We start from the raw sequence: 221,471 nt of genomic DNA on the forward strand, positions 1-221,471 counted from the left end.
CAGGAACTTGCCGTCGGCCTTCAGGCGGCCGCTCTGAAGGGCCTCGATCACCTCGGGCAGGATCACGTGGGCCTTGGTGATCGCGATGGTCGGGCGGATGTCGTAGCCGGCCGCGAGTTCGGTTGCGAAGGCGTCGGCCACCACCGCGCCCCAGGGGTCGAGCGAGACGATCCGGCCGGGCTCGCTCCATTGCGGGTAGGGCCCGATGGCGTCGGTCGGCGAGGTGTTGGTGAGGTCGGCCTTGTGGTGCGGCGAGAGGGCCCCGGCGGCCACGGCCAGCGCCCGGTAGACGCTGTAGGACCCGCTGTGGGTGCCGATGACGTTGCGATGCGCGCGCTTGGTGGTGGTGCCGACCACCGGGCCGCGCTCGGCTGCGGTCGCCGCGCCCCACTGGATCGGCAGGGCGCCGAAACCGCCGGCATGCGAGGTCAGGCGGATGTGGCTGCGAGGGGGAGGGGTCCCGGGAAGGGTCGGGGAGAGCGCGGCCGGCTCGGGCGGCACGGCGTCGGGGGAGGGCTGGGAAGCGGTCGGAACGGAAGCGGAAGAAGGAGTCGGAACGGTGTCTACGGACATTGCGGGCCCTCAAAAAACACAATGTACCGATGGCTCCGGGAACTGGCAAGCTGGCGCATACGCCATTTGCCGTAAACCCGGGGCCTCGCGGTTCGTGCTTGCCGTCACGGCACAATCCGGCGGTCTTCTTTTTTTGGCTGCGCCTGTAACCGGCCGCGGCCGTTGCCCGAATGTCAGAGAGAAGCCCGATGGCGAAAAGCGAAGCGGAGTTGCGGCTGCACGGGTTGTTCGTGCGCGGGCTCGCCGGCGACGCGGCCGCCTATCGCAGCTTCCTGGAGCAGCTTGCCTCGCACCTTCGCGCCTTCCTGGCCCGGCGACTGTTCGGCTGGCCCGACGAGGTCGAGGACCTGGTCCAGGAATGTCTTCTCGCCATGCACAACCAGCGCCACACCTACCAGCCCGACCAGCCCCTGACCGCCTGGGTGCATGCGATCGCGCGCTACAAGATGATCGACCTGCTGCGGGCGCGGGCCGGTCGCGAGGCGCTGCACGACCCGCTGGACGACGACCTCGCCGTGTTCGCCGAGTCGGCCACCGAGGCCAGCGATGCGCGGCGCGACCTGGCGGGCCTGCTGGCGACGCTGCCGGACCGCCATCGGCTGCCGATCGTCCACACCCGGCTCGAAGGGCTGTCGGTCGCCGAGACCGCGCGCCTGACCGGCATGTCGGAATCGGCGGTCAAGGTGGGCGTTCACCGCGGACTGAAGGCGCTGGCGCAGAAGATCAGGGGGAGCCGATGAGAACCGACCAACTGGTCGCCCTGCTGGCGGCGGATGCCGCCCCGGTGCGCCGGCGCGCGGTGTCGCGCCGGCTGGGGGTGGCGCTGGCGATCGCACTGCCGGTCTCGGCGGCCTGGATGCTGATGGCCTACGGCGTGCGGCGCGACCTGATCGAGGCCATGTTCTGGCCGATGTTCTGGGTTCGCCTGCTGTTCGGCGCCGGCATCGCCCTGGCAGCGTTCGTGGTGGTGCAGCGGCTGGCGCGTCCGGGCGTGCGGGTTCGGGGCGCGTGGCTGGGGCTGGCGGCGCCGGTGCTGCTGATCTGGCTGCTGGCCCTGGTGGCGTTGCTCTCCGCGCCGGTCGAAGAGCGCGCGGCGCTGGTCATGGGGCACACCTGGCGCAGCTGCGCCATCGACATCGCCGTGGTGTCGCTGCCGATGTTCGCGGCCCTGCTGTGGGCGCTCAAGGGCCTCGCGCCGACCCGGCCGGCGCTGGCCGGCGCGGCGGCCGGCGCGCTGGCCGGCGGCGCCGGGGCGATGGTCTACGCCCTCCATTGCCCGGAGCTGGCGGCGCCGTACATCGCGGTCTGGTACGTGGCGGGCATCGCGCTGCCGGTGGTCGCCGGCGCCCTGATCGGGCCCCGGCTGCTGCGCTGGTGAGCTGGCCGCAGGCTATCGCCTGGTCTTCGAGCCGAAGATCCCGCCCAGCACCCCGCGCAGGATCTCGCGCCCCACCGTCGTGCCCATGGTCCGCACGGCCGATTTCGCCATGGTCTGCGCCAGGCCGTCGTGCTTGCCGCCGCGTGGCCCGGTGGAGCCGAACAGCAACTCGTTGAGGCTGCCCATGACACCGCCCGACTCCGGCGCCGCCGGCGCGCCGGGCTTGCCGGCGGTGGCGGGCGCATCGGGCGCGGTCGCGGCGCGGCCCTTGAGCTTCTCGTAGGCCGACTCGCGGTCGACGGCTTTCTCGTAGACGCCCGCCACCAGCGAATTGGCGATCAGGGCCTGCCGCTGGGCCGGCGTGATCGGGCCGATCTGGCTGCCCGGCGGCAGCACGAAGACGCGTTCGGTGACGCTCGGGCGGCCCTTGTCGTCGAGGAAGCTCACCAGCGCCTCGCCGACCGCGAGCTCGGTGATCGCCGCCTCGATGTCCAGCCCCGGCTTCTGGCGCATCGTGGTGGCGGTCGCCTTCACCGCCTTCTGGTCGCGCGGCGTGAAGGCCCGCAAGGCATGCTGCACCCGGTTGCCGAGCTGGGCCAGGACCGAATCCGGGATGTCCAGCGGGTTCTGCGTGACGAAGAACACGCCCACGCCCTTGGAGCGCACCAGCCGCACCACCAGTTCGATCCGCTCGACCAGGGCCTTGGGTGCCTCGTTGAACAGCAGGTGGGCCTCGTCGAAGAAGAACGCCAGCTTGGGCTGCTCGGGGTCGCCGATCTCGGGCAGCTGTTCGAACAGTTCCGACAGCATCCACAGCAGGAAGGTGGCGTAGAGCCGCGGCGAGTTCATGAGCTTGTCGGCCGCCAGGATGTTGATCACGCCCTTGCCGTCCACCGACTGCATGAAGTCGGCGATGTTGAGCATCGGCTCGCCGAAGAACTTGTCGCCGCCCTGGCTCTCGATCGCGAGCAGGCCGCGCTGGATCGCGCCCACGCTGGCGGCGCTGATGTTGCCGTATTCGGTCGTGAACTGGCTGGCGTTCTCGCCCACGTGCTGCAGCATCGCCCGCAGGTCCTTGAGGTCGAGCAGCAGCAGGCCGTTGTCGTCGGCGATCTTGAACACCAGGTTCAGCACGCCCGACTGGGTCTCGTTCAGGTTGAGCATCCGGCCCAGCAGCAGCGGGCCCATGTCGGACACCGTGGCGCGTACCGGATGGCCCTGCTCGCCGAAGACGTCCCACAGCGCGACCGGGCAGGCGAGGGGCGTCGGCAGGTCGAGCCCGCGCTCTTTCAGGATGCCCGCCATCTTGGCGCCGATGCTGCCGGCCTGGCTGGCGCCGGTGAGGTCGCCCTTGACGTCGGCCATGAACACCGGCACCCCGATCGACGACAGCTTTTCGGCGATGGTCTGGAGCGTGACGGTCTTGCCGGTGCCGGTGGCGCCGGTGATCAGGCCGTGTCGATTGGCCAGCCCCGGGAGCAGGGTGCATTCGATGCTGCCGTGGCGGGCGATGAGGAGAGGGTCGGCCATGGGGTTTTCCGGTCGTTCGAAGGGGCCCAGTCTAGCGAAGCCGGCCTCCTATAATCGCGACCCCATGCGAAGCTTCCTCCGGTGTGACCGAAGGCGTCTTCGCGTATCTCTTTGCGACAATTCCCCAAGACCCGGAGTTCTCCTTTGTCATCGACTGCCCAATCCCCCGTTCCCGCCGCTGGCGACGCCTCCGAACAGTCACCCCTCGAGAATGAATTGGCTGTCCTCCTGGTCGAGTCGCTCAACCTGGAAGTGGCCCCGGCCGACATCGTGCCGACCGCACCGCTGTACGGCGAAGGCCTCGGGCTCGATTCGATCGACATCCTGGAAGTCGCGTTGGAGGTGTCGCGCAAGTACGGCTTCCAACTGCGCTCGGACGACGAGCGCAACCAGCAGATCTTCGAATCGCTGCGCAGCCTGGCCGCGCATGTCGCGGCGCACCGCGGCACGTCCTGATCCATGTCCCGATGGCGCATGGCGCTCCTGCTGCTGGCGGGGGTGAGCTATGCCTGCGTGTCGCACTGGATGATGCTCTATCACGCGGCCGAGCCCTGGGCCGTCGTGGTCTTGCTGGGCCCGCTGTGGCTCACCGCGCTCGGTCTCGCAGGCAGCCGCTTCGGCCGCTGGGGGCTGGCGCTGGCCGGCCTGGCCGGGGTAGCGGGCTTCGCGCTGGTGCTGCTGGGCGAGGCCGGTGACCCGAATCGTCTCTATGTGCTGCAGCATGCCGGCATCAACGCCTTGCTCTGCGGCTGGTTCGGCAGCACGCTGCGGGGCGACCGGCTGTCGCTGATCGGCCAGTTCGCCCAGCGCGTGCATCCGCTGTCGCCGGCGATGCGCATCTACACCGCCCAGGTCACGCGGGTCTGGACGCTGTACTTCGCCTTGATGGTGGTGGCGTCGATCGCGGTCTACGCGAGCCTGTCGTTCGCGGCCTGGTCGGTGCTGGCCAACCTGCTGACGCCGCTGCTGGTGGCCGGCCTGTTCGTCGGCGAGCACCTGATGCGCTACCGGCTGCATCCCGAATTCGAGCGCACCCGCATGATCGACGCGGTGCGCGCCTTCTATGGTGCGCCGGCGGACCCCTCCGCGCGGCACTGAACCTGGCGAATCCCTTGAGTCCCGACACCTTCCTGCCGCTGCTGGCGCAGCGCGACCTCGACCAACCCCTGGCCTGGCGCGCCGGCACCCCGGTGAGCGCGCGCGAGTTCCTGGCCGATGTCGCCCGCTTCGCGCCGGCGCTGCTGCCGGGTGGTCCGGTCGTGAACCTGTGCGTCGACCGCTACGCCTTCGCGGTCGCGCTGGCCGCGGCCCTGGTGCGCGGCGAAGCCAGCCTGCTGCCCCCGGATGCGCGCCCCGACACGCTGGCGCGGCTGCACGAGATCGGCGACCCCGCCTATGCGGTGATCGACGACCCGGCGCTCGAGACCCCCGGCCTGCCGCGGGTGCAGGTCGAAGACCGTGCGCCGACGGTCGATGGCCCGGAGCCGCCGCTGCCGTCCTTCGCCGCCGGCATGCATGCGGTGAGCCTCCTGACCTCGGGTTCGACCGGCGCACCGCAGCCGCATGCCAAGACCTGGGGCACGCTGTTCGGCGATGTCCAGGCCGCGGTCGGCCGCCTGGCCGGCCTGCTCGGACGGTCGTCGCTGGCCGGTCTGACGCTGGTCGCCACCGTGCCGGTCCAGCACAGCTACGGCATCGAGTCCTCGGTGCTGCTCGCCCTGCTGGGCGGCGCCGCCTTCGACAGCGGACGGCCGTTCTTTCCCGCCGACGTGGCCGAGGCGCTGGCCTCGGTGCCGCAGCCGCGGGCGCTCGTGACGACGCCGTTCCACCTCAAGACGCTGCTGCTGTCCGGCATCGCGCTGCCGCCGGTCGACCTGATCCTGTCGGCCACGGCCCCCTTGTCGCCCCAGTTGGCGGCCCAGGCCGAGCAGGCGATGGGCGGCGCGCTGATCGAGATCTACGGCAGTACCGAATCGGGCCAGGTCGCGACCCGCCGGCCGACCCAGAGCGAGGTCTGGGAGACCTTCGGCGAGATCCGGGTCCAGGCCGAGCATGACGCGGCCGGCGTCGAGCGCTTCATCTTCTCGGGTGATTTCATTCCCGAGCCGACGCCGATGGCCGACATCCTGGAACTGGTCGACGACCGGCGCTTCCGGCTGCTCGGCCGGGCCAACGACCTGATCCACGTGGCCGGGCGGCGCAGTTCGCTGGGCTACCTGAACCATCACCTCAACAGCATCCCGGGCGTGGTCGACGGCGCCTTCTGGCTGCCGGACGACGTGGCGGACGGCGTGGTGCGGCCGGTGGCCTTCGTGGTCGCGCCCGGGCTCGATGCCGCGGCGATCATCGCGGCCCTGCGCGAACGGATCGAGGCGGTCTTCGTGCCGCGCCGGGTGGTGCACGTGGCGGGCTTCCCGCGCGAGGGCACGGGCAAGCTCACGGCGCGCTCGCTGCGCGAGTTCGCGCTGGCCCAGCTGGCCGCCGACGGCACGCCGGTGCAGGTCACGCGCGAAGTGGCCGCGGACCACCCGGCCTTTGCCGGCCACTTTCCGGGCCAGCCGCTGATGCCGGGCGCCTTGCTGCTGGCCGAGGTTCTGGAAGCGGTGCACGGCGTGCCCGCACTGGCCGCGCGCCTCGGCACCGAGCCGACCCTGGCCGCGGCCAAGTTCCTGGCGCCGGTGCGCCCGGGCAGCACGCTGGTGATCGACCTGGTGCCCGAGACCGGCGCCGCCCGGGGCCTGCGCTTCGAGGTCCGCAGCGGCACGGTGGTGGCGGTCAGCGGACGCTGGGTGCCTGGCGCTACGCTATGAGCGCAACGCCGCCCGAGCCGGGCGATGCGAAGTCGCGCCAGGCCGAGTGGTCGCGCGCGCCCGAGCGCAGCAACATGCTCGCGCTGCGCGTCATCTGCGCCATCGCGATCCTGTGCGGGCGGCCGTTGACCCGACTGATCCTGCATCCGATCTCGCTCTACTTCCTGCTGTTCTCGCCGACCCCGCGGCGCCACATCAAACGCTACCTGTTCCGAGCCGTCGGTCCCAAGGCCGGCTGGGCCGACGGCTATCGCCTGCTGCACGCCTTCGCCTCCACCGTGCTCGACCGGCTCTATTTCCTGCGCGGGCGGATGGACCTGTTCGACATCCGGGTGTTCGGCAATGCGCCGGTCGAAGTCGAGGTCAACGCCGGCCGCGGCGCCTTCATGCTCGGCGCCCATGTCGGCAGCTTCGAGGCGCTGGGCGCGTGCAAGCACCGCGCCGGCGCGCCGGCCGATCTGCGTCCCGCGATGGTGATGTACCCCGACAACGCGCAGCAGATCAACGCGGTGCTCAACGCCATCAGCCTGCCCGAGCTGCGGCCGCACATGATCGCGCTCGGGCGGCCGCATTCGATGCTGGACCTGCGCGACTGGCTCGATTCCGGGGGCCTCGCCGGCTTGCTGGCCGACCGCACCCTGGCCGGGCCCGAGGAGGCGGGCCAGCAGCGCGGCAGCAGCATCGAGGTGCCTTTTCTCGGCCGACCGGCGCTGTTCAACGACGGGCCGTTCCGGCTCGCCGCCTTGCTGCGCCGCAAGGTCTTCTTCATGGCCGGCCTCTACGTGGGCGGCGCCCGCTACGATGTGCTGTTCGAGCCGCTGGCCGATTTCAGCGAGCGCGCGAGCGACCCGGCCGAACGGGAACGGCGCATCCGCGCGGCGCTCGAAGCCTACGTGGCCCGGCTCGAGGCGCTGTGTCGCGCCTACCCGTACAACTGGTTCAACTTTCATGATTTCTGGCTCGAAGATCCGCATTGAACGCTGGGGCAGGGCGCTGGCCGCGCTGATGCTGTCCTGGCTTTTAGCCTCGTCAGCCTGGGCTTTCGACCTGCCCGAGCTGATGGGCCTGCTGGCGCAGCAGAAGAGCGGCGAGGCCCGCTTCACCGAGCAGCGCTTCGTGCGGGGCCTGGAAGGCCCGCTGGACGCCAGCGGCGTGCTGAGTTTTACGGCCCCCGACCGCCTGGTCCGCCGCACGCTGTCGCCGCGGCCGGAGACGATGAGCGTCGAGGGCAATACGCTGACCCTGTCGCGCGGCGGCCGCACGCGCACTCTGGCCCTGGACAGCATGCCCGAGCTGCTCGGCATGGTCGAGGCCATGCGCGGCACGCTGAGCGGCAACGGCCAGAGCCTGCAGCGCTACTTTCGCAGCACGCTCTCCGGCTCGGCCACCGGCTGGCGCCTGGACCTGGAGCCGATCGACCCGCGGCTGGCGGCCCAGGTGCGCTCGATGCGCCTGAGCGGACGCGGCGGCGAGGTGCTGGGCATCGACATGGAGTTCATCGGCGGCGACCGCTCGGTGATGGCGATCACGCCCGAACGCGGCGCCGGCACGGCGGCCGTTCCGTCCGCCCCCTCCGCGGCATCGGCGCGCACCACCCCGTGACCCGAGCCGCTGCCGCGCCCGGTCGCCGCCGTGTCGCGTTGACCCTGGGTCTCTGGCTGCTGGCGCTGCTGGCCGGTGCCACGCTGATCGCGCGCACCCATTTCAGCGCCGACCTGTCGGCCTTCCTGCCGGCCAGCCCCGACGCGCGGCAGCAGATCCTGATCGAGCAGCTGCAGAGCGGCATCGCCTCGCGCACGATCTTCATCGGCATCGAGGGCGGGCGGGACGCGGCGCAGCGGGCGGTGGTGTCGCGCGCGGTCGCGCGTGCGATGCGCGACAGCCGGCTGTTCGACCTGGTCCAGAACGGCGACACCAGCGACTGGAAGGACACCGGCACCTGGGTCTTCGACCACCGCTACCTGCTGGCGGCCGGGCTGACGCCCGAGCGCTTCAGTGCCGCCGGGCTGCGCGACGCGATCCTCGACAGCCTGTCGATGCTCGGCACGCCGGCCGGCAACGCGCTCAAGCCGCTGCTCGACCGCGATCCCACCGGCGAGACCCAGCGCATCGCCGAAGGCCTGATTCCCGCCAGCTCGCCGCGCAGCGAGGAGGGCGTCTGGGTGTCGCGCACCGCGCCGCGGGCGCTGATCCTCGCCACCACGCATGCTGCCGGCGGCGACCTCGACGCCATCGCCCTGGCGATCGCGCGCGTGCAGGGCGCCTTCGACGAGGCCACGCGCGAGATGGCCGGCGACGGTCCGAGCCTCGAGATGACGGGCGCGCCCGTGTTCTCGGTCCAGAGCCGCGACCAGATCAAGGGCGAGGCGATCCACCTGGCGGTGGTCGGCGGCATCGTCATGGGCGCCTTGCTGCTGCTGGCCTTCGCCTCGCCGCGGGCGCTGGTGATCGCGCTGCTGCCGGTCGCCACCGGCGTGGTCGGCGGCACCGCGGCGGTGAGCCTGGTCTTCGGCGAAGTGCACGGCCTGACGATGGGCTTCGGCAGCACGCTGATCGGCGAAACCGTCGACTACGCGATCTACTACCTGATCCAGGCCCGCGGCGCCGCCGTCGCCGGCACCGGCTGGCAGCGCTGGCGCGACATCCATTGGCCCACGGTGCGGCTCGGGCTGCTGACCTCGGTCTGCGGCTTCGCGGCGCTGGTGTTCTCGGGCTTCCCGGGGCTGGCGCAGCTCGGCGTGTTCTCGATCGCCGGCCTGGTCGCGGCGGCGCTGGTCGCGCGCTTCGTGCTGCCGGTGCTGGCCCCCGACGGCGCCACCGGCATGGGCATGCGGCGCCAGATGGCCCAGCTGGCAGGCTTCCTGGTGCGCGGACTGCCGCGCCTGCGCTGGCTGCTCTCGGGCCTCGGCGTGGCGGCACTGGCGCTGGTGCTGTGGCAGGGCGGCTATCTCTGGCGCGCCAACCTCGGGGCCATGAGCCCGGTGCCGAAGGCGATGCAATCGCTCGACGCCGAACTGCGCGAAGACGTCGGCGCCAGCGACGGCGGCACCCTGGTCGTGGTCCATGGCAGCGACATGCAGGCCACGCTGCGCAGCACCGAGGCGGCCGGCCAGCGTCTCGAGGCGCTGGTCGACAAGGGCGATCTGTCGGGCTTCGAGACCGTCACCCGCGTGCTGCCGAGCGAGGCGTCGCAGGCGGCGCGCATCGCCAGCCTGCCGGACGCCGCGACCCTGCGCAGCCGCCTGGCCGAAGCGACGCAGGGCCTGCCGCTGCCGGCTGCGCGGCTCGAGCCCTTCATCGCCGACGTGCAGGCCGCCCGGGCGCTGCCCATGATCCGGCGCGCCGACCTGGCGGGCACGCCGCTCGACGCGGTGGTCGGAGCACTGATGTTCGAGCGCACCGCCGGCGGCTGGTCGACGCTGATCTCGCTGCACCCGGGCGCCAGCTTCGACCCCGCCCGACTGGCGGCCGCGCTCGACGGCCTGCCCGACGTGCAGGTGGTCAATGTCGGCGACGAACTGTCCGGGCTCTACAAGCGCTATCTGCGCGATGCGTTCGTCCAGGTGATGCTGGGTGCTCTCGCGGTGGTGGTGCTGCTGGCCGCCTGGCTGCGCTCGGGGCGCCGCCTGCTGGCTGTCTGCCTGCCGCTGGTGGTCGCCGTGGTGCTGACCCTCGGCGGCATGGCGGCCTTGCACGTGCCGCTGGGCATCCTGCACCTGGTCGGCCTGCTGCTGATCGTGGCGGTGGGGTCGAACTACGCGCTGTTCTTCGACCAGCTGCGCGAGACCGGCCGGGCCGACGAGGACACCCTGGCCTCGCTGATGCTGGCCAACCTGACGACCGTGGTGTCGTTCGGGCTGATCGCGATCTCCGACATTCCGGCGCTGTCCTCGATCGGCCGGGTGGTGGCGCCCGGCGCCTTGCTGGCACTGCTGTTGTCGGCGGCCTTCGCGCGCACCGCCGCTCCTTCCGGGACCGGCCCGCGCTGATGGGAAAATCGACCCCCATGGCTGCCGTCGTTCCTGCTCCTCCTTCCGCGACCCGCTGGTCGTGGCCGCCGCTGGTGCGCGCCAGCATCGGCTGGCACCTGCTCGCCCTCGGGGCCGCGGTGACGGTGCCCGGTGCGCTGCCCTGGGCCATTGCCGCGGTGGTGTTGAACCATGTGCTGATCACCGCCGCCGGGCTGACTCCGCGCAGCAGCCTGCTGGGGCCGAACATGACGCGGCTGCCCGCCGCCGCCGCGGCGCGCCACGAGATCGCGCTCACGATCGACGACGGGCCCGACCCGGAGGTCACGCCCCAGGTGCTCGACCTGCTGGACGCCCACGGCCAGCGCGCCACCTTCTTTTGCATCGCGGAGCGGGTGGCCGCGCATCCGGCGCTGGCGCGCGAGATCGTCGCCCGCGGCCACAGCATCCAGAACCACACGGCGGGGCACCGCCACGACTTCTCGCTCCTGGGGCCGCGCGGTTTCGAGGCCGAGATCGCGCGCGCCCAGGCCCTGCTGTTCGAGGTCACGGGCGAGCGGGCGAGCTGCTTCCGGGCTCCGGCCGGGTTGCGCAACCCTTTCCTGGCGCCGGTGCTGCACCGGCTGGGCCTGTCGCTGGTGAGCTGGACGCGGCGCGGCTTCGACACCCGCGAGGGCGATCCCGTGATCGTGCTGGCGCGACTCGAGAAGGGCCTGAAGGCCGGCGACATATTGCTGCTGCACGACGGGCATGCCGCGCGCACCGAGGGCGGCCGCGCGGTCGTCCTGGAGGTGCTGCCGTCGCTGCTGGCCAGAATCCGATCCGACGGCCTGCGTGCCGTGACCCTGCCCGAGGCCCTGGCTGAACGATGAACCCGGTTTCCACCGACGCCGCGTGGCGTCAGATCCACGAGCACGCGAGCGCGCCGTACCGCAAGGCCGGCAAGTTCGCCTGGCATTTCGCGCGCGGCAAACTGGGCCGCGACCCGGTCTTCCGTGGCCTGGTCGAGCGCGGCCTGATCGGCGCGCATCGCCGCCGGGTGGTCGACATCGGCTGCGGGCAGGGCCTGTTCGCGAGCCTGCTGTCGGCCCTCGGCACGCTGCAGTCGCGCCCGGGTGCATGGCCCGCCACCTGGAGCGCAGCGCCGGCCGCGATCCGCTACACCGGCATCGAGCTGATGCCGAAGGACGTGGCGCGCGCCCAGGCGTCGATCGGCCACCTGCAGCCGGCGCCGGAGTTCGTCTGCGCCGACATGTGCCGGGCCGCCTTGCCGCCCAGCGACTTGGTCGTGATCCTCGATGTGCTGCACTACGTCGACCTCGACGCCCAGGAGGGCGTGCTGCGCCGCGTGCGCGACGCCCTGCAGCCCGGCGGACGTCTCCTGCTGCGGGTCGGCGATGCCGCCAGCCGGCGCGGCTTTGCGATCAGTCAGTGGGTCGACCGCACCGTGACCCGGATCCGCGGCCACCGCGCGTCGCCGACCTGGGGCCGGCCGCTCGACGACTGGATGCTGCTGCTGGAGCGGCTCGGATTCAAGGTCCACAGCATCCCGATGAGCGCAGGCACGCCCTTTGCCAACGTGCTGCTGGTGGCCGATATCAAGGAAGCCGAATGACCGCACCCCAGACCCTCGACCGCGCCGGCATTGCGCGGCGCATTCCGCACAGCGGCAGCATGTGCCTGCTCGACCGTCTCGCCGCATGGGATGCCGAATCCATCCACTGCACGACCGCCTCGCATGCGCATCCGGACAACCCGCTGCGCACCGCCTCCGGCCTGCTGTCGCCGAACCTGATCGAGTATGCGGCGCAGGCCATGGCGTTGCACGGCGGCCTGCTGGCGGCGGAGGGCAGCGAGCCCTCGGCCGGGTTCCTGGCGAGTGCGCGCAATGTGCGCCTGAGCGTGGCCCGCATCGACGACATCGCGGGCGACCTGCAGGTGCATGCGCAGCGGCTCACCGGCGATCAGAGCCAGGTCCTCTATCAATTCGCAGTCACTGACGCCACCGGGCGGCCGCTGGCCGAGGGCCGGGCGGTCGTCGTCCTGAACACCCCGCTTGCCATGGAAACCAACGCATGAGTCTCATCGGAAAACGCGCCTTGATCACCGGCGCCAGCGGCGCCCTGGGCGCCGCCATTGCGCAGCGACTGGCGCGCGACGGCGCCACCGTGCTGCTGCACGCCAACTCGCGGCCCGAGTCGGTGGAGCAGCTGGCCGCCACCATCGCCGCCGCCGGCGGCAAGGCCGAGTGCGTGGTCTTCGATCTGCGCAGCGACGACGCGGCGCAGGCGGCCTGCCAGCGCCTGCTCGAGGGCGGACCGGTGCAAGTCATCGTCAACAATGCCGGCGTCCACGACGACGCCGTGTTGCCGGGCATGCGGCCCGAGCAGTGGCACAAGGTGATCGACGTCTCGCTCAACGGCTTCTTCCGCGTCACGCAGCCGCTGCTGCTGCCGATGCTGCGCACGCGCTGGGGGCGCATCATCAACATCTCTTCGGTGGCCTCGTTGACCGGCAATCGCGGGCAGGTCAACTATGCGGCGGCCAAGGGTGCGCTCAACAGTGCGACCAAGGCCTTGTCGCTCGAAGTGGCGGCGCGTGGTGTGACTGTGAATGCGATCGCGCCGGGGATCATCGCATCGCCGATGGCGGATGGCGTTTTCGACGCGGCGATGATCAACCAGATGGTGCCTGCGAAGCGGGCCGGGACGCCGGATGAGGTCGCATCGTTGGCCGGGTTCCTGGCGAGCGACGAGGCGGCCTACATCACGGGGCAGGTGATCTCGATCAACGGCGGGATGATTTAGAGGTTGGCCTTGGCCCATTGGGACGGGCGCCCGGCACGCGGTGCGGGCCGGGCTCAGGGGGTGATCAAAGATCCGTGTCGTCTCCAACGCCGATGCAACCCCGACGTGTCAGCGGTGGCGGGCGGTATGCCCCGGGCTGGCCGTTGAGGCACCGCCGAGCAGCGGAGCGGCAGGCGGATCAGGGCCGCGCGTGTTTGAGTGGAGCGCAGCGGAGCGAGTTTGCGCGGACCCCGCCTGTCGCGAGCAGCGCAGGGAAGCCGCGAAGCGGCCGGTGACGTCGGCCGGCCCGGGGCATACCGCCTGCCGCCGCCGCCCCCGCCACTCGCCGCCCCGCTCAAGCGAGCAAGCAAGCTCACGCCTGAAACGGCGCCACCCCCCGCAGCTTGCGAATCATCAACCCCGGTAGCCGCAGCACGAACTCCACCATCAGCCGCGTGTGCATCCAGGTCAGCAGCAGGTTGTCTCGCCCATAGCGGAAGTGCGACACGCCGCCTTCTTCCGCCGTGAGGTACTTCACCGGCGCATCGATGTTGACCGGCTTGACGCCGCGCCAGGCCAGCCGGACCACCGCTTCGGTGTCGAAGTCGAAGCGGCGCATCCATGGCTGCCGCGCCATGACCGCGATCAGGTCCGCCACCGGGTACACCCGAAAGCCGTAGAGCGAATCGCCCACGCCCGCAAACAGCGTCTCCAGCTGCGTCCAGCCGTTCGAGACCCTGCGCCCGCGCACCCGCAGCAGCGGGGCGCTGGCATCGAAGACCGGACGGCCGAGCACCATCGTCTCGGGCCGCGCCTGCGAGGCCTGCATGAACGTCGGGATCAGGTCGGCCGGATGCTGGCCGTCGGAGTCCATGGTCAGTGCGTGGGTGTAGCCGGCCTGCTGCGCCTCGCGCAAGCCATGCAGCACGGCGGCACCCTTGCCCTGGTTGTGCGGCAGCACCCGCACGCGCAGCCCGGGGTCTTCCGCGGCCATGCGCTGCAGCCGCTCGCCGGTGCCGTCGGTGCTGCCGTCGATCACCACCCACACCGGGTTCCATTGCGCACGTGCCGCCTTGACCGTCGAGAACAGGCGTTCTCCTGTGTTGTAGCTGGGGATCAGGACAAGGTGGGTGCGCGAGACGTCTGGCATGCGGGCTGCGCGTCGGGGGCGCGCTGTTCCATGGATTGGCGGTAATAGAGTTCGATCTGCTGCAGCAGCGCGTTGCTGTCCTGCGAGGGCGCGAAACGCTGGCCCAGGCTCAGGCGGAACACGATCGGCAGCGGCGGCACCCGCCACAAGGGCCAGCCCTTGCCCAGGTAAGGCGAGTCGGTGTCGATGAACACGGTCTGGATCGGCGCCTGCGCGAGCTTGGCGATCAGCGTGACGCCCGGCCGGAAGCTGTTGAGCGGGGGCGTGACGGTGCGCGTGCCTTCGGGAAAGATCACCAGCTGGCCGCCGTTGCGCAGGTCGTCGACCGCCAGCCGCACCATCGTGCGCGCCGAGTCGTTGCGGATGTAGCGCGCCAGCCGGGCGCCCGCGCCCAGGAAGATGTTGCGCATCAGGTCGGCCTTCATGATGCACGCGCTCCGCGGCAGGCGGGCCACCAGCAGCAACGCGTCGAGCATCGTCGGATGGTTCGCCACCAGGATCAGGCCGCGTTCGTCGCGCAGGGCGTCGAGGCAATCGGCGTCGATGCGCATCATGCCGCTCAGCGAAGCGGCAGCCCAGAAGAAGCGGTAGGCGAAGGCGATGGCGCGGCGGCCGAGCGCGCGCCCGGTGGCCACCGGCAGCACCGGGTAGAGCAGCATCGCGGCGATGTTCCATGGCAGCGAGATGGCACCGAGCAGCACCAGCAGCGCATACAGCGGCAGCGCGAACGGGATCGACAGTCCCAGACGAAGCAGCCGGTTCATCGATGGCCTCGACCCATCAGGGGAGCAGGGCGCCGCGTGCCACCGCATGGGCCTCGATCTCCACCAGCAGGTCCTGGCGGCAGATATCGGCTTCGAGGTAGACCGCGTGGCTCACCGTGTGCGCCGCCGGGCCCAGCGCCGCTTCGAGCGCCTGACGCACCAGGGGCGCATCGGCGGCATGGCGCACGTAGACCACGCAGTCGAGCGCCGACAGATCGAAGACGGCGCTGGTGCGCGCGTTGGCGGCCGCGATCACGGCGGCGAGGTTGCGCAGCGTCTCCTCGAGCTGCGGCAGCAGCTGGCCCACGTGCACGGTCTCGTGGCCGACGATGCTGGCCGTGCCCGAGATGAAGAGCGCGACGTCGCCGCCGCCGATCTCGGCCAGCGCCGCGCGCGAGAAGGTCGGTGCGCGGGGCCCGTAGGCCGGCGGGTAGCGGTAGGCGGAGACCTGGCGCGGGTTCTCGACCGCCAGCGGGGCCGTGCGGCCGGCGAGGAAGCGGATGCTCAGCGCGCCCTGGTGGATGCCCAGCGCGCAGGCCGCCGGAGCGCCGTCGAAGGCCGCCTGGCCGGCGTCGACGAAGGCCTGCTGCCGGCCGGCATTGAACTGCCGGTAGCGCTCCAGTCCGCCGCCGTCGCCGTTGATCTGCGGCAGGTAGTTCCAGATCCGCAGCAGGTGGGCGCAGCCGGTGGCTTCCAGCGCGGCGAAGAGATCGCGATAGGCGCGCTCGGCCAGGGCGGCGACGCCGCTGCGCTCCACGTTCTCGTCGAGGTCGATGGCGCCGAGCATCCAGTGGCCGTCGCAGCGCCAGCGCACCACGCCGGTGGTGCCGGACTCGATGTGTTCGCTGGCATGCCAGACATCGGCCATCGGGGGGCCGTTGGTCAGCACGCGGGCGTTCACGGTCGGCATCCAGGCGAGCCCGTCGGGCGTGCCGTAGCCCAATGCGCCGAACAGTGCCGGGCTGTCGGCGGCGAGGGCCAGGCCCTGCGCCAGGCTGAGGCGCTGCACGCGCAGGGGCGGGGTGGTCAGGGGGAGTCGTGCGGTCACTGGGCCTCGACGATGTTTTCGCCGGCGAGCGGCCCGAGATCGCGGATGTTGCGCCGGCGGCGCTGCCAGGCGTTCCAGGTCCGGCGCGGATGCGCGGCGCAGACCGCGAAGTAGATTGTCTTGAGGACGCGCAGCGAGCGCCAGATGGGCGTCTTGCCGTAGATGTCGCCGGCCAGCAGCGACATCAGCGCCTCCTTGACGCGCAGGGGGTTCGATGGATACATGAAGAACTCGCGCATGGTCGGGTTCGTGACGCGGAAGATGAACCACGAGAACTCCCGCGGACCCTTGCGCATTTCCGCCTCGAAGCGCCGCCGTTCGGCCGCGGCTCGGGCGGGCTGGTCGAGCGCCGTGGCGACCACCTCGGCGCCGACGAAGGCACTGTGCATCGCCAGGTAGACGCCGGAGGAGAACACCGGATCGATGAAGGCATAGGCATCGCCCAGCATCAGGTAGCGCTCGCCGCTGCAATGGGTGCTGGTGTAGGAGTAGTTGCCGGTGGCGTAGACCGCGTCGTCGACCAGCGCGGCGTCTTTCAGGCGCTGCACCAGCGGCTCGCACATCGCGATCGTGTCGGCGAAGAAATCCTTCAGCGGCTTCTTGCGCGACTTCAGGTAGTAGGGCCAGCAGACCGCGCCCACGCTGGTGCTGCCGTCGGCCAGCGGGATGTACCAGAACCAGCCGTGCTGGAACCAGAAGATCGTGATGTTGCCTTCGAGCTTGCCCGGCGCCCGCTCGGCGTTGGTGAAGTGGCCGAACAGCGCCGAGCTGTTGTGCTTCGGGTTCTTCTGCTTGGCCTTGAGCTTGTTCGACAGGAAGGTGTCGCGGCCCGAGGCATCGACGACGAAGCGCGCGCGCCACCGGCGCTGCGCGCCGTCGTCCAGCACCGCCAGCACATCGGCGCCGTCGGCGTCGAAGGCGACCTCGCGCACCCGGCAGCCTTCGACGGCCTGGGCGCCCTGGGCGGCGGCATGGCGGAACAGGATCTCGTCCATCTCGGAGCGCCGTACCTGCCAGGCATAGGGCATGGTCTTGTCCCAGGCCTCGGAAAACTCGAGCCGGGTGATGTGGTCGTGGTCCGGCGAGACGAACTCGACGCCCCATTTGGGCATGCCGATGCGCTCCAGTTCGTCGCGCAGGCCGAGCTTGTCGAACAGCGCCACGTTGGCCGGCAGCAGCGATTCACCGATGTGGAAACGCGGATGGTGCGCCTTCTCGAGCATCACGACGCTGCGGCCCTGGCGGGCCAGCAGGGCGGCGGCCGTGGCGCCGGCCGGGCCGCCGCCGATGACGAGCACGTCGCACTGCGCGGGTTCGGGCGAGCCGGGATCGGCGGTCGGCGGGGGATTGTTCATGCGCGTGGGCTGGAAGACTGGAAAAGAGGGTCGCGCAGACGCGCATCAGGCTCGGATTATCCCCAAAAGGCACTGGCGCTCCTGTCGGACGGTCCCGGCAGTTGCGTCCGCCGGACAGTAAACTCGCTGCCTGGTTTGAAAACACAAGATTGCGAGAGATAGAGCCATGGCCGGACATAGCAAATGGGCGAACATTCAGCACCGGAAGGGCCGTCAGGACGAAAAGCGCGGCAAGCTCTGGACCCGCGCCATCCGTGAAATCATGGTCGCCGCGCGCACCGGCGGCGGCGACCTGGGCGGCAACCCGCGGCTCCGGCTGGCGGTCGAGAAAGCCAAGGCGGTCAACCTGCCGATCGACACGATCAAGCGCAACATCGACAAGGCCACCGGCAACCTCGAAGGTGTGAACTACGAGGAAATCCGCTACGAGGGCTACGGCATCGGCGGCGCCGCGATCATCGTCGATACCATGACCGACAACCGCGTGCGCACCGTCGCCGAGGTGCGCCATGCCTTTTCCAAGCATGGCGGAAACATGGGCACCGAAGGCTCGGTGGCCTTCCAGTTCAAGCATTGCGGCCAGCTCGTGTTCGGGCCCGGCACCAGCGAGGACAAGGTGATGGAAGTCGCGCTCGAGGCCGGCGCCGAGGATGTCGTCACCGACGACGACGGCGCCATCGAGGTGCTGACCGCGGTCGGCGATTTCGAGGCCGTCAAGAACGCGCTCGAGGCCGCCGGCCTGAAGCCCGAGGTGGCCGAAGTCACCATGCGGGCCGAGAACACCATCGAGCTCGCCGGCGAGGAAGCCGCCCGCATGCAGAAGCTGCTCGACGTCCTGGAAGACCTGGACGACGTGCAGGATGTCTATCACAACGCCGCGCTGTCCGAATGACGGCTTGGCGAACGAAAGCCCGCGAATGAAGGTACTGGTGATTGGAGGCGGCGGCCGCGAGCACGCCCTGGCGTGGCGACTGGCGCAGTCGGACCGGGTCAGCCGGGTCTACGTGGCGCCGGGCAACGGCGGCACCCGCTCCGATACGCGCTACGAATGCGTCGACATCACGGCGCCGGCCGACCTGCGGGCCTGGGCCCAGAAGGAAAAGATCGGCCTGACCGTGGTCGGCCCCGAAGCGCCGCTGGCGGCTGGCGTGGTCGACGAGTTCCGTGCCCACGGCCTGCGCATCTTCGGTCCGACCCAGGCCGCGGCGCAGCTCGAAAGCTCGAAGGCCTTCTCGAAGGCCTTCATGAAGCGGCACGCGATCCCGACCGCCGAATACGAGGCCTTCACCGACGCCGCGGCGGCGCATGCCTACGTCGACGCCAAGGGTGCGCCGATCGTGGTCAAGGCCGACGGCCTGGCCGCCGGCAAGGGCGTGGTGGTCGCGATGACGGCCGCCGAGGCGCACGAGGCGATCGACTTCATGCTGCTCGACAACAAGTTCGGCGTCTCGCACAACGAGGGCGGGGCGCGCGTCGTGATCGAGGAGTTCCTGACCGGCGAAGAGGCCAGCTTCATCGTGCTGTGCGACGGCCAGAACGTCACGGCGCTGGCCACCAGCCAGGACCACAAGCGCCTGCTCGACGGCGACGAAGGCCCGAACACCGGCGGCATGGGCGCCTATTCGCCGGCCCCCGTGGTGACGGCCGAGGTGCACGCCCGCGCGATGCGCGAAATCATCCTGCCGACCATCCGCGGCATGGAGAAGGACGGCATTCCCTACACCGGCTTCCTCTACGCCGGCCTCATGATCGACGCCAAGGGCCACCCCAAGACGCTCGAGTTCAACTGCCGCATGGGCGACCCCGAGACCCAGCCGATCATGCTGCGGCTCAAGTCCGATCTGTTCGAGGTCTTCTGGCACGCCACCGACGGCACGCTCGATCAGGTCGAGCTCGAGTGGGACCGCCGGGTCGCCCTCGGCGTCGTGATGGCCGCGCACGGCTATCCGCTGGCGCCGCGCAAGGGCGACCGCATCACGGGCATTCCGCCGGAGGCGCCGGACGCCGTGGTGTTCCACGCGGGCACCACGCTCGACGGCGGCGAGCTCACGACCAGCGGCGGCCGCGTGCTCTGCGTCACGGTGCTGGCCGACAGCGTCAAGCTGGCGCAGCAGCGGGCCTATGCGGTGGCGGCGCGGATCCAGTTCGACGGCGCCCAGTACCGCAAGGACATCGGGCATCGCGCGGTCCAGGCGCGCGGCCGCGAGGCCTGATGCCAGCCGCCGACCACAGCCGACCCGAGGCGGTGGCCGCCTACCTGCGCGGGCTGCAGAGGCACATCGTGGAGGCGGTCGAGACCGCCGACGGCGGGCGCTGCGTCCGCGACCCGTGGCACAAGGCGCCTGGCGAGCCGCTGCAGGGCAGCGGCCTGACCTGCATCCTCGAAGGCGGCGCGCTGTTCGAGCGCGCCGGCTGCGGCTTCTCGCAGGTGCGCGGGCCGCGGTTGCCGCCCTCGGCGACCCAGCACCGGTCCGAGCTGGCCGGGGCGCCGTTCGAGGCGATGGGCGTGTCGCTGGTCTTCCATCCGCGCAACCCCTACGTGCCGATCGTCCACATGAATGTCCGCATGCTGGCCGCGCTGCCGGCCGATGGCGCGCCGGTGTGCTGGTTCGGCGGCGGCATGGACCTGACGCCGTGCTACGGCTTCGAGGAGGACGCGGTGCATTTCCACCGCAGCTGCCGCGATGCCCTGGCGCCTTTCGGTGACGACAAATACCCGCGCTTCAAGGCCTGGTGCGACGACTACTTCACGCTCAAGCACCGCAACGAGCAACGCGGCGTCGGCGGGATCTTCTTCGACGACTTCGCCGAACCGGACTTCGACCAGAGCTTCGCGCTGCTGCGCTCGGTCGGCGATGCCTTCCTGCCGGCCTACCTGCCGATCGTCGAGCGCCGCCGCAACATGCCCTACGGTGAGCGCGAGCGGGCCTTCCAGCTCCACCGCCGCGGCCGCTACGTCGAGTTCAACCTGGTCTGGGACCGCGGCACGCATTTCGGCCTGCAGTCGGGCGGGCGCACCGAGTCGATCCTGCTGTCGATGCCGCCGCTGGCCAGCTGGGCCTATCGCCTCCAGCCCGAGCCGGGCAGCCCCGAGGCGGCGCTCTACAGCGACTTCATCGTCCGGCGCGAATGGCTCTGACTCCGCTGCGCGTCGGTGTCTTCGGCGGGGCCTTCGACCCGCCGCACAACGCGCACGTGGCCCTGGTGCGATCGGCGCTGGCGCAGCTGGATCTGGCCGAGCTGCGCATCTTCCCGACCGGGCAGGCGTGGCACAAGGCGCGTCCGCTGAGCGCCGCGGCCGACCGCCTCGCGATGGCGCGGCTGGCCTTCGAGGGCATCGAAGGCGCCGTGGTCGACACCCGCGAGATCGAGCGCCCCGGGCCGACCTACACGCTCGACACGCTGCGCGAGTTGCAGCGGGCGCATCCCGGCGTGCAACTGGTGCTGATCGTGGGCGCCGACCAGGCGCGTTCGCTGCCGCGCTGGCACGGTTACGAAGAGATTCTCGCGACCGCTATAATTTCGGTAGCTGATCGCGCACTGCCCACGGGCCCCTCCGGCCCATTCGATCCCGGAACGCTGGCACCCCTGCCGTCCGGCGCGCGATTCGAGCAACTCCAAATCCAGCCGATGGACACCAGCGCGACCGACATCCGGGCGCGCGCTGCGCGTGGCGAGGACCTCGATGGTCTGGTTCCGGCGGCGGTTGCACGCTATATTGACAGACACCACCTCTACCGACCCGCCTGATGACCACTGAAGCCGCCGCAAAAAAAGACATCCAGAAACTCCAGAGGGCCATCGTCGACGGACTCGAGGACGTCAAGGCGCAGGACATCCAGGTTTTCGACACTGAACATCTGTCGCCGCTGTTCGAGCGCGTGATCGTCGCCTCGGGCACCTCCAACCGCCAGACCAAGGCGCTGGCCTCCAGCGTGCGGGATGCGGTGCGCGATGCCGGCTTCCACAAGCCGCGGGTCGAGGGCGAGGCGAACGGCGAGTGGATCATCGTCGACTGCGGCGCGGCCGTGGCCCACATCATGCAGCCGGCCATCCGGCGCTACTACCACCTCGAAGAGATCTGGGGCGACAAGCCGGTTCGCACCAAGCTCGGTGCCGCCAAGCCGGCCGTGGCCCAGGCCTCCGAAGAGAAGGCGCCCGCGGCCAAGAAGGTGCCGACCTCGCTGCGCCGCTCCAGTGCCGCCAAGACAGCGATCCGCTCGGCCGAGCAGGCCGCCAAGGCGGAAAAGCAGAAGCCCGCCGCCAAGAAGACCGCCGCCCGCAAGACGACCGCGGCCAAGTCCCCCGTGAAGACCGTGGTGGTCAACAAGGCGCCGGCCAAGAAGGCTGCCGCCAAGAAGGCCGCGCCGGCAGCGAAGAAGGCCGCACGCAAGACGACCTCGCCGAGGTCATGAAACTGCTGGTGGTCGCGGTCGGGCAACGCATGCCCGACTGGGCGCAGACCGCCTGGGACGACTACGCCAAGCGCTTCCCGCCCGAGCTCAAGCTCGAACTGCGCGCGGTCAAGACCGAGCCGCGCGGCTCCAAGACGCTCGAAACCCTCTATGCGGCCGAGCGCGAGCGCATCGAGGGCGCGATCGCCAAGGGCATGCGGATCGTCGCGCTCGACGAGCGCGGCACGGCGCTGACCACCAAGGCCCTGGCGGCGCGGCTGCAGGCCTGGCAAGGCGAGGGCGACGACGTGGCGCTGGTGATCGGCGGCCCCGACGGCCTCGACCCGGCATTCAAGGCGGCCGCGCACGAGCGCATCCGGCTCTCCGACCTCACCCTGCCGCATGCGATGGCGCGCGTGCTGCTCGTCGAGCAGCTGTATCGCGCGTGGTCGGTCAATGCCGGCCACCCGTACCACCGCGAATGAGTCCTCATCCACCGTTCATCTACCTGGCCTCGCAAAGCCCGCGCCGCGCCCAGTTGCTCGGGCAACTCGGCGTACGGCACGAGCTGCTGCTGGCCACCGCCGAGGAAGATGCCGAGTCGCTGGAGGCCGTGCTGGCCGGCGAATCGCCGACCGCCTACGTGCAGCGCGTCACGGCGCTGAAGCTCGATGCCGCCGTGCGGCGCCGCCTGGAGCGCGGCCTGCCGCCGGCGCCGATCCTGTGCGCCGACACCACGGTGGCGATCGGCCGCACCATCCTCGGCAAGCCGGAGGACGCCGCCGATGCCGCCCGCATGCTGGCCTCGCTGGCCGGGCGCACCCACCGCGTGATGACCGCGATCGCGCTGCAGCATGGCGATCGGCGGCTGGCAGCCCTGAACGTCTCGCATGTCCGCTTCGCGGCGGTCGGTCCGGCGCGCATCGCCGCCTACGTCGCCAGCGGCGAGCCTCTGGGCAAGGCCGGCGCCTACGGCATCCAGGGCCGTGCCGCGGCCTTCATCGAACACATCAGCGGCTCGCATTCGGGCATCATGGGCCTCCCGATGTTCGAGACCGCCGAACTGCTGCGCCAAGCCGGCTTCGAGAGCTATTGAGACCTTGCAGGACAGACCAAGAAACTGCGCGGCAGTTTTTGCTCTGTCCTCAACTGACTAGAAAACATGCAAGACATCCTGATCAACTGGTCCCCCCAGGAGACCCGCGTCGCGCTGGTCGAGCACGGCGCGGTGCAGGAGCTCCACTTGGAGCGCACGCTGGAGCGCGGGCTGGTCGGCAACATCTACCTGGGCAAGGTGTCGCGGGTGCTGCCGGGCATGCAGTCGGCCTTCATCGACATCGGCCTCGACCGCACCGCCTTTCTGCATGTGGCCGACATCGTCGCCCCGTTCACGCCCGGCTCGCGGCCGAGCACCCAGGTGGCCGACCGCGACCATCGCAACGGCGGCGCCATGGTGCCGATCGAGAAGCAGGTGTTCGAGGGCCAGTCGCTGCTCGTGCAGGTCATCAAGGACCCGATCGGCACCAAGGGCGCGCGGCTGTCGACCCAGATCAGCATCGCCGGGCGGCTGCTGGTCTTCCTGCCGCAGGACAATCACATCGGCGTCTCGCAGAAGATCCCGCCCGACCTGCGCGATGCGCTGCGCAACCGCATGCAGGCGCTGATCGAGGCCGCCGCGGCCGCCGACAGCGGCGGCGTGGTGCCGGCCAACACCGGCGGCTTCATCCTGCGCACCAACGGCGAGGATTCGAGCGATGCCGAACTGGCCGAGGACATCGCCTATCTGCGCAAGACCTGGACCCGGATCCGCGAACTGTCGGCGCGGATGCCGCCGATGTCGCTGCTGCACCAGGACCTGAGCCTGCTGCAGCGCGTGCTGCGCGACATGACCAGCGAGGACACCCAGACCATCCGCATCGACTCGCGCGAACAGTTCGATGTGCTCCTCAAGTTCGGTCTCGAATTCATGCCGCAGGCCGCCGGCAAGCTGCAGCTGTACAAGGGCGAGCGACCGATCTTCGACCTCTATTCGATCGACGAGGAGATCGCCAAGGCGCTGGGCCGCCGGGTCGACCTCAAGTCCGGCGGCTACCTGGTGGTCGACCAGACCGAGGCCCTGACCACTGTCGACGTCAACACCGGTGGCTTCGTCGGTGCGCGCAATTTCGACGACACGATCTTCAAGACCAACCTCGAGGCCGCGCAGGCGATCGCCCGGCAATTGCGGCTGCGCAACCTGGGCGGCATCGTGATCGTCGACTTCATCGACATGGCGCGCGACGACCACCGGGAGCAGGTGCTGGCCGAATTCCGCAAGCAGCTGGCGCGCGACCGGGTCAAGACCACGGCCGGCGGCTTCTCGCAGCTGGGCCTGGTCGAGATGACGCGCAAGCGCACGCGCGAGTCGCTGGCCCACATGCTGTGCGAGCCCTGCCTGGCCTGCAACGGCCAGGGCATCGTGAAGACCGCGCGCAGCGTGGCCTATGACGTGCTGCGCGAGATCCTGCGCGAGGCCCGGCAGTTCACGCCGCGCGAGTTCCGCATCGTCTCGTCGCCGCAGGTGATCGAGCTTTTCCTCGACGAAGAGAGCCAGCACCTGGCCGGCCTGAGCGATTTCATCGGCAAGCCCATTTCGCTCCAGGCCGAGCCCGCGATGGGGCAGGGCCAGTACGACATCGTCTTGCTCTAGCGGCCGTTCAGAGAATGGCCGGCTGGCCCGCCGGCGCGGTGCGCACGGCATTGTTCTGCAGCCGCGCATACAGGCCGTCGAGCGCCATCAGCTGTTCGTGCGAGCCGTGCTCGGCGATGCGGCCATGCTCCATCACGACGATGCGGTCGGCATGCTGGATGGTCGAGAGGCGGTGGGCCACGATCAGCGTCGTGCGGCCCTGCATGAGCCGCTGCAGCGCTTCCTGCACCTGCCGCTCGGATTCGGTGTCGAGCGCCGAGGTGGCTTCGTCGAGCAGCAATATCGGCGCGTTCTTGTAGAGCGCGCGCGCGATCGCCAGGCGCTGCCGCTGGCCGCCCGACAACTGGGTCGCGTTGTGGCCCAGCACGGTGTCGATGCCCTGCGGCAGGCCTTCCACGTGGACCGCCAGGTTGGCGGCAGCGACGCATTCGAGCACGCGCTCGCGGTCGATCGCGGCACCGAGCGCGACGTTCGCCGCCAGGCTGTCGTTGAGCATCACCACGTCCTGGCTGACCATCGCGAACTGCGAGCGCAGGCTCGCGAGCTGCCATTCGCCGACCTCGTGGCCATCGAGCAGCACCTCGCCGGCGCTCGGCAGCACGAAGCGCGGCAGCAGGTTGACCAGCGTCGTCTTTCCCGAGCCGGAGGGCCCGACGAAGGCAATCACCTCGCCGGGCTCGATCGCCAGGCTGACGCCGTCGAGCGCGCGCGCCTCGTCGTCACCTCGGTAGTTGACGCAGACGCGGCGCAGTTCGATGTGGCCGGCCGCGCGTTCGAGCACGAACCGGCCCTGCGTTTCCGACGGAACCTCGTCGATCAACGCGAGGCCGCGCTCGAGCGCCGCCAGTCCGCGTGTGATCGGATTGGCCATGTCGGCGAGGCGCCGGATCGGCGCGATCAGCATCAGCATCGCCGTCACGTACGAGATGAAGCCGCCGACGGTCAGCCCTTTCTCGCCGGCCTGCCAGAGCGCGATCATCACCACGATCGACAGCGCGAAGGCAGCGAAGAGCTGCGTCAGCGGGGTCATCGCGGCCTGGGCGATGGTCGATTTCACGGCCAGGCGGTTGAGGCTGTGGCTCAGGCGTTCGAAGCGCTCGCTCTGGCTGGCTTCGGCGCGGTGCAGGCGCACCATCTTGTGGGCGAGGACGTTCTCCTCGACCACATAGGCCAGTTCGTCGGTGGCATGCTGCCCCAGGCGTGTCAGGTGGTAGAGCCGCTTGGACAGCACCTTCATGATCCAGGCCACGCCGGGCACCATCACGCCGACGATCAGCGTCAGCTTCCAGTTCAGGTAGACCAGGTAGAACAGCAGCGCAATCGTCACGAAGCCGTCGCGCGACAGGCTCAGCAGCGCCTGCACCAGCAGCATGGCGCCGGTCTGCACCTCGTAGACCACCGTGTTCGACAAGGTGCTGGCCGACTGGCGCGAGAACAGCGCGAGTTCCGCTTCGAGCAGGCGCTTGAACAGCATGCGCCGCAGTCCCTGCATGCCTTCGTTGGCGATCCGCGCAAGGGCATATTGCGAGATGAACTGCGCCACGCCGCGCACCAGGAAGAGCAGGATGATCGCCACCGGCACGATCCACAGCGCCAGCTGTCCGCGCGTGAAGCCGCGATCGAAGAGCGGCTTCAGCATCGCGGCCAGCAGGGGTTCGGTGAGCGCGGCGACCGCGGCGGTCGCGATGCCCAGCGCCCACCAGCGGCGCGAACTGCCGAACCAGGTCATCAGGCGCGCGAGTCGTCGCGTCAGGGGGAGGCGCACCGTGTCGGTGGCGGGGAAGGGCTGCATGGCGGCGAATTCTACGGGCCGGAACCTGTAGGACCCGACCGCCTCATACACGTTTTGTGACGACAGGGCCATCGCAACATGTACCATGTGCACTGTTTTCGTCCGAGACAAGAAACTTAAACCTCGGAAACCTCTCCGAACTGCATGAAAAAGCCGTTGCAAGACTTTCCCCCAACCCCTTCTTCATCGTTCTTCGCACGCCGCGCCTTGGTCGCGGCCCTCGCTGCCACCCCCGTGATTCCCGCCCTGGCTCAGTTCCGGGTCGAGGTCTCGGGTGTGGGCGTGACGCAGTTGCCGATCGCGATCGCGCCCTTCCGGGGCGAGGAGTCCTCGCCGCAGAAGATCTCGGCGATCGTGCTGGCCGACCTCGAGCGCAGCGGACAGTTCCGCGGCGTCGACGCGTCCGGCCAGGCCCTCGATGAAAGCTCCCGCCCCGACCTCAGCTTCTGGCGCCAGCGCACCGCCGATTCGCTCGCGGTCGGCAGCGTCACTCGGCTGGCCGATGGCCGTTTCGACGTCCGCTTCCGCCTCTGGGACGTGGTGCGCGGGCAAGACCTCGGCGGCCAGAGCTACACCGTGCCCCAGGGCGACCTGCGGCTGGCCTCGCACCGCATCGCCGACTACATCTACGAGAAGCTGACCGGCGAGAAGGGCATCTTCTCGACCCGCATCGCCTATGTCACCAAGGGCGGGAGCCGCTACACGCTGTGGGTGGCCGACTCGGACGGCGAGAACGCCCAGGCGGCACTCGCCAGTCCCGAACCGATCATTTCGCCGCGCTGGTCGTCCAACGGCAGCCAACTCGCCTACGTGTCCTTCGAGTCGCGCAAGCCGGTGGTGTACGTCCACAACGTCGCCAGCGGCCAGCGGCGGCTGGTGGCGAACTTCCGCGGCTCCAACAGCGCGCCGGCCTGGGCCCCGGACGGCAGCACGCTGGCCGTCACCCTGAGCCGCGACGGCGGCTCGCAGCTCTACACCATCTCGTCCAGCGGCGGCGAGCCGCGCCGTCTCACGCAGAGCAACAGCATCGACACCGAGCCGGTGTTCTCGGCCGACGGCGGCACGATCTACTTCGTCAGCGATCGCGGCGGTGCGCCGCAGATCTACAAGATGGGCGCCGGCGGCGGCAACCCGACCCGGGTCACCTTCAGCGGAACCTACAACATTTCTCCGTCGATCAGCGGCGATGGCCGGTGGTTGGCCTACATCTCGCGCGTCGGCGGGGCGTTCAAACTCCATGTGATGGAGTTGGCGACCGGCAACGTGCAGGCGATCACGGACACCACGGCCGACGAGCGCCCGAGTTTTGCGCCGAACAGCAAATTGATCGTCTACGCCACCAAGCTGCAGGGCCGCGAGGCACTGATGACCACGACGCTCGACGGCAAGATCAAGGCGCGGTTGGCGGGGCAGGCCGGAGACATCCGGGAACCGGACTGGGGTCCGTTTCAAAAGCAATGATTAACTTGAGGAGTCCGAAAATGTTGAAACGTACGATTTATTCGCTGGCCATCGTGGCCCTGATCGCTGGCTGCTCGTCCGGCACCAAGCTGAACGACACCCCGGTGGTCGACCGCGGTGCGGCGGGCCAGGGCGGCGGCGCTGCCAGCGGCGTGGCGCCGGTCACCATCGACCCGAATGCGCAGAACGCGCAAGGCCCGGTCGGCGTGGCACGGATCATCTATTTCGACTTCGACAGCTACACCGTCAAGCCCGAGTTCCAGCAACTCATCGACGGCCATGCGCGCTTCCTCAAGGCCAATCCGAACCGTCGCGTGTCGATCGAAGGACACACCGACGAACGCGGCGGCCGCGAGTACAACCTCGCACTCGGCCAGAAGCGCTCCGAGGCCGTGCGCCGCGCACTGGTCCTGGTCGGTGTCAGCGATTCCCAGATCGAGGCCGTGAGCTTCGGCAAGGAAAAGCCGGCGGCGCAGGGCAGCGGCGAGGACGTCTGGGCGCAGAACCGCCGCGCCGAGATCACGTACCGCTGATGATGCGCGGCCTTACTTTGCGAGGCGCAGTCCTCGCAGCCGCGTTGCTGTGCGCTTCGCTGGGGGCCCAGGCCGCGCTGTTCGAAGACGACGAGGCGCGGCGCGCCATCCTCGACCTGCGCCAGCGGGTCGAGACCATGCGCCAGCAGGCCGAGCAGCGTCAAAGCGAGGAAAGCGCGCAACTGCGCCGCAGCCTGCTCGATCTGCAGAACCAGATCGAGCAGATGCGCGGCGACATGGCGCGCTTGACGGGTCAGAACGAGCAGCTCACGAAGACCGTCACCGATCTTCAGCAGCAGCGCCAGACCGACACCGACAGCCGAGCCAAGAGCAACGAGCCGTCCAAGGTCGCGGTCGACGGCCGCGAGTTCAATGCCGATCCAAAGGAAAAGGCCGACTTCGACGCGGCCCTCGGCATCTTCCGTGCGGGCCAGTTCGCGCAGGCGCAGACGGCGTTCGCCGACTTCGTCAAGCGCTATCCGCAGAGCGGCTACAACGCCTCGGCGCTGTTCTGGCTCGGCAATGCGCAGTACGCGACGCGCAACTACAACGAGGCCATCGCCAATTTCAGGTCGATGCTCTCGCTGGCGCCCGACCATGCGAAGGCACCCGAGGCCGTGCTGTCGATCGCGAATTGCCAGATCGAGCTGAAGGACACCAAGGCCGCACGCCGCACGCTCGAGGACCTGACCAAGGCCTATCCGCAGTCGGAGGCAGCGCAAGCCGGCCGCGAACGGCTGTCGCGGCTGCGCTAGCCCCTTGACCGCCGCGAGCCCCGTCGTCGCCACGGACGACGCCGACCTGGCCCGCCGTTTCGGCGGGCTGGAGCGCTTGTACGGGGTGGCGGGCGCGGCCCGCATCCGCGAGGCGCACGTGCTGGTGGCGGGCATTGGTGGCGTCGGCTCATGGGCCGTCGAGGCGCTGGCGCGCAGCGGAGTCGGGCGGCTGTCGCTGGTCGACCTCGATCACATCGCCGAATCCAACATCAACCGCCAGATCCATGCGCTCGATTCGACCGTCGGCCAGGCCAAGGTGGAAGCCATGCGGGATCGCATCGCGCACATCAATCCGGCCTGCAGCGTGCTGGCGATCGACGAGTTCGTCGAGCCCGACAACTGGCAGGCCCTGCTGGCCACCGCCGAGGCCGCCAACGGTCCGGTGACCGCGGTTCTCGATGCCTGCGACCAGGTGAAGGCCAAGCTCGCGATGGCCGCCTGGGCACGCGGCGCGGACGCAGGCTTCGTCACCGTCGGCGCCGCCGGGGGCAAGCGCCTGGCGCACCGGGTCGAGATCGACGATCTAGCCCTGGTCACGCACGACCCCTTGCTGGCGCAGCTTCGCCAGCGACTGCGCAAGGCTCACGGCGCACCGCGCGAAGGCCGCAAGATCGGCGTCGCATGCGTCTTCAGTCGCGAGAGCGTCGCGCCGCCGGACGCCTCCTGCGCGATCGAGGGCGACGGTTCGCTCAACTGCCATGGCTATGGATCGGTGGTGGCGGTGACCGCCACATTCGGTCAATGTGCGGCAGGGTGGCTCCTCGATCGGATTGCCCGAAATGTCACGCTATAATTTCAGGCTTTGCCGGATTCGACGCCGGCCAAGAACACTGGTATCGGGACGTTAGCTCAGTTGGTAGAGCAGCGGACTTTTAATCCGTTGGTCACAAGTTCGAATCTTGTACGTCCTACCAATCCTTGCAAGAAGAGCCCGCTATCTATTCGATAGCGGGCTTTTTCTTTTTTGGGGGCCAAGTAGCCTCCAAACGCATCTGCCATGATCGAGCACTCAGTTTCAAGGAAGCACCGTGCTGACCGTCCACCATCTCGGCAAATCGCAATCAGAGCGAATCGTGTGGCTTTGCGAGGAGCTCGGCCTGACGTACGAGCTGAGGCACCATGTGCGGGATCCGGTCACCGCGTTGGCCCCACCAGAACTCGTCGCGCTGCATCCGCTCGGCACCGCGCCCGTGATCAGCGACGGGGATGTCCTGCTTGCCGAGTCGGGCGCCATCGTCGAATACATCATCGCGAAATACGGCCATGGCCGGCTCGCGCTCGGCCCGGACCATCCGGACTACGTCGACTACATCTTCTGGTGGCACTACGCCAACGGGAACTTCCAGCCGAACATGGGGCGCAACATGCTCCTGCGGAGACTGCACCTGCCGCCTGACAATCCCATCGCTGCCCGCCTGAACGGCCGGCTCGAGGGGGCGTTCGCGCTGATCGAGAAGCGCCTCGGCGACGTGCCGTTCCTGGCCGGAGAGAACTTCACCGCGGCCGACATCATGACGTTCTTCTCGCTGACGACGATGCGGTACTTCATGCCCTTCGACCTCACGCCTTATCCGAACATCCTGGCCTACCTGCAGCGCATTGCAGGGCGAGACGCCTACCAGCGCGCCATGCGCAAGGGCGACCCGGGCATGCCACTCTTGCTGACCTGAAGACCGGCATTCAGCGCGCTGCCATGCGCACGAGTCGGGCCGCCTCTTCGGCGCGCGCGTCGTCGACCTCGCGCAGTACGCCGCCCAGATCCACCGGCCCGCTCGGGCGCACGAAGCTGCCTGTCAGCGCCGAGCCGGTGTGCAGCTCGCCACGTTCATAGAGGTTCCATATCTCCTCGCCATAGCGGGTGGAACGCAGCTCGGGCGCCACCTGACCGAAGAAGTCCGCGAGGTTCGCGACGTCGCGCAGGAGCATCCGCCGCGCGTGATTGTTGCCCGCGGCATCGACCGCCTGCGGCAAGTCGATGATCACAGGGCCATCGGCGGCCAGCAACACATTGAACTCCGAGAGGTCGCCATGCACCACGCCCGCACACAGCATGCGGACCACTTCCGCCAGCAGCGTCGCGTGGTGCAGCCGCGCGTCCTCGGGCGAGAACACCACGTCGTTCAGGCGCGGTGCGGCATCGCCCTGGGCGTCCGCGACCAATTCCATCAGCAGCACGCCGTCGCAGAAGTTGTAGGGCTCCGGCACGCGGACGCCGGCCGCGGCCAGCCTGTAGAGGGCGTCGACCTCGGCGCTTTGCCATGCGGCCTCGGTCGCCTGCCGTCCGAATTTCGTGCCCTTGGCCATCGCGCGCTGCAGGCGCGTGTTCTTGACCTTGCGATTCTCGGTGTAGTCGACGGCCTGGCGAAAGCTGCGCTGGGTCGCTTCCTTGTAGATCTTGGCGCAGCGCGTGTCGTCGCCGCAGCGCACCACGTAGACCGTCGCTTCCTTGCCGCTCATGAGCTGGCGAACCACGCTGTCGATCAGTCCTTCGTCGATGAGTGTCTGTAGTCGAGGGGGTGCTTTCATGGCGCATTCTGCCTGTCCGGCGCTTCGCCTCGCGCCAAGGAGGCCGACGCCTGTTTCGGTGGCAAGGGCGCTGAGGGCTTGTCCAGGTCGAGTCCGGACACCCATGACGCGACGGCATAGATGCGAAGCAGGCAGGCCGAGTACGCCGCCCACGCGGCGCGGTGCCGGTATTCCAGCGCATCGAGGGCCGCGACCTCCTTCTCGCTCGGGGCCGGGCTCCCGGTGCACAGGTGGTCGCCGGCCTGTTCGATCAGGCGCTCCCGCTCGGCGGCTGCGCTGGCCCTGCACTCGAGCCACGCCGCCCAGAGGCGGGCGAGTTCAGCCCGGTCATTCGAGTCCACGGCGTGTCCTTTAGTGACATTGCAAAGTAATACATTTGGGTTACTTTGTCTGTAGGCAACGCATGACGCGCGAATGGAGGCGGTGTCAGGGTCGGTTGCGTGGGTTTACGCCAGCTTTGCAATCCCTCGGTGCACGCTGTTCGACGCACCGGCGTTGAATGTGCACGGGGCAATTGCCTCGAACAGGAGATTCACATGCAGGCAGGTCGTTCAGTGTTGGTCAAGTTGGCAGCGGTCGGCGTCCTCGCCGTCGCAGCCCTCGCAGGTGCCGCTTCAGCCAGCGCAGGCACGAACTGGTCAGTGGGCATCGCAGTCCCCGGCGTGGTCGTCGGCGCGGGCGAGCCGGCGCGCTACTACGAGCCAGCGCCTGTCTACGCGCCTCCGGCGCCGGTGTACTACCAGCCGGCGCCGGTGTATCGCGCGGCGCCGCCTGTGGCCTACGCGCCGGCGCCCGTCTACTATGAGCCGGGGTATCGCGGCGAGGGGCGGCGCTTCTATCGCTCCGAGTGGAACGATGGTCGCCGCTGGGACCATCGCGACTGGCGGCATGAGCGCCGTGAAGAGCGTCGGGGATGGGGCGATCGCGACTGATCGAGACCTGAAGCCGCACAACAAAAAGGCCGTTCGAGACGGCCTTTTGCTTGCTTGATCGGGGCCTATGCGGCGTCGCTGCCGTCCAGCGCGGCGGAGTGGCGCGAGCCCGCGATCGACGACACCACGCCGACGGCGCTGGCACGCAGCAGTTCTTGCCGCAAGGCGGCCTCGAGCAACCTGCGCGCCGTGTCCGGCCGGTCGTGGTCGTACTCTTCGTCCAACTCGCAATGCAGGTAGTAGTCGACCCTGGCCATGAGCCTCTCGACCGACGCTGCGAGGTCTGTCTCGTTCATATTCCGCTCCTCCGAACCAGTCGCGCGGATACGACCTTGGTTTGATCTCGACTTCCCTTTTGTCACACGCTTGACGCATCCGGCAGCCAGGTGTGCAAGTCATCGCATTATCCGCCTGCTTGCGCAATAGCTCCCCATCCGATGTCGTCGCAGGCCAACAACTCGTTCAGATTGATAATTTTCGAATTCTTTGGTATTAGGGTGAAAACGCCCCTAGCGAAGCCGGAGTCGATTCCATGCGCTGCTCAACCTGGAAGGGCGCACGGGCGGCGCCGGTCGCTCGCCCTGCGGCGACGGCAACTGATGCCGCACGGCCTGCGCCACCCGGACGCAGTCCTTGATGTGCAGTTCGCCCAGCGAGCGGAGCGCGGCATAGCTGAGCGTGGCAGAGACCACTTGCCCGGCAAGGGGAACGAAACGGGCCGCCTGGCTGGCGGTCAGCTTGACGCCGGCATGGCGCGCCAGCGCGACCAGCAGGTCGCGGGTGACCAGGCGCCCGACCAGCAGGGCGCCGACGGTGGCCGCGGCCTTGCGGATGCGCTCGCGCTCGTGCGGCGCCAGGCGCTCGACCTGGGTCACCGAAAGCCCGAACTCGGTGCTGATCTGCGGCACCACGCGGGCCAGCAGGGCCGCGTCGGCAGCCCAGTCGAGGCCCGGAATGGGCATCGCGCCGACGGCGGCCGCCATCATCGCCTTGCGGCCCAGCAGGCGGCGACTGCGCCGGATGGCGGCAATCAGTTGGGGGTCACCCTGCGCGAGTTCGATGGCGGAAGACATTCCGCCCCATTATGAGGTGGCGAGGGCCTCGAGCTGGTCCGACAGCGCCAGCCAGCGCTCCTCGAGGCTCGCGATCTCGTCGCCGAGCGCCTTCAGGCGCTTGCCTGCCTCGGCGATTTCGGGCGCCGGCAGGGCCTGGGCGAGCCGTGCTTCCAGCGTCGCCTTCTCGCTGCTGGCGGCCGCCAGGCGCTGGTCGACCTGGGTCAGCTCGCGCTTCAGGGGCTTGGCCTGGTCGCTGCGCTGCTGGCGATCCTGCGCGTCCTGCTTGCGCTGGTTCTTGCCCCCGGGGGCGCTGTCGGCCGCCCTGGGCGCCGGTGCGCTCGCCACCGGGGCTTCGGCCGGAGCGGCGGCGGCTTCGACCGCCGCGGCATCGCGGGTCGCCACCTTGGCCTCCTCGCGCAGCCGCTTGGCCTCGTCGAGCAGGTAGCGCTGGTAGTCGTCGAGGTCGCCGTCGAAATCCGTGACCACGCCCCGGCCGACCAGCCAGAACTCGTCGCAGACCGAGCGCAGCAGCGCGCGGTCGTGGCTGACCAGCATCAGGGTGCCTTCGAACTCGTTGAGCGCCACGGCCAGCGCCTCGCGCGTCGCCAGGTCCAGGTGGTTGGTGGGCTCGTCGAGCAGCAGCAGGTTGGGGCGCTGCCAGACCATCATGGCCAGCACCAGCCGCGCCTTTTCGCCGCCGCTCATGGTGCCGACCGGCTGCTTGACCATGTCGCCGCTGAAGTTGAAGCTGCCGAGGAAGCCGCGCAGCGCCTGCTCGCCAGTGCCTTCCCGGGCGGCGCTGCCGAGTTCGCGCGCCATGCGCACCATATGCTCCAACGGGTTGTCCTGGGGGCGCAGCACGTCGAGTTCCTGCTGCGCGAAGTAGCCGATGTTGAGGCCCTTGCCCTCGGTGACGGTGCCGGCGAGCGCGCCCATTTCGCGCGCGATGGTCTTCACCAGCGTCGACTTGCCCTGGCCGTTGGCGCCCAGGATGCCGATCCGCTGGCCCGCCAGCACCGAGCGGTTGACGCCGCGCAGGATGGTCTTCGGCGGCTCGTCCTCGATCTCGTAGCCGAAGCTGGCGTCGCTGATCGACAGCATCGGATTCGGGATGTTGCCCGGCTCCTTGAATTCGAAGGTGAAGTCGGCCTCGGCCAGCAGCGGCGCGACCCGCTCCATGCGCTCGAGCGCCTTGACCCGGCTCTGTGCCTGCTTGGCCTTGCTGGCCTTGGCCTTGAAGCGGTCGATGAACTTCTGCAGGTGGGCGATCTTGTCCTGCTGCTTGCTGAAGGCGACTTGCTGCTGCTCCATCTGCAGCGCGCGCATGTCCTCGAACTTGCTGTAGTTGCCGCCGTAGCGCGTGAGCTGGGCGTTGGCGATGTGCAGGGTGACATCGGTCACGGCGTCGAGGAACTCGCGGTCGTGGCTGATCACGATCATGGTGCCGGCATAGCGCTGCAGCCAGGCTTCGAGCCAGACCAGCGCGTCGAGGTCCAGGTGGTTGGTGGGTTCGTCGAGCAGCAGCAGGTCGCTCGGGCACATCAGGGCGCGCGCCAGTTGCAGCCGCATGCGCCAGCCGCCCGAGAAGCTGTTGACGGGCTCGTCGAGCTCGTGCGACTTGAAGCCCAGGCCGAGGATCAGTGCCTGGGCGCGCGGCACGGCGTCGTGCTCGCCGGCGTCGGCCAGGTCGGTGTAGGCGTGGGCCAGCTCCATGCCGATGTCGGGGTCGTCCGGGTTGGCTTCGTAGGCGGCTTCGATGGCCGCCAGCGCCGCGCGCAGTTCGCCGAGCCGGGTGTCGCCGCCGACCACGAAGTCGGTTGCCGATTCGTCGGTCTCGGGCATGTTCTGCGCCACCTGGGCCATGCGCCAGTGCCTGGGCACGGAAAAGTCGCCGCCGTCCTCGTGCAGCGTGCCGTTGAGCAGGGCGAACAAGGTGGACTTGCCGGCGCCGTTGCGCCCCACCAGGCCGACCTTCTCGCCCGGGTTGAGGGTGACGGTGGCGCCGTCGAGCAGGACCTTGGCGCTGCGGCGAAGAATGACGTTTCTGAGAGTGATCATGGATAGGGGACCGTAGGGGCGATTATCCCGTGCGCGTCCAGGCGGCCTGGCGCGAGGGGGCATAGGGGACATCAGCCCGATGAAGGGGGCGCAGCCGAGGCTGCGGGGAAGGCGGCGAAGGACGGGCGCCGCTAAGGCTCGCCGGCACCCGCCAGCAGGGCCTCGCGGGTCACCAGCAGGACCTGGTCCTCGCCGGCCGAGCTTTCGAGCCAGACGACTTCGAGCTGCGCAAACGCGGCTTCGAAGTTCGCCCGCTCGTTGCCGATCTCGAGCACCAGCACGGCCTGCTCGCTCATGCGCGACGGCGCGTCGGCGAACAGCCGGCGCACGAAGTCCATGCCGTCGCTGCCGCCGGCCAGCGCGAGTTCGGGCTCGGCCCGGTATTCGGCCGGCAGGGCGGCCATGCTCGCGCTGTTGACGTAGGGCGGGTTGCACAGCACCAGGTCGTACGGACCGGGCACTTCGGCCAGGCCATCGGAATGGATCAGGCGGACGCGGGCGTCGAGCTGGTGCCGGGTGACGTTGATCGCCGCCACCTCGAGCGCCTCGAGCGACAGGTCGGCGGCGTCCACGCTCACCTCCGGATAGGTCAGGGCGGCGAGGATCGCGAGGCTGCCGTTGCCGGTGCACAGGTCGAGCACGCGCCGGGTGTGGTCGCCGAGCCAGTAGTCGATGGAGCCGTCGGCGATCAGTTCGGCGATGAAGCTGCGCGGCACGATGGCGCGTTCGTCGACGTAGAAGGGAACGCCCTGCAGCCAGGCCTCCCGGGTCAGATAGGCCGCCGGCTTGCGGGTCGCGATGCGCTGCGCGAACAGCTCGCCGATGCGCGCCGCGTCGGCGGGCGACACCGGCCGCTCGGCCACCGCGTCGAGTTCGTCGAGCGGCAGGCCAAGGCGCCACAGCACCAGCCAGACCGCTTCGTCGAAGGCGTTGTCGGTGCCGTGGCCGAACGCCACGCCGGCTTCGGCCAGCTGCCTGGCGCCGGCCTGGATCAAGGCGATGACCGTGCTCATGCGGTCAGCGCTTCGAGCCGTTCGAGCGTGCGGCGGTAGATGTTCTTGAGCGGCTCGATGTCGGCCACCGCGATGTGCTCGTCGATCTTGTGGATGCTGGCGTTGACCGGGCCGAGTTCGACCACCTGCCGGCAGATCTTGGCGATGAAGCGCGCATCGCTGGTGCCGCCGCTGGTCGACAGCTCGGTCTGGAGGCCGGTCTCGTCGCGGATCGCCTGCTGCACGGCTTCGACCAGCGCGCCGGGCACGGTGAGGAAGGGCAGGCCGCCGATCGTCCAGGCCAGTGTGTAGTCGAGGCCGTGGGCGTCGAGCACCGAGGCCACGCGCTGCTGCAGCGACTCGGGGGTCGACTCGGTCGAGAAGCGGAAGTTGAAATCGATCACGGCCGCGCCCGGGATCACGTTGCTGGCGCCGGTGCCCGCATGGATGTTGCTGATCTGCCAGCTGGTCGGCTGGAAATGATCGTTGCCGGCATCCCAGCCGCCCGCCGCATTGAGCGCGACCAGTTCGGCCAGCGCCGGCGCGAAGGCGTGCACCGGGTTCTTCGCCAGGTGCGGGTAGGCAATGTGGCCCTGGACGCCGTTGACCGTCAGCCGGCCGCTCATGGTGCCGCGGCGACCGTTCTTGATCATGTCGCCGCAGCGCTCGACCGAGGTCGGCTCGCCGACGATGCAGTAGTCGATCGCCTCGCCGCGCGCCGCCAGCTGGTTGCAGACCACCACCGTGCCGTCGATGCCGGGGCCTTCCTCGTCGCTGGTGAGGAGCAGCGCCAGGGTGAGACGCGGGTCGGGCGTGGCGGCCAGGAACTCCTCGATGGCGACCACGAAGGCGGCCAGCGAGGTCTTCATGTCGCAGGCGCCGCGGCCGTAGAGGCGGCCGTCACGGTGGGTCGGGGTGAACGGGTGGCTGCTCCACTGCTCGATCGGACCGGTCGGCACGACGTCGGTATGGCCAGCGAAGGCCATGGTCTTCGGCTGGTCTGCGCCGCCTGGCCGCACCGCCCACAGGTTCGTGACGCGGAAGTCGGCAGGGCCGCTTTCGATGGTCTCGAGCCGGAATCCGAGCCGCGCCAGGCGCTCGCCGAGGATCTGCTGGCAGCCGCCGTCGTCGGGGGTGACCGAGGGGCGGGAGATCAGTTGTTCGGCGAGCTGGAGCGTTCGGGACATCGACAGGGGCAGGTGGCTCAGGGACGCACGTCGAGCGTGATGTCCGTGAAGGTGGGTTCCTCGACCTGGTCGAGGAGGGAGCGTTCTTCGTTGCGCGCGGGCGGCGCCTTGCGGTTCTGCAGGCGCCACATCAGGTTGGTCGGCGAATCGGCCTGGGACAGGCCTTCCTCGCGCGTCACCAGGTCTTCGGTGATGAGCCGCGCGATGTCTTCCTCGAAGGTCTGGGAGCCTTCGGCCATCGATTGTTCCATGGCTTCCTTGACCGCCGAGAAGTCGCCCTTGCCGATCAGTTCGGCCACCAGCGCGGTGTTCAGCAGCACTTCGAGCGCCGGCACGCGGGCACCGCTGGGCGTGCGCAGCAGGCGCTGGGCCACGATGGCGCGCAGCGCGCCGCCGAGGTCGCCCAGCAGCGTGGCGCGCACTTCGACCGGGTAGAAGCTCAGGATGCGGTTCAGCGCCCGGTAGCTGTTGTTGGCGTGCAGCGTGGCCACGCACAGGTGGCCCGACTGTGCGTAGGCGATCGCGGCGGTCATGGTCTCGCGGTCGCGGATCTCGCCGATCTGGATCACGTCGGGCGCCTGGCGCAGCGCGTTCTTGAGCGCGATCTGCAGCGACTGGGTGTCGCTGCCGACGTCGCGCTGGTTCACCATCGACTTCTTGTTGGTGAAGGTGAATTCGATCGGCTCCTCGACCGTGAGGATGTGGCCGGTGGCGTTCTCGTTGCGGTAGTCGAGCATCGAGGCCAGGGTGGTGCTCTTGCCGGCGCCGGTCGAGCCGACCATGAGGATCAGGCCGCGCTTTTCCATGACCAGGGTCTTGAGGATCTCGGGCAAGTTGAGATCCTCGAAGCTCGGGATGGTCGAGGCGATGTGCCGCACGACCACCGCGTAGCTGCCGCGCTGACGCATGGCGCTGATGCGGAAGTTGCCGGAGCCTTCGAGCGCGATCGCCATGTTGAGCTCGCCGGTGCGCTCCAGTTCGGCGATGCGGTTCTCGTGCACCACCTCGGACAGCAGGCTGAGCGGTGCCTCGGGCGGCAGCACCTGGGCGTTGATCGGCATGCAGTTGCCGTTGATCCGGATCAGGGCCGGGGAGTTGGCCGAAAGATAGATGTCCGATGCCTTGCGCTCGGCCATCAGACGAAGAATTCGCTCCATCGTGTTCATCGGCTCTCTCTCCTCGGCGTTGTGGTTCTGGATCGGGTGGCTCACAGGGGCCGCCCCCTCAGGCGGCCCGGGTGGTCAGTCGCGCAGCAGGTCGTTCAGAGAAGTCGACGAGCGTGTCTTGGCATCGACCTTCTTCATGATGATGGCGGCGTAGGTGCTGTACTTGCCGCCCGGCTTGGGCAAGGTGCCGGCGACGACCACCGAGCCCGCCGGAACGCGGCCGAAGCTGACGGTGTCGGTGGCGCGGTCGTAGATGGGGGTGCTCTGGCCGATGAAGACGCCCATCGACAGCACCGAGTTCTCTTCGACGATGACGCCCTCGACCACCTCGGAACGGGCGCCGATGAAGCAGTTGTCCTCGATGATGGTCGGGCCGGCCTGCAGCGGCTCGAGCACGCCGCCGATGCCGACGCCGCCCGACAGGTGGACGTTGGCGCCGATCTGGGCGCAGGAGCCGACCGTGGCCCAGGTGTCGACCATCGTGCCTTCGCCGACGTAGGCGCCGATGTTGACGTAGGAGGGCATCAGGATCGCGCCCTTGGCGATGTAGCTGCCGCGGCGCGCCACGGCCGGCGGGACGATGCGCACGCCGGCTTCCTTGAGCTCGTTGGCCGACAGGTGCGAGAACTTGGTCGGCACCTTGTCGTAGAAGCCCAGCGCGCCGGCCTGGATCTGTTCGTTGTCCTTGAGGCGGAAGGACAGCAGCACGGCCTTCTTGATCCACTGGTGCACGGTCCACTGACCGACGGCTTCGCGGGTGGCGACCCGCAGGTGGCCGTTGTTGAGCTCGGCGATCACGTGGTCGACGGCGTCGCGCACTTCCTTGGAGGCGCTGGAGGCGGAGATGTTGGCGCGGTCTTCCCACGCGGCGTCGATGGTCTGCTGGAGTTGTTGGGTCATGGAAAAACTCAGTTCTGGATGAAATTCACGATGCGTTTCGCGGCCTCGGTGCATTCGGCCGTGTCGGCGACCAGCGCCATGCGGATGCGCCCGCGGCCCGGGTTGGCGCCGCCGACCTCGCGCGCGAGGTAGCTGCCGGGCAGCACCGTCACATTGTATTGAGCGTAGAGCGCCCGGGCGAAGGCGGCGTCGTCGCCTTGCCACGCGGGCGGAATGCCGGCCCAGAGGTAGAAGCTGGCGTCGGGCAGGCGGACGTCGAGCACCGGCTCGAGCAGCGGCGTCACGGCGGCGAACTTGGAGCGGTACTGGGCGCGGTTGTCGACCACGTGGAGCTCGTCGTTCCAGGCCGCGATGCTGGCGGCGGCCACGGTGCCGCTCATGGCGCTGCCGTGGTAGGTGCGATAGAGCAGGAAGGACTTGATGATCGCGGCGTCGCCGGCCACGAAGCCGCTGCGCAGACCCGGCACGTTGCTGCGCTTGGACAGCGAGGTCAGGGCGATCAGGTTGCGGAAGTCGCTGCGGCCGAGCCTGGCTGCGGCCTCGAGCCCGCCGAGCGGGGGTTCGTCGCGGAAGTAGATCTCGCTGTAGCACTCGTCGGCCGCGATCACGAAACCGTGCCGGTCGGACAGGGCGAAGAGCTTTTCCCACTCGCCGATCGGCATCACGGCACCGGTCGGATTGCCCGGCGAGCAGACGAAGACCAGTTGCGTGCGGGCCCAGATCGCATCCGGCACGCTGTCCCAGTCGACCGCGAAATTGCGCGCCGGCACGTTCGGCACGTAGTACGGCTCGGCGCCCGAAAGCAGCGCCGCGCCTTCGTAGATTTGATAGAACGGGTTGGGCGACAGCACCACCGGCGCCGGCGTCCGGCTGGCGTCGACCACGGTCTGGGCCAGGGCGAACAGGGCCTCGCGCGAGCCGTTGACCGGCAGCACCTGGGTGGCCGGATCGAGCGCCAGGCCATAGCGACGCTCCAGCCAGCCGGTGAACGACTGGCGCAGCGGCAGGTCGCCGGCGGTGGCCGGGTAGGTCGCGAGTGCGCCCATGCCGGCCGCCAGCGCATCCTGGATGAAGGCCGGGGTCGGGTGCTTGGGTTCGCCGATGCCGAGGCTGATCGGCGCGAATGCGGGGTTCGGGGTGACGCCGGCGAACAGTTGTCGCAGCCGCTCGAAGGGGTAGGGCTGCAGTTTGGCGAGCAGGGGATTCATGATCCTCGATTATCGTGGCAGCGCCGGAACCAGGAGCGGGCGATCATCGTGTTGATTCCTAGAGTTTCTTCACCAGCACCTGGCTCTTGCGGTCCCAGTTGTACTTGCGCTTGCGGGCCTCGGGAAGCCAGTCGGGGTTGACCTGCTGGAAGCCGCGCTTAAGGAACCAGTGCATGGTGCGGGTGGTGAGCACGAAGATGCTGTCCAGTCCCGACGCCTTGGCGCGCTGCTCGACCCGTTTCAGGATGCGCTCGCCGTCGCCCTGGGCCTGCGATTGCGGGGACACGGTCAAGGCGGCCATCTCGGCGGTGCGCGCCTCGGGGTAGGGGTACAGCGCGGCGCAGCCGAAGATCACGCCGTCGTGCTCGATCACGGTGTACTGGCCGATGTCGCGCTCGATCTCGGTGCGGCTGCGCTTGACCAGCGTGCCGTCGCGCTCGAAGGGCTCGATCAGCTGCAGGATGCCGCCGATGTCGTCGGCGGTGGCCTCGCGCAGCGATTCGAGCTTTTCGTCGATCACCATGGTGCCGATGCCGTCGTGCACGTAGACCTCGAGCAGCAGCGAGCCGTCGACCGAGAAGGGCAGGATGTGGTTGCGCTCGATGCCGGCCTCGCAGGCCTTGACGCAGTGCTGCAGGTAGAACGCGGTGTCGGTCGGGCGCTGGGCGGGCGGCAGCGCCGCCAGCAGCTTGCGGGCGGCGTCGAGCGGCAGTTCGGTGTCGATGGGGTTGTCCTCGCTGATCGGCAGGGCCGGGTCCTGGGCGATGCCCGGCACCTCGGTCATGAAGATCAGCTTGTCGGCCTGGATCGAGATCGCCACGCTGGTCGCGACTTCCTCCATCGTGAGGTTGAAGGCCTCGCCGGTGGGCGAGAAGCCGAACGGCGACATCAGCACCATCGAGCCGAAGTCGAGCGCGCGGCGAATGCCGGCGGCGTCGACCTTGCGCACCAGCCCCGAATGCTGGAAGTCGACGCCGTCGACCACACCGACCGGCCGGGCGGTGATGAAGTTGCCGGAGATCACGCGGATGGTGGAGCCGGCCATCGGGGTGTTGGGCAGGCCCTGGCTGAAGGCGGCCTCGATCTCGTAGCGCAGCTGGCCGGCCGCCTCCTGGGCGCAGTCGAGCGCCACCTCGTCGGTGATGCGGATGCCGTGCGAGTACTTCGCCTCATGGCCCTTGGCGCGCAGCTGCTCGTTGACCTGAGGCCGGAAGCCGTGCACCAGCACGACCTTGACGCCCATGCTCTGGATCAGTGCCAGGTCCTGGGCGATGCTGGCCAGCTTGCCGGCGGCGATCGCCTCGCCGGCCATCGCGACCACGAAGGTCTTGCCGCGATGCATGTGGATGTAGGGCGCGACCGAGCGGAACCAGGGGACGAAGGTGAAGTTGAAGACGGTGGACATGAAGGGACTGTGAATGAGGCGTGTGTCAGGTCGGCGAGAACGGATTCTCGACGACAAGCTTGCCGAAGCGCTGGCCGTGCTGGCCGTTCTGCGACACCAGGACGTCGGCGTTGCCGCGAATCGCGGCTTCGAGGATCAGCGCATCCCACCACTGGAGGCGGTGCTTCTGCGCCAGTTCGGAAGCGGCTAGCACGCTGTCGGCGCTCGATCCGACGACCTCGAAGGCGCACAGCTGGGACAGCTGGCCGGCCGCTTCGCGCGCGCTCAGCGGCGGCTTCAGCTTGCGGGTCGTGATGTTGTAGAACTCCTGCAGCACCTGGGTGCTGAGCATGACCGTGTCGTCCTTGACCGCCCGGGCGAAGCGGTCGATGGCGATTTCCTTGCGCACCGGATCGCCGGCATCGACGGCGTACACCAGCACGTTGGTGTCGAAGAAAATGTTCATTCGGCGGGGTAGGGCCGATCGTGGGCATCGTCGCGCGACCAGCTCGCGCCCTCGCTGTTGGCCTTGCTGCGCCGCGCCGCGGCAATGAAGGCCTCGCCGGCGATCTGGCGGCGGTCGTTGCCCTGCGCATAGTCGGCAAGGAATTCGCGCACGCGCGCGCTCACGGAGGTGCCTTCGTTGATGGCGCGCACGCGCGCCTTGCGCACGATGGTCTCGTCGATGGCGATGGTGAGGTTGGTCATGTCAGGCGACTCCGGAAGGCTCCACGAGAACAAGTGTAGCACGTGAATCCGTGAAATGCGATAATGCGCCTTCCCATGAGTTCCCTCCCGCCAGAAACCCGCCGCGCCAGTCCGCTCGCCATCGAATTCCCCGAATCGCTGCCGGTTTCGGCTCGCCGAGACGAGATCGCCAAGGCCATCGCTGCCCACCAGGTCGTCATCGTCTGCGGCGAGACCGGCTCGGGCAAGACCACGCAGCTGCCGAAGATCGTGCTGGAGCTCGGCCGCGGCAAGCTGAACGCGCCACCGGGCAAGGGCCGGCTGATCGGCCACACCCAGCCGCGCCGGATCGCCGCGACCTCGGTCGCCAAGCGCATCGCCGAGGAGCTGAAGACGCCGCTGGGCGAGGTGGTCGGCTACAAGGTGCGCTTCCAGGACCGGTTGTCCCGCGAGGCCTCGGTCAAGCTGATGACCGACGGCATCCTGCTGGCCGAGACCCAGACCGACCCGCTGCTCAAGGCCTACGACACGATCATCATCGACGAGGCCCACGAGCGCTCGCTGAACATCGACTTCCTGCTCGGCTACCTGCGCGAGATCCTGCCGCGGCGGCCGGATCTGAAGGTGATCGTGACCTCGGCCACCATCGATGCCGACCGCTTCGCGCAGCACTTTGCATCCGCGAAGGGGCCGGCGCCGACGATCATGGTGTCGGGGCGGACCTTCCCGGTCGAGCAGCGATACCGTCCCTTCGAGGAGTCGCGCGACCACGACCTCAACGACGCCATCGCCGACGGGGTCGACGAACTCTGGCGCGACCCGCACAACGCCGGCGACATCCTGGTCTTCCTGCCCGGCGAGCGCGAGATCCGCGAGGCCGCCGACCATTTGCGCCGCCACCTCAGCCACCAGCCGCTGATGCGCAGCGCAGAGGTGCTGCCCCTGTTCGCGCGGCTGTCGCAGGCCGAGCAGGAGCGCATCTTCGACAGCCACAGCGGTCGGCGCATCGTGCTGGCCACCAACGTGGCCGAGACTTCGCTGACCGTGCCGGGCATCCGCTACGTGATCGACACCGGCACGGCGCGGGTCAAGCGCTATTCGTTCCGCAGCAAGGTCGAGCAGCTGCTGGTCGAGCCGATCAGCCAGGCGGCGGCCAACCAGCGCGCCGGACGCTGCGGGCGGGTCGCCAACGGCATCTGCATCCGGCTCTACGACGAGAAGGACTTCGAGGGTCGGCCGCGCTTCACCGACCCGGAAATCCTGCGCTCCTCGCTGGCCGGCGTGATCCTGCGCATGAAGTCGCTGCACCTGGGCGATGTCGAGCGCTTTCCGTTCCTGGAGGCGCCGCAGCGGCGCGCGATCGCCGACGGCTACCAGCTGCTGAACGAACTCGGCGCGGTCGACGATGCCAACGAGCTGACGCCGATGGGCGCCGAGCTGGCCCGGCTGCCGCTCGACCCGCGGGTCGCGCGCATGATCATCGAGGCCCGCACGCGCGGCGCGCTCGAGGAAGTGCTGGTGATCGCCAGCGCCCTGTCGGTGCAGGACGTGCGCGACCGGCCGATGGAGATGCAGCAGCAGGCCGACCAGGCGCATTCGAAGTTCGACGACGAGAAGAGCGAGTTCAGCGGCTACCTGCGGCTGTGGAAGTGGATCCTGGATGCGCGCGGCGGCCATGGTGACACGCACAAGCTCAGCAACCGGCAATACGAGCAACTGCTGCGCCAGAACTTCATCAACATCCGCCGGGTGCGCGAGTGGCGCGACATCCATTCGCAGCTGCTGACGGTGGTGACCGAGCACAAATGGCGCATCAACACCCAGCCGGCCGGCTACGAGCCGCTGCACCTGTCGATGCTCTCGGGCCTGCTCGGCAACATCGGCTGGAAGCTGGAGGACGACGAGGCCTACCTGGGTGCGCGCGGCATCAAGTTCTACCGCCATCCGGGCGCCCACCTGAAGAAGAAGCCGGGCCGCTGGATCGTCGCTTCCGAGCTGGTCGAGACCACGCGGCTGTTCGGCCGCGGCATCGCCAACATCGAGCCGCAGTGGCTCGAACAGGTGGCGGGCCACCTGCTGAAGAAGCAGTTGCTCGACCCGCACTGGGAGAAGAAGGGCGCCCAGGTCGCGGCGCTGGAGCGCGCCACGCTCTACGGACTGGTGGTCTACAGCGGGCGCCGGGTCGATTTCAGCAAGGTGGATCCGGTCGCGGCGCGCGAGATCTTCATCCGCGAGGCGCTGGTCGGCGGGCAGTGGGAAAGCAAGCTGCCGTTCCTGGCGGCCAACCGCAAGCTGGTGCGCGAGGTCGAGGGCCTGGAGCACAAGTCGCGGCGCCAGGACGTGCTGGTCGACGACGAGCTGATCTACGCCTTCTACGACGCCCAGCTGCCGGCCGACGTGTCGAGCGGCCTCACCTTCGAGAACTGGTATCGCGGCCAGTCGCGCGAACAGCCCAGGCTGCTCTACCTGACGCGCGACGAGCTGATGCGCCACCAGGCGGCCGGCATCACGACCCAATCCTTTCCGCCGACCGTGCGCCTGGGCGGCGTCGATTGCGCGGCCACCTACCTGCACGAGCCGGGCGATGCCAAGGACGGGCTGACCGTCAGCGTGCCGCTGTTCGTGCTGAACCAGGTCAGCGACGAACGCTGCGAGTGGCTGGTGAGCGGCATGCTGAAGGACAAGATCCAGGCCCTGCTCAAGAGCCTGCCGCAGAAGCCTCGCGCGCGGCTGGTGCCGCTGCCCGAATCGGCCGCGCGCTTCACCGAGGTGCTGTCGGCGCCCGAGGTCTTCGGCCACGGGTCGCTGACCGACGCGCTCCTGAAGCGGGTGCGCGACCAGACCAGCCTCGACGTCAAGCGCGCCGACTTCAAGCTCGACATGCTGCCGCCGCACCTCTTCATGAACCTGCGGGTGGTCGACGAGCATGGCCGGCAGCTCGGCATGGGGCGCAACCTGGGCGCGCTGAAGGCCGAGCTGGGCACGCAGGCGCGCGGTGCCTTCCAGGCGCTGGCCGGGCTCAACGTGCGGGCTTCGCCGGAGCCGGCCCAGGCCGGCGCAGGCGGACAGGCCCGGCCCGCAGCGAAAGCCGCGGTCGAGGCGCCGGCGACGCCCGCCCTCCCGGCCGGCCAACGCTACACCACCTGGACCTTCGGCGAGCTTCCCGAATTGATGGAAGTGCGGCGCGGAGCGCAATCGCTGATCGGGTTCCCGGCGCTGGTCGACGACAGCGACGCGGTGACGATCGAGGTCTTCGACGAGCCGGCCGTGGCCGCCGCGAAGCATCGGGCGGGGCTGCGCCGGTTGTTCGCCCTGCAGCTCAAGGACGCCCTGAAGTACCTCGAGAAGAACATCCCCGACCTGCAGAAGATGGCGGTCGCCTTCATGCCGCTCGGCACCGCCGAGGAACTGCGGGCGCAGATCATCGAGGTGGCGATCGACCGCGCCTTCCTGCAGGAGCCGCTGCCGACCGACGAGTTCGCCTTCAAGCGGCGGCTGGAGGAGGGCCGCGGGCGCCTGACGCTGATCGCCAACGAGGTGGCCCGGCTGGCCGGCACGATCCTGGTCGAATACGGGTTGGCGCTGCGCAAGATCAAGGACACCAAGGTGCAGCCCGAGGCCACTGGCGACGCGGCGCAGCAACTGCAGCGGCTGGTGGGCAAGCGCTTCATCGCCGACACGCCCTGGCCGCGGTTGCAGCACTTCGCGCGCTACCTGAAGGCGATCACCCTGCGGCTCGACAAGCTGCGCGCCGACCCGGCGCGCGATGCCCAGCGACTGGCCGAACTGCGGCCGCAGGAGCAGCGCTACTGGCGCCTGCTCGCCGAGCGCAAGGGCGCGGCCGACGAGCGCATGAGCGAGTTCCGCTGGCTGCTCGAGGAACTGCGCGTGAGCTTCTTCGCCCAGGAGCTGCGCACGCCGCAGCCGGTCAGCGTGAAGCGGCTGGACAAGCTCTGGGCCCAGCTGGGGCATTGAGCCTTTGCAGCCAGACAGCAAAAAGCCCGCCGAAGCGGGCTTTCCGTGCGGCAGGCGCCGAGGGCTATATCCGACCCATCAGCAGCAGCACGATCACCACAAGCAGCACCAGGCCAAGACCGCCGCTGGGCCCATAGCCCCAGCTGCGGCTGTAGCCCCAGCTCGGCAGCGCGCCCACCAGCAGCAGGATCAGGACGATCAGCAGAATCAACGAGAGGGACATGGACTTCTCCTAGGGCGGTATGTTTTGAAGCCCTCATCCTCTGCCCCCGGGCGCCCGGCGATCGCGGGAAGCGGCCCCCTCCCGCGGTCAGGACTCTCCTACCGTTCGTGTCAGAGCCGGGCCAGTCGTCCGATCGCGGCCTGCAGGGTTTCGTCCTTCTTGGCGAAGCAGAAGCGCACCACGCGCTGGTCGAAGCCGTCGCCGTAGAAGGCCGACAGCGGGATCGCCGCGACCCCGATCTCGCTCGTGAGCCACTGGCAGAAATCCGATTCGCCGAGCGCGCTGACCTCGCTGATGTCGACGCACTGGAAATAGGTGCCGGCGCTGGGCAGCAGCTTGAAGCGCGTCTTCGCCAGGCCCTCGGCGAACAGGTCGCGCTTGCGCTGGTAGAAGGCCGGCAGCTCCAGGTACGGCGTCGGATCGGCCATGTAGCGGGCCAGCGCATGCTGCATCGGCGTGTTGACCGTGAAGACGTTGAACTGGTGCACCTTGCGGAACTCGGCGCTCAGCGCGGCCGGGGCCGCCACGTAGCCGACCTTCCAGCCGGTCACGTGGTAGGTCTTGCCGAAACTGCTGACGATGAAACTGCGCGCCGCCAGGCCCGGGAAGCGCGCCGCGCTCTCGTGGCGGGCGCCGGCGTAGACCATGTGCTCGTACACCTCGTCGCTGATCACCAGCACCTCGGTCGGCGCCAGCAGGTCTTCGAGCTGGCGCATCTCGGCCTCGGTCCAGACCGTGGCGCTCGGGTTGTGCGGCGTGTTGACGATGATGGCGCGGGTGCGCGGGGTGAGCGCCGCCGCGATCTTCGCGAAGTCGGGGCGGAAGCTGCCGGGCGTGAGCGGCACGCGCACCACGGTGCCGCCGGCCAGGTCGATGTTCGGCACGTAGCTGTCGTAGCAGGGTTCCAGCACGATCACCTCGTCGCCTGGCCGGACCACGGCCAGGATCGCCGTGATGATGGCCTGGGTGGCGCCGGCGGTCACGGTGATCTCGGTCTGCGGGTCGTAGCGATGGCCGTACAGGGTTTCGATCTTGGCCGCGATCGCCTCTCGCAACGCAAGGATGCCGGGCATCGGCGGATACTGGTTGTGGCCCGCCGCCATGGCGTCGGTCACGGCCTGCAGCAGTTGCGGGTCGCAATTGAAATCGGGGAAGCCCTGGCCGAGGTTGACCGCGTTTTTCTCGGCGGCGAGTGCCGACATCACGGTAAAGATCGTCGTGCCCACGGCGGGCAGCTTGGTTTGCACTTCGGGAGTGCGGACGGTCGCTCGGCTCACAGTTCGTAGTCCTGGTGTTGACCGCTCAAGGCCTTGGCGATCAGGTTGCGATCGAGCCGGTCGGAGAGCAGCTCGGCGAATTTGAAGACGAAGTTGCGCAGATAGGCGCTGCGCTTGAAGGCGACGCGGGCGATGTTGACGCCGAAGATGTGGCCCATCGGCCGCACCACGAGGTCGGCGTTGGTGTCGTCGCGCACCGCCATCTCGGCCACGATGCCGACGCCCAGCCCGAGCCGCACATAGGTCTTGATGACGTCCGAGTCGATCGCCTCGAGCGCGATGCGCGGGGTCAGCTTCTTCTGCGCGAAGGCGTGGTCGATGCGGGTGCGCCCGGTGAACGACGGGTGGTAGGTGATGATCGGCTCGTTGGCCAGGTCCTCGAGCGAGATGCGCTCCTTGTCCGCCAGCGGATGGCCCTGCGGCAGCACCAGCACGTGCTGCCATTCGTAGCAGGGCATGGTCACGAGCTCGGCGTAGTCGGCCAGCGATTCGGTGGCGATGCCGATCTCGGCCACCTCGTCGATCACCATCCGCGCCACCTGGTCGGGCGAGCCCTGGTGCAGGCTTACGTTGACCTTCGGATAGGCTTCGCGCAGCTTCGCGACCGGCACCGGCAGGACGTAGCGGGCCTGGGTGTGGGTGGTGGCGATCGACAGGGTGCCGCTGTCCTGGGCGCTGAACTGCTCGCCGATGCGCTTGAGATTGCCGACTTCGCGCATGATGAGTTCGATGCTGGCCAGCACATGCTGGCCGGGTTCGGTGACGCGCTTCAGGCGCTTGCCGTGGCGGGCGAAGATCTCGACGCCAAGTTCTTCCTCGAGCTCGATGATCGCCTTCGACACGCCCGGCTGCGAGGTGTGGAGCGCCTTGGCAGCTTCGGTCAGGTTCAGGTTGCGCCTGACGGCTTCCTGAACAAACTTGAACTGATGAAGATTCATAACAGATTCCGTATTATTTTCGGATTCATTATGCCTTCTTGGTCTATGAAAATCACCGCAAGTTCAGGATTCGAATGCTTTCTTTGCCAGCAGGGCGATCACTTCGGGGTCCTCGCCAACGGCCTGGCGAAGCGAGAACGCGACGTCCGGATGGAGGGCCTGGAGTTCGTCGACCAGCCGCGGCAAGTCTTCGCGCACGTGCCGGCCCATGCCCAGGAACAGCGGGACGATCCGGATGCGCCGGGCGCCGGCGGCGATCAGCGCCTGCACCGCGGTGCGCAGGTCGGGCGCGACCAGTTCGAGATAGGCGCAGGCGACCTGGGCCGTGGGGTCGAGCACGGCCACCTGGCGCGCCACCGCCTCCACCGGCGCTCGCCAGCGTTCGTCGCGCGAACCGTGCGCGAACAGCACGATGCCCAAGGGTGTCTGCATGGCGCTTCGGTCGCTAGCGTCTCAGCACCAGCCAGGTGAAGGCGCCGAGCGACATCACGGAATAGATCAGGCCGGGTGCCGCCGCCGTGATCCATGGCCACCAGTTGCCGAGGTTGCCCAGGTAGCCGAAGACGTTGTTCAACAGGAAGAAGCTGATGCCGATCATCACCCCGCCGAACATGTAGGTGGCGATGCCGGTCTGCCGGAAGTGCAGGTAGGCGAAGGGCAGGGCCAGAACGATCATCACCAGGCAGGACAGGGGATAGAAGACCTTGCGCCAGAACTCGATCTCGTAGCGTTGCGCGGTTTGTCCGTTGGCGTCGAGGTGGCGGATGTAGTCGAACAGGTCCAGCGTGCGCATGCGCTCGGGGCGCAGCAGCGCGACCGACACCATCTCGTTGCTCAGCGAAGTCGGCCACTCGAGCACCGGCACCGTGGTGCGGACGATGCGCGGGGCCCCGGGGCCCCGCGTTTCATACAGCTGGCGCTCGGCGTTGATCAGGGTCCAGTGGCCGCGGTCGACCGTTGCGCCGGGCGCGGAGGTTTGCGAGACCAGGAAGCCCTGGCCGTCGAACTCGAGGATCCGGGGATCCTTCAGGATGCCGTTGCGCCCCATCGACACCACGTTGACCGCGAAGGAGGTGTCGCCCTGGCGCTCCTTGAGCCAGGCGCCGGTATTGCCGATCAGCGCCAGCGGACCCTGGTAGCGGGCCTTGAGCAACTGGGCCGCGCGGTCCGTCACGGGCGCCACGTAGTCGCCGACCGCGAAGGTCAGCACCACGAAGGCGGCCCCGAGCAGCAGCAGCGTGCGCAGGGCCCGCCAGGGGCCGAGGCCGCTGGTGCGAAGGATCGTGAATTCGGAGCTCTGAGCCAGCCGGGCCATGACGAAGATGGTGCCGATCAGCACCGCGATCGGCAGCAGTTCGTAGAGATGGCTGGGAATCAGCAGCGCCACGTAGAGGAGCGCCTGGGGCGCGCCGTAGCCGAGTGAATCGGGACTGGCGATGGACTGCAGCTCGTCGACGAAGTCGAAGAAGAAGAACAGGCTCAGGAAGCCCAGGGCGACGAAGGCGACCGACTTCAGCACCTCCGCGTAGATCAGGCGGCGGATGGTTTTCACGCGTTCGATGTGGTTGCAGGCTGCGCCGGGACGCGGCGCGTCGGGAAGCCCCAGTTGAAATGTCGCTTGGCGAGCCAGAGCAGGCCCAGCACCAGGACGCCGCCGTGCAGTGCGAGCAGGAAGCCGCCGACGCCGAAGCGCCCCGCCCCGACCCAGCTCTGGCCGAGATTGAGCAGGTTGAAGTAGAGGACGAAGGCGAACAGCGCGAACAGCAGGTTGCCGCTGCGGCCGACGCGCGGATTGACGCTCGACAGCGCCAGCGCCAGCAGCACGAAATTGGCGCCCGCGAACAGCAGGCCGATGCGCCAGGCGAGCTCGGCGCGGTTGACCGGATTCGGCTCGCGCAGCAGGGCCAGCGTGGTGCGGGCGCGCACCGGCATCACGTCCAGCGGGTCGCCCGAACGGCCGCCGACCCGGGCGCCGTAGGTCTCGAATTCGCTGACCTTGATGCCGGTCGGCTGCAGCGGCTCCTCGATGCGCTGGCCGTTGCTCAGCATCAGGTAGCGGATGCCCTCCAGGTCTTCCATGCGGCCGCTGCGGGCCGAGGTGACGATGCGCAAGTTGCGCTCGATCGACGAGATGAACACGTTGCTGGCGGTGGCGCTGTCCGGGGCGTCCTTGTCGATGAAGAAGACCCGCAGCCGGCCGGCCGATTCGCGGAACTCACCGGGCGCGACCCGCTCGATGTCGCTGCGCCGCTCGTAGCGCTCGCGCATGTTCTGGGTCTGCGAATTGGCCCAGGGCCAGCCGACCAGGGAGAACAGGGCGATCAGCAGCAGGATCGGCCAGGCGAAGCCGAACAGCGGGCGCAGGAACTCCGCCAGGCCGCGCCCGCTCGAGAACCAGATCACCATCTCGCTGTCGCGGTACATGCGCGACAGCGTGCCGACGATCGAAATGAACAGGCAGAGGCTGAGGATGGTCGGCATGTAGCCGAGCACGGTGTAGGTCATCACGAGGAAGACCTCGGAGGGATTCACGCTGCCCTTGGCCGCCAGTCCGAGGGTGCGGATCAGCATCATCGTCATCACGATGGTGACCAGCACCACCAGCGTGGCGCCGAAGCTGCGCGACAGCTCCTTGCGTAGAGAGGAATGGAATAACATCGTCGAGGGAAAAAAAGGATTATGGACTTTCAACTCAAGACCCTCTCCATCGCCCAGGCCGCCACCGAGAAAGCCGATGTCCTCATCGTGCTGGTGGCAGCCGGAACCAGCAGCGCCAAAGATGCGCTCTCCACCCTGGCAGCCGAGGCCCGCAAGGCCGGCGACCTGCCCGACAAGGCGGGCAAGCTGCTCGCGCTGTATCGGCCGGCCGGCATCGCGGCGGCGCGCGTGCTGCTGGCGGCCGTGGGGGACGGCGGCGCGCCTGCGGTCCGGACCGCGGTCCTGGCGGCGGTCAACGCCGCCAAGGGCGCGAGCCCGAAGCGGGTGGCGATCGTCTTCGCCGGCGCGCCCGACGCGGCCAGCCTGGGCAGCGCGGTGCTGGCCTCGGCCGACGCCAGCTATGTCTACACCGAGACCAAGTCCAAGCCCGAGCCGCGCACGATCCGCCAGTTGACCGTTGGCGTGCCGGACGCGGCCGCGCTGCGCGAGGCCTTCGACCAGGCCACCGCGACGGTCGCCGGGGTCGAACTGGCCAAGGAATGGGGCAACCGACCCGGAAACTACTGCACGCCCACGATGCTGGCCGATGCCGCGAAGAAGCTGGCCGAGCTGCCGAACGTGAAGTGCGAAGTGCTGGGCCCGAAGGAAGTGGCCAAGCTCGGCATGGGCGCCTTTGCCGCCGTGTCGCAAGGGTCGGCCGAGCCGCTGCGCTTCATCGTGCTGAACTACCACGGGGCCCCCAAGGACCAGGCGCCCGTGGTGCTGGTCGGCAAGGGCATCACCTTCGACACCGGCGGCGTCTCGCTCAAGCCGGCCGCCGAAATGGACGAAATGAAGTTCGACATGTGCGGCGCCGCCAGCGTGCTGGGCGTGTTCCGTGCCCTCGGCGACATCCAGCCTCCGATCAACGTGGTCGGGCTGGTGCCCTCGTGCGAGAACATGAACGACGGCCGGGCGATCAAGCCGGGCGACGTCGTCACCAGCATGAGCGGCCAGACCATCGAGGTGCTCAACACCGACGCCGAGGGGCGCCTGATCCTGTGCGATGCGCTGACCTACGCCAAGCGCTTCGCGCCGGCGGCGGTGATCGACATCGCCACCCTCACCGGGGCCTGCGTGGTGGCCCTGGGCGGCGTGCGCAGCGGGCTCTTCTCGAGCGACGACGCACTGGCCGGCGCCCTCGAGGCGGCCGGCGAGGCGTCGCAGGACCGCTGCTGGCGGATGCCGCTCGACGACGACTACGCCGAAGGGCTCAAGACCCATTTCGCGGACGTCGCCAACGTGGCCGGACGCGCGGGCGGTGCCGTCACGGCGGCCAAGTTCCTGCAGCGCTTCGCGGGCGACTACCCCTGGGCGCACCTGGACATCGCCGGCACGGCCTGGAAGAGCGGTGCCGCCAAGGGGTCCACCGGCCGGCCGGTGGGCCTGCTGCTGAGCTATCTCCTGACACAGGGCGCCAAGGCGGCGCCCGCCCGGACGCCGAAGGCCGCCAAGCCGCGGTCGCGCAAGTGACCGAGATCGACGGCCACTACAACATGCCCGACAAGGTGGGCTACGCCTGCCGGCTGCTGCGCAAGGCGGTGAGCGCCCATGGCGCGCGGCTGGTGGTGGTGGCGGACGCGGCCCTGCTGGAGGCGATCGACACGGCCTTGTGGACGCTCTCGCCGACCGATTTCGTTGCCCACTGCCGCGGCGACGATGCGCCCTCCATCGTCGAGCGTTCGCCGGTGGTGCTGGTGGACAGCGCCGCGGGCGCGCTGCCCGACCGGCCGATCCTCGTCAATCTCGGCGCCGAGCTGCCCGCACGCTTCGAGCGCTTCGAGCGGCTGATCGACATCGTCGGCAGCGACGACGCCGACCGCCAGGCCGGCCGCGCCCGCTGGCGTCACTACAAGGACCGCGGCTACGCGATCCGCACCCATGCCTACGCGGGGGGCGCGAACACATGAGCCCCCGCCCGGCCGTTCCGAAGGGGGCTCGCACCGCAGTGCGAAGCACGGAGGTTGCCCTGTGACCGGTGCGCCCCGTACGCCGCCGCGTTTCGTGCCCACCTTGACGACGGTGCTCGAGCCGGCGCCGCCGGATGCAGCCGCCGAGTCGCCGACCGCATCCGTCGCCGCGCAGGCGACCGTGACCGAGCCCTCGCAGGCCGTCGCGCTGAGCCCCGAAGCCAAGCTGTCGGAGGCCGAAGCCTTCCGCCTCGAAGAGCAATTGCTGCACCGCGTGCTGCAGCGCGTCGACCTGTCGCTCGAGGAGCGCGTGAGCGATGCCGTGTCAGCTGCCGTTCAGCAGCACCTCGACACGATGATCCCCGGTCTGCGCCGTGAAATCGAGGCCGTTTTGCGTGCTTTGGTGAGCGAAGCGCTGGCCCGCGAGCTTTCGGACAACCCCGGGTCTACGCCAGCATTCGGACGCGAAACCTTGGGCTAAACTGCGCGCCGGGTCGAAAAGCGCGGGGGCGCTGCGCATCCGCGGCGCGATACTTGCTCAAGGGTTGTGCCCGGATCCAAAGACCGGTTTTCAACTCTCACTTCATCAATGTTCTGGAGGTTTCCCATGCAATTGAAATGGACTGCTGTCGCCCTGGCCGCTCTCGCGCTCGTGGCCTGTGGCAAGAAGGAAGAAGCCGCGGCACCCGCGGCGCCTGCACCGACCGCAGCCGCTCCCGCTCCCGCCGCACCCCCGGCCGATGCGCTGGTCGTCAAGATCGGCCACGTCGCTCCCACCAGCGGCGCCATCGCCCACCTCGGCAAGGACAACGAATTCGGCGCGCGCATGGCGATCGAGGACCTCAACGCCAAGGGCATCAAGATCGGCGACAAGGTCGCCAAGTTCGAACTGCTCGCCGAAGACGACGCAGCCGATCCGAAGCAAGGCACGGCCGTGGCCCAGAAGCTGGTCGACAGCAAGGTCAACGGCGTCGTCGGCCACCTGAATTCCGGCACCACCATCCCGGCATCCAAGCTCTACAGCGACGCTGGCATTCCGCAGATCTCGCCGTCGGCGACCAACCCCAAGTACACCCGCCAGGGCTTCAAGACCACGTTCCGCGTGGTGGCTGACGACACGCAGCTGGGCGGCACGCTCGGCAAGTACGCCGTCGAGACGCTGAAGGGCAAGAACATCGCCGTGATCGACGACCGCACGGCCTACGGCCAGGGCGTCGCCGAAGAATTCGAGAAGGCCGCCAAGGCCGCCGGCGGCACCATCGTCGGCCACGAGTTCACGACCGACAAGTCGACCGACTTCAACGCCATCCTGACCAAGCTGAAGGGCGCCCAGCCCGACATCCTGTTCTTCGGCGGCATGGACGCCGTCGGCGGCCCGATGCTCAAGCAGGTCAAGCAACTCGGCATGAACGTCAAGTTCATGGGCGGCGACGGCCTGTGCACCGGCGAACTGGCCAAGCTGGCCGGCGACGCGATCGGCGAAGACATGGTGGTCTGTGCCGAAGCCGGCGGCGTGGACGGCGACTTCAAGGCGCCGCTGGAAGCCTGGAAGACCAAGTTCAAGGAAAAGAACGGCGTCGATGTGCAGATCTATGCACCGTACGTCTACGACGCCGTGCAGGTGCTCGCAGCGGCGATGGCCAAGGCCGGCTCGGCCGATCCCGAGAAGTACCTGCCCGAAGTCGGCAAGGTCCAGTACAACGGCCTGACCGGCCCGATCGCCTTCGACGAAAAGGGCGACATCAAGAACGGCGCGCTGACGCTCTACACCTACAAGAACGGTGCGCGCACGCAGATCGCAGTGGTGCGCTGAGCGCTTCGCGCTCGCAACGAAAAGGGGCCTTCGGGCCCCTTTTTTCTTGGACGCGATCAGGCGGCAGCCGATTGGGTGCAGTACTCGAAGAAGGCCTCGAGATCCCTGGACTTGTCGAACACCGCGTCGGCACCGAGCGCCATGCAGCGGGCACGGATGTCCGAGCTGACGAAGTTGCTCAGCACCACCGCGCGCTGTGCGGCCCGCCGGTCGAGGCATGCCTTGAGCACGCCCAGGCCGGAGCCTTCCTTGAGGAACAGGTCCACGATCAGGAGCTGCCACTCGTCGGCATGGGCCGCGAGCCAGGCGGCGGCGTCGGTTTCGGTCTCGGCCATGCCGAGCACGCGCGCGCCGGCCAGATCTTCGAGCGCCGGAATCAGGTTGTCTCGGATGGTCCGGTTGTCTTCGACGAGGTAGGTGAGTTGCGACATGCCGGGTCTTGCGAGTGCCAATCTGCAAGCCTAGCCGTCCGGGGCCCCGCGGCCATGGCCACAGGGCTTGCGATGGCGTAGGAGAAAGCGGACGGGGTCGCTGGCGCGGGCGCCAGGCACAAAAAAGCCCCGACATGCGGGGCTTTCAGGACGTGTCCATTTCGATGTGAAGGGCAGTTGGAAGCTGCCGGAGACGATTTTTCTGGCGGAGCAGGCGGGATTCGAACCCGCGGAGGGCTATTAACCCTCACACGCTTTCCAGGCGTGCGACTTAAACCGCTCATCCACCGCTCCGAGCCTCAGATTGTAGCAGTGACAGAGGGGCGATTTCGGCCGCTGACGGGGGCGCCGGACACGGGCGCGCACGTCCGGTCGTCAACTTCTCCGGCCGGCTGACCGGATCCTTCATCTGAATTCCGTACACTTCGCGCCTATTTGCCAGTCCGGAGCCCTGCCCCATGAAATTCCGCTTTCCCATCGTCATCATCGACGAGGACTTCCGCTCCGAGAACACGTCGGGCCTGGGTATTCGCGCCCTGGCGCAGGCCTTCGAGAGCGAAGGCTTCGAGGTGTTGGGCGTCACCAGCTACGGCGACCTCAGCCAGTTCGCGCAGCAGCAAAGCCGCGCCAGTGCCTTCATCCTGTCGATCGACGACGAGGAGTTCACGGTCGGCCCGGACCTCGACCCGGCAGTGCTGAGCCTGCGCAGCTTCATCGGCGAAGTGCGGCGCAAGAACGCCGACGTGCCGATCTACATCTACGGCGAGACGAAGACCTCGCGCCACATCCCGAACGACATCCTGCGCGAGCTGCATGGCTTCATCCACATGTTCGAGGACACGCCGGAGTTCGTGGCGCGCCACATCATCCGGGAAGCGAAGAGCTATCTGGAAGGCGTGCAGCCGCCGTTCTTCAAGGCGCTGATCGACTACGCCGAAGACGGTTCGTACTCGTGGCACTGCCCCGGCCACTCGGGCGGCGTCGCCTTCCTGAAGAGCCCGGTGGGCCAGATGTTTCACCAGTTCTTCGGCGAGAACATGCTGCGCGCCGACGTCTGCAACGCGGTCGAGGAACTCGGCCAGCTGCTCGACCACACCGGCCCGGTGGCCGCCAGCGAGCGCAACGCGGCACGGATCTTCAACGCCGACCACTGCTTCTTCGTCACCAACGGCACCAGCACCAGCAACAAGATGGTCTGGCACCACACCGTGGCGCCGGACGACGTGGTGGTGGTCGACCGCAACTGCCACAAGTCGATCCTGCACGCGATCATCATGACCGGCGCGATTCCGGTCTTCATGAAGCCGACGCGCAACCACTTCGGCATCATCGGCCCGATCCCGAAGAGCGAGTTCGAGCCGGCGGCGATCAAGGCCAAGATCGCGGCCAACCCGCTGCTCTCGCACGTCGACGCCAACAAGGTCAAGCCGCGCGTGATGACGCTCACGCAGTCGACCTACGACGGCGTGATCTACAACACCGAGACCATCAAGAACATGCTCGACGGCTACGTCGACACGCTGCACTTCGACGAGGCCTGGCTGCCGCACGCGGCCTTCCACCCGTTCTACGGCGCCTACCACGCGATGGGCAAGCGCCGCGTGCGACCGCGGGACTCGCTGGTGTTCGCGACCCAGTCGACGCACAAGCTCCTGGCCGGCATCAGCCAGGCCAGCCACGTGCTGGTCCAGGATTCGCAGAACCGGGCGCTCGACCGCGACCTGTTCAACGAGGCCTACCTGATGCATTCGTCGACCAGCCCGCAGTACGCGATCATCGCCAGCTGCGACGTCGCCGCCGCGATGATGGAGCCGCCCGGCGGCACCGCGCTGGTCGAGGAGAGCATCCTCGAGGCGCTCGACTTCCGCCGCGCCATGCGCAAGGTCGAGGCCGAGTTCGGCAAGGACGAGTGGTGGTTCAAGGTCTGGGGCCCCGAGAAGCTGGTCGACGAAGGCATCGGCCGCGCCGACGACTGGATCATCAAGGGCGAGTCGCGCACCGCCAAGTGGCACGGCTTCGGCAAGCTGGCGGACGGCTTCAACATGCTGGACCCGATCAAGTCGACCATCGTGACGCCGGGGCTCGACCTCAACGGCAAGTTCGCCAAGACCGGCATCCCGGCCAGCATCGTGACCAAGTTCCTGGCCGAGCACGGCGTGATCGTCGAGAAGACCGGGCTCTACAGCTTCTTCATCATGTTCACGATCGGCATCACCAAGGGCCGCTGGAACACGCTGTTGACGGCGCTGCAGCAGTTCAAGGACGACTACGCGCGCAACCAGCCGATGTGGCGGATCATGCCGGAGTTCTGCCAGGCGCATCCCAAGTACGAGCGCCTGGGCCTGCGCGACCTGTGCCACCACATCCACGAGCTCTATGCGCGCTTCGACGTCGCGCGCCTGACCACCGAGATGTACCTGAGCGATCTGACGCCGGCGATGAAGCCGAGCGATGCCTTCGCCCACATCGCGCACCGCAAGACCGAGCGGGTCGAGATCGACCACCTCGAAGGCCGCATCACGACCAGCCTGATCACGCCGTACCCGCCGGGCATTCCGCTGCTGATCCCGGGCGAGGTCTTCAACAAGAAGATCGTCGACTACCTCAAGTTCGCGCGCGAGTTCAACACCGAGTGCCCGGGCTTCGAGACCGACATCCACGGGCTGGTCGGGCGCATCGACGAGACGACCGGCAAGAAGCGCTACTACGCCGACTGCGTGCGGGCCGAGCCGCCGGTGGTGGTGGCCAGCGTCAAGCCAGCCGCAAAGTCATCACGCCCGCGACGATGACCACGGTGCCGATGGCACGCTGCCAGCCGAAGGGCTCGCGCAGGAAGAGGGTGCCGATGACCGCGGCGAACAGCACCGAGGTCTCGCGCAGCGCCGCGACGACGGCGACCGGCGCCTGGGTCATCGCCCACAGCGCGATGCCGTAGCTGCCCAGCGACGCCGCCGTGCCGACCAGCGCGATCTTCCAGCGCCCGGCCATGTAGGCCAGCGCGGCGCGCCGCCGGCCGGGGCGCCGCCACAAGACCATCAGCAGGTAGGGCAGGCCGTCGAACACGAACAGGCCGGCCACGTAGGCGAGGGCGTCGCCCGAGGCGCGCACGCCGATGCCATCGACCACGGTGTAGAGCGCGATGATCGCGGCGTTCGCCAGCGCGAAGCCGAGCGCCTTGCGGCGCTGCCTTTCGTCGCTGTCGCGCAGGGCCGAGCGCGACAGGCCCAGGGTCACCACGCCGACGCAGATCACGATCACGCCGGCCCAGCCCGCCGCCGAGATGCCTTCGCCGATGAAGGGCAGGCTGCCCATCGCCACCAGCAGCGGCGCGCAGCCGCGCATCACCGGATAGGTGAGCCCGAGGTCGCCGTGCTTGTAGGCCCCGGCGAGCGCGATGTAGTAGCCGAGGTGGATCACCAGTGAGGCCGCCATGTAGGGCCAGGCGGCGGGCGCCGGCAGGCCGGTGTGGTACAGCAGCGGAACGGAGATGAAGAAGCCCAGGCTGTGGATCAGCGCGGTGTCGAGCGACTTGTCGCCGCCCGATTTGATGAGGGCGTTCCAGCCCGCATGCAGCAGCGCGCCGAACAGCACGGCGCCGACGATCGAGGCGCCCAGCGTCACTTGAGCATGCAGCGCTGCGCGCGCGCCAGGAAGTGCGCGAGCGGCGGCGTGGGGCAGTCGGCTTCCTTGGCGAGGTCGTCCCACAGGCGCAGCCGGACCGCCTCGGCCGCATGGGGCTGGCCGATGAAGCGCTCGGCCTGGTCGGCGGAGAAGACGCCGCCTTGCAGTTCGAGGCTGCGCTTCGAGTCGGCCGACAGGCCGGCCCAGTAGTGCTCGCGGGTGGCGCAGAGGTAGCGCTTGGCATCCACGTGCCACTGGATCGGCGTCAGCACCCGGTCGCTGAACACACCGCGCAGGAAGGGCAGGGCGTAGTACTGGTGCAGGTCGTCGATGCCGCGCAGGCTTGGTGATTCACCCTGCTCGTTGAGCAGGTGGCCAAGGTCGTGCAGCAGGGCCGCCGTGACCAGTTCGTCGTCGGCGCCGTCGCGTTCGGCGCGCAGCGCGGTCTGCAGCGCATGCTCGCGCTGGGTGACCGGCTCGCCGCTGTACTGCTCGCCGCCACGGCGCGCGAAGAGAGTCTCGATATCTTCCAGGTTCAATGCCACAGGGTTTCCTCAAGCTGGGATCTTGCTTTTCTCGTGGTTGCGCAGGGTGCGTTCGCGGCTGTTCATCACGTGCTGGTACATCGCCAGGCCCGCGGCCTCGGCATCGCCGGCGGCGATCGCCTTGACGATCTGGCGGTGCTCGCGCGCAGAGACGGTCATCGCCTCGTCGGTGAGGTTCTTGCGCCGGAACAGCGACAGCTCCTTGATCAATTTGCGGTAGGTGGCGACCAGCTTGGCATTGCCCGCCAGGGCCAGCAGCCGATCGTGGAACTGCAGATTGATCCGATGGTAGTCGGGTGCGTTGCCGGCCTTGGCCGAGCGGTCCATCGCATCGGCAAGCTGGCGCAGCTCGCGCACCTCGGTCGGACGAAGGGTCTGGGCGAGCTTGCGCCCCACATACAGGTCCATCGCGGCGCGGACCTCGAAGATCTCGAGTGCTTCCTCGATCGGTACGTCGCGCACGAAGACGCCGCGGTTCTTCTCGGTGCGCACCAGCCCGGCTTCCTCGAGCATCCGGAAGGCCTCGCGCACGGGACCGCGAGAGACCCCGAGCGGGTCGGCCAGCGCGGCTTCGGTGAGCTTTTCGCCGGGGCCGATCTCGCCGTCCAGGATCATGCGTTCGATCTCGGTCTGCACCAGGTTGGCGAGCGAGTTGCCCTGCAGTTGTGCGATGGCAGCCTGGGTCGATGGCGTCGGGGACATGCTTCGATCGTAGGCCACACTTTGTAGATTGTCTACGATTAACAAGCCCTCAAGCAGCGCCACGACCTCGGGCCCCGAGGGCCCGTTGCGAGCTCAGTCGCCCAGGTCCGGGCGCTCGCGCAGGAAGCGCGCGAAGCGCGGCAGCCCGCTCGGATTGGTGCCGTTGTAGCGGTAGCTCACCCAGCTGCCGATCGCCGGTGGCTTCTCGCGTTCGGCGTCGCTGAAGCCGGTGCCGAGCTTGAAGCGCTTGCCGTCCTCGGTCTCGACCCACATCGCGCCCATCCGCGCGGCATGCTTGCCGCGGCCCGGCACGTAGGAAACGACGCGCGCATCGGCGTCCTCGAAGGGCTTGACCTTGATCAGGTCGGTGTTGCGCTCGGCGCGGTAGAGCGACCCTCCGCGGTGCAGCATCAGGCCTTCGCCGCCCATGCGCACCGTCTTGTCGAGCAGCGCCTGCAGGTCTTCGTCGGTGGTCGCGCGCAGTTGCGGCACCGCCACGATCCAGGGCGCCTCGGTGATCGGCAGCAGCTTGCGCAAGGCCGCGAGCCGGGTCGTGAAGTCGCCGGGCGACGCGGGCAGGTCGAACACCATGAGGCGCATCTCGCGCCAGGCGGCATCGACCGGCTTGTCGCTGCGCGCGGTGGAGACCGCGTGGGCGAAGCGGCCACGACCCGCCCACAGCTCGCCATCCATGGGCATCGCCGGCAGTGCCGCGGTGAACCAGGCCGGTGCCGCGATCCGCTCGCCGCCGCGGGTCCACAGCTGCTTGCCGTCCCAGTAGGCGCGGACACCGTCGTACTTCTCGCTGACCCAGTAGTCCGCCAGCGGCAAGCCGCGGCGATACACCTCGGCCAGCATCAACGGCGGCGCCTTGCCCGCCATTGCCGCGGGCGCCAGCAAAGCCAGCGCCGCGAGAACGAAAGCCCGTCGATCCATCCTGCGTCCCCGGGCCCGACCTGCCGCTAGCCTTCCGACACGCCGCCCACGACCTGGCTGAAGCCGCCGTCGACGTAGGTGATCTCGGCGGTCACGCCGCTGGCCAGGTCGCTCAGCAGGAAGGCGGCCACGTTGCCGACCTCGTCGATGGTCACGTTGCGGCGCATCGGCGCGACCTTGGAGATCGCCGACAAGAGCTTGCCGAAGTCCTTGATGCCGCTGGCCGCCAGCGTCTTGATCGGGCCGGCGCTGATGCCGTTGACGCGCATGCCCTTGGGGCCCAGCGACTCGGCCAGGTAGCGCACCGAGGCCTCGAGCGAGGCCTTGGCCAGGCCCATGGTGTTGTAGTTGGGCAGCGCACGGATGGCGCCCAGGTAGGTCAGCGTGAGAAGGGCCGACTTGTCGTTGAGATAGGGCAGGGCCGCCTTGGCCATCGCCGGGAAGCTGTAGGCGCTGATGTCGTGCGCGATCTTGAAGCCTTCGCGCGACAGGCCATCGAGGAAGTCGCCTGCGATGGCCTCGCGCGGCGCGAAGCCGATGCTGTGGACGAAGCCGTCGAAGGTGGGCCAGGTCTGCGCCAGGTCGGCGAACAGCTTCTCGATCTGGGCGTCGTCGCCGACATCGCAGTCGAACACCAGCTTGGAGCCGAAATCGGCCGCGAACTCGGTGATCCGGTCCTTGAAGCGCTCGCCCACGTAGCTGAAGGCCAGTTCGGCGCCTTGCGCGTGGCAGGCCTTGGCGATGCCGTAGGCGATCGAGCGGTTGCTCAGAACGCCCGTGATCAGAAGTTTTTTGCCGGAAAGAAAGCCCATGGGACGACCTCGTGTAAATCTTGGGCAGAATTCTCGCATGCGAGCCTGGCTTCTTTTCGTGTTGGCCCTGTGGGTCGGTCCCACCTGGGCGGCGCATGCCTACGCCCAGTTCGGCGACATCAAGTACCCGCCTGGCTTCACTCATTTCGACTACGTCAATCCCCAGGCCCCCAAGGGCGGGGAGATCCGCATGGTGCCGCCGACGCGGCCGACCAACTTCGACAAGTTCAATCCTTTCACGCTCAAGGGCACGGCGCCGTACGGCATCGGCGGCCTGATGTTCGAGAGCCTGCTGACCGGCAATTCGGAGGAGCCGACGACGGCCTACGGCCTGCTCGCCGAGGATGTCGAGGTGGCCGCCGACAAGAAATCCGCCACCTTCAGGATCAACCCCAAGGCACGCTTCAACGACGGCAGCCCGGTGCTGGCGGCCGACGTGGTCCATTCGTTCACGACGCTCACCGGCAAGCTGGCGGCCCCCCAGTTCAAGACGATCTACGCCGAAGTCATAGGCGTCACGGCGGTCGGCGAACGCACCGTGCGCTTCGATTTCAAGAACCCCAACCCCGAGTTGCCGCTGGTGGTCGGCGGCATGCCGGTGTTCAGCCGGGCCTGGGGCGGCGGCAAGCCTTTCGATCAGATCACCACCGACGTGCCGATCGGCTCGGGCCCCTACAAGCTGGTCAACCCGCGCATGGGACGGGACATCACCTACACCCGCGATCCGAACTACTGGGGCGCCGACCTGCCGGTGCGCAAGGGCTTCTTCAATTTCGATCGCGTGACCTACCGCATCTACCTGGACGAGACCGCCAAGTTCGAAGGCCTCAAGGCCGGCGAGTTCGACTACATGCGCGAGTTCACTTCGCGCAACTGGGCGCGGCAGTACAAGGGCAAGCAGTTCGATTCGGGCGAGATCGTGAAGCGCGCCTTCGAGAACAAGAATCCTGGCGATTTCCAGGGCTACGTGTTCAATGCGCGCAATCCGAAGTTCAAGGACATCCGGGTGCGCCAGGCGATCGGGCTGGCGGTGGACTTCGAATGGCTCAACCGGCAGCTGTTCTATGGGCTGTACAAGCGGGTCGAGGGCTATTTCCCGAACAGCGAGTTCCATGCCGAAGGCCTGCCGACGCCCGAAGAACTGGCGCTCCTCGAACCCTTGCGGGACAAGCTGCGGCCCGAAGTCTTCGGCCCGGCCGTGGTGTCGCCGAGCACGGCGCCGCCGGGCAGCCTGCGCGACAACCTGCGAAAGGCACGCGAATTGCTCGCGCAAGCCGGATGGACCTACCGGGACGGCGCCTTGCGCAATGACAAGGGCGAACCGTTCACGATCGAGTTCCTGAACGACCAGCCGTCGCTGATCCGCGTCGCGACGCCGTTCCAGACCGCGCTGCAGAAGCTCGGCATCCAGATGACCTTCCGGACGGTCGATTTTTCGCTCGCCCAGCAACGCATGGACAACTTCGATTTCGAGATGACGACCGTGCGGCTGCCGGGCAGCACGGCGCCCGGCGGCGAACTGCTCGAGTTGTTCGGCTCCGAGGCGGCCACCACGCCGGGGTCGCGCAACATCTGGGGCATTTCCGACCCCGCCGTCGACGCGCTGGTGCAGAAGGTCGTGAGCGCCACGACCCGGCCCGAGCTCAGTGCCGCGATGCGGGCGCTGGACCGAGTGCTGTCGCATGGCTACTACTCGATCCCGCAGTACTACGGCGGTGCGTTCCTGATCGGCTACCGTCCGAAGCCCTTCGTCCTGCCCGACGTGATTCCGCCCTACTACGATGCGGATGGTTGGGCCATGAGCACCTGGTGGGCATCGCCCGCCAACAAATAGGAAGGCCATGGCCAGCTACATCCTCAAACGCCTGCTGCTGATGGTGCCCACGCTGTTCGGCGTGCTGCTGCTGACTTTCGTCGTGATCCAGTTCGTGCCGGGCGGCCCGGTCGAGCAGATGGTGTCCCAGCTGCAGGGGCGCGATTCCGGCGGCGAGCGCGCGGCCACGAGCGGTGCGGGCTACCGTGGTCGGCAAGGGCTCGATCCGCAGCGCATCGAGGAGATCAAGCAGCTCTACGGCTTCGACAAGCCGCCGTTGGCGCGCTTCTGGCAGATGCTGAAGTCCTATGCGCGCTTCGACCTCGGCACCAGCTTCTACCAGCGCAAGGCGGTCTGGGACCTGGTCAAGGAGAAGATGCCGGTGTCGATCAGCCTCGGGCTCTGGACCTTCTTCATCAGCTACCTGATCGCCGTGCCCCTGGGCGTCGCGAAGGCGGTGCGGGCCGGCACCCGATTCGACTTCCTGACCACGCTGGTGGTGTTGGTCGGCTATGCGATCCCTGGCTTCGTGCTCGGCGTCGCGCTGCTCGTGATCTTCGGCGGCCAGCTGCAGTGGTTCCCGCTGCGCGGCCTGACCTCGCCGAATTGGGAATCGATGGGGTGGGGCGCGCGGATCGTCGACTACCTCTGGCACATCGCGCTGCCGGTGACGGCGATGGTGCTCGGCAGCTTCGCGGTCACGGCCATGCTGACCAAGAACTCCTTCCTCGAGGAGATCCGCAAGCAGTACGTGCTGACCGCGCGCGCCAAGGGGCTGAGCGAACGCGACGTGCTGTGGAAGCACGTCTTCCGCAACGCGCTGATCCCGATCGTCACCGGTTTCCCGGCGGCCTTCATCGGCGCCTTCTTCACGGGCTCGCTGCTGATCGAGACCTTGTTCTCGCTCGACGGCCTGGGCCTGCTGAGCTACGAGAGCGTGATCCGCCGCGACTATCCGGTGGTGCTGGGCACGCTCTATCTGTTCACATTGATCGGCCTGCTGACCAAGCTGATCAGCGATCTCTGCTACGTGATGGTGGATCCGAGGGTGAAGTTTGACTAGCGGCGGCGTCACCGTGTCGCCCGGGCGCCGCGCCTGGCTGCGCTTCAGGCGCAACCGCATCGGCTACTGGAGCCTCGTCCTGTTCACGCTGCTGGTGGTGCTGAGCCTGTTCGCCGAGCTGCTCTCCACCGACAAGCCGCTGGTGGTGCGCTACGACGGCCAGACCTACTTTCCGGTGCTGCGGGACTATTCCGAAAAAACCTTCGGCGGCGACTTCGAGACCCCGGCCGACTACCTCGACCCCTTCATCCGCGAGCGGATCACGTCGGGCGGCAACTGGGCGGTCTACGCGCCGAATCCCTACGGGCCCAAGACGCTCAACTACTTCGCCAAGTCCCCCAATCCGGCGGCGCCTTCGGCCCAGAACCTGCTGGGCAGCGACGACCGTGGCCGGGACCTGCTGGCGCAGCTGATCTACGGTTTCCGGGTCAGCGTGCTGTTCGCGCTGGCGCTGACGGCGATCGGCACCGTGCTGGGCATCGTCACGGGCGCGGTCCAGGGCTTCTTCGCCGGCAAGACCGACCTGGCCTTCCAGCGCTTCATCGAGATCTGGGGCTCGATGCCCGAGCTGTACCTGCTGATCATCTTCAGTGCCGTCTTCGCGCCCAGCGTCGCGCTGCTGCTGATCCTGCTGAGCCTGTTCGGCTGGATGGGCCTGTCGGACTACGTGCGGGCCGAGTTCCTGCGCAACCGGCAAATGGACTACGTGCGCGCCGCGCGCGCGCTCGGCGTCGGCAATCTGCAGATCATGTGGAAGCACATCCTCCCCAACAGCATGACGCCGGTCGTCACCTTCCTGCCGTTTCGCATGAGCGCCGCCATCCTGGCGTTGACCTCGCTCGACTTCCTCGGCCTCGGCGTGCCGCCGGGCACTCCTTCGCTCGGCGAGCTGCTGAGCCAGGGCAAGGCCAACATCGACGCCTGGTGGATCTCGATGTCGACCTTCGGCGTGCTGGTGGTCACCTTGATGCTGCTGACCTTCATGGGCGATGCCTTGCGCGATGCGCTCGATCCGCGGAAGGCCGACCAATGAACGGCGCACTGCTGAAAGTCCAGGGCCTGCGCGTCGCCTTCGGCGCCAAGGAAGTCGTGCACGGCATCGACTTCGAGATCGCGCCTGGCGAGAAGCTGGCGCTGGTCGGCGAGTCGGGCTCGGGCAAGACGGTCACCGCGCTGAGCCTGCTGCGGCTGGTGCAGAACGCCGACATCTCCGGCACGGCGCGCTTCGAGCACGACGAAGCGGGCGCGGCGGCGCGCGATCTGCTGTCGCTGCCCGAACGCACGCTGCGCGGCATCCGCGGCAAGGAGATCGCGATGATCTTCCAGGAGCCCATGACCGCGCTCAATGCGCTCTACGCGGTCGGCGACCAGATCGCGGAGGTGCTCGAACTGCACCAGGGCCTGTCGGCGCAGGCGGCGCGCGAGGCAGCGGTGCAACTGCTCGCCGACACCGGCATTCCGGAACCGGCGCGGCGGGCGAGGGCGTTCCCGCACCAGCTCTCGGGCGGCCAGCGCCAGCGCGCGATGATCGCGATGGCCCTGGCCTGCAAGCCGCGGCTGCTGCTGGCCGACGAGCCGACCACCGCGCTCGACGTCACGGTGCGCGCGCAGATCCTCGACCTGCTGGCCGATCTTCAGCGCCAGCACGGCATGGCGGTGCTGCTGATCACCCACGACCTGAACCTGGTGCGGCGATTCGCCGACCGGGTGGCGGTGATGGAGAACGGCCATCTGGTCGAGCACGGCCCCGTGGCGACGGTCTTCGGCGCACCGCGGCATCCCTACACGCGCCGGCTGATCGACAGCCGGCCGACGCGCGACGTGGCACCCGTGCCGGTCGATCCGGCGGCGCTGCCGGTGCTCGCGGCCAGCGGGCTGCGCGTGATCTACCCGGTGCCGCGGCCCGGCATCAAAGGGTGGTTCACCAAGGGCGAGTTCGTGGCGGTCCAGGGCGCTGACTTCCGCATCGCGCCGGGCCAGACCCTGGGCGTGGTCGGCGAGTCCGGCTCTGGCAAGTCGACGCTGGCGCTGGCGGCGCTCGGCCTGCTGAAGCACCAGGGGCAGCTCGACGTCGCCGGCCGGCAATGGGCCGCGGGCGGCGCCAGCGACCGTGGCCTGCGGCGCCTGATGCAGGTCGTCTTCCAGGACCCGTTCTCGTCCCTGTCGCCGCGCATGACGGTCGAGCAGATCGTCGGCGAGGGCCTGACGGTGCATGCGCCCGAACTCGACGTCCGCGCCCGGCGCGCCCGGTCGCTCGCGGCGCTGGCCGAGGTCGGCCTGACCGAGGACCAGTTCCCGGCCCTGCTCGAGCGCTATCCGCACGAATTCTCCGGCGGCCAGCGGCAGCGCCTGGCGATCGCGCGGGCCTTGATCGTCGAGCCCAAGCTGCTGGTGCTCGACGAGCCGACCAGCGCCCTCGACGTCACGATCCAGAAGCAGGTGCTGGGCCTGCTGCAGCGCTTGCAGCGCGAGCGCGGGCTGAGCTACCTGCTGATCACCCACGACGTCGAGGTGATCCGCGCCATGGCGCACCAGGTCATCGTCATGAAGGACGGCGCGATCCTCGAATCGGGTCCGGTCGGGCAGGTGCTCGATGCGCCCGTCCATCCGTACACGCAGAAGCTGGTGGCGGCGGCTGCAACCTGAAACCTTGCGGGACAGACCAAGAAACTGCGCAGCAGTTTTTGCGCTGTCCCCAACTGACTAGAAAAATCTTCATGTCTACCTACGACAGGCGCGCCGCCTGGCGCGCGGCGCTGGCCTGCATGGTCACGCTGGCTGTGGCCATGGGCCTGGGCCGTTTCGCCTTCACGCCGATGCTGCCGGTCATGCTGCACGAGGGCAAGCTCGACCTGCAGGCCGGCGGCGTGCTGGCCTCGCTCAACTACCTCGGCTATTTCCTGGGCGCCCTGAGCTGCGCCGCGATCCGGGCCAAGCCTGCGCACATGGTGCGCGGCGGCCTGGTGGCCACCGCCGTGCTGCTGCTCGGCATGGGCCTGCTGCAGGGCTTCAGCGCCTGGGGCGTGCTGCGGACCGCGGCCGGCGTGATGAGTGCCTGGACCTTCGTCTTCGCCTCCGGCTGGGGCCTGCGGCGGCTGGCGGAGACCGGCGCGCCGGCGCTCGCCGGCGTGATTTACACCGGCCCCGGCATCGGCATCGCCGCCACCGGCCTGCTGGGCGGCGCACTCGGACGCTGGGGCTCCGAGGCCGGCTGGATCGGCTTCGGATTGCTGTCGCTGGTGCTGATCGCGGCCATCTGGCGCATCTTCGGCGATGGCGAACACGTCCACGCCGGCGCTCCTGCGGTCGCAGCGGCCCCGCCGTCGGCCAGCGCATCGGCGGCCGCGCGCAGCGACGCGCGCTGGCTGGTCGGGCTCTACGGGCTGGCGGGCTTCGGCTACATCATCACCGCGACCTTCCTGCCGGTGATCGCCCGCCAGGCGCTGCCGGGTTCGCCCTGGCCGGACTTCTTCTGGCCGCTGTTCGGCCTGGCCATCGTCCCTGGCGCGCTGATCGGCGCCCGGGCGCCGCCCCACTGGGACAACCGGCTGCTCCTTGCGGCCGCCTATGCGTTGCAGGCGGTCGGCGTCGTGCTGTCGGTGGCCTGGCCGACGATCTGGGGTTTCGGCCTCGGCAGCCTGCTGCTGGGCATGCCCTTCACCGCGATCACCCTTTTCGCAATGCGGGATGCGCGCCGGCTGCGCGGGAACGCATCGGCGGGCCTGATCGGCTACGCGACCGCCTCCTATGGCGTCGGCCAGATCCTCGGCCCCTTGTTTGCGGCGCCGCTGGCGCAGCGCACGGGATCGTTCGCGGTGCCACTGTGGGTCGCCGCGGCGGTCCTGACGGCGGGAGCGTTGCTTTTTGCAATGGTTTGGTGGCGCTCGGCAAGGGCCAAAGCGCTCCAAAAGCCGTAGAAACCCCTGTTTCTGTAACGCATTTGGCATATAATTCGAGGCTCACGACCAAACGGGCGGGTACCAACCGCCCGTTTTTTATTGGTCGAAGCATTTTCGATGCGGCCGGCGCCCCAGGGCGAGTGGGAAACCCGGCGGCATCGTGTGAACTCAAAGGCGAACAAAGACACGTGGCATTGCAGCAGACAGTGGAACAAACCGTGGCCGGTCTCGGCTACGACCTGGTCGAGATCGAGCGCTCGGCCGGAGGACTGCTGCGCGTCACGATTGATTTGCCCTGGACCGGCCCCAACTCTGAAGCTGCCGCCGCCGGGGCGCCCGAGCCCTTCATCACGGTCGAGGATTGCGAAAAGGTCACGCGCCAGCTGCAGTTCGCGCTCGAGGTCGACGGCGCCGAGTACAAGCGGCTCGAGGTGTCATCGCCGGGCATCGATCGGCCTTTGCGCAACGAACAGGATTTCGAGCGCTTTGCCGGCGAGGTGATCGACATCACGCTGAAAGCCCCGATGGGCGCGGCGGCGGCGGGTCAGGTGTCCGCCAACCGCAAGAAATTTCGCGGCACGCTGGAGCGTGTCGCAGCCGCAGACGGTACGCCCGGATGGCAGATCGTCTGGAGCGAGGAGCCGGCGGCGAAGCCCGGCCAGAAGATCAGCAAGAAGCGCGTGCCTGCCCCCCTGCAGGCGCTCGGTTTTGCTTTGGACGAGTTGCGCGAAGCGCGGCTCGCCCCGATAGTGGATTTCAATGGGCGCAGGCCAAAACCCGGCACCGCGGTGTCGGACTGAATGAGGAGAGTGGTGGCATGAATCGCGAAATGTTGATGTTGGTGGATGCGATCTCGCGCGAGAAGAACGTCGAGCGCGACGTCGTCTTCGGCGCGGTCGAATCCGCCCTGGCGCAAGCCACCAAGAAGCTCTACCAGGGCGACGTGGACATTCGCGTCGCCGTCGACCGCGACAGCGGCGACTACGAGACCTTCCGCCGCTGGCATGTCGTTCCGGACGAAGCCGGCCTGCAGCTGCCCGACCAGGAAATCCTGCTGTTCGAAGCCAAGGAAGAGATGCCCGACATCGAGGTCGACGAATACATCGAAGAAGCGGTGGACTCGGTGCCGATCGGCCGCATCGGCGCCATGGCCGCCAAGCAGGTGATCCTGCAAAAGATCCGCGACGCCGAGCGCGAGATGCTGCTCAACGACTTCATGTCGCGCGGCGAGAGGATCTTCACCGGCACCGTCAAGCGCCTGGACAAGGGCGACATCATCGTGGAAGCGGGCCGGGTCGAAGGCCGGCTGCGCCGCAGCGAGATGATCGCCAAGGAAAACCTGCGCAACGGCGACCGCGTGCGGGCCATGATCATGGAGGTCGATCTCACGCTGCGCGGGGCGCCGATCATCCTGTCGCGCTCGGCGCCCGAGTTCATGATCGAGCTGTTCCGCCAGGAAGTGCCCGAGATCGAACAGGGCCTGCTCGAAATCAAGAGCTGCGCCCGCGACCCCGGTTCGCGCGCCAAGATCGCGGTGCTCTCGCACGACAAGCGGGTCGATCCGATCGGCACCTGCGTCGGCGTGCGCGGCACCCGGGTCAACGCGGTCACCAACGAGCTCGCCGGCGAGCGTGTCGACATCGTGCTGTGGAGCGAGGACCCGGCCCAGTTCGTGATCGGCGCCCTGGCGCCGGCCAATGTGTCGTCGATCGTGGTCGACGAAGAAAAGCATGCAATGGACGTGGTGGTCGACGAGGAAAACCTCGCGATCGCGATCGGCCGTGGCGGCCAGAACGTGAGGCTCGCCTCCGACCTGACCGGCTGGAAGATCAACATCATGGACGCCAACGAGTCGGCCCAGAAGCAGGCGACCGAAACCGATGCCAGCCGCAAGCTGTTCATGGAGAAGCTCGACGTCGACGAGGAAATCGCCGACATCCTGATCTCCGAAGGCTTCACCAGCCTCGAGGAAGTGGCCTACGTGCCGATCTCCGAGCTGCTCGAGATCGAGAGCTTCGACGAAGATACCATCAACGAGCTGCGTTCGCGCGCCAAGGATGCGTTGTTGACGGCGGAGATCGCCCGTGAAGAGGACGTCGAGAGCGTTTCGCAGGATCTGCGCGACCTCGCCGGCCTCGACCCGGCCCTGATTCCCAAATTGGCCGAGGCGGGTGTGCATACCCGTGACGACCTGGCCGACCTCGCGGTCGATGAACTCACCGAAATCACCGGCCAGAGCGCCGATGAGGCCAAGAACCTGATCTTGAAAGCCCGCGAACATTGGTTCGCCGGCCAAGAGTGACGGTCATGGAGGCACGAAACCAATATGTCCAGTACCACTGTCGCCGAGTTCGCGAACGAACTCAAGAAGACTCCCGAAACCTTGCTTGACCAGCTCAAGAGCGCAGGCGTGCCCAAGCAGGCCGTCACCGATGCGCTGAGCGAGGCCGACAAGCAGCGCCTTCTCGGCTTCCTGAAGGCCAGCCACGGCACGGTCGAGCCCGAGCGCAAGAAGATCACGCTGACCAAGAAGTCGACCAGCGAGATCAAGCAGGCCGACGCCACCGGCCGCGCCCGCACCATCCAGGTCGAGGTGCGCAAGAAGCGCACCTTCATCCAGCGCGATGAAGGTCATCCCGCCGTGTCCGAGGCAACCGCCGCGGCCGAGGCCGAGGCACCGGTCGCCGCCGCGCCCGCCGCGCCCCAGATCGACGAGGCCGAACTCGCCCGCCGCGAGGAGGACGCACGTCGCCAGGCCGAACTGATCCGCCGCCAGGAAGAAGAACTGGTCGAGAAGCGCCGCCTGCGCGAAGAAGCCGAAGCCCGCGAACGCGAGAAGGCCGAGCGCGCCGAGCAGGCCGAGCAGGCCGAGAAGGAGGCCAAGGCCGCCCGCAAGAAGGCCGCCGAAGCCGCGACCCCGGTGACCGAAGGCGCGCCCGAAGCGCCCGAGGAAGCCCCGGCCGTGACCGACCGTAAGGTCGCCGCCGAAGCCGCCGCGGCGCAAGCCAAGGACGATGCCAAGGCCAAGGCCGCCGCCGAATCGAAGGCCCGTGCCGACGAGGAAGCCGCCCGCGCCAAGGACCTCGACGAACGCCGCCGCAAGGCGCTGGCCGAAGCCGAAGCCATCCGCGCCATGATGAACGCGCCGGCCCGCGTGCTGGTGCCGCACAAGGCGCCCGAGAAGCCCGCGCCCGAAAAGGCGGCGGTCAAGGGCACGCTGCACAAGCCGACCGCACCGCCGGCGCGCCCCGGTGCGCCCGCTGCGCCTGGCGCCGCGGCCGCCCCCGGCGCCGGCAAGGAAGTCAAGTCGGCCAAGCTCTCGTCGAGCTGGGCTGGCGACACGGCCAAGAAGAAGGAAATCAAGACCCGCGGCGATGCCAGCGGGGGCGTCGGCCGCGGCAACTGGCGCGGAGGCCCGCGTGGGCGTCGTGGCAACGACCGTGGCGGCCACGAGGAGCGCATGCCGGCGGCACCGGTCGAGGCGCGCGTGCTCGAAGTGCACGTGCCCGAGACCATCACGGTGGCGGAGCTCGCGCACAAGATGGCTGTCAAGGCGTCGGAAGTCATCAAGCAACTGATGAAGCTCGGCCAGATGGCGACCATCAACCAGTCGCTCGACCAGGACACCGCGATGATCATCGTGGAAGACATGGGCCACACGGCCGTGGTCGCCGCGCTGGACGATCCGGAAGCCTTCACCGACGACGACGTCTCGGCAACGCAGGCCGAAGCCTTGCCGCGCGCACCGGTCGTGACCGTCATGGGCCACGTCGACCACGGCAAGACCTCGCTGCTGGACTACATCCGCCGCGCCAAGGTCGCTGCGGGCGAAGCCGGCGGCATCACGCAGCACATCGGGGCGTACCACGTCCAGACCGCTCGCGGCATGGTGTCCTTCCTGGACACCCCGGGCCACGAGGCGTTCACCGCCATGCGGGCCCGCGGTGCGCAGGCCACCGACATCGTGATCCTGGTGGTGGCGGCCGACGACGGCGTCATGCCGCAGACCAAGGAAGCCATCAAGCACGCGAAGGCGGCGGGTGTGCCGATCGTGGTCGCGATCAACAAGATCGACAAGCCTGATGCCAACCTCGACCGCGTCAAGCAGGAACTGGTGGCTGAAGAAGTCGTGCCCGAAGAGTACGGCGGCGACGTCCCGTTCGTGCCGGTCTCGGCCAAGACGGGGCAGGGCGTCGACGACCTGCTCGAACAAGTGCTGCTGCAGGCCGAAGTGCTGGAACTCAAGGCGCCGGTCGATGCCGCCGCCAAGGGCCTGGTCATCGAAGCCCAGCTCGACAAGGGCCGTGGCCCGGTGGCGACCGTGCTGGTCCAGTCCGGCACGCTCAAGACCGGCGACGTGGTGCTGGCCGGCTCGACCTATGGCCGCGTGCGCGCCATGATCGACGAGGACGGCAAGACCATCAAGTCCGCGGGTCCGTCGATCCCGGTCGAGATCCAGGGCCTGACCGAAGTGCCGCAAGCGGGCGACGAGTTCATGGTGATGGCCGACGAGCGCCGGGCGCGCGAGATCGCCACCTACCGTGCCGGCAAGTTCCGCAACACCAAGTTGGCGAAGGCCCAGGCGGCGAACCTGCAGAACATGTTCACCGACCTCTCGGCCGGCGAAGTCCAGACGCTGCGGATCATCATCAAGGCCGACGTCCAGGGCTCGCAGGAAGCACTGGCGCAGTCGCTGCTCAAGCTGGCGACCGAGGAAGTCAAGGTGCAGATGGTGTACGCCGGGGTCGGCGGCATCAGCGAAAGCGACATCAACCTCGCGATCGCCTCGAAGGCCATCGTGATCGGCTTCAACGTGCGGGCCGATGCCGGTGCGCGCAAGCTGGCCGAGAGCAACGGCGTGCAACTGCACTACTACAGCATCATCTACGACGCTGTGGACGACATCAAGGTCGCCATGTCCGGCATGCTGGCTCCCGAGCGGCGCGAAGAGATCATCGGCTCGGCCGAGATCCGCACCGTGTTCGTGGCCTCCAAGATCGGTACGGTCGCGGGTTGTATGGTCACCGCCGGCTCGGTCAACCGCAGCGCGCATTTCCGCCTGCTGCGCGACAACGTGGTGATCTATACCGGCGAAGTCGACTCGATCAAGCGCCTCAAGGACGACGTCCGCGAAGTCCGCGAAGGCTTCGAGTGCGGTATCAAGCTCAAGAACTACAACGACATCAAAGAAGGTGATCAGCTGGAGTTCTTCGAGATCAAGGAAATCGCCCGGACGCTGTAAGCGACCGAAGCGACCCCCGCCATGCCCAAACGCAAAGCCGCAGCCCCGAACCGCGCCTTCAAGGTCGCCGACCAGATCCAGCGCGATCTGACGGAATTGATCGCGCGCGAACTCAAGGACCCGCGGGTGGGCATGGTCACGATCCAGGCGGTCGAGGTCACGCCCGACTACGCGCATGCGAAGGTCTTCTTCAGCCTGCTCGTGGGCGATCCGGTCGAGACCACCGAAGCCTTGAACCAGGCCGCGGGCTTCCTGCGCAACGGCCTGTTCAAGCGCCTGCACATCCACACCGTGCCGACCCTGCATTTCCAGTTCGACCGCACCACCGAGCGTGCGGCCGACATGAATGCGCTGATCGCGCAGGCCGTCGCTTCTCGCTCGAAAGACGACTGAAGATGAACGCGCCACGCACAAGGGTGCAGCGGCGCCCTGTGCATGGGGTGTTGCTGCTCGACAAACCGCTGGGTCTCTCCAGCAACCAGGCCTTGCAGAAGGCCAAGTGGTTGCTGCGCGCCGAAAAAGCCGGCCACACCGGCACGCTCGATCCGCTCGCGACCGGCGTGCTGCCGTTGTGCTTCGGCTCGGCCACCAAGTTCAGCCAGCTCCACCTCGACGCCGACAAGACCTATGAGGCGAGCGCCCGCCTGGGCGTGAAGACCGCCACCGGCGATGCCGAGGGCGATGTGATCGCCGAACGGCCGGTGGCCGTCGCCGCCGACGACCTGGCGCGCGTGCAGTCGCAGTTCACCGGCCCGATCCGCCAGGTGCCGCCGATGCACAGCGCGCTCAAGAAGGACGGCCGCGCGCTCTACGAATACGCCCGCGAGGGCATCGAGGTCGAGCGCGCGCCGCGCGACGTCGTGATCTACAGGCTCGCGCTGGCGGCGCTCTCGGACATCGACATCCGCATCGAGGCGTCCGTCAGCAAGGGCACCTACATCCGGACGCTCGGCGAGGACATCGGCGAGGCCCTCGGCTGCGGCGCCCACCTCACTTCGCTGCGCCGCACCGCCACCGGCGGCTTCGATGTCTCCCAGTGCATCACGCTCGAGGCCCTCGAAGCCATGAACGAGGACGAGCGGCTGGCCTGCCTGCTGCCGACCGAAGCGCTGGTGGCCGATCACACGCGCGTCACGCTCGGCGCCGAAGATGCCGGGCGCTTCCTTTCCGGCCTGCGCCGGCGCGGCCCCTGGTCCGACGCGCCCGCCGTGGCGGTGTTCGGCAACGAGCCCGAGGCCTTCCTTGGCACGGCCCACGTGAAGGCCGGCGAACTGATACCGGGGCGGCTGCTGAGCCCCATCGAAATCCAGCAGACATTACTTTTGACCGAAGCGACACCATGACCCAACAGATTCGCAACATCGCCATCATCGCCCACGTGGACCATGGCAAGACCACCATGGTCGACCAGCTGCTGCGCCAGTCCGGCACCTTCGCCGAGCACGAGAAGGTGGTCGACACCGTGATGGACAACAACGCGATCGAAAAAGAGCGCGGCATCACGATCCTGGCCAAGAACTGCGCCGTGACCTGGGAAGGCACGCACATCAACATCGTCGACACCCCCGGCCACGCGGACTTCGGCGGCGAGGTCGAGCGTGCGCTGAGCATGGTGGACGGTGTGGTGCTGCTGATCGACGCCCAGGAAGGCCCGATGCCCCAGACCCGCTTCGTGACCAAGAAGGCGCTGGCCCTGGGCCTGAAGCCGATCCTGGTGGTGAACAAGGTCGACAAGCCGGGCGCGCGTCCCGACTACGTGGTGAACGCGGCCTTCGACCTGTTCGACAAGCTCGGCGCAACCGACGAGCAGCTCGACTTCCCGGTGGTCTATGCCTCGGGCATCAACGGCTGGTCGTCGCTCGAAGAAGGCGGCCAGGGCGAGCAGTGGGGCCCCGACATGTCGGCCCTGTTCAACACCATCCTGAAGCACGTGCCGGCCCAGAAGGGCGACCCGAAGGCGCCGCTGCAGCTGCAGATCTCGGCGCTCGACTTCTCGACCTTCGTCGGCCGCATCGGCGTCGGCCGCATCAGCCAGGGCACCATCAAGCCCATGATGGACGTGGTCGTCATGGAAGGCCCGGACGGCAAGACCGTCAAGGGCCGCGTCAACCAGGTGCTGACCTTCCAGGGCCTGGAGCGCGTGCAGGCCACCGAGGCCGGCCCGGGCGAGATCGTGCTGATCAACGGCATCTCCGACATCGGCATCGGCGTCACCGTGACCGACCCGACGAACCCGGCGCCGCTGCCGATGCTCAAGGTCGACGAGCCGACCCTGACCATGAACTTCTGCGTCAACACCAGTCCGCTGGCCGGCCGCGAAGGCAAGTACGTCACCAGCCGCCAGATCTGGGACCGCCTGCAAAAGGAACTGCAGCACAACGTGGCGTTGCGCGTGAGCGAGACCGACGAGGAAGGCATCTTCGAAGTGATGGGCCGCGGTGAACTGCACCTGACCATCCTGCTGGAGAACATGCGCCGCGAGGGCTTCGAAATGGCCGTGTCCAAGCCGCGCGTGGTGTTCCGCGAGATCAACGGCGAGAAGCACGAGCCGATCGAGCTCGTCACGGCCGACATCGAGGACCAGCACCAGGGCGGCGTGATGCAGGCGCTGGGCGAGCGCAAGGGCGAACTCGTCAACATGGAACCGGACGGCCGCGGCCGCGTGCGCCTCGAGTACCGGATTCCGGCGCGCGGCCTGATCGGCTTCACCAACGAATTCCTGAACCTGACGCGCGGCTCGGGCCTGATCTCGAACATCTTCGACCGCTACGAACCCTTCAAGGGCGAGATCGGCAGCCGCAAGAACGGCGTGCTGATCTCGATGGACGACGGCGAGATCTTCACCTACGCGCTGGGCAAGCTGGACGACCGCGGCCGCATGTTCGTGCGTGCCAACGATCCGGTGTACGAAGGCATGATCGTCGGCATCCACAGCCGCGACAACGACCTGGTGGTCAACGCCACGCGCACCAAGCAGCTGACCAACTTCCGTGTCTCGGGCAAGGAAGACGCGATCAAGATCACGCCCCCGATCGAGCTCACGCTCGAATACGGCGTCGAGTTCATCGAGGACGACGAACTGGTCGAGATCACGCCCAAGAGCGTGCGCCTGCGCAAGCGCTACCTGAAGGAACACGAGCGCAAGCGCGCTTCGCGCGAGTAAGCGCCACAAGGCCATGAGCGGACGTGGTCTGACCCACGGGCGTGCCGTCTGGCTGATGGTCTGCGTCACCTTGATGTGGGCCACGGCCGGAGTCGTCACGCGGCATCTGGAGCACGCGCGCAGCTTCGAGGTGACGTTCTGGCGCAGCTTCTTCACGCTGGTTTCGCTGGTCGTGATCCTGCCGCTCTGGCAGGGCCGCGCGGTGTTCGCGAAGCTTCGCCAGGGCGGGCGCGAACTGTGGATCTCCGGCGTTTGCTGGAGCGTGATGTTCACGGCCTTCATGGTCGCGCTCACCCTGACCAGCGTCGCCAACGTGCTGGTCACAATGGCGCTCAGTCCATTGCTGACGGCGCTCGGCGCCCGGATCTTCATCGGCCACAAGCTGCCGGCGCGGACCTGGGCGGCGATCGTGGTGGCGGGCCTCGGCATCGGCTGGATGTACGGCACCCAGCTCGGCGAAGGTCAACTGCTCGGCACCCTGGTGGCGCTCTGCGTGCCGCTGGCCGGCGCCTGCAACTGGACCGTGGTCCAGCATGCGCATGCCAAGGGGCACGACATCGACCTGGTGCCGGCCGTGCTGATCGGGGCCGCGATCTCCACGCTGGTCACGCTGCCGCTGGCCTGGCCGTTCCAGGCCAATGCGCACGACCTCGGACTGCTGGCCTTCCTGGGCCTGTTCCAGCTGGCGATTCCCTGCGTTCTCTCGGTGTTGTGCGCGCGCGTGCTGAAGGCGCCCGAAGTGGCGCTGCTGGCGCTGCTCGAAGTGATCTTCGGCATCGCGCTGGCCTGGATCGGCGCCGGCGAGGAGCCCGAGCCGAGCGTGCTGACGGGCGGCGCGCTGGTCATCGGCGCCCTGGTCTTCAACGAACTGCTGGGTCTGAGGGAGCGGCGGGACGCCTCGCGCCAGGCGCTGACTGCGGCGCGCTGAGGCGCGCAAAAAAATGCCGGCGTCCAGCGCCGGCATTCTTCATCGACACGCCGTTCAGGCGCGTCTTCGGCCTCAGGGCCGGGCCACCTTCCAGACGCCGTTGAAGCCGTCGCCGGTCTTGTCGCCGGTCTTGGTGTCCTTCGACCAGTAGTACAGCGGCGCGCCCTTGTAGGCCCATTGCTTGGTGCCGTCCTCGCGCGTGATGATGGTGTAGGCACCCATCGGCTTGGCCGTGTCGGCCACCTTGAGTGCCGGCCAGGCGGTGATGCAGGGGCCGTTGCAGGCGGACTTGCCGCTGCCGACGACGTCGCGGTCGAAGGTGTAGAGCGTCATGCCGGTGGGGCCGATCAGCACGCCGTCGGCGGTGCGGGTCGGAGTGTCCGGCGCCTTGCTGGACATGCTGCCGCAACCGGCGAGCAGGGCAGCGGCAAGAATCGAGGCGCTGAGCAGTTTCATGAAGTTTTCTCCTTCGGTTAAAAAAATCGGAATGCAGCCCGGACAGTCTAGCCGCCGGTACTTTCGAGTTGACGGTACACGGCGGTCGCCAGGGCCAGCAAGGCATCGCGCGGAAGCGCGCCCGCCAGAGCGTAGCCGAAGCCGCGATCGACCCAGTAGAAGCTCGGCACCGGGCCCTCGGTGGCGAAGCTGAAGGCGGTTTCGTCCGACCCCGACGCCGCAGCGCCGTCGAGGCTGCCGAGGTACAGCGTCACGCGTTCGCCGCCGGCACCTTCGAACATGAACTGTGCCCTGGGCCCCTGGCTGCCCGGCAGCAGGCGGCCGCCGACGAGCGTGTAGCCCTGGGCCGACAGATCGGGCAGTCTCAAGGGCCGTTCGAGCCGTTTGGAGAGCCACTGGAGCAGGTGCTGCTGCTCGGCCGCGGCGACCTCCACCGGATGCCGCTTCTCGGGGGCGTAGACCGCATGCGCGACCGTTGCCGCGTGCACGAACTCCCGCGCGGCCGGAACGGCGCGGGCCATCCGCGCGCTGCTGCCGGTGGCGCGCAGCCACTGCGAATTGGCGATCCAGCCGGCGCCGAAGGCGATCAGCACGGCAGCCGCCATGCCGCCCCAGCGCAGCCAAGTGGCGTCGGCGCGGCGCGGCCCGCCCCCGGCGCCCGCCGCCGCCAGCAGGGTCGCGGGCACGGGCTCGTCGAGCACCTCGCGATGCAGTTGGCGCAGGGCGTCGCGCTGGGCCAGCCAGGCGTTCGGATCGTCGTCGTCGAGGGGCGGAGGCGGGGTGTTCATGGCGGGCAGCCGGTTACTTGAGGCGGCGCAGGGCCGTGCGGCCGGCGACCGGTGGCGCCTCGTCCATCAGGGCCTGCAGGCGGGTACGCGCCCGCGACAGGCGCGACATCACGGTGCCGGCCGGGATGCCGAGGACCTTCGCCACCTGGGCGTAGGACAGGTCCTCGAGCGCGACCAGCAGCAGCACCGCGCGCTGGTCTTCGGGCAGCAGCAGCAGGCAGCGCTGCAGGTCGATCGCTTGGTCGCGTTGCCCGTCAGGCGCGCGCAGTTCATGCGCGGCGTCGTCGATGTCGACCATGGCGCGCTGCGGCGCGCGCCGCATCTGGCTGGCGAACTGGTTGTGCATGATCGTGAACAGCCAGGCCCGCAGGTCGGTCCCCAGGCTCCAGAGCCGCCATTTGCCGCAGGCGCGCTCCAGCGTGTCCTGCACCAGGTCGTCGGCCGCCCAGGCGTCGCCGGTCAGCGCGCGGGCGTAGCGCCGCAGGCTCGGTATGTGGGGGACGAGGGCGCGTGGATCCATGTCGGGTGTACCTGATGCACGAACGCCGCCGGGCCGCCGTTTATTCCACCGGCCGCGAAAAAAAATTCTTCGTCAACGGCTGCGGCTCTTCATGGCGCGCTCGACCTCGCGCTTGCCTTCTCGGTCCTTGATGGTGTCGCGCTTGTCGTGCTCGGCCTTCCCCTTGGCCAGGGCGATCTCGCACTTGACCTTGCCGGCCTTCCAGTGGAGGTTGAGCGGCACCAGCGTATAGCCCTTCTGCTCGACCTTTCCGATCAGGCGGCGGATCTGCTCCTTGTGCAGCAGCAGCTTCTTGGTGCGCACCGAGTCGGGGTTGATGTGGGTCGAGGCCGACTTGAGCGGATTGATCTGGCAGCCGATCACGTAGAGCTCGCCTTCGCGGATCACGACGTAGCCGTCGGTCAGCTGCACCTTGCCTTCGCGCAGGGACTTGACCTCCCAGCCTTCGAGCACCATGCCGGCCTCGAAGCGCTCTTCGAAGAAGTAGTTGTACGCGGCCTTCTTGTTGTCGGCGATGCGGGAGGAGGGGTCTTGCTTCTTTTTGGTGGCCATGGTGTTTCAGGTGAGGGCTGCATGGCTTCAATACAATCCGTCGCGCACGCTGTGCCGATTCTATGAAAACAGTCCACAAGTCCGTTCTGATCTGGTACAGCGCCGAAGAGATGTACGCGCTCGTCACCGACGTGGCGAAGTATCCCGAGTTCCTGCCGTGGTGCGACCGCTCCAAGGTCATCGAGCACAGCGAGCTCGGCATGACGGCCGAGGTCGGCCTGGCGTTCAGCGGCTTTCACCACAGCTTCACCACCCGAAACACCCACGTGCCGGGCCGCGAGGTGCACCTGAAGCTGGTCGACGGCCCGTTCTCCAACCTCGATGGCGTCTGGACCTTCACGCCGGTCGGCGAGGAGGGCGAACGCGCCTGCCGGGTCGAGCTCAACCTGAGCTACGGCTTCAGCAACTTCGCGCTGCAGGCGCTGGTCGGCCCGGTGTTCGACAAGGTCGCCTCGAACCTGGTGGAGGCTTTCGTGAAGCGCGCCGAGCAGGTCTACGGGGACGTGTGATGCCGCGGGTCACTGTGGCCTGTTCGCCGGCAGCGCGCGAGGTTTTCGAGCAGGTCCTCGATGTCGCGCCGGGCGCGACCGTGCGCGATGCCGTCATGGCCAGCGGCCTGGCGCAGGCGCTGCCCGGTCTCGACTGGGCCTCGCTGTCGCCGGGCATCTGGGGCCGCGCGGTGGCATGGGAGCAGGCCGTGCGCGACCTCGACCGGGTCGAGCTGTGCCGCCCGCTCACGGTCGACCCCAAGGTCGCGCGCCGCGAGCGCTTTCGCCAGCAGGGCGCGCGCGGCACCGGGCTGTTCGCGAACCGACGCAAGGGCGGCAAGGCCGGGTACTGAAGCGGCCGCCGCGGGCGGCACTCGCTACTTGCAGTCGGCGGCGATGACGGAATCGAGGCGTTTCTGCTCGTTCGCGCGCGCCTCGTCGTCCATGATGATGCGCTCGCCCTGGGCATTGACGCGGGCGACGCGGATGCCGCTGTCCATGGTCGCCTTGCCCTGGCGCGCCCGGTTGCAGTTTTCGGCCTTCGCCTGGGCGATCTTCTGCGCCTCGGCGGCTTGCTTGGCTTTCTCGGCTTCCTCGGCCTTGCGGGCCTTCTCTTCGAGCTCCTTGTCGACACCGGCGCCCTTGGCCGGTACAGCCGGGACAGGTGCAGGGGCGGCCGGCGGCGAGGCCGCCGCAGTGTCGGTCGCGTCGCCCGCTGCCGGCGGCGCGCTGAAGTTCAGCCGCTTGGGCGGCGGGCTGGGCCGGCGCAGGATGTTCTTTTCGGGGATGTCCGGTGGCGGCGCCTGGTCGCTGAAGACCTTCTTGTTGTCCTTGTCGAGCCATTGCCATTGGGCGTGCGCACCCAGGGGCAACAGGAAAACCGACCCGATGACGAGCAACTGCGCGAGCTTCATGCGCCAAGTTTAGCGCCGCCTTACGTTTTGCAACGTGCTCGCTGGCGTATTTGCAACGCTCGCGCGGCATTTTGGCCGCACCCGGAGCGTCGGGGAACCGGAAGCGGCATGTCCCTTTGCCTGCCCGGACGCCGAGCCATCGTTACAATCCGTCTTTTGGAGCTTCACCCATGCGCCTTCTCGGCAAAGCGCTCACCTTCGACGACGTGTTGCTGGTGCCAGCGTTCTCCCAGGTCCTTCCCAAGGACACCTCCCTCGCCACCCGGCTCTCCCGCAACATCACGCTCAACCTGCCGCTCGTGTCGGCAGCGATGGACACCGTGACCGAAGCACGCCTCGCGATCGCCATCGCACAGGAAGGCGGCATCGGCATCGTCCACAAGAACCTCACGCCGACCGAGCAGGCGGCGCAGGTGGCCAAGGTGAAGCGCTACGAATCCGGCGTGCTGCGCGACCCGGTCGTGATCACCCCCACCCACACCGTGCGGCAGGTGATGGCGCTGTCCGACCAATTGGGCATCTCGGGCTTCCCGGTCTGCGACGCCGGAAAGGTGGTCGGCATCGTCACCGGGCGCGACCTGCGATTCGAGAGCCGCTACGACGTTCCGGTCAGCGAGATCATGACCCGGCGCGACCGGCTCATCACGGTGCCCGACGGCACCACGCTGGCCGATGCCAAGGCGCTCCTCAACAAGCACAAGCTCGAGCGACTGCTGGTCATCAACGAGGCCTGGGAGCTCAAGGGCCTGATCACCGTCAAGGACATCACCAAGCAGACCAGCTTCCCGAACGCGGCGCGCGACGGCAGCGGCCGGCTGCGTGTGGGCGCGGCGGTGGGCGTGGGCGAGGGCACCGAGGAGCGCGTCGAGGCGCTGGTCAGGGCCGGCGTCGATGCCATCGTGGTCGACACCGCGCACGGCCACAGCGCCGGCGTCATCGAGCGCGTGCGCTGGGTCAAGCAGAACTATCCGCAGGTCGACGTCATCGGCGGCAACATCGCCACCGGCGACGCCGCCCGGGCGCTGGCCGATGCCGGCGCCGACGCGGTCAAGGTCGGCATCGGCCCCGGCTCGATCTGCACCACCCGCATCGTGGCCGGCGTGGGCGTGCCGCAGATCATGGCAATCGACAACGTCGCCACCGCACTGCAGGGCACGGGCGTGCCGCTGATCGCCGACGGCGGCGTGCGCTATTCGGGTGACATCGCCAAGGCGATCGCGGCCGGCGCCAGCACCGTGATGATGGGCGGCATGTTCGCCGGCACCGAAGAGGCGCCGGGCGAGATCGTGCTGTTCCAGGGCCGCAGCTACAAGAGCTACCGCGGCATGGGCTCGATCGGCGCGATGCAGCAGGGCAGCGCCGACCGCTACTTCCAGGAATCGAGCACCGGCAATCCGAATGCCGACAAGCTGGTGCCCGAAGGCATCGAGGGCCGCGTGCCGTACAAGGGCTCGATGGTCTCGATCGTCTACCAGATGTCCGGCGGCCTGCGCGCCAGCATGGGCTACTGCGGCTGCGCCACGATCGACGACATGAAGAACAAGGCGGAGTTCGTCGAGATCACCACGGCGGGCATTCGCGAGAGCCATGTGCACGACGTGCAGATCACCAAGGAAGCCCCGAACTACAGGGCCGAATGAGGCTAATCTGGCCCGAATCTGAAAATCGGGCCAGATCGCGCTAGAATTCGGGCCAGATTATTTTTTCTGGCCCCAATGCAATCCCTCGGTATCTCCGAAGCCAAGAACAACTTCTCGGCCCTGATCGACCTGGTCGAGAAGGGCGAGGAAGTGCGCATCACGCGCCACGGCAAGGAAGTCGTGCGCATGCTGCCGGTGCGGCGCAAGCCGGTCATCACCGACGAGCAGATCGCCCGCGAACTGGGGCAGATCGATGCGCTGCACGCCACCATCAAGCCTGGCACCGCGGTCCGGGCCCTGCGCGATGAAGGGCGACAGTCATGACGGCCTTCGTCATGGACGCATCGGTCACCGCGGCCTGGCTGCTGCCCGACCAGGCCAGCGAACACACCCGCAAGCTCTACGCCGCGATCCGCCGCGACGAGGTCGAGCCGCAGGCGCCCAATGCCTGGCAGTGGGAGTGCGCCAACATCCTCGCCAACGGCGTGCGCAGCGGACGCATCCCGTCGTCGGCGGTCGAAGGGCTGTGGAGCGTCCTCGACGCCATCCGGCACCGCGTCGAGCTCCATGACCTGGCGCCGGCCCAGCACAAGGCGGTGCTCGCCGTGGCCATCGACGCCGGTGTCTCGCAATACGACGCGGGCTATCTCTGGCTGGCCCGATCGCTCGACCTTCCGCTCGCCACCTTCGACCCGCAACTTATCCAGGCGGCGCCGCAAGCGGGTGTCCGCCTCTTCGACATTTCAATGCTCTGAGTCATCGCCATGCAACACGACAAGATCCTCATCCTCGATTTCGGCTCGCAAGTCACCCAGCTGATCGCGCGCCGCGTGCGCGAGGCGCATGTGTTCTCTGAAGTCCATCCCTGCGACGTGACCGACGAATGGGTGCGCGAGTTCGCCAAGGACGGCACGCTGAAGGGCGTGATCCTCTCGGGCAGCCATGCGAGTGTGTACGAGGAGACCACCGACAAGGCGCCGCAGGCGGTGTTCGAGCTCGGCGTGCCGGTGCTCGGCATCTGCTACGGCATGCAGACCATGGCGCACCAGCTGGGCGGCAAGGTCGAGGGCGGCCACAAGCGCGAGTTCGGCTTCGCGGCGGTGCGTGCGCGCGGCCACACCGAGCTGCTGCGCGACATTGCCGACTTCACGACCGAGGACGGGCACGGCATGCTCAACGTCTGGATGAGCCACGGCGACAAGGTCACCGAATTGCCGCCTGGCTTCAAGCTGATGGCGTCGACCGAGAGCTGCCCGATCGCCGGCATGGCCGACGAGGCGCGGCACTTCTATGCGGTGCAGTTCCACCCCGAAGTCACGCACACGCAGCAGGGCAAGGCGATCCTCGACCGCTTCGTGGTCGACATCTGCGCGGCGCGGCGCGACTGGGTGATGCGCGACCACATTGCCGAGGCGGTGGAGTCGATCCGCCAGCAGGTGGGCGACGAGGAGGTGATCCTCGGCCTCTCGGGCGGCGTCGATTCGTCGGTGGCCGCGGCGCTGATCCATCGCGCCATCGGCGACCAGCTGACTTGCGTCTTCGTCGACCACGGCCTGCTGCGGCTGAACGAGGGCGACATGGTGATGGACATGTTCGTCGGCCAGCTGCATGCCAAGGTGATCCGCGTCGATGCCAGCGAGCTGTTCCTCGGCAAGCTGGCCGGCGTGAGCGACCCCGAAGCCAAGCGCAAGATCATCGGCGGCGAATTCGTCACGGTGTTCAAGCAGGAGGCGGCCAAGCTCACGAGCGCGGGCGCCAAGGGCGCGAAATGGCTGGCGCAGGGCACCATCTATCCGGACGTGATCGAGTCGGGCGGCGCCAAGAGCAAGAAGGCCGTGACGATCAAGAGCCACCACAACGTCGGCGGCTTGCCCGAGCAATTGGGCCTGAAGCTGCTGGAGCCGCTGCGCGACCTGTTCAAGGACGAGGTCCGCGAGCTCGGCGTGGCACTCGGCCTGCCGCCCGGCATGGTGTACCGCCATCCGTTCCCGGGCCCGGGCCTGGGCGTGCGCATCCTCGGCGAGGTCAAGAAGGAATACGCCGACCTGCTGCGCCGCGCCGACGCGATCTTCATCGAGGAACTGCACAACTTCATCGACCCGGCGAGCGGCAAGAGCTGGTACGACCTCACGAGCCAGGCCTTCACGGTGTTCCTGCCGGTGAAGAGCGTCGGCGTGATGGGCGACGGCCGCACCTACGACTACGTGGTGGCGCTGCGCGCGGTGCAGACCAGCGACTTCATGACCGCCGACTGGGCCGAGCTGCCCTACGCGCTGCTGAAGAAGGTGTCGGGGCGAATCATCAACGAGGTGCGTGGGATCAACCGCGTGACCTACGACGTGAGCAGCAAGCCGCCGGCGACGATCGAGTGGGAGTGAGTTTCGACGCTGGGCGGGCCGATGGACAGCCTGTTCTTCGCCCTTCAGCCGGAGCCCGCAGCCGCTGGCCGGGCCGTCGAATTGGCCGAGGGCCTGCGCGCCGCCCATGACCTGAAGGCGCAGGCGACCGACGCGCAGCGGCTGCATGTCACGCTGCATCACCTGGGCGCGCTGCGGCAAGAAACCCTGGCCCGCGCGCTGCGTGCCGCCGCGACCCTGGACTGCCCGGCATTCGAAGTTCGCTTCGACATGGCCACGAGCTTCAAGTCCGGCGCGAAGAAGCGCCCGCTCGTCCTGCTCAACCGGGAAGCACTGCAACCGCTGCAGGATTTCCGGTCCACCCTGGGGGTTGCACTGTCCCTGCACGGGGTGGATGTCGACACTGGAAGCTTCACCCCGCACCTCACGCTACTTCGCGACGCGCGTGCAGTGCCTGAGCAGCCGGTGGGGCCCGTGGCCTGGAAGGCCCGCGAATTCGTCCTGCTCCAGAGCCTCGTCGGCCAGGGGCGGTATGTGGTGCTCGGGCGCTGGCCCTTGAACGGTTGAAGATCGCGGCCGCTCAGCACTCCACCACATTCACCGCCAGCCCCCCCAGCGACGTCTCCTTGTACTTCGACTTCATGTCCTCGCCGGTCTGCATCATGGTCTTGATGACGGCGTCGAGCGACACGCAGTGGCTGCCGTCGCCGCGCAGCGCAAGCCGCGCCGCATTGATGGCCTTGACCGCGCCCATGGCGTTGCGTTCGATGCACGGGATCTGCACCAGTCCGCCGACCGGGTCGCAGGTCAGGCCCAGGTTGTGCTCCATGCCGATCTCGGCCGCGTTCTCGACTTGCGCCGGCGTGCCGCCGAGCACGGCCGCCAGTGCCCCGGCGGCCATCGAACAGGCGACACCGACTTCGCCCTGACAGCCGACTTCGGCACCCGAGATCGACGCGTTGGCCTTGTAGAGCATGCCGATTGCGGCCGCGGTGAGCAGGAAGTCGACCACGCCATCGTCCGAGGCGCCGGGGCAGAACTTCCGGTAGTAGTGCAGCACCGCGGGAATCACGCCCGCCGCGCCGTTGGTCGGCGCCGTGACCACGCGGCCGCCGGCGGCGTTTTCCTCGTTGACCGCCATCGCGAAGGCATTGACCCAGTCCATCGCGGCCAGCGGGTCGGCGCCAGCGGCACCCGCATCGCGCGCCAGCAGCTCCCGGTACAGCTGCGGGGCACGGCGGCGGATGTTGAGGTTGCCGGGCAGGCGCTCGGAAGCGCTGGCGTTGTCGATGCCGAGGCCGCGCCGCACGCACTGCTGCATGACCTCCCAGATGCGCAGGACACCGGCGCGGACCTCGCCCGGGGCGCGCCAGGCGCCTTCGTTGTCCAGCATGAGCCGCGCCACGCTCAGGCCATGCTGGCTGGCGCGCGAGATGAGCTCGTCGCCGGTGCGGAAGGGATGGGGCCATGCGAGGCCGGCCGAGGTATCGGCTGGCGCCGCGGCAACCCCGCCTTCGACCACGAAGCCGCCGCCGACCGAGAAATAGCAGCGGTCGGCCAGCACCGAGCCCGCGGCATCGAGCGCCACCATCCGCATGCCGTTGGGATGCTCGGCCAGCGATTCGTGGCCGACGAACGCGATGTCGCGGCCCGCTTCGAAGCCGATCGGATGGCGGCCCAGCAGGGCCAGCTGGCCGCTGCGGCGCAGGGCATCGAGCCGCGGCCGGACGCTGGCCGGGTCGACGCTGTCGGGCGCCTCGCCCATCAGGCCGAGCATCGCGCCCACGTCCGTCGCATGGCCGTGCCCGGTCGCACCGAGCGAGCCGTAGAGCCGGACCCGCACGCCGGCCGTCGCCGCCAGCAGCCCTTCGGCATCGAGCGCGCGGGCGAACATCAGCGCTGCCCGCATCGGCCCGACGGTGTGCGAACTCGACGGACCGATGCCGACCTTGAAGATGTCGAAGACAGACAGCATCAGCGCACTATGCGGCCGAAAGCTGCCGCTTGACCAGTGCCACCCAGTAGGCGGCGCCGAGCGGCAGGATCCGGTCGTTGAAGTCGTAGTAGGGGTTGTGGATCGGCGGATCGTCCGGCCCCTCGCCGGCGCCGATGCCGATGTAGGCGCCAGGCCGCTTCTGCAGCATGAAGGCGAAGTCTTCCGAACCCATCGCCGGCTTGATGTCGGTGTGGACCTGCGCCTCGCCAACCAAGCTGGCGGCGGCGGCGGCGGCGGCCGCGGTCTCGGCGGCCGTGTTGACCACGCCGGGGTAGCCGCGCATGTACCTGAGCGCCACCTCGGCGCCGTGGGTCTGGGCCATGCCGGCGCAGATCTGTCCCATGGCGGCCTCGAGCCTGTCCTGGATCGCGGCGTCGAGCGTGCGCGCCGTGCCGCGCAGCACCACGCTCTCGGGCACCACGTTCCAGGTGTCGCCGCCGTGGATCTGGGTCACGCTGACCACCGCCGAGTCGGTGGCGGCGACGCGCCGGCTCACGATGGTCTGCAGGGCGTTGACCAGCTGCGCCGAGATCATCACCGGGTCGATCCCGGTCTCGGGCATCGCGCCGTGGCACCCCTTGCCGGTGATCACGATCTCGAAGGTGTCGAGGAGGGCGGTCATGGTGCCGGTGCGAATGCCGAACTGCCCGCGCGGCATGCCGGGAAAGTTGTGCATGCCGTAGACCGCGTCGGCCGGGAACTGCTCGAACAGGCCTTCGTCGACCATCCGGCGGCCGCCGCCTTCGTTCTCCTCGGCCGGCTGGAAGACGAAGTGCACCGTGCCCTTGAAGGGCTTGTGCCGCGCCAGGTGGTCGGCCGCGCCGAGCAGCATCGCGGTGTGGCCGTCGTGGCCGCAGCCGTGCATCTTGCCCACGCAGGTGGACTTGTGGGCGCGCTCGCCGAGCTCGGTCATGTTGAGCGCGTCGAGGTCCGCGCGCAGCGCGATGCTGGGGCCATCGCCGTTCGTGAGCGTGCCGACCACGCCGGTGCCGGCCAGCCCGCGGTGCACCGGGATGCCCATCAGCATCAGGGCATTGGCCACCACGTTGGCGGTGCGGTGCTCCTCGAAGGCGGTCTCGGGGTTGGCGTGGATGTCGTGGCGCCAGGCCAGCATGCGCTGGCAGGTGTCTTCGGCAATCTCGGTTTCGCGGTACATGGGCGTTTCGTCTCGATGGGGTCAGTGGAAGAATTCGGCGATCAGGGTCGCGCCGAGGAAGGTGCCGGCGGTGGCGGTCAGCGAGACCACCACGATGCGCCAGCCGAGCTGGCGGAACATCGGCAGGTCCTTGGCGACCGAGAAGCCGGCGAGTGCCAGCACCGGCGTGGTGAAGGCCAGAAAGTTGAGCTTGGCCGTGACCGCGATCAGCGCATCCGAAAACGGCAGCAGCCCCGGAATGCCGGCCACTGTGGCGACCAGCGAGAGCACCAGCACCATCGGCATCTTCGGCAGCAGGCGCTTGACCAGCCCGACCACCGCCACCACGGCGATGACGGCGAGCATCCCGGCCAGCGACTGCAGCACCGGCACCTTGAACGACAGCAGGTTGCCGATCATGACGCCGCCGGTCATCACGACCCAGGCGACCAAGGTGTCGGCGAAGCGCATGTCGGGGGCGGCGACGCCGGCCATGCCGGAGAGCGCCGCGGTGTCGGCCTGCGGCCGTTTCGAGAAGCGGCCCAGCACCGGCTCCAGCTTGCCGTAGAGCCAGACGCACACCGGCAGCGAGAGGAACAGCGTGAAGTAGAAGCCGACCACGGTGGTCAGCAGGTTGGAGGCGGCAGCGATGGCGGTGAGCTGCTTGACCATCTCGGGCGGCTGCTGGGCGCTGATGGCACCGATCGCCGCCGCCATCAGGCTGCCCGAGCCGACGCCCGCGCCCATGGCGAGCGAGCGCGGATCGAAGATGTGCAGGCTGGTGACGAAGCCGGCCAGCACCGCGATGAAGAGGGCGCCGAGCACGGTCCCGGTGATGTATTCGGCCAGCACGCCGCGGCCTTCGGCCGAGGCCATGCCGTACTTTTCTCCGATGATCGCCAGGTTGCCCTCGCGGCCCACCGAGAAGGTCGCGCCCACCGCCTCGCGCTTGATGCCCAGCAGCAGGGCCAGCGGCAGGCCCAGCGCCAGAGTGCCGAAGGCATGGCCGAATTCCTGGAACACCAGGGCCCAGCCGGCCTCGCGCACATAGGGCAGGGCGGCGCCGACCGTCAGGCCGAGCTTGACGATGAACAACAGCAGGCCGGCGTTGAGCAGGCCGCCGGCATAGGCCTGGAGGCCGGTGTCGATGCGCGCCATCGACGGCGTGCGGCGCGCGGCGATGCCCCAGGCCGCCGCCAGCAGCAGGGCCCAAAGCATCGGCAGCAGCACCACCTTGCCCGGGCCGAGCTTGAACTGCGCGGAGCCGATGAGCTCGGCGACCGCGACCACGATCAGGGCCACGGCAACGAGCTTGAGTTTGCCCGGGACGGAGGTGCCCGACGGTTCGGACGCGAGCGCAGCGGTGGCGGAGGTCATGGAATTCGAGTGGCTGGAGTGGATGCCCGGCAAGTCTCAGAGAAAGAAGCCGTTGCATCAATGACTAAAATCCAGGATCTTTGTTGCATTGAATGCAACACTCACCGGATCCGACCATGGACGACAAGCTCGACACGCGGCGTTTGCGCTACTTCATGCAGGTGCTGGAAAGCGGCTCGGTGCGCGGCGCGGCCGAGGTGCTCGACATGGACCCCTCGGCCGTCAGCCGGGCCGTGAGCCTGCTCGAGAAGGAATGCGGCACGGTGCTGCTCGAGCGCCGCGGGCGCGGCGTGGCGCCGACCGATGCCGGCGAGCTGCTCTCGGTCTACCTGCGCCGCCAGGAGAGCCAGAAGCAGCACCTTCTGGCCCAGATGGACGCCATCCGAAAGGTCGAGCGCGGCCACATCGACATCGTCGCCGGGGAGGGCTACATCGACTGGCTGATGCGCAACAGCCTGCAGGCCTTCATGCGCTCGCATCCGGCGATCACGGTCTCGCTCGAAGTCGGCAGCAGCGACGAGATCGTGCGCCGGGTGGTCGACGAGCGGGCCCACATCGGGCTCTTGTTCCAGCCGCCCAGGGACGAGCGGCTGCGCTCGCACCATTCGCACCCGCAGCCGATCCAGGCGCTGGTGCTCGAGACCCATCCGCTGGCGCGCCTGGGCCGGCCGCTCCGGCTGGCCGACCTGCTGCCGTACCCGGGGGCCACGCTGCAGCGCAGCTTCGGGGTGCGGCAGCACATCGAGGCGGCCGAGATCGGCGAAGGCGTGCGGCTGCCGACCCTGCTGACGACCACTTCGTTCAGCGCGCTGGGCTACTTCGTCGTCGCCGGCCTGGGCTATGCGCTGAGCACCCGCATGTCGCTGCCGCCGCACCTCGACACGGCCGCGGTGGTCGAACTGCCGATGCGCAATCCGCTGCTGCACCAGGGCCGCTCGCACGTGATCTCGCGCCACGGCCGGATGCTGGCGCCGGCCGCGACCGAACTGCTGCGGCTCATCGTGGACGACATGGTCCGCACGATGGGCGCGGCCACCCGCGAAGCGCAGCCCGGTCAGGGCTGAGGCACGTACTTGTTGCCGGCCGCCTTGTAGCGGGCGATCGCCGCCTGCAGGTCTTCGAGTTCCTCGCAGGGCACGGTGCAGATCTTGGTCAGTCTGGCCTGCCGCTCCTCGGCCCGCGGCAGGTCGCCCAGGATCAGGAACAGCTCACCCGAGTATTCGAGCGCGCCCCGGTGCATCGGGTCGATCCGCAGAGCGGCGTCGTAATAGCGTCCGGCGGCCGCATAGTCGGGGTTGGGGCCCTTGCGCACGCTGTAGCCCATCAGGTTGTTCCAGTCGGCACTGCGGGTGTCCTTGACGCGCTCGAGTTCGGCGATCGCCGCCGGCCAGTTCTTGGCGGCGATCTGCGAGCGGGCGCCGGCCAGCTGCAAGGTCGGTGGCGCCGAGAAAGTGTCGGCCGCCTGCGCAGCCTGCATGGCCATCGCGGCCAGCACCGCTCCGCATGCGGAAGCAAGGGGCTTGTTCATGGTGCGCTCACTCCTTCGACTTGTGCTTTTTCGGCTTGTCCGGCGCCGGCTCGTCGACGCCGTCGAGCACCAGCTTGCTCGGATCCAGCTGGCGCTTCTGCAGGTCGTGCAGCAGGCCCGCATCGCTGAGGTCGATCTTGTGCGAGGCGGTCCAGTCGCGCTGGGCGGTCTCCGCCAGCCGCTGCACCGTGCCTTCGTGCTCGGTCTCGATCGCCAGTTCGCGCCGGCCGTCGAAGCTGCCCGGCGCCAGGTTGATCGAGCCCACGATGGCGCGCTTGCCGTCGGCCAGCATCATCTTGGCGTGCAGCTTGAGGTGCTTCATGGTGTGCACCTTGGCACCCACGTCCTGCAGGATGCGCAGGCCGCCGACGCCCTCGATCAGCTTCTCGGCCTTGAGGGAATGCGGGGGCTTGGTCAGGATGTGGACCTTCACGCCCCGGGTCGCCGCCCGCACCAGCCGCTCGATGATGACCATGTCTTGATAGCGCTCGTTCTGCACCCAGAGCGAGTCCTGGGCGCCGTCGATGAACGCGGCGACGCGCTGGCGGCCGTTGTCGGGGCACCAGATCAGGCGCGACTCGGGATGCGGCGTGAAGTCCTCGTGCGCCCAGTCGGCGTCGAAGCAGTCGACCATCTGGCGGGTCTCGAGGTCGTGGGTCGTGACGACCGCGTAGTCGCGGGTCTCGGTCAGGTCCTTGGGCTCCCAGTTGAGCGATTCGACGAAGCCCACCTGGTCGTCCACCACCATCGACTTCTGGTGCGTGAGGTCGAACTTCGGATTGCTGTCGCGGACCTCGATGCCCGCGTCCACGAGCGCCTGGCGCGCGGCTTCGTTCTCGGTCTCGCCGGTTCGCCGTGCCGGGTTCAGCATCACGCGCACCTTGACGCCGCGCTGCTTGGCGGCGATCACCGCGCCGATCAGCGTATCGTCGGTGAACAGGAACATCCGGATGTTCAACGCCGACTTGGCCGCGTTGATCGCGTCCAGGATCGGCTTGGCGGTGTCGTCGGGCAGAACGATCAGTCGGTGGGACATGGCGGCCTCATGAGGTGGCGGCCGCGTGGGCCGCCGGGTCTTCGTACTGGATGCGATGCAGCTCGGCATAGACGCCGCCGAGGGCCACCAGCTCGTCGTTGGTGCCTTCCTCGACCACCACGCCGTCCTTCAGCACGATGATCTTGTCGGCGTTGCGCAGGGTGCTCAGGCGGTGGGCGATCATGATCACGGTGCGGCCTTCCATCAGCCGCTCCAGGCCCTCGATCACCAGGCGCTCGGACTCGGTGTCGAGGGCGGCGGTGGGTTCGTCCAGGATCATGATCGGGCTGTTGCGGATCACGGCGCGCGCGATGCCGATGCGCTGGCGCTGGCCGCCCGACAGCGTGTCGCCGCGCTCGCCGACCAGCGAGTCGTAGCCGTGCGGCATGCGGGCGATGAACTCGTCGGCGTTGGCGAGCTTCGCGGCGGCGACGATCTCCTCGCGGGTCGCGCCCGGCTTGCCGTAGGCGATGTTCTCGCCGATGGTGCCGCGGAACAGCACCGTCTCCTGCAGCACGAAGCCGATCTGCGCGCGCAGCGCCGCGAGCTTGTGGGTCGAGATGTCGACGCCGTCGATCAGCACGCGGCCGCTGCTCGGCTCGTAGAAGCGCGGCATCAGGCTCACGACCGTCGACTTGCCGCTGCCCGTGGGCCCGACGATGCCGACCACCTGGCCCGGCTTGATGTTGAACGAGACATCGCGCAGCACCGGCGGCTCGCTGCCGTAGCCGAAGGCCACGTGCTCGAAACTGATCTCGCCCCGCGTGCGGCCGGGATCGGTGGCGCCGGGATGCTCGCGGATGATGTCGTCGGCGCCGAGGATCTTCTGGATCCGCTCCAGTGCCACCGTGGTCTGCGCGATGGTGCTGGCCATCCCGGCCAGGTCCTTCACGGGCTTGAAGAACTTGCTCAGGTAGGCGAGGTAGACGGTCAGCGCGCCGGCCGTCATGGTGCCGGCGATGATCAGCGAGGTGCCCTTCCAGAGCACGATGCCGGTGCACAGCGCCACCACCACCGCCACCACCGGCGACAGCAGCGACTTGATGCGCCGGGCCTTCAGTGCGGCCTCGGTGCTGGCGTGGCTGGCCGCCGTCATGTGCGTCAGCTCGAGATCCTGGCGGCCGAAGGCCTTGATCGCGCGCACCGAGCCCAGGCCCTCCTGCACCACGGCGACGATCTCGCTCTGCTTGACGCGCACCTCGCGCGTCACGTCCTTCACGGCCTTCTTGAAGCGGAACACGAACAGCAGCAGGAAGGGCATCACCGCGATCGCGATCAGCGTGAAGTCCCAGTCGAGCCAGATCATCAGCCCCAGCATGAAGACGATCGTGACGATGTCGACGACGATCGACAGCGTCGAGGACGAGGCGAAGCTTTGTACCGTCGCCACGTCGCTGGTGATGGTCGACATCAGGGTGCCGGTCTTGGCGGTGTCGTAGAAAGCCAGCGAAAGCCGGTGCAGGTGCTCGTAGATGCGCAGCCGGAGGTCGTTGGCGACCCACTGCCCGATGCTGGTCGTGAAGTAGTTGTCGATGTAGGTCGCGATGCCGCCGATGACCGCGATCGCCAGTGTCGCGATGCCGGCGAACAGCGCGACACCGAGCGTGTGGCGGCCGATGCCCAGGTCGTGCGCCCATTCGAGCCAGCTCGGCAAGTGGTGCGTGCCGAGCGCGTCGTCGAGCACCAGCTTCAGCGGCCAGGGTGCGGCCAGGCTCATCGCGATTTCGACCAGCATCGCCACCAGCACGATCGCCAGCCAGCCGCGGTAGGGCTTGAGCAGCCCCAGCACCAGGCGCGTGGTGTCCTGGCCCTGCGACAGGGCGGCATGCCGGGCCACCCGGGTGGCCGAATGCTGCGGCGTCTCCGGGGCCGCCGGCAGTTCTGCGGGTAGAGGAGGTGTTGACATGCGGAGCCTGGAGGGTGGACGGCGCCTGGGATTGTGGACTCAGGTCCGCAGCCGACGCAAGCACCGGACCCGGCCCCGCGGGCCCGGGCACAATCCCCCGCCATGAGGCAATGGTTGCGTACGCAAGGGGGCTGGTGGCTCGCATGGCTGCTGGTCTCCGGCGCCGGCGCGGTCTGGCTCGCGCGCGGCGAGCTCCGGCAGCTGCGCGAGGATTTCGAGGTCAATGGCCGCATCGCCCACCGGCTCATGAGCCAGCAGGTGGTGCAGTACGACGCCGTGCTGGCCACGCTGGCGCTGCTGGAGCCGGCGCCGGGCGCGGCCCGCTCCGAGCGTCGCCTGCCGTCGGTCTACCCGTCGATCCTCGATGTCGAGCGGCGCGAGGCCGGCGGGTCGTGGCCGGACCCGTCGCTGGCCCCCGCCGAGGCCCGCTCGCGCCAGTTGCAGCGTCCCGAATTCGTCGCCGACGACTTCGCGAGCGGGCGCTACCGGCTCGTGATCGGCGCCTTGCCGATCAGCTATGCGCTGGCCATCGACCTCGCCACGGCCGTGCCCTGGCGCGACTGGCCGATGGACCCGAAGACCAGCCCGGTGCGGGTGACGCTCGAGTACGCGGGGCAGCGCTTCGTGGTCCAGCCGGGCGCCGCGGCCGCCGAGGGCGGTTGGCATTTCGACTTCCGCAAGGTGCTCGCCTCGGACAGCCAGGCCTTCGAGCTGGTGGCCGAACAGCGGGTCCCCTGGACCGGACTGCCCTGGACCGCAATGGCCGCATGGTCGCTCGCCATGGCCGCTGCGCTGGGCGGCGCCTACGCGCTGCGGCGCCAGCGCATCGCGCGGCGCCGCGCCGAGGAACTGCTGCGGCTCGGGCAGGTCGCGCGGCTCAACGCGCTCGGCGAGCTGGCGGCCGGGATGGCCCACGAGCTGAACCAGCCGCTGACCGCGGTGCTGGCCAACACCCAGGCCGCCCAGCGGCTGCTGGCCGAGGAGCCGCCCGAACTGGCGACCGCGCGCTCGGCGATGAAGCAGGCGGCCGAACAGGCGCGCCGGGCCGCCGACGTGGTGGGCCGGCTGCGGCGGGTGATCGAGCGCCCCGACCGGCAGGCCGAGCTGCGGCCCGTGGCGCTGCAGGAGGTGCTGCGCAGCGCGCTGCACCTGCTGGCGCCCGAGATGGCCAGGCGTACCGTGACGCCGTCCATCGACGACGCGACGGCGGCGCCGGTCTGGGTGCTGGCCGAGCCGGTCGCGCTCGAGCAGATCGTCCACAACCTGCTGATGAACGCGCTGCAGGCGCTCGAGGAGGTGCCCGCCGGCGAGCGCCGCCTGCAGCTGTCCATCGGCATCCAGGCCGGCCGCGGCCTGCTCGCCGTCAGCGACAACGGCGCCGGGTTGTCGCCGGAGGCCCTGCCGCGCGTCTTCGAGCCTTTCTTCAGCACGCGCGAGGGCGGGCTCGGGCTCGGCCTGAGCCTGTCCGAGACACTGGCGAGCGGGATGGGCGGCGCGCTCGAAGCGGCACATGCCGAGCCGCGCGGCGCCCGTTTCACGCTGCGGCTGCCGCTCGCCGGCGCCAGTGCCCAGGAGATGCATCGATGAGCGGACCCTTGTCCCCGCTGATCCACCTGATCGACGACGACCTCGCCGTGCGCGAGAGCCTGGCGCTGCTGATCGGCACGGTCGGCTTGCGCACCCAGACCTGGGGCGATCCGCAAGCCTTCCTCGACCAGTTCGACCGGGCGAGCATCGGCGCCATCGTGCTCGACGTCCGCATGCCCGGCATCGGCGGGCTCGCCCTGCTCGATGCGCTGGTGGGGCAGGGCGTCGACCAGCCGGTGATCATGCTCACCGGCCATGGCACTGTGGAGATGTGCCGCCGCGCCTTCAAGGCCGGGGCGGCGGAGTTCCTCGAAAAGCCAGTCGACGACGAACAACTGCTCGAGGCGCTGCAGCAGGCGGTGCGCCGGCACGTCGATTCGCGCGAACGCACGCAAGCCGACCAGGCCGCCCGCGAGCGCTACCAGCAGCTGTCCGAGCGCGAGCGCGAGGTGCTGGGTTTCATCGTCGCCGGACTCACCAACAAGGAGATCGCGCGCGCGCTGGCGCTTTCGCCGCGCACCGTCGAGACCCACCGGGCCAATCTCTTCGCCAAGCTCGAATGCGATTCGCTGGCGCAGCTGATCCGGCGCTACGCGGGGTTGGTCGAAGCCACTGGCTGAACGGTCATCGTTCCGCTCCGTATTTCTACGGAGCGGCGAGGGTAGCCGTACGAATGGGCGGCGGGGGCTGCAGTTCCTAAAGTTGCGCCACCGTCGGCGATGTGCCGGCGCGATTCGATCCCAACCTTCCGGAGAACCCCATGAACCCGTCCCTTCGCCTCGGCAGCCTCGCCGTCCTGCTCGCCGCTTCCGCCCTGGGCGTCCAGGCCCAGACCGCGACGCCGGCACCGGCGCCGAGCCCGGCCGTGCGCGCCGAGAAGAACATGTCGCTCGAACTGGCGAACGAGATCGCCGGTGCGGCGGTGGCCGCCTGCGCGGCCAACGGCTACGCGGTCGCGGCCACCGTGGTCGATCGCGCCGGCACCGTGCGTGCCGTCCAGCGCGCCAACAACGCCGGCTCGCACACGCTCGGCGCCAGCGAGCGCAAGGCCTGGACCTCGGCCTCGGCCAAGACGCCGACCCTGGCGATGATGGAAAACGCCCAGAAGAACCCCGCCGCCGCCAACCTCGTGAACATCCCGGGCTTCCTGTTGCTGGGCGGCGGCGTGCCGGTCAAGTCGGGCAACGAGGTCATCGGCGCCGTCGGCGTCGGCGGCGCGCCGGGTGGCCACCTCGACGAGCAATGCGCCAACGCGGCGCTCGACAAGGTCAAGGGCCAGCTGGGTTGATTCCGATGAAGGCCGTGGCTGTCGCTCTGGCACTGCTGGCCGCTGGGCTGGCCGCTCCGGCGGCGGCCCAGGTGGCGCCGGCCGCCGTCGAGGCGCAGGCCTACCAGGGCCTGCACCGCGCCGCCTGGCGTGGCGACCTGCCGCAGCTGAAGGCGCTGATCGCCGGCGGCGCCGACCTCGAGGCGCGCGACGCCATGGGCCGCACGCCGCTCCACGTGACCACCTACGCGCGTCAACGCGAGGCCATCGGCGTGCTGGCCCGGGCCGGCGCCAGGCTCGACGCGTTCGAGAACGACCGCTACGACGCCGTCACCATCGCCGCGGTCGCCGACGACGTGCCCACGTTGGCGCTGCTGCTGTCGCTCGGCGCCAACCCCGGCCAGACCACCAGCCGCTACGACGGCACGGCGCTGATCGCCGCGGCCCATGTCGGGCACGACGAGGTGGTGCGCCGGCTGATCGCGGCCGGCGCACCGCTCGACCATGTCAACAACCTGCACTGGACCGCGCTGATCGAAGCCATCGTGCTCGGCGACGGCGGACCGCGCCACCAGCGCACCCTCATTGCGCTGGTCGACGCCGGCGCCAACCTGCAGCTGGCCGATCGCCAGGGCCATACGCCGCTGCAGCTCGCGACCGCGCGCGGCTACACCGCGATGGTCGAAAAGCTGCGGGCCGCAGGCGCGAGATAGGGGCGGCTCGGGGACAATCGGGCGGTCCTTATGACGGATCGCAGGATCAAGCCCCATGTACATGCCTCCGCAGTTCAACGTCACCGACCGCGCCATCGCCGCGCGGCTCATGCGCGACCATCCGTTCGCCAGCCTGATCTCGAACGACGACCAGGGCCTTCCCTACGTCACGCACCTGCCGCTGGTGCTGGAGGAACGGGGCACGGATGACTTCGTGCTCTGGGGCCACTGCGCCAAGCCCAATGCGCAGTGGCGCTACCTGCAGGCGCGGCCACGGGCGCTGGTGAGCTTTCTCGGCCCGCATGCCTACCTGTCGCCTTCGGTCTACCCCGACCTGGCGCGGGTGCCGACCTGGAACTACCTGGCCGTGCACTGCACGGTCGAGGCGCGCCTGGTCGAGGGCGCCGACGAGAAGGACGCGCTGCTCAAGCGCCTGATCGGCCAGCACGAGCCCGCGTACGCGCAGCAATGGCGCGACCTTGGCCAAGACTTCCAGCACAAGATGCTCAACGGCATCGTCGGTTTCGAGCTGACCGTGACCGCGCTGCAATGCAAGGTCAAGCTCAACCAGCATCGCAAGGAATCGCATGCCGCGACCTACGAGGTCTACCGCAACGGCACGCCCGACGAGCGCGCGCTGGCGGACTGGATGAAGACGCTCGGCATCACCGGGGAGGCCTGAGATGCGCATGTTGGGGTTGGCAGGATTGCTGGTCGCGCTGGTCGTCGTCGGGCTGCTGGCCAGGAAGCAACTGGGCGGCGTCGCCGCGCCGGTGCTGCCGGCCGCCAGCGCTGGGGCGGGTGAGGCACGGGCGCCGAACCCGCAGCAGATCCAGCAGCAGTTCAAGCAGTCGCTCGATGCCGCGATGCAGGCGCGGCCGGTCCCCGATGACAACTGACGCCGACTGGATGGCGCTCGCGCTGGCCGAGGCGCGCCAGGCGGCGGAGGCCGGCGAAGTGCCGATCGGCGCCGTGCTGGTCAAGGACGGCCGGCTCGTCGCCAGCGGACGCAATGCGCCGATCGCGCTGCACGACCCGAGCGCGCATGCCGAGGTCAATGCGCTGCGCGCCGGCGGGGCCGCGCTCGGCAACTACCGGCTCGACGGCTGCGAGCTGTTCGTGACCCTGGAGCCCTGCGCGATGTGCGCCGGCGCCATGCTGCATGCACGGCTGGCGCGGGTCGTGTTCGGCGCCGCCGACCCCAAGACCGGCGCCGCCGGCTCGGTGATCGACCTGTTCCGCGAGAGCCGGCTCAACCACCGCACGGCCGTGCAGGGCGGATTGCTCGCCGCCGAATCGCAGGCGCTGCTCCAGGACTTCTTCCAGGCCCGTCGCTGCGCCGCGCGCGAGGCGGCCGAGCCCTTGCGCGACGACGCCTTGCGCACGCCCGACGAGCGCTTCGCCGGACTGGCCGATCTGGGCCCCGCGCCGCGCCAGGTGAGCGAGCTGCCGAGCCAGCGCGGCTGGCGGATGCGCTATCTCGACGAGGGCCCACGGGATGCGCCCTGCACCTGTCTCTGTCTGCACGGGCCGGGCGAGTGGCGCTACTTCTTCCGCCACCTGGCAGGCGCCGCGGGCTTGCGGCTGCTGGTGCCCGACCTGATCGGCTTCGGGCAGAGCGACAAGCCCAAGCGCGAAGCGGTGCACCGACTCGAATGGCACTGGCGCCTGCTGGCCGAATGGCTGGCGTGGCTCGAACGAACGCAACAGCTCGCGCCCGGTCCGCTGGCGCTGCTGCACAGCCCCGGCGCCGCCGCCTGGGCCGCATCGCTGGCCGAAACCCTGCCAACCCGCTTTGCGCCCGTGATGGCCGTGCCGGACGGCGCCGCCCCGGTGCCGGACGCCTGGCACGCTCCATTCCCCGACCGCGGCTACGAGGCCGGGCTGCGGGCCCTGGGCCCGATCCCGAAGCGCGCCTCCGGCCCGACGCCGGCGCAGGCGAGCGCCCTGGCCCAGCGGGTGCGCGAGGCAATGGGATACTTCGGCCCGTGAAAAAACACATCTACATCTATTCGCCCTCCAGCGCCGTGCGCGACAAGGCCGCCTTCAAGCGCGGCGTCAAGCGGCTCCAGGCCCTGGGCCACGAGGTCGAACTCGACGAGGCCGTTCTTGCCACCCACCAGCGCTTCGCAGGCGACGACGCCACGCGGCTGGCGGCCATTGCGCGCGCCGCGGCCAGCGGCGCCGACGTGGCGCTGATTTCGCGCGGCGGTTACGGACTCACGCGCATCCTCGACCAGATTCCCTACAAGGCGGTGGCCAAGGCGATCGATCGCGGCACCGAGTTCGTCGGGCTCAGCGACTTCACCGCCTTCCAGAGCGCGCTGCTGGCCAAGACCGGCGCCGTCACCTGGGCCGGGCCCGCGGTCGGCGAGGACTTCGGCGCCGAAGCCGGTGCCGACGACATCATGGAAGCCTGCTTCGACGACCTGCTGGGCGGGCAAGGCGAGGGCACCGGATGGCGCATGCCGGCGCGCGACAGCGCCGACCTGCCGGCCTTCCGGTCCATCCACGACGCGGTGCTGTGGGGCGGCAACCTGTGCGTGCTGACCAGCCTGCTAGGTACGCCGTGGTTTCCCGCCATCGACAAGGGCGTGCTGTTCCTGGAGGACGTCAACGAACATCCTTACCGGGTCGAGCGCATGCTCGACCAGTTGCGTCACGCGGGGGTGCTGGGGCGCCAGAAGGCGATCGTGCTGGGGCAGTTCACGGGCATCCGCAAGGTTCCGCACGATCGAGGCTTCGGCATGCAGGGGGTCGTCGCCCGTCTGCGCGGCCTGGTCAAGCCGCCGGTGCTGACCGGACTGCCGTTCGGCCATGTGCCGACCAAGGTGCTGTTGCCCGTGGGCGCGAAGGTGGAAGTGGCCGCCGACGGCCGGGACGTCTTCATGGTCTGGGGCCACCGGCACCCTCACCATCATTGAAAACAGCGCTGGCCCGCTGGCGCGGGCCGCTCAATGCCGGGTCAGCCGTGGACCCTGTGGTGGGTACGGGGCTCCATGCTGCCGGGAAGCCCGCCCTTGAACAGGCGGTTGATCTGGCGCATCTGGCGCCGGGCGGCGACTTCGCCGTCGACCGCGCTGAGGGCGGTCAGCACATCCTGGCGGAGGTACCAGAGTGCTTCGAGGTCGCCTGCGAAACGCACGCGCTGCGCCACGCGCTGCATCGTGTGGCCGCCGTGGACCTGCAGCAGTGACAGCATCGCCGTGCGGATCTGCCCCATCTGACGATCCGCGGAACGGCGAAAGCCGAAGCCGGGGAAGCTCAGAAAGCGAAGGAGACTGCTGGGTGACACCATGGACGGAAGGCGTATTGCCAAAACCTGGACAGGTGCTACGTTAAGGCTGGCCCCCGAGCCGCACAAGCATCGACACGACATTTCATGTTCAAAAACAACATACTTCACGAAACTGCTCATGAAGCGCTTGAAGAACTAATGCCTAAGTTCTACTTTTAAGGAGAAAAGTAAACGTACAGCGTGTGTCGAAATGAAAAAGCAACAGCTTGGTGCGCCAGCGGCCCGATTTGAGCTTCCGGGACCGTGTTTCGGCGCCGCTTTGCCATAATCGAACGGCGAGAGCTACCAAAAACTGCACAACATGGGCGCCAATTCCACTGTCGTATTTGCCGATCTGACGGGAAGTACCAGAGTCTTCGAGGCTATGGGGAACGCGCGCGCCACCGAGACCGTGACGCGGCTGACGCAGTGGATCGGCGGTGTCTGCGAAGCGCATGGGGGCCGTGTCGTCAAATCGCTGGGCGATGGCGTCTTTGCGATATTCGCCGAAGGCATCAGCGCCACCCGGGCCGTGCTCGAAATGCAGCGCAACCACCAGAAGCGCCTGCAAACCTGGCCCGCGCCGCTGCGCATGGAACTGCAGATCGGCGTCGCCAGCGGGGAGGTGGTGGAGGTCGATGGCGACTGCTACGGCGACGCGGTCAACCTGGCCTCGCGCCTGAGCGACCTGGCCGGGCCGGGACAGATCTGGGCGACCGAGTCGGTGATCGAGCAGTTGCATGGCGGCGAAGTCCGCCACCGCAGCCTGGGGCCGATCAACATCCGCGGCAAGAACGAGATGCCGGTGGTGCACCGGGTCGACTGGCAGGACGAGGTGTCCGAGTTCCTGACGATGCCGGCCTCGCTGGTGCATCAGCCGCGCGGACCCGATTCGTCCTTCGGACAGATCGAGCTGGCCTGGCTCGACGTCCGCTCGATGTTCCGCGCCGCCGAACTCCCGATCCACCTGGGCCGGGTCGACGAGGCGCAGTTCGTGGTCAACGACCCGCGGGTGTCGCGGCTGCATGCGCGCATCGAAGCCCGCCAGGGCAGTTGTGTGCTGGTCGACGTCAGCACCTACGGCACCTGGGTGCGCTTTCATGGCACTGCCGGCGCCAGCGGCGAGATCGCGCTGCGGCGCGACGAGTGCGTGCTGCACGGCAGCGGCGAGATCGGCCTGGGTGCGCCGCTCAGCGATTTCAGCGCGCCGACCATTTCGTTCAACACCACCGGCGGCAACGTGCTGCTGGCGCGCCGCGACCTGCGCTAGAGACGGGTCGGTTCGACCGGCCGCAGCACGCGGCCATCGCCGATGAACGACTCGCCCACCAGCATCCTGAAGCCGGCTTCGGCCTGAAACTTGGGCATCGCCAGCTGGGGCGCGAGAAACTCCACTTCGAGCGCCTGCGGGATGCCACGCCGGAACGACCGGTCCGGCGGAACCCGCCAGCGGGCCGAGAACGCCTCGTTGCCGACCACCAGCGCGCAGCGATGCTCGCCGGCAGGCACCGGGATGTCTTCGGCCGGCAGCAGCGGCGGACGCAGCGTGAGTTCGACCAGCAGCTGGGGCTCGAAGGCGGGCCGTTCGTCGAAGGGGGAGGCCGCCATCGGTGCCGGCCGGCGCAGGCGCGAGATCAGCCACGAGATCACGTTGCCGATGATCGGCACCCACAACAGCATCAGCAGGGTGCCGATGTCCCGCAGGGTCGAGCCGGGCGCGGCGAGCTGCCGCATCGCCGCGCCTCCGAGGGCGACACACAGCAGGATGATCACGATGAGCTTGCGCCGGGACTGGATGGTCGTCATGGCCCCGAGCTTAACAATCCGGCCCGGCGACGGGCGTCGCAGCGGGCTGCCTGTTTTGCAGGCAACGGGACGGGACCCCGCGTGGGGCCACGCTTCGCGCCTGGCCGTCCCGGCGCTTCACACAGTGTTATCCACAGAAAGCCGGAACAAGTCATCGAGCTGCCGCAGGTCGTCGAGGAGCAGGCGCAGCGGGGCGGCCATGCCGTCAGCGACCGAAGGGGCTTCGCGGCTCGGCGTTACGACGCTGCCGTCGACCGGCTGCCCACGGCGCTCCACCCGCGCGGCGATGGCCGCCAGCGCGGCACCCGCGATGCGGGCCACTTCGCGGTTGTCGGCGTCGCGCGATGCACCGGCCTCGGCGCGGAGCAGGCGCTTCAGCAGCAGCGCGTCCTGCACGATGCGGGCTGTCAGCGCGGCCGTCCGGCGGTGGCGATCGGCGCCAGGGGCATTGCGCACGCGGCCGAACGGGCGTCCTTCATGGTCGGCGCCGCGGGCCAGCACGCTCAGCCGGGCGAGCGCATGGCGCACGGCAGCGGCCGATTGCTCGGCCTGCGCCTCGGTCCGGGCGGCCGGCGGCTGCTGGAATTGCCGCCCCACCTGGCGCAGCAGCGCGGCGCAGCCGGCACAGAAGCGATCGGCGGCGCGGTAGCGCGACGAAACCAATGCGACCGCCATGGCCACCGCGACGCCGATCAGGATCTGCGCCACCCGCAGCACCGCCACCTGCAAGGCGGAATGGCCCGGGAGGTCGCCGGCGGCCAGGATGATCAAGGCGGCCACCGGCGCGCTTCGAAAGGCGGGGCTGGCGGCGCTCGCGAAGGCGAGTCCGGTCACGATGGCGAGCAAGGTGGCCTGCGGATGGCTTCCATGGTGTTGCAGGAAGACGCCGAGCAGGCCGGCCACGGCACCGATCAACGTGGCCCGCGTGCGGTCCCAACTGGCCTCCCAGGTCGCGCCGCTGCTCGGGCGCAGCACGATCAGCGCGCTCATCACGGCCCACAGGTGCTCGGGCAGGGCGAGCAGCGCCGACAGCGCGGAGGCCAGGAGCACCGCCGCGGCCAGTTGCAGCCCATGATGCCGCCGCTCGGCATCGAAGGGCAGGCGCGCGGCCAGCGCGGCGAAGCTCATTCGCGCCGTGCGGCGGCCGCCGCGGGGTCGAGGACGCCGGCGATGTCGTCGAGCAAGGCGCAGGCCTCGAGCAGCAGCGCACGCTGCTGCGGATTCAGGCGGGCCTCGATGATCTCGGCCAGGGAAGCTTCACCGGCCTGGACCGCGGTGACCAGTCGCCGGGCACCCGACGGGGTCAGGCGCAGCAGCGATCGCCGCCCGTCGGCGGCATCCGCCTTGCGGGCCAGCCAGCCATCGGCTTCGAGTTCGGCCAGCAGGCGGGTCAGCGACTGGGGCATGACGCCTTCGCGATGGGCGAGCTCGGTCGGCGTCATCGGGCCGGTACGGTAGAGACGGCCGATGACGCTCAGTTTGGCCACGCTCAGGCCGGCATCCTGCAGGGCCGGCCGCAGGCGCCGGGACAGCAGAGTGACGGCGCCGCGCAGGCGGTTCGCGCATTGCGCCGCGTCGGAAGAGGAAGGCTGCATCGCGAAAATGAAAAGACTTGTCTTGGTACCCAGATACTAAGACAAGTCTTGCTTGATCGCCAGGCAGCCGGCGGCCGCCGATGCCTCAACTGATCAGCTGGTTCTTGAGCGCGTAGTAGGTGAGGTCGCTGTTGGAGGCCAGGTTCATCTTCTCCATCAGCCGGCTGCGGTAGGTGCTCACGGTCTTGACCGACAGCGACAGGTGCTCGGCGATGCTGCCCGCGGTCTCGCCGGTGGCGAGCTTCAGGAAGACCTGGAACTCGCGCTCGGAGAGCTGCTCGTGCGGCGCGGTGTCGGTGTTGCGGTCGAGCTGGCGGGCCAGCAATTCGGCCACGCCCGGCGTGATGTAGCGGCGACCGAGCGAAATCGTGCGGATCGCTTCGACGATTTCCTTCGGGTCGCATTCCTTGTTGAGGTAGCCGCTCGCGCCCTGGCGGATCAGGCTCATGGCGTAGTGTTCTTCCGGATAGCCGCTCAGGATCAGGATGCCGGTGTCGGGCGCCTTCGCCCTCACCATCGCGATGGCGTCGATGCCGCTCTGGCCCGGCATCGAGAGGTCCATCACCAGGACATCGATCTCGTGGTTGCGCACCAGGTCGATGGCTTCGCGCCCGCTGGCGGCTTCGCCGACCACGCGCAGGTCGACGTGCTGCGAAAAGAAGTCGCGCAGGCCCGAACGAACGATGGCATGGTCGTCCACGATTCCGATCTTGATCATTTATTGCTCCTCGAATGATGGTGTGGCGGGAGCATGCGGGCGGATGCGGCCGGCTCGCGTCTGCTGACAGGCCGACTCCGCGTAGGAAAGACGCGAATGCAACTCGGGCAATTGGATGACAGGCGGCGGGGACAAGGCCCCGGTGCAACAGCCAGGCGTCAGCGCAGCAGCCTGAAGGCAGCCACCGCGGCCGCCACGCCACCGAGCACCAGCAGGCCCTTGGCCTTGGAAAAGCGAGACGCACGTTCGGAGCGATAGCCTTCGAGCCGCGCGGGGAGGGTGCGCAGGTCTTCGATCGGGCCCTGGGGGCCCAGGCGGTCCTCGGCATTGATCGCTTGCAGGGTCGCCGCCAGCAAGGCAGGGCTCTTGTCGTCGTGCTCGTGGGCGGTCGGGGTCTCGCCGCGCGCCCGCTGCACATGGGCCAGGAAGAGCTTGCCCTTGGCGGTCACGCCGATATCTTCGCCGCTCATCGCGAGCAGTCCGTGCTCGATCAGGGCGTCGAGTCCGCGTCGCACGCCGGGCCGCTCGTTGACAGGCACGCTGGCCTGCAGGCCGGTGCGCGAGGTCTTGCCACCCCCCGACGCGGCCGCCCGTTGGCGAACCAGCATCATCAACACGCCGGCAACGGTCTCGTGGTCTGAAAGCGCTTGTCCCATGGCGATCAAATTATTCCCGCGAACAGGCGCCAGCGCGAGAGGAACAAGCCCTCATCTGCGGCGGATTTGTCGTGTGGTGGCGATTTGACGGCGCAGGCGGCCATCGAATGGCCTTCGCTCCGCCGGCGATTGCGGTAATAACGCACACAACCCGGGGTGATCCCGAGTTGCGATCTCGTTGACAAACAGGGAGTCTTCAAGACTCTGAAACTCTGGACTCCGGGATGGCCTCCGAGGCGTCGCTCCACCCAAGCCCGGCATTCGCACGCGCCCAGGTCTCCGCGCACGCCCGATCCGCTCACGACCCGGCCCCCGGTGACATCGAGGACGATGCGCCCGGCCTGCGCGCCCGCTGGATCCAGGGCCAGCTGACGCGCAGCTTCATGCGCCAATCGCGCGCGCGCCAGCCGCTGGGGCTGCTGCTGATCCTGACCATGGCCGCACTGTGCTGGGGCAGCGGCAGCCATCTGGCCGTGTCGGCCTGGCTGGCGGTCGGCTTGCTGATCGCCGCGATGCGCCGTCGCGTGGTGAACCTCCATGCCCGCGACCACCAGGGCGCCAGTTCCGAATCGCTCAATCTCTTTCTCGCCCGGGCGGCGCCGGTCTTCATCCTCGAGGCCCCGTTCTGGGGCGTCTCGGTGCTGCTGTTCTTCGCTCGCATTCCGGAGGCGAACCAGCTCGGCTGCTGGCTGGTCCTGACGCTGGTGGTCTACGGACCGATCACCCGCCTGGCGCTGGTGCCCTTCCTGCTCTACTGGTCGATGAACGGATTCTTCGTCGTGATGCTGGTCTGCGTGCTGTATGGCGTGTTCCTCGGGCCGATGCAGGGATCGCTCAACTACTGGTTCGTGGGGCTCACCTTGCTGCACTGGGTCGTGATCCTCGGCCTCGGCAGGGCGATCCACGCCAACCAGGAAGAGCACTTCGGTCTTCAATACGACCTCGCCCTCAGGGAACGCCAAGCGACCGAGGCGGTCAGCACCAAGAACCGTTTTCTTGCCGCCGCGACCCACGACCTGCGCCAGCCGGTGTCGGCGCTGGCGCTCTATGCCGACTTCCTGAAGGAGAACCCGGAGACGCATGCCGAACTGGCGCCCAAGATCGCCAAGGCCACGGCCGCTGTGAGCCATCTGTTCGATTCGCTGTTCGACCTGTCGGTGCTCGACAGCGGCCAGGTCCAGCTGTCGGTCGAGCCGGTGCAGATCGCCGATGTGGTGCGCGACCTGCAGCTGCAGTACGAGCCGCTGGCGGAGGCGAAGAACATCCGGCTGCGCGTGCGCACCGGGCAGGCGACGATCCAGTCGGACCCGGTGCGGCTGCGGCGCATGGTCGGCAACGTGCTGTCGAACGCGATCAAGTACAGCCCGCCCGGCAAGAAGATCCTGCTGGCCGCGCGGCTGCAGCGGGGCGATGTCGTGGTCGAGGTCTTCGACCAGGGCATCGGCATCCCGGCCGACCAGATCGAGAAGGTGTTCGAGGAGTTCTATCGCGTCAATGACGCGGCCACGCCGGCAGCCGACGGTGTCGGGCTCGGCTTGTCGCTGGTCGCGCGGCTGGCGAAGGCGCTCAAGTCGGAGGTCCGGCTCGACTCGGTGGCGGGGCGCGGCACCCGCTGCTCGATCCGCCTGGGCGACCTGCGCGGCGGCGGCACTGCGAACCCGCCGGGTGGGTGACGACCTACGCCGCCTGGACAACGGTGCCGACACGCCTGGGCCGAGCAGGAACCTTCAATGAATGCAGTGCGACGTGGTCGCGTTGCACTTCTTGAAAGGACTTCCATGCAGAGCACGAATTTCACCGACTACAAGAGCCCCGAACAGATCGCCGAGGCGACGCGCCAGGCCGTGCGCGAGACCGCCGACGGGGCAGACGCCTATACCGCGGGCGTCGCGCATGCGGCCGGGCCTTCAAGACGCGGGGCCCGGCAGGTGATGGACGATCTCAGGGCCCGGGGCCGTGAGTGGCGGGAGCAGGGCGGCCACTATGTCTCGGATCGGCCGGTCCGCTCGATGGTGATGGCAGCCGCGGGCGGTGCCGCGGTGACCACCTTGATGCTCGCCGCGCTGCGGGGCAGCCGGCGCTGAAAGCTCCGCCGCGCGCGGCCTATGGACTGGCCGCCGCGCGCACCGACAAGGCCACGGCCACAACGTTGTCGACCGTGAAGCCGAACTCCCGCTGCAACGCCGCCAGCGGTGCCGAGGCGCCGAAGGTCTGCATGCCCACAACCCTGCCGATCGCGCCGACGTAGCGCTCCCAGCCGAAGGCCGACGCCTGTTCGACGGCCACCCGCGCCTTCGCGCCCGGCGGCAGAACGCTGTTCCGATAGTCGGGCGTCTGCTGCTCGAACAGGTCCCACGAAGGCATCGACACCAGTCGCGCACGCACGCCCTGGGCCACGAGCTGATCGTGCGCCTCCAGCGCCAGCGAGACTTCGCTGCCGCTCGCGATGAGGATCAGCTCGGGCTCGGCGTCGTCCGCGGCGTCGGCCAGCACATAGGCGCCTCTGGAGACGCCGGCGGCGGGCGCGAGCCGGCTGCGGTCGAGGGTCGGCAGGGCCTGGCGCGACAGCACAAGCGCGGTCGGGCGGTGCGGCGACTGAAGCGCCACGCGCCAGGCTTCCACCACCTCGTTGGCATCGCCCGGGCGCAGCACCGTGAGGCCGGGCATCGCGCGCAGCGAGGCCAGCTGCTCGATCGGCTGGTGGGTCGGCCCATCCTCGCCGTCGCCCATCGCATCGTGGGTGAAGACGAACAGCGATGGCAGCTCCATCAGCGCCGCCAGCCGGATCGCCGGCCGCGCGTAGTCGCTGAAGATGAAGAAGGTGGCGCCGAAAGGACGCAGCTTGGACAGCGCCATGCCGTTGACGGCCGCCGCCATCGCATGCTCGCGAATGCCGAAGTGGAGGTTCTTGCCGCCCGGGTTGCCGGGCTGGAAATCGCCGGCGCCCGGGTACTTGAGCGTGGTCTTGTTCGACGAGCCGAGGTCGGCCGAGCCACCGATCAGCCAGGGCACGCTCTGTGCAAGAAGGTTGAGCACCTGGCCCGAGGCGTCGCGCCCTGCCAGGCCCTTCGGGTCGGCCGCAAAGACCGGCAGCTGGCTGTCCCAGCCGGCTGGCAGCTCGCGGCGCTGCATCTGGTCGATCTCGAGCGCCAGGGCAGGGGAGCGCGCGCGCAAGGCGGCGGCGGCCTCGTTCCAGGCCGCGCGCGCTGCGGCGCCCCGGGCGCCGATGCCGGCATCGAAATGCGCACGCACGCCGTCGGGCACCAGGAACTTCGCGTCCTCCGGCCAACCGTAGGCGCGCTTGACCAGCCGGACCTCGTCGTCGCCGAGCGGCTCGCCGTGCGCGGCGGCCGTGTCCTGGCGGTGCGGAGAGCCCCAGCCGATATGGCTGTCGAGGATGATCAGCGTCGGCTGGCCGCGCGTTTGCCTGAAGGTGGCCAGCGCCGCCTCGATCAGCGCGATGTCGTTGGCGTCGCCGACCCGCAGCACTTTCCAGCCGTAGGCGGCGAATCGCATCGCCACGTCCTCGGTGAAGGTGATCTCGGTGCGCCCTTCGATCGTGATGTGGTTGTTGTCGTAAATCCAGCACAGCCGGTCGAGCCCGAGGTGACCGGCCAGCGACGCGGCTTCGGAGCCGACACCTTCCATCAGACAACCGTCGCCGCAGACCGCATAGACGTTGTAGTCGAACAGGGCAGGGCCGTCCTGGTCGTAGCGGTTGGCCAGCCAGCGCTGCGCCATCGCCATGCCGACACTGGTGGCGATCCCCTGGCCGAGCGGGCCGGTGGTGGTCTCGACGCCCGACACCCAGTGGTATTCAGGGTGGCCGGGCGCCTTGCTGCCGAACTGGCGAAAACGCCGGATGTCGTCCAGCGTCACGGCGGGCGCGCCGAGCAGTTCGTACTCGGCGTTGACGGCCACCGTGCCGCTGAGGTGCAGCGCCGACCAGAGCAGCATCGAGGCATGGCCGTTCGACAGCACGAAGCGGTCGCGACCGGGCCAGATCGGGTCCTTCGGGTCGAAGCGCATCACCCGGTTCCACAGGGTGTAGACCAGCGGCGCAAGGGCCATCGGTGTGCCCGGATGGCCGGAGTTGGCGGCCTGCACGGCGTCGATCGACAGCGTGCGGATGGTGTTGATGCACAGGGTGTCGAGCTCGGCGTCGGTCATCGGGGGCTCCGTGGGGTGTGCCTTTCGCGGGCGCGGACGAACGAGAAGCAAGGCATGGGACGAGGGGAGTCATCATGCACCGAACCGGGATGGCCTGCTGCCGCCGGTCATCCCATAATCGTCCGGTCCTCGGCCCTCACTCACTTTTCGGGATCCACGCGAATGTCCACTCCCATCCCTGCCACCCTGATCCCCGGCGACGGCATCGGCCCCGAGATCGTGGATGCCACGCTCGCCGTCCTCGACGCCCTGGGCGCGCCTTTCGAATGGGATCGCCAGCTCGGCGGCCTGGCCGGCGTGCAAGCCGCCGGCGACCCATTGCCCGCCGCCACGCTGGCCAGCATCCGTCGCACGCGCCTGGCGCTCAAGGGGCCGCTGGAGACGCCATCCGGCGGCGGCTATCGATCCTCGAACGTGCGCCTGCGCGAAGAGTTCGGGCTCTATGCCAACCTGCGGCCGGCGCGCACCCTGATTCCTGGCGGCCGCTTCGACGACATCGACCTCGTGGTGGTGCGCGAGAACCTGGAGGGCCTCTACATCGGGCACGAGCACTACGTGCCGATCGACGGCGACCCGCATGCGGTCGCCATGGCCACCGGCATCAACACGCGCCAGGGCAGCCGGCGGCTGCTCGAGTTCGCCTTCGAGACCGCGATCGCGACCGGCCGCAAGAAGGTCACGATCGTCCACAAGGCCAACATCATGAAGGCCCTGACCGGCATCTTCCTGGAGACCGGGCTCGAGCTCTACGAACGCAAGTACAAGGGCAAGTTCGAACTCGACACGGTCATCATCGACGCCTGTGCCATGAAGCTGGTGCTGAACCCGTGGCAGTTCGACGTGCTGGTGACGACCAATCTGTTCGGCGACATCCTGTCGGACCTGGTGGCCGGGCTGGTCGGCGGGCTGGGGATGGCGCCGGGCGCCAACATCGGCGCCGACGCGGCGATCTTCGAGGCGGTCCATGGGTCGGCGCCCGATATCGCGGGCAAGGGCATCGCCAATCCGACCGCGCTGATGCTCGCGGCCGCACTGATGCTCGACCACTGCAAGCTGCCCGAACTCGCGGCGCGCCTGCGGCGCGCGATCGACGAGACGCTCAACATCGACAAGGTGCGCACCGGGGACCTCGGCGGCAGCGCGGGGACCGCGGCCTACGCCAAGGCGCTGGTGAGCCGGATTTCGGGCGGGTGAGCGCAAGGGGCCGCCGACAGGATTCGATCCGTGCAACGAGAGAAACTAGCCTGCCAGCAAAAAATAGAATCCGGAGAAGGCCTGTATGGTGCACTCCGGGTGTCCTGGAATCCACATGCTTCTCTCATGAACCTTCCATTCGTCCCTCAGCGTGTAGCCAAGGTCCTCGACCTCGCGGATGAAGCTAGCGCGGTTGTAGACCTGCACCGGCGAGTAGCAGCCATAGCCGATGTTCTGAGCCGTGACGAAGTCGCTTCCTTCATAAATTGGAAGTTTGTTTAGAAGGATGTGAGACGGTCGCGCTCCGGACACCCCGAGCAAGCGACTTATTCGACCTCCGTCCATGTACTGGAGGGTGCCAGACGAGAGCCAGATGCTGGCGCGCCTTCCGGCCTCCTGGACATCGCCAGTGAAACGAAGCGCGGTTTCCTTCTGAGCGGCATATTCCTTGCCGATGGCGATCATTGCCGGCAACTCGGCTACCTCCCATATCAGGTCATCCGGCATTTCGATATAGCGACGATAGGCGTAGTAGTGCACACCATAGGCGCCTCCGATGTCCAGCAACTTTCTGAAGCCATCGCCAAAAGCGTGCTGAAGCCACCACATGGCGGGATAGTCATAGGCAAACACGTGACGGACATGCTCATCGTAGCCTTGGGCCAATGCAGCATGATCGAATCCATCATTCCGGGGCAGCCAGGCACGTGCCGCGTCGAAACTCTCGAAGACGCCAAAATACTTGCAGAATCCTTCCGGAGTGAGGAACTCCCGGGCTTTCAACCGGAGGATTGCCGAGCGAAGCACCGGGGCATTCGGCAGCTGCTGCAACCGTCTCGCCCAATTGAGCATCGTCATCCTCGCCTCCTAGTTCTCAGAGCCTGTACAGCGCGCGTGATCGACACGTGTTGTGGCAGCCGCTTTGCGGTTTCTCCTCAGGGTTTCGTCGGCGCAGGGCCTGAGGCCGTCCATCACCGATCGCAAGGAAGATGGGGACGCAGCTTCGGCGGCGGGTACATGCGCGTCGACGCGTCAGCAACCGATGATCGCTGACGGTTCAGACGCGGTCAGACGCGAGGTGGTTTGTGGGGAACGCTAGGTGACACGGTCGCCAAAGCGCGCAAGGGCTCGGCGAAATCGGCCTGAGGCAGACCGCGAAGAATGGCCGTGCCGAGGGTCGGCGTCATTCCGACCGAATGACACGCGGCGCAATTGCCGCATTTGTGGGGAGGCGCGTCCGAGGAATCGTCGTGCTGCGAGCCCAGGGCATCATGGTGGCCCGAGCTGTCATCGCTGGTCACCTTTGCATGGTGATGCTCAGCGCCTTGTGCGCCTTGATCGTGCCGATTGTGGTCGTGGACGGCTCCCGAGTTCGCGTGCGCCGGCTGAGGCGCGCAAAACGTCATGGCAGCCGCCGCGTAGCCCTGAAAGGGCACTGCGAGCACCACAAACCACAGCAGAAATGCGCGGAGACTGGCCATCGAGAAAATTGTAGGAGCTTGCCTGGCCTTTGCCAACGAATTGCCTGGGACTGGCGGGAGGGGGGATGAGGTGGCGAACAGATTTCTGCAGATGCTGCTTTGCACCCGGAGTTCTTGCTGCTCGTAGATTTAACATAATTAACATTGTGTTATTTTCTGATCTGAGAGCAAGCCGCTTCGCGCACGCGTTACCGCGCGGGTCTCAGAACGTGGCGCCCCTGAGCAAGCTCGCCTTGCCGTCGAAGCTGAGTTCGCACCGATCCTCGAAATCCAGAATCCGGGTCCTCTTGCCTGCAGCCAGGTTGACCAGGTAGTTAACCGCCTCCTTGCGGGTCGGCCAGGTCGTCGCCACGAGTTTGGGTGGCGAACATTCCTCGTCGATGGCCGCGTAGCGGGCGGCCGCGTGGCGGCCGAAACCGACCGGCACCTCGATGCCCGCTTCCTCGCAATAGGCTTGAATCCTGACCTTGTACCTTTCGAACATGGCGGCTCCCCTGAAGGATCTGTCGCCTGATTTTTCTTGTACGCGACGTTACTGAACGTCAGCCAATGCGCTGTCCTGATGCCGGCCTCGCGCACGCCCGCGCAGCTCCGACTCCGGGGGGCGATACCGGGCTGTGCGGGCGGTCGCCTCTCTTGGGCACGTCGAGGTCCTTCGGATGCCAATGATCGGCCAACGCTGACAGGGGTTTCGGCTTTCTCCCTAGGCCGCACGGTCAACGTGCTCGTTCACAGGAGCATTGCCATGAATACACCCCGAAGAGACGCAAGCAACGAAGAGCCGGAGCTCGGCGCCGAAGAGTCGATTCCGCTCGACGGGGAGGACCCGGTGGGCGAGCAGATGATGAAGGAGCTGGGCCGCGATTCCGGCAAGCGCGCCGACGCGAAAGAAGAAGACGATCCGGGGCCTCTGCCCGAGCAGTTTCCGGCCAGTTGATTCGTCCGCCGATCCTCGCCGAGCCCCCGCGGAGCCCGGCCAACCCGCGGCGAAAGCCCGAGCGTCGAGCTCGCCATGAACCCATCGCGCCGCACCCTGCTGCGCCGACATCCGATCTGGATGGGGCTGGCCCTGCTGGTCGCTGCGGCCGTCGTTTTCGTCGCACTCTTCGACTGGAACTGGGTGCGGCCTTCGCTCGAGCGCTACATCTCGAACAAGACCGAGCGTGAGTTCCGGACCTCCGACTTGCATGTGAAGCTCGGCCTGACACCGACCATCCGGATGCGCGACGTCTACTTCGGCAATGCCGCCTGGGCGAAGGACGAGCCGGCCATGGCCCAGGTCGAGATGGTGGAGTTCTCGGTGTCGCTGCGCGACCTGCCCGAGAAGATCCTGGTGCCCCGGGTGGCGCTCACGCGTCCCGACCTGGTCTTCGAACGCCTGCCCGACAACCGCAAGAACTGGATCCTCTCCGATCCCGCCGACACCTCGCCGAGCAAGCTGCGCATCAGCACGCTCTCGGTGGACCACGGCCGGCTGCGCTACATCGACCACGGCGAGCCCTTCGAGCTCGAAGTCCGGGGCACGACCTTCGATCCGGCGGCCCAGGAAAAGGCCAAGGACGCAGACGCGAGGCCGGACAACAACCGCTACACCACGCAATACGACTTCAAGGGCAGCTACCACCACGCCAGCTTCTCGGGCCGTGCACTGACGGGCGACGTGCTGAGCTTCCAGGAGTCCGGTGTGCCCTTCCCGTTGCAAGGCCGGCTCGACGCCGGAACCACGCGCGCGGCGGTCGAGGGCACGATCGCCGACGCCGCAGACATCTCGGGCATCGACGTGCACCTGCGCATCAAAGGCCAGACGCTGGCCAACCTCTATCCGTTCCTGCTGCTCCCGCTGCCGGCATCGCCGCCGTACCGGCTGCAGGGCCACCTGGTGCTCAAGGGCAACCGCTACACGATGGACGACCTGGCCGGCCACATCGGCTCGAGCGACGTCAGCGGCAAGGGCGCCTACGTGGCGCGCAAGCCGCGTCCCCTGCTCACGGCCGACCTCCACAGCAAGCGGCTCAACCTGGCCGACCTGGGCCCGCTGATCGGTGTCCAGACCCAGGAGAGCGGTGGCAAGCCTGCGGTGTCGCAAGCCGAGAGCAGCAGTCGGCCGGTCGCCAAGTCCAAGGAGAAGGCGATCGACCCCGACCACCTGCTGCCGGCGGGCAGCTTCGACGGCAGCCGGTTGCAGAAGATCGACGCCGAGGTCGACCTGGTCGCCACCCAACTCGTCGTGCCCGAGGCCCTGCCGCTGCAAAGTCTCAAGGCCTCGCTGCGCCTGCAGGACGCGCGGCTGAAGATTGATCCGCTTGACTTCGCCTTTGCCGGCGGCACCCTGGCAGCCAAGGTCGCCCTCGACGCCCGCGAGCCGACGATCCGGTCCGACGTGCAGATCGACCTGCAGCGCGTGCGCATCGGCCAATTGTTCCCCGCCATGCCGGCGACCGTGGCCAAGGGTGCGGGCCGGGTCGGCGCCACGCTGCGGCTCAAGGGCACGGGCAATTCGATCGCGGACGCGGCGGCCAAGGCCGACGGGCGGATCGCCGCGACGGTGGTGAACGGCAGGATCTCGAACCTGCTGGATGCCGCGAGCGGGCTCAACGGCGGCAAGGTGCTGGCGCTTCTGCTCGGCGGCGACAAGGACATCGTGATCCGCTGCGGCGGCGTGAATTTCGACGTCGCCGGCGGACGCGGCAAGTCGACCCTCTTCGTGATCGATACCGAGCAGACGCAGGTCTTGGGCAGCGGCAGCTTCGACCTCGCGCACGAGCGCTTCGACCTCACGGTGGCGCCCAAGCCCAAGGAGGTCGGCCTGCTGTCGCTGCGCACGCCGGTGCGGCTGCACGGGTCGTTCAAGCAGCCGGAATTCGAGATCGTGAAGGGCCCGCTGGCCACCCGCCTCGGCGCCGCGCTCGGACTTGCAGCGGTCAACCCGCTGGCGGCACTCGTTCCCCTGGTCGAGACCGGTCCGGGGGAAGAGACGAACTGCGCGAGCGTCGAACGGCAGGTCGCCGGCGCGGCGAAGCAAGCGGCGGGGTCTGTGCCGAGGCGGCAGGGAGGAACGAAGCGTTGAGTCGCGTCACCACTTGCCGTCGGCCGGCCGCTTCGGCGCGGCGGCTGCGCCGAGCAGCCGGACGGCGTCCGGCCGCTTGGCGCGCTCGGCGAAGTCGGCGGCGGTCATGCCCTGTTCGTTCTTCATCGCGACATCGGCGCCTTCGTCGAGCAGCAACTGCACCGCGGCCGCCGAACCGTACATCGCGGCCATCATCAACGGCGTGGTGCCGTTCGGCGACTGGGCATTGATGAAGGCATCCTTGTCGAGCAACTGCTTCATGATCGCGACCTGGCCGCTGGTCGCCGCGTAGTGCAGCGGCGTCCAGCCCGGCTTGTTGATGTCGGCATCGCGCGCGATCAGCTTGGTCACCAGGTCCTGCTGGCCCTTGATGGCCGCCAGCATCAGCGGGCTCTCGTCCTTCGCGTTGCGGGCCTCGACGTTGGTCTTCGGGAAGGCGATCAGCACGTCGATCACCTCCGGCGAGGGCTCGCGCATCGCGATCAGCAAGGCGGTCTGGCCCTTGTCGTCGCGCGTGTTGGGGTCGAAGCCCTTGGCCAGCAGGCGCTTCATGCCGCTGGCGTTGTCGGCCCGGGCGGCCCGGAAGAAATCGTCATAGTCGCTGGCGTGCGCAGCAAAAGATGAAGCAATGACAACGAGATAAATGAATTTTTTAAAGTAATTTGTCATGTCTTGGCCCCGCTGAACAGGGTCTCGAAATTGTCGCTGGTGGCCTTTGCGATCGCCTCGATCGGCAATTGGCGCAGTTGGGCGATCTGCTGCGCGACGAAGGGCACGTAGGACGGATTGTTGGTCTTGCCGCGATAGGGCACGGGCGCCAGGTAGGGGCTGTCGGTCTCGATCAGCATCCGGTCGAGCGGCACGAAGGCCGCCACGTCGCGAAGGTCCTGCGCCTTCTTGAAGGTCAGGATGCCCGAGAACGAAATATAGAAGCCGAGGTCGAGCGCTGCTCGCGCCACCTCGGCGGTCTCGGTGAAGCAATGGAAGACGCCGCCGGCGGCCTGGCCGCCGCCGGTCTCGCCCTCCTCCTTCAGGATGGCCAGCGTGTCGGCCGAGGCTTCACGGGTATGGATGACCAGCGGCTTGCGGGTCTGCTGGGCGGCCCGGATATGGACCCGGAAGCGGTCGCGCTGCCACTCCATGTCGGCGATGCTGCGGCCGCCCTTGCGTTCTTCCATCTGGTAGTAGTCGAGCCCGGTCTCGCCGATGGCGATCACCTTGGGCAGTGCGGCACGCTGCACCAGGCCCTCGACCGTGGGCTCGAGGATGTCTTCGTTGTCGGGATGGACGCCGACGCTGGCCCAGAAATTGTCGTGCCGCTCGGCCAGCGCCTGGACCTCGGGGAACTCCTCCAGCGTGGTGCAGATGCACAGCGCCCGGTCGACCTGGGCGGCTGCCATCGCGGCGCGGATCTGCGGCATCTGGTCCGCGAACTCGGGAAAGGTCAGGTGGCAGTGGGAGTCGGTGAACATCTCGGCAAACGTCGTCGAAACGGCGCGGCCGCCGCGGCAAGCGGCTGCGCGCCCTGGGAGCGGAATTCAGATTGTTTGGGTCGGGCGGTCGGAGGCCAGAGTGGCGCCCAGTGCCTCTTCGATGCGCGCCTTGAGCTGGCGCGACTTGTCGTCGGAAGGAAAACGGATGCCGACCCCGGGCGCCCGGTTGCCGGCGGCGCGGGCCGGCGTGATCCAGGCGACCTTGCCGGCGACCGGATAGCGCTGCGGGTCGTCGGGCAGGGTCAGCAGCACGTAGACGTCGTCGCCCAGCCGGTACTCGCGCGCGGTCGGGATGAAGATCCCGCCTTCGGCGAACAGCGGGATGTACGCCGCGTAGAGCGCGCCCTTTTCCTTGATCGCCAACTGGATGACGCTGGGCCGGACGGGCGCGGAGGGGGTGGGGGCGACAGGTGTGTTCATGGGCGGCGGCGTGCCGAGTTTAGGGTGGTTCGCGCCTCGCTCACAAGCGCTTCGAGCATCAGGCCCGCATTGAACGGGTGTTCTGCGGTTTTTGCCGCACTGGCGAGCGACCGCGACCAGCGAGCCAATGCAGCCCGCGGCGGTGCCGGCGGCAGGTCGGCGGGCTCGAAGAAGCGTGGCAGCGCGCCGCAATCGACCGCCATCAGGTCGTGGCAGAGCTTCTGCAGCGCACCGATGGCCTGGGCCGGCGCATGGTCGGACAGTGCCCCGACCTCGCCGCGCGACATTGCCTTGGGCAGCAGCGACCAGGCCTTGGGCGATTGGCCCTGGCTGGCCAGCCGCAAGGCGTCGCTGGGCCGGCCGCCGGCCGCGCGCAGCAGGCCGGGCGCGTCGGCCGCGGGCACGCCCTGCCCGACCAGCCAGTCCTGCGCCTGGCCGCTGTCGGGCCAAGGCAGCGTGAAGCCCAGGCAACGGCTGCGGATGGTGGGCAGCAGCTGCCAGGCGGCTTCGCTGGCCAGCACGAAACGGACCTCGCCCACCGGCTCCTCGAGCGTCTTGAGCAGGGCGTTGGCCGTGATGTTGTTCATGCGCTCGGCCGGGTAGACCAGCACCGCCTTGCCGCGGCCGCGGGCGCTGGTGCGCTGGGCGAAGCCGATGGCGTCGCGCATCGCCTCGACCCGGATCTCGCGGCTGGGCTTGCGCTTCTTGTCGTCGATGTCGGCCTGCGATTTTTCATCCAGCGGCCAGCCCAGCGCCTGCATCGCGACCTCGGGCATCAGCACGCAGAGGTCGGCGTGGGTGCGCACCTGGATCGCGTGGCAGCTCGGGCAATGGCCGCAGGCGCCCTGCGCCTTGGCTTCCTCGGGCTGCTCGCAGAGCCAGGCGGCCGCCAGCGCCAGCCCGAGCTCGTACTGGCCCAGGCCCGAGGGGCCCTGGAGCAGCCAGGCATGGCCGCGCTGGCGCAGCAGTTCGACCAGCGGCTGGCGCAGCCAGGGCGGGAGCGAATCGGCGGTCATGCGCTGGCTCCCGAATCGGCCGGAACCAGCCCGCGCTGGGCCAGCACGGCCTCGACCTGCTGCCAGACCTGCTCGCGCGAGCGGCTGGCGTCGATGCGGGCGAAGCGCGGGGCCGCCGCGGCGCGCGCCGCGTAGCCGGCCGCCACCCGGCGAAAGAACTCGACCGGTTGCGATTCGAACTTGTCCGGCAGCCGGGCCCCGGCCAAGCGCTCGGCCGCGGTCTCGGGCGGCAGGTCGAACCACAGGGTGATGTCGGGCTGCAGCAGGGCCTGCGGTGCCGCCTGCACCCAGGCTTCGAGCGTCGACAGCACGGCCGGATCGAAACCGCGGCCGGCGCCCTGGTAGGCGAAGGTGGCGTCGGTGAAACGGTCGCAGAGCACCACGTCGCCGCGTGCCAGCGCCGGATCGATCACCCGCACCACGTGGTCGCGGCGGGCGGCGAAGACCAGCAGCGACTCGGTCAGCGGGTCCATCGGCTGTTCGAGGATCATCGTGCGCAGGCTCTCGGCCAGCGGCGTGCCGCCGGGCTCGCGGGTGCGCGTGACCGCGCGGCCCTGGGCCTTGAACAACGCCTCGAGCGCATCGATGTGGCTCGACTTGCCGGCGCCGTCGATGCCCTCGAGGGTCAGGAAAAGCCCTTTCATTGCCCGCTCCGCTGGTTGGGGTCGGTGTTGCCGCCGCGCTGGTAGCGGTTCACTGCCCGGTTGTGGTCGTCCAGCGAACTGCTGAACTGGCTGGTGCCGTCGCCTCGGGAAACGAAATAGAGCGACTTGCTTTGTGCCGGCTGCACCGCCGCCAGCAAGGCCGCCTTGCCGGGCATCGCGATCGGCGTCGGTGGCAGGCCGTTGCGGGTGTAGGTGTTCCACGGCGTGTCTGCCTGGAGATCGCGCTTGCGCAGGTTGCCGTCAAAACGCGTGCCGAGCCCGTAGATCACGGTCGGGTCGGTCTGCAAGGGCATGCCCAGGCGCAGGCGGTTGGTGAAGACGGCGGCGATCTCGGCCCGGTCCTGCGCCTTGCCTGTCTCCTTTTCGACAATGCTGGCCAGAATCAGCGCCTCATCGGGCGTTTTCAGGGGCAGGTCGGAGGCCCGGGCGGCCCAGGCGGCGTCCAGCTTCTTGTCCATGGCGCGCATCGCGCGCTGCAGCAGGGCGATATCGGTCGAGCCCTTGGAGTAGGTGTAGGTGTCGGGAAAGAAGCGCCCTTCGGGATGCACGCCAGGCCGTCCGACCAGCGCCATGATTTCCTCGTCGCTGCGCCCGGCGGTCTCGGGCTTGAGCTGCTCGGCCTTGGCCAGCGCCGCGCGCACCTGGCGGAAGTTCCAGCCTTCGACCAGCACCAGGCTGCGGGTGGCTTCCTCGCCGCGCACAAGGATGTTGAGCAGCAGGCGCGGCGTCACGCCGCGGTCGAGCTCGTAGCTGCCGGCGCGCATCTGGCGGTCCTGGCCGGAGAAGCGAAACCACAGGTAGAGCAATTGCGGCGGCACGTCGACGCCGGCATCGGCCACTGCCTGCGCGATGCCGCGCGGCGTGGTGCCGGGCTCGACGGACAGGTCGACGTTGGGGGCCGGCAGCTTGAGGGGCTGGTTGACCCACCAGAGCCCGGCTGCCCCGGCGCCGAGCACGATCAGGGCAGCCAGCAGGAAAAGTGTGAGGAAGAAGCGACGCACGGGTTCCGGGAAGGGAGGCGGACGGATGACGGTAGCAAGAACGGCTAAGCCCTGTGGGCCGAACGGAACGCAGACGCCCATGATAATTCAGCGATGACCTCTGTCGTTCCGAATGGCGTCACCGCCCTCCCCCACCTCGGCGTGATCCGTGCCGAGGGCCCCGATGCAGCGAGCTTCCTGCATGGCCAGCTGACCCAGGATTTCGTCTTGCTCGATGCCTCCGAGGCGCGGCTGGCGGCGCTTTGCACGGCCAAGGGCCGCGCGATCGCGAGCTTCGTCGGCATCCGGCCCGAACCCGATCGCATCCTGCTGGTCTGCAGCAGCGACATCCTGGCCGCGACGCTCAAGCGCCTGTCGATGTACGTGCTGCGGTCCAAGGCCAAGCTCAGCGACGCCAGCGCCGATTTCTCGCTTTACGGGTTGACCGGCACCGCCCTGGCCGCCAATGGGGTCGATGCCGGGGCGCTCCCGGGGCGCGCCAGCACGGTCGGCGCGGCGCACGTGGTGTCGCTCTACCCGTCCGACGGCGTGCCTCGCGCCCTGTGGATCGCACCGGCCGCCAGCCCCGCGCCCCAGGGCGCCGAACTCGATCCGGCGATCTGGGAATGGAGCGAGGTGCGCAGCGGCATCGTGACCCTGACCAGCCCGGTGGTCGAGGCCTTCGTGCCGCAGATGATCAACTACGAGTCGGTCGGCGGCGTGAACTTCAAGAAGGGCTGCTACCCGGGCCAGGAGATCGTGGCCCGCAGCCAGTTCCGCGGCACCCTGAAGCGCCGGACCTACCTGGTGCAGGCCGACGGCGAGGTGGCGGCCGGCCAGGAAGTCTTCGCTGTCAACGATCCGGCGCAGCCGGTCGGCACCGTAGCGCAGGCCGCGCCGGCGCCGGGTGGCGGCTGGGCGGCCTTGATCTCCATCCAGATCGCGGCGATCGATGCAGGCGGGCTGCATGCGCGGGCGGTCGATGGGCCGGCGCTGACAGTGGAGCCATTGCCCTACCCGCTGCTCGAAGACATCTGAAGTGCCGCGCTACGTCGCCTTTCTTCGTGGCGTCAGTCCGATGAACGCCAAGATGCCGGAGCTCAAGCGCTGCTTCGAAAGCGCAGGCTTCACGGAGGTGAAGACCCTGCTGTCGAGCGGCAACGTGGCGTTCGATGCGCGTGCCGCGGCGCGGACGACGCTCGAACGCAAGGCCGAGGCGGCCATGGAAGCGGCGCTCGGACGGCGCTTTCTCACCATCGTGCGTTCGTCCGACGCCCTGCGCGACCTGCTGGCAGCCGACCCCTGTGCGCCGCACGAACTGCCCGCCGGCGCGAAGCGGGTCGTGACCTTCCTGCGCGAACCGCGAGCCACCCGGCTGGCGCTGCCGATCGAGTTCGAAGCGGCGCGGATTCTGGCGATGGACGAGATGCAGGTGTTCTCGGCTTATGTCCCGGGGCCGCGCGGGCCGGTGTTCATGACGCTGATCGAGAAGACCTTCGGGACGGAGTTGACGACGCGGACTTGGGAGACGGTGAAGAAGTGCGCGGCGGCATGAGCCCGCGAGGCCCGGGATTTTTGTGCAAGCACCGAGAGTCATCGCATAAACTGTTCAGGTTAGCTACTCCCGAAGCAGATCATGATGCAAGTATCGTCGGTGGAGGCTCAGAACCGTTTCGGGCAACTGCTCGACAAGGCCCAGCGCGAGCCGATCATCATTACCCGCCACGGGCGCCCTGCGGCCTATCTGATTTCTCCGCAGGACATGGAAGCGCTTCAACGAGCGCAAGCCGCCCTTCGCGAAGTTCCAAGCAAACCGGAATGGGCCGCCGTCTGCGCGGAGGCATGGAACAGGGTGGACGAGGAACTGGGGTCTTTCGCCGACGAGCATTCCACGCTGTAGGCGAAGACGTGCCGCAGTTCGACATCCATCGCAACAAGGGGCAGGCAGAGCGGCAGCATCCCCTTTGTCGTGGTGGTTCAGTCGGCCCAGTTCGACCGTTACCGCCGTCGTGTCGTGGTCCCACTGGTCCTGCGCACCGCGTTGCCCGCGGGAGCGCAGGTGGCTGGCACCCGCATGAACCCGATCTTCGTGCTCGATGGCTCGGATCTCGTGCTGCATCCGCTGGACACGGTTTCAGTGGCCATCGATGAACTGGGCCCTCGCGTCGGGTCGCTGGCCGCACATGGCCAGCAGATCACTGACGCCATGGACGAGTTGCTGACCCGGTCGTGGGGATGAAGCGCTCGGGAGCGGGATGATCGGATGGGGTCGTCGCGAACGTTGCCGGAGTCCTGAACACCATGCTCACCGCCCTGCGCACCTCGGACAACGAAAAAGTCCTTGCGCGGTCCAGCGCGAAGCCCGACGCGCCGTTCATGTGTCCGGCATGCCGCTGCGAAGTCGTGCTGCACAAGGGCCTGATGCGCATCCCTCACTTCGCCCACAAGGCCCGTGTCGCATGCCGGCTCGGCGCAGGCGAAACCGAAGACCATCTGCTGACCAAGCTGAGCCTCTTCGACGCCTTGCGGAAGGAGGCCAACGTGCAGGACGTGGAGCTCGAAAAGAGCTTCGGGACATCCGTCGCCGATGTCTTCGCGATCATCTCCGGCGTGCCTGTGGCGATAGAGGTTCAGCGCAGCGCGCTGGCGATCGGCGAGATCACCGCCCGGACCGCCGAGTACCACCGGCTCGGCATCGCAGTCCTCTGGATCGGCATCCCGAACGGCGACCTGGGTCTGTCGAGATACAGCCTGGCCGCCTGGGAGCGCTGGTGCCACGCAGCGTATTTCGGACGCGTCTACTACTGGGCGGGTGGGCAGACCTTGCGGCCGATTCACTTTGCGCCGCTGTCGATCCGTGTGGAAGAAAGCACTTGGCGCAAGCATGGTCACGTCCACTCGGCCGGCGGCTACGACAAGCGTTCAAGACGCTGGCGGAAACCTCAGCCCGGCGAGCCGGTCCTGGTGTCGAATGGATTTCGAAGGACCTGTCGACCGGCATGGGCCGGCACCTCGGTGCGAATCCCGGAATGCACGCTCTTCATCGACGCGCAAGCGAAGTGGTGGGAATGAAGCGCGGCGCCCGCTCAGCAGCACCGCCCCTTCCCTCCCCCATACCGCGCCTCCAGCCGCTCCCTGAAAAACGCCTCGTAGCTCATTGCCTCCTGCCCCGGGTGCGTGCGCGCCATGTGGCTCAGGTAGGTGTCGTAGTCCGGCATGCCCACCATCAGCCGCAGCGACTGCGCCAGCGAGCGGGTCAGGTAGCGCCCGGTCTCGGCCAGGCTGGCGCCGGAATTCCTCATGCCGCGGCCATCGGTTCGAACGGCGTCTCGCGCGCGGTCGGATGGTTGGCCCGGCGCGCGGCCAGGCAGGTGCGTACGCTGTAGACCAGCACGCTCAGCACCACGAAGATGAACAGCGCGCACAGGCCGGCATCCAGGCGGTCGTTGAATACGATCCGCGCCATCGCCTCGGGGGTCTTCGCCGGCGCGATCAGCACGCCCTGTGCCAGGCCGTCGGCGTATTTCGCGGCGTGCGACAGAAAGCCCACCTTCGGGTCGGCCGAGAAGATCTTCTGCCAGCCCGCGGTCAGCGTGCAGATCAGCAGCCAGGCCGCCGGCGCCGCCGCCACCCAGGCGTAGCGCTCGCGCTTCATGCGGAACAGCACGACCACGCCGAGCATCAGCGCCACCGCGGCCAGCATCTGGTTGGAGATGCCGAACAGCGGCCACAGCGTGTTGATGCCGCCCAGCGGATCGACCACGCCCTGGTACAGGAAATAGCCCCAGGCCGCGACGCAGAGGAAGGTCGCGATCAGGTTGGCCGGCAGCGAGTCGGTGCGCTTGAGGGCCGGCACGAAGCTGCCCATCAGGTCCTGCAGCATGAAGCGGCCGGCCCGGGTGCCGGCGTCCACGGCGGTGAGGATGAACAGGGCCTCGAACAGGATCGCGAAGTGGTACCAGAAGGCCATCATGGCCTGGCCGCCGATCACCTGGTGCAGGATGTGCGCCATGCCGACAGCCAGGGTCGGGGCGCCGCCGGCGCGCCCGAGGATGGTGGTCTCGCCGACGTCCTTGGCGGTCTGCAGCAGCATGTCGGGCGTCACTGCGAAGCCCCAGCCCGAGATCGTCTGCGCCACCGCCTCGGGGGTGCTGCCGACCAGCGCGGCCGGGCTGTTCATCGCGAAGTACACGCCCGGGTCGATGCAGGCCGCGGCCACCAGCGCCATCACGGCGACGAAGGACTCGGCGAGCATGCCGCCGTAGCCGATGAAGCGCGCGTTCAGCTCGTTGTCGAGCATCTTCGGCGTCGTGCCCGAGGAGATCAGCGCATGGAAGCCCGACACCGCGCCGCAGGCGATGGTGATGAACAGGAACGGGAACAGGTTGCCCGACCAGACCGGGCCATTGCCTTGGGCGAACTGGGTCACGGCCGGCATCTGCAGGGTCGGCGCGACGAACACGATGCCGATCGCCAGCGCGATGATGGTGCCGATCTTCAGGAAGGTCGACAGGTAGTCGCGCGGTGCCAGCAGCAGCCACACCGGCAGGCTGGCGGCGATGAAGCCGTAGCCGATCAGCATCCAGGTCAGGGCCTTGCCGTCGAAGGTGAACATCGGGCCCCAGACCGGGCTCTGGCTCACCGCCTGGCCGCCGAAGATCGCCGCCATCAGCAGCACGAAGCCGATCACCGAGATCTCGCCGATGCGGCCCGGGCGGATGTAGCGCAGGTAGACGCCCATGAACAGCGCCACCGGGATGGTCGCCGCCACCGTGAAAGTGCCCCAGGGCGATTCGGCCAGCGCCTTGACCACGATCAGCGCCAGCACCGCGAGGATGATGATCATGATCATGAAGGTGCCGAACAGCGCGATCATGCCGGGCACGGTTCCCATCTCCTGCTTGATCAGGTCGCCCAGCGAACGACCGTCGCGCCGGGTCGAGATGAACAGCACGATGAAGTCCTGCACCGCGCCCGCGAACACCACGCCGGCCAGGATCCACAGCAGCCCCGGCAGGTAGCCCATCTGCGCCGCGAGCACCGGGCCGACCAGCGGACCGGCACCGGCGATGGCCGCGAAGTGGTGGCCGAACAGCACGTTCTTGTCGGTCGGCACGTAGTCCAGGCCGTCGTTGTACTTGTGTGCCGGCGTCTTGCGGTTGCCGTCGAGCCCGAGCACGCGGGTGGCGATGAACAGGCTGTAGTAGCGGTAGGCGATGAGGTAGGTGCAGATCGCGGCGACCACGATCCAGAGCGCGTTGATGGACTCCCCGCGCGAAAGGGCCACGGTGCCGAGCGCGAAGGCGCCGACCACGGCCACGACGAGCCACACCAGGTGGCGGCGGATGCTGTGCATTGGAATGTCTCCGGAAGATGAACCCCCGGAAGTGTGGCGAGCCTGGCCCGCGGCGGCATCGGTTGCACTGCGCGAATCGATCGCGTGGCATCACCTAAGGGATAACCCTGAATCAGCTGTTCTTGAACTCGCGCGCGTGCTCGACCGCGTACTTGATCAGCGCCGACTGGCCCTCGAGCCCGAGCCGCCGCTTGATGCTCTGGCGGTGGGCCTCGACCGTGCGCACGCTCAAGCCCAGGTCGCGCGCAATCTGCTTGCTCGAGTCGCCACGGCCCAGCGCCGTCAGGATCTCGCTCTCGCGCGGCGTCAGCAGCGGCCGCGGCTGCTGGGTCGCGAACAGCCGGTGCGACACGGCCGCGCTCAGGAAGGTTCCGCCGGCCGCCACCGCCTCGATCGCGGCGACGATCTCCGCCGCCGGCGCATCCTTGAGCACATAGCCGCGGGCGCCTGCCTGCAGCGCCTGCTGCACGTATTCCGGGTTGTCGTACATGCTGAGCATCAGCACCCGCACGTCAGGCTGACGATCTTGCAAGAGCGATGCCAGCTCGATGCCGCTCATCCCCTTCATGCCGACGTCGGCCAGCACCAGGTCCGGCCGCGCCTGGGCGATGCCTTCGAGCGCCTCGGCGGCGCTGCCGGCCTCGCCGACGATCTCGAGGGTCGGCAAGGGCCCGAGGCGGGCTCGCAGCCCGTCGCGCACCAGGGGATGGTCGTCGACCAGGAACAGCCGGATCACAGCGGTTGTCATGCGGTGTCTTCCCCGTCGACCGGCACCTCGGCCAGGATCGAGGTGCCGTCCGCATCGGAGCGCACGCCGAGCGAGCCGCCGATGGCCGCCACCCGTTCGCGCATGTTGCGCAGGCCGATGCCGCGCTTCGGATCGAGTTCGAGCGCGGCGGGGTCGAAGCCGGTGCCGTCGTCGCCGATTTCCAGCTGCACCGCCCTGCCCTCGAAGGCCAGCACGATGCGCACCTGCCGCGCCCGCGCATGCTTGCGCACGTTGGTCAGCGCCTCCTGCGCGACGCGGAACAGCGCGGTCTTCACTTCCTGGGGCAGCTCGCGCGGACGGCCCTGCACGGTGACCGACGCGGCGACGCCGCCCTCCTCGCCGAACTCCGCGCCCAGCCGCTCCAGTGCCGCGGGCAGCCCCAGCGTATCGAGCAGGGCCGGACGCAGCCGGTGCGAGATGCGGCGCACCTCCACCAGCGATTCATTGAGCCGCTGCAGCGCCTTGCCGAGCGCCGGAGGCACCTGCTCGCGCGCCCGTTCGAGGGCGTCGACCGCCGACTCGATCATCAGCTTGGCCGACACCAGCGTCTGGCTGGTGCCGTCGTGCAGCTCGCGCGCCAGGTGGGCCCGCTCGTCTTCCTGCGACTGCACGACCTGGCGTGCCAGCAGCCGCAGCCGGGCCTCGGCGATGCGGTGCTCGCTCAGGTTCAGCAGCAGCCCGGTGGCGCTGACCACGGCCAGGCAGAGCGCGGCGATGCCGGCGATCCAGAGCATGGTGGTCGTGACGTTGGTGTTCATCTGGCGGTCGAGCGTCTGCATCGCGGACTCGATGTCGTCGAGGTAGAGCCCGGTGCCGACCATCCAGTTCCAGCGCGGCAAGGCCGTGACATAGCCGAGCTTGGGCGCCAGCTGCGCGCTCGAGGGCTTGCGCCACTGGTACTCGACATAGCCGCCGCCCTCGCGGGCGCGCGCGATCAGGTCCTGGATCGTGAGCCGGCCCTGCGAATCGCGCAGGTCCCACAGGGTCTGGCCGACCAGCTCGGGCTGGCGCGAATGCATCAGCGAGCGGCCCTGCAAGTCGTAGACGAAGAAATAGCCGTCGTTGCCGTAGTCGAGCGCGGCCAGCCGGCGCAGCGCCTCGGCGCGCGTCGCCTCGTCGTCGAGGCCGGCGTCGTAGAGCGGCTTCACCGTGCTCACCGCGAGGTCGACGTAGCTGCGCAGTTCGTTGCGTCGCTGCGTCATGTAGGTCTGCTCGATCAGCGCCCGTTCACGCTGCGCCAGGTCGCGCTCCTGGTGGCGCACCGCAAAGGCGACCAGCATCAGCGCGACCAGCAGCGGAGCCACGGCGAGCGCGACGATCTTGGTCCTCAGGTTCATGGGGCGGCAAGACTAACATTTGGTACGCGCCCTGTGCGGAGGGCGCCCGGCAAGCGGTGCGGGCCAGTCGACCCCACCGCGCCGGCCCTTCGGGCTCCCTTGCGCTGCTCGCCTTTCGCGGGGTCTCGCTCAAACTCGCTCCGCTACGCTCCACTCAAACAGTCGCGAGCCCTGATCCGCGAAAGGCTGCGCTGCTCAGCGGCGCAGAGGGGATCGCCCGTCCCGCACCGCTTGCCGGGCTCAGGGGGTGTGCAAGCGATCCCAACGTCTCCAACGCCGATGCAACCCCGACGTACCAGCGGTGGCGGGCGGCATGCCCCGGGCCGGCCGTTGAGGCACCGCCGAGCATCGCAGCGGCAGGCGGAAAAAGGGCCGCGCGTGTTTGAGCGCAACGGAGTGGAGCGAGTTTGCGCGGACCCCGCCTGTCGCGAGCAGCGCAGGGCAGCCGCGAAGCGGCCGGTGACGTCGGCCGGCCCGGGGCATGCCGCCCGCCGCCGCCGCCCCAGCACCAACCAAAGCCAAGGCCCTTGAACAATTCAGACAGCCAGCTTCACCAACTCCGCAGCAAGCTCCTTCGGCATATCCACCATCACGTCGTGGCTGCACGGCATCTTCACCACGCGCCATCCCGCCGCCTTCTCGCAGTTGGCAGCGAAGTAGCGGAACGGACTCGGATCCCAGCCGTCGGCCAGGATGTAGAGCCGGTTCGCGATCTTGTCGCCGGCGCCGGTCAACAGCAGCGGCACCTCGAACGTGGCCAGTGCCTGCGGCCGGCACAGGCGGTCGACCCGTTCGCGGTTGGCTTGGGCGATGTTGAACATCTCTGCCGGGATCGGCTGCATCAGTCCGCCGTTGTCCAGTAGCGCCGTGCCGCGGAAGGCGCCGATGAATTGCGCCGCCACCTCCGGCACCAGCGCCTTCGAGAGCAGCCCGATCAGCGAATCGCCGTGCGCCGGCACGAAGGCGTCGAGATAGACCAGTGAACGGATCCGGTCGCTCATCCGGTCGGCGACGCCCGTGATGACCATCCCGCCATACGAGTGGCCGACCAGGATCACGTCGCTCAGTTCTTCCCATTCGATGCAGCCGCAGACATCGCGGATGTGGGTTTCGAGCGTGACGTTCTCGGCCGACTGATGAAAGCGCTCGCCGACGCCGGTGTGGGTCGGCGTGAACACCGTGTGTCCGGCCGCCCGCAGCGCCGCCGCGGTTTCCCTGTAGCACCAGCCGCCGTGCCAGGCGCCATGAACCAGAACGAAGTTGGCCATCGATGTGTCTCCAGAAGAAGCTGAGAGGCGCACATCTTGGGCGTGCCGCCCGGCGGCTGCCATCGGGTAATCCCGGCGCGGGACCTCAGAGCTTCCGGCGCATCTCGACGTGGGCGATGCCCGCTTCCTCGAACGGCCTGCCATGCGGCACGTAGCCCAGGCGCCGGTAGAAGGACTCGGCGCTGCGCTGCGCATGCAGCATCACCTCGGTGTCGCCCCGCACCGCGGCCGCCGCCTCGAGTGCGCGCAGCACCGCCTCGCCGTGGCCGCCGCCACGCAGCGCGCGGTGCACCGCCATGCGGCCGATGCGGCCCAGCCCGGGCGCCTCGGCCACCAGCCGGCCGGTGGCGATCACCTGGCCCAGGCGGTTGCGGGCCACGGCATGCAGCGCCACCGCATCGTGCTCGTCCCACTCGAGTTCCCTCGGGATGCGCTGCTCCTCGATGAAGACGTCGCGCCGCACCTTGCCGGCGCCCTCGCCCCACTGCTCCCAGTCGCCGGTGGCCACCTCGCGCATCGGTTCGCCGGCCTCGTAGCCGGCCAGGATCTCGCGCAGCAGCGGCGGAACCGGCTTCGAGGTCTGGGTCGCCGGATCGGCGAAGACGTAGACCAGTTCGCAGCTCACCAGCAGGTCGTCGCCGCGGAACAGGCCACCGTGGAAGACGATCGAGGAATTGCCCACGCGCAGGCATTTCATGCCGACGTCGAGCACGTCGTCGGCCCGCGCCGAGGCATTGAATTCGATCGTCGCCTTGCGCACGTACAGGTCGCCCTCGAGGGCGCGCATCGCCTCTTCGTAAGGCAGGGCCATCGCGCGCCAATAGTCGGCGATCGCGGTGTCGAAGTACATCAGGTAGTGGGCGTTGAAGACGATCTTCTGCATGTCCACCTCGGCCCAGCGCACGCGCAGGCGGTGGAAGAAGCGGAAGTCGGATTTGCGGTGCAGTTCGGTCATGGCGGTCAGGGTTGCAGGGCTTGTTTCAGGGCCAGCGCCGCATCGGCGTGGGCTTGCAGGGCCTCGGGGATGGCGCGGCCCATCTTGACGAATTCATGGATCACGCCGCGATAGATTTCAAGGTCGACCGCGACGCCGGCGGCGCGCAGCTTGTCGGCATAGGCGATGCCTTCGTCGACCACCGGATCGATCTCGGCGAGGCCGATCCAGGCCGGCGCGACGCCTTCGAGGTCGTCCGCGTTCAACGGCGCGAAGCGCCAGTCGTCGCGCTCGGCGCTCGAATGCACGTAGAGGCTGAAGAACCAGCTGATCAGCGCCTCGCCGAGCAGCGGGCCCTCGGCGTAGCGCCGGTGCGAGTCGGTGTCCTGGTGGGCCGCCATGCCCGGATAGAACAGCAGCTGCAGCGCGACAGGCAGCCCGGCGTCGCGCGCCAGGATCGCGCAGACCGCCGCCAGCGTGCCGCCGGCGCTGTCGCCGCCGACCGCGATCCGGCTGCCGTCCAGGCCCCATTGCGCAGCGTTGCCTGCGATGTGCGCGAGCGCGTCCCAGGCGTCGTTGGACGCGGTCGGGAAGCGGTGCGCCGGGGCCAGCCGGTAGTCGACCGAGACGACGGCGCAGCCGCTGCGCTGGCTCAGCACCCGGCACAGCGTGTCGTGGGTGGCGATGCTGCCGACCGTGAAGCCGCCGCCGTGGAAGAACAGCAGCAGCGGCAGCCGCTCGCGGGAAGGTGCGTAGAGCCGCACCGGCAGCGCATGCCCGTCGCGTGCCGGGACGCTGAAATCCTCCACCCGCGCGAGCTGCGGCTTCGGGACTTCGAGCACGCCGGCGCCTTTCTCGTAGGCGGCCCTGGCTTCATCCGGCGTCAGCAGATTCAGCGGCGGCCGTCCGGCGCGGGCCATGCGCTCGACCACGCTGGCCATCTGGGCGGTCAGCGCTGGCATGGCCGGGCTGTACCGCTGGTGACAAGCGCAAGGGTTTTTTTCGTGTCCAAGGGCGTCCGTGCTTGTTAGATTCGAAGACTCGCATCGTACCGTCGGTAGCCCCGGCGTCATCCCCATGGCTCTCATCCAGTACCTGACCCAGATCCAGTTCGACTTCGGCGCCATCCGGCTGCTGCGCAGCGAATGCGAGCGCATCGGCATCACGCGGCCCTTGGTCGTGACCGATGCCGGCGTGCGCGCCGCCGGCATCCTGCAGAAGGCGCTCGACGCGCTCGGCGACCTGCCGGTCGCGGTGTTCGACCAGACGCCTTCGAACCCGACCGAGGCCGCCGTCCGGCTGGCCGCGGCCCAGTACCGCGAGGCGGGCTGCGACGGCCTGATCGCAGTCGGCGGCGGCTCGGCCATCGACTGCGCCAAGGGCGTGGCGATCGCGGCCACGCACGAGGGCCCGCTCAAGACCTACGCGACCATCGAAGGCGGCTCGACCAAGATCACCGAGCGCGTGGCGCCGCTGATCGCCGTGCCCACCACCAGCGGCACCGGCAGCGAGGTGGCGCGCGGCGCCATCGTGATCGTCGACGACCATCGCAAGCTCGGGTTCCACAACTGGTTCCTGATGCCCAAGGCCGCCATCTGCGACCCCGAACTCACGCTCGGCCTGCCGCCCAGGCTGACCGCGGCCACCGGCATGGACGCGATCGCGCACTGCATGGAGACCTTCATGTCGGCGGCTTTCAACCCGCCGGCCGACGGCATCGCGCTGGATGGCCTCGAGCGTGCCTGGGGCCACATCGAGCGCGCCACCCGCGACGGCAGCGACCGCGAGGCGCGGCTCAATCTCATGAGCGCCTCGATGCAGGGCGCTATGGCCTTCCAGAAGGGCCTGGGCTGCGTGCACTCGCTGAGCCACAGCCTGGGCGGCGTCGACCCGCGGCTGCACCACGGCACCCTCAACGCCCTCTTCCTGCCGGCCGTGATCCACTTCAACGCCGGCGCCGAATCGGTCCAGAAAGAGCAGCGCCTGCAGCGCATGGCGCAAGCCATGCACCTCGACTCGGCCGGCGACCTCGGCGACGCCATCCGCGACATGAGCGCACGGCTCGGCCTGCCCAAGGGGCTGGCCGAAGTCGGCGTCACGCCCGCGCAATTCGAGCAGGTGATCGACGGCGCGATGGTGGACCACTGCCACAAGACCAATCCGCGGCTCGCGAGCCGCGACGACTACCGCCAGATGCTCGAAGCGTCGATGTAGGCCTCAGCCCGCCGGCACGGGCGCGGCACCCGCCTGCGCGAACAGCCAATCGCGAAACAGCGCCATCGCAGGACTCACCGGCCGCGAACGCAGCCGGGTGAGCCAGTAGCTGCCGGTCGCTACCGAAGTGCCGAGCGGCCGGACCAGCCGCCCCTCCTGCAGCTCGCGCTCGAACATCGAGGCCGGCGCCAGCGCGACCCCGGCGCCCTGCACGGCGGCTTCGACCATCAGCCGCGACGAATCGAACACCGGTCCCCGGATGGCGGGGCAATCCACCCCCGCCGCGGCGAACCAGCCCGGCCAGTCTTCCGCCCTGTAGGAGCGCAGCAGTGTCTCGTGCGCCAGGTCCTGCGGGCGGCGCACGCGGGCCGCCACCGCCGGGGCGCACAGCACGCAGAGCGGCGCGTCCATCAAGGCCTCGGCCTGCAGCCCGGGCCAGTTGCCGTCGCCGAAGCGGATCGCGAAGTCCAGCCCCTCGGCCGCCAGGTCGACCACGTTGTTGTGGGTCATCAGGCGCAGGTCGATGAAGGGACAGCTGTCGCGGAACAGCCGCAGCCGCGGAATCAGCCAGCCGACCGCGAAGGTGCCGACCACGCCCACGCTCAGCACCTCGAAGAAATGGCCGTTGTCGAACTGCTGGATCACCGATTCGATGCGGCCGAAGGCGTCGACCAACACCGGCAGCAGCGCCAGTCCTTCGTCGGTGAGCGCGAGGCCGCGCGGCAGCCGCCGGAACAGGGAGACGCCCAGCCTGGCCTCGAGCCCGCGCACCTGCTGGCTGACCGCCGCCTGCGTGACGCTGAGTTCGGCCGCCGCCAGCGTGAAGCTCAGGTGGCGGGCGGCGCATTCGAAGGCGCGCAGGGCATTGAGCGGCAGATGGGTGCGGGCCATGAATTAGACGATAGATTTTCTTTTGCGAGGCAGAAAATACCATCGTTTGTCGAGCCGCCCTCGATCGCGCACAGTACGCCGCTTTCAAGGAGACTTTCATGATGGATCGCCGACATTTTTCGGCCGCCCTGCTCGCCGCCCTGGCCAGCGCGCCGGCCCTGGCGCGGGCCGACGGCACGACCGAACTGCAACGGCAAATGGCCGACATCGAGAAGGCCAGCGGCGGCCGGCTGGGGGTGTGCATCCTCGACACCGGCAGCGGCCTGCGTGCCGGCCATCGCGCGGACGAACGCTTCCCGATGTGCAGCACCTTCAAGTTCCTGGCCGCCGCGGCTGTGTTGAGCCGCGTCGACCAGGGAAAGGAGCGGCTGGAGCGGCGCATCGTCATCGGCCAGCGCGACCTGATTCCGCACGCACCGGTGACCGGGAAGCATCTCGGCGAGCCCGGACTCACCATGGCCGAATTGTGCGGGGCGGCCGTCACGCTGAGCGACAACCCGGCCGCGAACCTGATGCTCGCGAGCTTCGGCGGGCCGGCCGGCCTGACCCGCTATCTGCGCAGTCTCGGCGACACCCAGACACGGCTCGACCGCAACGAACCCGGCCTCAATGAATCGCTGCCCGGCGACCCGCGCGACACCACCACGCCGGCCGCCATGCTGGCCACCATGCAGAAGATCCTCTTGGGCGACGCGCTCCTGCCCGCCTCGCGCGCGCAGATTCAGTCCTGGCTCGACGGCTGCCAGACCGGCGCCAGGCGCCTGCGCGCCGGCGTGCCCGCGGACTGGGCGGTCGGCGACAAGACCGGCTCCGGCAGCCGCGGCAGCACCTGCGACATCGCGATCCTTCGGCCGCCGGGCCGCGCGCCGATCCTGGTGACGGCCTATCTGACCGGCACGGAAGCCCCGATGGACGTTCGCGATGCCGCCATCGCGTCGGCCGGCGCCCTGGTCAATCGGGCTTCACGCCCGCAGTCTTGATGACCTGCGCCCACTTGGCCGTCTCGGCCGCGATGAAGGCGTCGAACTCCTCGGGCGTGCTGCCGGCCGGGAAGGTGCCCATGGCCTCCAGCTTGGCCTTGGTCTCGTCGCTCTTGATGATCCGCGCCACCTCCTCCGACATGCGCTTGACGATGTCGCGCGGCGTGCCGGCCGGCGCCAGCATGCCGGCCCAGGTGCTGCCGGTGAATCCCGGGAAGCCCTGCTCGATGAAGGTCGGCACGTCCGGCAGCACGGGCAGCCGCCGCTCGCTGGCGACCCCGATCAGTCGGACCTTGCCGGCCTTGCCCTGGTTGATGAGCCCAGTGGGCGCATCGAAGAAGAGCTGGATCTGGCCGCCCATCAGGTCGGTCAGCGCCGGCACCGCGCCGCGGTACGGGATGTGGATCATGTAGGTCTTGGTGAGCGACTTCCACAACTCGCTCGTGAGGTGCGCCGCCGAGCCGTTGCCCGACGAACCGAAGCTCACCTTGCCCGGATTCGCGCGCGCGTAGTCGATCAGCTCCTTCGCGGTCTTGAAGGGCGCGTCGTTGTTGACCGCCGCGAGCAGCGGCGACACGCCCATCAACGAGACGCCGACCAGGTCCTTGCGCGGGTCGTAGGGCAGCTTGGGGTACAGCGTGGTGTTGGCCGCAAAGGCCGCGATGACGACGCCGAAGGTGCTCCCGTCGGGCGCCGCCTTGGCGACCGCGTCGACCCCGATCAGGCTGTTGGCCCCCGGCTTGTTGTCGACGATGACGGTCTGCCCGAGCCGGCTCTGCAGCCCGGGCTGGATCAGCCGCGCCATCTGGTCGGTGAAGCCGCCGGGCGTGTAGGGCACGACGATGCGGATCGGCTTGCTCGGCCACGCCGATTGCGCCAGCGACGGTGCCGCGACGGAGACCGCGGCCGCAGCGGCGGAGAGATTGAAGGCGCGGCGAGACAGAGGGACATGGGGCATCAGGGACTCTCAGGAATGATCGGCCCATTCTGGAAGACCGCTCGCAGGTCGACGCTCAGGGTTTGCCCGCCGCGGCGTGGCTGCAGCCAGTACGCACAAGACGAGGCGCGACCGCCTCCCTATCGTCGCGGCACAACCTACAGCGAGACCGCAATGCCTCTGCATGAATCCGACCCTTCGGGCGCACTCGGCCGCAACCTGATCGAGCGGGTCTGCGTCGCCGACACGGTCACCCGCGCCGCCGACCTCCATCCGCACCAGGTGGCGATCGTCGACGGCGCGCGGCGGCTCAGCTACGCCGACTTCGACCGCCAGGTCGACCGGCTCGGGCACGCGCTGCTCGGGCTCGGGCTCCGGCACCAGGACGTGGTGGCCGTGATGGCGCGCAACTGCACCGAGCTGCTGCTGACCTACTTCGCGTGCGCGCGGGCCGGCCTGGTGTGCGCGCCGGTCAACCTCGGGCTGCGCCCCTCCGAGATCGCCTGGTGCCTGCGCGATGCCGCCGCCCGCGTGCTGATCGTCGAGGCCCCGCTCGCCGACATGGCCAGGGGCGTGCTGGCCGAGGACTTGCCCCGGCTCGCACATCGCTTCCACACCGGCCCCGAATTCGACCAGCTGCTGGCCAGCGGCCGCAGCGCCCCGCTCGAGGTCGAAGTCCACGACCGGGACGTCGTGCAGCTGCTCTACACCAGCGGCACCACCTCCAATCCGAAGGGCGTGCTGACCAGCCACCTCGCGGTCGTGATGGCGGGCTTGACCGGTGCGCTGGCGCTGCAGGGCGGGCCGGGCTACACCTCGCTGGTCGCGCTGCCGCTGTTCCATTGCGCCATGCTCAACAGCGTGGTGCTGCCGCTGATGGTGATCGGCGGCACGCTGGTGCTGACGCAGGGCTTCGAGCCGCAGCAGGTGGCGACGCTGTTCGAGGCCGAAGGCGTCCACCTGGTCGTGCTGCTGCCGATGATGTATGGCCTCTTGCTCGGCCACCCCGCGCTCCAGGGCCGGACCTTCCCGGCCATGCGCCGCGCGATGTATGCGATGGCGCCGATGCCGCACGAGCGCCTCACTGCCATCCATGCCATGTTCCCGAACGCCGACGTCGTGCTCGGCTCGGGCCAGACCGAATTCACGCCAGCCACCTGCGTGCAGCGGCCCGAACACCAATGGAGCAAGGCCGCCACCTGGGGCACCGCCACCGCGATGACGCGGGTCGCCGTGATGGACGAGCAGGGCCGGCTGCTGCCGCGCGGCCAGACCGGCGAACTGGTCTACCGAGGGCCGCAGGTCATGAACGGCTACCTGAACATGCCCGAGGAAAGCCGGGCCTGCCTGCGCCACGGCTGGTTCCATAGCGGCGACGTCGCGCACATCGACGACGACGGCGCGATCTGGTTCGAGGACCGCTACAAGGACGTGATCAAGACCGGCGGCGAGAACGTGGCCTCGATCGAGGTCGAGCGCTGCCTGATGGACCACCCCGACGTGGCCGAGGCCGCGGCGGTGGGCCTGCCCCATCCGCACTGGGGCGAGGCGATCACCGGCGTGGTGGTGCGCCGGCCCGGGGCGGAACTCGACGCAGCGGCGCTGATGGCGCACTGCGCCGGCCGGCTGGCCGGCTTCAAGGCCCCGAAGGCGATCGTCTTCGTGTCGGAGTTTCCGCGCACCGGCACGGGCAAGCTGCAGAAGCACCTGATCCGCGGGCAGCACAAGGACTTGTACCAGCGCTGAGCCGCGCTAGCATCCGCGCATGGCACACGACCACGACCACGCGCATCCCGACGACCACAGCGAGCTCGGCGAAATGGACCTGCGGGTCCGCGCCCTGGAGACCGTGCTCACGCAGAAGGGCTACATCGACCCGGCCGCCCTCGATGTCCTGATCGACACCTACCAGACGAAGATCGGCCCGCGCAACGGTGCCCGCGTGGTGGCGCGGGCCTGGGTCGACCCGGCCTTCCGCGACTGGCTGCTGAAGGACGCCACCGCGGCGATCGCCTCGCTCGGCTACAGCGGCCGCCAGGGCGAGCACATGGTCGCGGTCGCCAACACCGACAGCCAGCACCACATGGTCGTCTGCACCCTGTGCAGCTGCTACCCCTGGCCGGTGCTGGGGCTGCCGCCGACCTGGTACAAGAGCGCGCCCTACCGCTCGCGGGCCGTGAAGGACCCGCGCGGTGTGCTGGCCGAGTTCGACGTGCGGCTGCCCGCATCGACCGCGATCCGGGTCTGGGACTCCACGGCCGAGGTGCGCTATCTCGTGATTCCGCAGCGTCCGGACGGCACCGAGGGCTGGAGCGAAGAAGCCCTGGCCGAACTCGTGACCCGGGATTCGATGATCGGCACCGGCCTCGCCCGCATGCCGGAGGCCGCGCCATGAGCTACCTCTCTCATGCCGACCTCGGCGGCCGCGATCTGCCCGGTGCGATCGTCCCCGAACCCGAAGGCGAAACCTTCCATGCGCCATGGGAGGCCCGTGCGCTGGCCCTGACGCTGGCGATGGGCGGTACCGGCTCCTGGAACATCGATGCCAGCCGCGCCGCACGCGAGACCCTGCCCGACTACGCCCGGCTGAGCTATTACCAGATATGGCTCGCGGCACTCGAAAAGATGATGGCCGAGCGACTGCAATTGCAGCCCGACGAGTTGGCCGCGGGCCGGATGCTGCATGCACCGCGGCCGGTCAAGCGCGTGCTGCGGGCCGCCGACGTGCCGGCCGCCCTGGCCCGGGGGACGGCCACCGAACGCCCCGCCACCGCGCCGGCGCGCTTCGCGCCCGGAGAGCGCGTGCGCACCCGCAGCGGTGCGGTCGAGCACCACACCCGCCTGCCCGGCTACGTTCAGGGCAAGGTCGGCACCATCGAGCACCTGCACGGCATGCACGTGTTCGCCGACGCGCACGCGCAGGGACTGGGCGAACAGCCGCAATGGCTCTACACGGTCGTCTTCGACGGCGTGGCCTTGTGGGGCGAAAGCGCCGAGCCCGGGCTCAGCGTCTCGGTCGACGCCTGGGAAAGCTACCTGGAGCCGGCCGCATGAACGAGGCCATCCCGCTGCTGCCCGGCATGCCGAGCGACGACGGCACCGAGCCGGTGTTCCGCGAGCCCTGGGAAGCGCACGCCTTCGCCCTGGCCGTCTCGCTCCACCAGCGCGGCCTCTTCACCTGGCCCGAATGGGCCGATGCGCTGGCGCGGCAGATCGGTGCCGCCCGGGCGGCCGGCGACGCCGACCTCGGCGACACCTACTACCGCCATTGGCTTGCAGCACTGGAGTCGCTGGTCGCGGACAAGGGCGCAAGTTCGGCCGTGGAACTCGAACGCTATCGGCAGGCCTGGGACCGGGCGGCGGATCGCACGCCGCACGGGCACGCCATCGCGTTGCAAGAGCGCGATTTCGGCTGACGTCAGCGTTTGCGTCCGCCCAGCACCACCAGCACCCCACCCACGACGATCGCGCCGATACCGGCCCAGACCGGCAGCTCGATGTCCTGCTTCTCCTTCACCGCCAGTTCGACCGGCCCGATCTTGATCTGGTGGGTCGATCGGGTGACGCTGACATGGCCGATCGCCAGTGCCAGCAGGCCGGCGGCGATCAGGACCAGGCCGAGGATTCGCAGCGGGTTCATGGGGAGCTTTCTGGCTAGAGGGGTCGCACGTCCTGAACGCCGCAGCCCTGGTCCAGCCACTGGGCGAACTCGTCCGCCAGCCGGCGCGACTCTTGCGCCGCAGTGCTCCAGGCCTTGATGCGCCCGCGCAGGTCGTTGCCGTAGCGGATGAAGTCGTTGCGGTCGGGCAGCTTGCCGTTGGGCAAAGTCCGGACCCATTCCGGATCCGGCGCCAGCACCACCATGCGGTCGAGGAAACCGGTCGGCTTGTGGCGCCACTTGAGGCCCTTGTCGAGCCAGCCCGGCACCACCGCCTGCTGGAAATGCGGGTACAACACCACGCCCTCGGCATTGCCGTAGTCGAGGTGCAGGTGGTAGTCGGTGATGCCGCCGTCCCAGTAGGCCCCGGCGGGCGCACCCGGAATGTCGTGCACCGCCTCGAGCATGAACGGGATCGAACACGAGGCCTGCAGCGCGAGCTCGAAGTTGGCCTCGACCAGGTTCACCTGCCGGGTCCGGAAGTCGCGCGTGCCGAAAGGCAGCGCCGCGCCCGGCGTCGAGAACACGACGCGCTCCAGCCAAGCCCCGAGGCTCTTGCGGTGCACGCTGTTGGTGAGGAAGGCGCCGAGGTAGCCCACCGGCGTGCGGGCCCGGCCCTCGCGCCCGAGGATGTGCCGGCCGCGCGAGGTGATCACGTGCAGCCGGTAGCGCGCATGCCCCAGCACCTCCGCCGTGCGGCCGCCGTAGAAGCTGCGCAGGCCCTCGCCGAACTGGCTGCTGACCTGCTTCGCGCTCAGGCGCTTCTGGCCCGGCGGCAGCTCGAAATGCTGGTGGATGTAGCCCTGCTCGAACTGCTCGAAGGCAGTCTCGGTGTCGTCCAGGCAGGCGTTGGCCAGCCGCCAGGCGCCGATCGAGGCGCCGACCAGGTCGATGGCGTGCGTGCTCCGCGGCAGCCAGTCGCCGAACAGGAAACGGTCGATCGGGCCGAGCACCAGCCCCTTGGGACCGCCGGCCGCGCCCGGCACCGTGCGCACGTCCTGCGGGTGCAGGCCATGGGCGGCGATGTGCTCGCGGGCGGCCGGGCCGGCGTAGATGCGAAGCGCCTTCATGCCTGGACGAGAGGCAAGAACCGTGCGCTGTCGCGGGCAGGCGCCATTTACTTGCGCAGCCCTTGCAGCTTGGCGAAAGCCGAGGCCATCTGGCCGGCCGGCGGCGGCGAGTTGTCGCGGCGCGGGCCCTGCTGGCCCCGCCCTGCCCCTTCGAAGCGGTTGTCGCGCGGGCCGTCGCGGCGCGCCGGCGCGGCGTCGAGCTTCATCGACAGGCCGATGCGCTTGCGCGCGACGTCGACCTCCATCACCTTGACCTTCACGATGTCGCCGGTCTTCACGACCTCGCGCGCATCGTTGACGAACTTGTGCGAGAGCTGGCTCACGTGCACCAGGCCGTCCTGGTGCACGCCGAGGTCGACGAAGGCGCCGAACTGCGCCACGTTGCTGACCGTGCCCTCGAGCACCATGCCCTCGACCAGGTCCTTGATGTCGTCCACGCCGTCGTTGAAGCGCGCCACCTTGAAGTCCGGGCGCGGATCGCGACCCGGCTTCTCGAGTTCGCCGAGGATGTCCTTGACCGTGATGACGCCGAACTTCTCGTTGGCGAACAGCTCGGGCTTGAGGGTCTTGAGCATGTCGGCGCGGCCCATCAGCTCGGCCACCGGCTTGCCGGTTTTCTCGATCATCTGCTCGACCACCGGGTAGGTCTCGGGGTGCACGCCGGTCATGTCGAGCGGATTGCTGCCGCCGCGGATGCGCAGGAAGCCCGCGCTCTGCTCGAAGGTCTTGGCGCCGAAGCCGCTGACGTCCAGCAGCTGCTGGCGGCTGGCGAAGGCGCCGTTGGCTTCGCGCCATCGCACCACGGCCTTGGCGACGCTGGCCGACAGGCCCGAGACCCGCGACAGCAGCGGCACGCTGGCGGTGTTGAGGTCGACGCCGACCGAGTTCACGCAGTCCTCGACCACCGCGTGCAGGGTGCGCGCGAGCTCGCTCTGGTTGACGTCGTGCTGGTACTGGCCGACGCCGATCGATTTCGGGTCGATCTTGACGAGTTCGGCCAGCGGGTCCTGCAGCCGCCGCGCGATGCTGGCGGCGCCGCGCAGGCTGACGTCGACGTCGGGCATTTCCTGCGACGCGAATTCGCTGGCCGAGTAGACCGAGGCGCCGGCCTCGCTGACCACCACCTTGTCGACGTTGACGGCCGGCGCGCCGGCTTGCGCCGTCATCTTGGCCAGCAGCTTGATCAGGTCGGCGGCCAGCTTGTCGGTCTCGCGGCTGGCGGTGCCGTTGCCGATCGCGATCAGGTTGACGCCGTGCTTGGCGCACAGCTTGCCGAGCGTGTGCAGCGAGCCTTCCCAGTCCTTGCGCGGCTCGTGCGGGAACACGGTCGCGGTCTCGACCAGCTTGCCGGTCGAATCGACCACCGCCACCTTGACGCCGGTGCGGATGCCAGGGTCCAGGCCCATCACGACGCGCGGACCGGCTGGCGCCGCCAGCAGCAGGTCGCGCAGGTTGTCGGCGAAGACCTTGATCGCGACCTTTTCGGCATCCTCGCGGAGTCGGGTGAACAAATCGCGTTCGGTCGACAGCGCCAGCTTGACTCTCCAGGTCCAGGCCACGCACTTGCGGATCAGGTCGTCGGCGGCGCGGCCGGCGTGGCTCCAGCCCAGGTGGAGGGCGATCTTGCCTTCGGCGATCGAGGGCTTGCCCGGTTCGGGCTCGACCGGCAACACCAGCTTGGCATCGAGGATCTCCAGCGCGCGGCCGCGGAAGACCGCCAGTGCGCGATGCGAGGGCACGCGGCCGATCGGCTCGTCGTAGTCAAAGTAGTCGCGGAACTTGGCGACGTCGGCGTTGTTCTCGTCCTTGCCCGCCATCAGGCTGGACTTGAGCAGGCCCTCGGCCCAGAGCCATTCGCGCAGCCGTTGCACCAGCGGGGCGTCCTCGGCCCAGCGCTCGGACAGGATGTCCCGCACGCCGTCGAGCACCGCCGGGACGGTCGAGAAATCGGGCCCCGGCTTGCCATCGTCCAGCGTGGTCGCGGGCTGCAGGAAGGCCTTGGCCTCGACCGCCGGATCGAGCGTGGGATCGGCCAGCAGCTTGTCGGCCAGCGGCTCGATGCCGAATTCGCGCGCGATCTGCCCTTTGGTGCGGCGCTTCTGCTTGAACGGCAGGTACAGGTCTTCAAGCTCCTGCTTGGTCGGCGCTGCGTCGATCGCGGCGCGCAGCTCGGGCGTCAGCTTGCCTTGCTCGTCGATGCTCTTCAGCACCGCTGCGCGACGGTCTTCCAGCTCTCGCAGATAGGACAGGCGCGCTTCGAGCTCACGCAACTGGGTGTCGTCGAGGCCGTCGGTGGCTTCCTTGCGGTAGCGGGCGATGAAGGGCACGGTGGCACCCCCGTCGAGCAGATCGACGGCGGCCTTCACCTGGTGCTCGCCGACCTTGATCTCGGCCGCGAGCTGGCGAATGATTTTCTGCATGTCTGAAGGGCGTCCCTGGGGCCTGGGCCGCCGGGCGGCCAGCCGGATAAAGCCAGGAAGTTTGCCATAGGCAGACCCCGCCAGGTCCCGCGGACCAGATGACCGACTCAGCACCCGTGACCCACCGACCTTGGCTGCGCGCTTGTCGAAAGTCCAGAGCGGCGATTCACCCGCCTGTGCCGCCAGGGCGATATGCAGGCAGTCGCCAAAGTCGGCCGTGGCGTTGCGGTACAGCCGCAGCCTTTGGCGGTGATGGTGGATCCCGTCATTTTTTCCCCTTACTCATGACCGATTTGTAATGCGTCGAACCCCGATCGCGAACCTCCGGGGCCTGGAGAAAATTCTCGAATTCGACTTGAAGCCGCAACCCGCACCGCCCAGCGATCACAATGCATCGGCCATGCGCCTCCTTGCCAAACTCCTGCGCGCTGTCGCCACCGCCCTCCTGGTGCCGGTGCTGCTGTTCGAGGAATGGGGCTGGGAGCCGATGGCCCGCGCAACGGCCCGGCTGGCCAAGCTGCGCGTCTGGGCGCGCATCGAGGCGGCGGTGCGCTCCCTGCCGCCGTGGGGGGCTGTGCTGGCCTTCTTTCTGCCGGCGCTGATGCTGCTCCCGGTCAAGCTTTTCGGACTCTTCCTGCTCGGCGAGGGACACGCGATGAGCGCGCTGCTGCTCTTGCTGGTCGCCAAGCTGGTCGGGACCGCGATCCTGGCCCGGCTGTTCCAGCTGGTCGAGCCGGCATTGATGCAATTGCCGTGGTTCGCTCGCTTCTACCCGCGCTGGAAGGTCTGGAAGGACGGCGTCCTCGAACGCGTTCGCCTGAGCGCCCCCTGGCGGGCGGTCGGCCGCGCAAGGTCTGGCTTGCGCCGCTGGTGGCATGCGGTGCGCCACACCTCCTGAATTCGTCGATCAATTTTGTCCGGGTAGATTGCCAAATGCTTTTTGCCCGGGTATTATTCGCGCCCAATGCCTTCCCCTACCCCTGAACCCACCCTGTCCGCGTTCGCCGGCTTCCGTCGCATCGCCTCCGGCCCGCGCCCCGAAGTGATCGCGCGGCTGCGCGAGATCGAGCAAGCTGACAACGGCGCGCCGCCCCTGGTCTTCGACGACCTGACCGGCGAGCGCCTCGACCTCGACCTGCGCGCAGGCGCTGAATCAGCGCCGGCCCCCGGGCACTGCGACGACCCGGTGGCGCGCGGCGTCGGCCGTCCCAAGCTGGGCGTGGTCGCGCGCGAAGTCACCTTGCTGCCGCGCCACTGGGATTGGCTCAACCGCCAGCCCGGCGGCGCCTCGGTGGCCCTGCGCAAGCTGGTCGACGAGGCCCGTCACGTGCATGCCGACCGCGACGCGCAGCGGGCCGCACGCGAAGCCGCCTACCGCTTCATGACCGCGATCGCAGGCGACCTGCCCGGTTTCGAGGAAGCCGCCCGCGCCCTGTTCGCGGGCGAGCGGGCCCGCTTCGGCGACCTGATCGCCGCCTGGCCCGAGGACGTGGTCGAACAACTCAGGCGACTCTCCGCCCCGGCCTGGAGCCAAGCATGAGCACCCGCGACCCGGCCGTGCTCGCCGACCCGGCGCCGCTGCAGAAGGCGCCGCCCGTCAACCCGCGCCTGGCGGCGATGGCCTCCAAGCCGTTGTGGAAGGTGTTCCTGCTGTTCCTCGCGCCGATGCTGCTCAGCAACATCCTGCAGTCGCTGTCGGGCACGATCAACAACATCTACCTGGGCCAGATGCTCGGCGTCGGCGCGTTGGCGGCGGTGTCGGGCTTCTTTCCGGTGATGTTCTTCTTCATTGCCTTCACCATCGGGCTGGGCGCCGGCGCCTCGGTGCTGATCGGCCAGGCCTGGGGCGCCCGCGAGCCCGACAAGGCGCGCGCCGTGGCCGGGACCACGCTCACGGTGGGCATCCTGTTCGGCCTCGGCGTCGCGTTCTTCGGCGGCGTCTTCACCGAGCCGATGCTGAAGCTGCTCGGCACGCCGGCCGACATCCTCCCCGATGCCACGCGCTACGCCCGCATCATCCTGATCGCGATGCCGGGGCTGTTCGTGTTCCTGCTGTCGACCGCGATGCTGCGCGGCGTCGGCGACACCGTCACGCCGCTCTACACGCTGATGATCTCGACCGCGCTCGGCCTGTTGATCACGCCAGCGCTGATCAAGGGCTGGTTCGGGCTGCCGCAGCTCGGCGTGGCCAGCGGCGCCTGCGCCACCGTCGTCTCCTTCGTGGTGGCGACGGCCTGGCTGGGCTTCCACCTGCGGCGCAAGAAAAGCGTGCTGGCACCCGATGCCGATTTCATGCGGCACCTCCGGGTCCGACCGGCGCTTCTGAAAGCGGTGCTCAAGGTGGGCGTTCCGACCGGCGTGCAGATGATCGTCGTGTCGCTGGCCGAGATCGCGCTGCTGTCCTTCGTCAACGCCTACGGCTCGAACGCCACGGCGGCCTACGGCGCCGTCAACCAGGTGGTGGCCTACGTGCAGTTCCCGGCGATCTCGATCGCCATCACGGCGTCGATCCTCGGCGCCCAGGCGATCGGCGCCGGCCATGCGAACCGCCTCGGCGCCATCACCCGCACCGCGCTGCTCATGAACCTGGTGCTGACCGGCTCGCTGGTGCTGCTGGGCTACCTGTTCTCGCGACCGCTGATGGGCTTCTTCATCACCAGCGAACCAGTGATCGAAGTGGCCCAGACGCTGCTGCACATCATGCTGTGGAGCACTGTCATCTTCGGCATGGGTTCGGCGCTGTCGGGGATCATGCGCGCCAGCGGCTCGGTGCTGGTGCCGACGGCGATCTCGGTCTTCTGCATCGCGCTGATCGAGGTGCCGGTCGCCTGGTGGCTGGGGCGGCGCTTCGGACTCAACGGCATCTGGGTGGCCTACCCGGTGGCATTCAGCGCGATGCTGACGCTGCAGGCCTGCTACTACCGGTTCGTATGGCGCAAGAAGGCGATCCGAAGGCTGATCTGAGCGCGGCCGCGCAGCCGGTCCTGTACTCGTTCCGGCGCTGTCCGTATGCGATGCGGGCGCGGATGGCGATCGCGGTCAGCGGCCAGCGCTGCGAACTGCGCGAGGTCGTGCTGCGCGACAAGCCGGCCGAGCTGCTGGCCGCCTCGCCGAAGGGCACGGTGCCGGTGCTGGTCGACACCGACGGCCGCGTGATCGACCAGAGCCTGGACATCATGCTGTGGGCGCTGGAACGCAGCGACCCCGACGGCTGGTTGCGACCCGCGCGCGGCACGCTGAAAGACATGCTCGCACTGATCGCCGCCTGCGACGGCGATTTCAAGCGCGACCTGGACGGCTACAAGTACCCCGAGCGGCAGCCCGGTTCGAACGCCGAAGCGCATCGGGCGCAAGGCGCCCTCTTCCTCGCCCGGCTGGAGGCTCGCTTGCAGTCCGCGCGCTGCCTGCACGGCGAGCACGCCGCGCTGGCCGACATGGCGATCGCGCCCTTCGTGCGGCAGTTCGCGCAGGTCGACGCGGCTTGGTTCGACCAGCAGCCGTGGCCCGCATTGCGCGGATGGTTGCGGGCTCGGCTCGAAGCGCCGGTCTTCGAGCGCGTGATGGCGAAGCACGCGCCGTGGCGAAGCGGCCAGCCCGGCATCGGTTTTCCGCCCGGTCAGCCGGGCGCCGCGTAGCGCTCCGGCCAGTACTGCCGCAGCATCCGCTGGTGGTAGCGCACCAGGTTCGCACGGCTGGCGACCAGCTCCGATGATCTGCTGCGAGTCGTTGACGAGCCTGCCGTCGTCCAGCGTCAGGGCCGGCAGCTTGCTGTTGCTCATCTTCCGCACGTTGGCGACCTGCGTGGTGCACGGCAGCTGCGCCATCCGCAGCCAGGTCAGGAGCTTGACGGCGAAGGGACTCAGGTCGATGGCGTTCCAGGCGGGGCCGAAGGTGTGGACGATCATCAGAGGCCTACTCGAACACCTCGTCCCCCGTCGGCTCGTAATGCGGCACCGCGTTCATCGTGTGCCTCAGCTTGGCCAGCTCCCAGTACATCCGCCGGCGCGCGCGGCTCTGGTTGCCGAGCGGCCGGTGCTCTGCGATCGTGTGCCACGGGTTGTACGAGAGCCGCTTCGCAAATTCCATCTGCGCCGGTGAATCGAAGGTCTGGCGCGGCAGCCGCAGCGTCGCCACGCTGACGCGCGGCGACAGCTTCTCGGGCCACAGCACGCCGGCATTCTCGATCGGCATGAGGTGCGGATCGGTCTGCATCTGGACCCGGAAGTCGAGCTCGACATCGTCGTTGGCCAGCGCCGACACCATCGCCTGGCGCAGGTAGTCGTCGGGCGGACGCAGCGGCAGCCGCGGGATCGGCGTGCGCTGCCGGGTCTTCGGCCAGACCGAGTACTGCATCGCCTGGCCTTCGCCCATCAGGTAGGGCACGCAGCTGAAATACGGCGCCTCGAACGGGCTGCTCTGGGTCTTGATGAAGAGCGACTGCATGATGAGGTCGAGCACATGCGGGTCGTGCAGGTTCACGAAGTAGAAGATCTGCGCGTTCTTCACGCTCTCGCGCTGCAGCGCCGCGTTGCACTTTGCGTCGGGCGTGACGAAGGTCGGGGTCGAAACCGCGAACATGTCGAGCGTGTGCTGCTCTTCGTCCATCAGCTTCGGCCCCGGCACGCCCATGAGCTTGATGCTGATGCTCATGAAGCCGACATCGTCGATGTCCGGCGTGACGTAGGGGCCGGGCCCCGAGAAGCGCACCCAGCAGCGGAAGGTTCGCGGCTCGGCGTAGATGCCGCGCTTCATGTGCGGGGGGATGTCGTCGTGCACCCGGAACTCGCCGCGCACGATGCCCTGGGTCTTGGTGTTGCCGCCGCGCTCGAAGCCACCGGGCTTCCAGAGATCGGTCATCTGGCGCGTGAAGCTCTTGACGATCGAGTCGGTGAAGCTCTCCTCGTCGGGCAGCAGCCGCTCCTCGGCGATCGCCAGGCCCTCGTCGGTGCGCCGCCGGTTGATCAGCGCGGTCGTGAAGCGCGCCAGCGGATCGCGCAGGAAGGCGTCGAAGGCCGGCCGCAGCAGCGGATCGAAGCGGCGCTCCAGCCGGATCAGCGCCATCCCCGAATCGCTGACGAAGTTGCGCCAGGCCGAGCCGGTGTTGGCCCGCGGCGTCGGACGGCTGGCATTCGAGTTCATGGCTGCACCTTCGACAGGTAGCGCAAGGCCCGCAGGCCGGGCAGAAAAAAATAGGCCCCACCGCGCACCGTCACGAACTGCGGCAGCCCGCAGACGCGTCGATCCGGGCCGGAGTCGAGCGGCATCGCGAAGCCGTCGGTCGGCGTGCCGTCGTCGCGCGGCAGGTGGTTGCCGGTCAGCGGGTCGCTGTCGCCAGGCAGGCCATCGAAGCGCAGGCCCGCGAGCCAGGCCGACTGCACGAATTCGAACTGGCGCGCGATGTTGGCGCCCAGGCAGATGAAGTGCAGGCCGGTGGCGTCGCCCGGGTTCGCCGGCGCCGGCGACAGGGCCTGCTCGACCGAGACCGCGCGGCCGTATTCGCGGCCGCGCCGCAGCAGCCGGTGGAAGCGGGTCGATGAGACCTTGTCGGCCGCCAGGGCCGTGGCATCGAAACCCAGCGTCCGCCTGACCCACGAATAGAAACCCGGGCTGCCCGGCGGCAGGTCGGCGTTGCGTGGATTGCTGCGCCGGATGTGGGCGCCGATCGGGCAGCGCAGGCCTTCGCCGTCGCCGCCATAGGTGAAGCTGTTGCGCGGGTCCTCCTCGCCCTGGATGCGTTCGCCGGTGCGGCCGACCAATGGCTCGCCTTCCATCGTCCGGCCGACCATCTCCTCGGCCAATTGCTTGCGCAGCGCCGGGTCGCCTCCGACCTGCGCATCCATGAAGCGCCAGAAGCCGGAGACATCCTGCTCCAGCTGACGCAGCACCAGGTAGCTGCCGTTGCGGCCCAGGTCGACCTTGTCGGGCGCGTCTTCGGCGCGCGGCAGCAGCGCATCGGGATCGCGGTCGGCATCGAGCAGCGGCCGGTCGGTGTAGGCGCCGTACTCGTTCGGGTAACCCAGCAGGTACTCGCCGAGGCACGACAGGTTGCTGTAGCGGCCGACCTCCTCGTCGCGCGCCCGGCGTTCGCGCCGCCAGTCGATCGAAGGCTCCGAGATGCCGTCCGCGAACCCGAAGGGCTCGACGCCGTCCATGTCGGCGGTGTCGAGGTACCCGAGCTGCTCGAAGCCCTGCTCGCACTGCGCCAGCACGCTGTGCTGCCACTCGTCGAGGCCGCCCGGCGCCGCATAGAGCATCAACAGCACGTGCGGCAGGCGTTCCGGCGAGCCGCCCCACAGCCAGCCTCCCGGATCGTTGGCGCCCAGATCGCCGAGCCTTCGCGCGCGGCTGGCGTCGCTCGCCATGCCGACGATGAACTCGTGCGAGAAGCCCTCGACGACGTCCGGCCGAACCCCCAGCGCCTGCAGCCCGGCGCTGGTGAAGGCCACCTGGAGGGCGGTGGTCGGCGGCGGCTCCTGCGTCGTCGCGCTGCTGACCGGTGCGCGTGCGAGCCAGTCGCGTGCAGCCTGCGCATCGGTCACGCGCAACAACAGGAAGCAGGCCTGGGTCAGGCGCCTGTAGCCGAAGCGCACCAGGCCCTGGATGTCGTCGTACTCGACCGCCGTGGCGCTCATAGCAGCCTCAGCCATTCGAGCGCCTGGGCGTCCGTCACCTGGTGCATCTCGAAGCCCTCGCGGATGCGCCGGTTGCGCTCCAGGTCGGTCAAGGTCAGGCCGGGGTAGGCCTTGTACCAGACCTGGGTCGGCAGCTGGTGCCGCCGCTGGTAGTACTTGAAGCGCAACTCGTGCCGCGCCCCGCCCTTCAGCAGCCAGTCGGTGCGTGGCCAGCCGAAGCCGTTGCTGAAGATCAGGTTCAGGCCCCAGGCCGCCTTGTTGATGAAATCGTCCATGTAGCTTTCGTGGCTGCCGTCGTAGTTGCTCGCGAACAGCACCCGGGTCTTGCCGTCGAGGAACACCCAGCGTGCGAAGTGGATGGTCTGCACCCGCGCCAGGTGGCCGCGGCCGAAGACATGGCGGCAGGCATAGTCGATGGCGTAGAGGATCAGTTGCGTGAGCCAGCGCCGGAACAGCCCCGGCTTGACGGGACCGAGGGCGGTGAAGCTGTTGGTGAGGTCGTGGTCTTCGAGGCGCTGCATCTCCTGCACCGCCTCGCGGTCCGGGCGCGGACAGAACTCGGGGTCGCTCTTCTCGCGGCGCCGCAGTTGCCACACCAGCCAAACCGCCAGCAGCACCAGCAAGGGCAGCAGCAGCGGCAGCCTGCACACCAGCAGCACGAGCACCAGCAGGACCGCGAACGGTGCAATGGCATGCAGCAGGTTGCGCAGCCACCAGCCGGTGGGCGTGCGTTCGGGCGAGGTCAGCAGCAGCCGCCCCTCGAGCTGCTCGGCCTGCACGAAGGCCAGCAGGCGATGGCGCAGCGCCTGCGGGTCCTCGGCTTCGGCGGCGATGTCGCGCGGCACTTGCGAGGCCAGCGCGCGTTGCAGCGCGCTGTCTTCGCGCACCTGCCGCACGGTGCGGCCGATGCGGTTGACGTAGCCCGCGGCCACCGGCAGCGAGCGCGCCTTGAGCCACGCGAACAGGTTGCCGTCGACATCGAAGCCTTCGCAGTGCGCGAAGACGCTGCGCAGGCCATCGCCCGCGACCTGCGCGAACTCGGCCAGCTGGTCGTTGGCAGGGCCGTCGCATTCGCCGAGAAAGCTCAGGTAGAGCGGCACGCGCGGCCGCGGCAGTTCGAAGGCCTCGAGATCGCCGAGCGTGGTGTCGGTGAGGAGCGCGAACCGCGCGTAATGCAGTCGCTCGAAGCGGCCGAAGGGCACCAGCGCGTTGTCCGGGTCGGCCATGCCGGGCTTCAGGTTCAGGCTGTCCAGCAGCTTGCGGAGGCCGGTCTCCCGGCCGCTCGCGACGGCCGCGACCACCATGAAATGCGATTGGGGTGTCACCGCATCTCAGAACTGGAGGCAGAAGTCGATCAACCGATCCTTGCCCCAATAGACCTTGCCGAGGTAGAAGTTCGGGGAGATGAGCCGGATCTCGTCGCGGATCCACTGGGCCACGAAGGAGGTATCGGAGTAGTCGAGCACGATGCACGGCTTGTTGTCGAGCCAGCTGCTGCCCTGGTAGACCTTGGCGACGATGGCCTCCACGCCGAGGACGCCGACCTTGTTCTTGAGCACGCCGTTCGCGGCGTCGAACACCTTCCCCTGCCAACCGAAGAAGTTGATGATCTGCGCGATCGACTGGGTGTAGTGGGTGCCGGGCGCGATGATCGCCGTGCCGTCGGCCTGGCCGTTCGGGATCTCTCCGGGCGGGCTGGCGCGGAACAGTTCGTCGAGTTGCTGCTGCGACATGTCGAGCAACTGTTGGACGTCATAAGCCATCTGCTCTCTCCTCCGCGGAAGCCCCGCCGTTCAGAAAGTGTCAGCCCTTCGATGGGCTTCGTCAACTTGCCGAAAGAGGTGTTCGACGCGCCGCCTCGAGCAGGACATCGGCCGCCTTCTCCGCGATCATGTAGATCGCCGCGGCGATGAAGAAGCCCGGGATCTGCGGAAACACCGAGGCGTCGACCACGCGCAGCCGCTTCACGCCATGCACGGCGAACGCGCTGTCGAGCACGCCGCCCGCGTCCACGGCACCGATCGCGCACGAGCACGAGGCATGGTGCCCCCACGCGGTCTGCCGCACATAGTCGGCCAGTGCCGCGTCGCTGTCGACCGCGGTGCCGGGCGCCACTTCCTCGGCGATCCATCCCTTCTCCCTCAGCGGCGCCGTCATGCGCCGAACGAAGCGGATCGCCTCGACCACCGCCTTCAGGTCGACGCCCTGGGCATCGTCGCCTTCCTCGAAATAGTGGAAATTAACCAGCGGCATGTCGCGCGGATCGGCCGAACGCAGTCGCACGCTGCCGGCGCGATTGCGCGTGTGACCCTTGAGCACGGCCCAGGTCAGCTGGTCGGGATGGTCGCGGATCCAGTGCGAGAAGCCGCTGAAATAGCCTTCGAAGCGGGCCAGCAGCGCCATGCAGAAGAGGTCCGGCTCCTGGTCCGGTCCCGCCGCGCCGCGCGAGCGCTGGACCACGCCGAGCGCGGCGCCGTTGGACGCGTACATGCCGCCGCGGTCTTTCTGCCATCGGCGCCACAGCGCATCGTCGCGCTCGAAGCGCGCGCCCTCGAGCGCCTTCCACGGCAGCTGCATCCGGTGCGTGACCGCGACCTCGTAGCGGTCCTGCAGGTTGCGTCCGACGCCGGGCAGGTCGACCCGCAGCGGAATGCCGTGTGCCGCCAGTTCTGCGGCCGGGCCGATCCCCGACAGCATCAGCAGCTGCGGCGTGTTGAAGGCGCCGCCGCAGAGGATCACCTCGCGCCGCGCCCTCGCCTCGCGCGCCTCGCCCGCCTGCTCGCTCGGCGCCGCATGCGCACGGTAGAGCCGCGCGCCCTTGATGTAGGCGACGCCGACGGCGCCGCCCTCGGCATCGAAGAGCACCCGGGTCGCCAGCGCATCGAGTTCGATGTGCAGCCGATCGGGATGGCGCGCTGCCACCGCCAGCAGGCGTTCGCGCACGCCGCTGCGGCGGTGGCCGGCGGTCGCGAGCGGCGTGTAGCAGAGGCCCTCGAAGCTGCCGGGCCGCCAGCGCCTCGCGTTCGGATCGCCGAGGCCGCCACCCAGCCAGCGCAGCGTGCTCAGCAGCGGTGTCGGCAGGTCGTGGGTGAAGCTGCGCGCGCTCTCGCGCAGCACCCGCAGCAGGCCCTGGTCGCCGAGCACCGACAGCGGGATCGACTTCTCGGTCTGCAGCCAGCCGCCCCATCCATGGCCGGTCGGATCGAGCCCGAGGTGCCTGAACGCACGCCAGACCGGCCGGTGGCGGCAATCTTCCACGCGCTGCGCATAGCGGCGCATGCGCACCGCGCGCCATGAAGGGTCCCCGGTCAGCCGCGCGATCCGGTCCCAGTCCGAGGCGTGCGGCGGCATGAAGATCATCGCGTTGTGCGCGCTGCAGCCGCCAAGGCCGGCGGCGCGCGGGTAGAGCACGCCCTGCCCGGCCTGGTACTTCCAGTCCCGCCCCTGCTGCGCCTCGTCGGCGTAGTGGCGGATGCGGAAGTCCCAGCGCAGCGCCGGGTTCTCGCAGGCGAAGGCATGGAAGGCCGGGACGTCGTAGTCGTCGGGCAGGCGGGCATCGCCGCTGCGCGGATCGCCGCCGGCATCGAGCAGCATGACCCGCATGCCGTGTTCGGCGAGCCGGGCCGCCAACGGGCCGCCGCCCGCGCCCGCACCGACGATCACGTAGTCCCAGTCGCTCGTCGTCGGATCGGCGCCCTGCATGCGTGGCGTTTCGCTGGGCTCAGAAGGTCTTCAGGAACGAGACCAGCGCCCGCTTGTCCTCGTCGCTCAGCTCGGGTTCGCGGCCGAAGGCCTTCTCGTCGGCGCTGAGTCCGTCCTGCCGGTTGAACTCCGCCGTGCCGAAGTAGTGGCCGCGGTTGACCACGAAGTCGCGGCACTTGCTGAGTTCGAGCATCGGCTCGGCCAGGTTGGCGAAGTGCTGGCGCAGTTCTTCGTCGGAGGCGCCGGCCGGCGCGCTGGCGAGCGCCAGCTTGAGCTTGACCAGCAGCGCGCCCGCGTCCTTCACGTGCTGGGCCTTGTCGCCGAGATCGTCGCTCTCGGCACGCAGCTTGAGGTTGGACAGCAGGTTGACCGGCACGCCGCCCGGGATCGGACCCAGCACGATGTCGCCGTCCTTCTGCACCAGCCACGGCAGCCAGCGGTGCAATGCGCCCTGCAGCGGCTGCAGCGCCTCGGGGGCGTAGCCGGTCGGGATGGTGACCACGCTGCGCTCGGTGGTGCGGTCGATGGTGCCGCCGACCTTGGCGCCGAGCAGGGCGTCGGCCTTGCGCTTCTCGGGCCACAGCATCTGCTCGATCGCCTGGTCGAAGACCTTCATGCGGCCGTCCACCGAAGGATCGCCGTTGGCCTCGCCGACCGTGTTGTTGAGCAGGAAAGGCGCGGTCGACCAGACGCTGATCAGCGACGGCACCCGCGTGTAGCCCCGTCCGCCCGCTGGCATTTCGTAGGGCTTGGGGGCGCCTGTGAAGGGATCGGCGAGCGTCACGGTGCCGACCGAGGGCAGGCTCTTGTAGGTCTGCGACGAGAAGTTGTCCCAGATATTGCCCGCCAGCGCGTTGGTCGCCAGCGGGCTGCAGGCATTGGTGCGCAGCAAGGTGACGGGGATCCGCGCCTCGGTCGACAGGTAGTTGTTCTGCAGGAAGTCCGGCGCCTGGACGATCTTGCGCATCTGCACCTTGTAGTCCTCGGTCTGGGTCCAGCCCCAGTAGCGCTTGAAGCAGTCGACGTAGCCCGGCCCCGCGCACCGTTGCGGCGAGAGTTCGAGCGATGCCGGCAGCGGCGGTGCCTTGCTCGAATGGCAGCGCGCGCAGGTGTCGGCGAAAGCCAGCTTGCCGCGTTCCAGCGTGGCGGCGTCGGCGTTCAGGTACCTGTCGCCGCCGGGTGCGTCCTTCAGATGGTCGGGCTGCGCGGCCTTGAGGAAGAACAGCGCGGTGTTCGGCGTCCCGGCCTCGGTCGCCTGCCAGTAGCTCGAATTCTTCTGCGCCGACGCGATCTTGATCGGCGTGATGGTCTTGCCGCCGACCACCGGGTTGAAGTGCAGCAGCCACTCTTCGCTGAACAGGCCGATGTTGAGGTAAACGCGGTTCAGCGCGCCCAACAGTCCGACCGAGTCGGCGCCGTCCTTGAGCACGTGCGGCGTGTAGACCATCGAGTCGGCCTTCGAGAAAAACTCGGTCAATGGCCCGCTGGCGATGAAGTCGTTGAACTGCTTGTTGTCGAGTTCGCCGCCGGCGAGCTTCTCGCGGCCGATGCGCCGGGCCATCTCGAGCCGCGAGGCGAAGTCGTAGACCGCGTTCATGGTGCGCGGGTTGTTGATGCCGTCGGTCGAGACCAGCGAGGTGTCCATCGCGCCCGGCCGGTAGGTGTGGGCCAGCTGGTACATGTAGTTGGTCCGGCCCTCGGGCTTGTTGGCGTTGTAGATGAAGAGCCGGTCGACCCACATGTACTGGGCGCCGACCGAGGAACTCAGGTTCTCGAACTTCGGGTTGTTCGGATCGGCCGGCGGCTTCACGGGACTCGGCCCGACGTGGCAGAAGCCGCAGGACATGCCGACCCGGTAGGGACGCACCAGGTCCTTGCGGTTGTAGTAGCTCGGGTCGGTGTAGTACTTCTCGGCGTCCCATGCCTTGGCGGCCTTCTCGTCGAAGTCCGGATTCGGAAACAGGCGCAGTCCCGCGATGCCGGTGCCCCAGCCGTAGAACGAGCCCACCGGCTGCGTCGTGCCGTCGCCCAGCGGCTTGCCGCGCGAGCCGATCGCGACGCCCGGGTACTTGCTCTCGTTCTCGAACGGATCGGGCGCGCAGTCCTTGCTGCGGACATCCAGCCAGAGATCGCGGCGCGCCTTGTCGGGCCCGGCGGCGTTGTTGAAGCAGGGTTCGTTGACCAGGCCGAAGTACTGCCAGCGATTGGCCCGCGAATAGCCCAGGCTGGGGTGCGAGCTGATCACCTTCAGCAGGTCGAAGGCGCCGAAGGTGTAGTCGCTCATCCGGGTCCAGAAGCGGTCGTTGCCGCCGCTCCACACCAGCCACATGTTGCGGCCCTTGATCTCTTCCGGCGACAGCGCAATTGCGTTGTCCATGTCGTGGAAGTAGTCCTCGCCGGCATGCGGGAACGATGCCGCGTCGCGGCCCGCGAGCTTCGCTTCGTCCTGCACCTCGCCGGGCTGCGGGCCCTTCGAGCAGCCCGCCAGCAGCACGCACGCAATCAGCGGCCACCATCGAGCGGCGCGGTGGAAACCCTGGTTCATTGCCATTCCTCCTGCGGCCAGACCTTGGGTGAACGGGCCATCGAGTGCGCAGTGTGGAGGGGGCCTCCCCTATTGGCTATCGGCCATGCGACGTATGGCGATCGATGGCCTCGGCGCGGCCGATCAGCAGCCACGCGCTCACCGCGCTCAGCAGGGCAAGGCCGGCACACAGCAGCATGACGCAGCGAAAGCCGGAGACGAATGCCGCGTTGATGGTGTGCCGCAGCGCCGCCGCCACAGCCGGGTCGGCACCCGGCGGCAGCGTGGCGCCGGCCAGCTGGCTGCGCTGCGCCCGCACGAAGGCTGCCGCCTCGGGCGAAGCCCCCATGTCGAGCAGGCCCTGGCCCAGGCCGGCGTCGAAGGCCCAGGCCATGACGACGCCGAAGACCGCGATCGCCAGTACCGCGGCGGCGCGCGAGACCGCATTGTTGACGCCCGAGGCGATGCCCGCGAGCTCCGGCCCGACCGCGTTCATGACGGTGGTGGTGAGCGGCGCGACGGTCACGGCCATGCCGAAGCCGAGCACCACCACCGCCGGGAAGAACGAGGTCCAGTAATCGGCGCCGACGCCCGGCAGTGCGAACAGCGCGAACCCGGCGGCGGCGATGGCGGGGCCCACCACCAGCGGCAGGCGCGCTCCGATGCGGTCGACCAGTTGCCCGGCCCAGCTCGACAGCGCGAACATGATCAGGATGAACGGCAGCAGCGCCGCGCCGGCGACGGTGGCCGAGTAGCCCTGGACCTGGATCAGGTTGAGCGGCAGGAAGTAGAGCCCTCCGCCGAGCGCCGCATAGAGCAGCAGCGTCAGCAGGTTGGCGCCGCCGAAGTTGCCGACGCGCATCAGTCCGAGCGGCAGCATCGGCGAGCGCACGCGCAGCTCGACCATCACGAAGGCCACGCTGGCCACGATGCCCGCCAGCAGCGCGAACGGCACCGAGGGCGCGCGCCAGCCCTGTGTCGGCGCCTCGATGAATGCATAGACGATGCCCCCGAGCGCCACCGTCGCCAGCGCCGCGCCCCAGGGATCGAGCCGCGCCGAAGCCGCCGCGCCGCCGCGGCTCTCGGGCACGTGGCGCCAGACGATCAGCAGCACCACGGCCGCCATCGGCAGGTTGACCAGGAAGGCCCAGGTCCACGAATAGTGGTCGACCAGGAAGCCGCCCACCACCGGTCCGATGGCCGCCGTGATGCCGCTGAACCCGGACCAGGTGCCGATCGCCCGGCCGCGCTCCTTCTCGGGGAAGGACGCGCTGATGAGCGCCAGGCTGCCGGGCACCAGCAAGGCGCCGCCGATGCCCTGCACCGCGCGCGCAGCGATCAGCTGCGAGACGTCGCCCGCCAGCGCGCAGGCCATCGAGGCCAGTGCGAACAACGCGACCCCGAGCGCGAAGATCCTGCGGCGTCCGAAGTGATCGCCGAGCGCGCCGCCGACCAGCAGCAGCGCGGCCAGGAACAACGCATAGGACTCGACCACCCATTGGGCCTGGAAGGCGCTGGCATGCAGGTCGGCCTGGATCGCCGGCAGCGCGACGTTGACCACGGTGCCGTCGATGAATGCCATGCTCGATCCGACGATGGCCGCGGCGAGCACCCAGGGCCGCGAAGCCGGCGGGCAGTCGGCGGCCTCGCAACCGTGCCGGATCAGGCTGTCGTCACCGGGAGGCTTTCCGATCTGCGGCATCGCCAAAGTATGAGGCCGCGCGCAGTACCGGACAATCGCCGCTCCATGACACGCTACCAGGCCCTGGCCGCCGAGATCGCCGAATCGATTCGCACCGGGGTGCTGCACCCCGGCGACCGCCTGCCCTCCGTGCGCCAGGCGCGGGCCAGCCGCGGCGTCAGCCCGTCGACCGTGTTCCAGGCCTACTACCTGCTCGAGGCCCAGGGCCTGATCCGGGCCCGCGAGCGCTCCGGCTACTACGTGGCCGAAGGCGCCCGGCAACTGCCGCCCGAGCCCGAGGCTGCCTCGCAGCCCGAGGACGACGCCGTGCCGCTCGATGTCAGCGAGCATGTGTTCGAGATCCTCGAGTCGACCATGGTGCGCGATGTGGTGCCGCTGGGCTCGGCCTTCCCGAGCCCGCTGCTGTTTCCGCTCGCCCGCCTCGGCCGCATCATGGCCTCCAGTGTCCAGAACCTCGATCCATGGAGCACCGTGGACGACCTGACGCCCGGCAACGCGCGGCTGCGGCGGCAGATCGCACTGCGCTACCTGGCCGACGGCGTGCAGGTCCACACCGACGAGATCGTCATCACCAACGGCGCCCTCGAGGCGCTGAACCTCTGCCTCGCCAGCGTCACGCGGCCGGGCGATGCGGTGCTGATCGAATCGCCGACCTTCTATGCCGCGCTGCAGGCGCTCGAGCGACTGGGCCTGGAGGCGATCGAGGTGCCGACCCATCCGCGCGAAGGCATGGCGCTCGACGCGCTCGAGCGCGCGATCCAGCGCCATCGGCCCAAGGCCTGCTGGCTCATGACCAACTTCCAGAACCCGCTCGGCAGCCTGATGCCCGACGCAAAGAAGAAGGCGCTGGTCGAGTTGCTGGCCCGCCACCAGGTGCCGCTGATCGAGGACGACGTCTACGGCGAGCTCTATTTCGACGACAAGCGGCCGCTGCCGGCCAAGGCCTTCGACACGCAGGGCCTGGTGATGCACTGCTCGTCGTTCTCGAAGTGCCTGGCGCCCGGCTACCGCATCGGCTGGGCGGCGCCGGGACGCTTCACGCGGGCGGTGGCCCGCGCCAAGCTGACCACCACGCTGGGCGCCTCGGCGCCGACCCAGAACGGACTGGCGACCTACCTCGAGAAGGGCGGCTTCGACAAGCACCTGCGCAAGCTCCGGCGCGCGCTGGCCGGGCAGCAGACCCTGCTGGCGCAGGCCATCGCCGAGCACTTCCCGCCCGGCACCCGTGCCACCCGGCCGGCGGGCGGCTATTTCCTGTGGGTCGAGATGCCCGGGCACGTCGATGCCCTCGAGGTGCATCGGCAGGCGCTCGCCCAAGGCATCAGCGTCGCCCCGGGGCCGATCTTCTCGGCCCAGCGCGGCTTCACGAACTGCCTGCGCCTCAACTACGGCCATCCGTGGGACGAACGCGCCGAGCAGGCGATCGCGACACTGGGCCGGATCGCGAGCCGGCGCCCCGGGGCCGCGTGATAGATTGCGCGGCAGGACGTTTCCCGCGAAACGCCTGCCCGAACAAGAACGCAAGAGGAAACGGAATGGGACCCTGGCTGGCCAGGATGCTGAAGCGCACCGCGCTGTTGCTGGGCATCGTTTTCGTCACACTGCTCGCCGTGCGCACCTACGATGTGCAGCGCGGCCCCCCGCTCGAGCCGTGGCACACGCACGTGCCGCACGAACTGTCGGGCGCGCAGATCCGCCAGGCCGACTGGCCGGCCTGGCTGGCGGCCGAGAACGCGACGTTCGACGAGGTCCGGCGCGAAGTCACCGACAAGCTGCCGCCGGAACTGCGCACGCCGTCGAACCGCTATTTCGACGGCAGCCCGATCTACCCGGGTCACTTCCGACAGGACTGGAACCGCTCCTACACGCTCGATCCGCAAGGCCCGCCCAAGGGCGTGGTGGTGCTGCTCCATGGCCTGACCGATTCCCCCTTCAGCCTGCGCCACGTGGCCACCTTGTACCGCGACCGCGGTTTCGCGGTCGTCGCGATCCGCATGCCGGGCCACGGCACCGTGCCGGCCGGGCTCACCCACGTGCCATGGGAAGACTGGTCGGCCGCGACCGAGCTCGCGGTGCGCGAAGCACGCCGCCGCGTGCCGGCGCCGCTGCCGCTGCACGTGGTCGGCTTCTCGAACGGCGGCGCACTGGCGACCAAGTACGCGCTCGATGCGATCGACAACCCGAAGCTGGCGCGGCCCGATCGCCTGATCCTGATCGCGCCGATGATCGGAATCACCGAGCTGTCGCGCTTCGCCGGCGTGTTCGGCTGGCCGGCGATCTTTCCGGCCTTCGCCAAGGCGGCCTGGCTCGGCATCGTGCCGGAGTTCAACCCCTTCAAGTACAACTCGTTCCCGGTCAACGGGGCGCGCCAGTCGTCGCTGCTCACGCGCGACCTGCAGGCCCACGTGGCCCGCGAGGAGCGCGACGGGCGGCTCGACCAGATGCCGCCGACCCTCACCTTCCAGTCGCTGATCGACTTCACGGTGAGCACCCGCGCGATCGTCACCGGTCTCTATGCACGGCTGCCCGCGAACGGCAGCGAGCTGGTGCTGTTCGACCTCAACCGCAGCATCAAGTTCGGGCCGCTGCTGCGCTCCGGCAGCGACCTGCGGCCCGACCGGGTGCTGCCGCCGGCGCCGCGGCGCTTCCGCACGACCCTCGTCACCAATGCCGACGTCCACAGCCGGCAGGTGGTCGAGCAGGTCACTGAGGCCGGCGCCACCACGGTCCAGACGCGGCCGATCGGGCTCGAGTTTCCGCTCGAGGTGTTTTCGCTCTCGCACCTGGCGCTGCCGTTTCCGCTCACCGACCCGCTTTACGGCCTGCGGCCCGACGACAGCGACGATTTCGGCGTCAACCTCGGGGCCCTGGCGATGCGTGGCGAGCGCGGCGGCCTGATCGTCAGCCTGGATTCGCTCACGCGGCTGTCGTCGAACCCGTTCTACGATTTCATGGCCGAGCGCATCGCGCAGACCCTGCCGCCGCCCTGAGCCGGTGCGCTACCGGGCCCGCGTGCGCAAGGTGCTGCAGACCGCGGCCACCGCCGCGCAGCAGGCGGCCAGGCCCAATGCGATCACCTGGCCTTTGCCGTCGTGCGGACTCCAGACGCTGAAGATGCCGGCCAGCAGCACGGCGCCCAGGGTCTGGCCCGTGAGCCGCGCGGTGCCCAGCATGCCGCTCGCCGCGCCGCTGCGCTGGGGCGGCGGCGTGGTCACGATGGTGTGGTTGTTGGGCGACTGGAACAGGCCGAAGCCGGCGCCGCACAAGACCATGCGCCAGACGATGTCGGCGTTGCCCGGCTGGGCCGGCAGCGCCGCCAGCAGCGCCAGGCCGGTGGCCAGCATGGCCAGCCCGATGCCGCCGAGCAGTCCGTCCGGACAGCGGCCGATGAGCCGGCCGGCGATCGGCGCCATCACCACGATCGCCAGCGGCCAGGCGGTGATCAGCAGGCCGGCCTCGAAGTGCGAGCGGCCATAGGTGTCGAGCAGCAGGAACGGCAGCGCGATGAAGGACAGCATCTGGGCGCAGAAAGCGCCGACCGAGGTGCCCATCGAGAGCGCGAACACCGGGATGCGCAGCAGGTCGACCGGGAACAGCGGCACCGCCTGCGCGGCCTGCCGCCGCAGGTAGACGAAGCCGACCACCAGGCCGGCCAGCAGCAGCAGCCAGGCCATCGGGCTGGCGCCCTGCCCGGCCTCGCCGCGCACGCCCAGCCGGTCGGCGCCGACGAAGACCAGAGAGAACATCGCCACGTTGAGCGCCACGTCCAGCAGCGAGAACCGCACCCCCGACGCCTTGGCCTCGTTGAACGGCAAGGAACGCATCCCGAGCACCAGCACCAGCGCCCCCAGCGGCACGTTGAGCGCGAACAGCCAGGGCCAGGAAGCGATCGACAGGATGCCGGCCGCCACCGAAGGGCCCGCGACCGAGGCGGTGGCCACGACCATCGAATTGATCGCCATGCCGCGCCCGAGCTGGTTCCGGGGGTAGATCAGCCGCACCAGCGCCGCGTTGACGCTCATGATGCCGGCCGCGCCGAGCCCCTGCAGCGCCCGGCCCGCGATCAGCATGCCGAGCGAATGCGACAGGGTCGCGATCAGCGACGCCGCCGCGAACAGGGCCATGCCCGTGAGGTAGACCCGGCGATAGCCGATCCGGTCGCCCAGGGAGGCCAGCGGCAGCAGCATGACCAGCGCGGCGATCTGGTAGGCGTTGACCACCCAGATCGCGTGCGCCGGGTCCGCCTGCAGCTCGCGCGCGATCCCGGGCAGCGCGAGGTTGACGATGGTGCCGTCGAGCACCGCCACCGCGATGCCGAGGATGACCACCACCATCGCGTGGCGGCGCTGCGGCTGCGGCAGGCCATCGCGTGCGGTGTGGACGGCCTGGCCGACGGGGATGGACGACATCGCTCAGCCGGCCTGCCCGACGGGCTGGCGCCGGCCATCGAGCGTGAGCCAGGTCAGCGCCACCGCGATCAGCGCGCCGCCCGCCATGCCGGTCACCATCGGCAGCGGCCGGCCGTCGGTGAACAGCCCGACCACCGCCATCACCACCGCACCGGTCAGCATCTGCAAGGTGCCGAGCAGCGCCGACGCGGTGCCGGCGATGGCGCCGTGCTTCTCGAGGGCCAGCACCGAGGTGGTCGGAATGACCAGGCCCATCAGGCCGCTGGCGATGAAGTACAGCACGATCAGCACCGCCAGCCGGTCGCCGCCGGCGGCGAAATGGGCGAACATGGCCAGCATCACCGCGCCGCAGGCCGCGACGCCGGTCTTGACCACCCGCTCGATCCCGAAGCGCTCGCACAGCGGGCCGTTGAGCTGCGCGGCGGCGAAGAAGGCGGCCGCATTGACGCCGAAGGCCACGCTGTACATCACCGGCGACAGCCCGTAGTGGTCGATCATCACGAAGGACGAGTTCGCCAGGTAGGTGAAGAATCCCGCCATGGCGAAGGCACCGATGAAGACCAGCCCGAGGTAGTGGGTGTCGCGCAGCAGCACGCCGTAGGCGGCCAGCGCGCTGCCCAGGCTGCTCTCGACCCGCTCCTCGGCCGGCCGGGTCTCCTTCAGGACCATCGCGATGGTCGCCAGTCCGACCACGGCCGCCAAGGTCACCGACCAGAACACGCCGCGCCATCCGGTGAAGGCGATCACCGCGCTGCCGGCCAGCGGCGCCAGGATCGGCGACACGCTGAAGACCAGCATCAGCAGCGACATCAGCCGCGCCGCGTCGGTGCCGGTGTGCAGGTCGCGCACCACGGCGCGCGGGATGGCCATGCCGGCCGCGGCGCCCAGGCCCTGGACGAAGCGCAGCGCGATCAGCATCTCGATGCTGGTGGCCAGCGCGCAGCCGATGCTGGCCAGCGCGAACAGGCCCAGGCCGAAGTAGAGCGGCGGCTTGCGCCCCACCATGTCGGACACCGGTCCGTAGAGCAGTTGCCCGACGCCGAGCGAGATGAAGAAAGCCGTGAGGCTCATCTGCACCGGCCCGATGCCGGCCTGCAGGCTGCTGCCGATCTCGGGCAGCGCCGGCAGGTACATGTCGATCGCGAACGGGCCGATGGCCGACAACAGGCCGAGCACGAGCGCGATCTTGAAGAAGCGCGAAGAAGTCATCGCCCGATTGTCGCCAAGGCGGCGATGAACCGTCGGCAGCGCGACGCGTCGGCCTGTGCTAGGCCTCAGAACAAATCACCGCTTTCGCTGTCCGGCCTGGCACCTTCGATGGCCAGCATCCGGAGCTTCGCCGCCGCACCGCCGTGGGCCGAGAAGCCGCCCCAGCGGCCGCCGGCGGCGAGCACCCGGTGGCAGGGCACCACCGGTGCGAAGGGATTGAGGCCGAGCGCCTGCCCGACCGCGCGCGCCAGGCCCTTGTCGCCGAGCTCGGCCGCGATGTCGCCGTAGGTGCGGGTGCGCCCGGGTGGAATGCGGCGCGCGATCTCGTAGACGCGCCGATGGAAGTCGCTGACACCTTCGAGATCGAGCACGATCTCGGCCAGGTCGAGCGCTTCGCCGGCCAGCAGGCCGCGGATGCCCTCGATCGCCGGCACCACGTCGGCTGGCGCGTCCTGCTCCGGCCAGTTCGGAAAGCGCCGCCGCATGCGCGCCCGCGTGGCGCCCTCCCCGCCCTCGGGCAACTGCACGCCGGCGATGCCGCCCGGCCCCCAGGCGATGCCGCAGGCGCCGATCGCCGTGGCGAAGAGCGCGAAGCCGTTCGGGGCCATGGCCACCGCCCTGTCTCTATGTCAGGCCGCGCACTTCGCAGTGGGCTGGCCCGCAGGGGCGGGAACGCTGGCCGCGATGGCATCGGCCAGCCGCGACGTGAGGCGCTGGGCGCCCTGGGCCAGGGCGTCGAAGCCGCCGCCCACGGGTTCCGACAGCGACAGCCGGCAGCCGGTCGCCGACCCCTCGTCGGTGCGGCGCACCGTCCAGGTGAAGCTGGCATCGACCCGCTTGCCCTCGATGGCGTCGAACTGCTCCAGCTGGACCGCGATGCGCGTCGCCGGTTGGCCGCGCTGGCGGCCGGACTTGGTGACGTCGACCGCGCCCAGCCGGCTGGCAATGCCGCTGCCGAGGCTGTCGCGCAGCTCGTCCTCGAACGAGGACGACCAGCGGTGCTGCTCGAGGATGTCGACCGCCGGGCTGTCCGGCGCATCTTTCTTGCGCACCACCAGCTGCGGCCGGGCGAAGCGCTCCGGCATGGCGATGGGGGCCAGTTCGATGTAAGCCGGCGCGCCGCCCGCCGACATCGGCGCCCGGGCCGGCGCCGCGCTGTCTGCCAGGCTGTAGTACTGCGGCCCGCCGCTGCTGCCGCAGGCGGCCACGAGCCAGGCCGCGCCGAGGGCTGCGGCCGCGAGCCGGAAGTGGGTCGTCTTCATTTCTGCTTGTCCTCCGGCTTGCCGCGGATCAGGGATTCGGGGTGGCGCTCCAGGTAGTCGGTCAGCACGCGCAGCGACCCCGCCGCGCGCGTGACTTCCTGCAGGGTCTGGCGCAGGTCCTGCTGCAGCGGTGCATCGTCGGCGATGGTCTTCTCGGCCGAGCGCAGGGTCTGGCGCACGTCCTTCAAGGCCGCCGCCATCTCGGGCGTGACGTCGTTGTTCAGGCGCCTGGCGAGCTGCTCGGTGCTGTTGAGGGTCTTGTCGAGGGAGGCCAGGCTCTTGCGCAGATCGGCACCGATCTCCTCGAAAGGCACCTGGTTGAGCTTGCGCGCGATGTCGGCCACCTGCGACTGCAGCTCGTCGAGCCGGTTGGGCTGGGTCGGCAGCTCGAGCGGGACCTGGTTCGGCTCGAGCTTCGCCGGCTTGGCGTCGTTGAAGAAATCCATCGCCACGTAGACCTGGCCGGTCAGCAGGTTGCCGGTGCGCAGCTGGGCCCGCATCCCCTTGCTGACCAGCAGCTGCCAGCGCTGGAACGACGAGATGCGAGCGTCCGGATCGGTGGCGGAACGGCGCCGCATGCGGTCCGGGTAGACCTGGATCACCACCGGCATCCTGAAGGCGCGCTCGCCCCGGTCGAATTCGACCCCGATCGACTTGACCTCGCCGATCACGACGCCCCGGAAGTCGACCGGCGCGCCGGGCGACAGGCCGCGCAGCGACTGGTTGAAGTACAGCAGCATGGTCTGCGAAGGCCCGTCGGGTTCCTTCATCGCGGTGGTCTCGTCGCTGGCCAGCACGAAGGCGGTGTTCTCCCCGGCGACCGGCCCGTTCTGGTCGTCGGGCGCCTGGAAGGCGATGCCGCCGATCAGCACCGTGATCAGGGACTGGGTGCGAACCTTCAGGCCGCTGGCGTTCAGGTCGATGTCGAAACCACTGGCATGCCAGAAGCGCGTGTTGACGCCGACGAACTTCTCGTAGGGCGCGTTGATGAAGACCCTCAGCGTCACGCCGTGGCCGTCGGGGTCGAGCTCGTAGGCCGCGACCTGGCCCACCTTGATGCGGCGGAAGTACACCGGCGAGCCGATGTCCAGCGAACCGACGTCGCGGGCCCGCAGCAGGAACTGCCGCCCCGAATCGTCGCGGGTGACGATGGGGGGCGTCTCGAGCCCGGTGAATTCGCCCGAGGTTTCTTCCGAGGTGCCGGCATCGACGCCGATGTAGGCGCCAGAAAGCAAGGTGCCCAGACCGGAGATGCCCGAGGTGTCGAGCCGCGGGCGGACCACCCAGAATCGGGTGTCCTGCGCCGTGAATGCGCTGGCTTCCTTCTTGAGCTGCACCAGCACCCTGACATGCGAACGGTCGGTGGCCAGTCGGATGTGCGTGACGGTGCCGATCTGCACGTCCTTGTACCTGACCACGGTCTTGTTGGCCTCGAGGCCTTCGGCGCTCTTGAAGGTCAGCACGATCTCGGGGCCACGGTCCATCAGGATGCGCGCCACCAGCGTCATGCCGACCAGGGCCGCCACGACCGGGATCAGCCAGATCAGGGACGGCAGCCAGTTGCGCCGCCTGACGACCTTCGGCGCAGCCCGGGGCGGCTGCGGCTCGGGTCGGGTGCTTTCGTCATTCATATCGGTTCATTGTCCATTTTCATTTCTTCCGCCAGGGCATCCGGGCCGGTGTCCCAGGTCAGGCGCGGATCGAAGCTCAGCGACGCCAGCATGGTGAGGACCACCACCGCGCCGAAGGCGGCGATGCCGACCCCGGCCGTGATCTCGGCAAAGCCCTGGATGCGCACCAGGCCGGCCAGCAGCGCCACCACGAAGACGTCGAGCATCGACCAGCGCCCGATCACCTCGAGGATGCGATAGAGCTTGGCCCGTTCGAGCTGCCGCCAGCTGCTTCGGCGCTGCGCCGTGATGTTGAGCAGCACCAGCGCGGTCAGCTTGAACAGCGGCACCAGGAAGCTGGCAACGAAGATCAGCGCCGCCAGGCCGTAGGCGCCCGAGACCCAGAAATAGATGACGCCGCTCAGGATGGTGTCCTGCTGGGTGCCCAGCAGGCTCTTGGTGATCATCACCGGCAGCAGGTTGGCCGGCAGGTAGAGGATCGCGGCGGCGACCAGGTAGGCCCAGGTGCGGTTGATGCTGTCGGGCTTGCGCGCATGCAGCCGGGTGCCGCAGCGGTCGCAGGCTTCGCCGTCCTGCGCACCTTGCCAGGTGGTGCCGCAGCGGTGGCAGGCCACGAGGCGCAGGGCGGCCGCGGTCTCGACGCCGGGGTCGCTCATCCGTCCTGACCCGGCCGCGGCTCGAACGCCATTTCCCAGAAGGTCCGGGGGTTGAAGGACAGCACCGCCGTCAGCAGCACCGTGAGCCCCACGAAGGCCCAGAGCGCCGGACCGGCGATCACCTGCGCCATGCTGCTCAGCTTGATGATCGCCACCAGCACACCGAGCAGGAACACTTCGATCATGCCCCAGGGACGCAACGCCACCAGGGCGTTCACGAGCACCCCGAAACCCGCCGGCCGCCGCTCGTAGCGCATCGGCACCAGCAGGTAGAAGAGGATGCACAGCTGGAGCAGCGGGAACAGCAAGGTGGTCGCGAGCACCAGCAGCGCCACCGGCGACATCCCACCCGCGCTCAGCGCCACCACCGCGCCGGCCAGCGTGGTCTCGTTGCTGAGGCCCTGCAGTTCGATCTCGACGATCGGGAACAGGTTCGCGATGGCGAACAGGATCAGGCAGGCGACGGTGAGCGGCAGCACGCGGGCGCTCTGGTCGCCGGGATGGCGGTCGAGCTCGGTGCTGCAGCGCGGGCAATGCGAGACCTCGCGCCGGCGCAGCCGCACGCGGCGATAAACCGCGTCGCAGCCTTCGCAGACGATGGCGTCGGGGACTTCTTTCATGGATTTGCGCAGCTATTGTCAGGCAAGCGCAAAGCCGCTGCTGCAGCCTATTCGCCGGCGGTCTCTTCCACCGGCTCGCGGCCGTTCAGCGGCTGGATCGGGCGATGATTGTCCCGGAACAAGTGGCGGAAGGCTTCGATCTGCGCCCGCGACATCTCGATCGGGCGCTCCAGCACCACCCAGTGCACCTGCTCGGTGCACGGCGGCGTGGTCAGCGAGCCGGTGTACAGCAGCGCCTTGTGGTCGGCCGGCAGCACGGCGGCAAGATCGATCCCGAGGTCGTGGGCGGCGTCGCCAGCCTTCGGCGGCTTGGCGAAGACCGGCGCCAACGCGTTGTTCTTGCGGCCGGCCTTGATCATCACCCCGATCACCGTGATGGCGCCGTCGGCACTCTTGTTGACCAGGTGCATCTCCATCGGGAACGCACGGCCGTCGAGGTGATGTTCGCTGGGCGTGTGGAAATGGAATTGGGCCAGGCGATATTCGACACCTTGGTAGACGACCTTGTTGTCCGCCGCGCCGTCCAGGTCCAGTTCGAGGGTGTGGCCGTTATTGACCAGCCGACCCGCGGCCTTGCCGTAGCGAATCTCGGCATCGTGTTGCGCCAGCGCCTTGGCCTTGGCTGCAGGCAGGTCGACCGGCGACTGCTGCTGCCCGGTCTTGCAGGTCGCGTTGTCGGGGGCCAGCGCGGCCCACTCGGAGGGACCGGTCTTGCCGGCGTAGGACCAGTGCGCGTGTTCGAGCGCGGAGGCACCGGCGCAGAGACCGACGGCGAAAAGCCCCGCGATCGCGGGGCGAAGAAATGAAGTCATGATTGTCTTGGAGGATAGGGAAGAGCTGTCGGTTCCGGAGTCGGAACGCAGGCGCCGGAGGCACCCGACGATTTTCCGCCCGCCGCGCGCCCGGTCCGCGAAGGCGAGACGCCGACGATTCCTTTATTGCCAATGGAAATTTCCGAAAGCCGCAGGCGCAAGGCGCGGCCGCCCATCGGCCAGGACGTGGGCCGAGAGAAAGTCCAGCAGCGCCCGCACCCGTGCCGGCAAGCGTCCGGGCTTGCCCAGGTAGACGGCATGGATCGGCGCGGTGTCGCCCGGGTTGAAGTCCTCCAGCACGGGCACCAGCCGGCCGGCATCGAGGTCGGCCTGCACTTGGTAGAGCGATAACCGGCCCAGGCCGACGCCCGCCAGCAGCAGCGCGCGCAGCGCCTCGCCATCGCCGGCCCTGACGTTGCCGTTGACCGGGATGTCGACCACCCTGCCGTCGACCGCGAGCGGCCAGTCGGGCACGCTGCGCCGGTAGGTGAAGCCGAGCCGGTTGTGCGCTTCGAGCTCTTCCGGCGTGTAGGGCGTGCCGTATCGGGCGAGATAGGCGGGCGCGCCGACGATCGCCTGTCCGGTGGCGCCGAGTCGCCGGGCCACCAGATCGGACGGCGGCAATGCGCCCCAGCGGATCGCCACGTCGGCGCGCTCCTCCATCAGGTCGACCACGCGGTCGGTCAGCACGATGTTGAGCGTGATCTGCGGGTGCAGTTCGAGAAAGCGCGGCACCAGCGGGATCAGCACCTGCTGCCCGAAAGGAACGCTGGCGTTGATGCTGACCCGGCCGCTCGGTGCCGCGCCGGCTGCGGCGCAGCGCTCGGCCTCGTCCATGTCGGCCAGGACGCGGACGCTGCGCTCGTAGAACAGCTGGCCTTCGGCCGTCAGCTGCAGCTTGCGCGTGGAGCGGTGCACCAGCTGGGCGCCGAGACGCGCCTCGAGCCGCCCGATCAGCTTGCTGACCGCGGACGGGGTCATTCCCAGGGCGCGGGCGCCGGCCGAGAAGCTGCCGCGATCGACCACCTGCACGAAGGCTTCCATCTCGCCGGAACGGTTGACCTCGGAGCGGGGCATTTGTGACTTCGATTCACAGGAGCATGTCGGATCGGCATTCTATTCATGCCGCCGCGGAACCGGCACAGTCATGGCCATCATGCCCATCGCCCTCCTCGCCCTCACCGCCGGTGCCTTCGGAATAGGCACCACCGAATTCGTCATCATGGGCCTGCTGCTGCAGGTGTCCGCCGATCTCCAGGTCTCGATCGCGGCTGCCGGCCTGCTGATCTCGGGCTACGCGCTCGGCGTCGCGGTCGGCGCGCCGCTGCTGACCATCGCCAGCCGCCGCCTGCCGCGCAAGACCGTGCTGCTCGGGCTGATGGCCATCTTCACGCTCGGCAACATCGCCTGCGCCATGGCCGGCAGCTACGAGTTGCTGATGGCTGCGCGGGTCGTCACCTCGCTGGCGCACGGCACCTTCTTCGGCGTCGGCTCGGTGGTCGCCACCGGCCTGGTCCCGCCGGAGCGCCGCGCCTCGGCGATCGCCGTCATGTTCACCGGGCTCACCGCGGCGACGCTGCTCGGCGTGCCGGCCGGAGCCTGGCTCGGCCTGCATTTCGGCTGGCGCTCGACCTTCTGGGCGGTGGCGCTGATCGGGGTCGCCGCCTTCGCGGTGCTGGCGCTGTTCGTGCCGCGCGGCCGGGCCGACGCCGCGCCGGCCGCGCTGCGCGACGAACTCGCCGTGCTGGCCCGGCCGCAGGTGCTGCTCGGGCTGGCGATCACGGTGCTGGGCTTTGCCGGCGTGTTCGCCGTCTTTACCTACATCCAGCCGCTGCTGACCCGCGTCACCGGCGTGTCGGAGGCGGCGGTGTCGCCGATCCTGCTGTTGTTCGGCGGCGGTCTGGCCGTCGGCAACCTGCTGGGCGGCCGGCTGGCCGACCGTGCGCCGATGCCGTCACTCCTGGGTTCGCTGGTGGCACTGGCCGCGGTGCTCGGCGCTATGCGGTGGCTGGTTCACACGCCCTGGACCGCGGTGGTGTTCGTGCTGCTGCTGGGCATCGCCGCCTTCGCCACTGTCGCCCCACTGCAGCTGCGCGTGCTCGACAAGGCGGCGGGCGCCGGACAGAACCTGGCCTCCAGCCTCAACATCGCGGCCTTCAATCTCGGCAACGCACTGGGTGCCTGGGCCGGCGGCGTCGTCATCGAGCGCGGGCCCGGCCTGCAGGCGCTGGGCTGGGTGGCGGCGCTGCTGACCCTGGCCGGGCTGGCGATCGCGCTCTGGAGCCGGGCGCTCGATCGACGGCTTCCGGCGGGCGCCGCCACCGCCTGCGCCTGAACCGCACCACCCTTTTTCACACCCACGCACACAAGGACGCACCATGGAATACCGCTATCTTGGCCACTCCGGCTTCAAGGTCCCGGCCCTCGGCTTCGGGGCCGGAACCTTCGGCGGCGAAGGCCCGTTGTTCAGCGCCTGGGGCAACACCGATGTCGCCGGGGCGCGCCGCATCGTCGACATCTGCCTCGACGCCGGCGTCAACCTGTTCGACAGCGCCGACGTCTACTCCAGCGGCGCTTCCGAATCGATACTCGGCGCGGCCATCCAGGGTCGGCGCGACAAGGTCATCCTGTCGACCAAGCTCGCTCTGCGCGCCGGCGACGGACCGAACGACGTCGGCGCCTCGCGCCATCATCTGGTCCAGGGTGTCGACGCCGCGCTCCGGCGCCTGGGCACCGACACCATCGACCTGCTGCAACTGCATGCCTTCGACGCCATGACGCCGGTCGAGCAGGTGCTGCGCACCCTTGACGACCTGATCCGGGCGGGCAAGGTCCGCTATATCGGCGCTTCGAATTTCTCGGGCTGGCAGCTGATGAAATCGCTGGCGGCGTCCGATCGGCTCGGGCTGTCGCGCTATGTCGCCAACCAGGCCTACTACTCGCTGGTCGGCCGCGACTACGAATGGGAACTGATGCCGCTCGGGCTCGACCAGGGCGTCGGTGCGATCGTCTGGAGCCCGCTCGGCTGGGGCCGCCTGACCGGCAAGATCCGGCGCGGCCAGCCCTGGCCGGCGGCGAGCCGCCTGCACGACACGGCCGGCGCCGCGCCGCCGGTGGACGACGAGCGCCTCTACCGCGTGGTCGACGCGATGGACCAGGTGGCCAAGGAAACCGGCAAGACGCTGCCGCAGATCGCACTCAACTGGCTGCTGCGGCGGCCGACCGTCTCGTCGGTGCTGATCGGGGCGCGCGACGAAACGCAGCTCAGGCAGAACCTCGGCGCGCTGGGCTGGGAGCTCACGGCAGACCAGATCGCACGGCTGGATGCTGCCAGCGCCACGACGCCACCCTACCCTTACTACCCCTACTGGAACGGCCAGTTCGCGGAGCGCAGTCCGGTCGCCGTGCAGCCGCGCTGACGTTCCGCCGACTAGAGCGCGACCAGCGGCTCGAAGCCGCCCCAGAACATGCGCTTGCCGTCGAAAGGCATCGACTTCGGGTCCATCATGCCGGCCAGGCGCGGGTCGCTCATGGCCTTGGCGTTGACTTCGTCGCGGTGGTCGCGCGACTCGAAGACGATCCACGAGAACACCACGATCTCGTCGTCCTCGAGCTTCACGGCCTGCGGAAACGAGGTGTGCTCGCCGGCCTTCACGTCCTCGGCGATCCACTCGCGGTATTCGAGCGCGCCATGCTCGCGCCAGACCGAACCGGCGAGCGCCGCCATCTGGCGGTAGGCATCGATCTTGTTCTTCTTGAGGGGAAGCACGTAGCCGTCGACATAGGCCATGGAAGGTCTCCTGGGTGTGGATCGAACTTACACAGAACCGTACGGTTCAGTATATGCATTCCCGGGCGGCAGCCAAGTCCCGCATCTGGATGAGGGATTGCGAGATGGCCGATGCGACGGCCGGATCGCGCAGAATTCGGTCTCTCATTCTCGCGGGTGGTTCCATGTCGTCTGAGCTGGTCCAAGTCCTCGCCCTGCTGGGCGTCGCGATCGCCATGTTCATCTCGGGCCGGCCGCGCCTCGACGCCGTGGCGCTGATCATGATCGTGCTGCTGCCCATGACCGGCATCATCGACATGAACGAGGCCCTGGCGGGGTTTTCGGATCCGAACATCGTGCTGGTCGCCGCCCTGTTCGTGCTCGGCGAAGGCCTGGTGCGCACCGGCGTGGCCCAGCACGTCGGCGACTGGCTGGTGAAGCACGGCGGCAGCAGCGAGACCCGCCTGCTGGTGCTGCTGATGCTGGCGGTCGGCCTGATGGGCTCGTTCATGAGTTCCACAGCCGTGGTCGCGATCTTCATTCCGATCGTGATCCGCATCGCCCAGCAGACCGGTGTCGCGGCCGGCCAGCTGCTGATGCCCGTGAGCGTGGCGGGCCTGATCAGCGGGATGATGACCTTGGTCGCAACCACCCCCAACCTGATCGTCAACAGCGAGCTGATGCGCCACGGGGCCGAAGGCTTCGGCTTCTTCACCATCACGCCGATCGGCGTGCCGGTGCTGCTGCTCGCGATCGCCTACATGGCGGTGGCCAGGCGGCGCCTGCGCGGCGAGAGCGGCTCGACGAGCGGCGGCCGGCCGAGCCTGAACGACTGGGTGGACCAGTACAAGCTGCACGACCGCGCCTTCCGCCTCGCGGTGCAAGCCGATTCGCCGCTGGTGGGGCGCAGCCTCGAAGGCCTGGGACTCGGCCCTGCCTCCGATGCCCACGTGATCGCGCTCGAGCGCCAGCACACGCTGCGGCGCGAGGTGCTGCGGGTCTCGGCCGACACCGAGATCCGGGCCGGCGACATCCTGCTGCTCGACGTCGAGTCGAAGGACTTCGACGTCCCGGCCCTGTGCGAGCGCTATGCGCTGCACCGTCTTCCGATCTCCGGCGCCTACTTCACCGACCAGTCGCGCGACGTCGGCATGGCCGAGGCGGTGATCCCGGTCGACTCGACGCTGGTCGACACCACCGGCAGCGAATCGCGCCTGCTGGCGCAGCACGGCCTCACGGTCGTGGGCTTGCGCCGGGGCCGGGTCACCCACGCGCACGGCCTGGAGAGCGCGCGCCTCAAGGTCGGCGACACGCTGCTGCTGGTCGGGCCGTGGCAAGCCATCCGGGCCCTGCAGACCGACGGCCACGACCTGGTCGGCCTGAGCCTGCCCCAGGAAGGCGGGGCGCTGCTGGCCGCGCCGCGCCGCGCGCCGCACGCGGTGTTCTGCCTGCTGCTGGTGATCGGGCTGATGCTGTCGGGCGCGGTCCCCAACGTGCAGGCGGCGATCGCCGGCTGCCTGCTGATGGGCCTGTTCCGCTGCATCGACCTCGACTCCGCCTACCGGGCGATCCACTGGCGCAGCCTGATCCTCATCATCGGGATGCTGCCCTTCTCGCTGGCGCTGCAGCGCACCGGCGGCATCGACCTGGCGGCCGACGGCCTGCTGGCGCTGGTGGGCGGCTACGGCATCCGTCCGGTGCTGGCCTGTCTGTTCGTGCTGAGTTCGCTGATCGGCCTGGTGATCGCGAACACCGCCACCGCGGTGCTGATGGCGCCGGTCGCGCTGGCGCTGGCCAAGCATCTGGACGCATCGCCCTACCCGTTCGCGATGATGGTGGCGCTGGCCGCGTCGGCCGGGTTCATGACGCCGATCTCGTCGCCCGTCAACACGCTGGTCAGCACCGCCGGCAACTACAGCTTCGGCGATTTCGTCAAGATCGGCCTGCCGCTCGCGGTGATGGTGGGCGCCGTGGCCGTGCTGCTGGTGCCCTGGCTGCTGCCGCCCTAGACCCACCCCTCTCCCCCAGGTTGGGCTCACTTCGTGTAGCCCGCCCACCCCCTCGCCGGGGGCAACCCCAGCGGCCCGGCAAAGCCGGTTCCGAGGGGTTTCCCGAAGGGGCCTCGCTGCGCGGGCCGACTTCAGTTCGCGCGCAATTGGGCGCGCAGGTTGGCGCCGATTTCCGGCCGCTCCAGGAAGGGGTCCGCCGGGTTCGTGATCGACACGATGTTCTCCATCCGGCTCTTCACGTTGCCGAGCGCCTTCGGGTGGCTGAAGACGTAGAACTGGTTGGCGGTGATCGCATCGAACACCATCTGGGCAACCTCGGCGGCGCTGACCTTGCCGCTGCTGACCGCCTTGTTGCTCATCGCCTGGCCGATCAGCTGGCTCTTGGTGAGCGCACCGCCGGCCAGCGCGCCCGGGCGATTGCGTTCGCTCTGGGTGATGCCGGTGGGCACGAAGTACGGGCACAGCAGGCTCGCGCCGACCTGGTCGGTGACCAGCTTCAGGTCCTGGTAGAGAGTCTCGGTGAGGCTCACGACCGCGGCCTTGGCCGCGTTGTAGATGCCCATGTTGGGCGGCGTCAGCAGGCCCGCCATGCTGGCGGTGTTGACGATGTGGCCGCGGTACGCCGGGTCCTTGGCCGCCGCTTCCAGCATCATCGGCGTGAACAGGCGCACGCCGTGCACCACGCCCCACAAGTCGACGCCGAGCACCCATTCCCAGTCGGCGACGCTGTTCTCCCACACCAGCCCGCCGGCGCCGACGCCGGCGTTGTTGAAGACGAAATGCGGTGCGCCGAAGCGCTGTTGCACCGCCTTGGCGAGTGCTTCCATCTGGGCCGCGTCGGCGACGTCGACCTTGCGCGCCAGCACCTGCGCGCCGGCGGCTTCCATCTCGGCCTGCGCCCGGTCGAGCGCATCCTGCTGGACGTCGACCAGCACGAGGTTCATGCCGCGTGCCGCGCCGATGCGCGCGCATTCGAGGCCGAAGCCGGAGCCGGCGCCGGTGAGAACGGCCGTCGTGCCCTTGAAGTCCTGGATCATTTGCGCGTGTCCTTTCGTCTCTTGTGTTGGGTTTGGCGTTGAGGCGCTATTGAAATACGAAACCGGCGAAATCGGAGTCGCGCAGGTGCTTCACGCTCAGGGGGACACCGCCCGCAACACATACCCGATTCGCGGAAAGTGCACATGCACCGTGCCCGCGCGCGGATCGGTGCGGCGCAGCGTGTAGTGGGTGCGCGTGGCCGCGACCAGTTCGCCCTCGGTGGCCTCGGGCCCGAAGCTCTCGGCGGCGATCGTGACAGGCGAGCCGAGCGCGATGCCGTGCTCGTCCTGGAAGGTGCTGTCGGACAGCAGCGTGTGGGGGGTCGACGCGGTCGCGACCTCGAGCGCCCGGGCGGCATCGAAGACTTCCATCGTGCCGTGGCCGATGGCCGCCATGCGGTCCATCCAGTCGCCCACGGCGGGCGTCAATTGCAGGATGCCAGCCATCGAGGGCGTGCGCTTGCGCGTGAACCACAGCGGGTGGTAGCAGGCGAAGTCGGCCACGGTCGGGAAGGCACCCAGCAGGTAGTCGGTGTCGTCGAGCATGTCGGACAGCCGGCGCAGGTACGACTTGTACGCCGCGGCGGCATCCGCCGGCCGCAGCCTCACCATGTTGCCGCTCATCGCGCGACGGTCTTCGGTGAAGGCCTTGACCACCTCCGGGGGCGCCTTGCCGAACATGTCGGCCGCGCCCTTGGGGCTGAAGTTGTAGGCCATCGCGGCCCAGAAGAGCGTGCTGTCGGCCCATTGCGCGAGCACCCGCGCCAGGCCCTTGCCCGGCTCCGGGTAGATCGACGGCAGCGGCGCCAGGTGTTCTAGCACGTCGCAGATCAGCGCCGTGTCGCAGTAGATGTCGGCGCCGATCTGCAGCACCGGCGTGCGGCGGTAGCCGCCGGTGAGCGCGACCAGGTCGGGCTTGGGCGCGATCTGCGGAATGATCACGGACTTCCAGGCCAGCTTCTTGTAGCCGAGGATCAGCCGCAGCTTCTCCGAGAAGGGGGAGGTGGCGTAGTGGTGGAGGATCAGGTCGGCCATGGGGTCTTTCGAAGTTGCGCCGTCACTGGGGCCGCGCGCGGGAAATGATCGCATCGAGGTCGACGCCGGCGCTCAGCGTGCCGAAGGCATGGCCCCAGTCGCCGCCGAGGCGCGAGGCGCAGAAGCCGCCGACCACGGCCGGCGGCGCGGTTTGCACCAGCAGCGCGGCCTGCACCGCGAGGGCCACATCCTGCGCCAGCCGACGGGCCTCGACCTCGGTCGCCATCGCCTCGATGCGCGCGGGCAGCGCGTCGGCCAGCCGGTCGAGCGCGGCATCGCTGCCGCGCGCCGGCGCCAGTTCGTGCGCCAGCGCGGCGACGGCGTCGCCTTTGCGCAGCCCGCGCAGCAGGTCGAGCGCCATGATGTTGCCGGCGCCCTCCCAGATCGAATTGAGCGGCATCTCGCGGTAGACGCGCGCCATCACGCCCTCGCCGCCCTCTTCCACATAGCCGTTGCCGCCCAGGCATTCCATCGCCTCCTGGGCGAAGTGGCTGCCGCGCTTGCAGATCCAGAACTTGGCCACCGGCGTCAGCAGCCGGGCCATCAGGCGCTCGTGTTCGTCGCCGGGATGGTCGAAGGCGCGCGCCAGTCGGATCGCCAATGCGGTCGCGGCCTCGCTCTCGAGCGCAAGATCGGCCAGCACGTTCTTCATCAGCGGCTGCTCGATCAGCGGGCGGCCGAAGGCCTGGCGCTGCGCCGTGTGGTTCAGCGCCAGGCTGAGGGCCTGCCGCATCAGCCCGCTGGTGCCGAGCGCGCAGTCGAGCCGGGTCATGGTGCCCATCTCGAGGATCTGCGGAATGCCGCGCCCCTCCTCGCCCACCAGCCAGGCGCTGGCGCCATGGAACTCGACCTCGGAGCTGGCGTTGGCCTTGTTGCCGAGCTTGTCCTTCAGGCGCTGGATGCGGATCTCGTTGCGGCTGCCGTCCGGCAGCACGCGCGGCAGGAAGAAGCACGACAGGCCGGCCGGCGCCTGCGCCAGCACCAGGAAGGCGTCGCACATCGGTGCCGAGAAAAACCACTTGTGGCCGGTGATCGCGTAGCGCTCGCCCCAGCCATCGCTGCCGGTGCGCACCGCTTGCGTGGTGTTGGCGCGGACGTCCGAGCCGCCCTGCTTCTCGGTCATGCCCATCCCCATGGTCACGCCCGGCTTGTCGCGCCAGGGCAGGAGCCTCGGGTCGTACCAGCGGCTGGCGAGCTTCGGGCCCCAGTCGGCGTAGACGCCGGCATTGCCGCGCAGCGCCGGCGTCACGGCATAGCTCATGGAGATCGGGCACAGCATCGAGGGCTCGAGCTCGGTGAACAGCATGAAGCCGGCCGCCCGTTCGACGTGCGGCGACTGCGATTCACCGGTCCAGGGCGTGCCGTGCAGTCCGGCGCCGACCGCCGCCGCCATCAGCGCGTGATAGCTCGGATGGAACTCGACCTCGTCGATGCGGCGGCCGAAGCGGTCGTGGGTATGGAGCACCGGCGGGTGGATGTTGGCCAGTCGCGCATGGGTCTGCATCTCGGCCGTCCCCAGGCTGGCGCCCAGGTGTTCGAGCGGCGCCAGTTGCAGCTGCGGCGCGTTGAACTTCAGCGCGTCACGCAGCGGCCGGTGGCTGTCGAACAGGTTGTAGCCGGTGAGCGGCGCCGGCTGGTTGAAGACCTCGTGCGTGGTGTCCATGGCCGGCTCTCCCCGTGGCTGCGTTCAGATCAGCTTGACCAGCTGCTTGCCGAAATTCCGGCCCTTCAGCAGGCCGAGAAAGGCTTCGGGTGCCGCCTCGATGCCCTGCGCCACCGACTCGCGCGGCCGGAGCTTGCCGCTGGCGACCAGCGCGCCGAGTTCGGCCAGCGCCTCGGGCCAGACCTCCATGTGCTCGCTGACGATGAAGCCCTCGAGCTTGAGCCGGTTGACCAGGAACAGCGCCGGGTTGGCGAGCGGCAGCGGCTGGCCGTCGTAGCCGGCGATCATGCCGCACAGCGCGATCCGCGCGAAGGCGTTGGTGCGCAGCAGCACCGCATCGAAGATGTAGCCGCCGACGTTCTCGAAGTAGCCGTCGATGCCGTTCGGGCAGGCTTCCTTGAGCGCCGCGCTCATGCTCTTGACGTCGGGATGCTGGCGGTAGTCGATGCAGGCATCGAAGCCGAGCTCCTCGGTGACGTACTTGCACTTGTCGGGGCCGCCCGCAATGCCGACCACGCGGCAGCCGCGCGCCTTGGCCAGCGCACCGAAAGCGCTGCCGACCGCGCCGCTGGCGGCGGTGATGACCACGGTCTCGCCGGCCTTCGGCGCGATGATCTTCACCAGCCCGTACCAGGCCGTGACGCCAGGCATGCCGACCGCGCCCAGGTAGTGCGACAGCGGCACGTGCGTGGTGTCGACCTTCTTGAGCGCGCCGGGCTGCGAGGCATCGACCACGCTGTATTCCTGCCAGCCGCCGAAGCCGACCACCTTGTCGCCGACGGCGTACTTGGGGTGCTTGCTCTCGACCACCTCGCCGACCGTGCCGCCCTGCATGACCTGCCCCAGGGGCTGCGGCTGGGCGTAGCTCTTGGCATCGTTCATGCGGCCGCGCATGTAGGGGTCGAGGCTCATGTAGTGGTGGCGCACCAGCACCTGGTTGTCCTTCAGCGCCGGTGTCTCGGTGCTGACGAGCTTGAAGTTGCTGGCGACGGCTTCGCCCTCGGGGCGGTTGTCGAGGATCTGTTGTCTGTTGGTGGGCATGGAGGTCTCCGGAGAAAAGGGGTCAGTCGGTCGAGGGCGGGCGCATCGCATTGGCGCTGGCCGCGCCCGTGGGCAGGCGGCGCTTCACGTACTTGAAGGTGCCGGTGGCGTGGGCGCAGACGCGTTCCTGGGCGTCGTAGATCTTGGCCTCGGTGAAGCCCATCGTCGCGGTGCGGTGCAGCAGGCTGCCGCGTGCGATCAGCGGGCCGACCGACGGCGCCATGAAGGTGGTCTTCATCTCGATCGTGACGACGCCGATCTCGGGCGTCTCGCTGCGCGCGGCGGCGGCCATCGCGATGTCGAGCATGGTCATGACGGCGCCGCCGTGCGTCACGTCGAAGGTGTTCAGGTGCTCGGGCTTCGCGGTGTAGCGCAGCTCGGATTCGCCGCCCTCGAATTTCGTGATCTCGAAGCCCAGATGGCGCGCGAACGGAATCTGGTCCGTATAGGAGCGCAGGTTGATGCTGTCGTCGGAATCGGTCATGTCAGGCGCCAAGAACCACGCTCACTCCGCCGTCGACGGCCAGCCACTGGCCCGTGATGTGCTTGCCGGCGTCGCTGGCGTACAGCAGCGTGATGCCCTTCAGGTCCTCGTCGTCGCCGAGCCGGCCCAGCGGTGCGTGCGAGGCCATCTTGTCTTCGCCGATCGACTTGATCAGGCCCGCCGCCATCTTGGTCATGAAGAAGCCCGGGCAGATCGCGTTGACGTTGATGTTGTACCTGCCCCATTCGGCGGCCAGCGTGTGGGTGAAGCCGATCACCGCGCTCTTGGAGGTGTTGTAGGCGATGGTCTGCATCTCGGGTGGGTTGCCGTTGAGGCCCGCGATGGAGGCGATGTTGATGATCCGGCCGGCCTTCTTCGGGATCATGTAGGCGCGGGCGACCTGCTGCGCCAGGATGAAGTAGCCGCGGACGTTGAGGTTCATCACCTTGTCCCAGGCTTCGACCGGATGGTCTTCGGCCGGCGCGCCCCAGCTGGCGCCGGCGTTGTTGACCAGGATGTCGATCGCGCCCATGCGCTCGAGCGTCTCGGTGGCGAGGCGGCGGGTGTCCTCCTCTTTCGAGCAGTCGGCCGCGATCCAGCGGGTGTCGATGCCGGCGGCCTGCAGTTCGGCCGTGGCCTGCTCGAGGTCGTCGGCCTTGCGCGAGCTCAGCATGATGCGGGCGCCGGCCTCGCCGAGCGCGTGGGCCATCTGCAGGCCCAGGCCGCGCGAGCCGCCGGTGATCAGCGCGGTCTTGCCGCTGAGGTCGAAAAGCTTCTGGATGCTGCGTGCAGTCATGGTGTCTCCGGGAAATTCAGGGGGTTTGATAGTCGAGCACGCTGCGCGACTCGCGCAGGCTGCCGAGGACGGCCGACACCTCGACGTGCCGGGGGTGCTCCAGGTAGGCCTGCAGCGCCGCCTCGTCGTCGAAGGCCGAGTTCAGCACCACGTCGCAGTTGGCCTCGAGGCCGGGCGTGCGCACGCCGACCTCGAACTGCCGCATGCCCGGCACCAGGCCCTGGCAGCTGTCGAGCCGGGCCTTGAACGCGGCGGCGTCCTTGGGGTTCTTGAGCTTCCACATCACGACGTGCTTGATCATGGCGAATCCTTGCTGTCGGGGAACCGGGAACGGACATAGATCAGCACCACGCCGACGGCCACCAGCGCGGCGCCTGGCACGGCCAGGGCCCAGCCCAGCGCTTCGTCGGCACGGCCGACGGCGATGCCGATGACCACGCCGAAGAGGCCGCCGAAGATCAGGATCCAGATCCATTTCTCGAGCGTCGCATGCGGCTTCGCCTGGGACACGCCGGCCATCAGAAGGCCTCCTCGGGCAGGGCCGCGCAGGTCGGGTCGCGGCGCTCGACCACCTGCAGCCAGGCACCGATCTTCGGCAGTTCATAGTGGAAGAAGAAGTCGGCCGCACCGAGGCGCCCGACCGTGGCCGGCAAGGCCTTGGCGCCGTCGCGCGCCAGCGCGTGCTGCGCGACGTCGAGCCAGATCCAGGCCAGCACCACATGGCCGAAGGCCTGCATGTACGGCACCGCATTGGCCAGCGCCTCCTGCGGGTTGCCGGTGGCCCAGGCGGCCCGGGTGGCCGAGCCGATGCGCTCGAGCGCCTCGCCGAGCGCCTTGGCGTGGCCGGCCAGCGCCGGCACCGCGGCGGCGCGGGCGATCGTCTGGCCGACCCGGCCGGCCAGCAGCTGCAGGCCGCGTCCGTCTTCCATCAGCACCTTGCGCCCGAGCAGGTCGGCCGCCTGGATGCCGTGGGTGCCTTCGTGAATCATGTTCAGCCGGTTGTCGCGCCAATACTGCTCGACCGGGAAATCGCGCGTGTAGCCGTAGCCGCCATGGATCTGGATCGCCAGCGAGTTGGCCTCCAGGCACCATTCGCTGGGCCAGCTCTTGGCGATCGGGGTCAGCACCTCGAGCAGCAGCCGCGCATCGTCGGCCGCCTGCGCGTCGCCGGTCTTCTGCTCGTCGACCAGCCGCGCGCAATAGAGTTCCAGCGCCAGCGCACCTTCGCAGTACGCCTTCTGGGCCAGCAGCATGCGGCGCACGTCGGCGTGCTCGATGATCCGCACCTGCGGCTTGGCCGCGTCCTTGCCGGCCGGGCCCGCGGGCCGGCCCTGCGGCCGGTTCTTCGCGTAGTCGAGCGAGGCGAAGTAGCCCGCCATGCCGAGCATGGTCGCGGCCGTGCCGACGCCGATCCGCGCCTCGTTCATCATGTGGAACATGCAGTGCAGGCCCTTGCCGGGCTGGCCGACCAGGTAGCCCACCGCGCCGGCCTTGCCGCCGACCGGGAACTTGCCCTCGCCGAAATTGAGCAGCGTGTTGGTGGTGCCGCGCCAGCCGAGCTTGTGGTTCAGGCCGGCGAGTGCCACGTCGTTGCGCTCGCCGGTCAGCTGGCCGTCGGTGCCGACCATCTTCTTGGGCACGATGAACAGCGAGATGCCCCGCGTGCCCGGGATCAGCTTGCCGTTCTCGTCGGGAATCTTGGCCAGCACGATGTGCACGATGTTCTCGGTCAGCTCGTGGTCGCCGGCCGAGATCCACATCTTGTTGCCGGTGAGGCGAAAGCGTGGGCCGAGCGGATCGTCCTGGAAATCGGGGCCGTCGGGCACCGCGCGGGTGGCGACGTCGCTGAGGCTGGAGCCGGCCTGCGGCTCCGACAGGCACATGGTGCCCGACCAGCGGCCGGCGAACTCGTTCTTGGCGAAGACTTCCTTTTGCATCTCGGTGCCATGCACCATCAGCAGGTTGGCATTGCCGCTGGTGAGCATGTTCGAGCCGATGCTGACCGAGGCCATGGCGAAGAAGCTGTTGGCCGCCGCCGACAGGGTGTAGGGCAGCTGCATGCCGCCGATGTCGTAGTCCTGGGCGGCGCTCAGCATGCCGGATTCGACGAAGGCCTTGTGGGCATCGTGGGTGGCCTGCGGCAGGATCACCTTCTCGCCGTCGAAGTGCGGCTCCTGGGTGTCGACGATGCGGTTGCTCGGCGCGTACTTCTCGCGCGCGATCCGCTCGCAGGTGTCGAGCACGGCGTCGAAGGTCTCGCGCGAATGGTCGGCGAAGCGCTCGCGGCCGCTGAGCGACTCGGCGTCGAGCCAGTCGTAGAGAAGAAAGTCGAGGGTGGGACGAAGGCTCATGGCGAGGATCGCTGGGCGAGAGGTTGGATTTCGATTCTGCCGCAGCATCCGGTGCCGATGGCAGATGTGCAATGGTGCCCCGGGCCAGCGCCCAGGGCTTCTTTTGCCCGTCGTTGACCGTGAAGGCCTCGCAGGTACGGACCGGCCCGCGAGGCTCGCCCGTCAGAGGACTTCGAACACGCCGGCCGCGCCCATGCCGCCGCCGATGCACATCGTGACCACGACCTTCTTGGCGCCGCGGCGCTTGCCTTCGATGAGCGCGTGGCCCGTGAGGCGCTGGCCGCTCACGCCGTAGGGATGGCCAACCGCGATCGCGCCGCCGTCGACGTTGAGCCGGTCGGCCGGAATGCCGAGCTTGTCGCGGCAGTAGATGACCTGCACCGCGAAGGCTTCGTTGAGCTCCCAGAGGTCGATGTCGCTGACCTTCAGGCCCAGGCGGTTCAGCACCTTCGGGATCGCGAACACCGGACCGATGCCCATCTCGTCGGGCTCGCAGCCGGCGACCGCGAAACCGAGGAAGCGGCCCAGCGGCTTCAGGCCCTTCTGCTCGGCGTACTTCTCGTCGACCAGCACGCAGGCGCCGCCGCCGTCGGAGAACTGGCTGGCATTGCCGGCCGAGATCAGGCCGCCGGGAATCGCCGGGCGGATGCCGCTGATGCCTTCCTTGGTGGTGCCGGGACGGATGCCTTCGTCGTTCTCGATCGTGACTTCCTTGGTGCGCAGGCCCAGCACGGCATCCGCCACGCCGGCCAGCACGGTGATCGGTGCGATCTCGTCCTTGAAGCGGCCGGCTTCCAGCGCGGCGGTGGCCTTCTGCTGGCTGGCGGCGCCGTATTCGTCCATGGCGTCGCGGCCGATGTTGTAGCGCTTGGCGACCTGCTCGGCGGTCTGCAGCATGTTCCAGTAGATCTCGGGCTTGTGCTTGACCAGCCAGGGGTCGGCCAGCATGTGCTTGTTGGCCTCGTTCTGCACGCACGAGATGCTCTCGACGCCGCCGGCCACATAGACCTCGCCTTCGCCTGCGATGATGCGCTGGGCGGCGGTGGCGATGGTCTGCAGGCCCGACGAGCAGAAGCGGTTGATGGTCATGCCCGAAGTGGTGATCGGCAGGCCGGCGCGCAGCGCGATCTGGCGCGCGATGTTCGAGCCGGTGGCGCCCTCGGGCGTGGCGCAGCCCATGATCACGTCGTCGACCGAGGCCGGGTCGATGCCTGCGCGCTGCACCGCGTGCTGCACCGCGTGGCCGCCGAGCGTGGCGCCGTGCGTCATGTTGAAGGCACCCTTCCAGCTCTTGGCGAGCGGCGTGCGGGCGGTGGAGACGATGACGGCGCGGGTCATGGTGAGGTCCTTTGAGAAAGAGGAATGACGGTTACTGGGGCTGTTGCGTATCGCGCAGCAGTTGCTGATAGAACTGGATCATCTCGCCGTAGTTGGCGATCGAGACGCGCTCGTTGGTGCCATGGAAGCGCGGCAGGTCTTCGGCCTTGGCCCGGAACGGCGAGAAGCGGTAGACCGCATCGCTCACCAGGCTGAAGTGGCGCGAGTCGGTGGCGGCCGTCATCAGGCCCGGCGCCACGACCGCGTCCGGGAAGGTCTGCCGCACCGCCTGCTCGATCGCGCGGTAGCCGGTGCTGTCGGTCGGCGACACCGGCGACGGCTCGGAATTGCCCGGGTAGCGCTTGACCTGGATCGCGTCGTTGCCGAGCGCGCCCTTGAGGTGCTTCTCGACGCTGTCGATCGAGTCGCCCGGCAGGATGCGGAAGTTGACCGCCGCCTCGGCGCGGCCCGGCAGCACGTTGTCCTTGTTGCCGGCCCGCACGATGGTGAGCGCCGTGGTGGTGCGCAGCATCGCATTGCTGCTCGGACTCTTCTCGAGTTGACCCTCCACCAGCGGCCCGGTGAGCCACAGGTTGGACAGCATCACGCGGTTCAGGCCGCCCATCTCGGGGGCCAGCGCGCCGAACATCTGCGCCGCCACGCCCTGGATGCCACCGGGCATCGGCTTGGCCTCGAGCCGTGCCAGTGCGGCGCTCATGCTGCCGATCGCGCTGTGCTGCGGCGGCATCGACGAGTGGCCGGGGGCGGTGTCGAGCGAGAGGAAGAAGGTGCCGTAGCCCTTTTCGGCCAGGCCAATCAGCGCCGCCGGCTTCGAGAGACCCGGCAGCACGCCGTCGAGCACCAGCAGGCCTTCGTCGAGCACCCAGTCGAGGCGCACGCCGCGCGATTTGAGCAGCTCGGCGATCGGCAGCGCGCCGCGCAGGCCGCTGACCTCCTCGTCGTCGCCCATCACGAGATAGACCGTCTGGGTGGGCTTGAAGCCCTGCCCGATCAGCAGCTCGATGGCTTCCATCTGCGCGAACAGGTTGCCCTTGTTGTCGAGCGTGCCGCGGCCCCAGACGAAGCCGTCCTGGATGGCGCCGCCGAACGGGTCGACCGACCAGGCCTTCTCGGTGCCCGGCGCGATCGGCACCATGTCCTGGTGCGCCATCAGCGCGATCGGCTTGGCGGCCGGGTCGCTGCCGGCCCAGGTGTAGAGCAGCGCCTTCTGGCCCACCACCTCTTTCTTGAGGGTGGCATGGACCTTCGGGAACTGCTCGGCCAGGTAGGCATGCAGCTTGTCGAACTCGGCGTCGTTGCCGCTCGGGTTGTCGAGGCTCGACACCGTGCGGAACGGGATCGCGCCCGCCAGCCGCCTGGCGGCGGCCTGGACGTCGATCGCGAGCTTCGGCGCCGGCGCCACGGCAAGTTGCCGCGACGGCGTGCGCCAGGTATTGACCGCCACAGCTGCCGCCAGCGCCACCGGCACCAGCAGCAACGCCAGGAAGACGCGTTTCACCATGAGCGGTCGCCTTCCGTCTTCAGCTGAAGTTCTTGCCTTCGGCCACCAGCTTCTGGATCAGCGCGGCCGGCTGCCAGAAGCTCGCGTCGTCGCGCGGATTCTTCGCGAAGCGCTTCATCGACTCGGCCACGTTGAACAGGCCGACCTGCGACGCGTAGTGCATCGGGCCGCCGCGCCAGATCGGGAAGCCATAGCCCGTGAGGTAGACCATGTCGATGTCGCCCGACTTCGAGGCGATGCCGTCCTCGAGGATGCGGGCGCCTTCGTTGACCAGCGAATAGACCAGGCGCTGGACGATCTCGTCGTCGGAGATCTTGCGCGGCGTGATGCCGAGTTCCTTGCGGTGGTCCTCGATCATCTTGTTGACGAGGTCGGACGGGATCGCATCGCGCTTGCCGGCCTGGTAGTCGTACCACCCTGCCCCGGTCTTCTGGCCGAAGCGGCCCAGCTCGCAGAGCTTGTCGGCCGTGCGGCTGTACTTCATGTCGGCGATCTCGGTCGCGCGGCGCTTGCGGATGGCCCAGCCGATGTCGTTGCCGGCCAGGTCGCCCATGCGGAACGGGCCCATCGCGAAGCCGAATTTCTCGATCGCGCGGTCGACCTGCTGCGGCGTCGCGCCTTCGTCCAGCAGGAAGCCCGCCTGGCGCGAATACTGCTCGATCATGCGGTTGCCGATGAAGCCGTCACAGACGCCCGAGACCACCGCGGTCTTCTTGATCTTCTTGGCCAGCGACATCACCGTGGCCAGCACGTCCTTGGCGGTCTTCTTGCCGCGCACCACTTCGAGCAGCTTCATCACGTTGGCCGGGCTGAAGAAGTGCATGCCGACCACGTCCTGCGGACGCTTCGTGAAGGCGGCGATCTTGTCGACGTCGAGAGTCGAGGTGTTGGACGCCAGGATGGCACCGGACTTGGCGACGCGGTCGAGTTCCTTGAACACCGCTTCCTTGACGCCGAGTTCCTCGAACACGGCCTCGATGACCAGGTCGACATCCTTCAGGTCGTCATAGCTCAGCGTGGTGCTCAAGAGCGCCATGCGCTGCTCGTACTTGTCCTGCTTGAGCTTGCCCTTCTTGACCTGGGCTTCGTAGTTCTTCTTGATGGTGGCCACGCCGCGGTCGAGCGCTTCCTGCTTCATCTCGAGGATCTTGACCGGGATGCCGGCGTTCAGGAAGTTCATCGAGATGCCGCCGCCCATGGTGCCGGCGCCGATCACGCCGACCGACTTGATGGCGCGCTGTGGCGTGTCCTCGGGCACATCGGGAATGCGCGATGCCGCGCGCTCGGCCATGAACAGGTGGCGCAGCGCCATCGATTCGGGCGTGAACATCAGCGCGGTGAAGAGCCGGCGCTCCTCGGCCATGCCCTGGTCGAACTTCAGCTGGGTCGCGGCCTGCACGGCGTCGACGCACTTGAGCGGCGCCGGGTAGTTCTTGGACATGCCGCCGACCATGTTCTTGGCGAACTGGAAGTAGGCGTCGCCCTGCGGGTGCTTGCACGGCAGGTTGCGCACCAGCGGCAGTGCATCGCCGGTCTTGCCGGCCACGTGCCGGGCGAGTTCGAGCGCTTCGTCGAACAGCGACTCGGCCGATCCCGAGAGCTTGTCGAACAGCTTCTGGCCGGGCATCGACGCCAGCACCTCGCTCTTGACGGCCTCGCCGCTGACGATCATGTTGAGCGCGGTCTCCACGCCCAGCACGCGCGGCAGGCGCTGGGTGCCGCCGGCGCCGGGCAGGAGGCCCAGCTTGACCTCGGGCAGCGCGACGCTGGTGCCGGGTGCCGCAACGCGGTAGTGGCAGCCCAGGGCCAGTTCGAGGCCGCCGCCCATGCAGACCGAATGGATCGCCGCGACGATCGGCTTGGTGGAAGCCTCGAGCGCCAGGATGACGCTCAGCAGGTTGGGCTCCTGCAGCGCCTTGGGCGTGCCGAATTCCTTGATGTCGGCGCCGCCCGAGAAGGCCTTGCCCTCGCCGGTGATGACGATCGCCTTGACGGCCGGGTCGTCGATGGCCTTGGAAAGCCCGTCGGTGATGCCGACCCGGGTCGAGAAGCCGAGGCCATTGACCGGGGGGTTGTTCAGCGTGATCACGGCGACGTCGCCGAGCACTTTGTATTCAGCCGTCATGCTGCGTTCCTTTGGGATGGGAGAGGATCGAAAAAAACGGGTTCGAGGGCCATGGCGCGATCAGACGCCAAGACCCCGCTCACAAAAAGCACGAGTGTTCTTTTTTATCGAATTCTAGGCGTTTCGAGGGACCGGGCAACCATGCCAAGTCGCTGCCGGGACAAGGCGCCGAGGTGGATTAGACCTCCAGCCATTCCTTCCGGGTAGTGGCATCGGCCCTGAGGCTGTCGGGCGTGCCGTCGAACACGATGCTGCCGTGCCCCATGACCAGGGCCCGGTCGGAGATCTGCATCGCGATGGTCAGCTTCTGCTCGATCAGCAGCACCGAGATGCCCTTGTCCTTGAGCGTGCGCAGGTACTGGCCGACCAGCTCGACGATCTTCGGCGCCAGGCCCTCGGTCGGCTCGTCGATGATGATCAGGTCGGGGTCGCCCATCAGCGTGCGGCACAGGGTCAGCATCTGCTGCTCGCCGCCCGACAGCACGCCGGCCTCGGTGTGCTGGCGCTCCTTGAGCCGCGGGAACATGCCGTACATGTCGTCGAACGACCAGCGGCTGCCGCGGCCGTTGCCCTTCTGGCCCAGCAGCAGGTTCTGGTGCACCGTGAGCTTGGGAAAGATGTCGCGGTTCTCGGGCACGTAGCCGATGCCCATGTGCGCCACCTCGTAGGCCTTCTTGCGCAGGATGTCCTTGTCCTTCCAGCGCAGCGTGCCTTCGGCATGGACCAGGCCCATGATCGCCTTGGCGGTGGTCGAGCGGCCCGAGCCATTGCGGCCCAGCAGCGCGACGATCTCGCCGGGACCGACGTCGAACGAAACACCATGCAACACATGGCTCTTGCCGTAATAGGCGTGAATGTCTTGTAGCTTGAGCATCTCAGTGTCCTCCGCCCTGGGCATCGGCAACGGAGGAGCCGAGGTAGGCCTCCTGCACGCGCGCATTGGCGCGCACCGCGGCCGGGGTGTCGAAGGCGATCACCTCGCCGTAGACCACCACCGCGATCTTGTCGGCCAGGCCGAACACCACCCCCATGTCGTGCTCCACGGTGAGCAGCGTCTTGCCGACCGTCACCTGCTTGATCAACGCGATGAAGTGCGAGGTCTCGGTCTTGCTCATGCCGGCGGTCGGCTCGTCGAGCAGGATGACATTGGCGCCGCCGGCAATCGTGACGCCGATCTCCAGCGCCCGCTGCTCGGCATAGGTGAGGTTCACGGCCTGCACGTCGCGCTTGCGGTCGAGGCCGACCTGGTGGATCAGTTCCTCGGTCCGCGCGTTGGCATCGTGCAGGTTCGACAGGAAGCGCAGGAAGCTGTAGCGGTAGCCCAGGCTCCACAGCACCCCGCAGCGCAGGTTCTCGAAGACGCTGAGCTTCGGGAAGATGTTGGTGATCTGGAAGCTGCGCGACAGGCCCAGCCGATTGATCTCGAACGGCTTCTTGCCGTCGATGCGCTGGCCGTCGAGCAGCACCTCGCCGCTGCTGGGCGCGAGCCGGCCGCTGATCAGGTTGAACAGGGTCGACTTGCCGGCGCCGTTCGGGCCGATGATGGCGATCCGCTCACCGGCCTCCACGGCCAGGTCGACGCCGCGGATGATCTCGGTCTTGCCGAAGTTCTTGCGCAGCGACTTGAGTTCCAGGGCGTGGGTCATGCGAGCTCCCTGCGCTTGATCTCGGCCTCGATCTGCTCCTGGGCGGTGCCCCAGGCCCGCACGAAGCGCCGCCGCGCGAACTCGAGCGCGATGAGCCCGACGACCAGGATCAGCGACGCGCCGAGCCAGCTGGCCACGCCGGAGGTGTCGAGCGAAACGCCCATGAACGGGAGGTTCGGCCCCAGGGCCGAATTGAGCTGGATGTGATAGATCATCTCGATGAGGGCGGCGGCGCCGATCACCACCGGGATGATCGCCACCAGCAGGCCGCCGTAAAGCGGCCAGAACTGCTTGAACTTGCCGAACTTGGCCACGCGAAGGTTCATCATCACCAGGCTGGCGATGCCGCCCGGCGCGAACATCACCATGAAGACGAAGACCAGCCCGAAATAGAGCTGCCAGGCCTTGGAGAGCTCCGACAGCAGCACCGCGGCGAAGACCAGCAGCACCGCGCCGATGATCGGCCCGAAGAAGAAGATCGCCCCGCCCAGGAAGGTGAACAGCAGGTAGCTGCCCGAGCGCAGCGCATTCAGGCTGTCGGCCGCGTTGACGATCTCGAAGTTGATCGCCGCCAGCCCGCCGCCGACGCCAGCGAAGAAGCCGGCGATGATGAAGGCGAAGTAGCGCACCCGCTGGGTGTTGTAGCCGATGAACTCGACCCGCTCCGGGTTGTCGCGCACCGCGTTCAGGATGCGGCCCAGCGGCGTGCCGGTGAAGGCGTACATCAGCGCGGTGCAGATGAAGCAATAGACGGCGATCAGGTAGTAGACCTGGATCTGCGGCCCGAAGGTCAGGCCGAAGAAGGGCCGGCCGTAGACGCGGTCGGTCGTGATGCCGCCCTCGCCGCCGAAGAAGCCCGGGAACATCAGCGCCATGGACGCCACCAGCTCGCCGATGCCCAGCGTGATCATCGCGAAGGTGGTGCCCGACTTCTTGGTCGTGACAAAGCCCAGGATGATCGCGAAGAACATGCCCGCCACGCCCCCCACCACCGGGATCAGCACCAGCGGGATCGGCCAGCCGCCCTTGCTCGCGAGGTTCATTGCATGGATCGCGATGAAGGAGCCGAGCCCGACATAGACAGCATGCCCGAAGCTCAGCATGCCGCCCTGCCCGAGCAGGATGTTGTAGCTCAGGCAGATGATGATGAGGTAGCCCATCTGCGAGAGCATCGTCAGCGCCAGGCTGGTCTTGAAGACCATCGGCGCGACGATCAGGACGATCGCGAACAGCGACCAGATGAAGAAGCGCCCGAGATTCAGGGGCTTGAAGCGGTAGTACTGCGTATTCGTCATCGGATCAGTCTTCGCGCGTGCCGAGCAGGCCCTTGGGCCTGAAGATCAGGATCAGGACCAGGAACAGATAGGGCAGGATCGGCGCCACCTGCGAGATGGTGAGCTTGAGCAATGGGTAGCCGAAGGTGCTTTCGGTCACTGCCACGCCCAGCGCCTGCAGGCCGCCGGCCATCGACTGGTCCATCGCCACCGCGAAGGTCTGGACGATGCCGATCAGGAGCGACGCCAGGAAGGCGCCGGCCAGCGAGCCGAGGCCCCCCACCACCACCACCACGAAGATGATCGAGCCCACCGACGCGGCCATGGCCGGCTCGGTGACATAGGTGTTGCCGCCCACCACGCCGGCCAGCCCGGCCAGCGCGGCGCCGCCGCCGAACACCAGCATGAAGACGCGCGGCACGTTGTGGCCGAGCGCCTCGACCATTTCAGGATGCTTGAGCGCAGCCTGGATCACGAGGCCGATGCGGGTGCGCGTGAGCAGCAGCCACACCGACAGCAGCATCAGCAAGGCGACCAGCATGATGAAGGAGCGCGACTTCGGGAACTGGGTGCCGTAGATCGTGAACAGCGGGCCCTGCAGCTGGCTCGGCAGCGCATAGGGGACGGTGGAGCGGCCCCAGACCAGCTGCACCACCTCGAGGATCAGGAACGAGAGACCGAAGGTCACCAGCAGTTCGGGGACATGGCCGAATTTGTGGACCCGCCGCAGGCTGTAGCGCTCGAAGCCGGCGCCGAGCGCCCCGACGAGCAGCGGCGCGATGAACAGCGCCGGCCAGAAGCCGATGATGCCGGACAGCGTGTAGGCCACGTAGGCCCCCAGCATGTAGAAACTGGTGTGCGCGAAATTGAGCACGCCCATCATGCTGAAGATCAGCGTCAGGCCAGAGCTCAGCATGAACAACAGCAAGCCGTAGCTCACGCCGTTGAGCAGCGAGATGACGAAAAATTCGACGTTCATCGGTCCTCGGGGTCACGTGGAAAAGAAAAAAGGCCCGAGTGTTGAAGTCGGGCCTCGACCGGTCAGCGCGAAGTCATGCCTCAGGGGCTGGGCCGCTTCATTTCGCAAGTGGTCGGCGTGCTGGCCACGTAGGGCTCGTAGTACTTGACCGGCACGAAGGTGTAGCCCGTGTTCTCGGCGTCGATCGGGAACTTGCCGCCCGCCTTCTCCCACTTGGCCACGTACAGGCCCTGCTGGAGCTGGTGGTCGGCCTTGCGCATCTCGACCTCGCCGTTGAAGCTCTTGAAGCGCATGCCCTCGAGCGCTGCGGCCACTTTGACCGGGTCGGTCGACTTGGCCTTGACGAAGCCGTCGACCAGCATCTGCAGCGAGGTGTAGGCGGCCGAGGTGTAGAGATCTTCCTTGAACTTCTTGTTGAAGTCGACGGACAGGCGCTGGATCTCGCCGCCCATGTTGTAGTGTCCGTAGCCGACCTGGAACACCTTGCCGTCCGAAGCCGCGCCCATGGCGGTCGGCGTGCCGCTGACCGTGCCATAGTAGGTATAGAACTTGACGTTGTTGAGCCCGGCGTCGTTGGCCGCCTTGATCAGCAGCGACAGGTCGGAACCCCAGTTGCCGGTGATCACGGTGTCGGCGCCCGAGGCCTTGATCTTGGCGATGTACGGCGCGAAGTCGCGCACCTGCGCGAGCGGATGCAGGTCTTCGCCGACGATCTGGACGTCGGGCCGCTTGCGCGCCAGATTCTCCTTGGCGTACTTGGCCACCTGCACGCCGTGCGAGTAGTTCTGGTTGAGCAGGTAGACCTTCTTGACATCCGGCTGGTCCTTCATGAAGGTGGTCAGCGCTTCCATCTTCATGGAGGTGTCGGCATCGAGCCGGAAGTGCCAGTAGCTGCACTTGCTGTTGGTCAGGTCGGGATCGACCGCCGCGTAGTTCAGGTACAGCACTTCCTTGCCCGGGTTGCGGGCGTTGTTCTTCTCGAGCGCGTCGATGATCGCGAGCGCGGCGCCGGAGCCGTTGCCCTGCACCACGTAGCGCGCACCCTGGTCCATGGCCGAGCGCAGGGCGCTGGTGGTTTCCTGCGGGCTCAGCTTGTTGTCGATGCCGATGATCTCGAACTTGACCCCGGCCGCGTTCTTCTTGTTGAACTCGTCGGCCAGGAACTGGAAGGTCTTGAGCTGGTTGGTGCCGACGGCGGCCATCAGGCCGGACAGCGGATCGAGCCAGGCGATCTTCACGGTCTCGCCCTTCTGGGCGAAGGCGCCGGTGGCACTCGCGACGAGGATGGCGGCGGTGGCGATCTTCAGGGTGAATTTCATTTCTTGTCTCCTAGTTCAGGCTGTCAGGGCTGGGCGAGATTACAAGTCTTTGGGGACCCGCCCGTCAGGGAATGCCCGTAAGGACGAGGCTGCAGGGGCGGTTTCTATCACCCATGCGACAGCCCCGTTCGGGCTGGTGCTACTCGGCGGTAGGATGGGCTCGTTTTCAGACCCCCGGCAACTTGTAGTCGCGCAGCAATTCGCGCAGCTTGGTCTTGAGGATCTTTCCGGTGGCACCGATCGGGATCGCCTCCACGAACACCACGTCGTCGGGGATCTGCCATTTGGCGGTCTTGCCCTGGTAGAAGGCGAGCAGTTCATCGCGCGAGACTTCGGCGCCCGGCTTCCTCACCACCGCCACGATCGGCCGCTCGTCCCACTTGGGATGGAACACGCCGATGCAGGCCGCCATCGCGATCGCCGGATGCGCCACCGCGATGTTCTCGATGTCGATCGAGCTGATCCATTCGCCGCCCGACTTGATCACGTCCTTGCTGCGGTCGGTGATCTGCAGGAAGCCGTCGGCATCGATGGTGGCGACGTCGCCGGTCGGGAACCAGCCGCGGCCCTCGGCGTCGGCGTCCAGCGGATTGCCGCCCTCGCCCTTGAAGTATTCCTTGACCACCCAAGGACCCTTGACGAGCAAGTCGCCGTAGGCCTTGCCGTCCCAGGGCAGCTCCTCGCCGTTGCCGTCGACGATCTTCATGTCGACGCCGAAGATCGCGCGGCCCTGCTTCATGCGGATCGCGGTCTGCTGCTCGGGGCTCTGCGCCAGGTGCTTGTTCTTGAGCGTGCAGAGGGTGCCGAGCGGCGACATCTCGGTCATGCCCCAGGCGTGCAGCACGTCGACCCCGTAGAGCTCCTGGAAGGCGTGGATCATCGCCGGCGGACAGGCGGAGCCGCCGATCACGGTGCGCTTCAGGCTCGAGAACTTCAGGCCGTTGGCCTGCAGGTGGCCCAGCAGCATCTGCCAGACTGTCGGCACGCCGGCCGCGAATGTCACCTTCTCGGCCTCGATCAGGTCATAGACCGACTTGCCGTCCAGCGCCGGGCCAGGGAACACCACCTTGGCGCCGACCAGGGCCGCCGAATACGGGATGCCCCAGGCGTTGACGTGGAACATCGGCACCACCGGCAGCACCGAATCGCGCGCCGAGATGCACATCACGTCGGGCAGCGCGGCGGCGTAGGCGTGCAGCAGGGTCGAGCGGTGGCTGTAGAGCGCGGCCTTCGGGTTGCCCGTGGTGCCGCTCGTGTAGCACATGCTCGACGCCGAGTTCTCGTCGAAGCTGGGCCACGGATAGACATCGGAGCGTTGGCCCATCCAGGCTTGGTAGCTCACCAGGTTCGGCACGCCCGTGTCGGCCGGCAGCTTGTCGGCATCACACAGCGCAATCCATTTCCGGATCGTGGTGCACTTGGCGTGGACCGCCTGCACCAGCGGCAGGAACGACAGGTCGAAGCACAGGATCTGGTCTTCGGCGTGGTTCGCGATCCAGGCGATCTGGTCGGGATGCAGCCGCGGGTTGATGGTGTGCAGCACGCGGCCGGAGCCGCTCACGCCGTAGTAGAGCTCGAGGTGGCGGTAGCCGTTCCAGGCCAGCGTGGCGACCCGGTCGCTGAAGAGCAGCTGCTCGTCCTCGAGCGCGTTGGCGACCTGCCGCGAACGCGCGGCGACCTGGCGCCATGTCGTCCGGTGGATGTCGCCCTCGACCCGCCGCGAGACGATTTCGGCGTCGCCATGGTGGCGCTCGGCGAACTCGATCAGCGACGAGATCAGCAACGGTTGGTCCTGCATCAAACCCAGCATCTATCAGCTCCTTGCGTAAGTATTCTTGGTAATTCTGAGAGGAAAGCCAATGTAACCACCGGCGTCCCGCTGGTCCCGAGAATCCTTCAAATACGTGTTGCAGTGCAATGCCAGAAACCCGCAGTCGGGTCCCCGAGGAGACCGGCTGCGAACGGTCGGCTATTGGGTCGAGATGCTGGCCGCGCCGGGGGTGGCGTCGAGCAGCAGCCGCGAGGGCCAGGGCGCCCAGGTCGTGCCCAGCGCCGCGCTGTTCGGGTCGCCGCTGCGCATGAAGGCGGCGATGCTGCCCATCATGGCGTTGGACAGCGCTTCCCTGCCCGGCCGGTTGGCGGCGCTGAAGCTCGCGTTGGAGAACAGCGACGGCCCGAAATTGCCGAACACGAAGCCCAGGTCGAAGGCATGCGCCGCGCCATAGACCTCGTTCCAGGGCGGCGGCAGCTGGGCCCAGTCGAACTGGTAGTGCCACAGGTCCGACTGCTGCGTCTTCAGGGTGTTCAGCAGGTTGTCGCGGCTGGGCACCATGAAGGCGTTGGTGATCCGCGCGGTCATCGCGTCGTAGCCCGTGACGGGCGTCGTCACCGGCAGGTAGGCCGGATCGATGATGTCGGCTGAACTCAGCGTGGTGGCAGCGTCCGGGTCGAAGTTCTGCATCATCGTGAAGCGGGTCGCATCGTCGATCTTGAGGCCGGGCTTGGGGCCGCCGACCAGCGGCAGGAAGGGCGTGAAGAGCTTGCCCTCGTCGCGCGTGACGCCGACCACGGTCGGCACCTTCAGGTACCGCCCGGCGGCCATCGCCGCGATCGGGTCGGTCGGCAGGACCGTGCCGTCCGGGATCGGGCCCGAGCCGGTCAGGCCCTTGGCGAGCACGATGCCGAGGATCGTCCTGGCGTCCTTGGCGCGCAGGTAGTCGGCGACGTCGGCCGGGCTCATCCCGGCGGCGTAGGTGGTGGCAGCAGCCAGGTCGGCCGCCTTGCCATCCGCCACCAGCAGGTTCAGCAGCAGGCCATTGCCCTGTGCGAGGTACGTCGACGCCGGGTTCAAGGTCGGCAGGCTGCCGGGCGGCAGGTTGGTCGCCAGCGAGATGCCGCCCGACAGCGGCATCGCCTTGTGGAACAGTCCCTTGGCCATCGGCGACGCCATCAGGGCCAGCAGGTTGATCGCGCCGGCCGACTGCCCCATCACCGTGACGTTGCTGGCGTCGCCGCCGAAGCCGGCGATGTTCTTCTGGATGTAGCGCAGCGCCGCCAGGTTGTCGAGCAGCGCGAAATTGCCCGAATCGTCGCCTTCGGTGCCGCCCACGTGCAGTTGCGGCAGATTCAGGAAGCCCAGCACGCCCAGGCGGTAGTTGGCCGTGACGATCACCGCGTTGGCCTTCTTCGCCAGATTGGCGCCGTCGTAGACCGGGTCGGCCGTGTAGCCCGAGATGTTGCTGCCGCCATGGATGAAGAGCAGCACCGGCAGCTTCTCGTCGGTGCTAGCCGGACGCCAGATGTTGAGCGTCAGGCAATCCTCGCTGCCGACCGGGGTGTTCAAGGTGGTGGCGATCGTGGCGTCGTAGGTGTTGTTGGCGCCGGGGCCGTAGAGGCGGCCGTTCTGCAGGCAGGGGTTGCCGAACTGCTTGGCCGGTCGGACGCCGACCCAGGCTTCGGGCTCGGCCGGGGCCCGCCAGCGCAGCGCGCCGACCGGCGGCCGGGCAAACGGCAGGCCCTTCCAGGACCAGGTGCCCGAGCGGGCGCTGTCGTCGACCCCTTCGACCTTGCCCTGGGCGGTGGTGCGCACCGTGGGGGCTTCGGCGGGCGGTGTCGCGGGAACGGTGGTCGAGGTCGTCGGCGTCATGGTCGGGGTGGTGGCCGCCGCGGGCGGCGGAACGCTGAAAGTGGGATCGGACGATCCGCCGCAAGCGGCGATGATGGCGCACAGTAGCACCAATCCCGCGCGCCATTTCCGGCTTGTCGTGGTCATGTCTGGTCTCCTCGTCGGGTTATCCGGAATGCGCGCTGCCGGGACCGGCCTCGATACTTCTGGGCTTCTTCGCGAGCCCGGAAAAATTCTAGGAACGACCCGCCCCATGCCTGCTATCGCAAGCGCGCCAAACCAGTGACTTCAGAGACGCGAGCATCGAAATCAGTGCGACCTGCGCCCCCCGCGGCCCCGCTGCGCACCAGTTCGGGCGCCTGGCTGCGAGGCGTGCTCGACATGTTCGCGGCCGAAGGGCTCGATGTGCCGTCCCTTCTGCGCGACTGCGGCTTCGACGCCACCGGGCTCGAACGGCCCGAGGCCCGCTTTCCGGCCGACGACATCAGCCAGCTGTGGCAGTTGGCCGTGGCCCGCTCCGGCAAGGCCACGCTGGGCCTTTCGCGCGAACTGGCCGCCCGCCACGGCAATCTCGACACGCTGGGTCACGCGATGACCTGCAGCCCGCATCTGCACGCCGGCCTGGAACGCCTGGCGCGCTACCTGGCGGTGGTCTCGGACGCCGCCACCTTCGAGCTCGAGCCCGAGGCACGCGGCCACTGGCTGGTGCTCGGGCACGTCGGCAGCCGACGGCCGGTGCCGCGGCAGCGCGTCGAGTACGGGATGCTGACCATGCTGGTGCTGTGCGGCTGGCTGACTCGGCGCGAGCTGCGGCCGCTGGCGGTCGAGTTCGTGTACCCGGCACCGCCGAGCGACGCGCCGCACGGGGCCGCCTTCGGCTGCGCGATCCGCTTCGGCGCCGCCGCCAACCGGCTGCTGCTGGCCGATGCCGACATGCGCGCGGCGATCCCTTCGCAGCACCCGGCACTGGCGGCGCTGCACGAGCGCCTGCTCGACGAGCAACTGATCACCCTGGCCGACAGCACGATCAGCCGGCGTGTCTGCGCCGAGATCGCGCGCCGGCTGCCCGCGGGCGAGCCGCGCCGGCAGGATGTGGCCGCCGGGCTCGGCGTCACCGAGCGCACCCTGCAGCGCCGGCTGCAGGCCGAATCGAGTTCCTACCAGGCCCTGCTCGACCAGACCCGGCGCGAGTTGGCCCAGCAGTACCTGGCCGACCGGCGCCATACGCTGACCGATGTGGCCGACCTGCTCGGCTTCGTCGACAGCAGCAACTTTTTCAGGGCGTGCAAGCGCTGGTTCGGGCTGCCGCCGGCGCAGTACCGGGCGCGATGTGTCGATGGCGGCATGGTGCGCACCTGAGCGCAGCGCGTTGGCACCTCAGGGCTTTCCGACCAGCGCCAGGATCCTGGCCCTGACATCCGACAGCTCCCCCGTTGAAACCTGCCCCTTCCGAGTCGCCCGGCGAACTTTCCAATCCAGGCTCTTGACCTGGTCCGAGAGAACCGCGGTCGCCCGGCTGCCGGCGATCGGGACCTCGAAGGGATAGCCCTTGATCTGCGTCGTCATGGGGCAGCACAGCATCAGGCCGGTCTTGCCGTTGTAGGCGGCCGGGCTCAGTACCAGCGCAGGCCTGTGGCCCGACTGCTCGTGCCCGGCCTGCGGATCGAACTGCAGCCACACGATGTCCCCGGCTTCGGGAACGTAGCGGCTCGCCATCACCATTCCTTGCCCACGACCGGACCGAACTCGGCCTCGCCGTGCAGGTTCTCGGGCGTGATGGCGGCAAGCAGTTCCGCCAGGTCGACCGCATGGCGCACCGGCTCGATCACGATCCGTCCGCCTTCGTCACGCACATCGACTGTCTGATCGAGTTGCAGATTGAGCGACTTCATCACGGACGCCGGAAGGCGGACCGAGGCGCTGTTGCCCCATTTCTTGATGACCACGTGCATGACACCTCCATGTATCGACAATGTAGATACTTTAACTGACTTCGTGTGCCCCGGGATGGCCTCACCCGTCCGGGGTCTCGCCCGCTGCAGGACAATCGCCCTCATGAGCATGCTTGCAGACGAAGCGGACCTGGTCGACCTGGGTCTGCGCTGGGCCCCGGGCTTTTCGGCGCTGGGCCCCGCCTTCTTCACCGAACTCCAGCCCCGTCCCCTGCCCGATCCCTACTGGGTCGGCGCCAGCGCCCGCGTGGCAGGCGATCTCGGCCTGGACCCGTCCTGGCTGCAATCCGACGAAGGCCTGGCCGCCTTTGTCGGCAATTCGCCAGTCGCCGGCACCCGCCCGTTCGCCAGCGTCTACAGCGGCCATCAGTTCGGCGTCTGGGCCGGACAGCTCGGCGATGGCCGAGCGATCTTCCTGGGTGAAACCGCCGGGGGGCTCGAGGTGCAACTCAAGGGCGCCGGCCCGACGCCCTACTCCCGCATGGGCGACGGCCGGGCGGTGCTGCGCTCCAGCATCCGCGAATTCCTCTGCAGCGAGGCCATGCACGGCCTGGGCATCCCGACCACGCGGGCCTTGTGCGTGACCGGCTCCGACGCCCGGGTACGCCGCGAAGAACTCGAAACCGCCGCCGTCGTGACGCGGGTCGCACCCAGCTTCATCCGCTTCGGCCACTTCGAGCATTTCGCCGCCAACCAGCGCGAAGACGAACTGCGCGCCCTGGCCGACTACGTGATCGACCGCTACTACCCGGAGTGCCGCGTCAGCCCCAGCTTCGGCGGCAACCCCTATGCCGCACTGCTCGAGGCGGTCAGCGAACGCACCGCCGCCCTGCTGGCCCAATGGCAGGCGGTCGGCTTCTGTCACGGCGTGATGAACACCGACAACATGAGCATCCTCGGGCTCACGATCGACTACGGGCCGTTCCAGTTCCTGGACGGCTTCGACCCACGCCACATCTGCAACCACAGCGACACCTCCGGCCGCTACGCCTTCAATCAGCAGCCCAACGTCGCCTACTGGAACCTGTTCTGCCTGGCCCAGGCGCTGCTCCCCTTGATCGGCGACCAGGAGGTGGCGGTCGCCGCGCTGGAGTCGTACAAGACCGTGTTCCCGCGCGAGTTCGAGGCCCGGATGCGGGCCAAGCTGGGCCTCGCCGAGGCCGCCGAGGGCGACCGCGCCTTGATCGAAGGCGTGCTGAAACTGCTGGCCCAGGAAAAGGTCGACTACACGATCTTCTGGCGCTGGCTCTCCCATGGCGTGGCCAGCGGCGATGTCGAGCCGGTGCGCGACCTGTTCGTCGACCGGCCGGGCCTGGATGCCTGGCTGCAGAGCTACGCCGAGCGCCGTGCCGGCACGCCGGCCGCGGACACCGCCGCCCGGATGCTGCGCAGCAATCCGAAATTCGTCCTGCGGAACCACTTGGGCCAGCAGGCGATCGAAGCCGCCGGGCAAAAGGATTTCTCCGGCGTCGCCACCTTGCTGCGCCTGCTCGAATCCCCATTTGACGAACATGCCGGCCACGACGCTTTCGCCGGCTTCCCGCCCGACTGGGCCTCCACGATCGAAATCAGCTGCTCATCATGACTTCACCCGTCCAGAAAACCGATGCCGAATGGAAGGCCCTGCTGGCCGAAAAGGGCGCTGAGCGCGGCGCCTTCGAGATCACGCGGCACGCCGCCACCGAGCGCCCCTTCACCGGCAAGTACGAAGCCCATTGGGACGACGGTACCTACCATTGCATCTGCTGCGGCGCCAAGCTGTTCGAGTCGGCCACCAAATTCGACGCCGGCTGCGGCTGGCCCAGCTTCTCGCAGGAGGCCGTGCCCGGCGCGATCCGCAACATCGTCGACCGCTCGCACGGCATGGTGCGCACCGAGAACGTCTGCGCCAACTGCGGCGCCCACCTGGGCCACGTGTTTCCCGACGGCCCGACCGAGACCGGCCTGCGCTACTGCATGAATTCGGCCTCGCTCGAGTTCAAGGATCGCGAAACCGACTGATCCCGAACATGAAACTCATCCTCGACTTCTTCCCGATCCTGCTGTTCTTCGGCGCCTTCAAGTTCTACGACATCTACACCGCGACCGGCGTGCTGATGGCCGCCACCGCGCTGCAGATGGCGATCATCTGGTTGATGGAACGCCGGCTGCAGCCGATGCAGAAGGCGACGCTGGTGCTGATCCTGCTGTTCGGCTCGCTCACGCTGGCGCTGCACGACGACCGCTTCATCAAGTGGAAGCCGACCGTGCTCTACGGCGCCATGGCGATCGCGCTGGCGGTCGCGCTGTGGGGCTTCAAGAAGAATTTCCTGAAGATGCTGCTGGGCGGACAACTCGAGCTTCCGACCCCGATCTGGGGCAAGCTCAACGTCGCCTGGATCGCCTATTGCGTCTTCATGGCGGTCCTCAACGGCTATGTCGCGGCCTACTTCACGACCGAGGCCTGGGTCAACTTCAAGCTCTGGGGCTACGTCTTCCCGATCGTGTTCCTGGTCGCGCAGGGGATCTACATCTCGCCGCACCTCAAATCGGACAAGCCCGCAGCATGAGCCTCCCGACCGCCAGCGACCTCGAAGCGCGGCTGCGCGAAACGCTGCAGCCCACGGCGCTCGAAGTGATCGACGAAAGCGCCGCCCACGCCGGTCATGCGGGCGCCGGCGCCGAAGGCTACGGCACGCATTTCCGGGTCCGCATCGCCTCCCCTCTGTTCGCCGGCAAGCCCCGCGTGGCGCGCCATCGGCTTGTGTATGATGCGCTGCAACTTTTCATCGCACAGGGCCTCCACGCGCTTGCCATCGAGACGCTCTAGGGCGTCGTTCACATCACCCGCACGGTCGTGCGGCGACAACCCCCTCCCCTTATGAAGAAAAACATCCTCAAGGCCGTCGCGCTCGCCACCCTGGTCGGCGCCATTCCGTTCGCCGCCCTGGCGCAGAACGCCGCCATCGTGAACGGCAAGGCCGTGCCGAAGGCGCGCATGGACGTGCTGGCCCAGCAACTCGCGGCCGCCGGCCGCCCGGTCACGCCCGAGATGCAGGGCCAGCTGCGCGAGGAAGTCGTCGCGCGCGAGGTCTTCATGCAAGAAGCCCAGAAGCAAGGCCTCGACGGCACCGACGACTACAAGAACCAGCTCGAGCTCGCGCGTCAGGCGATCCTGATCCGCCAGCTGTTCGAGAACTACCGCAAGAACAACCCGGTGACCGACGCCGACGTCCAGGCCGAGTACGACAAGTTCGTCGCCGCCAACAGCGGCAAGGAATACAAGGCGCGCCACATCCTGGTCGAGACCGAGGACCAGGCCAACAAGATCCTGGCCGACCTCAAGAAGGGCGCCAAGTTCGAGGACATCGCCAAGAAGCAGAGCAAGGACCCGGGCTCGGGCGCCAACGGCGGCGACCTCGACTGGGCAGCGCCCGCGAGCTTCGTGCCCGAATTCTCGGAAGCCATGATCAAGCTCAAGAAGGGCGAGACCACGGCGGCACCGGTCAAGTCGCAGTTCGGCTACCACATCATCCGCGTCGACGACATCCGCCAGGCGCAGCTGCCGAAGCTCGAAGAGGTCAAGCCGCAGGTCGTGCAGCAGCTGCAGCAGCAGCGGCTGCAGAAGTACCAGGAAGACCTGCGGGCCAAGGCCAAGGTCGAGTAATTGCTGCGGGCCCGGCGAGGCCGGTTCCGCCGCATTTCCCAAAAAGGGCCGGGCTTTCGCCGGCCCTTTTTGCTTTCAGCCCCAGACCACCGAACGCATCGAGATCGATGCCGACTGGAAGTCGGCGTTGAAGAAGCGCGGCGCTTCCTTGCCATCGACCGCACCGGCGGCGTACAGCAGCGGCAGGTAGTGATCGTGCGTGGGATGGGCCTGCGCCGCGATCGGGCCGAGGCTCTTGAAGTCCGGCAGCGCGGCGAGCTCGCCGTTCCTGATCTGCTCTCCGACGATGCGGTCGAACTCGATCGCCCAGTCGTAGGCCTGGCCCGGGCTGGCGTCGCGGCGCGTGGCGCGCAAGTTGTGCACGATGTTGCCGCTGCCGACGATCAGCACGCCACGCTCGCGCAGTGCCCGCAATTGCTGGCCGAGCTGGTAATGCTGGGCCGGCGGGCGGCTGTAGTCCATGCTGAGCTGCACCACGGGGATGTCGGCGCGCGGGAACATCGGCTTGAGCACCGACCAGGTGCCGTGGTCGAAGCCCCATTCGGCCTCGTCCAGGCCCAGCGCGGCGCCGCTGAGCGGCTGGCGCACGCCCTGCGCGATCTGCGCTGCCGCTTCGGGCGCACCGGGCGCCGGGTACTGCTGGTCGAACAGCTCCTGCGGAAAGCCGCCGAAGTCATGAATGGTCTTGGGCCTGGCCATGCCCGTGAGGAACCAGCCGCCGCGTGTCAGCCAGTGCGCGGAGACGCACAGGATGAGCTGCGGCTTCGGGTAGCGGGCGCCGAACTCGGCGCCGAGCGCCTGCCAGCTCCTTCGATAGGCGTTGTCGCCGATGGCGTTCATCGGACTGCCGTGGCCGACGAAGAGCAGCGGCATGCGCGGCGATTTCTTCAGCGCGCCGAAGGCTTCGGCCGCGCCGGACAAGGGCATCCTTCCGAGCAGCGCGCCGCCCATCACGGCGCTTGCGCCGAGCACCGAACGTCGCCGCACGGGGCTCAGCCCACCCACTTGCGCGCGTTGCGCCAGATCCGCATCCAGGGGCTGAGCTCGCTGCGGTCGCCCGAGGTCCAGCTCATCTGGATGTTGCGGAAAACGCGTTCCGGATGCGGCATCAGCGCGGTGAAGCGGCCGTCGACGGTGGTCACCGAAGTCAGGCCGCCGGCGCTGCCGTTCGGGTTGAACGGATAGCGCTCGGTCGCCTCGCCGTGGTTGTCGACGAAGCGCATCGCCGCGATCGCCCGGGCCGGGTCGCCGCGGTGCTTGAAGTTGGCGTAGCCCTCGCCGTGCGCGACTGCGATCGGCATGCGGCTGCCGGCCATGCCGGCGAAGAACAGGCTGGGCGATTCGAGCACCTCGACCATCGACAGGCGGGCCTCGAAGCGCTCGCTCTGGTTGGTCGTGAAGCGCGGCCAGGCCTCGGCGCCCGGAATGATGTCGGCCAGCTCGGCGAACATCTGGCAGCCGTTGCACACGCCCAGGCCGAAGGTGTCGGCGCGGCCGAAGAAGCCCTTGAACTGCTCGGCCAGCCTGGGGTTGAAGGTGATGCTCCGGGCCCAGCCGATGCCCGCGCCCAGCGTGTCGCCGTAGCTGAAGCCGCCGCAGGCGACCACGCCCTTGAAGTCGGCCAGGTCCGCCCTGCCCGTCTGCAGGTCGGTCATGTGGACGTCGAAGGCCTCGAAGCCGGCCTCGGTGAAGGCGTAGGCCATCTCGACATGCGAGTTGACGCCCTGCTCGCGCAGGATCGCGACCTTGGGGCGGGCCAGATTGAGGAATGGCGCAGCCACATCGTCGGTCGCGCCCGGCGCCAGCAGCACGTGGGCGCCCGGGTCCTGCGGATCGCCGGCGGCGGCGTGTTCGGCATCGGCGCAGTCGGGGTTGTCGCGTTCGCGGCAGATCTTCCAGCTGACCGAATCCCAGACCTGGTGCAGGTCGGCGAGGCCGGCGCTGAAGACGGCCTTGGCGTCGCGCCACACTTCGACCTTTCCCTTGCCCGCGTCCATCGGCGAACTGGCCGGCCGGGTCTTGCCGACGAAGTGGCTGTGGGCGCTGAGCCCGTGGGCGCGCAGGGTCTGCATGACCTCGTTGCGCTCGGCGGTGCGCACCTGCAGCAGGAGGCCCAGCTCTTCGTTGAAGAGCGCCTTGAGCGTGAGCTCTTCGCGCCGCGCGCTGACCTGGCCGGCCCAGTTCTTGGCGTCGCCGTATTCGGCGCGGCTGTCGCTGATGCCGTCGCCCTCGGTGACCAGCAGGTCGACATTGAGCGCGACGCCGACATGGCCGGCGAAGGCCATCTCGCAGGCGGCGGCGAACAGGCCGCCGTCGCTGCGGTCGTGCAGCGCCAGGATCTTGCCCTCGGCGCGCAGCGCGTTGACCGCGGCCACCAGTTTCACGAGGTCCTGCGGATCGTCGAGGTCGGGCACCGAGTCGCCGCTCTGGCCCAGCGTCTGCGCCAGGATGCTGCCGGCCATGCGCTGCTTGCCGCGGCCCAGGTCGACCAGCACCAGCGTGCTGTCGGGCTCGTCGGCGTCGAGCTGCGGCGTCAGCGTGCCGCGGACGTCGGCCAAGGTGGCGAAGGCGGTGACGATCAGGCTCACGGGCGACGTGACCTTCTTCGCCTCGCCGCCGTCCTGCCACTGGGTGCGCATCGACAGCGAATCCTTGCCCACCGGGATCGAGATGCCGAGCGCCGGGCAGAGCTCGAGGCCGACGGCCTTGACGGTCTCGTACAGCGCCGCATCCTCGCCGGGCTCGCCGCAGGCGGCCATCCAGTTGGCCGACAGCTTGACCCGCGACAGCTCGATCGGCGCCGCCAGCAGGTTGGTGATGGCCTCGGCCACCGCCATCCGGCCCGAGGCCGGGGCGTCGAGCGCGGCCAGCGGCGTGCGCTCGCCCATGCTCATCGCCTCGCCCGCGAAGCCGCGGTAATCAGCCAGCGTGACGGCGCAATCGGCCACCGGCACCTGCCACGGGCCGACCATCTGGTCGCGATGACTCAGGCCGCCGACGGTGCGGTCGCCGATGGTGATCAGGAAGCGCTTCGAGGCCACGGTCGGGTGCGCCAGCACGTCGATGGCGGCCTGCTGCAGGTCGACGCCCGTGAGGTCGAGCGGCTTGAAGCTGCGCGCCACGGTCTGGACGTCGCGCAGCATCTTCGGCGGCTTGCCCAGCAGCACGTCCATCGGCATGTCAACCGGCTGCGCCTCGGCGCCTTCGTCGGCCACCAGCAGCTGGCGCTCCTCGGTCGCCACGCCGACCACCGAGAACGGGCAGCGCTCGCGCTCGCAGAAGGCGCGGAACTGCGCCAGCGACTCCGGCGCGATCGCCAGCACGTAGCGCTCCTGGCTCTCGTTGCACCAGATCTCCTTGGGCGCCATGCCGGATTCTTCGAGCGGCACCGCCCGCAGGTCGAAGCGCGCGCCGCGGCCGGCGTCGTTGGTCAGCTCGGGGAAGGCGTTGCTCAAGCCGCCGGCACCGACGTCGTGGATCGCCAGGATCGGGTTGGCCTCGCCCTGCTGCCAGCAATGGTTGATGACTTCCTGCGCCCGGCGCTCGATTTCCGGGTTGCCGCGCTGGACCGAATCGAAGTCGAGTTCGGCCGCATTGGCCCCGGTCGCCATCGAGCTGGCGGCGCTGCCGCCCATCCCGATGCGCATGCCCGGCCCGCCGAGCTGGATCAGCAGCGCGCCGGCGGGAAAACGGATCTTCTTGGTCTGGCCGGCATCGATGCTGCCGAGGCCGCCGGCGATCATGATCGGCTTGTGATAGCCGCGCTGGACCGTGTCCCGGTCGCTTTCGATCGCCTGTTCGTACTCGCGGAAGTAGCCCAGCAGGTTGGGCCGGCCGAACTCGTTGTTGAAGGCGGCGCCGCCCAGCGGGCCCTCGGTCATGATCTGCAGCGGGCTCGCGATGTGGCCGGGCTTGCCGTAGCTGCCCTCGGCGGGCCACAGCTTCGACACCGTGAAGCCGGTCAGGCCGGCCTTCGGCTTGGAGCCGCGCCCGGTGGCACCCTCGTCGCGGATTTCGCCGCCGGCGCCGGTGGAGGCGCCCGGGAACGGCGAGATCGCGGTCGGATGGTTGTGCGTCTCGACCTTCATGAGCACGTGGCTCAGCGCCTCTTTCTTGCGGTAGCCGCCGGATTCGGAGGCGGCCACGAAACGCTCGATCTGCGTGCCCTCCATGACCGAGGCGTTGTCGGCATAGGCGATCACCGTGTGCTGCGGGCTCAGGCGCTCGGTGTTGCGGATCATCGAGAACAGGCTCTGCGGCTGCGCCGCGCCGTCGATCACGAAGTCGGCGTTGAAGATCTTGTGGCGGCAGTGCTCGCTGTTGGCCTGGGCGAACATCATCAGCTCGACGTCGCTCGGGTTGCGGCCCAGGCGGGTGAAGGCATCGACCAGGTAGTCGATCTCGTCCTCGGCCAGGGCCAGGCCGAAGCGGCTGTTGGCCTCGACCAGCGCCGCCCGTCCGCCGCCCTGGACGTCGACCTGCGCCATCGGCTGCGGCGGCAGTTCGGCGAACAGCTCGGCGGCCTGCTCGATCCGGGCCAGCACCGATTCGGTCATGCGGTCGTGCAGCAGGTCGGCCACCGCGGCCAGCTTGCCGCCTTCGAGCACCGGCGCCTTGCCCAGCAGGGGCGCCTTGAGCACCAGGTGGTACTCGGTCACCCGCTCGACCCGGCGCAGCGCCAGGCCGCAGTTGTGGGCGATATCGGTGGCCTTGGAGGCCCAGGGCGACACCGTGCCCAGCCGGGGCGTGACCACCACCGTCGACCCGGCCTTGGCCGGCGCCACGAAGGGCTCGCCATAGCCCAGCAGGGCGGCAAACCGCTCTTTCGCGGCCTGGTCGAGGGGGTCGTCGGTGACCACCAGGTGGACGAAGCGCGCGCTGAGGCCCTCGATGCGCGGCTCGACCGCCTGCAGGCGGGGCAGCAGCTGCCGGGCCCGGAAATCGCTGAGGGCGCTGCCGCCCTCGAAGAAGCTCACCACGGGGGCGGCATGGACAGCACGAGGGGAAGACGGGTTCACGGGCAGCGTCACGTTCGGGTCGGCCGCAGGGGCCGCGTTGGGATTCATGAGAATGAGGCGGCGGCCGCTGACTGGGGCCATCCGCGCTAACCCTGAATTTTAACGGCTCGGATGGGATAATTCCGGCCATGAGCATTACCTACAAAGACGCCGAGGGCGTCGCCGGCATGCGCGTGGCCTGCCGCCTGGCCTCCGAGGTCCTGGACTACCTCACGCCCCACGTCGTGCCCGGCGTCACGACCAACCAGATCGACAAGCTCGCCCACGACTACATCACGCAGGTCCAGGGCGCCATTCCGGCGCCCCTGAACTACATGGGCGCCAGCAGCACGCCCTACCCCAAGTCGATCTGCACCTCGGTCAACCACGTGGTCTGCCACGGCATCCCGAATGACAAGCCGCTCAAGAAGGGCGACATCATCAATTGCGACATCACGGTCATCAAGGACGGCTGGCACGGCGACACCAGCCGGATGTTCGTGGTCGGCGATGCCTCGATCGCGGCCAAGCGGCTGTGCGCCTTCACCTACGACGCCATGTGGCACGGCATCGTCAAGGTCAAGCCGGGCGCCCATCTGGGCGACATCGGCTTCGCCATCCAGCGCTTCGCCGAAAGCAACGGCTTCTCGGTGGTGCGCGAATTCTGCGGCCACGGCATCGGCCGCGGCTTCCACGAGGAGCCCCAGGTGCTGCATTACGGCCGTCCGGGCACGCTCGAGGAACTCAAGCCCGGCATGACCTTCACGATCGAGCCGATGATCAACGCCGGCAAGCGCGAGATCAAGGAAGACGCCAAGGGTGGCCAATACGACGGCTGGACCATCGTCACCCGCGACCACTCGCTGTCGGCGCAGTGGGAACACACGGTGCTGGTCACCGAGACCGGCTACGAGGTGCTGACGCTGTCGGCCGGCAGCCCACCCGTGCCGGCCTTCGTCAGCGCCGCGGCTTGAAACCGCGCCGGCTGCTCCTGGCGCCCATGGTCGACATTGCCTCGCTGCGCGACGCCTATCGCACGCACAAGCTGGCGCTCTTCGACCAGCTGCGCAGCGCGCGGGCGCCGACGCGCAGCGTCCACACCGTGCTGCGGCAGCTGGCGGCGCTGGCCGACGAGACGCTCGGCGCGCTGTGGGCCGACGCCGGCTTCGGCCACCGGCTGGCGCTGGTGGCGGTGGGCGGCTTCGGGCGCGGCGAGCTGTTTCCCTACTCCGACGTCGATGTGCTGCTGCTGCTGCCCGAGGGCGAGGACAGCGGGGTCGAGCCGGCACGGCTCGAGGCCTTCATCGGCCAGTGCTGGGATGCCGGGCTCGAGATCGGCTCCAGCGTGCGGACGGTCTCCGAATGCCTGGACGAAGCCGCCAAGGACGTCACGGTCCAGACCTCGCTGCTCGAATCGCGCCTGGTGATCGGCGACAAGAAGCTCTATGCGAGCTTCCGCAAGAACTTCTTCGCCGCCATCGACCCGCAGGCCTTCTTCGCCGCCAAGTCGCAGGAGATGCGGCACCGCCACCAGAAGTTCGACAACACGCCCTACGCGCTCGAACCCAACTGCAAGGAGTCGCCAGGCGGCCTGCGCGACCTCCAGACCATCCTGTGGATGACCAAGGCCGCGGGCTTCGGCAACCGCTGGGACGACCTCGCCAGGAATGGCCTGGCGACCGCGTTCGAGATCCAGCAGATCAAGCGCAACGAGGCGCTGCTGAGCCTGATCCGCGCCCGCCTGCACGTCACTGCCAATCGCCGCGAGGACCGGCTGGTGTTCGACCTCCAGACGGCGGTGGCCGCCACCTTCGGCTATGTCGGCGAGTCGCAGCGCAAGGCCAGCGAGGCGCTGATGCGGCGCTACTACTGGGCCGCCAAGGCGGTCACCCAGCTGAACCAGATCCTGCTGCTCAACATCGCCGAGAAGCTGCAGCCGCAGGCCGACCAGCCGACGCCGATCAACGAGCGCTTCTTCGAGAAGGGCGGCCTGATCGAGGTCGCCAGCGACGACCTCTACCTCAGGGATCCGCACGCGATTCTTGAGACCTTCCTGCTCTACCAGAAGACCATCGGCGTCAACGGCCTGTCGGCGCGCACGCTGCGGGCGCTCTACAACGCGCGCCACGTGATGGACAGCAAGTTCCGCAACGACCCCGTCAACCACGCGACCTTCATGCGGATGCTGCTGGAGCCGCGCGGCATCACGCACGCGCTCCGGCTGATGAACCAGACCTCGGTCCTGGGGCGCTACCTGCGGGTGTTCCGGACCATCGTCGGCCAGATGCAGCACGACCTGTTCCATGTCTACACGGTCGACCAGCACATCCTGATGGTGCTGCGCAACGTGCGCCGGTTCTTCATCGCCGAGCACGCGCACGAGTACCCCTTCTGCTCGCAGCTCGCGGCCGGTTGGGACAAGCCCTGGATCCTCTACATCGCGGCGCTGTTCCATGACATCGCCAAGGGCCGCGGCGGCGACCATTCGACCCTGGGCGCGCGCGACGTGCGGCGCTTCTGCCGCCAGCACGAGATCCCGCGCGAAGACGCCAGGCTGATCGAGTTCCTGGTCGCCGAGCACCTGGTGATGAGCCAGGTGGCGCAGAAGCAGGACCTGAGCGACCCCGAGGTCATCGGCGCCTTCGCCAAGCGCGTCGGCAACGAGCGCTACCTGACGGCGCTGTACCTGCTGACGATCGCCGACATCCGCGGCACCTCGCCGAGGGTCTGGAACGCCTGGAAAGGCAAGCTGCTCGAGGACCTCTACCGGCTGAGTTCGCGCGTGCTGGGCGGCCGCATGCCCGACCCCGGCGCCGAGATCGAGGCCCGCAAGCGCGAGGCGTTGGTGCAGCTGGCGCTCTACGCCGAGCCCTTGCACGCGCACAAGGCGCTCTGGGAGACGCTCGACGTCGGCTACTTCATGCGCCACGATGCCAACGAGATCGCCTGGCACGCCAAGCAGTTGTCGCGCCACGTGCCGCATGCCGGCGTGCCGATCGATCCGCACACGCCGCCGATCGTGCGGGCCCGGCTGTCGCCGGTCGGCGAAGGCCTGCAGGTGGTGGTCTACACGCCCGACCAGGCCGACCTGTTCGTGCGCATCTGCGGCTACTTCGACCAGTCGTCCTTCAGCATCCTGGACGCCAAGGTGCACACGGCGAGCAACGGCTTCGCGCTCGACACCTTCCAGGTCGTGACCACCTTCATCCCGGAGCACTACCGCGACCTGATCAGCATGGTCGAGACCGGCCTGGCCAAGACGCTCAGGGAGGCCGGCCCGCTGCCGGCGCCGAGCAAGGGCCGGGTCTCGCGCCGGGTGCGCAGCTTCCCGATCAAGCCGCGCGTCAGCCTGCTGCCCGACGAGAAGGCGCAGCGCTGGCTGCTCAGCATCTCGGCCAGCGATCGCGCCGGACTGCTCTATTCGGTGGCCCGCGTGCTGGCGCGGCACCACCTGAACCTGCAGTTGGCGAAGGTCACGACCCTGGGCGAGCGGGTCGAGGACACCTTCCTGATCAGCGGCCCGGAGCTCCAGGGCCAGCGGGCCCAGCTGGCGATCGAGACCGAGCTGCTCGAGGCGCTGGCGGCCTGAGGAGCCGGAGGTGGAAGCGACGCCGCTGCGCCTGCACCCCGGCGACGACCTGCGCGGCGCCCTCGATGCGGCGCTGGCCGCGCGGAGCTGCGCGGCCGGGTTCGTGCTCTCGGGGATCGGCAGCCTGGGCGCCGCACGCCTGCGCTACGCCGGCATCGAGACACCCGCGACCCTGCTCGGCGACCTGGAGATCCTGACGCTGGCGGGCACCCTGTCGCCCACCGGCTCGCACCTGCACATGAGCGTGTCCGATTCCGAAGGCCGGGTGCGCGGGGGCCATGTCGCGCCGGGCTGCATCGTGCGCACGACCGCCGAGCTGCTGGTGGCATGGCTGCCGGCGTGGCGGTTCACCCGCGAGTTCGATCCTGCGACCGGTTTCGCCGAGTTGACGATCCGCAAGACCTAAGCCACCGCGGGGACGCCGCCGGACGACGGATCCGCATGCGCCAGCCGCTGGCGCTCGCGGCTGTTGACCAGGTGGATCCGCATGGCGGCGCGCGCCGCCTCGGGGTCGTGGCGCTCGATCGCGCCGAAGATGTCCTGATGCTCCTGGTGGACCTTCTGCAGATGCTGGGCGCGCTGCTCGACGTTCAGCCATGACGACGAGACCCGCGTGCGCGGAATCACCTCCAGGCCCAGGTGCGCCATCAGGTCGCTGAAGTACCGGTTGCCGGTCGCCTGGGCGATCGCCAGGTGGAAGCGGAAATCGGGCGGGACGGTCTCGCCGACCCCCGTCAGATGGCGCTCGAAATCGGTCAGTGCGCCGCGCATTTCCCGCAGATGCTCGTCGGTGCGCCGCGTGGCGGCAAGGGCTGCGGCTTCCGACTCGACGCTGGTGCGCAGCTCGAGCATTTGCAGCATGTCGGCGATGCCGCCGGGGGCCGACAGTCCGAACTGCAAGCGCCCCTGCGACGCAGGCTCGAGTGCGAAGGTGCCGACACCGTGGTGCGTCTGCACCAGCCCGGCGGCCTGCAGCCGCGACAGCGCCTCGCGCACCACGCCGCGGCCGACGCCGAAGCGCTCCATGATTTCGGACTCGGTCGGCAGCTTGTCGCCCGGCTTGATCTTTCCGGCCGCCAGTTGCGCCGCCAGCGCCTCAACCAGCCCGTGCGTCAGCCCCCTGCTGCGCGCGGCCGGACGCCCCGCGGCTGGAATGACGTCCGGCTCCGGCTCGCTGAGCACTCTCGCTTCGGAAAAGGTCGCGGAAGTTTCCTGCATCTGCCGATCATAAGGACCGGCCCTGCGCGCGGCCCTGCCAGCAAGATCTCTGTAGTCGCCATGTTGTCGGACATCCGATGAAAAATAGAAACTTCCGCATGAATTTGCAGTTAAGTTAGCAATATTTAACAGGGTAAATACCAATATTGAATGCCAATTTCATGAAAGATAGTCGCCCACGTTGTCCGACAACATACAAGTCGAAGACAGTAGGAGACACGCGATCATGAAAATCAGGGGTATCCGGTGGTGGATGGTCGGGCTGGTGACGGCCGGGTTGATCGTCAACTACCTCGCACGCAATGCTGCCTTCCTGATCGTGGCCTTCGTGGTCTGCGTGCTCGCCCGCAGCGGCGAACACCGACCGGCCGGCGCCCGCTGGACCGCCATGCCCGCCGCCTCCAATCCCACGGTCTGAGCCCGGTCCCCGTCCTGCAGCGGCGCGCGCGCCGGGCGCTGCTGCGGGCATTCGTTCCTGAAAAAACCTGAGACCCCCCATGAAAAGCACCCGCATCGCAGAAGACCGATCGTCCCTTTCGGCAGCACCCGGCCTGCCCTCCCCCGAACGCCGGGCCTTCATCGCCCTGGCCGGCGCCTCCGCCGGCGCCACCCTGCTGAGCGCTTGCGGCGGCGGCGGCAGCGGCACGGCGTTCGTTGCGCCGGCCCCCGCGCCCTCCGCCGCGGCAGCCCCACCGATCGATCCGGCGCCGGCCGCGGCCGCGCCTGCGCCCGATCCCATCTGGGGGCCTGCCGGCCTGGGCACCCAGATCGTCGCGGCCCTGAAAGGCATCAATACGTCGATGTTCCCCGCGGTCGACTTTCCGGTCACCCGGTATGGCGCGCAGCCCTGCGCCACGGTGGCGGCGCCCAACCCCTATACCGATGCCAGCAAGTCGCCGCTGAGCCTTGGCGCCGACACCACCCATGCGCCGGGTTCCTTCGATGCCCGGCCCGCCTTCCAGGCCGCCATCGCCGCCTGCCATGCAGCCGGCGGCGGCCGGGTCGTGGTGCCGCCGGGAACCTGGTATTGCGCCGGCCCGATCGTGCTGCTCAGCAACGTCAACTTCCACCTGAGCCAGAACTGCACCATCTATTTCAGCCCCGACCCGGCCGACTACGCCAAGGACGGCCCGGTCGACTGCGGTGCCAACGGCCAACTTTTCTATGGCCGCTGGCAGGCCAACGACTGCCTCAACTACGGCGCGCCGATCTACGCCCGCAACCAGACCCGGATCGCGGTCACCGGCGAGGGCGACAGCTCGGTCTTCAACGGCCAGGCCATGACGCCCTTCGCCGGCAGCGGCAACACCAGCACCTGCTGGTGGACTTTCAAGGGCAACGCCGGCGTCTATGGCGTGGTCGACGCCAGCACGCCCTCGCAAGCCAGCGTCAACCCGGCCAACGTCGACCTGCGCACGGCCGCGCCGGGCATCTCCGATGCCCTCTACACGCTCCTGACCAACCCGGTCACGCCCTGGCAGCAGGATCAGAACTACCTGCCGGCGCTGTCCGAAGCCGGCGTTCCGATCGAACGGCGGATCTTCGGCAAGGGGCACTACCTGCGGCCCTGCATGGTCGAGTTCCTGGGCTGCACCGACGTGCTGATGGAGGGCTATCAGACGCAGAACACGCCGTTCTGGCAGCACCATCCGACCGACTGCAGGAACGTCGTGATCCGCAAGGTCACGGTCAACAGCATCGGCCCGAACAACGATGGCTTCGATCCCGATGCCTGCGACCACGTGCTCTGCGAGGACGTGGTGTTCAACACCGGCGATGACTGCATCGCCATCAAGTCCGGCAAGAACCTCGACAACGCCTACGGCCCGGCGGTCGATCACGTGATCCAGAACTGCACCATGAACAGCGGCCACGGCGGCATCACGCTGGGCAGCGAAATGGGCGGCGGGATCGAAAGGATCTATTGCCGGAACCTGTCCATGCTCAACCAGTTCTGGGCCACCAACGCGCTGAACATCGCGATCCGGGTCAAGACCAACATGAACCGCGGCGGCTTCGTCAAGGACTTCTATGTCGACGGCGTGACACTGCCCCACGGCGTCAGCCTGAGCGGCGCCGGCTACGGCAGCAGCATGCTGCCGGGCAGTCCGATCAACAGCAGCGTGCCGATCGGCGTGAGCAGCCCGGCGAACTGCAACCCGTCGGCCTCGCAGGGCGGGATCATCACCTTCGACTGCGACTACCAGCCCTCGAAGGACGCCATCCGGGCCCGCCCTGCGGCACTGCAGAACATCCAGATCTCGAACCTGGTCGCTCAGAACGTGAGCCTGGGCGGGAAGACCGGCTCCTGCTTCCAGGCCATCGTGGCGCAGGGCCCGGTGGCCTTCGACTACAACGGCCCGTCCCCGGCACCCGCCGTGCCGGCCATCGAGGGCGTGCGCATCATCGACTGCGACTTCGGCACCCCGATCGCCAGCGGGCCCGCCAGCGCCACCACGGCCGGTCCCATCTATGCCTACAACGTGCATGACATCGCGCTCGTGAACACCTTGATCGCAGGCCGGACGCTCAACACCACCGTCTCGGACGCTCGCTGAGCGGCAGATACCGATTGCCCCCCACCACAAAAAGGAATGAACGCCATGAGACAAGCCTCGACCCTGCGCCCCGGCGCCTCCCTTCTCACCCTGCCGCTGCTCGCGGCGGCCTTGTTGTCGGCCTGCGGCGGAGGCGGCAACAACGGTGCGGGCCTGTTCTCCCCATCCGCCGCCAGCCAGAACCAGGCGCCGGCCACCGGCCAGGCCGCGGATTCGACAGCGCCGGCCTCGGCGTCGACGCCGAAGCCCAGCGTGTTCCAGGTCGGCACCACGACCTTCGACCCTGCGCTGCCGCCCGAACCGGCCCTGCCCACCGAGGCCCAGGTCTGCGCCACGCTCGAGGCCAGCAACAACCTGGTGCGGCGCCCTGACGGCGCGCTGCCGCCGGAGGCCGATCCGTCCACTCCCGGCGTCGGCGTGGCGGTCAACGTCGCCAGCGCCAACCCGGACCAGGCGCGGATCCAGGCCGCGCTCGATGCCTGCGGTGCCGCGGTCGATGCGGCCGTCGGCGCGGCGATCGCCACCGCGGACGCCAGTGCCACGTCGAGCCAGAAAGCTGCCGCGCTCCCGAACATCAACATCGCGGGCGTCTCCGGAGAAGAACTGGCCAAGCCCGCCTACAAGGCGCCGCAGTTCGCGGTCCGACTGGTGGTCAACAGCAGCGGGGCCGGCAACGGCTTCATCTCCGGCCCGCTGACCCTGCCCTCGGGCGTGACCCTGTGGATCGACAAGGGCGTCACCCTCTACGCCACGCGCGACGTCATGGCCTACCTGCCCAAGACCACGCCGGCCAAGTACTGCGCCAACACCGCCGTCAGCGCCACGCAGGCGGGCAGTTCGGGCAATTGCCTGCCGCTCATCGGCGGCGACTACCTGGTCAACTCGGCCGTGGTGGGCGACGGCGCGATCGACAGCCGCGCCTACGCGGAAATCGTCACCTCCGACCCGCTCTATCCGCTGATGAAGGTGGACCAGAGCTGCTCGAACACCTACGCCGCCTATGCCCAGGCCAGCAACCGGCAGGCCCCGGACGGCACGCCGTGCGACAACGGCGGCACCTTCGTCGACTCCAGGTCGTCGACGCGCAACATGACCTGGTGGGACCTCGCGTACCTCGGCAACATGGTGCAGAACGGGACCACCGGCTTCGGCTCGCAATCGAACTTCCGAACGATGGTGTTCAATTACGCGAAGAACCTGACGCTCTACAGGATCAGCCTGAACAACAGCGCCAACTTCCACGTCGTGCCGAGCGGCGTAGACGGCCTGACCGTCTGGGGCGTGAAGGTGCAGACGCCATCGCTCGCCGCCTTCGCCAATCCGGCGGGCAACGGCAATCCGCTCTTTACCGGGGCCACCTACAACGCCGACAACGTCAAGAACACCGATGCCTTCGACCCAGGCTCCGCCTCCAGCGCCAAGGCCAGCGCCCTGACCACCGGAAGCAAGACGACCTCGGCCGCCAAGGTCTCGTTCGATGGCTACCTGAAGAATTTCGTCTTCGCCTACAACTACGTGAGCACCGGCGACGACGACATCGCCCTCAAGGGCAGCAACAACCCCAACCCGGTCGGCTTCGGCATCGACGGCAATCGCGACAAGCGCAGCGACCGTGCCCATGGCATCGTGATCGCGCACAACCACATCTACTGGGGCCACGGGATCTCGATCGGCAGCGAGACCAATGCCGGCGTCACCAACGTCCATGTGTACGACAACTCGTTCCAGGATTCGGAAGAAGGCCTGCGCATCAAGTCGGACTACGCGCGCGGCGGCGAAGTCAGCAACATCGACTACCGCGACATCTGCATCAAGGACGCGCAGAACGCCCTGCTGTTCACCACCTATTACAGCACCAAGTCGCTGCCGGGCACGGGGCCGAAGGTGCCGAACTTCCACGACATCTCGCTCAGCAACGTTCGCATCATGGGCAGCGCGATGATCAAGCTGCAGGGCTTCGCGGCCGGCACCGGCGGCTACTTCACGCCGACGCCTGCCATTCCGACGGGCTATCTGCCGGGCCACCCGCTGGGCATGACCATGACCGACGTGCTGGCGGACGATCCGGCGCTGATCTCGGTGATCGCCTCGGATGCGAACCTCACGCTCAGCGACGTGAACCTGCCGATCGCCGCATCGACGGCCAACAACATCGTCGTCAGCGGCGCGTCGGCGCACACCCAGGAGCCTTCGAAGATCCTCGACTGCAGCAAGGCCTTCGTCGACTTTCCGGCCATCGGTGCGTCGAACCCGTTCGGGACCCATGCGGCCCCTTGAAGCTCAGGGCGCCGGGCTCGACGAGATCCGGCGCGCGTCCTTGAGGAGCAGCAGCAACTGCTGCTCACGAACGGGCGACGGCTCGAAGCCGAATCGAAGATAGAAGCGCTCGGCATCTTCGTCGATGGGGTGGGTCAACATGGCGCGGACGCCGGCCTGGTCGGCGATGAGGAGCGTGCGTCGGATGGCGTCCTGGAGCATGCCGACGCCAATGCCCCGACCTTGATCGGACGAACTCACTGCCAGCCTGGCCAGGATGATCACCGGAATGGGGAAGGCCCCCATGCCCTTGCGTACCCGATCAGGCGCATCCAGCGTGTCGATCTGTCCCACCGTCAGGCTGAAGTAGCCGGCGACCCGTGCGCCCTGCGCAACCACGAAGGTCTTGGCCGATCCGCTGGCCTGCGCTTGGCGCCCGTGCCGAACCAACCAATCATCGAGCGAAGGCTTGCCGCAATCGAACGCTTCCAGGCGATGGCTCGCATCCAGCGCCTGCGGAGCACCGAATGCCATCAGGTGTCCCAGGGAGCGCGTCGCGAGAGCAGGTTCTTCAGGCCGGGGTTGTCCTGTTCGGGCCGATCCAGCATCGACAGCAACGCCTGCGACTGACTGCTCGTCGCCAGGAACAAGCGCTGGTCGAGCAGGGTTCGTTCGGCGGCCTGGTAGGCGCTATCGAGAATGAACTCGGTCATCGACTTGTTGCTGACCTCCGCGGCGCGACGCAGTACGGTCTCCTGCTGCGGGGTGGCACGCAGTCCGAGCCGGGAGGAACGAGCAGCAGTGGTCATCGCGATTTCCTTCAGAACGTACGCCATGTTAGTACAAACGACGCACAAATGCAATTTCGAAGTTGTCGATGAGACCGCTCAATGCCCGCTCGACAGCCGCCGCTCCAGCCAGCCGCTGTAGCGCGACAGCCCGAAGCACAGCACCCAGTACACGGCGGCGATGAACAGGTAGCCCTCGAGGTAGAACGGCCGCCAGGTCGGGTCGCCGCCCAGCGCCAGGCCGAGCGCGCCGGTGAGCTCGAACAGGCCCACCACGGTAACGAGCGAGGTGTCCTTCAAGGTGCCGACCACGTTGTTGGTCAGGGCCGGCACCACCAGCCGCAGCGCCTGCGGCAGCACGATGTCGCGCTGCACCGGCCAGCGGCCGAAGCCGAGTGCCATCGCGGCGTCGATCTGGCCGCGCGGCACCGCCTGCAGCCCGCCGCGGATGATCTCGGCCAGGTAGGCGGCGACGAACAGCGACAGGCCGGCGAGCACCCGCACCAGCACATCGGGCTGCCAGCCGGCCGGCCACAGCAGCGGCAGCAGGAACGAAGCCATGAAAAGCACCGAGATGAGCGGCACGCCGCGGACCAGTTCGATGTAAGTGGCGCAGAGGGTGCGGATCAGGGGCCACTCCGAGCGCCGGCCGAGCGCCAGCAGCAGCGCCAGCGGAAAGGCCAGTGCCAGGCCGACCACCGCCAGCCCGATGGTGAGCGGCAGGCCGCCCCAGCGATTGGTCGCCACCGCCGCCAGTCCCGCCACGCCGCCGCGCATCAGCAGCACGAACGCGGACAGCGACACCAGCCAGAGCGGCAGCAGCCACCAGCGCCAGCTGCGCGGCCAGGCGCTCAGCAGCGTGGTCAGCGACAGCAGCGTGACGGCGACCGCCGGCCGCCACTGGTCCTCATAGGGATAGCGGCCGAACAGGATCGGTCGCCACTTCTCGGCGATGACGCCCCAGCAGGCGCCATGGGGCACGGCCCGGCAAGCCTGCGCATCCGGACGGAACACGGCCTGCAGCACCGCCCATTCGAACGCGTGGAACCCCGCCCAGCCGAACAGCAGCAGCAGCGCCAGCGTGAAGGCCCCGCGCAGCGGCGAGCCCCACAGTTCCTCGCGCCATTCGATCGGCGCCCGCACGCCGGCGCTCATCGCCAGCCCCGCAGCGCGACGCGCGCGTTGTAGCGGTTCATGGCCCAGGAGATCAGCAGCGAAAGCCCGAGGTAGACCGCCATGATCACCGCGATGCACTCGAAGGCGCGGCCGGTCGAGTTGAGCGAGGTGTTGGCGATCGAGACCAGCTCCGGATAGCCGACCGCCACCGCGAGCGAGGAGTTCTTGGTCAGGCTCAGCAGCTGGTTGGTGAGGGCCGGCACGATCACGCGCAGCGCCTGCGGCAGCACCACGATGCGCAGCTGCTGCCACCCGGTCAGGCCCAGCGCCTGGGCGGCCAGCTTCTGGCCCTGCGCGACCGAGGCGATGCCGGCGCGCACGATCTCGGCGACGAAGGAGGCGGTGTAGAGGGCCAGCGCGGTCACCACCGCCAGGTATTCGGGACTCAGCGCCGCGCCGCCGCTGACATTGAAGCTGCCGCGCTCGGGCCATTCGAAGTGGCTGGGCCACCACGCGCCCTCCTCCCGCACCGGCCAGGGCAGCGACAGCCCGCCCTTGCTCAGCCAGACATCCGGCAGCAGTTCGAGCGGCTCGGTCGAATCAGGCAGCAACTGGGTGAGCGCGAAGTACAGCATCAGCAGCTGCACCAGCAGCGGTACGTTGCGGATCGTCTCCACATAGGCCCTGCACAGCCCGCGCACCAGCACGTGCGGCGCCAGCCGGCCGATGCCGATCAGCGTGCCGAGCACGACCGCGATCAGCGCTGCCGGCACGGCGGCGCGCACCGTGTTGATCAGGCCGGCCAGGAAGGCGCGCCAGAACGGCTGGCCGGCATCGAAATCGAGCCAGCCCTCGGAGATCTCGAAACCCGCCGGCTGCAGCAGGAAGTCGAAGCCCGAGTGCACGCCGCGGCTGCGCAGCACCTCGAGCGCATGCTGAACCAGCCAGACGACGCCGGACGCGATCGCCGCGATCAGCAGGGCCTGCAGGGCCCAGGCGAGCCAGGCGGCCCGGCGCCGGCTCATCGCACCGGCAATCCGTACATCAGCCCGCCTTTGTTCCAGAGGTTGTTCGAGCCGCGCGGCAGCTTGAGCACCGATTTCGGGCCGACATTGCGCTCGAACATCTCGCCGTAGTTGCCGACCGCCTTGATCGCGCGGTAGGACCAGTCCTTGTCGAGGCCCAGCAGCTTGCCGAGGTCGTCGCCGCTGCCGACCAGGCGCTGCTGCGCCGGGTCCTTGCTGGAGGCCTTGAGCTCGTCGATGTTGGCCTGGGTGATGCCGAACTCCTCGGCCTCGATCAGCGCGTTGGGCACCCACTTGGCGATCGCGAACCATTCGTCGTCGCCGCGGCGCACCAGCGGCGCCAGCGGCTCCTTGGAGATCAGCTCGGGCAGGATCACGTAGTCGTCGGGGTTCGGCGCTTCCTTGTTGCGCAGGCCCGCGAGCGCCGAGGTGTCGGTCGTGAACGCCTGGCAGCGACCGGCGAAGAAGGCCTTGAACGAGGCCTCGAAGCTCTCGAACACGACCGTCTTGACCGGGATGTTCTGGGCCTTGAACCAGTCGGCGACGTTCTTTTCGTTGGTGGTGCCGGCCTGGGTGCAGATGGTGGCGTTCTTGAGCTGCTTGGCGCTCGTCACCTTGAGCTTCTTGGGCACCAGGAAACCCTGGCCATCGTAGTAGGTGATGGTCGTGAAGTGGAAGCCGAGCGATGCGTCGCGGGTCAGCGTCCAGGTGGTGTTGCGCGCCAGGATGTCGATCTCGCCGGCCTGCAGGGCCGAGAAGCGCTGCTGCGAATTCAGCGGCACGAACTCGACCTTCTTGCCGTCGCCGAGCACGGCCGCGGCGATCGCGCGGCAGGTGTCGACATCGAGCCCGGACCAGTTGCCCTGGGTGTCGGGCGCCGAGAAGCCGGCCACCCCGTTGGTCACGCCGCACTTGACGGTGCCGCGCTGCTTGACGGCGTCGAGCGTCTTGCCGGCGAAAGCCGGCGCGGCCGCGAAGGCCAGGGTGGCGGCGACAGCGGCGAGCGCCGGGCGGATGCGTGAATTCATGCGGTGGTCCTCTTTTCTTCGAAATGACGGCAGGCCGGCAGTTTACGTGGGGTGGGCATCCAATTGCGGCGGCTTGTCGGCGGTCAAGGTTCGTTGTTTCAGCGTGTGACTGGTCGAAACATTTGCAATATATTTGAAACCACCACGAGCTCAAGGAGGTAGATATGCAGCAGCGCACTGGCGCTTCCTCGCGCATGGCCATCGTCCCGGTCATTGCCGCCTGTCTCTTCACCACGGCCGCCAGCGCGGCGGGCGGCTCGATCGCCTTCGCCGGCGCGATCGTCCCGTCGTCGTACGGTGTCGTCGTTTCACCCGCCGCCTCTGGCGGCGCCCGCGACGACCCGACGCTCCGCGGGACCGAGCTGCGATTCATCGCCTCGCCATCCGAACCCAGGAGCGCCGTGGTGCGCATCGAACGACCGGAT

The 221,471-nt window shown here is 68.6% G+C and carries 216 protein-coding genes, 2 tRNA genes and 1 pseudogene (2 of these 219 cut by a window edge); 100 read left to right on the plus strand and 119 right to left on the minus strand.

The window, feature by feature from the left end; translation table 11 throughout:
* A protein-coding gene (locus QTI17_RS06200) for a GTP cyclohydrolase II (protein WP_286531768.1) crosses the window boundary here: on the minus strand, nt 1-573 show its start. The gene continues 786 nt to the left of window position 1, outside the view; the window shows 573 of its 1,359 coding nt (coding positions 1-573); it begins with the start codon at nt 571-573; the stop codon falls past the left edge of the window.
* A gap of 188 nt (nt 574-761) precedes the next feature.
* Between QTI17_RS06200 and QTI17_RS06205 the strand changes: the two genes are divergently transcribed.
* On the plus strand, nt 762-1,313 hold the full coding sequence (locus QTI17_RS06205) for a sigma-70 family RNA polymerase sigma factor (protein WP_286531769.1): 552 nt from the start codon (nt 762-764) through the stop codon (nt 1,311-1,313).
* Nucleotides 1,310-1,951 carry a DUF1109 domain-containing protein gene (locus QTI17_RS06210; protein WP_286531770.1) on the plus strand — a complete coding sequence of 214 codons (642 nt, stop codon included), beginning with the start codon at nt 1,310-1,312 and terminating at the stop codon, nt 1,949-1,951. The genes QTI17_RS06205 and QTI17_RS06210 overlap by 4 nt, the downstream gene beginning before the upstream one ends.
* 12 nt (nt 1,952-1,963) lie before the next feature.
* Here the strand turns inward: QTI17_RS06210 and QTI17_RS06215 are convergent, their stop codons facing one another.
* Nucleotides 1,964-3,481 (minus strand): helicase HerA-like domain-containing protein, encoded by a 1,518-nt coding sequence (locus QTI17_RS06215; RefSeq protein WP_286531771.1) that lies wholly within the window; start codon nt 3,479-3,481, stop codon nt 1,964-1,966.
* Nucleotides 3,482-3,625: 144 nt separating this feature from the next.
* Here QTI17_RS06215 and QTI17_RS06220 point away from each other — a divergent pair, with 144 nt between their 5' ends.
* Genes QTI17_RS06220 through fabG form a run of 10 tightly spaced genes read left to right on the plus strand, consistent with a single transcriptional unit; the run spans nt 3,626 to nt 13,066 of the window.
* Nucleotides 3,626-3,937, plus strand: a complete 312-nt coding sequence (locus QTI17_RS06220) for a phosphopantetheine-binding protein (RefSeq protein ID WP_286504364.1) — start codon at nt 3,626-3,628, stop codon at nt 3,935-3,937.
* 3 nt (nt 3,938-3,940) lie between these two features.
* On the plus strand, nt 3,941-4,579 hold the full coding sequence (locus tag QTI17_RS06225; RefSeq protein WP_286531772.1) for a COG4648 family protein: 639 nt from the start codon (nt 3,941-3,943) through the stop codon (nt 4,577-4,579).
* Nucleotides 4,580-4,593: 14 nt separating this feature from the next.
* Nucleotides 4,594-6,291 carry an AMP-binding protein gene (locus QTI17_RS06230; RefSeq protein WP_286531773.1) on the plus strand — a complete coding sequence of 566 codons (1,698 nt, stop codon included), beginning with the start codon at nt 4,594-4,596 and terminating at the stop codon, nt 6,289-6,291.
* Nucleotides 6,288-7,268 (plus strand): lysophospholipid acyltransferase family protein, encoded by a 981-nt coding sequence (locus tag QTI17_RS06235; protein WP_286531774.1) that lies wholly within the window; start codon nt 6,288-6,290, stop codon nt 7,266-7,268. Before QTI17_RS06230 ends, QTI17_RS06235 begins: the two co-directional genes overlap by 4 nt.
* Nucleotides 7,240-7,893 carry a LolA-related protein gene (locus QTI17_RS06240; protein ID WP_286531775.1) on the plus strand — a complete coding sequence of 218 codons (654 nt, stop codon included), beginning with the start codon at nt 7,240-7,242 and terminating at the stop codon, nt 7,891-7,893. Before QTI17_RS06235 ends, QTI17_RS06240 begins: the two co-directional genes overlap by 29 nt.
* On the plus strand, nt 7,890-10,280 hold the full coding sequence (locus QTI17_RS06245) for an MMPL family transporter (protein ID WP_286531776.1): 2,391 nt from the start codon (nt 7,890-7,892) through the stop codon (nt 10,278-10,280). The genes QTI17_RS06240 and QTI17_RS06245 overlap by 4 nt, the downstream gene beginning before the upstream one ends.
* Entirely contained in the window at nt 10,280-11,131 is an 852-nt protein-coding gene (locus tag QTI17_RS06250; protein ID WP_478138502.1) for a polysaccharide deacetylase family protein, read from the plus strand. Before QTI17_RS06245 ends, QTI17_RS06250 begins: the two co-directional genes overlap by 1 nt.
* Nucleotides 11,128-11,874: a class I SAM-dependent methyltransferase gene (locus tag QTI17_RS06255; protein ID WP_286531778.1), complete on the plus strand. Its 747-nt coding sequence runs from the start codon at nt 11,128-11,130 to the stop codon at nt 11,872-11,874. Before QTI17_RS06250 ends, QTI17_RS06255 begins: the two co-directional genes overlap by 4 nt.
* Nucleotides 11,871-12,338: a hotdog family protein gene (locus tag QTI17_RS06260; RefSeq protein ID WP_286531779.1), complete on the plus strand. Its 468-nt coding sequence runs from the start codon at nt 11,871-11,873 to the stop codon at nt 12,336-12,338. Before QTI17_RS06255 ends, QTI17_RS06260 begins: the two co-directional genes overlap by 4 nt.
* A complete protein-coding gene (gene fabG, locus QTI17_RS06265; protein ID WP_286531780.1) occupies nt 12,335-13,066 on the plus strand; it encodes a 3-oxoacyl-ACP reductase FabG in 732 nt (243 codons plus the stop codon). Before QTI17_RS06260 ends, fabG begins: the two co-directional genes overlap by 4 nt.
* A gap of 352 nt (nt 13,067-13,418) precedes the next feature.
* Here fabG and QTI17_RS06270 read toward each other — a convergent pair whose 3' ends face one another.
* The 4 genes from QTI17_RS06270 to QTI17_RS06285 are packed head-to-tail and all read right to left on the minus strand — an operon-like array spanning nt 13,419 to nt 17,362.
* The gene (locus tag QTI17_RS06270) at nt 13,419-14,195 is read right to left on the minus strand and encodes a glycosyltransferase family 2 protein (protein ID WP_286531781.1); all 777 of its coding nucleotides are present in this window, start codon (nt 14,193-14,195) and stop codon (nt 13,419-13,421) included.
* Entirely contained in the window at nt 14,162-14,959 is a 798-nt protein-coding gene (locus QTI17_RS06275) for a lysophospholipid acyltransferase family protein (RefSeq protein ID WP_286529154.1), read from the minus strand. Before QTI17_RS06275 ends, QTI17_RS06270 begins: the two co-directional genes overlap by 34 nt.
* A 16-nt stretch (nt 14,960-14,975) precedes the next feature.
* Nucleotides 14,976-16,007 carry a chorismate transformation FkbO/Hyg5 family protein gene (locus QTI17_RS06280; protein ID WP_286531782.1) on the minus strand — a complete coding sequence of 344 codons (1,032 nt, stop codon included), beginning with the start codon at nt 16,005-16,007 and terminating at the stop codon, nt 14,976-14,978.
* Nucleotides 16,004-17,362: an NAD(P)/FAD-dependent oxidoreductase gene (locus QTI17_RS06285; RefSeq protein ID WP_286531783.1), complete on the minus strand. Its 1,359-nt coding sequence runs from the start codon at nt 17,360-17,362 to the stop codon at nt 16,004-16,006. The genes QTI17_RS06280 and QTI17_RS06285 overlap by 4 nt, the downstream gene beginning before the upstream one ends.
* 166 nt (nt 17,363-17,528) lie before the next feature.
* Between QTI17_RS06285 and QTI17_RS06290 the strand changes: the two genes are divergently transcribed.
* The 8 genes from QTI17_RS06290 to rng all read left to right on the plus strand — a co-directional run bounded on the left by QTI17_RS06290 (nt 17,529) and on the right by rng (nt 24,445).
* The gene (locus tag QTI17_RS06290; protein WP_286531784.1) at nt 17,529-18,254 is read left to right on the plus strand and encodes a YebC/PmpR family DNA-binding transcriptional regulator; all 726 of its coding nucleotides are present in this window, start codon (nt 17,529-17,531) and stop codon (nt 18,252-18,254) included.
* 25 nt (nt 18,255-18,279) lie between these two features.
* Nucleotides 18,280-19,575: a phosphoribosylamine--glycine ligase gene (gene purD, locus QTI17_RS06295; protein ID WP_286531785.1), complete on the plus strand. Its 1,296-nt coding sequence runs from the start codon at nt 18,280-18,282 to the stop codon at nt 19,573-19,575.
* The gene (gene hemF / locus QTI17_RS06300) at nt 19,575-20,501 is read left to right on the plus strand and encodes an oxygen-dependent coproporphyrinogen oxidase (protein WP_286531786.1); all 927 of its coding nucleotides are present in this window, start codon (nt 19,575-19,577) and stop codon (nt 20,499-20,501) included. The genes purD and hemF overlap by 1 nt, the downstream gene beginning before the upstream one ends.
* On the plus strand, nt 20,492-21,112 hold the full coding sequence (nadD, locus tag QTI17_RS06305; protein WP_286531787.1) for a nicotinate (nicotinamide) nucleotide adenylyltransferase: 621 nt from the start codon (nt 20,492-20,494) through the stop codon (nt 21,110-21,112). Before hemF ends, nadD begins: the two co-directional genes overlap by 10 nt.
* Nucleotides 21,112-21,777: a ribosome silencing factor gene (gene rsfS / locus QTI17_RS06310; RefSeq protein ID WP_286529147.1), complete on the plus strand. Its 666-nt coding sequence runs from the start codon at nt 21,112-21,114 to the stop codon at nt 21,775-21,777. The genes nadD and rsfS overlap by 1 nt, the downstream gene beginning before the upstream one ends.
* Nucleotides 21,774-22,241, plus strand: coding sequence for a 23S rRNA (pseudouridine(1915)-N(3))-methyltransferase RlmH (gene rlmH / locus QTI17_RS06315; RefSeq protein WP_286367719.1), 468 nt, complete (start codon nt 21,774-21,776; stop codon nt 22,239-22,241). Before rsfS ends, rlmH begins: the two co-directional genes overlap by 4 nt.
* Nucleotides 22,238-22,852: a Maf family protein gene (locus tag QTI17_RS06320; protein WP_286531788.1), complete on the plus strand. Its 615-nt coding sequence runs from the start codon at nt 22,238-22,240 to the stop codon at nt 22,850-22,852. The genes rlmH and QTI17_RS06320 overlap by 4 nt, the downstream gene beginning before the upstream one ends.
* Nucleotides 22,853-22,918: 66 nt before the next feature.
* A complete protein-coding gene (gene rng / locus QTI17_RS06325) occupies nt 22,919-24,445 on the plus strand; it encodes a ribonuclease G (RefSeq protein WP_286531789.1) in 1,527 nt (508 codons plus the stop codon).
* Between the two features lie 7 nt (nt 24,446-24,452).
* Here rng and msbA read toward each other — a convergent pair whose 3' ends face one another.
* Entirely contained in the window at nt 24,453-26,237 is a 1,785-nt protein-coding gene (msbA, locus tag QTI17_RS06330) for a lipid A export permease/ATP-binding protein MsbA (protein ID WP_286531790.1), read from the minus strand.
* 144 nt (nt 26,238-26,381) lie between these two features.
* Between msbA and tolB the strand changes: the two genes are divergently transcribed.
* The 6 genes from tolB to QTI17_RS06360 all read left to right on the plus strand — a co-directional run bounded on the left by tolB (nt 26,382) and on the right by QTI17_RS06360 (nt 30,677).
* Nucleotides 26,382-27,698 (plus strand): Tol-Pal system beta propeller repeat protein TolB, encoded by a 1,317-nt coding sequence (gene tolB / locus QTI17_RS06335; RefSeq protein WP_478138509.1) that lies wholly within the window; start codon nt 26,382-26,384, stop codon nt 27,696-27,698.
* A gap of 20 nt (nt 27,699-27,718) precedes the next feature.
* Nucleotides 27,719-28,231 (plus strand): peptidoglycan-associated lipoprotein Pal, encoded by a 513-nt coding sequence (pal, locus tag QTI17_RS06340; RefSeq protein WP_286531791.1) that lies wholly within the window; start codon nt 27,719-27,721, stop codon nt 28,229-28,231.
* 2 nt (nt 28,232-28,233) lie between these two features.
* Nucleotides 28,234-28,986, plus strand: a complete 753-nt coding sequence (gene ybgF, locus QTI17_RS06345; RefSeq protein WP_503011025.1) for a tol-pal system protein YbgF — start codon at nt 28,234-28,236, stop codon at nt 28,984-28,986.
* Nucleotides 28,987-28,990: 4 nt separating this feature from the next.
* Nucleotides 28,991-29,800: a tRNA threonylcarbamoyladenosine dehydratase gene (locus QTI17_RS06350; protein WP_286531793.1), complete on the plus strand. Its 810-nt coding sequence runs from the start codon at nt 28,991-28,993 to the stop codon at nt 29,798-29,800.
* A gap of 45 nt (nt 29,801-29,845) precedes the next feature.
* Nucleotides 29,846-29,921: transfer RNA gene (locus QTI17_RS06355), tRNA-Lys, on the plus strand.
* Between the two features lie 114 nt (nt 29,922-30,035).
* On the plus strand, nt 30,036-30,677 hold the full coding sequence (locus QTI17_RS06360) for a glutathione S-transferase family protein (RefSeq protein ID WP_286531794.1): 642 nt from the start codon (nt 30,036-30,038) through the stop codon (nt 30,675-30,677).
* 10 nt (nt 30,678-30,687) lie between these two features.
* Here QTI17_RS06360 and QTI17_RS06365 read toward each other — a convergent pair whose 3' ends face one another.
* Together QTI17_RS06365 and QTI17_RS06370 are read right to left on the minus strand one after the other, a co-directional pair.
* Nucleotides 30,688-31,533, minus strand: a complete 846-nt coding sequence (locus QTI17_RS06365) for a PA4780 family RIO1-like protein kinase (protein ID WP_286531795.1) — start codon at nt 31,531-31,533, stop codon at nt 30,688-30,690.
* Complete coding sequence (locus QTI17_RS06370; protein WP_286531796.1) at nt 31,530-31,874, minus strand: hypothetical protein; 345 nt, start codon at nt 31,872-31,874, stop codon at nt 31,530-31,532. The genes QTI17_RS06365 and QTI17_RS06370 overlap by 4 nt, the downstream gene beginning before the upstream one ends.
* 195 nt (nt 31,875-32,069) lie before the next feature.
* Here QTI17_RS06370 and QTI17_RS06375 point away from each other — a divergent pair, with 195 nt between their 5' ends.
* Nucleotides 32,070-32,465 (plus strand): hypothetical protein, encoded by a 396-nt coding sequence (locus QTI17_RS06375; RefSeq protein ID WP_286531797.1) that lies wholly within the window; start codon nt 32,070-32,072, stop codon nt 32,463-32,465.
* A gap of 65 nt (nt 32,466-32,530) precedes the next feature.
* On the opposite strand, the gene QTI17_RS06380 is transcribed toward QTI17_RS06375, so the two are convergent.
* The 11 genes from QTI17_RS06380 to QTI17_RS06430 form a co-directional block, all read right to left on the minus strand.
* Nucleotides 32,531-32,761 carry a hypothetical protein gene (locus QTI17_RS06380; protein ID WP_286529111.1) on the minus strand — a complete coding sequence of 77 codons (231 nt, stop codon included), beginning with the start codon at nt 32,759-32,761 and terminating at the stop codon, nt 32,531-32,533.
* A 213-nt stretch (nt 32,762-32,974) separates the two neighbouring features.
* Nucleotides 32,975-33,538: a hypothetical protein gene (locus QTI17_RS06385; RefSeq protein ID WP_286531798.1), complete on the minus strand. Its 564-nt coding sequence runs from the start codon at nt 33,536-33,538 to the stop codon at nt 32,975-32,977.
* Nucleotides 33,539-33,547: 9 nt separating this feature from the next.
* On the minus strand, nt 33,548-35,578 hold the full coding sequence (locus tag QTI17_RS06390; protein WP_286531799.1) for an ABC-F family ATP-binding cassette domain-containing protein: 2,031 nt from the start codon (nt 35,576-35,578) through the stop codon (nt 33,548-33,550).
* Nucleotides 35,579-35,709: 131 nt separating this feature from the next.
* Nucleotides 35,710-36,591, minus strand: coding sequence for a 50S ribosomal protein L3 N(5)-glutamine methyltransferase (gene prmB / locus QTI17_RS06395; protein ID WP_286531800.1), 882 nt, complete (start codon nt 36,589-36,591; stop codon nt 35,710-35,712).
* On the minus strand, nt 36,588-37,757 hold the full coding sequence (dapE, locus tag QTI17_RS06400) for a succinyl-diaminopimelate desuccinylase (RefSeq protein ID WP_286531801.1): 1,170 nt from the start codon (nt 37,755-37,757) through the stop codon (nt 36,588-36,590). The genes prmB and dapE overlap by 4 nt, the downstream gene beginning before the upstream one ends.
* A gap of 17 nt (nt 37,758-37,774) precedes the next feature.
* Entirely contained in the window at nt 37,775-38,923 is a 1,149-nt protein-coding gene (locus tag QTI17_RS06405) for a PilT/PilU family type 4a pilus ATPase (RefSeq protein ID WP_286531802.1), read from the minus strand.
* 75 nt (nt 38,924-38,998) lie between these two features.
* The gene (dapD, locus tag QTI17_RS06410; protein ID WP_286529099.1) at nt 38,999-39,823 is read right to left on the minus strand and encodes a 2,3,4,5-tetrahydropyridine-2,6-dicarboxylate N-succinyltransferase; all 825 of its coding nucleotides are present in this window, start codon (nt 39,821-39,823) and stop codon (nt 38,999-39,001) included.
* Between the two features lie 8 nt (nt 39,824-39,831).
* Nucleotides 39,832-41,031: a succinyldiaminopimelate transaminase gene (dapC, locus tag QTI17_RS06415; RefSeq protein ID WP_286531803.1), complete on the minus strand. Its 1,200-nt coding sequence runs from the start codon at nt 41,029-41,031 to the stop codon at nt 39,832-39,834.
* A 58-nt stretch (nt 41,032-41,089) separates the two neighbouring features.
* Nucleotides 41,090-42,436, minus strand: coding sequence for an amino-acid N-acetyltransferase (gene argA / locus QTI17_RS06420; protein WP_286531804.1), 1,347 nt, complete (start codon nt 42,434-42,436; stop codon nt 41,090-41,092).
* Nucleotides 42,437-42,461: 25 nt separating this feature from the next.
* Nucleotides 42,462-42,881 (minus strand): PIN domain-containing protein, encoded by a 420-nt coding sequence (locus QTI17_RS06425; protein WP_286531805.1) that lies wholly within the window; start codon nt 42,879-42,881, stop codon nt 42,462-42,464.
* Nucleotides 42,878-43,123 (minus strand): hypothetical protein, encoded by a 246-nt coding sequence (locus QTI17_RS06430; RefSeq protein WP_286531806.1) that lies wholly within the window; start codon nt 43,121-43,123, stop codon nt 42,878-42,880. The genes QTI17_RS06425 and QTI17_RS06430 overlap by 4 nt, the downstream gene beginning before the upstream one ends.
* 75 nt (nt 43,124-43,198) lie before the next feature.
* On the opposite strand from QTI17_RS06430, the gene hrpA reads away from it, so the two are divergent.
* Entirely contained in the window at nt 43,199-47,077 is a 3,879-nt protein-coding gene (gene hrpA, locus QTI17_RS06435; protein ID WP_286531807.1) for an ATP-dependent RNA helicase HrpA, read from the plus strand.
* 64 nt (nt 47,078-47,141) lie between these two features.
* On the opposite strand, the gene QTI17_RS06440 is transcribed toward hrpA, so the two are convergent.
* The 6 genes from QTI17_RS06440 to lptF form a co-directional block, all read right to left on the minus strand.
* On the minus strand, nt 47,142-47,300 hold the full coding sequence (locus QTI17_RS06440) for a DUF3309 family protein (RefSeq protein ID WP_214685614.1): 159 nt from the start codon (nt 47,298-47,300) through the stop codon (nt 47,142-47,144).
* Nucleotides 47,301-47,410: 110 nt separating this feature from the next.
* On the minus strand, nt 47,411-48,547 hold the full coding sequence (locus QTI17_RS06445) for a pyridoxal phosphate-dependent aminotransferase (protein WP_503011026.1): 1,137 nt from the start codon (nt 48,545-48,547) through the stop codon (nt 47,411-47,413).
* A 26-nt stretch (nt 48,548-48,573) separates the two neighbouring features.
* Nucleotides 48,574-49,515 carry a CysB family HTH-type transcriptional regulator gene (locus QTI17_RS06450; RefSeq protein ID WP_286529087.1) on the minus strand — a complete coding sequence of 314 codons (942 nt, stop codon included), beginning with the start codon at nt 49,513-49,515 and terminating at the stop codon, nt 48,574-48,576.
* 63 nt (nt 49,516-49,578) lie between these two features.
* Nucleotides 49,579-49,947 carry a sirohydrochlorin chelatase gene (locus QTI17_RS06455; protein WP_286531809.1) on the minus strand — a complete coding sequence of 123 codons (369 nt, stop codon included), beginning with the start codon at nt 49,945-49,947 and terminating at the stop codon, nt 49,579-49,581.
* Between the two features lie 13 nt (nt 49,948-49,960).
* The gene (gene lptG / locus QTI17_RS06460; RefSeq protein WP_286531810.1) at nt 49,961-51,067 is read right to left on the minus strand and encodes an LPS export ABC transporter permease LptG; all 1,107 of its coding nucleotides are present in this window, start codon (nt 51,065-51,067) and stop codon (nt 49,961-49,963) included.
* Nucleotides 51,064-52,173, minus strand: a complete 1,110-nt coding sequence (lptF, locus tag QTI17_RS06465; RefSeq protein ID WP_286531811.1) for an LPS export ABC transporter permease LptF — start codon at nt 52,171-52,173, stop codon at nt 51,064-51,066. Before lptF ends, lptG begins: the two co-directional genes overlap by 4 nt.
* Nucleotides 52,174-52,194: 21 nt before the next feature.
* Between lptF and QTI17_RS06470 the strand changes: the two genes are divergently transcribed.
* From QTI17_RS06470 to QTI17_RS06485, 4 genes are all read left to right on the plus strand, one after another.
* A complete protein-coding gene (locus tag QTI17_RS06470) occupies nt 52,195-53,685 on the plus strand; it encodes a leucyl aminopeptidase (protein ID WP_286531812.1) in 1,491 nt (496 codons plus the stop codon).
* Nucleotides 53,682-54,122: a DNA polymerase III subunit chi gene (locus tag QTI17_RS06475; protein ID WP_286531813.1), complete on the plus strand. Its 441-nt coding sequence runs from the start codon at nt 53,682-53,684 to the stop codon at nt 54,120-54,122. Before QTI17_RS06470 ends, QTI17_RS06475 begins: the two co-directional genes overlap by 4 nt.
* Nucleotides 54,123-54,183: 61 nt before the next feature.
* Nucleotides 54,184-54,603: an RAD23 family protein gene (locus QTI17_RS06480; RefSeq protein WP_286531814.1), complete on the plus strand. Its 420-nt coding sequence runs from the start codon at nt 54,184-54,186 to the stop codon at nt 54,601-54,603.
* 126 nt (nt 54,604-54,729) lie between these two features.
* On the plus strand, nt 54,730-55,935 hold the full coding sequence (locus QTI17_RS06485; RefSeq protein WP_286531815.1) for a branched-chain amino acid ABC transporter substrate-binding protein: 1,206 nt from the start codon (nt 54,730-54,732) through the stop codon (nt 55,933-55,935).
* A 56-nt stretch (nt 55,936-55,991) separates the two neighbouring features.
* On the opposite strand, the gene QTI17_RS06490 is transcribed toward QTI17_RS06485, so the two are convergent.
* Nucleotides 55,992-56,366 (minus strand): response regulator, encoded by a 375-nt coding sequence (locus QTI17_RS06490; RefSeq protein WP_286531816.1) that lies wholly within the window; start codon nt 56,364-56,366, stop codon nt 55,992-55,994.
* A gap of 203 nt (nt 56,367-56,569) precedes the next feature.
* Nucleotides 56,570-56,660 (minus strand) — tRNA-Ser (locus QTI17_RS06495).
* Between the two features lie 164 nt (nt 56,661-56,824).
* On the opposite strand from QTI17_RS06495, the gene QTI17_RS06500 reads away from it, so the two are divergent.
* On the plus strand, nt 56,825-59,155 hold the full coding sequence (locus QTI17_RS06500) for an arginine/lysine/ornithine decarboxylase (RefSeq protein WP_286531817.1): 2,331 nt from the start codon (nt 56,825-56,827) through the stop codon (nt 59,153-59,155).
* Here QTI17_RS06500 and QTI17_RS06505 read toward each other — a convergent pair.
* The 5 genes from QTI17_RS06505 to fabI form a co-directional block, all read right to left on the minus strand.
* On the minus strand, nt 59,118-59,987 hold the full coding sequence (locus tag QTI17_RS06505; protein WP_286531818.1) for an EamA family transporter: 870 nt from the start codon (nt 59,985-59,987) through the stop codon (nt 59,118-59,120). The genes QTI17_RS06500 and QTI17_RS06505 overlap by 38 nt on opposite strands.
* Nucleotides 59,984-60,532 carry a phosphonate degradation HD-domain oxygenase gene (locus QTI17_RS06510; RefSeq protein ID WP_286531819.1) on the minus strand — a complete coding sequence of 183 codons (549 nt, stop codon included), beginning with the start codon at nt 60,530-60,532 and terminating at the stop codon, nt 59,984-59,986. Before QTI17_RS06510 ends, QTI17_RS06505 begins: the two co-directional genes overlap by 4 nt.
* Before the next feature lie 9 nt (nt 60,533-60,541).
* The gene (locus tag QTI17_RS06515) at nt 60,542-61,234 is read right to left on the minus strand and encodes a phosphonate utilization associated transcriptional regulator (RefSeq protein ID WP_286531820.1); all 693 of its coding nucleotides are present in this window, start codon (nt 61,232-61,234) and stop codon (nt 60,542-60,544) included.
* A 93-nt stretch (nt 61,235-61,327) separates the two neighbouring features.
* Nucleotides 61,328-62,170 (minus strand): DNA ligase, encoded by an 843-nt coding sequence (locus QTI17_RS06520; RefSeq protein WP_286531821.1) that lies wholly within the window; start codon nt 62,168-62,170, stop codon nt 61,328-61,330.
* A gap of 26 nt (nt 62,171-62,196) precedes the next feature.
* Nucleotides 62,197-62,982 (minus strand): enoyl-ACP reductase FabI, encoded by a 786-nt coding sequence (gene fabI / locus QTI17_RS06525; RefSeq protein ID WP_286531822.1) that lies wholly within the window; start codon nt 62,980-62,982, stop codon nt 62,197-62,199.
* Between the two features lie 37 nt (nt 62,983-63,019).
* Between fabI and QTI17_RS06530 the strand changes: the two genes are divergently transcribed.
* From QTI17_RS06530 to QTI17_RS06585, 12 genes are all read left to right on the plus strand, one after another.
* Entirely contained in the window at nt 63,020-64,816 is a 1,797-nt protein-coding gene (locus QTI17_RS06530; protein ID WP_286531823.1) for an extracellular solute-binding protein, read from the plus strand.
* A 7-nt stretch (nt 64,817-64,823) separates the two neighbouring features.
* Nucleotides 64,824-65,858 (plus strand): microcin C ABC transporter permease YejB, encoded by a 1,035-nt coding sequence (locus tag QTI17_RS06535; protein WP_286531824.1) that lies wholly within the window; start codon nt 64,824-64,826, stop codon nt 65,856-65,858.
* Nucleotides 65,851-66,891: an ABC transporter permease gene (locus tag QTI17_RS06540; RefSeq protein ID WP_286529057.1), complete on the plus strand. Its 1,041-nt coding sequence runs from the start codon at nt 65,851-65,853 to the stop codon at nt 66,889-66,891. The genes QTI17_RS06535 and QTI17_RS06540 overlap by 8 nt, the downstream gene beginning before the upstream one ends.
* Entirely contained in the window at nt 66,888-68,504 is a 1,617-nt protein-coding gene (locus QTI17_RS06545; protein ID WP_286531825.1) for an ABC transporter ATP-binding protein, read from the plus strand. Before QTI17_RS06540 ends, QTI17_RS06545 begins: the two co-directional genes overlap by 4 nt.
* 71 nt (nt 68,505-68,575) lie before the next feature.
* Complete coding sequence (locus QTI17_RS06550) at nt 68,576-69,775, plus strand: YbfB/YjiJ family MFS transporter (protein WP_286531826.1); 1,200 nt, start codon at nt 68,576-68,578, stop codon at nt 69,773-69,775.
* Nucleotides 69,776-69,945: 170 nt separating this feature from the next.
* On the plus strand, nt 69,946-70,557 hold the full coding sequence (gene rimP, locus QTI17_RS06555) for a ribosome maturation factor RimP (protein WP_286531827.1): 612 nt from the start codon (nt 69,946-69,948) through the stop codon (nt 70,555-70,557).
* A 17-nt stretch (nt 70,558-70,574) separates the two neighbouring features.
* Nucleotides 70,575-72,059 carry a transcription termination factor NusA gene (gene nusA, locus QTI17_RS06560; protein WP_286531828.1) on the plus strand — a complete coding sequence of 495 codons (1,485 nt, stop codon included), beginning with the start codon at nt 70,575-70,577 and terminating at the stop codon, nt 72,057-72,059.
* Between the two features lie 24 nt (nt 72,060-72,083).
* On the plus strand, nt 72,084-74,999 hold the full coding sequence (gene infB, locus QTI17_RS06565) for a translation initiation factor IF-2 (RefSeq protein ID WP_286529046.1): 2,916 nt from the start codon (nt 72,084-72,086) through the stop codon (nt 74,997-74,999).
* Between the two features lie 21 nt (nt 75,000-75,020).
* On the plus strand, nt 75,021-75,392 hold the full coding sequence (rbfA, locus tag QTI17_RS06570; protein ID WP_093107543.1) for a 30S ribosome-binding factor RbfA: 372 nt from the start codon (nt 75,021-75,023) through the stop codon (nt 75,390-75,392).
* Between the two features lie 2 nt (nt 75,393-75,394).
* On the plus strand, nt 75,395-76,342 hold the full coding sequence (truB, locus tag QTI17_RS06575) for a tRNA pseudouridine(55) synthase TruB (protein WP_286531829.1): 948 nt from the start codon (nt 75,395-75,397) through the stop codon (nt 76,340-76,342).
* Nucleotides 76,339-78,162, plus strand: coding sequence for a translational GTPase TypA (gene typA / locus QTI17_RS06580; RefSeq protein WP_286531830.1), 1,824 nt, complete (start codon nt 76,339-76,341; stop codon nt 78,160-78,162). Before truB ends, typA begins: the two co-directional genes overlap by 4 nt.
* 13 nt (nt 78,163-78,175) lie before the next feature.
* Nucleotides 78,176-79,090 (plus strand): DMT family transporter, encoded by a 915-nt coding sequence (locus QTI17_RS06585; RefSeq protein WP_286531831.1) that lies wholly within the window; start codon nt 78,176-78,178, stop codon nt 79,088-79,090.
* A 72-nt stretch (nt 79,091-79,162) separates the two neighbouring features.
* Here QTI17_RS06585 and QTI17_RS06590 read toward each other — a convergent pair whose 3' ends face one another.
* The 4 genes from QTI17_RS06590 to smpB form a co-directional block, all read right to left on the minus strand.
* The gene (locus QTI17_RS06590) at nt 79,163-79,546 is read right to left on the minus strand and encodes a COG4315 family predicted lipoprotein (protein ID WP_286531832.1); all 384 of its coding nucleotides are present in this window, start codon (nt 79,544-79,546) and stop codon (nt 79,163-79,165) included.
* A 47-nt stretch (nt 79,547-79,593) separates the two neighbouring features.
* The gene (locus tag QTI17_RS06595; RefSeq protein WP_286531833.1) at nt 79,594-80,334 is read right to left on the minus strand and encodes an anti-sigma factor family protein; all 741 of its coding nucleotides are present in this window, start codon (nt 80,332-80,334) and stop codon (nt 79,594-79,596) included.
* A 13-nt stretch (nt 80,335-80,347) separates the two neighbouring features.
* Nucleotides 80,348-80,854 carry an RNA polymerase sigma factor gene (locus tag QTI17_RS06600; RefSeq protein WP_286531834.1) on the minus strand — a complete coding sequence of 169 codons (507 nt, stop codon included), beginning with the start codon at nt 80,852-80,854 and terminating at the stop codon, nt 80,348-80,350.
* Nucleotides 80,855-80,926: 72 nt separating this feature from the next.
* Entirely contained in the window at nt 80,927-81,406 is a 480-nt protein-coding gene (gene smpB, locus QTI17_RS06605; RefSeq protein ID WP_286504454.1) for an SsrA-binding protein SmpB, read from the minus strand.
* A 62-nt stretch (nt 81,407-81,468) separates the two neighbouring features.
* Between smpB and QTI17_RS06610 the strand changes: the two genes are divergently transcribed.
* Both QTI17_RS06610 and QTI17_RS06615 read left to right on the plus strand, forming a co-directional pair.
* Nucleotides 81,469-81,915, plus strand: coding sequence for a type II toxin-antitoxin system RatA family toxin (locus QTI17_RS06610; protein ID WP_286531835.1), 447 nt, complete (start codon nt 81,469-81,471; stop codon nt 81,913-81,915).
* Nucleotides 81,915-82,247, plus strand: a complete 333-nt coding sequence (locus QTI17_RS06615) for an RnfH family protein (RefSeq protein WP_286531836.1) — start codon at nt 81,915-81,917, stop codon at nt 82,245-82,247. The genes QTI17_RS06610 and QTI17_RS06615 overlap by 1 nt, the downstream gene beginning before the upstream one ends.
* A gap of 24 nt (nt 82,248-82,271) precedes the next feature.
* Here QTI17_RS06615 and QTI17_RS06620 read toward each other — a convergent pair whose 3' ends face one another.
* Entirely contained in the window at nt 82,272-82,808 is a 537-nt protein-coding gene (locus QTI17_RS06620; RefSeq protein ID WP_286531837.1) for a DUF4124 domain-containing protein, read from the minus strand.
* Between the two features lie 170 nt (nt 82,809-82,978).
* On the opposite strand from QTI17_RS06620, the gene guaB reads away from it, so the two are divergent.
* From guaB to thpR, 5 genes are all read left to right on the plus strand, one after another.
* Nucleotides 82,979-84,448 (plus strand): IMP dehydrogenase, encoded by a 1,470-nt coding sequence (gene guaB, locus QTI17_RS06625; RefSeq protein ID WP_286529019.1) that lies wholly within the window; start codon nt 82,979-82,981, stop codon nt 84,446-84,448.
* A 75-nt stretch (nt 84,449-84,523) separates the two neighbouring features.
* Nucleotides 84,524-84,772, plus strand: coding sequence for a type II toxin-antitoxin system Phd/YefM family antitoxin (locus tag QTI17_RS06630; protein WP_286531838.1), 249 nt, complete (start codon nt 84,524-84,526; stop codon nt 84,770-84,772).
* Nucleotides 84,769-85,203: a type II toxin-antitoxin system VapC family toxin gene (locus tag QTI17_RS06635; protein WP_286531839.1), complete on the plus strand. Its 435-nt coding sequence runs from the start codon at nt 84,769-84,771 to the stop codon at nt 85,201-85,203. Before QTI17_RS06630 ends, QTI17_RS06635 begins: the two co-directional genes overlap by 4 nt.
* 9 nt (nt 85,204-85,212) lie before the next feature.
* Nucleotides 85,213-86,826, plus strand: coding sequence for a glutamine-hydrolyzing GMP synthase (gene guaA / locus QTI17_RS06640; RefSeq protein WP_286531840.1), 1,614 nt, complete (start codon nt 85,213-85,215; stop codon nt 86,824-86,826).
* A gap of 21 nt (nt 86,827-86,847) precedes the next feature.
* The gene (thpR, locus tag QTI17_RS06645; RefSeq protein ID WP_286531841.1) at nt 86,848-87,372 is read left to right on the plus strand and encodes an RNA 2',3'-cyclic phosphodiesterase; all 525 of its coding nucleotides are present in this window, start codon (nt 86,848-86,850) and stop codon (nt 87,370-87,372) included.
* 13 nt (nt 87,373-87,385) lie between these two features.
* On the opposite strand, the gene QTI17_RS06650 is transcribed toward thpR, so the two are convergent.
* The 3 genes from QTI17_RS06650 to QTI17_RS06660 are packed head-to-tail and all read right to left on the minus strand — an operon-like array spanning nt 87,386 to nt 91,313.
* Nucleotides 87,386-88,783 carry an L-serine ammonia-lyase gene (locus QTI17_RS06650; protein ID WP_286532157.1) on the minus strand — a complete coding sequence of 466 codons (1,398 nt, stop codon included), beginning with the start codon at nt 88,781-88,783 and terminating at the stop codon, nt 87,386-87,388.
* 4 nt (nt 88,784-88,787) lie between these two features.
* Complete coding sequence (locus QTI17_RS06655) at nt 88,788-89,957, minus strand: M20 aminoacylase family protein (protein ID WP_286531842.1); 1,170 nt, start codon at nt 89,955-89,957, stop codon at nt 88,788-88,790.
* Nucleotides 89,958-89,978: 21 nt separating this feature from the next.
* The gene (locus QTI17_RS06660; RefSeq protein ID WP_286531843.1) at nt 89,979-91,313 is read right to left on the minus strand and encodes a DUF3100 domain-containing protein; all 1,335 of its coding nucleotides are present in this window, start codon (nt 91,311-91,313) and stop codon (nt 89,979-89,981) included.
* A 116-nt stretch (nt 91,314-91,429) separates the two neighbouring features.
* On the opposite strand from QTI17_RS06660, the gene QTI17_RS06665 reads away from it, so the two are divergent.
* The gene (locus QTI17_RS06665) at nt 91,430-92,377 is read left to right on the plus strand and encodes a LysR family transcriptional regulator (RefSeq protein WP_286531844.1); all 948 of its coding nucleotides are present in this window, start codon (nt 91,430-91,432) and stop codon (nt 92,375-92,377) included.
* Here QTI17_RS06665 and QTI17_RS06670 read toward each other — a convergent pair.
* Genes QTI17_RS06670 through QTI17_RS06680 form a run of 3 tightly spaced genes read right to left on the minus strand, consistent with a single transcriptional unit; the run spans nt 92,368 to nt 95,783 of the window.
* Nucleotides 92,368-92,841: a tetratricopeptide repeat protein gene (locus tag QTI17_RS06670; RefSeq protein ID WP_286531845.1), complete on the minus strand. Its 474-nt coding sequence runs from the start codon at nt 92,839-92,841 to the stop codon at nt 92,368-92,370. The genes QTI17_RS06665 and QTI17_RS06670 overlap by 10 nt on opposite strands.
* A gap of 7 nt (nt 92,842-92,848) precedes the next feature.
* Nucleotides 92,849-93,877 carry a phospholipase D-like domain-containing protein gene (locus QTI17_RS06675; protein ID WP_286531846.1) on the minus strand — a complete coding sequence of 343 codons (1,029 nt, stop codon included), beginning with the start codon at nt 93,875-93,877 and terminating at the stop codon, nt 92,849-92,851.
* A gap of 7 nt (nt 93,878-93,884) precedes the next feature.
* On the minus strand, nt 93,885-95,783 hold the full coding sequence (locus QTI17_RS06680) for an ABC transporter ATP-binding protein (RefSeq protein WP_286531847.1): 1,899 nt from the start codon (nt 95,781-95,783) through the stop codon (nt 93,885-93,887).
* Nucleotides 95,784-95,885: 102 nt separating this feature from the next.
* On the opposite strand from QTI17_RS06680, the gene QTI17_RS06685 reads away from it, so the two are divergent.
* The 8 genes from QTI17_RS06685 to QTI17_RS06720 all read left to right on the plus strand — a co-directional run bounded on the left by QTI17_RS06685 (nt 95,886) and on the right by QTI17_RS06720 (nt 102,274).
* Entirely contained in the window at nt 95,886-97,370 is a 1,485-nt protein-coding gene (locus QTI17_RS06685; protein WP_286531848.1) for a sensor histidine kinase, read from the plus strand.
* On the plus strand, nt 97,367-97,990 hold the full coding sequence (locus tag QTI17_RS06690; RefSeq protein WP_286531849.1) for a response regulator transcription factor: 624 nt from the start codon (nt 97,367-97,369) through the stop codon (nt 97,988-97,990). Before QTI17_RS06685 ends, QTI17_RS06690 begins: the two co-directional genes overlap by 4 nt.
* Before the next feature lie 140 nt (nt 97,991-98,130).
* Entirely contained in the window at nt 98,131-98,658 is a 528-nt protein-coding gene (locus QTI17_RS06695; protein ID WP_286528996.1) for a GlcG/HbpS family heme-binding protein, read from the plus strand.
* Between the two features lie 5 nt (nt 98,659-98,663).
* Nucleotides 98,664-99,350 (plus strand): ankyrin repeat domain-containing protein, encoded by a 687-nt coding sequence (locus tag QTI17_RS06700; RefSeq protein WP_286531850.1) that lies wholly within the window; start codon nt 98,664-98,666, stop codon nt 99,348-99,350.
* A gap of 55 nt (nt 99,351-99,405) precedes the next feature.
* Entirely contained in the window at nt 99,406-100,032 is a 627-nt protein-coding gene (locus tag QTI17_RS06705) for an FMN-binding negative transcriptional regulator (RefSeq protein ID WP_286531851.1), read from the plus strand.
* Between the two features lie 7 nt (nt 100,033-100,039).
* Nucleotides 100,040-100,249 (plus strand): hypothetical protein, encoded by a 210-nt coding sequence (locus QTI17_RS06710; protein WP_436411617.1) that lies wholly within the window; start codon nt 100,040-100,042, stop codon nt 100,247-100,249.
* Entirely contained in the window at nt 100,239-101,342 is a 1,104-nt protein-coding gene (gene tadA, locus QTI17_RS06715; protein ID WP_286531853.1) for a tRNA adenosine(34) deaminase TadA, read from the plus strand. Before QTI17_RS06710 ends, tadA begins: the two co-directional genes overlap by 11 nt.
* Complete coding sequence (locus tag QTI17_RS06720) at nt 101,339-102,274, plus strand: LD-carboxypeptidase (protein ID WP_286531854.1); 936 nt, start codon at nt 101,339-101,341, stop codon at nt 102,272-102,274. Before tadA ends, QTI17_RS06720 begins: the two co-directional genes overlap by 4 nt.
* Nucleotides 102,275-102,315: 41 nt before the next feature.
* On the opposite strand, the gene QTI17_RS06725 is transcribed toward QTI17_RS06720, so the two are convergent.
* Complete coding sequence (locus tag QTI17_RS06725; protein WP_286504476.1) at nt 102,316-102,573, minus strand: hypothetical protein; 258 nt, start codon at nt 102,571-102,573, stop codon at nt 102,316-102,318.
* Nucleotides 102,574-102,949: 376 nt separating this feature from the next.
* Between QTI17_RS06725 and QTI17_RS06730 the strand changes: the two genes are divergently transcribed.
* On the plus strand, nt 102,950-103,897 hold the full coding sequence (locus tag QTI17_RS06730; protein WP_286531855.1) for an adenylate/guanylate cyclase domain-containing protein: 948 nt from the start codon (nt 102,950-102,952) through the stop codon (nt 103,895-103,897).
* On the opposite strand, the gene QTI17_RS06735 is transcribed toward QTI17_RS06730, so the two are convergent.
* The 5 genes from QTI17_RS06735 to QTI17_RS06755 form a co-directional block, all read right to left on the minus strand.
* Nucleotides 103,894-104,433 carry a hypothetical protein gene (locus QTI17_RS06735; protein WP_286531856.1) on the minus strand — a complete coding sequence of 180 codons (540 nt, stop codon included), beginning with the start codon at nt 104,431-104,433 and terminating at the stop codon, nt 103,894-103,896. The two genes, QTI17_RS06730 and QTI17_RS06735, sit on opposite strands and share 4 nt — an antisense overlap.
* A gap of 117 nt (nt 104,434-104,550) precedes the next feature.
* Nucleotides 104,551-105,561: an FUSC family protein gene (locus QTI17_RS06740; RefSeq protein ID WP_286531857.1), complete on the minus strand. Its 1,011-nt coding sequence runs from the start codon at nt 105,559-105,561 to the stop codon at nt 104,551-104,553.
* The gene (locus QTI17_RS06745; protein ID WP_286531858.1) at nt 105,558-106,028 is read right to left on the minus strand and encodes a MarR family winged helix-turn-helix transcriptional regulator; all 471 of its coding nucleotides are present in this window, start codon (nt 106,026-106,028) and stop codon (nt 105,558-105,560) included. The genes QTI17_RS06740 and QTI17_RS06745 overlap by 4 nt, the downstream gene beginning before the upstream one ends.
* Nucleotides 106,029-106,113: 85 nt before the next feature.
* Nucleotides 106,114-106,746: a response regulator gene (locus QTI17_RS06750; RefSeq protein WP_286504479.1), complete on the minus strand. Its 633-nt coding sequence runs from the start codon at nt 106,744-106,746 to the stop codon at nt 106,114-106,116.
* Between the two features lie 158 nt (nt 106,747-106,904).
* On the minus strand, nt 106,905-107,402 hold the full coding sequence (locus QTI17_RS06755) for a hypothetical protein (RefSeq protein ID WP_286531859.1): 498 nt from the start codon (nt 107,400-107,402) through the stop codon (nt 106,905-106,907).
* A gap of 224 nt (nt 107,403-107,626) precedes the next feature.
* Here QTI17_RS06755 and QTI17_RS06760 point away from each other — a divergent pair, with 224 nt between their 5' ends.
* Nucleotides 107,627-109,075 (plus strand): sensor histidine kinase, encoded by a 1,449-nt coding sequence (locus tag QTI17_RS06760; protein ID WP_286531860.1) that lies wholly within the window; start codon nt 107,627-107,629, stop codon nt 109,073-109,075.
* 105 nt (nt 109,076-109,180) lie between these two features.
* A complete protein-coding gene (locus QTI17_RS06765; protein WP_286531861.1) occupies nt 109,181-109,486 on the plus strand; it encodes a hypothetical protein in 306 nt (101 codons plus the stop codon).
* Between the two features lie 19 nt (nt 109,487-109,505).
* On the opposite strand, the gene tkt is transcribed toward QTI17_RS06765, so the two are convergent.
* Nucleotides 109,506-111,572, minus strand: a complete 2,067-nt coding sequence (tkt, locus tag QTI17_RS06770; protein WP_286531862.1) for a transketolase — start codon at nt 111,570-111,572, stop codon at nt 109,506-109,508.
* 162 nt (nt 111,573-111,734) lie between these two features.
* On the opposite strand from tkt, the gene QTI17_RS06775 reads away from it, so the two are divergent.
* On the plus strand, nt 111,735-112,766 hold the full coding sequence (locus QTI17_RS06775) for an isocitrate/isopropylmalate dehydrogenase family protein (protein WP_286531863.1): 1,032 nt from the start codon (nt 111,735-111,737) through the stop codon (nt 112,764-112,766).
* A 45-nt stretch (nt 112,767-112,811) separates the two neighbouring features.
* Here QTI17_RS06775 and QTI17_RS06780 read toward each other — a convergent pair whose 3' ends face one another.
* The 3 genes from QTI17_RS06780 to QTI17_RS06790 all read right to left on the minus strand — a co-directional run bounded on the left by QTI17_RS06780 (nt 112,812) and on the right by QTI17_RS06790 (nt 114,731).
* Complete coding sequence (locus QTI17_RS06780; protein WP_286531864.1) at nt 112,812-113,624, minus strand: methyltransferase, TIGR04325 family; 813 nt, start codon at nt 113,622-113,624, stop codon at nt 112,812-112,814.
* Between the two features lie 209 nt (nt 113,625-113,833).
* A complete protein-coding gene (locus tag QTI17_RS06785; protein WP_286531865.1) occupies nt 113,834-114,247 on the minus strand; it encodes a hypothetical protein in 414 nt (137 codons plus the stop codon).
* A 202-nt stretch (nt 114,248-114,449) separates the two neighbouring features.
* Entirely contained in the window at nt 114,450-114,731 is a 282-nt protein-coding gene (locus QTI17_RS06790) for a hypothetical protein (RefSeq protein WP_286531866.1), read from the minus strand.
* A 261-nt stretch (nt 114,732-114,992) separates the two neighbouring features.
* Here QTI17_RS06790 and QTI17_RS06795 point away from each other — a divergent pair, with 261 nt between their 5' ends.
* Together QTI17_RS06795 and QTI17_RS06800 are read left to right on the plus strand one after the other, a co-directional pair.
* Nucleotides 114,993-115,184, plus strand: a complete 192-nt coding sequence (locus QTI17_RS06795) for a hypothetical protein (protein ID WP_286531867.1) — start codon at nt 114,993-114,995, stop codon at nt 115,182-115,184.
* A gap of 75 nt (nt 115,185-115,259) precedes the next feature.
* Nucleotides 115,260-117,314 (plus strand): AsmA family protein, encoded by a 2,055-nt coding sequence (locus QTI17_RS06800; RefSeq protein WP_286531868.1) that lies wholly within the window; start codon nt 115,260-115,262, stop codon nt 117,312-117,314.
* Nucleotides 117,315-117,320: 6 nt separating this feature from the next.
* Here the strand turns inward: QTI17_RS06800 and QTI17_RS06805 are convergent, their stop codons facing one another.
* From QTI17_RS06805 to mltG, 6 genes are all read right to left on the minus strand, one after another.
* Nucleotides 117,321-117,983: an ankyrin repeat domain-containing protein gene (locus QTI17_RS06805; RefSeq protein WP_286531869.1), complete on the minus strand. Its 663-nt coding sequence runs from the start codon at nt 117,981-117,983 to the stop codon at nt 117,321-117,323.
* Nucleotides 117,980-118,786, minus strand: a complete 807-nt coding sequence (locus QTI17_RS06810) for a TatD family hydrolase (RefSeq protein WP_286531870.1) — start codon at nt 118,784-118,786, stop codon at nt 117,980-117,982. The genes QTI17_RS06805 and QTI17_RS06810 overlap by 4 nt, the downstream gene beginning before the upstream one ends.
* Nucleotides 118,787-118,852: 66 nt before the next feature.
* Nucleotides 118,853-119,227 carry a PilZ domain-containing protein gene (locus QTI17_RS06815; protein WP_286528963.1) on the minus strand — a complete coding sequence of 125 codons (375 nt, stop codon included), beginning with the start codon at nt 119,225-119,227 and terminating at the stop codon, nt 118,853-118,855.
* A complete protein-coding gene (locus tag QTI17_RS06820; RefSeq protein ID WP_286531871.1) occupies nt 119,224-120,243 on the minus strand; it encodes a DNA polymerase III delta subunit-related protein in 1,020 nt (339 codons plus the stop codon). Before QTI17_RS06820 ends, QTI17_RS06815 begins: the two co-directional genes overlap by 4 nt.
* Entirely contained in the window at nt 120,240-120,887 is a 648-nt protein-coding gene (tmk, locus tag QTI17_RS06825) for a dTMP kinase (RefSeq protein WP_286531872.1), read from the minus strand. The genes QTI17_RS06820 and tmk overlap by 4 nt, the downstream gene beginning before the upstream one ends.
* On the minus strand, nt 120,884-121,909 hold the full coding sequence (gene mltG, locus QTI17_RS06830) for an endolytic transglycosylase MltG (RefSeq protein ID WP_286528958.1): 1,026 nt from the start codon (nt 121,907-121,909) through the stop codon (nt 120,884-120,886). Before mltG ends, tmk begins: the two co-directional genes overlap by 4 nt.
* A 93-nt stretch (nt 121,910-122,002) precedes the next feature.
* On the opposite strand from mltG, the gene ygfZ reads away from it, so the two are divergent.
* The 5 genes from ygfZ to QTI17_RS06855 all read left to right on the plus strand — a co-directional run bounded on the left by ygfZ (nt 122,003) and on the right by QTI17_RS06855 (nt 124,960).
* The gene (gene ygfZ / locus QTI17_RS06835) at nt 122,003-122,926 is read left to right on the plus strand and encodes a CAF17-like 4Fe-4S cluster assembly/insertion protein YgfZ (protein WP_286531873.1); all 924 of its coding nucleotides are present in this window, start codon (nt 122,003-122,005) and stop codon (nt 122,924-122,926) included.
* 1 nt (nt 122,927) lies between these two features.
* Entirely contained in the window at nt 122,928-123,443 is a 516-nt protein-coding gene (locus tag QTI17_RS06840) for a DUF1697 domain-containing protein (RefSeq protein ID WP_286531874.1), read from the plus strand.
* Between the two features lie 81 nt (nt 123,444-123,524).
* Nucleotides 123,525-123,788, plus strand: a complete 264-nt coding sequence (locus tag QTI17_RS06845) for a type II toxin-antitoxin system Phd/YefM family antitoxin (RefSeq protein ID WP_286531875.1) — start codon at nt 123,525-123,527, stop codon at nt 123,786-123,788.
* 72 nt (nt 123,789-123,860) lie between these two features.
* On the plus strand, nt 123,861-124,127 hold the full coding sequence (locus QTI17_RS06850; protein WP_286532159.1) for a CcdB family protein: 267 nt from the start codon (nt 123,861-123,863) through the stop codon (nt 124,125-124,127).
* 62 nt (nt 124,128-124,189) lie between these two features.
* The gene (locus QTI17_RS06855) at nt 124,190-124,960 is read left to right on the plus strand and encodes a competence protein CoiA (protein WP_286531876.1); all 771 of its coding nucleotides are present in this window, start codon (nt 124,190-124,192) and stop codon (nt 124,958-124,960) included.
* 14 nt (nt 124,961-124,974) lie between these two features.
* On the opposite strand, the gene QTI17_RS06860 is transcribed toward QTI17_RS06855, so the two are convergent.
* From QTI17_RS06860 to QTI17_RS06890, 7 genes are all read right to left on the minus strand, one after another.
* Nucleotides 124,975-125,190 (minus strand): YbdD/YjiX family protein, encoded by a 216-nt coding sequence (locus QTI17_RS06860; protein ID WP_286528952.1) that lies wholly within the window; start codon nt 125,188-125,190, stop codon nt 124,975-124,977.
* On the minus strand, nt 125,187-127,244 hold the full coding sequence (locus tag QTI17_RS06865) for a carbon starvation CstA family protein (protein ID WP_286531877.1): 2,058 nt from the start codon (nt 127,242-127,244) through the stop codon (nt 125,187-125,189). Before QTI17_RS06865 ends, QTI17_RS06860 begins: the two co-directional genes overlap by 4 nt.
* Nucleotides 127,245-127,356: 112 nt before the next feature.
* Nucleotides 127,357-127,992 (minus strand): response regulator transcription factor, encoded by a 636-nt coding sequence (locus tag QTI17_RS06870; RefSeq protein WP_286531878.1) that lies wholly within the window; start codon nt 127,990-127,992, stop codon nt 127,357-127,359.
* Nucleotides 127,989-129,350, minus strand: a complete 1,362-nt coding sequence (locus QTI17_RS06875) for a cache domain-containing protein (RefSeq protein WP_286531879.1) — start codon at nt 129,348-129,350, stop codon at nt 127,989-127,991. Before QTI17_RS06875 ends, QTI17_RS06870 begins: the two co-directional genes overlap by 4 nt.
* Nucleotides 129,351-129,886: 536 nt before the next feature.
* A complete protein-coding gene (locus tag QTI17_RS06880; RefSeq protein WP_286531880.1) occupies nt 129,887-130,618 on the minus strand; it encodes an alpha/beta fold hydrolase in 732 nt (243 codons plus the stop codon).
* An 85-nt stretch (nt 130,619-130,703) separates the two neighbouring features.
* Nucleotides 130,704-131,573: a YbgC/FadM family acyl-CoA thioesterase gene (locus tag QTI17_RS06885; RefSeq protein ID WP_286531881.1), complete on the minus strand. Its 870-nt coding sequence runs from the start codon at nt 131,571-131,573 to the stop codon at nt 130,704-130,706.
* 5 nt (nt 131,574-131,578) lie between these two features.
* Nucleotides 131,579-132,514, minus strand: coding sequence for an alpha/beta hydrolase (locus QTI17_RS06890; protein ID WP_286531882.1), 936 nt, complete (start codon nt 132,512-132,514; stop codon nt 131,579-131,581).
* A 115-nt stretch (nt 132,515-132,629) separates the two neighbouring features.
* Here QTI17_RS06890 and gbd point away from each other — a divergent pair, with 115 nt between their 5' ends.
* Nucleotides 132,630-133,766 (plus strand): 4-hydroxybutyrate dehydrogenase, encoded by a 1,137-nt coding sequence (gene gbd / locus QTI17_RS06895; protein ID WP_286531883.1) that lies wholly within the window; start codon nt 132,630-132,632, stop codon nt 133,764-133,766.
* Between the two features lie 3 nt (nt 133,767-133,769).
* On the opposite strand, the gene QTI17_RS06900 is transcribed toward gbd, so the two are convergent.
* Nucleotides 133,770-134,657, minus strand: a complete 888-nt coding sequence (locus tag QTI17_RS06900) for a LysR family transcriptional regulator (protein WP_286531884.1) — start codon at nt 134,655-134,657, stop codon at nt 133,770-133,772.
* A gap of 98 nt (nt 134,658-134,755) precedes the next feature.
* On the opposite strand from QTI17_RS06900, the gene bla reads away from it, so the two are divergent.
* Nucleotides 134,756-135,637, plus strand: a complete 882-nt coding sequence (bla, locus tag QTI17_RS06905; protein WP_286531885.1) for a class A beta-lactamase — start codon at nt 134,756-134,758, stop codon at nt 135,635-135,637.
* On the opposite strand, the gene QTI17_RS06910 is transcribed toward bla, so the two are convergent.
* A complete protein-coding gene (locus QTI17_RS06910) occupies nt 135,609-136,595 on the minus strand; it encodes a tripartite tricarboxylate transporter substrate binding protein (RefSeq protein WP_286531886.1) in 987 nt (328 codons plus the stop codon). The two genes, bla and QTI17_RS06910, sit on opposite strands and share 29 nt — an antisense overlap.
* A gap of 153 nt (nt 136,596-136,748) precedes the next feature.
* Between QTI17_RS06910 and QTI17_RS06915 the strand changes: the two genes are divergently transcribed.
* From QTI17_RS06915 to QTI17_RS06930, 4 genes are read left to right on the plus strand one after another with little or no spacing between them, the layout of a single operon-like run.
* Nucleotides 136,749-138,320: an AMP-binding protein gene (locus QTI17_RS06915; protein ID WP_286531887.1), complete on the plus strand. Its 1,572-nt coding sequence runs from the start codon at nt 136,749-136,751 to the stop codon at nt 138,318-138,320.
* A gap of 19 nt (nt 138,321-138,339) precedes the next feature.
* Nucleotides 138,340-138,969: a nitrile hydratase subunit alpha gene (gene nthA / locus QTI17_RS06920; RefSeq protein ID WP_286531888.1), complete on the plus strand. Its 630-nt coding sequence runs from the start codon at nt 138,340-138,342 to the stop codon at nt 138,967-138,969.
* Nucleotides 138,966-139,628 (plus strand): nitrile hydratase subunit beta, encoded by a 663-nt coding sequence (gene nthB / locus QTI17_RS06925; RefSeq protein WP_286531889.1) that lies wholly within the window; start codon nt 138,966-138,968, stop codon nt 139,626-139,628. The genes nthA and nthB overlap by 4 nt, the downstream gene beginning before the upstream one ends.
* Nucleotides 139,625-139,990 (plus strand): nitrile hydratase accessory protein, encoded by a 366-nt coding sequence (locus QTI17_RS06930; protein WP_286531890.1) that lies wholly within the window; start codon nt 139,625-139,627, stop codon nt 139,988-139,990. The genes nthB and QTI17_RS06930 overlap by 4 nt, the downstream gene beginning before the upstream one ends.
* Nucleotides 139,991-139,992: 2 nt before the next feature.
* Here the strand turns inward: QTI17_RS06930 and QTI17_RS06935 are convergent, their stop codons facing one another.
* The 3 genes from QTI17_RS06935 to QTI17_RS06945 are packed head-to-tail and all read right to left on the minus strand — an operon-like array spanning nt 139,993 to nt 143,722.
* Nucleotides 139,993-140,214, minus strand: coding sequence for a hypothetical protein (locus tag QTI17_RS06935; RefSeq protein ID WP_286531891.1), 222 nt, complete (start codon nt 140,212-140,214; stop codon nt 139,993-139,995).
* Between the two features lie 14 nt (nt 140,215-140,228).
* Nucleotides 140,229-141,302, minus strand: a complete 1,074-nt coding sequence (locus tag QTI17_RS06940) for a patatin-like phospholipase domain-containing protein (RefSeq protein ID WP_286531892.1) — start codon at nt 141,300-141,302, stop codon at nt 140,229-140,231.
* A gap of 47 nt (nt 141,303-141,349) precedes the next feature.
* A complete protein-coding gene (locus QTI17_RS06945; RefSeq protein WP_286531893.1) occupies nt 141,350-143,722 on the minus strand; it encodes a Tex family protein in 2,373 nt (790 codons plus the stop codon).
* 400 nt (nt 143,723-144,122) lie between these two features.
* Between QTI17_RS06945 and QTI17_RS06950 the strand changes: the two genes are divergently transcribed.
* From QTI17_RS06950 to QTI17_RS06965, 4 genes are all read left to right on the plus strand, one after another.
* Nucleotides 144,123-144,620, plus strand: coding sequence for a hypothetical protein (locus tag QTI17_RS06950; protein WP_286531894.1), 498 nt, complete (start codon nt 144,123-144,125; stop codon nt 144,618-144,620).
* A gap of 66 nt (nt 144,621-144,686) precedes the next feature.
* Nucleotides 144,687-145,262 carry a DUF2239 family protein gene (locus tag QTI17_RS06955; RefSeq protein ID WP_286531895.1) on the plus strand — a complete coding sequence of 192 codons (576 nt, stop codon included), beginning with the start codon at nt 144,687-144,689 and terminating at the stop codon, nt 145,260-145,262.
* A gap of 68 nt (nt 145,263-145,330) precedes the next feature.
* On the plus strand, nt 145,331-146,686 hold the full coding sequence (locus QTI17_RS06960) for an MATE family efflux transporter (RefSeq protein ID WP_503011030.1): 1,356 nt from the start codon (nt 145,331-145,333) through the stop codon (nt 146,684-146,686).
* Complete coding sequence (locus QTI17_RS06965; RefSeq protein ID WP_286531896.1) at nt 146,653-147,357, plus strand: glutathione S-transferase; 705 nt, start codon at nt 146,653-146,655, stop codon at nt 147,355-147,357. The genes QTI17_RS06960 and QTI17_RS06965 overlap by 34 nt, the downstream gene beginning before the upstream one ends.
* A gap of 84 nt (nt 147,358-147,441) precedes the next feature.
* Here the strand turns inward: QTI17_RS06965 and QTI17_RS35015 are convergent.
* The 8 genes and pseudogenes from QTI17_RS35015 to QTI17_RS07000 form a co-directional block, all read right to left on the minus strand.
* Nucleotides 147,442-147,627: pseudogene (locus tag QTI17_RS35015) on the minus strand (thioredoxin domain-containing protein); the annotation flags it as partial.
* A gap of 7 nt (nt 147,628-147,634) precedes the next feature.
* Nucleotides 147,635-148,861 carry a catalase family protein gene (locus QTI17_RS06970; RefSeq protein WP_286531897.1) on the minus strand — a complete coding sequence of 409 codons (1,227 nt, stop codon included), beginning with the start codon at nt 148,859-148,861 and terminating at the stop codon, nt 147,635-147,637.
* Complete coding sequence (locus tag QTI17_RS06975; protein ID WP_286531898.1) at nt 148,858-150,369, minus strand: Dyp-type peroxidase; 1,512 nt, start codon at nt 150,367-150,369, stop codon at nt 148,858-148,860. The genes QTI17_RS06970 and QTI17_RS06975 overlap by 4 nt, the downstream gene beginning before the upstream one ends.
* Nucleotides 150,351-151,658, minus strand: a complete 1,308-nt coding sequence (locus QTI17_RS06980) for a hypothetical protein (RefSeq protein WP_286531899.1) — start codon at nt 151,656-151,658, stop codon at nt 150,351-150,353. Before QTI17_RS06980 ends, QTI17_RS06975 begins: the two co-directional genes overlap by 19 nt.
* Before the next feature lie 27 nt (nt 151,659-151,685).
* Complete coding sequence (locus QTI17_RS06985; RefSeq protein ID WP_286531900.1) at nt 151,686-152,117, minus strand: hypothetical protein; 432 nt, start codon at nt 152,115-152,117, stop codon at nt 151,686-151,688.
* Nucleotides 152,118-152,178: 61 nt separating this feature from the next.
* Entirely contained in the window at nt 152,179-154,056 is a 1,878-nt protein-coding gene (locus QTI17_RS06990; RefSeq protein ID WP_286531901.1) for a GMC family oxidoreductase, read from the minus strand.
* A 19-nt stretch (nt 154,057-154,075) separates the two neighbouring features.
* Entirely contained in the window at nt 154,076-156,601 is a 2,526-nt protein-coding gene (locus QTI17_RS06995) for a hypothetical protein (protein WP_286531902.1), read from the minus strand.
* A 76-nt stretch (nt 156,602-156,677) separates the two neighbouring features.
* A complete protein-coding gene (locus tag QTI17_RS07000; protein WP_286531903.1) occupies nt 156,678-158,282 on the minus strand; it encodes an MFS transporter in 1,605 nt (534 codons plus the stop codon).
* Between the two features lie 45 nt (nt 158,283-158,327).
* Between QTI17_RS07000 and QTI17_RS07005 the strand changes: the two genes are divergently transcribed.
* Together QTI17_RS07005 and QTI17_RS07010 are read left to right on the plus strand one after the other, a co-directional pair.
* Complete coding sequence (locus tag QTI17_RS07005) at nt 158,328-159,752, plus strand: aminotransferase-like domain-containing protein (protein ID WP_286531904.1); 1,425 nt, start codon at nt 158,328-158,330, stop codon at nt 159,750-159,752.
* A gap of 65 nt (nt 159,753-159,817) precedes the next feature.
* Complete coding sequence (locus tag QTI17_RS07010) at nt 159,818-161,272, plus strand: alpha/beta hydrolase (protein WP_286531905.1); 1,455 nt, start codon at nt 159,818-159,820, stop codon at nt 161,270-161,272.
* A gap of 9 nt (nt 161,273-161,281) precedes the next feature.
* On the opposite strand, the gene QTI17_RS07015 is transcribed toward QTI17_RS07010, so the two are convergent.
* From QTI17_RS07015 to QTI17_RS07055, 9 genes are all read right to left on the minus strand, one after another.
* Nucleotides 161,282-162,691 carry an MFS transporter gene (locus QTI17_RS07015; RefSeq protein ID WP_286531906.1) on the minus strand — a complete coding sequence of 470 codons (1,410 nt, stop codon included), beginning with the start codon at nt 162,689-162,691 and terminating at the stop codon, nt 161,282-161,284.
* Between the two features lie 3 nt (nt 162,692-162,694).
* Nucleotides 162,695-163,900, minus strand: a complete 1,206-nt coding sequence (locus QTI17_RS07020; protein WP_286531907.1) for a multidrug effflux MFS transporter — start codon at nt 163,898-163,900, stop codon at nt 162,695-162,697.
* A gap of 65 nt (nt 163,901-163,965) precedes the next feature.
* Nucleotides 163,966-164,508, minus strand: coding sequence for a methylated-DNA--[protein]-cysteine S-methyltransferase (locus QTI17_RS07025; RefSeq protein WP_286532163.1), 543 nt, complete (start codon nt 164,506-164,508; stop codon nt 163,966-163,968).
* Between the two features lie 21 nt (nt 164,509-164,529).
* A complete protein-coding gene (locus QTI17_RS07030; protein WP_286531908.1) occupies nt 164,530-165,162 on the minus strand; it encodes a PqiC family protein in 633 nt (210 codons plus the stop codon).
* On the minus strand, nt 165,159-166,793 hold the full coding sequence (locus QTI17_RS07035) for a PqiB family protein (RefSeq protein WP_286531909.1): 1,635 nt from the start codon (nt 166,791-166,793) through the stop codon (nt 165,159-165,161). Before QTI17_RS07035 ends, QTI17_RS07030 begins: the two co-directional genes overlap by 4 nt.
* Nucleotides 166,790-167,449, minus strand: a complete 660-nt coding sequence (locus QTI17_RS07040) for a paraquat-inducible protein A (RefSeq protein ID WP_286531910.1) — start codon at nt 167,447-167,449, stop codon at nt 166,790-166,792. Before QTI17_RS07040 ends, QTI17_RS07035 begins: the two co-directional genes overlap by 4 nt.
* A complete protein-coding gene (locus tag QTI17_RS07045) occupies nt 167,446-168,069 on the minus strand; it encodes a paraquat-inducible protein A (RefSeq protein WP_286531911.1) in 624 nt (207 codons plus the stop codon). The genes QTI17_RS07040 and QTI17_RS07045 overlap by 4 nt, the downstream gene beginning before the upstream one ends.
* Before the next feature lie 47 nt (nt 168,070-168,116).
* Nucleotides 168,117-168,881, minus strand: a complete 765-nt coding sequence (locus QTI17_RS07050; protein ID WP_286531912.1) for a carbonic anhydrase — start codon at nt 168,879-168,881, stop codon at nt 168,117-168,119.
* A gap of 123 nt (nt 168,882-169,004) precedes the next feature.
* Complete coding sequence (locus QTI17_RS07055; RefSeq protein ID WP_286531913.1) at nt 169,005-169,958, minus strand: LysR substrate-binding domain-containing protein; 954 nt, start codon at nt 169,956-169,958, stop codon at nt 169,005-169,007.
* A gap of 79 nt (nt 169,959-170,037) precedes the next feature.
* On the opposite strand from QTI17_RS07055, the gene QTI17_RS07060 reads away from it, so the two are divergent.
* Complete coding sequence (locus QTI17_RS07060; protein WP_286531914.1) at nt 170,038-171,216, plus strand: MFS transporter; 1,179 nt, start codon at nt 170,038-170,040, stop codon at nt 171,214-171,216.
* A 43-nt stretch (nt 171,217-171,259) separates the two neighbouring features.
* The gene (locus QTI17_RS07065; protein WP_286531915.1) at nt 171,260-172,300 is read left to right on the plus strand and encodes an aldo/keto reductase; all 1,041 of its coding nucleotides are present in this window, start codon (nt 171,260-171,262) and stop codon (nt 172,298-172,300) included.
* 11 nt (nt 172,301-172,311) lie between these two features.
* Here QTI17_RS07065 and QTI17_RS07070 read toward each other — a convergent pair whose 3' ends face one another.
* Nucleotides 172,312-172,671, minus strand: a complete 360-nt coding sequence (locus QTI17_RS07070; protein ID WP_286527607.1) for a DUF1428 domain-containing protein — start codon at nt 172,669-172,671, stop codon at nt 172,312-172,314.
* A 164-nt stretch (nt 172,672-172,835) separates the two neighbouring features.
* Here QTI17_RS07070 and QTI17_RS07075 point away from each other — a divergent pair, with 164 nt between their 5' ends.
* The gene (locus QTI17_RS07075; RefSeq protein ID WP_286531916.1) at nt 172,836-174,659 is read left to right on the plus strand and encodes an SLC13 family permease; all 1,824 of its coding nucleotides are present in this window, start codon (nt 172,836-172,838) and stop codon (nt 174,657-174,659) included.
* Nucleotides 174,660-174,790: 131 nt separating this feature from the next.
* Here the strand turns inward: QTI17_RS07075 and QTI17_RS07080 are convergent, their stop codons facing one another.
* The 19 genes from QTI17_RS07080 to QTI17_RS07170 form a co-directional block, all read right to left on the minus strand.
* Nucleotides 174,791-175,696: an SDR family oxidoreductase gene (locus tag QTI17_RS07080; protein ID WP_286531917.1), complete on the minus strand. Its 906-nt coding sequence runs from the start codon at nt 175,694-175,696 to the stop codon at nt 174,791-174,793.
* Between the two features lie 96 nt (nt 175,697-175,792).
* Entirely contained in the window at nt 175,793-176,731 is a 939-nt protein-coding gene (locus QTI17_RS07085; protein WP_286531918.1) for a glutathione S-transferase family protein, read from the minus strand.
* Nucleotides 176,732-176,753: 22 nt separating this feature from the next.
* A complete protein-coding gene (locus tag QTI17_RS07090) occupies nt 176,754-178,394 on the minus strand; it encodes an isovaleryl-CoA dehydrogenase (RefSeq protein WP_286531919.1) in 1,641 nt (546 codons plus the stop codon).
* 24 nt (nt 178,395-178,418) lie between these two features.
* Nucleotides 178,419-179,435 carry an NADP-dependent oxidoreductase gene (locus tag QTI17_RS07095; protein WP_286531920.1) on the minus strand — a complete coding sequence of 339 codons (1,017 nt, stop codon included), beginning with the start codon at nt 179,433-179,435 and terminating at the stop codon, nt 178,419-178,421.
* Between the two features lie 22 nt (nt 179,436-179,457).
* Nucleotides 179,458-179,919, minus strand: a complete 462-nt coding sequence (locus tag QTI17_RS07100) for a PaaI family thioesterase (protein ID WP_286531921.1) — start codon at nt 179,917-179,919, stop codon at nt 179,458-179,460.
* Between the two features lies 1 nt (nt 179,920).
* On the minus strand, nt 179,921-180,715 hold the full coding sequence (locus QTI17_RS07105) for an SDR family oxidoreductase (RefSeq protein WP_286531922.1): 795 nt from the start codon (nt 180,713-180,715) through the stop codon (nt 179,921-179,923).
* Between the two features lie 16 nt (nt 180,716-180,731).
* Entirely contained in the window at nt 180,732-181,016 is a 285-nt protein-coding gene (locus QTI17_RS07110) for a Dabb family protein (protein WP_286531923.1), read from the minus strand.
* The gene (locus QTI17_RS07115; protein WP_286527620.1) at nt 181,013-181,234 is read right to left on the minus strand and encodes a hypothetical protein; all 222 of its coding nucleotides are present in this window, start codon (nt 181,232-181,234) and stop codon (nt 181,013-181,015) included. The genes QTI17_RS07110 and QTI17_RS07115 overlap by 4 nt, the downstream gene beginning before the upstream one ends.
* Nucleotides 181,234-183,066, minus strand: a complete 1,833-nt coding sequence (locus QTI17_RS07120; RefSeq protein WP_286531924.1) for an acyl-CoA dehydrogenase — start codon at nt 183,064-183,066, stop codon at nt 181,234-181,236. Before QTI17_RS07120 ends, QTI17_RS07115 begins: the two co-directional genes overlap by 1 nt.
* A 162-nt stretch (nt 183,067-183,228) precedes the next feature.
* A complete protein-coding gene (locus QTI17_RS07125; RefSeq protein ID WP_286531925.1) occupies nt 183,229-184,404 on the minus strand; it encodes an acetyl-CoA C-acyltransferase in 1,176 nt (391 codons plus the stop codon).
* Between the two features lie 31 nt (nt 184,405-184,435).
* Nucleotides 184,436-185,905, minus strand: a complete 1,470-nt coding sequence (locus tag QTI17_RS07130) for a M20 family peptidase (RefSeq protein ID WP_286531926.1) — start codon at nt 185,903-185,905, stop codon at nt 184,436-184,438.
* A 19-nt stretch (nt 185,906-185,924) separates the two neighbouring features.
* On the minus strand, nt 185,925-188,030 hold the full coding sequence (locus QTI17_RS07135; protein WP_286531927.1) for a 3-hydroxyacyl-CoA dehydrogenase NAD-binding domain-containing protein: 2,106 nt from the start codon (nt 188,028-188,030) through the stop codon (nt 185,925-185,927).
* A gap of 178 nt (nt 188,031-188,208) precedes the next feature.
* On the minus strand, nt 188,209-188,904 hold the full coding sequence (locus QTI17_RS07140) for an ABC transporter ATP-binding protein (RefSeq protein ID WP_286531928.1): 696 nt from the start codon (nt 188,902-188,904) through the stop codon (nt 188,209-188,211).
* Between the two features lies 1 nt (nt 188,905).
* Nucleotides 188,906-189,676 (minus strand): ABC transporter ATP-binding protein, encoded by a 771-nt coding sequence (locus tag QTI17_RS07145; RefSeq protein ID WP_286527626.1) that lies wholly within the window; start codon nt 189,674-189,676, stop codon nt 188,906-188,908.
* Nucleotides 189,673-190,971, minus strand: a complete 1,299-nt coding sequence (locus tag QTI17_RS07150) for a branched-chain amino acid ABC transporter permease (protein WP_286531929.1) — start codon at nt 190,969-190,971, stop codon at nt 189,673-189,675. Before QTI17_RS07150 ends, QTI17_RS07145 begins: the two co-directional genes overlap by 4 nt.
* Nucleotides 190,972-190,975: 4 nt before the next feature.
* On the minus strand, nt 190,976-191,929 hold the full coding sequence (locus tag QTI17_RS07155; protein WP_286527628.1) for a branched-chain amino acid ABC transporter permease: 954 nt from the start codon (nt 191,927-191,929) through the stop codon (nt 190,976-190,978).
* An 80-nt stretch (nt 191,930-192,009) separates the two neighbouring features.
* On the minus strand, nt 192,010-193,248 hold the full coding sequence (locus QTI17_RS07160; RefSeq protein ID WP_286531930.1) for a branched-chain amino acid ABC transporter substrate-binding protein: 1,239 nt from the start codon (nt 193,246-193,248) through the stop codon (nt 192,010-192,012).
* A 166-nt stretch (nt 193,249-193,414) separates the two neighbouring features.
* Entirely contained in the window at nt 193,415-195,058 is a 1,644-nt protein-coding gene (locus QTI17_RS07165; RefSeq protein WP_286531931.1) for a 3-(methylthio)propionyl-CoA ligase, read from the minus strand.
* Nucleotides 195,059-195,217: 159 nt separating this feature from the next.
* Nucleotides 195,218-197,020, minus strand: coding sequence for a carboxylesterase/lipase family protein (locus QTI17_RS07170; protein ID WP_503011027.1), 1,803 nt, complete (start codon nt 197,018-197,020; stop codon nt 195,218-195,220).
* A 234-nt stretch (nt 197,021-197,254) separates the two neighbouring features.
* Between QTI17_RS07170 and QTI17_RS07175 the strand changes: the two genes are divergently transcribed.
* Nucleotides 197,255-198,232, plus strand: coding sequence for an AraC family transcriptional regulator (locus QTI17_RS07175; protein WP_286532167.1), 978 nt, complete (start codon nt 197,255-197,257; stop codon nt 198,230-198,232).
* An 18-nt stretch (nt 198,233-198,250) separates the two neighbouring features.
* Here the strand turns inward: QTI17_RS07175 and mazF are convergent, their stop codons facing one another.
* A complete protein-coding gene (gene mazF, locus QTI17_RS07180; RefSeq protein WP_286531932.1) occupies nt 198,251-198,589 on the minus strand; it encodes an endoribonuclease MazF in 339 nt (112 codons plus the stop codon).
* Nucleotides 198,589-198,825, minus strand: coding sequence for an AbrB/MazE/SpoVT family DNA-binding domain-containing protein (locus QTI17_RS07185; RefSeq protein WP_286531933.1), 237 nt, complete (start codon nt 198,823-198,825; stop codon nt 198,589-198,591). Before QTI17_RS07185 ends, mazF begins: the two co-directional genes overlap by 1 nt.
* A gap of 103 nt (nt 198,826-198,928) precedes the next feature.
* Here QTI17_RS07185 and QTI17_RS07190 point away from each other — a divergent pair, with 103 nt between their 5' ends.
* Genes QTI17_RS07190 through QTI17_RS07210 form a run of 5 tightly spaced genes read left to right on the plus strand, consistent with a single transcriptional unit; the run spans nt 198,929 to nt 202,471 of the window.
* Nucleotides 198,929-200,410, plus strand: a complete 1,482-nt coding sequence (locus QTI17_RS07190; RefSeq protein ID WP_286531934.1) for a protein adenylyltransferase SelO — start codon at nt 198,929-198,931, stop codon at nt 200,408-200,410.
* Nucleotides 200,407-200,826 carry a peptide-methionine (R)-S-oxide reductase MsrB gene (msrB, locus tag QTI17_RS07195; RefSeq protein ID WP_286367924.1) on the plus strand — a complete coding sequence of 140 codons (420 nt, stop codon included), beginning with the start codon at nt 200,407-200,409 and terminating at the stop codon, nt 200,824-200,826. The genes QTI17_RS07190 and msrB overlap by 4 nt, the downstream gene beginning before the upstream one ends.
* 8 nt (nt 200,827-200,834) lie before the next feature.
* Entirely contained in the window at nt 200,835-201,374 is a 540-nt protein-coding gene (locus QTI17_RS07200) for a septation protein A (protein WP_286531935.1), read from the plus strand.
* Nucleotides 201,371-201,634: a BolA family protein gene (locus QTI17_RS07205; protein WP_286527636.1), complete on the plus strand. Its 264-nt coding sequence runs from the start codon at nt 201,371-201,373 to the stop codon at nt 201,632-201,634. Before QTI17_RS07200 ends, QTI17_RS07205 begins: the two co-directional genes overlap by 4 nt.
* A gap of 51 nt (nt 201,635-201,685) precedes the next feature.
* Nucleotides 201,686-202,471 (plus strand): foldase protein PrsA, encoded by a 786-nt coding sequence (locus tag QTI17_RS07210; RefSeq protein WP_286531936.1) that lies wholly within the window; start codon nt 201,686-201,688, stop codon nt 202,469-202,471.
* 75 nt (nt 202,472-202,546) lie between these two features.
* Here the strand turns inward: QTI17_RS07210 and ygiD are convergent, their stop codons facing one another.
* Together ygiD and purL are read right to left on the minus strand one after the other, a co-directional pair.
* Nucleotides 202,547-203,398 (minus strand): 4,5-DOPA-extradiol-dioxygenase, encoded by an 852-nt coding sequence (gene ygiD, locus QTI17_RS07215; RefSeq protein WP_286532168.1) that lies wholly within the window; start codon nt 203,396-203,398, stop codon nt 202,547-202,549.
* A 65-nt stretch (nt 203,399-203,463) separates the two neighbouring features.
* Nucleotides 203,464-207,537, minus strand: a complete 4,074-nt coding sequence (gene purL / locus QTI17_RS07220; RefSeq protein ID WP_286531937.1) for a phosphoribosylformylglycinamidine synthase — start codon at nt 207,535-207,537, stop codon at nt 203,464-203,466.
* Nucleotides 207,538-207,617: 80 nt separating this feature from the next.
* Here purL and map point away from each other — a divergent pair, with 80 nt between their 5' ends.
* From map to QTI17_RS07235, 3 genes are read left to right on the plus strand one after another with little or no spacing between them, the layout of a single operon-like run.
* Nucleotides 207,618-208,442 (plus strand): type I methionyl aminopeptidase, encoded by an 825-nt coding sequence (gene map, locus QTI17_RS07225; RefSeq protein WP_286531938.1) that lies wholly within the window; start codon nt 207,618-207,620, stop codon nt 208,440-208,442.
* 26 nt (nt 208,443-208,468) lie between these two features.
* Entirely contained in the window at nt 208,469-211,057 is a 2,589-nt protein-coding gene (locus QTI17_RS07230) for a [protein-PII] uridylyltransferase (RefSeq protein ID WP_286531939.1), read from the plus strand.
* Nucleotides 211,058-211,067: 10 nt separating this feature from the next.
* Complete coding sequence (locus tag QTI17_RS07235; RefSeq protein ID WP_286531940.1) at nt 211,068-211,463, plus strand: PPC domain-containing DNA-binding protein; 396 nt, start codon at nt 211,068-211,070, stop codon at nt 211,461-211,463.
* On the opposite strand, the gene QTI17_RS07240 is transcribed toward QTI17_RS07235, so the two are convergent.
* Nucleotides 211,460-212,275 carry a FadR/GntR family transcriptional regulator gene (locus tag QTI17_RS07240; protein WP_286531941.1) on the minus strand — a complete coding sequence of 272 codons (816 nt, stop codon included), beginning with the start codon at nt 212,273-212,275 and terminating at the stop codon, nt 211,460-211,462. The two genes, QTI17_RS07235 and QTI17_RS07240, sit on opposite strands and share 4 nt — an antisense overlap.
* Nucleotides 212,276-212,501: 226 nt before the next feature.
* On the opposite strand from QTI17_RS07240, the gene QTI17_RS07245 reads away from it, so the two are divergent.
* The 3 genes from QTI17_RS07245 to QTI17_RS07255 all read left to right on the plus strand — a co-directional run bounded on the left by QTI17_RS07245 (nt 212,502) and on the right by QTI17_RS07255 (nt 217,110).
* Nucleotides 212,502-212,693, plus strand: coding sequence for a hypothetical protein (locus tag QTI17_RS07245; protein WP_286532177.1), 192 nt, complete (start codon nt 212,502-212,504; stop codon nt 212,691-212,693).
* A gap of 79 nt (nt 212,694-212,772) precedes the next feature.
* The gene (locus tag QTI17_RS07250) at nt 212,773-214,833 is read left to right on the plus strand and encodes a glycoside hydrolase family 28 protein (protein WP_286531942.1); all 2,061 of its coding nucleotides are present in this window, start codon (nt 212,773-212,775) and stop codon (nt 214,831-214,833) included.
* A gap of 36 nt (nt 214,834-214,869) precedes the next feature.
* Entirely contained in the window at nt 214,870-217,110 is a 2,241-nt protein-coding gene (locus QTI17_RS07255) for a glycoside hydrolase family 28 protein (RefSeq protein ID WP_503011028.1), read from the plus strand.
* A gap of 3 nt (nt 217,111-217,113) precedes the next feature.
* Here QTI17_RS07255 and QTI17_RS07260 read toward each other — a convergent pair whose 3' ends face one another.
* The 5 genes from QTI17_RS07260 to QTI17_RS07280 all read right to left on the minus strand — a co-directional run bounded on the left by QTI17_RS07260 (nt 217,114) and on the right by QTI17_RS07280 (nt 221,046).
* Entirely contained in the window at nt 217,114-217,623 is a 510-nt protein-coding gene (locus QTI17_RS07260; protein WP_286531944.1) for a GNAT family N-acetyltransferase, read from the minus strand.
* Nucleotides 217,623-217,898 carry a type II toxin-antitoxin system TacA family antitoxin gene (locus tag QTI17_RS07265; protein ID WP_286531945.1) on the minus strand — a complete coding sequence of 92 codons (276 nt, stop codon included), beginning with the start codon at nt 217,896-217,898 and terminating at the stop codon, nt 217,623-217,625. Before QTI17_RS07265 ends, QTI17_RS07260 begins: the two co-directional genes overlap by 1 nt.
* Before the next feature lie 78 nt (nt 217,899-217,976).
* Nucleotides 217,977-219,032 (minus strand): amino acid ABC transporter permease, encoded by a 1,056-nt coding sequence (locus tag QTI17_RS07270; protein WP_286531946.1) that lies wholly within the window; start codon nt 219,030-219,032, stop codon nt 217,977-217,979.
* A complete protein-coding gene (locus QTI17_RS07275; protein ID WP_286531947.1) occupies nt 219,029-220,018 on the minus strand; it encodes an amino acid ABC transporter permease in 990 nt (329 codons plus the stop codon). Before QTI17_RS07275 ends, QTI17_RS07270 begins: the two co-directional genes overlap by 4 nt.
* Nucleotides 220,015-221,046, minus strand: a complete 1,032-nt coding sequence (locus QTI17_RS07280; RefSeq protein ID WP_286531948.1) for an amino acid ABC transporter substrate-binding protein — start codon at nt 221,044-221,046, stop codon at nt 220,015-220,017. Before QTI17_RS07280 ends, QTI17_RS07275 begins: the two co-directional genes overlap by 4 nt.
* A 164-nt stretch (nt 221,047-221,210) precedes the next feature.
* On the opposite strand from QTI17_RS07280, the gene QTI17_RS07285 reads away from it, so the two are divergent.
* A protein-coding gene (locus QTI17_RS07285) for a hypothetical protein (protein ID WP_286531949.1) crosses the window boundary here: on the plus strand, nt 221,211-221,471 show its 5' portion. The gene runs 147 nt beyond the window's last position; the window shows 261 of its 408 coding nt (coding positions 1-261); it begins with the start codon at nt 221,211-221,213; its stop codon lies beyond the right edge, outside the window.

This window comes from Variovorax sp. J31P179 (assembly GCF_030316985.1).
Classification (GTDB): domain Bacteria; phylum Pseudomonadota; class Gammaproteobacteria; order Burkholderiales; family Burkholderiaceae_C; genus Variovorax; species Variovorax ginsengisoli_B.

What these genes read in the sequence shown, in the direction of transcription:
- QTI17_RS06205 (WP_286531769.1), top strand. Translation starts at nt 762, where the DNA reads ATGGCGAAAAGCGAAGCGGAGTTGCGGCTGCACGGGTTGTTCGTGCGC.
- QTI17_RS06210 (WP_286531770.1), top strand. Translation starts at nt 1,310, where the DNA reads ATGAGAACCGACCAACTGGTCGCCCTGCTGGCGGCGGATGCCGCCCCG.
- QTI17_RS06215 (WP_286531771.1), bottom strand. Translation starts at nt 3,481, where the DNA reads ATGGCCGACCCTCTCCTCATCGCCCGCCACGGCAGCATCGAATGCACC.
- QTI17_RS06225 (WP_286531772.1), top strand. Translation starts at nt 3,941, where the DNA reads ATGTCCCGATGGCGCATGGCGCTCCTGCTGCTGGCGGGGGTGAGCTAT.
- QTI17_RS06235 (WP_286531774.1), top strand. Translation starts at nt 6,288, where the DNA reads ATGAGCGCAACGCCGCCCGAGCCGGGCGATGCGAAGTCGCGCCAGGCC.
- QTI17_RS06240 (WP_286531775.1), top strand. Translation starts at nt 7,240, where the DNA reads ATGATTTCTGGCTCGAAGATCCGCATTGAACGCTGGGGCAGGGCGCTG.
- QTI17_RS06250 (WP_478138502.1), top strand. Translation starts at nt 10,280, where the DNA reads ATGGGAAAATCGACCCCCATGGCTGCCGTCGTTCCTGCTCCTCCTTCC.
- QTI17_RS06255 (WP_286531778.1), top strand. Translation starts at nt 11,128, where the DNA reads ATGAACCCGGTTTCCACCGACGCCGCGTGGCGTCAGATCCACGAGCAC.
- QTI17_RS06260 (WP_286531779.1), top strand. Translation starts at nt 11,871, where the DNA reads ATGACCGCACCCCAGACCCTCGACCGCGCCGGCATTGCGCGGCGCATT.
- fabG (WP_286531780.1), top strand. Translation starts at nt 12,335, where the DNA reads ATGAGTCTCATCGGAAAACGCGCCTTGATCACCGGCGCCAGCGGCGCC.
- QTI17_RS06270 (WP_286531781.1), bottom strand. Translation starts at nt 14,195, where the DNA reads ATGCCAGACGTCTCGCGCACCCACCTTGTCCTGATCCCCAGCTACAAC.
- QTI17_RS06275 (WP_286529154.1), bottom strand. Translation starts at nt 14,959, where the DNA reads ATGAACCGGCTGCTTCGTCTGGGACTGTCGATCCCGTTCGCGCTGCCG.
- QTI17_RS06285 (WP_286531783.1), bottom strand. Translation starts at nt 17,362, where the DNA reads ATGAACAATCCCCCGCCGACCGCCGATCCCGGCTCGCCCGAACCCGCG.
- QTI17_RS06290 (WP_286531784.1), top strand. Translation starts at nt 17,529, where the DNA reads ATGGCCGGACATAGCAAATGGGCGAACATTCAGCACCGGAAGGGCCGT.
- purD (WP_286531785.1), top strand. Translation starts at nt 18,280, where the DNA reads ATGAAGGTACTGGTGATTGGAGGCGGCGGCCGCGAGCACGCCCTGGCG.
- hemF (WP_286531786.1), top strand. Translation starts at nt 19,575, where the DNA reads ATGCCAGCCGCCGACCACAGCCGACCCGAGGCGGTGGCCGCCTACCTG.
- nadD (WP_286531787.1), top strand. Translation starts at nt 20,492, where the DNA reads ATGGCTCTGACTCCGCTGCGCGTCGGTGTCTTCGGCGGGGCCTTCGAC.
- rsfS (WP_286529147.1), top strand. Translation starts at nt 21,112, where the DNA reads ATGACCACTGAAGCCGCCGCAAAAAAAGACATCCAGAAACTCCAGAGG.
- rlmH (WP_286367719.1), top strand. Translation starts at nt 21,774, where the DNA reads ATGAAACTGCTGGTGGTCGCGGTCGGGCAACGCATGCCCGACTGGGCG.
- QTI17_RS06320 (WP_286531788.1), top strand. Translation starts at nt 22,238, where the DNA reads ATGAGTCCTCATCCACCGTTCATCTACCTGGCCTCGCAAAGCCCGCGC.
- rng (WP_286531789.1), top strand. Translation starts at nt 22,919, where the DNA reads ATGCAAGACATCCTGATCAACTGGTCCCCCCAGGAGACCCGCGTCGCG.
- msbA (WP_286531790.1), bottom strand. Translation starts at nt 26,237, where the DNA reads ATGCAGCCCTTCCCCGCCACCGACACGGTGCGCCTCCCCCTGACGCGA.
- tolB (WP_478138509.1), top strand. Translation starts at nt 26,382, where the DNA reads ATGAAAAAGCCGTTGCAAGACTTTCCCCCAACCCCTTCTTCATCGTTC.
- pal (WP_286531791.1), top strand. Translation starts at nt 27,719, where the DNA reads ATGTTGAAACGTACGATTTATTCGCTGGCCATCGTGGCCCTGATCGCT.
- ybgF (WP_503011025.1), top strand. Translation starts at nt 28,234, where the DNA reads ATGCGCGGCCTTACTTTGCGAGGCGCAGTCCTCGCAGCCGCGTTGCTG.
- QTI17_RS06365 (WP_286531795.1), bottom strand. Translation starts at nt 31,533, where the DNA reads ATGAAAGCACCCCCTCGACTACAGACACTCATCGACGAAGGACTGATC.
- QTI17_RS06375 (WP_286531797.1), top strand. Translation starts at nt 32,070, where the DNA reads ATGCAGGCAGGTCGTTCAGTGTTGGTCAAGTTGGCAGCGGTCGGCGTC.
- QTI17_RS06380 (WP_286529111.1), bottom strand. Translation starts at nt 32,761, where the DNA reads ATGAACGAGACAGACCTCGCAGCGTCGGTCGAGAGGCTCATGGCCAGG.
- QTI17_RS06385 (WP_286531798.1), bottom strand. Translation starts at nt 33,538, where the DNA reads ATGTCTTCCGCCATCGAACTCGCGCAGGGTGACCCCCAACTGATTGCC.
- QTI17_RS06390 (WP_286531799.1), bottom strand. Translation starts at nt 35,578, where the DNA reads ATGATCACTCTCAGAAACGTCATTCTTCGCCGCAGCGCCAAGGTCCTG.
- prmB (WP_286531800.1), bottom strand. Translation starts at nt 36,591, where the DNA reads ATGAGCACGGTCATCGCCTTGATCCAGGCCGGCGCCAGGCAGCTGGCC.
- dapE (WP_286531801.1), bottom strand. Translation starts at nt 37,757, where the DNA reads ATGTCCCGAACGCTCCAGCTCGCCGAACAACTGATCTCCCGCCCCTCG.
- QTI17_RS06405 (WP_286531802.1), bottom strand. Translation starts at nt 38,923, where the DNA reads ATGAACACGATGGAGCGAATTCTTCGTCTGATGGCCGAGCGCAAGGCA.
- dapD (WP_286529099.1), bottom strand. Translation starts at nt 39,823, where the DNA reads ATGACCCAACAACTCCAGCAGACCATCGACGCCGCGTGGGAAGACCGC.
- dapC (WP_286531803.1), bottom strand. Translation starts at nt 41,031, where the DNA reads ATGAATCCCCTGCTCGCCAAACTGCAGCCCTACCCCTTCGAGCGGCTG.
- argA (WP_286531804.1), bottom strand. Translation starts at nt 42,436, where the DNA reads ATGTCCACCGTCTTCAACTTCACCTTCGTCCCCTGGTTCCGCTCGGTC.
- QTI17_RS06425 (WP_286531805.1), bottom strand. Translation starts at nt 42,881, where the DNA reads ATGAACATTTTCTTCGACACCAACGTGCTGGTGTACGCCGTCGATGCC.
- QTI17_RS06430 (WP_286531806.1), bottom strand. Translation starts at nt 43,123, where the DNA reads ATGACCAACCTCACCATCGCCATCGACGAGACCATCGTGCGCAAGGCG.
- hrpA (WP_286531807.1), top strand. Translation starts at nt 43,199, where the DNA reads ATGAGTTCCCTCCCGCCAGAAACCCGCCGCGCCAGTCCGCTCGCCATC.
- QTI17_RS06440 (WP_214685614.1), bottom strand. Translation starts at nt 47,300, where the DNA reads ATGTCCCTCTCGTTGATTCTGCTGATCGTCCTGATCCTGCTGCTGGTG.
- QTI17_RS06450 (WP_286529087.1), bottom strand. Translation starts at nt 49,515, where the DNA reads ATGAATCTTCATCAGTTCAAGTTTGTTCAGGAAGCCGTCAGGCGCAAC.
- QTI17_RS06455 (WP_286531809.1), bottom strand. Translation starts at nt 49,947, where the DNA reads ATGCAGACACCCTTGGGCATCGTGCTGTTCGCGCACGGTTCGCGCGAC.
- lptF (WP_286531811.1), bottom strand. Translation starts at nt 52,173, where the DNA reads ATGTTATTCCATTCCTCTCTACGCAAGGAGCTGTCGCGCAGCTTCGGC.
- QTI17_RS06470 (WP_286531812.1), top strand. Translation starts at nt 52,195, where the DNA reads ATGGACTTTCAACTCAAGACCCTCTCCATCGCCCAGGCCGCCACCGAG.
- QTI17_RS06485 (WP_286531815.1), top strand. Translation starts at nt 54,730, where the DNA reads ATGCAATTGAAATGGACTGCTGTCGCCCTGGCCGCTCTCGCGCTCGTG.
- QTI17_RS06490 (WP_286531816.1), bottom strand. Translation starts at nt 56,366, where the DNA reads ATGTCGCAACTCACCTACCTCGTCGAAGACAACCGGACCATCCGAGAC.
- QTI17_RS06500 (WP_286531817.1), top strand. Translation starts at nt 56,825, where the DNA reads ATGAAATTCCGCTTTCCCATCGTCATCATCGACGAGGACTTCCGCTCC.
- QTI17_RS06515 (WP_286531820.1), bottom strand. Translation starts at nt 61,234, where the DNA reads ATGTCCCCGACGCCATCGACCCAGGCTGCCATCGCACAACTGCAGGGC.
- QTI17_RS06520 (WP_286531821.1), bottom strand. Translation starts at nt 62,170, where the DNA reads ATGGATCGACGGGCTTTCGTTCTCGCGGCGCTGGCTTTGCTGGCGCCC.
- fabI (WP_286531822.1), bottom strand. Translation starts at nt 62,982, where the DNA reads ATGGGCTTTCTTTCCGGCAAAAAACTTCTGATCACGGGCGTTCTGAGC.
- QTI17_RS06530 (WP_286531823.1), top strand. Translation starts at nt 63,020, where the DNA reads ATGCGAGCCTGGCTTCTTTTCGTGTTGGCCCTGTGGGTCGGTCCCACC.
- QTI17_RS06535 (WP_286531824.1), top strand. Translation starts at nt 64,824, where the DNA reads ATGGCCAGCTACATCCTCAAACGCCTGCTGCTGATGGTGCCCACGCTG.
- QTI17_RS06545 (WP_286531825.1), top strand. Translation starts at nt 66,888, where the DNA reads ATGAACGGCGCACTGCTGAAAGTCCAGGGCCTGCGCGTCGCCTTCGGC.
- QTI17_RS06550 (WP_286531826.1), top strand. Translation starts at nt 68,576, where the DNA reads ATGTCTACCTACGACAGGCGCGCCGCCTGGCGCGCGGCGCTGGCCTGC.
- nusA (WP_286531828.1), top strand. Translation starts at nt 70,575, where the DNA reads ATGAATCGCGAAATGTTGATGTTGGTGGATGCGATCTCGCGCGAGAAG.
- infB (WP_286529046.1), top strand. Translation starts at nt 72,084, where the DNA reads ATGTCCAGTACCACTGTCGCCGAGTTCGCGAACGAACTCAAGAAGACT.
- rbfA (WP_093107543.1), top strand. Translation starts at nt 75,021, where the DNA reads ATGCCCAAACGCAAAGCCGCAGCCCCGAACCGCGCCTTCAAGGTCGCC.
- truB (WP_286531829.1), top strand. Translation starts at nt 75,395, where the DNA reads ATGAACGCGCCACGCACAAGGGTGCAGCGGCGCCCTGTGCATGGGGTG.
- typA (WP_286531830.1), top strand. Translation starts at nt 76,339, where the DNA reads ATGACCCAACAGATTCGCAACATCGCCATCATCGCCCACGTGGACCAT.
- QTI17_RS06585 (WP_286531831.1), top strand. Translation starts at nt 78,176, where the DNA reads ATGAGCGGACGTGGTCTGACCCACGGGCGTGCCGTCTGGCTGATGGTC.
- QTI17_RS06590 (WP_286531832.1), bottom strand. Translation starts at nt 79,546, where the DNA reads ATGAAACTGCTCAGCGCCTCGATTCTTGCCGCTGCCCTGCTCGCCGGT.
- QTI17_RS06595 (WP_286531833.1), bottom strand. Translation starts at nt 80,334, where the DNA reads ATGAACACCCCGCCTCCGCCCCTCGACGACGACGATCCGAACGCCTGG.
- QTI17_RS06600 (WP_286531834.1), bottom strand. Translation starts at nt 80,854, where the DNA reads ATGGATCCACGCGCCCTCGTCCCCCACATACCGAGCCTGCGGCGCTAC.
- smpB (WP_286504454.1), bottom strand. Translation starts at nt 81,406, where the DNA reads ATGGCCACCAAAAAGAAGCAAGACCCCTCCTCCCGCATCGCCGACAAC.
- QTI17_RS06610 (WP_286531835.1), top strand. Translation starts at nt 81,469, where the DNA reads ATGAAAACAGTCCACAAGTCCGTTCTGATCTGGTACAGCGCCGAAGAG.
- QTI17_RS06615 (WP_286531836.1), top strand. Translation starts at nt 81,915, where the DNA reads ATGCCGCGGGTCACTGTGGCCTGTTCGCCGGCAGCGCGCGAGGTTTTC.
- QTI17_RS06620 (WP_286531837.1), bottom strand. Translation starts at nt 82,808, where the DNA reads ATGAAGCTCGCGCAGTTGCTCGTCATCGGGTCGGTTTTCCTGTTGCCC.
- guaB (WP_286529019.1), top strand. Translation starts at nt 82,979, where the DNA reads ATGCGCCTTCTCGGCAAAGCGCTCACCTTCGACGACGTGTTGCTGGTG.
- QTI17_RS06630 (WP_286531838.1), top strand. Translation starts at nt 84,524, where the DNA reads ATGCAATCCCTCGGTATCTCCGAAGCCAAGAACAACTTCTCGGCCCTG.
- QTI17_RS06635 (WP_286531839.1), top strand. Translation starts at nt 84,769, where the DNA reads ATGACGGCCTTCGTCATGGACGCATCGGTCACCGCGGCCTGGCTGCTG.
- guaA (WP_286531840.1), top strand. Translation starts at nt 85,213, where the DNA reads ATGCAACACGACAAGATCCTCATCCTCGATTTCGGCTCGCAAGTCACC.
- thpR (WP_286531841.1), top strand. Translation starts at nt 86,848, where the DNA reads ATGGACAGCCTGTTCTTCGCCCTTCAGCCGGAGCCCGCAGCCGCTGGC.
- QTI17_RS06655 (WP_286531842.1), bottom strand. Translation starts at nt 89,957, where the DNA reads ATGTACCGCGAAACCGAGATTGCCGAAGACACCTGCCAGCGCATGCTG.
- QTI17_RS06660 (WP_286531843.1), bottom strand. Translation starts at nt 91,313, where the DNA reads ATGACCTCCGCCACCGCTGCGCTCGCGTCCGAACCGTCGGGCACCTCC.
- QTI17_RS06665 (WP_286531844.1), top strand. Translation starts at nt 91,430, where the DNA reads ATGGACGACAAGCTCGACACGCGGCGTTTGCGCTACTTCATGCAGGTG.
- QTI17_RS06670 (WP_286531845.1), bottom strand. Translation starts at nt 92,841, where the DNA reads ATGAACAAGCCCCTTGCTTCCGCATGCGGAGCGGTGCTGGCCGCGATG.
- QTI17_RS06675 (WP_286531846.1), bottom strand. Translation starts at nt 93,877, where the DNA reads ATGTCCCACCGACTGATCGTTCTGCCCGACGACACCGCCAAGCCGATC.
- QTI17_RS06680 (WP_286531847.1), bottom strand. Translation starts at nt 95,783, where the DNA reads ATGTCAACACCTCCTCTACCCGCAGAACTGCCGGCGGCCCCGGAGACG.
- QTI17_RS06685 (WP_286531848.1), top strand. Translation starts at nt 95,886, where the DNA reads ATGAGGCAATGGTTGCGTACGCAAGGGGGCTGGTGGCTCGCATGGCTG.
- QTI17_RS06690 (WP_286531849.1), top strand. Translation starts at nt 97,367, where the DNA reads ATGAGCGGACCCTTGTCCCCGCTGATCCACCTGATCGACGACGACCTC.
- QTI17_RS06695 (WP_286528996.1), top strand. Translation starts at nt 98,131, where the DNA reads ATGAACCCGTCCCTTCGCCTCGGCAGCCTCGCCGTCCTGCTCGCCGCT.
- QTI17_RS06700 (WP_286531850.1), top strand. Translation starts at nt 98,664, where the DNA reads ATGAAGGCCGTGGCTGTCGCTCTGGCACTGCTGGCCGCTGGGCTGGCC.
- QTI17_RS06705 (WP_286531851.1), top strand. Translation starts at nt 99,406, where the DNA reads ATGTACATGCCTCCGCAGTTCAACGTCACCGACCGCGCCATCGCCGCG.
- QTI17_RS06710 (WP_436411617.1), top strand. Translation starts at nt 100,040, where the DNA reads ATGTTGGGGTTGGCAGGATTGCTGGTCGCGCTGGTCGTCGTCGGGCTG.
- tadA (WP_286531853.1), top strand. Translation starts at nt 100,239, where the DNA reads ATGACAACTGACGCCGACTGGATGGCGCTCGCGCTGGCCGAGGCGCGC.
- QTI17_RS06725 (WP_286504476.1), bottom strand. Translation starts at nt 102,573, where the DNA reads ATGGGGCAGATCCGCACGGCGATGCTGTCACTGCTGCAGGTCCACGGC.
- QTI17_RS06730 (WP_286531855.1), top strand. Translation starts at nt 102,950, where the DNA reads ATGGGCGCCAATTCCACTGTCGTATTTGCCGATCTGACGGGAAGTACC.
- QTI17_RS06735 (WP_286531856.1), bottom strand. Translation starts at nt 104,433, where the DNA reads ATGACGACCATCCAGTCCCGGCGCAAGCTCATCGTGATCATCCTGCTG.
- QTI17_RS06740 (WP_286531857.1), bottom strand. Translation starts at nt 105,561, where the DNA reads ATGAGCTTCGCCGCGCTGGCCGCGCGCCTGCCCTTCGATGCCGAGCGG.
- QTI17_RS06745 (WP_286531858.1), bottom strand. Translation starts at nt 106,028, where the DNA reads ATGCAGCCTTCCTCTTCCGACGCGGCGCAATGCGCGAACCGCCTGCGC.
- QTI17_RS06750 (WP_286504479.1), bottom strand. Translation starts at nt 106,746, where the DNA reads ATGATCAAGATCGGAATCGTGGACGACCATGCCATCGTTCGTTCGGGC.
- QTI17_RS06755 (WP_286531859.1), bottom strand. Translation starts at nt 107,402, where the DNA reads ATGGGACAAGCGCTTTCAGACCACGAGACCGTTGCCGGCGTGTTGATG.
- QTI17_RS06760 (WP_286531860.1), top strand. Translation starts at nt 107,627, where the DNA reads ATGGCCTCCGAGGCGTCGCTCCACCCAAGCCCGGCATTCGCACGCGCC.
- QTI17_RS06765 (WP_286531861.1), top strand. Translation starts at nt 109,181, where the DNA reads ATGCAGAGCACGAATTTCACCGACTACAAGAGCCCCGAACAGATCGCC.
- tkt (WP_286531862.1), bottom strand. Translation starts at nt 111,572, where the DNA reads ATGACCGACGCCGAGCTCGACACCCTGTGCATCAACACCATCCGCACG.
- QTI17_RS06775 (WP_286531863.1), top strand. Translation starts at nt 111,735, where the DNA reads ATGTCCACTCCCATCCCTGCCACCCTGATCCCCGGCGACGGCATCGGC.
- QTI17_RS06780 (WP_286531864.1), bottom strand. Translation starts at nt 113,624, where the DNA reads ATGACGATGCTCAATTGGGCGAGACGGTTGCAGCAGCTGCCGAATGCC.
- QTI17_RS06785 (WP_286531865.1), bottom strand. Translation starts at nt 114,247, where the DNA reads ATGGCCAGTCTCCGCGCATTTCTGCTGTGGTTTGTGGTGCTCGCAGTG.
- QTI17_RS06790 (WP_286531866.1), bottom strand. Translation starts at nt 114,731, where the DNA reads ATGTTCGAAAGGTACAAGGTCAGGATTCAAGCCTATTGCGAGGAAGCG.
- QTI17_RS06795 (WP_286531867.1), top strand. Translation starts at nt 114,993, where the DNA reads ATGAATACACCCCGAAGAGACGCAAGCAACGAAGAGCCGGAGCTCGGC.
- QTI17_RS06800 (WP_286531868.1), top strand. Translation starts at nt 115,260, where the DNA reads ATGAACCCATCGCGCCGCACCCTGCTGCGCCGACATCCGATCTGGATG.
- QTI17_RS06805 (WP_286531869.1), bottom strand. Translation starts at nt 117,983, where the DNA reads ATGACAAATTACTTTAAAAAATTCATTTATCTCGTTGTCATTGCTTCA.
- QTI17_RS06810 (WP_286531870.1), bottom strand. Translation starts at nt 118,786, where the DNA reads ATGTTCACCGACTCCCACTGCCACCTGACCTTTCCCGAGTTCGCGGAC.
- QTI17_RS06815 (WP_286528963.1), bottom strand. Translation starts at nt 119,227, where the DNA reads ATGAACACACCTGTCGCCCCCACCCCCTCCGCGCCCGTCCGGCCCAGC.
- QTI17_RS06820 (WP_286531871.1), bottom strand. Translation starts at nt 120,243, where the DNA reads ATGACCGCCGATTCGCTCCCGCCCTGGCTGCGCCAGCCGCTGGTCGAA.
- tmk (WP_286531872.1), bottom strand. Translation starts at nt 120,887, where the DNA reads ATGAAAGGGCTTTTCCTGACCCTCGAGGGCATCGACGGCGCCGGCAAG.
- ygfZ (WP_286531873.1), top strand. Translation starts at nt 122,003, where the DNA reads ATGACCTCTGTCGTTCCGAATGGCGTCACCGCCCTCCCCCACCTCGGC.
- QTI17_RS06845 (WP_286531875.1), top strand. Translation starts at nt 123,525, where the DNA reads ATGATGCAAGTATCGTCGGTGGAGGCTCAGAACCGTTTCGGGCAACTG.
- QTI17_RS06855 (WP_286531876.1), top strand. Translation starts at nt 124,190, where the DNA reads ATGCTCACCGCCCTGCGCACCTCGGACAACGAAAAAGTCCTTGCGCGG.
- QTI17_RS06860 (WP_286528952.1), bottom strand. Translation starts at nt 125,190, where the DNA reads ATGAGGAATTCCGGCGCCAGCCTGGCCGAGACCGGGCGCTACCTGACC.
- QTI17_RS06865 (WP_286531877.1), bottom strand. Translation starts at nt 127,244, where the DNA reads ATGCACAGCATCCGCCGCCACCTGGTGTGGCTCGTCGTGGCCGTGGTC.
- QTI17_RS06870 (WP_286531878.1), bottom strand. Translation starts at nt 127,992, where the DNA reads ATGACAACCGCTGTGATCCGGCTGTTCCTGGTCGACGACCATCCCCTG.
- QTI17_RS06875 (WP_286531879.1), bottom strand. Translation starts at nt 129,350, where the DNA reads ATGAACCTGAGGACCAAGATCGTCGCGCTCGCCGTGGCTCCGCTGCTG.
- QTI17_RS06880 (WP_286531880.1), bottom strand. Translation starts at nt 130,618, where the DNA reads ATGGCCAACTTCGTTCTGGTTCATGGCGCCTGGCACGGCGGCTGGTGC.
- QTI17_RS06885 (WP_286531881.1), bottom strand. Translation starts at nt 131,573, where the DNA reads ATGACCGAACTGCACCGCAAATCCGACTTCCGCTTCTTCCACCGCCTG.
- QTI17_RS06890 (WP_286531882.1), bottom strand. Translation starts at nt 132,514, where the DNA reads ATGCCAGCGCTGACCGCCCAGATGGCCAGCGTGGTCGAGCGCATGGCC.
- gbd (WP_286531883.1), top strand. Translation starts at nt 132,630, where the DNA reads ATGGCTCTCATCCAGTACCTGACCCAGATCCAGTTCGACTTCGGCGCC.
- QTI17_RS06900 (WP_286531884.1), bottom strand. Translation starts at nt 134,657, where the DNA reads ATGGCCCGCACCCATCTGCCGCTCAATGCCCTGCGCGCCTTCGAATGC.
- bla (WP_286531885.1), top strand. Translation starts at nt 134,756, where the DNA reads ATGATGGATCGCCGACATTTTTCGGCCGCCCTGCTCGCCGCCCTGGCC.
- QTI17_RS06910 (WP_286531886.1), bottom strand. Translation starts at nt 136,595, where the DNA reads ATGCCCCATGTCCCTCTGTCTCGCCGCGCCTTCAATCTCTCCGCCGCT.
- QTI17_RS06915 (WP_286531887.1), top strand. Translation starts at nt 136,749, where the DNA reads ATGCCTCTGCATGAATCCGACCCTTCGGGCGCACTCGGCCGCAACCTG.
- nthA (WP_286531888.1), top strand. Translation starts at nt 138,340, where the DNA reads ATGGCACACGACCACGACCACGCGCATCCCGACGACCACAGCGAGCTC.
- nthB (WP_286531889.1), top strand. Translation starts at nt 138,966, where the DNA reads ATGAGCTACCTCTCTCATGCCGACCTCGGCGGCCGCGATCTGCCCGGT.
- QTI17_RS06930 (WP_286531890.1), top strand. Translation starts at nt 139,625, where the DNA reads ATGAACGAGGCCATCCCGCTGCTGCCCGGCATGCCGAGCGACGACGGC.
- QTI17_RS06935 (WP_286531891.1), bottom strand. Translation starts at nt 140,214, where the DNA reads ATGAACCCGCTGCGAATCCTCGGCCTGGTCCTGATCGCCGCCGGCCTG.
- QTI17_RS06940 (WP_286531892.1), bottom strand. Translation starts at nt 141,302, where the DNA reads ATGAAGGCGCTTCGCATCTACGCCGGCCCGGCCGCCCGCGAGCACATC.
- QTI17_RS06945 (WP_286531893.1), bottom strand. Translation starts at nt 143,722, where the DNA reads ATGCAGAAAATCATTCGCCAGCTCGCGGCCGAGATCAAGGTCGGCGAG.
- QTI17_RS06950 (WP_286531894.1), top strand. Translation starts at nt 144,123, where the DNA reads ATGCGCCTCCTTGCCAAACTCCTGCGCGCTGTCGCCACCGCCCTCCTG.
- QTI17_RS06955 (WP_286531895.1), top strand. Translation starts at nt 144,687, where the DNA reads ATGCCTTCCCCTACCCCTGAACCCACCCTGTCCGCGTTCGCCGGCTTC.
- QTI17_RS06965 (WP_286531896.1), top strand. Translation starts at nt 146,653, where the DNA reads ATGGCGCAAGAAGGCGATCCGAAGGCTGATCTGAGCGCGGCCGCGCAG.
- QTI17_RS06970 (WP_286531897.1), bottom strand. Translation starts at nt 148,861, where the DNA reads ATGAACTCGAATGCCAGCCGTCCGACGCCGCGGGCCAACACCGGCTCG.
- QTI17_RS06975 (WP_286531898.1), bottom strand. Translation starts at nt 150,369, where the DNA reads ATGGCTGAGGCTGCTATGAGCGCCACGGCGGTCGAGTACGACGACATC.
- QTI17_RS06980 (WP_286531899.1), bottom strand. Translation starts at nt 151,658, where the DNA reads ATGGTGGTCGCGGCCGTCGCGAGCGGCCGGGAGACCGGCCTCCGCAAG.
- QTI17_RS06985 (WP_286531900.1), bottom strand. Translation starts at nt 152,117, where the DNA reads ATGGCTTATGACGTCCAACAGTTGCTCGACATGTCGCAGCAGCAACTC.
- QTI17_RS06990 (WP_286531901.1), bottom strand. Translation starts at nt 154,056, where the DNA reads ATGCAGGGCGCCGATCCGACGACGAGCGACTGGGACTACGTGATCGTC.
- QTI17_RS06995 (WP_286531902.1), bottom strand. Translation starts at nt 156,601, where the DNA reads ATGAACCAGGGTTTCCACCGCGCCGCTCGATGGTGGCCGCTGATTGCG.
- QTI17_RS07000 (WP_286531903.1), bottom strand. Translation starts at nt 158,282, where the DNA reads ATGCCGCAGATCGGAAAGCCTCCCGGTGACGACAGCCTGATCCGGCAC.
- QTI17_RS07005 (WP_286531904.1), top strand. Translation starts at nt 158,328, where the DNA reads ATGACACGCTACCAGGCCCTGGCCGCCGAGATCGCCGAATCGATTCGC.
- QTI17_RS07010 (WP_286531905.1), top strand. Translation starts at nt 159,818, where the DNA reads ATGGGACCCTGGCTGGCCAGGATGCTGAAGCGCACCGCGCTGTTGCTG.
- QTI17_RS07015 (WP_286531906.1), bottom strand. Translation starts at nt 162,691, where the DNA reads ATGTCGTCCATCCCCGTCGGCCAGGCCGTCCACACCGCACGCGATGGC.
- QTI17_RS07020 (WP_286531907.1), bottom strand. Translation starts at nt 163,900, where the DNA reads ATGACTTCTTCGCGCTTCTTCAAGATCGCGCTCGTGCTCGGCCTGTTG.
- QTI17_RS07025 (WP_286532163.1), bottom strand. Translation starts at nt 164,508, where the DNA reads ATGGCCCCGAACGGCTTCGCGCTCTTCGCCACGGCGATCGGCGCCTGC.
- QTI17_RS07030 (WP_286531908.1), bottom strand. Translation starts at nt 165,162, where the DNA reads ATGAAGACGACCCACTTCCGGCTCGCGGCCGCAGCCCTCGGCGCGGCC.
- QTI17_RS07035 (WP_286531909.1), bottom strand. Translation starts at nt 166,793, where the DNA reads ATGAATGACGAAAGCACCCGACCCGAGCCGCAGCCGCCCCGGGCTGCG.
- QTI17_RS07040 (WP_286531910.1), bottom strand. Translation starts at nt 167,449, where the DNA reads ATGAGCGACCCCGGCGTCGAGACCGCGGCCGCCCTGCGCCTCGTGGCC.
- QTI17_RS07045 (WP_286531911.1), bottom strand. Translation starts at nt 168,069, where the DNA reads ATGAAAGAAGTCCCCGACGCCATCGTCTGCGAAGGCTGCGACGCGGTT.
- QTI17_RS07050 (WP_286531912.1), bottom strand. Translation starts at nt 168,881, where the DNA reads ATGACTTCATTTCTTCGCCCCGCGATCGCGGGGCTTTTCGCCGTCGGT.
- QTI17_RS07055 (WP_286531913.1), bottom strand. Translation starts at nt 169,958, where the DNA reads ATGCCCCGCTCCGAGGTCAACCGTTCCGGCGAGATGGAAGCCTTCGTG.
- QTI17_RS07060 (WP_286531914.1), top strand. Translation starts at nt 170,038, where the DNA reads ATGCCCATCGCCCTCCTCGCCCTCACCGCCGGTGCCTTCGGAATAGGC.
- QTI17_RS07065 (WP_286531915.1), top strand. Translation starts at nt 171,260, where the DNA reads ATGGAATACCGCTATCTTGGCCACTCCGGCTTCAAGGTCCCGGCCCTC.
- QTI17_RS07070 (WP_286527607.1), bottom strand. Translation starts at nt 172,671, where the DNA reads ATGGCCTATGTCGACGGCTACGTGCTTCCCCTCAAGAAGAACAAGATC.
- QTI17_RS07075 (WP_286531916.1), top strand. Translation starts at nt 172,836, where the DNA reads ATGTCGTCTGAGCTGGTCCAAGTCCTCGCCCTGCTGGGCGTCGCGATC.
- QTI17_RS07080 (WP_286531917.1), bottom strand. Translation starts at nt 175,696, where the DNA reads ATGATCCAGGACTTCAAGGGCACGACGGCCGTTCTCACCGGCGCCGGC.
- QTI17_RS07085 (WP_286531918.1), bottom strand. Translation starts at nt 176,731, where the DNA reads ATGGCCGACCTGATCCTCCACCACTACGCCACCTCCCCCTTCTCGGAG.
- QTI17_RS07090 (WP_286531919.1), bottom strand. Translation starts at nt 178,394, where the DNA reads ATGGACACCACGCACGAGGTCTTCAACCAGCCGGCGCCGCTCACCGGC.
- QTI17_RS07095 (WP_286531920.1), bottom strand. Translation starts at nt 179,435, where the DNA reads ATGCCCACCAACAGACAACAGATCCTCGACAACCGCCCCGAGGGCGAA.
- QTI17_RS07100 (WP_286531921.1), bottom strand. Translation starts at nt 179,919, where the DNA reads ATGACCGATTCCGACGACAGCATCAACCTGCGCTCCTATACGGACCAG.
- QTI17_RS07105 (WP_286531922.1), bottom strand. Translation starts at nt 180,715, where the DNA reads ATGACTGCACGCAGCATCCAGAAGCTTTTCGACCTCAGCGGCAAGACC.
- QTI17_RS07110 (WP_286531923.1), bottom strand. Translation starts at nt 181,016, where the DNA reads ATGATCAAGCACGTCGTGATGTGGAAGCTCAAGAACCCCAAGGACGCC.
- QTI17_RS07115 (WP_286527620.1), bottom strand. Translation starts at nt 181,234, where the DNA reads ATGGCCGGCGTGTCCCAGGCGAAGCCGCATGCGACGCTCGAGAAATGG.
- QTI17_RS07120 (WP_286531924.1), bottom strand. Translation starts at nt 183,066, where the DNA reads ATGAGCCTTCGTCCCACCCTCGACTTTCTTCTCTACGACTGGCTCGAC.
- QTI17_RS07125 (WP_286531925.1), bottom strand. Translation starts at nt 184,404, where the DNA reads ATGACCCGCGCCGTCATCGTCTCCACCGCCCGCACGCCGCTCGCCAAG.
- QTI17_RS07130 (WP_286531926.1), bottom strand. Translation starts at nt 185,905, where the DNA reads ATGGTGAAACGCGTCTTCCTGGCGTTGCTGCTGGTGCCGGTGGCGCTG.
- QTI17_RS07135 (WP_286531927.1), bottom strand. Translation starts at nt 188,030, where the DNA reads ATGACGGCTGAATACAAAGTGCTCGGCGACGTCGCCGTGATCACGCTG.
- QTI17_RS07140 (WP_286531928.1), bottom strand. Translation starts at nt 188,904, where the DNA reads ATGCTCAAGCTACAAGACATTCACGCCTATTACGGCAAGAGCCATGTG.
- QTI17_RS07145 (WP_286527626.1), bottom strand. Translation starts at nt 189,676, where the DNA reads ATGACCCACGCCCTGGAACTCAAGTCGCTGCGCAAGAACTTCGGCAAG.
- QTI17_RS07150 (WP_286531929.1), bottom strand. Translation starts at nt 190,971, where the DNA reads ATGACGAATACGCAGTACTACCGCTTCAAGCCCCTGAATCTCGGGCGC.
- QTI17_RS07155 (WP_286527628.1), bottom strand. Translation starts at nt 191,929, where the DNA reads ATGAACGTCGAATTTTTCGTCATCTCGCTGCTCAACGGCGTGAGCTAC.
- QTI17_RS07160 (WP_286531930.1), bottom strand. Translation starts at nt 193,248, where the DNA reads ATGAAATTCACCCTGAAGATCGCCACCGCCGCCATCCTCGTCGCGAGT.
- QTI17_RS07165 (WP_286531931.1), bottom strand. Translation starts at nt 195,058, where the DNA reads ATGCTGGGTTTGATGCAGGACCAACCGTTGCTGATCTCGTCGCTGATC.
- QTI17_RS07170 (WP_503011027.1), bottom strand. Translation starts at nt 197,020, where the DNA reads ATGACCACGACAAGCCGGAAATGGCGCGCGGGATTGGTGCTACTGTGC.
- QTI17_RS07175 (WP_286532167.1), top strand. Translation starts at nt 197,255, where the DNA reads ATGTTCGCGGCCGAAGGGCTCGATGTGCCGTCCCTTCTGCGCGACTGC.
- mazF (WP_286531932.1), bottom strand. Translation starts at nt 198,589, where the DNA reads ATGGCGAGCCGCTACGTTCCCGAAGCCGGGGACATCGTGTGGCTGCAG.
- QTI17_RS07185 (WP_286531933.1), bottom strand. Translation starts at nt 198,825, where the DNA reads ATGCACGTGGTCATCAAGAAATGGGGCAACAGCGCCTCGGTCCGCCTT.
- QTI17_RS07190 (WP_286531934.1), top strand. Translation starts at nt 198,929, where the DNA reads ATGAGCATGCTTGCAGACGAAGCGGACCTGGTCGACCTGGGTCTGCGC.
- msrB (WP_286367924.1), top strand. Translation starts at nt 200,407, where the DNA reads ATGACTTCACCCGTCCAGAAAACCGATGCCGAATGGAAGGCCCTGCTG.
- QTI17_RS07200 (WP_286531935.1), top strand. Translation starts at nt 200,835, where the DNA reads ATGAAACTCATCCTCGACTTCTTCCCGATCCTGCTGTTCTTCGGCGCC.
- QTI17_RS07205 (WP_286527636.1), top strand. Translation starts at nt 201,371, where the DNA reads ATGAGCCTCCCGACCGCCAGCGACCTCGAAGCGCGGCTGCGCGAAACG.
- QTI17_RS07210 (WP_286531936.1), top strand. Translation starts at nt 201,686, where the DNA reads ATGAAGAAAAACATCCTCAAGGCCGTCGCGCTCGCCACCCTGGTCGGC.
- ygiD (WP_286532168.1), bottom strand. Translation starts at nt 203,398, where the DNA reads ATGCCCTTGTCCGGCGCGGCCGAAGCCTTCGGCGCGCTGAAGAAATCG.
- purL (WP_286531937.1), bottom strand. Translation starts at nt 207,537, where the DNA reads ATGAATCCCAACGCGGCCCCTGCGGCCGACCCGAACGTGACGCTGCCC.
- map (WP_286531938.1), top strand. Translation starts at nt 207,618, where the DNA reads ATGAGCATTACCTACAAAGACGCCGAGGGCGTCGCCGGCATGCGCGTG.
- QTI17_RS07230 (WP_286531939.1), top strand. Translation starts at nt 208,469, where the DNA reads ATGGTCGACATTGCCTCGCTGCGCGACGCCTATCGCACGCACAAGCTG.
- QTI17_RS07240 (WP_286531941.1), bottom strand. Translation starts at nt 212,275, where the DNA reads ATGCAGGAAACTTCCGCGACCTTTTCCGAAGCGAGAGTGCTCAGCGAG.
- QTI17_RS07245 (WP_286532177.1), top strand. Translation starts at nt 212,502, where the DNA reads ATGAAAATCAGGGGTATCCGGTGGTGGATGGTCGGGCTGGTGACGGCC.
- QTI17_RS07250 (WP_286531942.1), top strand. Translation starts at nt 212,773, where the DNA reads ATGAAAAGCACCCGCATCGCAGAAGACCGATCGTCCCTTTCGGCAGCA.
- QTI17_RS07255 (WP_503011028.1), top strand. Translation starts at nt 214,870, where the DNA reads ATGAACGCCATGAGACAAGCCTCGACCCTGCGCCCCGGCGCCTCCCTT.
- QTI17_RS07260 (WP_286531944.1), bottom strand. Translation starts at nt 217,623, where the DNA reads ATGGCATTCGGTGCTCCGCAGGCGCTGGATGCGAGCCATCGCCTGGAA.
- QTI17_RS07265 (WP_286531945.1), bottom strand. Translation starts at nt 217,898, where the DNA reads ATGACCACTGCTGCTCGTTCCTCCCGGCTCGGACTGCGTGCCACCCCG.
- QTI17_RS07270 (WP_286531946.1), bottom strand. Translation starts at nt 219,032, where the DNA reads ATGAGCGCCGGCGTGCGGGCGCCGATCGAATGGCGCGAGGAACTGTGG.
- QTI17_RS07275 (WP_286531947.1), bottom strand. Translation starts at nt 220,018, where the DNA reads ATGAGCCGGCGCCGGGCCGCCTGGCTCGCCTGGGCCCTGCAGGCCCTG.
- QTI17_RS07280 (WP_286531948.1), bottom strand. Translation starts at nt 221,046, where the DNA reads ATGAATTCACGCATCCGCCCGGCGCTCGCCGCTGTCGCCGCCACCCTG.